General features: G+C 38.4%; 144 protein-coding genes, 1 tRNA gene and 1 pseudogene (1 of these 146 running past the window's edge). 86 read left to right on the forward strand and 60 right to left on the reverse strand.

Annotation, left to right across the window (positions count from 1 at the left end; translation table 11 throughout):
- Nucleotides 1–172 carry the 3' end of an LIC_11959 family protein gene (locus tag ND811_RS14420; protein ID WP_265352792.1) on the forward strand. It extends 326 nt beyond the left edge of the window, so 172 of the gene's 498 nt are visible here — the last part of the coding sequence; the start codon falls outside the window, past its left edge; its stop codon occupies nucleotides 170–172.
- Here the strand turns inward: ND811_RS14420 and ND811_RS14425 are convergent.
- Nucleotides 169–1,743, reverse strand: coding sequence for a hypothetical protein (locus ND811_RS14425; protein ID WP_265352791.1), 1,575 nt, complete (start codon nucleotides 1,741–1,743; stop codon nucleotides 169–171). The genes ND811_RS14420 and ND811_RS14425 overlap by 4 nt on opposite strands.
- A 275-nt stretch (nucleotides 1,744–2,018) precedes the next feature.
- On the opposite strand from ND811_RS14425, the gene ND811_RS14430 reads away from it, so the two are divergent.
- Genes ND811_RS14430 through ND811_RS14445 form a run of 4 tightly spaced genes read left to right on the forward strand, consistent with a single transcriptional unit; the run spans nucleotide 2,019 to nucleotide 5,591 of the window.
- Nucleotides 2,019–2,234 carry an LIC12298 family protein gene (locus tag ND811_RS14430; RefSeq protein ID WP_265352790.1) on the forward strand — a complete coding sequence of 72 codons (216 nt, stop codon included), beginning with the start codon at nucleotides 2,019–2,021 and terminating at the stop codon, nucleotides 2,232–2,234.
- Between the two features lie 55 nt (nucleotides 2,235–2,289).
- The gene (locus tag ND811_RS14435) at nucleotides 2,290–3,039 is read left to right on the forward strand and encodes an ABC transporter permease (RefSeq protein ID WP_265352789.1); all 750 of its coding nucleotides are present in this window, start codon (nucleotides 2,290–2,292) and stop codon (nucleotides 3,037–3,039) included.
- Between the two features lie 5 nt (nucleotides 3,040–3,044).
- The gene (locus ND811_RS14440) at nucleotides 3,045–4,241 is read left to right on the forward strand and encodes an ABC transporter ATP-binding protein (protein ID WP_265352788.1); all 1,197 of its coding nucleotides are present in this window, start codon (nucleotides 3,045–3,047) and stop codon (nucleotides 4,239–4,241) included.
- 45 nt (nucleotides 4,242–4,286) lie between these two features.
- Nucleotides 4,287–5,591 (forward strand): UDP-glucose dehydrogenase family protein, encoded by a 1,305-nt coding sequence (locus ND811_RS14445; protein WP_265352787.1) that lies wholly within the window; start codon nucleotides 4,287–4,289, stop codon nucleotides 5,589–5,591.
- 37 nt (nucleotides 5,592–5,628) lie between these two features.
- On the opposite strand, the gene ND811_RS14450 is transcribed toward ND811_RS14445, so the two are convergent.
- Nucleotides 5,629–6,450, reverse strand: coding sequence for a thioredoxin fold domain-containing protein (locus ND811_RS14450; protein ID WP_265352786.1), 822 nt, complete (start codon nucleotides 6,448–6,450; stop codon nucleotides 5,629–5,631).
- 97 nt (nucleotides 6,451–6,547) lie between these two features.
- On the opposite strand from ND811_RS14450, the gene hisE reads away from it, so the two are divergent.
- Nucleotides 6,548–6,826: a phosphoribosyl-ATP diphosphatase gene (gene hisE / locus ND811_RS14455; protein ID WP_002989187.1), complete on the forward strand. Its 279-nt coding sequence runs from the start codon at nucleotides 6,548–6,550 to the stop codon at nucleotides 6,824–6,826.
- Between the two features lie 26 nt (nucleotides 6,827–6,852).
- Complete coding sequence (gene lpxK, locus ND811_RS14460; RefSeq protein WP_265352785.1) at nucleotides 6,853–7,938, forward strand: tetraacyldisaccharide 4'-kinase; 1,086 nt, start codon at nucleotides 6,853–6,855, stop codon at nucleotides 7,936–7,938.
- Here lpxK and mnmC1 read toward each other — a convergent pair.
- Nucleotides 7,886–9,073, reverse strand: coding sequence for an FAD-dependent 5-carboxymethylaminomethyl-2-thiouridine(34) oxidoreductase MnmC1 (gene mnmC1 / locus ND811_RS14465; protein ID WP_265352784.1), 1,188 nt, complete (start codon nucleotides 9,071–9,073; stop codon nucleotides 7,886–7,888). The genes lpxK and mnmC1 overlap by 53 nt on opposite strands.
- A 1-nt stretch (nucleotide 9,074) precedes the next feature.
- Nucleotides 9,075–9,821, reverse strand: coding sequence for a tRNA (5-methylaminomethyl-2-thiouridine)(34)-methyltransferase MnmC2 (mnmC2, locus tag ND811_RS14470; RefSeq protein ID WP_265352783.1), 747 nt, complete (start codon nucleotides 9,819–9,821; stop codon nucleotides 9,075–9,077).
- A 193-nt stretch (nucleotides 9,822–10,014) separates the two neighbouring features.
- On the opposite strand from mnmC2, the gene flhF reads away from it, so the two are divergent.
- The 9 genes from flhF to ND811_RS14515 all read left to right on the forward strand — a co-directional run bounded on the left by flhF (nucleotide 10,015) and on the right by ND811_RS14515 (nucleotide 17,771).
- On the forward strand, nucleotides 10,015–11,352 hold the full coding sequence (gene flhF, locus ND811_RS14475) for a flagellar biosynthesis GTPase FlhF (protein ID WP_265352782.1): 1,338 nt from the start codon (nucleotides 10,015–10,017) through the stop codon (nucleotides 11,350–11,352).
- Between the two features lie 34 nt (nucleotides 11,353–11,386).
- Complete coding sequence (locus tag ND811_RS14480; protein ID WP_265352781.1) at nucleotides 11,387–12,310, forward strand: MinD/ParA family protein; 924 nt, start codon at nucleotides 11,387–11,389, stop codon at nucleotides 12,308–12,310.
- Nucleotides 12,311–12,784, forward strand: a complete 474-nt coding sequence (locus ND811_RS14485; RefSeq protein WP_265352780.1) for a hypothetical protein — start codon at nucleotides 12,311–12,313, stop codon at nucleotides 12,782–12,784.
- Nucleotides 12,785–12,886: 102 nt separating this feature from the next.
- Nucleotides 12,887–13,687, forward strand: coding sequence for an RNA polymerase sigma factor WhiG (gene whiG / locus ND811_RS14490; RefSeq protein WP_039927380.1), 801 nt, complete (start codon nucleotides 12,887–12,889; stop codon nucleotides 13,685–13,687).
- 6 nt (nucleotides 13,688–13,693) lie between these two features.
- Nucleotides 13,694–15,685 carry a FapA family protein gene (locus ND811_RS14495; RefSeq protein ID WP_265352779.1) on the forward strand — a complete coding sequence of 664 codons (1,992 nt, stop codon included), beginning with the start codon at nucleotides 13,694–13,696 and terminating at the stop codon, nucleotides 15,683–15,685.
- An 11-nt stretch (nucleotides 15,686–15,696) separates the two neighbouring features.
- Complete coding sequence (locus ND811_RS14500; protein ID WP_265352778.1) at nucleotides 15,697–15,987, forward strand: hypothetical protein; 291 nt, start codon at nucleotides 15,697–15,699, stop codon at nucleotides 15,985–15,987.
- A 48-nt stretch (nucleotides 15,988–16,035) separates the two neighbouring features.
- Complete coding sequence (locus ND811_RS14505) at nucleotides 16,036–16,908, forward strand: hypothetical protein (protein ID WP_265352777.1); 873 nt, start codon at nucleotides 16,036–16,038, stop codon at nucleotides 16,906–16,908.
- A 12-nt stretch (nucleotides 16,909–16,920) separates the two neighbouring features.
- The gene (locus tag ND811_RS14510) at nucleotides 16,921–17,205 is read left to right on the forward strand and encodes a DUF370 domain-containing protein (RefSeq protein WP_265352776.1); all 285 of its coding nucleotides are present in this window, start codon (nucleotides 16,921–16,923) and stop codon (nucleotides 17,203–17,205) included.
- Nucleotides 17,202–17,771, forward strand: coding sequence for a guanylate kinase (locus ND811_RS14515; protein WP_265352775.1), 570 nt, complete (start codon nucleotides 17,202–17,204; stop codon nucleotides 17,769–17,771). Before ND811_RS14510 ends, ND811_RS14515 begins: the two co-directional genes overlap by 4 nt.
- Before the next feature lie 65 nt (nucleotides 17,772–17,836).
- Here ND811_RS14515 and ND811_RS14520 read toward each other — a convergent pair whose 3' ends face one another.
- A complete protein-coding gene (locus ND811_RS14520; protein ID WP_265352774.1) occupies nucleotides 17,837–18,487 on the reverse strand; it encodes a periplasmic-type flagellar collar protein FlbB in 651 nt (216 codons plus the stop codon).
- Complete coding sequence (locus ND811_RS14525; protein ID WP_265352773.1) at nucleotides 18,487–19,086, reverse strand: flagellar export protein FliJ; 600 nt, start codon at nucleotides 19,084–19,086, stop codon at nucleotides 18,487–18,489. Before ND811_RS14525 ends, ND811_RS14520 begins: the two co-directional genes overlap by 1 nt.
- A 133-nt stretch (nucleotides 19,087–19,219) precedes the next feature.
- Between ND811_RS14525 and ND811_RS14530 the strand changes: the two genes are divergently transcribed.
- Nucleotides 19,220–22,315 (forward strand): SpoIIE family protein phosphatase, encoded by a 3,096-nt coding sequence (locus tag ND811_RS14530; RefSeq protein ID WP_265365533.1) that lies wholly within the window; start codon nucleotides 19,220–19,222, stop codon nucleotides 22,313–22,315.
- Nucleotides 22,316–22,415: 100 nt separating this feature from the next.
- Here the strand turns inward: ND811_RS14530 and ND811_RS14535 are convergent, their stop codons facing one another.
- The 5 genes from ND811_RS14535 to murA form a co-directional block, all read right to left on the reverse strand.
- Entirely contained in the window at nucleotides 22,416–23,780 is a 1,365-nt protein-coding gene (locus ND811_RS14535; protein WP_265352771.1) for a FliI/YscN family ATPase, read from the reverse strand.
- A gap of 91 nt (nucleotides 23,781–23,871) precedes the next feature.
- Nucleotides 23,872–24,651, reverse strand: coding sequence for a hypothetical protein (locus ND811_RS14540; protein ID WP_265352770.1), 780 nt, complete (start codon nucleotides 24,649–24,651; stop codon nucleotides 23,872–23,874).
- A 137-nt stretch (nucleotides 24,652–24,788) separates the two neighbouring features.
- Nucleotides 24,789–25,103 (reverse strand): LIC10235 family protein, encoded by a 315-nt coding sequence (locus tag ND811_RS14545; RefSeq protein ID WP_002973161.1) that lies wholly within the window; start codon nucleotides 25,101–25,103, stop codon nucleotides 24,789–24,791.
- Between the two features lie 171 nt (nucleotides 25,104–25,274).
- A complete protein-coding gene (locus ND811_RS14550; protein ID WP_265352769.1) occupies nucleotides 25,275–25,955 on the reverse strand; it encodes a 4Fe-4S dicluster domain-containing protein in 681 nt (226 codons plus the stop codon).
- Complete coding sequence (murA, locus tag ND811_RS14555) at nucleotides 25,956–27,260, reverse strand: UDP-N-acetylglucosamine 1-carboxyvinyltransferase (protein WP_265352768.1); 1,305 nt, start codon at nucleotides 27,258–27,260, stop codon at nucleotides 25,956–25,958.
- 44 nt (nucleotides 27,261–27,304) lie between these two features.
- Here murA and ND811_RS14560 point away from each other — a divergent pair, with 44 nt between their 5' ends.
- Nucleotides 27,305–28,450: a hypothetical protein gene (locus ND811_RS14560; protein ID WP_265352767.1), complete on the forward strand. Its 1,146-nt coding sequence runs from the start codon at nucleotides 27,305–27,307 to the stop codon at nucleotides 28,448–28,450.
- Nucleotides 28,451–28,459: 9 nt separating this feature from the next.
- Here the strand turns inward: ND811_RS14560 and ND811_RS14565 are convergent, their stop codons facing one another.
- On the reverse strand, nucleotides 28,460–30,226 hold the full coding sequence (locus ND811_RS14565) for a glycoside hydrolase family 3 protein (RefSeq protein ID WP_265352766.1): 1,767 nt from the start codon (nucleotides 30,224–30,226) through the stop codon (nucleotides 28,460–28,462).
- 91 nt (nucleotides 30,227–30,317) lie between these two features.
- Between ND811_RS14565 and ND811_RS14570 the strand changes: the two genes are divergently transcribed.
- Nucleotides 30,318–31,490, forward strand: a complete 1,173-nt coding sequence (locus ND811_RS14570; protein WP_265352765.1) for a DUF3095 domain-containing protein — start codon at nucleotides 30,318–30,320, stop codon at nucleotides 31,488–31,490.
- Between the two features lie 7 nt (nucleotides 31,491–31,497).
- On the opposite strand, the gene ND811_RS14575 is transcribed toward ND811_RS14570, so the two are convergent.
- Nucleotides 31,498–34,260, reverse strand: coding sequence for a hypothetical protein (locus ND811_RS14575; RefSeq protein ID WP_265352764.1), 2,763 nt, complete (start codon nucleotides 34,258–34,260; stop codon nucleotides 31,498–31,500).
- 297 nt (nucleotides 34,261–34,557) lie between these two features.
- Between ND811_RS14575 and ND811_RS14580 the strand changes: the two genes are divergently transcribed.
- The 3 genes from ND811_RS14580 to ND811_RS14590 all read left to right on the forward strand — a co-directional run bounded on the left by ND811_RS14580 (nucleotide 34,558) and on the right by ND811_RS14590 (nucleotide 37,222).
- Nucleotides 34,558–35,262, forward strand: a complete 705-nt coding sequence (locus ND811_RS14580) for an OmpA family protein (protein ID WP_265352763.1) — start codon at nucleotides 34,558–34,560, stop codon at nucleotides 35,260–35,262.
- Between the two features lie 46 nt (nucleotides 35,263–35,308).
- Nucleotides 35,309–36,448 carry a hypothetical protein gene (locus ND811_RS14585; protein ID WP_265352845.1) on the forward strand — a complete coding sequence of 380 codons (1,140 nt, stop codon included), beginning with the start codon at nucleotides 35,309–35,311 and terminating at the stop codon, nucleotides 36,446–36,448.
- Between the two features lie 114 nt (nucleotides 36,449–36,562).
- Nucleotides 36,563–37,222, forward strand: coding sequence for an arylesterase (locus ND811_RS14590; protein ID WP_265352762.1), 660 nt, complete (start codon nucleotides 36,563–36,565; stop codon nucleotides 37,220–37,222).
- A gap of 102 nt (nucleotides 37,223–37,324) precedes the next feature.
- Here ND811_RS14590 and ND811_RS14595 read toward each other — a convergent pair whose 3' ends face one another.
- The 5 genes from ND811_RS14595 to ND811_RS14615 form a co-directional block, all read right to left on the reverse strand.
- Complete coding sequence (locus ND811_RS14595; protein WP_265352761.1) at nucleotides 37,325–37,918, reverse strand: hypothetical protein; 594 nt, start codon at nucleotides 37,916–37,918, stop codon at nucleotides 37,325–37,327.
- The gene (locus ND811_RS14600; RefSeq protein ID WP_002989492.1) at nucleotides 37,918–38,082 is read right to left on the reverse strand and encodes a hypothetical protein; all 165 of its coding nucleotides are present in this window, start codon (nucleotides 38,080–38,082) and stop codon (nucleotides 37,918–37,920) included. Before ND811_RS14600 ends, ND811_RS14595 begins: the two co-directional genes overlap by 1 nt.
- Nucleotides 38,083–38,164: 82 nt before the next feature.
- Nucleotides 38,165–38,806, reverse strand: coding sequence for an Lsa25.6 family adhesin (lsa25.6, locus tag ND811_RS14605; protein WP_265352760.1), 642 nt, complete (start codon nucleotides 38,804–38,806; stop codon nucleotides 38,165–38,167).
- 93 nt (nucleotides 38,807–38,899) lie between these two features.
- Entirely contained in the window at nucleotides 38,900–39,601 is a 702-nt protein-coding gene (locus ND811_RS14610) for a hypothetical protein (RefSeq protein WP_265352759.1), read from the reverse strand.
- Between the two features lie 401 nt (nucleotides 39,602–40,002).
- Nucleotides 40,003–40,695: a hypothetical protein gene (locus ND811_RS14615; protein ID WP_265352758.1), complete on the reverse strand. Its 693-nt coding sequence runs from the start codon at nucleotides 40,693–40,695 to the stop codon at nucleotides 40,003–40,005.
- Between the two features lie 753 nt (nucleotides 40,696–41,448).
- On the opposite strand from ND811_RS14615, the gene ND811_RS14620 reads away from it, so the two are divergent.
- The 5 genes from ND811_RS14620 to bla all read left to right on the forward strand — a co-directional run bounded on the left by ND811_RS14620 (nucleotide 41,449) and on the right by bla (nucleotide 45,768).
- A tRNA-Gly gene (locus tag ND811_RS14620) sits at nucleotides 41,449–41,520 on the forward strand.
- A gap of 62 nt (nucleotides 41,521–41,582) precedes the next feature.
- Entirely contained in the window at nucleotides 41,583–42,929 is a 1,347-nt protein-coding gene (gene tig / locus ND811_RS14625) for a trigger factor (protein ID WP_265352756.1), read from the forward strand.
- Between the two features lie 3 nt (nucleotides 42,930–42,932).
- Nucleotides 42,933–43,535 carry an ATP-dependent Clp endopeptidase proteolytic subunit ClpP gene (clpP, locus tag ND811_RS14630; protein ID WP_135743326.1) on the forward strand — a complete coding sequence of 201 codons (603 nt, stop codon included), beginning with the start codon at nucleotides 42,933–42,935 and terminating at the stop codon, nucleotides 43,533–43,535.
- A gap of 16 nt (nucleotides 43,536–43,551) precedes the next feature.
- The gene (gene clpX, locus ND811_RS14635) at nucleotides 43,552–44,832 is read left to right on the forward strand and encodes an ATP-dependent Clp protease ATP-binding subunit ClpX (protein WP_265352755.1); all 1,281 of its coding nucleotides are present in this window, start codon (nucleotides 43,552–43,554) and stop codon (nucleotides 44,830–44,832) included.
- A gap of 99 nt (nucleotides 44,833–44,931) precedes the next feature.
- On the forward strand, nucleotides 44,932–45,768 hold the full coding sequence (gene bla / locus ND811_RS14640) for a subclass B1 metallo-beta-lactamase (RefSeq protein WP_265352754.1): 837 nt from the start codon (nucleotides 44,932–44,934) through the stop codon (nucleotides 45,766–45,768).
- Here the strand turns inward: bla and rktP are convergent.
- The 3 genes from rktP to ND811_RS14655 all read right to left on the reverse strand — a co-directional run bounded on the left by rktP (nucleotide 45,745) and on the right by ND811_RS14655 (nucleotide 47,895).
- Complete coding sequence (rktP, locus tag ND811_RS14645; RefSeq protein ID WP_265352753.1) at nucleotides 45,745–46,839, reverse strand: Arg-Lys translocation region protein phosphatase RktP; 1,095 nt, start codon at nucleotides 46,837–46,839, stop codon at nucleotides 45,745–45,747. The genes bla and rktP overlap by 24 nt on opposite strands.
- Nucleotides 46,836–47,552 (reverse strand): twin-arginine translocase subunit TatC, encoded by a 717-nt coding sequence (tatC, locus tag ND811_RS14650; RefSeq protein ID WP_407658909.1) that lies wholly within the window; start codon nucleotides 47,550–47,552, stop codon nucleotides 46,836–46,838. The genes rktP and tatC overlap by 4 nt, the downstream gene beginning before the upstream one ends.
- Nucleotides 47,553–47,625: 73 nt before the next feature.
- Nucleotides 47,626–47,895 carry a Sec-independent protein translocase subunit TatA/TatB gene (locus ND811_RS14655; protein ID WP_265352751.1) on the reverse strand — a complete coding sequence of 90 codons (270 nt, stop codon included), beginning with the start codon at nucleotides 47,893–47,895 and terminating at the stop codon, nucleotides 47,626–47,628.
- 23 nt (nucleotides 47,896–47,918) lie between these two features.
- On the opposite strand from ND811_RS14655, the gene ND811_RS14660 reads away from it, so the two are divergent.
- Nucleotides 47,919–49,820: a hybrid sensor histidine kinase/response regulator gene (locus ND811_RS14660; protein ID WP_265352750.1), complete on the forward strand. Its 1,902-nt coding sequence runs from the start codon at nucleotides 47,919–47,921 to the stop codon at nucleotides 49,818–49,820.
- Here the strand turns inward: ND811_RS14660 and ND811_RS14665 are convergent.
- Nucleotides 49,800–50,819, reverse strand: a complete 1,020-nt coding sequence (locus ND811_RS14665; RefSeq protein WP_265352749.1) for an alpha/beta hydrolase — start codon at nucleotides 50,817–50,819, stop codon at nucleotides 49,800–49,802. The genes ND811_RS14660 and ND811_RS14665 overlap by 21 nt on opposite strands.
- Between ND811_RS14665 and ND811_RS14670 the strand changes: the two genes are divergently transcribed.
- Nucleotides 50,788–51,264 carry a copper chaperone PCu(A)C gene (locus ND811_RS14670; protein ID WP_265352748.1) on the forward strand — a complete coding sequence of 159 codons (477 nt, stop codon included), beginning with the start codon at nucleotides 50,788–50,790 and terminating at the stop codon, nucleotides 51,262–51,264. The two genes, ND811_RS14665 and ND811_RS14670, sit on opposite strands and share 32 nt — an antisense overlap.
- Nucleotides 51,264–51,833 (forward strand): SCO family protein, encoded by a 570-nt coding sequence (locus ND811_RS14675; protein WP_265352844.1) that lies wholly within the window; start codon nucleotides 51,264–51,266, stop codon nucleotides 51,831–51,833. Before ND811_RS14670 ends, ND811_RS14675 begins: the two co-directional genes overlap by 1 nt.
- On the opposite strand, the gene ND811_RS14680 is transcribed toward ND811_RS14675, so the two are convergent.
- Entirely contained in the window at nucleotides 51,804–53,750 is a 1,947-nt protein-coding gene (locus ND811_RS14680; RefSeq protein WP_265352747.1) for a M3 family metallopeptidase, read from the reverse strand. The two genes, ND811_RS14675 and ND811_RS14680, sit on opposite strands and share 30 nt — an antisense overlap.
- Nucleotides 53,751–53,817: 67 nt before the next feature.
- Here ND811_RS14680 and ND811_RS14685 point away from each other — a divergent pair, with 67 nt between their 5' ends.
- The gene (locus tag ND811_RS14685; RefSeq protein WP_265352746.1) at nucleotides 53,818–54,222 is read left to right on the forward strand and encodes a thiol-disulfide oxidoreductase DCC family protein; all 405 of its coding nucleotides are present in this window, start codon (nucleotides 53,818–53,820) and stop codon (nucleotides 54,220–54,222) included.
- Here ND811_RS14685 and ND811_RS14690 read toward each other — a convergent pair.
- On the reverse strand, nucleotides 54,219–55,691 hold the full coding sequence (locus ND811_RS14690; protein ID WP_265352745.1) for an ArnT family glycosyltransferase: 1,473 nt from the start codon (nucleotides 55,689–55,691) through the stop codon (nucleotides 54,219–54,221). The two genes, ND811_RS14685 and ND811_RS14690, sit on opposite strands and share 4 nt — an antisense overlap.
- A 118-nt stretch (nucleotides 55,692–55,809) precedes the next feature.
- On the opposite strand from ND811_RS14690, the gene ND811_RS14695 reads away from it, so the two are divergent.
- Nucleotides 55,810–56,958: a PHP domain-containing protein gene (locus ND811_RS14695; RefSeq protein WP_265352744.1), complete on the forward strand. Its 1,149-nt coding sequence runs from the start codon at nucleotides 55,810–55,812 to the stop codon at nucleotides 56,956–56,958.
- Nucleotides 56,959–56,973: 15 nt separating this feature from the next.
- Here the strand turns inward: ND811_RS14695 and ND811_RS14700 are convergent, their stop codons facing one another.
- Genes ND811_RS14700 through ND811_RS14715 form a run of 4 tightly spaced genes read right to left on the reverse strand, consistent with a single transcriptional unit; the run spans nucleotide 56,974 to nucleotide 60,070 of the window.
- Nucleotides 56,974–58,179: an LIC_12337 family protein gene (locus ND811_RS14700; protein ID WP_265352743.1), complete on the reverse strand. Its 1,206-nt coding sequence runs from the start codon at nucleotides 58,177–58,179 to the stop codon at nucleotides 56,974–56,976.
- Between the two features lie 3 nt (nucleotides 58,180–58,182).
- Nucleotides 58,183–58,383, reverse strand: coding sequence for a hypothetical protein (locus tag ND811_RS14705; RefSeq protein WP_265352742.1), 201 nt, complete (start codon nucleotides 58,381–58,383; stop codon nucleotides 58,183–58,185).
- Nucleotides 58,384–58,424: 41 nt separating this feature from the next.
- On the reverse strand, nucleotides 58,425–59,345 hold the full coding sequence (locus ND811_RS14710) for a DUF4384 domain-containing protein (RefSeq protein WP_265352741.1): 921 nt from the start codon (nucleotides 59,343–59,345) through the stop codon (nucleotides 58,425–58,427).
- Nucleotides 59,342–60,070, reverse strand: a complete 729-nt coding sequence (locus tag ND811_RS14715; RefSeq protein ID WP_265352740.1) for a FecR domain-containing protein — start codon at nucleotides 60,068–60,070, stop codon at nucleotides 59,342–59,344. The genes ND811_RS14710 and ND811_RS14715 overlap by 4 nt, the downstream gene beginning before the upstream one ends.
- A gap of 176 nt (nucleotides 60,071–60,246) precedes the next feature.
- Here ND811_RS14715 and ND811_RS14720 point away from each other — a divergent pair, with 176 nt between their 5' ends.
- From ND811_RS14720 to ND811_RS14765, 10 genes are read left to right on the forward strand one after another with little or no spacing between them, the layout of a single operon-like run.
- A complete protein-coding gene (locus ND811_RS14720; RefSeq protein WP_265365534.1) occupies nucleotides 60,247–61,746 on the forward strand; it encodes a TolC family protein in 1,500 nt (499 codons plus the stop codon).
- Nucleotides 61,733–63,091, forward strand: coding sequence for an Ig-like domain-containing domain (locus ND811_RS14725; RefSeq protein ID WP_265352738.1), 1,359 nt, complete (start codon nucleotides 61,733–61,735; stop codon nucleotides 63,089–63,091). The genes ND811_RS14720 and ND811_RS14725 overlap by 14 nt, the downstream gene beginning before the upstream one ends.
- On the forward strand, nucleotides 63,088–63,624 hold the full coding sequence (locus ND811_RS14730) for a hypothetical protein (protein WP_265352737.1): 537 nt from the start codon (nucleotides 63,088–63,090) through the stop codon (nucleotides 63,622–63,624). The genes ND811_RS14725 and ND811_RS14730 overlap by 4 nt, the downstream gene beginning before the upstream one ends.
- Nucleotides 63,621–64,124 (forward strand): hypothetical protein, encoded by a 504-nt coding sequence (locus tag ND811_RS14735; protein ID WP_265352736.1) that lies wholly within the window; start codon nucleotides 63,621–63,623, stop codon nucleotides 64,122–64,124. The genes ND811_RS14730 and ND811_RS14735 overlap by 4 nt, the downstream gene beginning before the upstream one ends.
- Nucleotides 64,121–64,753: a hypothetical protein gene (locus ND811_RS14740; RefSeq protein WP_265352735.1), complete on the forward strand. Its 633-nt coding sequence runs from the start codon at nucleotides 64,121–64,123 to the stop codon at nucleotides 64,751–64,753. Before ND811_RS14735 ends, ND811_RS14740 begins: the two co-directional genes overlap by 4 nt.
- Nucleotides 64,750–66,153, forward strand: a complete 1,404-nt coding sequence (locus ND811_RS14745) for an efflux RND transporter periplasmic adaptor subunit (protein WP_265352734.1) — start codon at nucleotides 64,750–64,752, stop codon at nucleotides 66,151–66,153. Before ND811_RS14740 ends, ND811_RS14745 begins: the two co-directional genes overlap by 4 nt.
- Nucleotides 66,150–69,131 carry an efflux RND transporter permease subunit gene (locus ND811_RS14750; RefSeq protein ID WP_265352733.1) on the forward strand — a complete coding sequence of 994 codons (2,982 nt, stop codon included), beginning with the start codon at nucleotides 66,150–66,152 and terminating at the stop codon, nucleotides 69,129–69,131. The genes ND811_RS14745 and ND811_RS14750 overlap by 4 nt, the downstream gene beginning before the upstream one ends.
- Nucleotides 69,128–71,806, forward strand: coding sequence for an efflux RND transporter permease subunit (locus ND811_RS14755; protein ID WP_265352732.1), 2,679 nt, complete (start codon nucleotides 69,128–69,130; stop codon nucleotides 71,804–71,806). Before ND811_RS14750 ends, ND811_RS14755 begins: the two co-directional genes overlap by 4 nt.
- Nucleotides 71,807–71,830: 24 nt before the next feature.
- Nucleotides 71,831–77,935 carry a TIGR04388 family protein gene (locus ND811_RS14760; RefSeq protein WP_265352731.1) on the forward strand — a complete coding sequence of 2,035 codons (6,105 nt, stop codon included), beginning with the start codon at nucleotides 71,831–71,833 and terminating at the stop codon, nucleotides 77,933–77,935.
- Nucleotides 77,932–78,519 carry a hypothetical protein gene (locus ND811_RS14765; RefSeq protein ID WP_265352730.1) on the forward strand — a complete coding sequence of 196 codons (588 nt, stop codon included), beginning with the start codon at nucleotides 77,932–77,934 and terminating at the stop codon, nucleotides 78,517–78,519. Before ND811_RS14760 ends, ND811_RS14765 begins: the two co-directional genes overlap by 4 nt.
- A gap of 197 nt (nucleotides 78,520–78,716) precedes the next feature.
- On the opposite strand, the pseudogene ND811_RS14770 reads toward ND811_RS14765, so the two are convergent.
- Nucleotides 78,717–79,672 (reverse strand): annotated as a pseudogene (locus tag ND811_RS14770) (DDE-type integrase/transposase/recombinase).
- Nucleotides 79,673–80,064: 392 nt separating this feature from the next.
- Here ND811_RS14770 and ND811_RS14775 point away from each other — a divergent pair.
- Entirely contained in the window at nucleotides 80,065–80,652 is a 588-nt protein-coding gene (locus ND811_RS14775; protein WP_265352729.1) for a hypothetical protein, read from the forward strand.
- Between the two features lie 182 nt (nucleotides 80,653–80,834).
- On the opposite strand, the gene ND811_RS14780 is transcribed toward ND811_RS14775, so the two are convergent.
- The 3 genes from ND811_RS14780 to ND811_RS14790 are packed head-to-tail and all read right to left on the reverse strand — an operon-like array spanning nucleotide 80,835 to nucleotide 85,985.
- Complete coding sequence (locus tag ND811_RS14780) at nucleotides 80,835–82,691, reverse strand: adenylate/guanylate cyclase domain-containing protein (protein ID WP_265352728.1); 1,857 nt, start codon at nucleotides 82,689–82,691, stop codon at nucleotides 80,835–80,837.
- Nucleotides 82,688–84,664, reverse strand: coding sequence for a glycoside hydrolase family 5 protein (locus ND811_RS14785; protein ID WP_265352727.1), 1,977 nt, complete (start codon nucleotides 84,662–84,664; stop codon nucleotides 82,688–82,690). Before ND811_RS14785 ends, ND811_RS14780 begins: the two co-directional genes overlap by 4 nt.
- Nucleotides 84,665–84,668: 4 nt before the next feature.
- Nucleotides 84,669–85,985, reverse strand: a complete 1,317-nt coding sequence (locus ND811_RS14790) for an O-antigen ligase family protein (RefSeq protein WP_265352843.1) — start codon at nucleotides 85,983–85,985, stop codon at nucleotides 84,669–84,671.
- 48 nt (nucleotides 85,986–86,033) lie between these two features.
- Here ND811_RS14790 and ND811_RS14795 point away from each other — a divergent pair, with 48 nt between their 5' ends.
- Together ND811_RS14795 and ND811_RS14800 are read left to right on the forward strand one after the other, a co-directional pair.
- Nucleotides 86,034–87,323 carry a glycosyltransferase gene (locus tag ND811_RS14795; RefSeq protein WP_265352726.1) on the forward strand — a complete coding sequence of 430 codons (1,290 nt, stop codon included), beginning with the start codon at nucleotides 86,034–86,036 and terminating at the stop codon, nucleotides 87,321–87,323.
- A complete protein-coding gene (locus tag ND811_RS14800; RefSeq protein ID WP_265352725.1) occupies nucleotides 87,320–87,955 on the forward strand; it encodes a hypothetical protein in 636 nt (211 codons plus the stop codon). Before ND811_RS14795 ends, ND811_RS14800 begins: the two co-directional genes overlap by 4 nt.
- Here the strand turns inward: ND811_RS14800 and ND811_RS14805 are convergent.
- From ND811_RS14805 to ND811_RS14815, 3 genes are all read right to left on the reverse strand, one after another.
- Nucleotides 87,915–88,886, reverse strand: a complete 972-nt coding sequence (locus ND811_RS14805; RefSeq protein ID WP_265352842.1) for a hypothetical protein — start codon at nucleotides 88,884–88,886, stop codon at nucleotides 87,915–87,917. The genes ND811_RS14800 and ND811_RS14805 overlap by 41 nt on opposite strands.
- A gap of 86 nt (nucleotides 88,887–88,972) precedes the next feature.
- Complete coding sequence (locus ND811_RS14810) at nucleotides 88,973–90,031, reverse strand: glycosyltransferase family 9 protein (protein WP_322113478.1); 1,059 nt, start codon at nucleotides 90,029–90,031, stop codon at nucleotides 88,973–88,975.
- The gene (locus ND811_RS14815) at nucleotides 90,028–90,639 is read right to left on the reverse strand and encodes a DUF4254 domain-containing protein (RefSeq protein ID WP_265352724.1); all 612 of its coding nucleotides are present in this window, start codon (nucleotides 90,637–90,639) and stop codon (nucleotides 90,028–90,030) included. Before ND811_RS14815 ends, ND811_RS14810 begins: the two co-directional genes overlap by 4 nt.
- Nucleotides 90,640–90,742: 103 nt before the next feature.
- Between ND811_RS14815 and ND811_RS14820 the strand changes: the two genes are divergently transcribed.
- On the forward strand, nucleotides 90,743–91,546 hold the full coding sequence (locus tag ND811_RS14820; protein ID WP_265352840.1) for an NRDE family protein: 804 nt from the start codon (nucleotides 90,743–90,745) through the stop codon (nucleotides 91,544–91,546).
- Here the strand turns inward: ND811_RS14820 and glyA are convergent.
- The 3 genes from glyA to ND811_RS14835 are packed head-to-tail and all read right to left on the reverse strand — an operon-like array spanning nucleotide 91,543 to nucleotide 94,480.
- Nucleotides 91,543–92,793 (reverse strand): serine hydroxymethyltransferase, encoded by a 1,251-nt coding sequence (gene glyA / locus ND811_RS14825; protein ID WP_265352723.1) that lies wholly within the window; start codon nucleotides 92,791–92,793, stop codon nucleotides 91,543–91,545. The genes ND811_RS14820 and glyA overlap by 4 nt on opposite strands.
- A complete protein-coding gene (locus ND811_RS14830) occupies nucleotides 92,790–93,659 on the reverse strand; it encodes a lipoate--protein ligase family protein (protein WP_265352722.1) in 870 nt (289 codons plus the stop codon). The genes glyA and ND811_RS14830 overlap by 4 nt, the downstream gene beginning before the upstream one ends.
- Nucleotides 93,656–94,480 carry a rhomboid family intramembrane serine protease gene (locus tag ND811_RS14835; protein WP_265352839.1) on the reverse strand — a complete coding sequence of 275 codons (825 nt, stop codon included), beginning with the start codon at nucleotides 94,478–94,480 and terminating at the stop codon, nucleotides 93,656–93,658. Before ND811_RS14835 ends, ND811_RS14830 begins: the two co-directional genes overlap by 4 nt.
- A gap of 58 nt (nucleotides 94,481–94,538) precedes the next feature.
- Here ND811_RS14835 and ND811_RS14840 point away from each other — a divergent pair, with 58 nt between their 5' ends.
- The 3 genes from ND811_RS14840 to ND811_RS14850 all read left to right on the forward strand — a co-directional run bounded on the left by ND811_RS14840 (nucleotide 94,539) and on the right by ND811_RS14850 (nucleotide 98,686).
- Entirely contained in the window at nucleotides 94,539–95,492 is a 954-nt protein-coding gene (locus ND811_RS14840; RefSeq protein WP_265352838.1) for an MBL fold metallo-hydrolase, read from the forward strand.
- 4 nt (nucleotides 95,493–95,496) lie between these two features.
- Nucleotides 95,497–97,914, forward strand: coding sequence for a penicillin-binding protein 1A (locus tag ND811_RS14845; RefSeq protein WP_265352721.1), 2,418 nt, complete (start codon nucleotides 95,497–95,499; stop codon nucleotides 97,912–97,914).
- Between the two features lie 331 nt (nucleotides 97,915–98,245).
- Nucleotides 98,246–98,686, forward strand: coding sequence for a tetratricopeptide repeat protein (locus ND811_RS14850; RefSeq protein ID WP_265352720.1), 441 nt, complete (start codon nucleotides 98,246–98,248; stop codon nucleotides 98,684–98,686).
- 56 nt (nucleotides 98,687–98,742) lie between these two features.
- On the opposite strand, the gene ND811_RS14855 is transcribed toward ND811_RS14850, so the two are convergent.
- The 3 genes from ND811_RS14855 to sppA all read right to left on the reverse strand — a co-directional run bounded on the left by ND811_RS14855 (nucleotide 98,743) and on the right by sppA (nucleotide 101,880).
- Nucleotides 98,743–99,339 (reverse strand): hypothetical protein, encoded by a 597-nt coding sequence (locus tag ND811_RS14855; protein WP_265352719.1) that lies wholly within the window; start codon nucleotides 99,337–99,339, stop codon nucleotides 98,743–98,745.
- A gap of 94 nt (nucleotides 99,340–99,433) precedes the next feature.
- Entirely contained in the window at nucleotides 99,434–100,861 is a 1,428-nt protein-coding gene (locus ND811_RS14860) for an MBOAT family O-acyltransferase (RefSeq protein ID WP_265352718.1), read from the reverse strand.
- A gap of 20 nt (nucleotides 100,862–100,881) precedes the next feature.
- Complete coding sequence (gene sppA / locus ND811_RS14865; protein ID WP_407658908.1) at nucleotides 100,882–101,880, reverse strand: signal peptide peptidase SppA; 999 nt, start codon at nucleotides 101,878–101,880, stop codon at nucleotides 100,882–100,884.
- Between the two features lie 55 nt (nucleotides 101,881–101,935).
- Here sppA and ND811_RS14870 point away from each other — a divergent pair, with 55 nt between their 5' ends.
- Nucleotides 101,936–102,832 carry an aldose 1-epimerase gene (locus tag ND811_RS14870; protein WP_265352716.1) on the forward strand — a complete coding sequence of 299 codons (897 nt, stop codon included), beginning with the start codon at nucleotides 101,936–101,938 and terminating at the stop codon, nucleotides 102,830–102,832.
- 217 nt (nucleotides 102,833–103,049) lie between these two features.
- On the opposite strand, the gene ND811_RS14875 is transcribed toward ND811_RS14870, so the two are convergent.
- Nucleotides 103,050–103,898, reverse strand: coding sequence for a hypothetical protein (locus tag ND811_RS14875; RefSeq protein WP_265352715.1), 849 nt, complete (start codon nucleotides 103,896–103,898; stop codon nucleotides 103,050–103,052).
- Between the two features lie 34 nt (nucleotides 103,899–103,932).
- Here ND811_RS14875 and ND811_RS14880 point away from each other — a divergent pair, with 34 nt between their 5' ends.
- The 5 genes from ND811_RS14880 to ND811_RS14900 all read left to right on the forward strand — a co-directional run bounded on the left by ND811_RS14880 (nucleotide 103,933) and on the right by ND811_RS14900 (nucleotide 107,970).
- A complete protein-coding gene (locus tag ND811_RS14880) occupies nucleotides 103,933–104,697 on the forward strand; it encodes an LOG family protein (RefSeq protein WP_265352714.1) in 765 nt (254 codons plus the stop codon).
- An 18-nt stretch (nucleotides 104,698–104,715) separates the two neighbouring features.
- The gene (rpmB, locus tag ND811_RS14885; RefSeq protein WP_002973139.1) at nucleotides 104,716–105,000 is read left to right on the forward strand and encodes a 50S ribosomal protein L28; all 285 of its coding nucleotides are present in this window, start codon (nucleotides 104,716–104,718) and stop codon (nucleotides 104,998–105,000) included.
- A gap of 21 nt (nucleotides 105,001–105,021) precedes the next feature.
- Nucleotides 105,022–105,663, forward strand: a complete 642-nt coding sequence (locus ND811_RS14890; protein WP_265352713.1) for an endonuclease III domain-containing protein — start codon at nucleotides 105,022–105,024, stop codon at nucleotides 105,661–105,663.
- Between the two features lie 802 nt (nucleotides 105,664–106,465).
- Nucleotides 106,466–107,374 (forward strand): UbiA-like polyprenyltransferase, encoded by a 909-nt coding sequence (locus ND811_RS14895; RefSeq protein ID WP_265352712.1) that lies wholly within the window; start codon nucleotides 106,466–106,468, stop codon nucleotides 107,372–107,374.
- Entirely contained in the window at nucleotides 107,374–107,970 is a 597-nt protein-coding gene (locus tag ND811_RS14900; RefSeq protein WP_265352711.1) for a UbiX family flavin prenyltransferase, read from the forward strand. The genes ND811_RS14895 and ND811_RS14900 overlap by 1 nt, the downstream gene beginning before the upstream one ends.
- Here the strand turns inward: ND811_RS14900 and ND811_RS14905 are convergent.
- Entirely contained in the window at nucleotides 107,954–108,367 is a 414-nt protein-coding gene (locus ND811_RS14905) for an acyl-CoA thioesterase (RefSeq protein ID WP_265352710.1), read from the reverse strand. The genes ND811_RS14900 and ND811_RS14905 overlap by 17 nt on opposite strands.
- A 66-nt stretch (nucleotides 108,368–108,433) precedes the next feature.
- Between ND811_RS14905 and pyrB the strand changes: the two genes are divergently transcribed.
- The 12 genes from pyrB (at nucleotide 108,434) to ND811_RS14965 (ending at nucleotide 117,800) form a co-directional block, all read left to right on the forward strand.
- Nucleotides 108,434–109,366, forward strand: coding sequence for an aspartate carbamoyltransferase (pyrB, locus tag ND811_RS14910; RefSeq protein WP_265352709.1), 933 nt, complete (start codon nucleotides 108,434–108,436; stop codon nucleotides 109,364–109,366).
- Nucleotides 109,359–109,727: a DUF2203 domain-containing protein gene (locus ND811_RS14915; protein WP_265352708.1), complete on the forward strand. Its 369-nt coding sequence runs from the start codon at nucleotides 109,359–109,361 to the stop codon at nucleotides 109,725–109,727. Before pyrB ends, ND811_RS14915 begins: the two co-directional genes overlap by 8 nt.
- On the forward strand, nucleotides 109,711–110,937 hold the full coding sequence (locus ND811_RS14920) for an LL-diaminopimelate aminotransferase (protein ID WP_265352707.1): 1,227 nt from the start codon (nucleotides 109,711–109,713) through the stop codon (nucleotides 110,935–110,937). The genes ND811_RS14915 and ND811_RS14920 overlap by 17 nt, the downstream gene beginning before the upstream one ends.
- A 52-nt stretch (nucleotides 110,938–110,989) precedes the next feature.
- Complete coding sequence (locus ND811_RS14925; RefSeq protein WP_265352706.1) at nucleotides 110,990–111,982, forward strand: adhesin OmpL37 family surface protein; 993 nt, start codon at nucleotides 110,990–110,992, stop codon at nucleotides 111,980–111,982.
- A gap of 1 nt (nucleotide 111,983) precedes the next feature.
- Nucleotides 111,984–112,622, forward strand: coding sequence for a hypothetical protein (locus tag ND811_RS14930; RefSeq protein ID WP_265352705.1), 639 nt, complete (start codon nucleotides 111,984–111,986; stop codon nucleotides 112,620–112,622).
- Between the two features lie 46 nt (nucleotides 112,623–112,668).
- Nucleotides 112,669–113,832, forward strand: a complete 1,164-nt coding sequence (locus tag ND811_RS14935) for a helix-turn-helix domain-containing protein (protein WP_265352704.1) — start codon at nucleotides 112,669–112,671, stop codon at nucleotides 113,830–113,832.
- A gap of 142 nt (nucleotides 113,833–113,974) precedes the next feature.
- On the forward strand, nucleotides 113,975–115,378 hold the full coding sequence (rho, locus tag ND811_RS14940; RefSeq protein WP_100726389.1) for a transcription termination factor Rho: 1,404 nt from the start codon (nucleotides 113,975–113,977) through the stop codon (nucleotides 115,376–115,378).
- 10 nt (nucleotides 115,379–115,388) lie between these two features.
- Nucleotides 115,389–115,589, forward strand: a complete 201-nt coding sequence (rpmE, locus tag ND811_RS14945) for a 50S ribosomal protein L31 (RefSeq protein WP_100791481.1) — start codon at nucleotides 115,389–115,391, stop codon at nucleotides 115,587–115,589.
- Between the two features lie 47 nt (nucleotides 115,590–115,636).
- The gene (locus ND811_RS14950; protein ID WP_265352703.1) at nucleotides 115,637–116,431 is read left to right on the forward strand and encodes a pentapeptide repeat-containing protein; all 795 of its coding nucleotides are present in this window, start codon (nucleotides 115,637–115,639) and stop codon (nucleotides 116,429–116,431) included.
- Nucleotides 116,428–116,616 carry a hypothetical protein gene (locus ND811_RS14955; protein ID WP_265352702.1) on the forward strand — a complete coding sequence of 63 codons (189 nt, stop codon included), beginning with the start codon at nucleotides 116,428–116,430 and terminating at the stop codon, nucleotides 116,614–116,616. Before ND811_RS14950 ends, ND811_RS14955 begins: the two co-directional genes overlap by 4 nt.
- 54 nt (nucleotides 116,617–116,670) lie before the next feature.
- Entirely contained in the window at nucleotides 116,671–117,030 is a 360-nt protein-coding gene (locus tag ND811_RS14960; protein WP_135570684.1) for an STAS domain-containing protein, read from the forward strand.
- A 5-nt stretch (nucleotides 117,031–117,035) separates the two neighbouring features.
- A complete protein-coding gene (locus tag ND811_RS14965; RefSeq protein ID WP_265352701.1) occupies nucleotides 117,036–117,800 on the forward strand; it encodes an LA_1326/LA_4305 family lipoprotein in 765 nt (254 codons plus the stop codon).
- A gap of 7 nt (nucleotides 117,801–117,807) precedes the next feature.
- On the opposite strand, the gene ND811_RS14970 is transcribed toward ND811_RS14965, so the two are convergent.
- The 7 genes from ND811_RS14970 to ND811_RS15000 form a co-directional block, all read right to left on the reverse strand.
- Nucleotides 117,808–119,478, reverse strand: a complete 1,671-nt coding sequence (locus ND811_RS14970) for a DUF342 domain-containing protein (protein ID WP_265352700.1) — start codon at nucleotides 119,476–119,478, stop codon at nucleotides 117,808–117,810.
- A complete protein-coding gene (locus tag ND811_RS14975) occupies nucleotides 119,479–120,546 on the reverse strand; it encodes a glycosyl transferase (protein WP_265352699.1) in 1,068 nt (355 codons plus the stop codon).
- Entirely contained in the window at nucleotides 120,543–121,376 is an 834-nt protein-coding gene (locus tag ND811_RS14980) for a TrmH family RNA methyltransferase (protein WP_265352698.1), read from the reverse strand. The genes ND811_RS14975 and ND811_RS14980 overlap by 4 nt, the downstream gene beginning before the upstream one ends.
- A gap of 30 nt (nucleotides 121,377–121,406) precedes the next feature.
- Entirely contained in the window at nucleotides 121,407–122,240 is an 834-nt protein-coding gene (locus ND811_RS14985; RefSeq protein ID WP_265352697.1) for a class I SAM-dependent methyltransferase, read from the reverse strand.
- Nucleotides 122,237–124,168, reverse strand: a complete 1,932-nt coding sequence (locus tag ND811_RS14990) for a SpoIIE family protein phosphatase (protein WP_265352696.1) — start codon at nucleotides 124,166–124,168, stop codon at nucleotides 122,237–122,239. The genes ND811_RS14985 and ND811_RS14990 overlap by 4 nt, the downstream gene beginning before the upstream one ends.
- Nucleotides 124,169–124,218: 50 nt before the next feature.
- Nucleotides 124,219–125,508, reverse strand: a complete 1,290-nt coding sequence (locus tag ND811_RS14995; protein WP_265352695.1) for a citrate synthase — start codon at nucleotides 125,506–125,508, stop codon at nucleotides 124,219–124,221.
- 68 nt (nucleotides 125,509–125,576) lie between these two features.
- Nucleotides 125,577–127,844 (reverse strand): lytic transglycosylase domain-containing protein, encoded by a 2,268-nt coding sequence (locus ND811_RS15000; protein ID WP_265352694.1) that lies wholly within the window; start codon nucleotides 127,842–127,844, stop codon nucleotides 125,577–125,579.
- A 48-nt stretch (nucleotides 127,845–127,892) separates the two neighbouring features.
- On the opposite strand from ND811_RS15000, the gene ND811_RS15005 reads away from it, so the two are divergent.
- From ND811_RS15005 to ND811_RS15035, 7 genes are all read left to right on the forward strand, one after another.
- On the forward strand, nucleotides 127,893–129,092 hold the full coding sequence (locus tag ND811_RS15005) for an LBF_1011 family protein (protein ID WP_265352693.1): 1,200 nt from the start codon (nucleotides 127,893–127,895) through the stop codon (nucleotides 129,090–129,092).
- Between the two features lies 1 nt (nucleotide 129,093).
- Nucleotides 129,094–129,867, forward strand: coding sequence for a hypothetical protein (locus tag ND811_RS15010; RefSeq protein ID WP_265352692.1), 774 nt, complete (start codon nucleotides 129,094–129,096; stop codon nucleotides 129,865–129,867).
- 68 nt (nucleotides 129,868–129,935) lie between these two features.
- Nucleotides 129,936–130,376 (forward strand): bactofilin family protein, encoded by a 441-nt coding sequence (locus tag ND811_RS15015; RefSeq protein ID WP_002973191.1) that lies wholly within the window; start codon nucleotides 129,936–129,938, stop codon nucleotides 130,374–130,376.
- Entirely contained in the window at nucleotides 130,377–131,321 is a 945-nt protein-coding gene (locus ND811_RS15020) for a PdxA family dehydrogenase (protein ID WP_265352691.1), read from the forward strand. It begins immediately after the preceding gene.
- The gene (locus ND811_RS15025; RefSeq protein ID WP_265352690.1) at nucleotides 131,318–131,746 is read left to right on the forward strand and encodes a hypothetical protein; all 429 of its coding nucleotides are present in this window, start codon (nucleotides 131,318–131,320) and stop codon (nucleotides 131,744–131,746) included. Before ND811_RS15020 ends, ND811_RS15025 begins: the two co-directional genes overlap by 4 nt.
- A 16-nt stretch (nucleotides 131,747–131,762) precedes the next feature.
- The gene (locus tag ND811_RS15030; RefSeq protein ID WP_265352689.1) at nucleotides 131,763–132,884 is read left to right on the forward strand and encodes a DegT/DnrJ/EryC1/StrS aminotransferase family protein; all 1,122 of its coding nucleotides are present in this window, start codon (nucleotides 131,763–131,765) and stop codon (nucleotides 132,882–132,884) included.
- On the forward strand, nucleotides 132,884–133,660 hold the full coding sequence (locus ND811_RS15035; RefSeq protein WP_265352688.1) for a hypothetical protein: 777 nt from the start codon (nucleotides 132,884–132,886) through the stop codon (nucleotides 133,658–133,660). Before ND811_RS15030 ends, ND811_RS15035 begins: the two co-directional genes overlap by 1 nt.
- Nucleotides 133,661–133,734: 74 nt before the next feature.
- Here ND811_RS15035 and ND811_RS15040 read toward each other — a convergent pair whose 3' ends face one another.
- From ND811_RS15040 to odhB, 3 genes are read right to left on the reverse strand one after another with little or no spacing between them, the layout of a single operon-like run.
- Nucleotides 133,735–136,503, reverse strand: a complete 2,769-nt coding sequence (locus ND811_RS15040) for a 2-oxoglutarate dehydrogenase E1 component (RefSeq protein ID WP_265352687.1) — start codon at nucleotides 136,501–136,503, stop codon at nucleotides 133,735–133,737.
- A gap of 34 nt (nucleotides 136,504–136,537) precedes the next feature.
- Nucleotides 136,538–137,944, reverse strand: a complete 1,407-nt coding sequence (gene lpdA, locus ND811_RS15045; RefSeq protein WP_265352686.1) for a dihydrolipoyl dehydrogenase — start codon at nucleotides 137,942–137,944, stop codon at nucleotides 136,538–136,540.
- Nucleotides 137,945–137,951: 7 nt separating this feature from the next.
- Nucleotides 137,952–139,181, reverse strand: a complete 1,230-nt coding sequence (gene odhB, locus ND811_RS15050; protein WP_265352685.1) for a 2-oxoglutarate dehydrogenase complex dihydrolipoyllysine-residue succinyltransferase — start codon at nucleotides 139,179–139,181, stop codon at nucleotides 137,952–137,954.
- Between the two features lie 158 nt (nucleotides 139,182–139,339).
- Here odhB and ND811_RS15055 point away from each other — a divergent pair, with 158 nt between their 5' ends.
- The 4 genes from ND811_RS15055 (at nucleotide 139,340) to ND811_RS15070 (ending at nucleotide 143,241) form a co-directional block, all read left to right on the forward strand.
- A complete protein-coding gene (locus ND811_RS15055) occupies nucleotides 139,340–139,873 on the forward strand; it encodes a gamma carbonic anhydrase family protein (protein WP_265352684.1) in 534 nt (177 codons plus the stop codon).
- A gap of 196 nt (nucleotides 139,874–140,069) precedes the next feature.
- The gene (locus tag ND811_RS15060) at nucleotides 140,070–140,291 is read left to right on the forward strand and encodes a hypothetical protein (protein WP_265352683.1); all 222 of its coding nucleotides are present in this window, start codon (nucleotides 140,070–140,072) and stop codon (nucleotides 140,289–140,291) included.
- 280 nt (nucleotides 140,292–140,571) lie between these two features.
- Nucleotides 140,572–141,348 carry an Lp29 family lipoprotein gene (locus ND811_RS15065; protein WP_265352682.1) on the forward strand — a complete coding sequence of 259 codons (777 nt, stop codon included), beginning with the start codon at nucleotides 140,572–140,574 and terminating at the stop codon, nucleotides 141,346–141,348.
- A gap of 177 nt (nucleotides 141,349–141,525) precedes the next feature.
- The gene (locus ND811_RS15070; RefSeq protein WP_265352681.1) at nucleotides 141,526–143,241 is read left to right on the forward strand and encodes a methyl-accepting chemotaxis protein; all 1,716 of its coding nucleotides are present in this window, start codon (nucleotides 141,526–141,528) and stop codon (nucleotides 143,239–143,241) included.
- Between the two features lie 57 nt (nucleotides 143,242–143,298).
- Here the strand turns inward: ND811_RS15070 and ND811_RS15075 are convergent, their stop codons facing one another.
- Nucleotides 143,299–145,062 carry a GAF domain-containing SpoIIE family protein phosphatase gene (locus tag ND811_RS15075; RefSeq protein ID WP_265352837.1) on the reverse strand — a complete coding sequence of 588 codons (1,764 nt, stop codon included), beginning with the start codon at nucleotides 145,060–145,062 and terminating at the stop codon, nucleotides 143,299–143,301.
- A 208-nt stretch (nucleotides 145,063–145,270) separates the two neighbouring features.
- On the opposite strand from ND811_RS15075, the gene nirK reads away from it, so the two are divergent.
- The 4 genes from nirK (at nucleotide 145,271) to ND811_RS15095 (ending at nucleotide 149,234) form a co-directional block, all read left to right on the forward strand.
- The gene (nirK, locus tag ND811_RS15080; protein ID WP_265352680.1) at nucleotides 145,271–146,671 is read left to right on the forward strand and encodes a copper-containing nitrite reductase; all 1,401 of its coding nucleotides are present in this window, start codon (nucleotides 145,271–145,273) and stop codon (nucleotides 146,669–146,671) included.
- A gap of 20 nt (nucleotides 146,672–146,691) precedes the next feature.
- On the forward strand, nucleotides 146,692–147,456 hold the full coding sequence (locus ND811_RS15085) for a formylglycine-generating enzyme family protein (RefSeq protein WP_265352679.1): 765 nt from the start codon (nucleotides 146,692–146,694) through the stop codon (nucleotides 147,454–147,456).
- Entirely contained in the window at nucleotides 147,453–148,070 is a 618-nt protein-coding gene (locus ND811_RS15090) for an SCO family protein (protein WP_265352678.1), read from the forward strand. The genes ND811_RS15085 and ND811_RS15090 overlap by 4 nt, the downstream gene beginning before the upstream one ends.
- Before the next feature lie 114 nt (nucleotides 148,071–148,184).
- Complete coding sequence (locus ND811_RS15095) at nucleotides 148,185–149,234, forward strand: BPSS1187 family protein (protein WP_265352677.1); 1,050 nt, start codon at nucleotides 148,185–148,187, stop codon at nucleotides 149,232–149,234.
- A gap of 17 nt (nucleotides 149,235–149,251) precedes the next feature.
- On the opposite strand, the gene ND811_RS15100 is transcribed toward ND811_RS15095, so the two are convergent.
- The 5 genes from ND811_RS15100 to ND811_RS15120 form a co-directional block, all read right to left on the reverse strand.
- Nucleotides 149,252–149,986: an SDR family NAD(P)-dependent oxidoreductase gene (locus tag ND811_RS15100; protein ID WP_265352836.1), complete on the reverse strand. Its 735-nt coding sequence runs from the start codon at nucleotides 149,984–149,986 to the stop codon at nucleotides 149,252–149,254.
- A gap of 43 nt (nucleotides 149,987–150,029) precedes the next feature.
- The gene (locus tag ND811_RS15105; protein ID WP_265352676.1) at nucleotides 150,030–151,061 is read right to left on the reverse strand and encodes an MBL fold metallo-hydrolase; all 1,032 of its coding nucleotides are present in this window, start codon (nucleotides 151,059–151,061) and stop codon (nucleotides 150,030–150,032) included.
- A gap of 10 nt (nucleotides 151,062–151,071) precedes the next feature.
- Entirely contained in the window at nucleotides 151,072–153,360 is a 2,289-nt protein-coding gene (locus ND811_RS15110; protein WP_407658911.1) for an ATP-binding protein, read from the reverse strand.
- A 181-nt stretch (nucleotides 153,361–153,541) separates the two neighbouring features.
- Nucleotides 153,542–154,477, reverse strand: coding sequence for a sigma-70 family RNA polymerase sigma factor (locus tag ND811_RS15115; protein ID WP_265352674.1), 936 nt, complete (start codon nucleotides 154,475–154,477; stop codon nucleotides 153,542–153,544).
- Nucleotides 154,478–154,481: 4 nt separating this feature from the next.
- On the reverse strand, nucleotides 154,482–155,654 hold the full coding sequence (locus ND811_RS15120; protein WP_265352673.1) for an NAD(P)/FAD-dependent oxidoreductase: 1,173 nt from the start codon (nucleotides 155,652–155,654) through the stop codon (nucleotides 154,482–154,484).
- A gap of 102 nt (nucleotides 155,655–155,756) precedes the next feature.
- Here ND811_RS15120 and ND811_RS15125 point away from each other — a divergent pair, with 102 nt between their 5' ends.
- On the forward strand, nucleotides 155,757–157,022 hold the full coding sequence (locus ND811_RS15125) for an OmpA family protein (RefSeq protein ID WP_265352672.1): 1,266 nt from the start codon (nucleotides 155,757–155,759) through the stop codon (nucleotides 157,020–157,022).
- A 42-nt stretch (nucleotides 157,023–157,064) separates the two neighbouring features.
- On the opposite strand, the gene ND811_RS15130 is transcribed toward ND811_RS15125, so the two are convergent.
- Entirely contained in the window at nucleotides 157,065–158,582 is a 1,518-nt protein-coding gene (locus ND811_RS15130; protein ID WP_265352671.1) for a malate:quinone oxidoreductase, read from the reverse strand.
- A gap of 71 nt (nucleotides 158,583–158,653) precedes the next feature.
- On the opposite strand from ND811_RS15130, the gene ND811_RS15135 reads away from it, so the two are divergent.
- From ND811_RS15135 to ND811_RS15145, 3 genes are all read left to right on the forward strand, one after another.
- Entirely contained in the window at nucleotides 158,654–159,850 is a 1,197-nt protein-coding gene (locus ND811_RS15135) for a metallophosphoesterase (RefSeq protein ID WP_265352670.1), read from the forward strand.
- Nucleotides 159,851–159,988: 138 nt separating this feature from the next.
- Nucleotides 159,989–161,770, forward strand: coding sequence for a methyl-accepting chemotaxis protein (locus ND811_RS15140; RefSeq protein ID WP_265352669.1), 1,782 nt, complete (start codon nucleotides 159,989–159,991; stop codon nucleotides 161,768–161,770).
- Nucleotides 161,771–162,073: 303 nt separating this feature from the next.
- Nucleotides 162,074–163,834, forward strand: coding sequence for a methyl-accepting chemotaxis protein (locus ND811_RS15145; RefSeq protein ID WP_265352668.1), 1,761 nt, complete (start codon nucleotides 162,074–162,076; stop codon nucleotides 163,832–163,834).
- The last annotated feature ends 141 nt before the right edge of the window (nucleotides 163,835–163,975 follow it).

Raw genomic sequence — 163,975 nt, forward strand, 5'->3', positions numbered from 1 at the left:
TGAATGGATTGGTTATTATTTTTATTCTGTGGATGAAAGAGGAAAACGATCTTCTCTCCCTACACCCAAAAAACTCCCTGCCGAACCTAAAGAATTTGCTGATAGACAATCGGTGCCTATCTTTAAGTTAATTGAATACATAGAGGTCCGAACTGACGACCTTCTTTATTAAAGCTCAATTTTTTGTAATAATTGAAAATTGATGAATAAAATGGGGTTCGGATCATTTTCTTTTTCCGAATAACTAACGTTTAATGAAATAAAGGGGCTTACCCATTTTAGTTTGATGATTTCTTCTCTATCAGTTAAGTTGATATTAAAATCTGTTGCGTAAGTCCAGTTTTCAAACCATGCCCTAGTTTTTGGTTGTCCTTCTCTGAAAATGCCACTTAATTCAAGTAAGTTGTTAGTTCCGAAAGGGATGGCTAGTTTCCCTTCCCATTGGCCTCCATTTTCTCTCGATTCAAATCCAAAGGAGACCACAGCTTTTTCCTTCCTCCATTCATAAAATCCAGCTCGGCCAATTTCGTTCCAATGGTAGTTTCCTGATTCATTGTATTCCCGGTATCTATAAATTAGGTTCCCCCAATCACTGAAGAACAATGGAAAAAATCCTGATCTCCCATTTTCATACTGATGGCCTTCTACAGAACTTAAGAATTCCGATCCAATTAAATGTTTAAAACTCATTCTTGTATAACCTAAACTTTGTGGGATTTGTGGTCTAACTTCTTCTGGTGATACAACTCCGTAGAGTAAGGGAGAGTCTCTGTATGCGGTGGCATCAAGGAAGAATTGGGATCCTGGTGATTCTGATTTTAAATAAACGAACCCAACCGATTCTTGTTTGTTGTATATGGATTCTGATTGGATTCTATGAGAACCCCAGTCTTTATGATTCCAAGAATCATTGATGTACAAACTGGATTTATTATCTCCGGCCGACCAAACTCCCGAATAGGATTTGTTTGGTGAGACAAAATAAAGTCCCGGATAGGAAGAAAAGGCAGCAGCATGATAAATCCCAAATTCAAATTCTTTTGTATTATTTAACAATCGATAACCTAAGAAGTTCGAAAGTGTAATGGGTTGGGGGAGCGGAGAACCAGTTCGTTCCAATTGAGAATAGAAATTTGGATCTTTGGCAAAATAAAAATGAGGAATGGGTTTGTAACGGCTTCCTGAAGTGAATCGAAATTTTCGGTATGTAAGATTTGTTCCATAGGAGAATTCTTCATCTCGTTTTTCTAAGATCAAAATTTGTCCTTTTCCTCTGCCACCGAGAAAAACAGAAGAATGATTTTTTTCCTTTCTTGGAAGATACCTTACATCTAAATTTTGGTAACTCATTCCAAAAAAAAGTTCATCGTTAGTGTCTGGTGCTTCTTTGGGTTTCGATGTTGTTTCTTTGGTTTTTGAATTCTTTTTGTTTTCAGGATTTCTTTCGTTCTTTTGGTATGGATTTTTATCAGCAAACCTTTGTTTGTTGTTAAAAAGTGAAATTTCTTGTTCTTTCCAAACCTTGGAAACAAGGGCTGCCTCTTTTCCTTTTAGTGATTTTTTCCATTCCAAAAATTTTTCAGGGGTTTGTTTGGACTTTTCTTTCCAAGCGGCTGCCAAATGGGGAGGGAAACCTGCTTTTAACAGTTGGGGAACCGAAACCTGATCTGGTTTTTTTTCTACAGCAAACAAAGTTTGTACAAACGAGATCCATAAAATAACCCCAAATTTCTGCCAATCCACCAGGATTGGGGTTTAAAATTTCCATTTTTTGCCCTAAGTACGATTGCTTTTTTCCAAAAAGGGACATATTCTAAATCTCCCATTAAAAAAAATCAGAGAGAGGGCGGGTTTTGTCCCAGGGGAATGCTAAATTATAGATAGAAACCGATAAAAACGTGAAAAAAATATTGACTTAACTTCTCAAATGTTAAGTAGTGTAAACAAGCGTTTAGTATATTATTGGTATTATTTTTATTTTTTATGTCGTCTAAAAAGATGACGGGGAGGAAAAACCTATGATCGTTCGATCCATCCAACAACCCGCTTACAACCGCCACAAGGACCAAGGCCTCGCAGGGCAAGGTCCTAAAAAGGGATTTTCCCAAAACCAAACAGGGAAGACCTTCGAAGATTATTTGATGGAAGCCTTCCAAGGGGAAGTGGTCCAAAATGGAGAGTGGGTGTCCCCAAGTCTCTCTAATCTTGGCCAAAAGAACTTAAGGAAGATGTAGATCAAAAATAGGCTTCTGGTTCTAGAACCAGAGGCCCTAGGCCGACAATCAAAGTATGGAGAAAGTATCCATACTTTGGGCTCTTGTTCGGCGTGACTATGCGTTGCAGTATGCAGGATCTTTCCTCGGGATCTCCTGGATGTTTCTGCAAAACTTGGTCCTTATCAGTTTGTACGCCTTAGTCTTTTTAGTACTGAACTTAAAAGACCCATCCACCCAAGAAGACTTCACCGCTTATCTTTTAACGGGACTCCTCTATTGGATTCCCATTCAAGAGCTTTTGGTCAGGGGAACAGGAATTCTAACTGACAATCGTAGTTTACTCAAACGTTCTAGTCTCGGTATCGATTTATTTTTATGGATTCCATATGTTCAGTTTCTCATTCACAGCCTCGTCACTTCTATCCCTGTATTTTTCTATTTAGCTTATTCTGGAAAATTAAATCTTTCGGGAATTTTTGTTGGGTATTTGGTTTTAGTTTTATCCGGGCTTTATTTGATGTTACTTCTTCATTATCTTTCTAGGTTAAATATTTTATTAAAAGATATTTCACCTTTGATTCGTTTGGTGAGTCAGTTGGTATTTTGGGGAATCCCTGTTTTATATTATCCTACCGGGTATTTAAAAGAATGGAATCGTTTGAATCCATTTACCATTCCTTTAGATATTTTTCGTACTTCTGTCATTCCGGGTTATATTCCACAATTTGATTGGCTCCAAATTTTACCTTTTTTACTTTTTTTCTTTTTAGTGTATCTACTTTCTAAACGTAAGTTCCAATCGGTGATTTTGGATCACCTTTAATCTTTATGGCTTCAGTTGTATTAGAAAATCTATCGAAAGACTATCATGGATTTTCGAAACCTTGGAAAAGAATCCTTGCCGGCCTGAGTTTCGGGTATTTTGGGATCGATTCTAAATTTACCGCCTTACAGTCGATAGATCTATCTGTTGGTTCTGGTGAAATTCTTGGTATCATTGGGCGAAACGGGGCAGGGAAATCAACACTTTTGAAATTAATCACTGGGGTGATCCGTAAAGATAAGGGAAACTTAATTGTCAACGGATCGGTTCGCGCTCTGCTTGAACTTAGTGTTGGCTTTAATCCTGAGCTTTCTGGGGAAGAAAATGTTTATTATAATGGGCTGGTTTGGGGATACAAACCAGCCGAGATCAAAGAATTCACGGACTCAATTTTTGAATTTGCAGAGTTAAAAGAATTTAGAAATTCACCTTTAAAAAATTATAGCTCAGGAATGGCGATGCGGCTTGGTTTTAGTCTAGCTACTGCCAAACGACCCGATATCCTAATCGTAGATGAAGCATTGGCTGTGGGAGACGCCAGTTTCCAACAAAAATGCCTAAAACGTATCAAAGAGTTTTCCCATTTGGGTTCTTGTATTTTAGTTGTGAGTCATGACCTTGGACTCATCTCCTATTTTTGTACAAGGGCGATCCTATTAAACAAGGGACAATTGTTATTCGATGGCAACCCAAAAGAAACTATCGAAGAATATATGCATGTTTTAGCAGGTGCGACAGATCCTTCTATTCATTTTTCTGAGTCCATTCAGGACATTCATATTTCATTAAAAAATTCCAAGGGACTGGATACTCGCCACCATTTCCTCGGTGATACAGCTGTTCTACGGATCGAATTTAAGGCCGCAAAACCAATCACCGACGGAACCATTGGATTTCACATCGATAGTGAAAAAGGCATTCGCATTTTTGGAACTAACTCTCATCATTTAGGAAACCAAAGTTTAGAAATCCGCGAATGGGAAAGATCGGTTGTCGAATTCCAATTTCCTATCCAGTTTAGCGATGGGAAATACAGTTTGGGAATCTCCATCCACAAAGGAGAATCCCATTTGGAAGGCAGTTATTTTTGGGCCGAATCCATTTTGGACTTTGAGGTCGAACGAGGTAAAATCGAAAAATTCGTCGGCATTTGTCATTTACCCACCGAATTTTCATTCCAAACTCTTCCCAAATCTGAGTAGAAAAACGGTTTCCTTTAAAGGAAAAAACTAAATTCTGGAAATCCTATGAAAGTTTGTGTCGTTGGAACCGGATATGTGGGCCTCGTTGCAGGAACCTGTTTTGCTGAATATGGCAATGATGTAATTTGTATTGATAAAGATGAAAAGAAAATCAGTGACCTAAAAAAAGGGATCATCCCCATCTACGAACCAGGCCTTTCTGAACTGGTCGAACGCAATCATAAAGAGGGGAGACTTAATTTTTCCACTTCGCTCAAAGACGGTGTTGAGTCTTCTGAATTTGTTTTTATCGCAGTAGGTACTCCCACTTCGGATAACGGCTCTGCGGACCTAAGGTTTGTTTTTGCCGTGGCTGAAGAAGTTGGTAAAACAATGAATGGATACAAAATCATTGTAGATAAATCCACAGTTCCTGTGGGAACCGCAGACAAAGTAAAGGCGATTGTTGCACAACACACAAAACATCCGTTTGATGTGGTTTCCAATCCCGAGTTTTTGAAAGAAGGTGCGGCCATTGATGATTTTATGCGACCAGAGCGAGTTGTCATCGGTACCGAATCAGACGTTGCTGCCAAAAAAATGAGCGAACTCTATTCTCCGTTTGTATTAAACGGTAACCCCATCATTACGATGAGCATTCGTTCGGCGGAGTTAACAAAATATGCATGTAACGCCTTCCTTGCGACAAAGATTTCTTTCGTAAATGAAATTGCTAATCTTTGTGATGCACTCGGCGCTAATTATGATGATGTGAGAAAAGGAATGGGAACCGATTCTAGAATTGGTCGTCAGTTTCTATATGCAGGGATAGGATACGGTGGTTCTTGTTTTCCAAAAGACGTAAGAGCCCTTTTACGCACAGCAGAAGAAGTAAATGCTCCAATGCATATCATTCAATCGGTAGAAGATGTAAACGAAAAACAAAAGACTCGTTTAACAGACAAAATATTCGAACATTTCAAATCAACAGATATGAAGGGAAAAACTTTTGGTATTTGGGGTTTGTCTTTCAAACCAGGAACAGATGATATGCGAGAAGCACCTTCCATTCCTTTGATTTATGAATTACATAAAAACGGAGCCAAAATCCAAGTGTTTGATCCTGCGGCGGCGGAAACATCTAAGTATTATTTTGATGGAAAGGTCGAATACAAAAAAGATGCTTATTCCGCTCTTCAAGGTGCAGATGCCATGTTGCTTTTGACTGAATGGAGAGAGTTTAGAGAACCTGATTTTACCAAAATCAAAAGCCTTCTAAAATCTCCCCTGGTTTTTGATGGTAGAAACCAATACAAACCATCTTTGATGTCTGAGTTAGGTTTTACTTATTATTCTATCGGTAACCGATAAACTTTAAAGTCCAACCGAGAGTAATCTTTTGGTTGGACTAAAATCCTCTTTCAATTTCCGACAAAGCTTCGTTACACATTGATTTATCTGTTTCAGTGGTTAATTGTGGTTTGATTTCTGTAAGAACAACTTTTGCAAGTTTTGATTCCCCTGCATCTTTTAGCGTAAGTCCATAGTATAGTTTCGCTGTAATTTTGCGGCTGGAGGTTGGATAGGTTTCCAAGAATTCCCTCCAGGATTTTACCGCAGATTCTTTCGGGCCATAAATGGATTTAACCAAGTTTAAGTTAAAATGTGCATTTTCTTTAAGGATCGTTAGATTTTTGGATTTTTGGACAGCATCTGAGAATTGTTGTTCTGCTTTTTCAAACTCTTTGTTTTGAAAGTATAATAAACCCAGCCGAAAATGGATGTCTGGACTATTTGTATTTCGCCTCAGTTCTGTTTTTAAGTAAGATTCCAGGTTTGGTTCTTGGAGGATTCTCTTGGATACACCTAATATGTCTTCTTTTGTAGCAAGGCCTGAAATTTTTGTCACATAGTTTCCATCTCCATCCAAAAATAATATAGTAGGATATCCTTCTATATTGTATTTTTTTCTTAAGTTAGGAAACTCTTCTCCATCTAACCGAACTTTGACGAAACTATTTAATACGCGACTGACTTCTGGATCAGGAAAAATTTCTTTTTCTAAGACTAAACAGTAAGTACACCAATCAGCAAATACATCCACAATGATAAATTTTTTGTCCTGTTTTGCTGCCTCAAATCCTTTTTGGATGGAACTTCCCCAAGGGGATTCGGAAAATAAAGCACTCGTAGATAGGAGAAAAAAAAACGGTAAAAACTTACGAACCATTCATTGAATTCTATTGAGAATCTCTTCATTTGAATAGTCAATTTTCGCTTTTTCGAAATGGAATGGGCAGTTTCTATGGTCGCTAGAAGGTCAAAATATGGAATTTTTACTGAAATTGGAAGAACTACTCCGCAAACGTAAGGAAGAATTGCCTGAAAAGTCTTATACTGCTGAGCTCTTCCGTGATGGGGTTGACCGAATTCTCAAAAAAATTGGAGAGGAAGCAGGTGAGGTCATCATTGCGGCAAAAAATCCCAATGAAAAAGAACTGATTCATGAAATTGCCGATTTGGTTTTTCATTTAGAAGTCCTTATGGTAGAAAAAGGAATCAGTCTCTCTACCATTGCCAAAGAATTAGAAAAACGCCACAGCTAAGTTGTCGGTTTCCTACTGGAAACTAAATGAAATTACTTTTATATTTGTTTTACCCTCTGAGTTTCCTCTACCAGTTTTTATTCTGGTGGTCACAAAGAGGGACATCCTCCTACCATTTACCTGATGTTTTAGTCATTAGCGTCGGAAATCTAACCGTAGGTGGAACTGGAAAAACACCTTTTGTACAATACCTTGTTCGATATTTTAATCAAACTTATCCTAGTTATGCGATTACAATCTTATCAAGAGGTTATAAGGCAGAAAAAAGTAAAGAAGGTGCTATTTTACCAAATGGATTAGAGCCTAAGTTATACGGAGATGAGCCAAGCCAACACAAAGAAATGTTTCCTGATATACAGGTAATTATCGGTAGAGATCGGAAAACATCTTTTCTCAGTTACAACCAGGTGGTTTCGAAAAAACATATTGTGATTCTTGATGATGGGTTCCAACACAAAGCAATTTATAGAGATTTTGATTTTGTTTTGTTAGATGCAAATTCTGCATTTGGAAATGGGATGACCCTCCCATTAGGATTTTTAAGGGAACCTATTAGAAATACAAAACGGGCTAATGCGATAGTTTTTACTAAACTTACCTCGCAAAACAAATTTCGTTTGGATGGATATAAAAAGATATTAACTCGAAACGATGTAAGTCTTCCGATGTTTCACTCAAGGTTTCAATCTTCAATTCACGAAGTAGTCATAAATAAAAATTTAACTTATCATACAAATCCGGTGGATTCCTTCTCTAACTTGAAATATTTTTTGGTTACAGGTGTTGGAAATCCTAAGAATGTATATGAAACTGCAAAATCGATTTTGTTTTCGAATTCTATAAAAACAAAATTTTTTCCTGACCATTTTGAATATAGATCATCTTCCTTACTTGTTTTATTAAATGAAATACAAACGGATGAGATTTTGATTACAACGGAAAAAGATTGGATTAAAATGAGAATTGATGACACTTTTTTAGCAGAGCTTGTTCGTCGCAAAATAAGAGTTTTTCTGATTCTGATCCAAGTTTCGGTAGAAGAAGAAAAGGATTTGAAATCTATGTTAGCTGCTCTCGTTTCCACATACGAATCAAAAATCGATCGGGTTTGAGTGAGTTAAAGATCGGCTCAGGAATTGAGTTTGGTTCTTTCAACATCGTAGAAACTAAAATCTCTGCAGCATACAATGCATGTGTGAGGCCTCTGGAACCGAGCCCGTTTAGAATGCCCACGGATTCATAATAAGGGATATTTATCTTTTTTTGGGAATTTTTCAGCGAATTTTGATAGGTAATCGACAAATCTAGTTTGGACAAGTTCGGCAATTTGCCTACAACGGGATGACGATCTTGTGATTGCGTTCGATAACTCACTCTCGGTGAAAATGACTGCGGATCTTGAGGATCCCATTGTGAGACTAGATTGGGTAGTTTTTTGGATAACTCTTTCCATAGATTTTCGGTTTCTTCCGGTCTTGGATTTTCATCTAACTTGAATTCGTCAAAGGTCGCACCTAATACTTGATATCCGTTTATCGCTGGTGTAATATAATCACCATAGAGGATTCCTTGGCTATTAGTAGGATTTTGTTCTGGAAATTTTATTATTTGCCCTCTTACTTTTTTTAAAGGCAACCATGCCAAATTTGGATCATCTGCAAATTGGTATCCTTGTGTTAGGCATAAATAATCACATTCAATTTTGCCTCCGTCGGTTTGGCAGATAACCTTTGTTCCGTTTTCTGATTCTTCCCAATCTAGTAACTTGGTTGAATATTTAATTGTTGGTTCTGATAAAATTAATAATTGATTTGTAAGGCAAACAGGGGATAAGGATTTTCCTTCTGGAAAAAAAATAGAAGGAAGGTTTGAGAACGGTTCTATACTTTCTTTTGCTAATGAAATAGGAATTTGATGAGAGATGAGGGCATTTGTATAACGATCGTATGTGTTTTTTGAATCTAGTAAAAAATAAATCCCGTCTACATGAGGTACTAGATTTTTTAAGCGAAATTTTTCCCAAATCGAAAGGAAATAAAGAAAGGAAGCGAGGGAAAATTCTGATTCAGCTAGTTTGTGTTTGGTGAGAAATGGGTAAACAACTCCTATCGGATTCCCACTTGCATGTTTTGCAGGACCTGTGTCAGCTTCTATTAAAATCGTTTCTATATTTCTTTGTTTTAGTGCTAAAGAAATGCTGGCTCCTGCAATTCCTGCGCCCACAACTACGGCCGTTTTATTTTGCATTTTATTTTAAAAACCCAAAGATCATTTCTCGTTTCCGACCAAATCCTTTTTTCTTATCTACGACAAACCCCAGTTCGGTGAGATTTCTGCGCAAAAAACCAGCTGAAGAAAAGGTAGCAAAACTAGTTCCTGGATTGGATTTTTTTTGTATTTCTTTTAGCGTATCTAAAGACCACATATCTGGGTTTTTCCCAGGTGAAAATCCATCCAAATACCAAGAATGTATTTTTAAAAACTGCGGTAATGATAGCCTTACATCTCCAAAAAATACTTGTAAGGTGAATGTGCTTTGATTGGAACTATGGTTCCATGTGTATGTCCATAAGTTTTGAGTTGGATCTTTGGTCCAAAGATTTATGGCAGATTCGTAAGAGGAAAGTAAATCTTCCGACCATAACTTTTTGTCCGGGTAACTTTTGTTTAATGTGAGTAAAATATCTCTCTTTAAAGGAAATCCTTCAAGACTCATAAATGTAACCTGAGGGGGACTTGGTATAGATTTCCAAAAATCCAAAGTCACAAATAAATTGAGTCCGGATCCAAATCCCAATTCACCAACATAAAAAATGGAATGACCTTTTTTTGCCAGTTTGGATGGGATTTGATTCCCTTCTAAAAACACATAACTGGATTCTTCCCATCCCCCCTGTTTTGAAAAATACACATCGTCGAATAAAAGGGAGACGGGAACCCCGTCTTTGAATTCGATTTCGTTTTTTAGAGGACCTAAAGTTGTTTTTGGTTCCATCGGGAGTCTATCCCCATCTTTCGAGTCCTAGCCTTCGTTGGAAACCCAATCTTTCGCCAAGGCAGAACCTTCTCAAACAAGACTTAATTTCTAGGATGGACAGGGGACATCTCTGAAATTATTATGTCTCATAAAAAAGGCTTTCCAAAAGGAGGGTACTCTTCATATTTTTCCCAGGTTCGGGGGATATTCTATGGATTTTGTAAAAATCCGAGGTAAAGACTTACAAGACTGCATTATGCAGATGAAAATGAAATACGGTCCAGAGGCTCACCTCTATGACCAGAGAGTGATCACGGAAGGTGGACTTTTTGGCACAGGGCTTATGGCCCAACGTATGTATGAAATCGATGTAGGGGTCCCTGAAAAACAAAATTCCAAAGAGAGAATTGAACGTAAGTTAAAGGATCTTAAAGAACTCATCAAACAAAAACAAAGAACAGAATCCTTACCTGAATCAGGTCTTGTGGGAATGGCATCGAACCAACCATCTCATTCGATCGGGGCAAATCTCCATCGTAAAAAAAATATCGATTCCGTTCGTCCTTTTTCGGAGCGCCGCCGTAGACAAAATCCTCCTGTTTATGAATTAGAAACTCTAGAAGAGAAACCAGTTGGATTATCGATCTCGGAAGCAAAAGACTCCATTTTGGAAGTTCCTGCTCCTTCAAAACTCCAATTCCCGGAAAGACACCCCCACATTCAAAAACTCATAGATCGTTTGTTAAACGAAGGAATGTCTTCTGGATTTTTAGAAGAGATGGCGATTGCTTTGGAACGTAGGTTATCGGCAGTGGACCTCACTCGGTATGCCAATGTAACTGACAGAGCAGTTACTTATTTAGAAGAAAGAATCCAGATAGATTCTGATTTGTTTAGTGGAACTCCCCGTGGGAAACGAAAGGTGATTTTTTTTGTAGGACCGACTGGATCTGGAAAAACTACATCCATTGCAAAACTAGCAGCAAAGTACAGTTTGCACATGGGAAAAAAAGTATCCCTTTATACAACAGACAACTACCGGATTGCCGCCATCGACCAACTTAAGTTTTATGCGGATGCTATGGGTTTACCATTTTATGCCGCAAAAGATCTTCGTAAAATGAAAGAGACAATTGTCCGAGATGGGTCTGAACTCATCCTCGTGGATACGGCAGGTTACTCCCATAGAAAATCAGAAAATCTAGAAAAACTTCAGGAATTCTACCAAGTATTTGGGGAAAAGGATTATATTGAAACCATCCTCGTACTTTCTTCCACGGTTTCGAAAGACAATGCTCTTGCTGTAGCAAACGCATACGAGTCCGTCGGCTATAAAAGAATTTTATTAACCAAGCTGGATGAAGCAGAATTTTTAGGTTCTGTAGTGGAATTAGCCGATACTATTCACAGGGAATTCGCATTCTTAAGTGTAGGCCAGGATGTTCCTTTTGATATCCTGAATGCCTCGAAAAAACTTCTTGCCGAATGTGTGATTTTTCCTGAAAAATTGAAAGGGATAGCGGGCGAGGTCTTCGAAAAGACCGTTTAACGAGCGTCGTTATCCTGAAAACCTAGGGGTAACGATGGACCAAGCTGCAAATCTGAGAAAGCTCACGGAATCTGGTGCTGGATTAAAATTGGTTCAACCCCAGGAAACGGCCAAAAAAACTAAAATCATTGCGGTAGCCTCTGGAAAAGGGGGAGTGGGGAAAAGTACAGTCTCTGTCAACCTCGCCATTTCCATTGCCAAAACAGGACTTAAGGTTTTAATCTTTGATGGTGACTTGGGTCTTGCCAATGTAAACGTCCTTCTTGGTATCATTCCTAAATACAATTTATACCATGTAGTCAAAGGCCATAAGTCTCTCAAAGACATCGTCATTTCTACACCGGAAGGTGTGGACATCATCGCGGGCGCTTCTGGGTATTCGCAACTAGCCAACTTAAACGAAACGCAAAGAAATAATTTAATCAAAGGATTTGCAGAGTTAGATCGTTATGATGTGATGATCATTGATACGGGAGCAGGAATTTCTGCCAATGTCATCGGTCTTGTAATGCCAGCCGATGAAGTGATTGTGGTCACCACCCCAGAGCCAACTTCGATTACAGATTCTTATGGACTCATCAAATCAATTGTTTCCCAATCCAAAGACAAAAATTTAAAAATCATCGTGAACCGGGTGCGTTCTGCCATCGAAGGAAAAAAAGTAGCAGACCGTGTCATCGATATCTCTGGTCAATTTTTGGAAGTCCAAGTGGAAAACTTGGGTTTTATCTTCCAAGATGAAGAAGTAGAAAAATCCATCCGGGAACAAAAGCCATTCATTATTGGAGCACCGCGTTCCAAAGCAGCAGCCTGTCTCACAAGAGTCACCCATACCCTTTTACAAACTGAAGGTGGTTATAGTGATGAAGAAGGCCTTACTGGTTTTTTCAAAAAATTCTTTAGCTTTGTGGATTTCAAAGAAAAGGAAATGGAAGAAAAGATGGAGGAAGACAACTAAGTGTTGATCGGATTTGTACTCGGATTTGCCATCCTTGGGGCAGTGATCAGCTCCGTTTGCGGATTTCTTGTTGGAAACCGTCTTGGGTATATCTTTTTTGTCTCCCTTATCTCTACATTTGCTTTTGGAGGACTGGGTTTTGGTGTATTTTCTGTCTTACAAAAGAAAGTTCCTGAATTTTTAGAATTTTTAAGTACCTTTTCTATCGGTGGGTTGGGTGGCGATGGTCATTCCGAGGATTATGACCAGGAGCATGGGGGAATGGAATCCACTCGTTCTGAATCGGCTGGGTCCGACGATTTTGGAGTCCAACAGGTGGGCGACCAAGCAATGGACGCCAAATTGGCTATGGCAAAGTCAGGAAAATTCGGAGATCATATCATTGTGGATAAAATTGCGATCAAAAACGAGCCAAAACTCATGGCAGAGGCCATTCGCACCATGATGGCGAAGGATGATCCTCAAGACGGTTGAAAAATTACCGTTTTTAGAGGACATAAGAAAAAATCCTCTTGTAATTTCCCTTTCTTTACGATTTTTTCTATAAAGTAAAGAGATTCCGTACTTCGGTTCCCTATGTCAAGATTGCTAGACAAATACAATCAGTTTGATGAGACAGATCTTTGGAAACAATACCGTGTCACAAAGGATGCGGAGATCCGAAGTTACCTTGTCGAAAAATATTCCCCTCTCGTCAAACACGTGGCAGGTCGAATCGCCATTGGTATGCCTCAAAACGTGGAGTTTGAGGACCTGGTCAGTTATGGCGTCTTTGGTCTGTTAGACGCAATTGAGAAGTTTGACCCTTCTCGTGAAATTAAATTCAAAACTTATGCGATGACTCGAATTCGCGGGTCCATTTTTGACGAACTCAGAAGTGTGGACTGGATCCCTCGTTCTATCCGTCAGAAAGCGAAACAGTTGGAAAATATCATTGCCATGCTTGAAAACAAAGAAGGCAAAAAAGTAGAAGATGAAGAGATCGCAAAAGAACTCGGCGTCTCTATGGAAGAATATAACTCTCTTCTTGCAAAACTTTCTGGAACCTCACTTGTTTCATTAAATGATATTTGGTTTCTCGGTGATGAGAACGATGAAGTTTCCTTTATGGAAACTCTTGAATCTCCGATGAATATGAATCCTGACAATATCATCGAAAAAGAAGAAATTAAAAACGTAATTGTAGAAGCGATCCAATCACTTCCTGAAAAAGAAAAGAAAGTTATTGTACTTTATTATTATGAAGACCTCACCTTAAAAGAAATCGGTGAAGTTTTGGAAGTTACGGAATCAAGAATTTCGCAGCTCCATACAAAAGCAGTCGCTAGACTTCGCAGTAAACTCTCTAAAGTAAAATCAGCGATCCAAAAAAGGTAACCGAAGATGTCTCTCACAGAATTTCTTACAGAGGAACTGAAAGAGTTCGATCGTAAGGAAAAAGAACAAGTGGAGGTTATTGCCGATACCATAGAAGAGTGTTTGGCAATTGCATCACAGCACTTGGGACGCAAAGTCCACGAAATTGATTACACTGTCTTAAAAAGAGGAAAGAAATCCTTATTCTTTTCGGAACCATTTCATATTCGCGCTTCTATCATTCCAGATGATATGCTTTTGGACGAGTTAAGTCTACTTGATGAGCATTTAACAGGTGGTAGTGGAAAATTAGTTTCCAAAGACCTAAAAGACCTCGTTACCCCTAAAAATAAAGACGGCCGTGTTACAGTAAAGATATACAGAACCGGTGTATTTTTAACAGTTTATCCTCCCACTGGGGAAGGCTTGGAAATGACAATGGCTGATGTTTCCAAGAAACTTTCGTTTCGTGGGGTGGCTGGAGTCGATCAAAACCTAATCAATAAAATTCTTAAAGAGAAAAAAGGGGAACCTGTCCTCATCTCAAATCAAAAACCAAAACCAGGAAATGATTCGAGTTGCAATGTTGAAATTGCGCAAGAAAATATGCGTGCCTTTGTGACCGTTTTTCCAGCAAGACCTGGCGGTCGCGATTTAGAAGTTGCTGATGTTGTCGCCGCACTAAAAGGAATGGGTGTGGCTCATGGTCTAAAAGAAGATGAAATTAGACGTTGTTTGGATGAAGACATTCATAATAAACCATTCATTGGGGCGGAAGGTGATTTCCCGGTAAATGGGAAAAATGCAGAAATCAAATACTATGTTCGTACGGAAAAGAAAATCAACTTCAAAGAAGATCAGTCAGGTCGAGTCGATTACAAAGACCTAGATATGATCGAAAACGTTGTCGTTGGTCAGCTGTTAGCTGAAAAAATTCCTGCAGAGAAAGGAAAGTTTGGCCGCAATTTATTCGGAATGGTATTACCTGCCAAGGACGGTTTGGATACCGAACTCAAACAAGGTAAGGGAACTATATTATCAGAAGATAAAATGCGACTTACCGCAGAGGTGAACGGACAGGTGTTATATGCTGCGGGTAGGCTTTCTGTGGAAACTGTTTACCGTATCAATGGAGATGTGGGAGTTCGTACAGGAAATGTTACCTTCCTTGGCTCTATCATCATCACAGGAAACGTCGAAGATAATTATTCTGTAAAAGCCGCAGGTAATATTGAAATTTATGGAACGGTCCAAAAAGCCATTGTGGAAGCAGATGGTGATATCATCGTTCGTCAAGGGGTGACAGGAAGAGAGGAAGCTAGGGTCGAATCTACTGGAGGTAACATTGTAGCCAAGTTCATTCAAAATGCTACTTGTATCACTGAAAAAGACATCATCGTTCAGGAGGGAATTTTACATTCCCATCTCATGGCAGGTGGAAAGGTTTCCTGCAAAGGGAAACGCGGACAAATTGTGGGAGGGACTATCCAGGCCGCCCAGTTGATCTCTGCCAAAATCATAGGTTCTCAGGCCAACCCACAAACAGATCTTATCGTGGGAAACAATCCGAAGATCTTAAAACAGATCGAGGAATACGAAGAAAAAAGAAAAGAGAACCAGGACAAACTGGACCAACTCACAAAGACCATGAGAACACTTAAGGCAAGAAAAGAAGCCGATCCTGCGAGTTTTACTGCTGAACAGGATGCTCATTTGCAGAAACTGGACGCCGGCACCAAAAAGCTGGAGAAGCGCATTGCCGAGGCTGGTAAAGACATCCAGACACTTACCGAATACATGGACGAACAGGCCGCCAGTGGGCGTATTTCGGTCGAGAAGACCATTTTCCCAGGAGTTACCATTCGTATCCGCAATGCAGAGTTCAAACTCCGCCACGAGACGAAGGCTAAGACCTTTTACGAAGAAGAATCCCAGGTTCGTAGTATGCCTTATGAAGATCCTGATGAAACGAAAAATGACTGGAGAAAAAAGAGAGGCCGTGGTAAGTCTAAGAATTAGGAGGGATTTCGATGATTCTCAACGAAAACTTCGCAAGTCTCACGCACCACTACGATTTTGCACGTAGGGCCCAGGCAGAGAATCCCTTCACCCACCAAAACCAGGTGGTAGAATTGCAAAAGGTTGTGATCCAAACCCAAAACCGAGCCCAAACGGTTCCAGATACAAAATCAGGTAACCAGGGTTCGGCGATGAAACCGAAACAAGATAAAGAAAATTCGGTTTACGCTTACACTAAAGAAGGAGTCATTTTTGACCGTCCTAATTTGGAAAGAGGATCTCGTTTTGATTTAAAAGCTTAAGAGCAGTCGCTCCGGAATGTTGTTGGAAATGTTCTGTAGGAGAATGTCATGGAGCTCTTTTCTCTTGTTTTGATTAATTTATTATTTTGTGGGATGATGTATGTATTCATCTCTGCAAAAGTCCAAAAAGCAGTCTCGGAATATTACGATAAAAAATTAAACCGAGCCATTGATATGGCCACCCAAGAAACCATACGAGAGTTAGATGCCACTGTTGCTGTCATTGAATCTAAGATGGTGGCGCTTCGTGCTATGATGGAACGAGGTGAAGTTTTGGTAAAAGAATTCAAACATTATCAATCCACTGGTCTTTCCATGAAATCGGAATTAATTCCAGAACCTCCGAAAGACGAACCGGCACTTGATATCAAAGAACAAAGGACAGGGATTGGAAAAATTTACCAAGCCAATCAAATTCCTGTTCCAAGCGACGATGTGGAAACCACAGAAGGAGCCGTAAACCAAGCCTTTGGAAAATTGGGAAAAGCGGTCAAAGGGATTTTTGGAATGGAACAAATGCAGTCACCTTCTGCAGAAACAACTTCTAACCTAGAAGTTCCTACTTTTCAACCTAAGATGAATTATACGGTAGGTGGAAATCCATTTACTGAAGAAAAATCTACAGATGCGATTCGAAACGAACTTGCAGAAGGATCTAAAAAAAGAGATTTTTTAAATGAAGTATCAAAAGCGAATGATCCGGCATTCGCATCTTATCAAAAAATGAGTTTGGATAAAGTGGAACTTTCGATTGAATCTGCATTGGAAGAACTTGCTCCATCTGCAACAAAGATTGATAAAGTTGTACACCTCATCAAAAAGGGATACAAACACGAAGAAATTTCGGAAGCAATGAATATAGGCATTCATGAAATTCATTTAATAGAAACGATTCGACTTGATCGATCTAGAAGAATCTAAAAATATGTTTCCATGTCTTCGTTTCCGGTTCTCAATGTAGGTTTTTCAAACGTTGTATTCGTTTCGAAAATTCTTACCATCCTCCAGGCGGATTCTGCAGGCGCCAAACGCCTGCGTTCGGAAGCAAAGTCAGAAAGCCGTCTTATTGATGCCACCGGAGGGCGCAAAACTCGCTCTGTTCTTGTTTTAGATTCAGGACATATCCTCCTTTCTGCCATTCGCGCAGAAAGTTTATCCAAACGCTTAGAGTCTGGGGACAATCATTTTGCAGAAGGAGAAGAGGAGTCCGAAGATTGAAAGTGAATCCAAATTTATATATTATCTCTTCTGTGGCTGGTGGTGGAAAATCGACTATCATCGCAGCTCTTCTCAAAGAAAATCCAGATTTCTATTTTTCTATTTCCTGTACCACGAGAGCACCAAGACCCGGAGATGTAGAAGGAAAAACCTATTACTTTCTCTCAGTAGAAGAATTCAAAAAACGAATCGACTCTGGTGATTTTTATGAATGGGCCGAAGTACATGGAAACTTTTATGGTACTCCCAAAGGTCCAATTCTCGATGCCATTCGCGACCATCGTGTTGCTCTTTTAGATTTAGATGTACAAGGTGCAAAAACTGTGAAAGCCATGCGACCTGACTCGGTGACCATATTCATTGAGCCACCGAGTAGAGATATTTGGATTGAAAGATTGATCCGCCGAGGTACCGACTCCCAGACGAGTATTGAAAGAAGGATTGAAAATGGGATAAAAGAGTTAGCTGAGGCACCTAGCTTTGATTATGTGGTTGTGAATGATCAATTAGAGGATGCTATAAAGGAAGTTAAATCCATCCTCTCTGGGACTAAAGATAAAAATTAGAATTGATTTGTTTTCGATGATTCTATTTATTTTACAGAATTAAATTTTAAAAATACAGCTTCTCATTAAGGTTCATCGTTATCCTCATCAATACTTTTACCGTAGTTGGGAACATTTTTTGCTCCCGCATCCAACCATTTGTTCGATATCACAGACCTTCGTTCTGCCGGGAACAGAGTGAGTAGGTATGTGGTAATAGTTTGTCTTCCTTCTTCCTCTGCATCTTTATCCATTTGTTCGAACACTTCTATGATATCATAATCGGGCCAATTGATTAACATATCTCTCGCAGATTCCGGCGGCATGTTGGCAACTTTGTTGGCAAGTACCTTAACCTTTTCGGCCCTGGCATTGTCTTTTTTCAATTTGTCTGCCATCTCTTTTTCTTTTCGTTGGATTCCTTCTTTCAGTTCTTCCAAACGTTCTTTGTCCGCATGAAGAGAAGAAGTTTTTTCCTCTAATTCGCGTTTCATTTGTTCTAGTTCTTCGCGGTCAGCAATGAGTCTTTCTTTTGCCTTTTCCATTTCCAATTTTTCTAATTCTGTTGGAGAAAGTAGATCTTGATTAACTAGGCCAGCTTGTTTTTTTAAGAAAGGTAAATAATCTTCAGCATTGATGACTTGAAAGTAATCAAAAACAAAAAAACCAATGGCTATTAAGAAAAAAATAAGAACGATTAAAAAGAAGGATCTTGTGCTATCAGTTACACTTGCCATTATGATTTCCCTTTTCCTAGGTAGTATTTTTCATAAAAATCACGAAGAGTTTTGAAGTCAGAAGTGAGTTCATCACCTCCATCTTCACGGTTCAAAATTTTAAATGTACGTGGAATCTTTTTAGATTTCGCAGGTGTGAAACTTTCTGTTAAATCGAATAATGATTGTTTGCTTAGTTGAAGATTGAATTCTTCTACTTCTCTTCGTTCAGCTCGATTTCTTTTTTTCTTCCATTCGGCAAATCGTTTATCCTTTAAAACTTCGATCACTTTTTTATTCATTCGAGCAACCATCACATCTTTGCGAACTAAATTTACTTCTTCATTTTGTGCAAAGATTCGGGCTTCCAAATCCTCATTTCTTCGGATTAGGCCTTGGATGTATTGTTCAATGGAAAGATAATCAGAAAGGCTAGTTCCCACTTTGGAAGAATTTAGGATCGCATTGTATGAAGATTCGATTTCTTTTTCATTGGATTCTTTTTCTCCGATAAGCGAATTGAGTTTGGAGACAACTAAAGAGAGTCGACGGATTTCTTCTTCTTCTCGCCAACCTCTAAGTTTCAGAACTGTCTCTAAACTAAAACGGAATCGTTTCACACCTGTCTATTTCTTCGATTCTGAATAATTTTTGTACTCTTTTTTACTCGTATTTTTAAAAAAATGAGTAAAACTTGCAATATTGTCCTGTAAATACTTACAACTGCAAATTTTGACCTGGTTGCCTTTCTTTTTGGCCACTCCTGTTTTATATGCCACTTCTCCTGCTGAGATCGTGCGGAAAAGCCAAGGGAATCCTGTCCACTTAGAAGGAGAATGGGAGTTTTATCCCCATACTTTTCTGTCAGAAACTCAGAAAATGCCAAAAACAAAACTCCAAGTTTTGGTACCAGGAATTTGGAATTCGGATCTAGGCACGGGGAACGGGTTTGGAACCTACCGCTTGGTTCTGGAAAGGCCTGAAGGCACAGATTTAGAGGCGGTTTATGGAATCAAACTTGTTGATTCGGCAACAGCTTCTCGAGTGTATTGGAATGGAAAACTCCTTGGGTCTTCCGGGACGGTTTCTAAAAATCCAGAAGAAGCAAAACCATCCTACCAATTTCAAATTTACCCTCTTCCTTGGAAAGAGGGACCAAATGAACTTCTGATAGAAATTTCCAACTACCACCATGATAAGGGAGGTATGTGGGAACCACCTTACGTCGGTGAGTGGAAGAAACTTTTTAAAGAAAATGAAAAAGATTTAGCTTCCTCCTTATTTTTGGCTGGTGCCGTTTTCATCATCGCATTATATCATTTCGGACTTTTCTATTTTAGAAGATCGGATAAAGGGAATTTGTTATTTGGGTTTGCGGCACTTTTGTTGTCAGTAAGAACCCTTTTCACGGGAGAAAGATTTGTATTTAATGAGTTATCTCCTTTAATTTCCTGGAATCTTTGTCTCAGGATAGAATACTTAACTTTCTATTTATCTCCTTATCTCTTCTTTGCTTTTTTTCGCGAATTTTATCCTAAGTTTTATCCGCGTTGGATGGATAGGCTTCTCTTAATTCCAACCTTGGTTTTCATTAGTTTCCTTTTGTTTTTACCAACGCCCATATATACAATGTTAAATGGGTATTTTCACATTGTATTTTTGACGGGAATACTCTTGATCCTACAAGGTGTGTTCCGCGCAGTCATAAACCGAATGGAAAGCAGTTTGTTGTTTTCTATCGGAATCATTTCTGTAGCGATTGCCGCTTTTATCGATTTAATGAACGCGTATCAGATTGTTTATACGGTGGAAGCAATACCAATTGGAATATTTGTTTTTATTTTGGTCCAATCATTAACACTATCCCGTAGGTTTAGTCGCGCTTTTTCTGATGTAGAATCACTTTCTAAAAGACTTCTTGCCTTAGATAAACTTAAAGATGAGTTTTTAGCAAATACATCTCACGAATTAAAAACACCTTTAAATGGGATTATTGGAATCGCCGAATCTATGTTTGATGGAATTGGTGGGAGACTCAACCAAGAACAAAGACAAAATTTAGGAATGATCGTCAGTTCTGGAAAACGATTATCATCCCTTGTGGATGATATTTTGGACTTTTCCAAAATGAAAAATAGAGATTTGGATTTGGATTTAAAGGCCATAGATTTACATCAAATTTGTGATTTGGTGCTCGTAATCTCAAGACCACTGTATGTAACAAAAAATCTTACAGTCAGAAATCATGTCCCAATGGATTTCCCTCCGATTTTAGGAGATGAAGCAAGACTCCAACAAATACTTTTTAATTTAATTGGAAATGCGATTAAGTTTACAGAAAAAGGTCGCATTGATGTATCTGCTGAAATTTCGGAAATGATGATGGTTCTTTCTATTAAGGATACCGGAATCGGGATTCCAAAGGATAAATTTTCGGATATATTTAGATCCTTTGAACAAGTGGATTCTTCCACAACACGGAAGTTTGGTGGAACTGGACTTGGACTCGCTATTACAAAGCGTTTAGTTGAACTTCATGGAGGAACTATTTGGGTAGAATCGATAGAAGGGGAAGGGTCAAATTTTCGATTTACTCTTCCTTTGGCAAGAGAAGGAGAAATTCCGATCGAAAAACCTCCACAGAAAAAAACAGATTTATGGTTTGGTGGAGAGTCCCCTGAGTTTGAACCTATTGAGGATACAACTGATGATTATGATGGAGAAAAAATTAAAGTTCTTGTTGTGGATGATGAACCAATCAATCGACAAGTTCTAAAAAACCATCTAACTCTTATTGGTTGTGATGTCCTTGAGGCCTCAAATGGTGGGGATGCTATCAGAATGGTCCGAGATGATGGACCATTTGAACTTATGTTACTTGATATCATGATGCCGGGAATGAGTGGTTATGATGTTTGTACAGTTTTACGTGAATCTTATTCATTATACCAACTACCAATTTTGTTTTTGACTGCCAAAAATCAAATTACTGACATTATTGCTTCTTTGGAAGCAGGTGGGAATGATTATTTGGCAAAACCTTTCGACAAACGAGAGTTAATATCTAGAGCTAAAAATTTAATTACATTAAAAAAGGCAGTGGAAGAACAGAACAAGTTCATTGCATTTCAAAACGAGCTGGGTCTAGCAAGAAAACTTCAAAGTTCCATTTTACCGGAAGAGGCTCCTGATATCGCTGGCATCAAAACTGAGTTTTACTATGAGCCAATGGATAGTGTGGGAGGGGACTTCTTCGATTTCCATGCCATTTCGGAAACTGAACTCGGTGTGATGGTCGCAGACGTATCGGGTCATGGGATTCCTGCTGCTCTAGTTTCTGCCATGTTAAAAATTGCTTTTTCTACGCAAGTTAGGTTATCTAGAGAACCAGCCCAATTAATGACTCAAATCAATTCTACTTTACTTGGAAAAATGAAAGGGGCATTTCTTACTGCATCGTACATATACATCAATTTAGAAACAAAAGAAATGGTTCATGCGCGTTGTGGTCATCCTCCCTTGATTATTAGTCGTCTTGGTGATTCGAAACCAGGTTTAAGTTTACCGCAAGGAAAACTAATTGGTTGGATCCCGGAATTAGATATTCAGGAAGATATCGTATCGTTAAATTCTGGAGACCGAATTGTATTGTATACGGATGGAATTACCGAAGCAACTAATCCCGATAAAGAAATGATTGGTCAGGAAATTTGGGAAAGTATGGTTCAAAGATACGCTGGATATCCAATTTCTGAATCGAAACGATTATTACTGGAAAGGATCAAGGAGTTTACAGGGAATCGTTCGCCAGACGACGACGTCACTTTGGTAATCTTAGAAATCGAATAGAGACTTTGTAGTCTAGATATCTTTTTTAATATTAGCGGAGACGATTTGTTTGTATTGGTTCGTGTGGAGTTTGATAAAAAAATAAATTTATAACTTCTGATTAAAAATCATCTTCTATTCGAGTTGATGATTGAAGGATTTTTGCTAGTCGGTTTATGGCATCACTATACGTAGACTTTTCTTCAATCCTTTGTCTAAGATATTCATCAATTTGAGATTTTTTATCTATAGCCATATCCACTTTTTCGTCGGCACCTCGAACATAAGCATTGAGTAAAATGATATCTTCCGAGTTTTTATATTTAGAGATAAGTTCCCTTACAATAGAAGAACGCATATAATGATCTTCGTTGACAATCTTTTGCATAAGCCTTGAAAGTGAAGCAGGAACATCTATTGCGGGATAATGACTTTGTTCTGCCAGTTTTCTTGTTAGAACAATGTGCCCATCGATAAATCCCCGTACTTTGTCCGCGACAATATCATCCATATCATCTTCTGCATCAGTCAACACTGTATAAAAACCCGTGATGGAACCGCCGTTATGTGCTGTTCCGGCTCTTTCCACAAGTTTTGCCATTTTTGTAAACACACTGGACGCATAACCTTTTGTCACCACAGGTTCTCCAATGGAAAGTTCTCTCAGTGCTTCTGCATATCTGGTAAGAGAGTCCATATATAAATTTACGGACATTCCTTTGTCCCGAAAGTATTCCGCTGCAGAACAAGCTAGGTTAGCACAACTAACTTGTTCCATTTTCGAAGAGTCTGACGTAGCTACGAAAACTACCGATTTAGCCAATGCTTCCTTGCCAAGTTCAACATGTAAGAATTCATTTACCTCACGCCCCCGTTCACCGATAAGGGCCACTACGTTTACATCAGCATTCGTATAACGAGCGATCATCCCGAGTAAACTTGATTTACCAACACCAGAACCTGAAAAAATTCCGATCCTTTGTCCGCGACCAACTGTCAACATTCCATCGATGGCCCGAACTCCAGTTTCCAAAATATCAGTAATCGGAGGACGATCTAATGGGTTTAAAAACCGAGGCTCCGAAGGTCTCTCTTCTTTGGTAATAAGAATACCTTTGTTATCAATCGGTTTGCCAAGACCGTTCAACACTCGTCCTAAAAGTTCTGGACCAGCATTCAGTGTGATTTGTCTTCCTGAAGAAAATACAAATGCATGTGGGAAAATTTGTTGAGTATCACCTAATGGCATTAAGGTGTATAAATGGTCTTTAAAACCGACAAGGACACAAGCTAGGTAACCTTTATCCGATCCACGTTCCACTTCTAAAATTTCTCCGACCTTGGAGTCGGGTGGTCCTTGGGAGTAGATGACGTTTCCCACGACGGATACAACGACCCCACTTTTGCGGATGGGTTCTATTTTTTCGACGACATTCAGGTATTTGGAAATGGCATCGATATGTTCCGTAAATTTCTTTTCGATCATGGGGCTTTTCACTCATCCAATCATGTGAAATAATTAAATCAAGCGAATTGAGGATCAGCTAGAAGGCCTTTTTATGTTTTAGACTATGCCATTAACGACAGAGTTTGATCTGATCGATATTGGAGATTTGACGGGGAGCCTGTAGTTTTTTTCCTAAGACAACATTTCCACCTTCCCCAAGGCTTGCCGATTCATAAGCCCATTTTCCAAAGTTAGTAGAAACTGTGAAACAATCAGGAAAGGATTTGGTTTCCTGAATTTCGGAACCAGTCCATAAAAGGATCCGGTCTGGGGTTCTTAGAAACAATTTTTTTCCATCTTCAGCCCAGCGAATTCCATAAAGAGGGAGAGCTGTCCAAAAATTGATAGGGTAACTTTGGATTTTTCTGTCTGAAAGTTGGATGATGTTTAATTCAAATTCGGAAAACTCTCCTTCGTTTTTAGGGTTCGCTGTCACAAGGGCCACTAAGTTGCCGTTAGGAGAGGGGGCCATTTGGAATATGATCCGGTTTTCGGGTGTGGCGGGATAAGAAAAAGCGCCACCTGACTCTGGGTAGAGGGATAAGGTTTGGTTTAATGTTCCGTATTCATCATTTTTGCCGTATAACACAAACAAAGTGGAAGAGTTTGTATGATAAAAAATTCCATCTCCTAAAGACCAAGATGGTAGTGTCCATTCCTTAACAGACTTACCTCCTGTGGGTGTATTTTTTACCAATTCGATTTTGCTTTTATAATTTCTTTTGTCTGTAGTTCCGTTCATAGGGTTCCAAGAGTCCTTCTCTTCGTATTCAACCGTTAAGATTAAATTAAAATTCGGATCGTTACTCGGAGACACCTCTTGTGGCAATTGTGCATGGCGCCAGATCATTTGAGAACATCCAATTAGGGAAAGTGCAAGAATCGGTAGGAGGAATTTCATGAAAAATAGGATAAGTCAAAGAATTTGTCTGTAAACAAAAAAGGGGACCAAAGTCCCCTCTTAGTTAGAAAAAGGAAAGGAAAGGTTTATTTTCCTTTTTTTGCTTTCGCTTTTTCTTTGTTTTTTTGATCAATTTCAGCTCTGTGAGTATCACAAAGTCTGTAAAGGATACCTGTTACAGGATTTTTACGTGTTACTTTAGTTCCACAAACGATGCAAAGACCTTGTGCTCTTCTTCTTTTGTAGAGTTGTTGAACTCTTTCTGCGCCAGAAGCTTTGTACTTAGAGATTTGAATTCTGAATCCTTTGAAAAGGTAATTTCCAATGGATTTTTCAGGATCTTTTTTCAAATCCTCTGCAATTTTGTCAATTTGTCCTGGGCCTACTTTTTGTGGTTCCATAGCTTTCTTTTTCCTTTAAATCTAGATTTTATCTTTTTTGACGAGGGAAAAACCCTTGCCCTAACAAAGGTATCTCTCTTCTCTCTTAAAAATTCAAGATATTTTTTATATCGAATAACAATTTTTTGATGTTTTGCGATGATTTTATTTTATAAAACGATTGATAGGCGATCATCCTCGTTTATTAAATTTGATTTGAATTGCTTTAGGAAAACTGGGGCAGGATTCAACACAAAGTCCACAACCAGTGCAAGACGATGAAACAAAAGTCGGCAAATTCCCTTTAAATTTGACTGTTTTTTCTATTGGACAGGTAACAAAACAAACATTACAGGTGGAATCACCTGTTTTTTCGTTAATGCAATGTTCTGTGATGGCTTTCGCCTTACCAAAATTTGGTTTTTCACCGGACATTTCGTACGGTAGGAGAGCTTCCTCAGGACAAACACTAATACAAGGCCAGTCGCTACAAAGGTGGCATGCTTTTGCATTGGGATCAAGATGTGGAAATATTTTTCCAGATTCCCCTTCTGTAACAGGAAATAGGACGGCATAAGGGCAGGCAAAAATACATTCATTACATCCTGTACAAAGGGAAAAAAAATCAGGGGAAGCACCAGGAGGTAGAGATAATGTCTGAAACATTCTGGTTTTTCGTTTCCGGACAGCTGTTGGTTTTGAGGGCAACTTTTTCTTACTAGATTTTGATTTTGCCTTTTGTTTTACTTTATTAGGGTGAGTTTTTTCATCTTCCCAAACTTCCTTAATTACTTCGGTTAACTCATCCGCTTTCGTAAAGGTAAATTGGAAAACGGATTTAAACCCCTCTCGAAACAGGTCTTTTCGTTTCATCTAATCGGAGACTCTTTCGATTTGAGCACCCAAAGAACGGAGACGGGTATCAATCGATTCAAAACCTCTATCAATCTGAACAATGTTATGAATTTCACTTTGGCCTTCCGCGCAAAGAGCAGCAATGATCATAGCCATTCCGGCGCGGATATCTGGGCTTGCGACTCTTTGTCCATACAAACGGTTGGCTCCAATGACAATGGCTCTGTGGGGATCACAGAGGATGATTTGGGCCCCCATTGCAATGATGTTGTCTACAAAGAAGAGTCTTGATTCAAAAAGTTTTTCATGAATGAGGACTGTTCCTTTACATTGTGTTGCCGTGACAAGTGCCACAGAAGTCATATCGGCGGGAAATCCTGGCCAAGGAGCATCATCAATTTTGGGAGTGGCTCCATGATAGTCGGGTATGATTTCCATCTTTTGGTCTGAGGGAACAAGGATTCCATTTTCTGTGGGCCTTACTTCAATCCCCAATCTGGAATAAACCATCCGAATCATTCGAATGTCTTCTGGATTAACATCTGTAATATGAATTTCTCCCCCCGTGACGGCGGCCAAACTGATAAAGGATCCAATCTCTAAATAATCCGATCCGATTCTATGTCTGAGCCCTCCAATGGGAGACTTTAGAGAACTAATGCCTGTGATCGTTAGTTGGTTTGTTCCGACTCCTTCGATTTTGGCACCAGCAGCAATTAAAAAACGGCAAAGCCCTTGTACGTGTGGTTCGGAAGCTGCATTACGAATCGTTGTTAGGCCCTCTGCATAGACGGCCGCCATCACGGCATTTTCAGTTGCAGTCACAGAAGCTTCATCAAGTAGAATGTCTTTTCCTACCAAACGGTCTGCGGTGATCATATATCCGTCTGGGAATACTTCGATTTTAGCTCCGAGTGCTTCAAGGGCCAACAAATGGGTGTCCATACGGCGTCGCCCAATTTTATCCCCCCCTGGTTTGGGAAGAAAAACCCTTCCCGTTCGGGCAAGGATGGGGCCTGCTAGAGTGACCGCTCCCCTGAGCTGCGAACAAAGTTCGTAGGGAAGATCCGATTTCACTGGATTTTTTTTCTGAAAGAGATAAGATCCTTTGGTATCGAGAGCAGTGATTTCTACTCCGATTTGGCGGAGCACTTCCATGAGTTTTTGAACATCTGCAATTTCTGGAAGGTTTTCCAGAATGACGTCACCTTCCCAAAGTAGGAGGGCCCCAAGAAGCGGTAGTGCTTCATTTTTATTTCCCTGGGGAACAACAGTCCCGTGGAGAGGATTTTTGCCGATAATTTTAAAGTAGGAAGAACTCACCTTGCTTCCATTCGACACAATACGGATATGAGGAAAAGTAAATTATGAATTTTATAGCACAAGTCGTTTGGATTTTTCCCAAATTTGATACGATCTACCTCTTTTACATCTTTCTTATGGGAATTGCCGCCTTCATTTACGTGAAAGTAATGAATTATTTGCAACACAAACAAACCAATGTAGTCAACCACTGGGTTGAGTTCCAACGTTATGCAGTGGCAAGAAAATGCAATCAAGTAGAACTAAATATCCTTCATGCATTTTATGATTCATTAAGTGAAGAAGAACGTGAAATTTATCTTTTACCTGAAAATAGGAACAAATTAAAAAATGCGCTCTATCGTTACTTTTTAAAATCCAATGCCAACACAACAGAAAAGGAAGTGGATCTTTTTGATAAACTCTTCCGGTCGGGAGTGGAATTTAAAAAGGAAATTCTTTCGTTGAATGAACTTACCGTAGGTGAGGTCGCCGCCTTGGAAGCTGACGGGCGCGAAGAACTTACTTATGTGATGCAAAAAACAACAGAGGAACTTCTTTTATCGGTCAAAGGACTTTCGAAGGATTTATTGGTTCCTGGTAAAGAAGCTAAATTATATGTATTTAGACCCAGTAGCGGTGGTTATCTGCTGGAAGGAAAAGTGATTCGAACGAATGAAAGTGGAGTGATTTTCCATTTTAATGGGAAGATTGAAAGGAAAGGGGAATCACATTTAATGTTAACGGATAAGGTTTCCATAACTGTATCTCCTTGGCCACCACCTGATGAAAAAAAACAAGTTTTGGAATTGGATAAAAACAAACTTTTACTCACGGAAGAAAATATTGATAAACAATTGGAAGTATTAAAACGCATCGCAAAAGATCAAAAGGAAAATAACGAAAAACGTTTCGATATCAAAGAAACACCGCGACCTTTTATTACTCTATCAGAAAGACTGTCTGATCGTGGGATCTTGTTTTCATTCCCTCCTGGCATTTCAGCTGAAATTTGGAAACAACAAGACCTTTGGGAAGTGAGTTTTAGTTTTGAAAATGGCCCGATGTTTCATATTCGTGCTAAGATGATGCCCACCAAACAAAAGTCAGATGTATATTTGCTACGTTATGTGGATGCGGATGAATCCGTGCGGAAAACTTTGTATGAAGAAATCCGCAAACGTGGTGGTGTCAGAGAAGTATTGAGTTAAAGAAACTCTTTACAGCCTTTCGGGAAAGGCTCCTTTGGAAGGAGTCTTAGATCCTTTAGGTAATAAAATCAAATCTACTGCGGGGATTTCTTTCCCTGAAGTTAGTTTTTCTCCTAAAGCTTCCCAAGATCCTTGGGTCAAAGAAAAAGATAATAAATATTGTAAGTTAGGAAGTTCCGGCAATTTGATAAAGGGAGTTCCTCCATGTAGAATCACAAACTTTTTGTTTGGGTATTTTTTTGCTAAGTTAACGACGGATAGAACTTCGTTTTCTGATGTGGAATCAAATACAAAAGTTGATATGGTTTTGTTTTTGATTTGGTTTTGGAAATTTTTAAAAGGAATTGATTCGATTTTTTTTGTTTTGAGAGTTTCTTTCAAGCGGCCATTCTTTGCAAAGGATACTGTTTCCGTTTGTAAAATTCCAGAAGTCTGAAATGGATTTGGATAAGAACGAATGGAGTCTTCGTTGATTTCTTTTAAAAAGTTTTTGGATTGATTGAGTCTGATATACCTTTGTTTTCTTTCTTCATTCCAGCTAGCTAAAAATTCTTTTTGTTTTTGGTTTTCTTCGTATACATTTGGTAAAATGGAGTTTGTATCATAGATACCGAGTTCTAGTTTTTTTCGAATTTGTTTTTGTACTGCTTCTTTTAATTTGTCATGTTCTTTTCCGTCTTTGTCTACATAACGGAACTCTCCATTTTTGTAAGCTTCACTTAGCTGCGCTTTGAATTTTCGTGCAGTATCTCCCCAACTTGTCAAAAGAACAATATTGGCACCTGCAAGTAAGGTTAAAACTCCAGGTCTATCCTTTTCATAATTTTTAGAAATGGCATGCATTTCCATAGCATCCGTGATGATAATCCCATCAAAATTTAAATTCTTTCGTAAAACATCAGTTAGAATCGTTTTGGAGAGTGTTGCTGGAAACTGCGGATCAATTTTAGGATATACTATATGTGCAGACATTACCGCCTCTGCACCGCCAGCAATTGATCTTTTAAAAGGAACCAGTTCCAATTTTTCTAATTCTTCAAGACTTTTGTTTATGATGGGAAGACCTAAGTGGCTATCCACTGTTGTGTCTCCATGTCCAGGAAAATGTTTTATCACTGGCAAACATCCTCCAGCGCGTGCTCCTCTTTCATAAGCAACGGCCACATCAGAAACTCGTTTGGAATCAGAACCAAACGAACGTGTATTGATGACAGGATTTAATGGATTGTTATTGATATCTAAAACTGGCGCAAATAGAAAGTTGAGTCCTAAGTTACGGAGTTCATAGGAAGTAACAAAACCAACGGTTTCTCCCCATTCTATATTTCCTGTTTGGCCTACTGCCATTGCTCCTGGGTAAGGTGTGATCCCGTCTTGGACTCGAAATACACGTCCTCCTTCTTGGTCTGTGGAGATAAGAAAGGGAGGAAGCCCATTGGCTTTTGCTTCTGATTGTAATCCACTGGTAAGTGCGAGGATTTCTTCTTTTTTACCTAAGTTTTTTCCAAAGAGGATGATTCCACCTGGTTTTGTTTCTTTGATTTCTTCGATAGCAATCGCATCGACTGTTTTTTGCGGAATGGCAATGTGGATGGTTTGGCCAACTAGCTCCGCCTCTGTCATTGCATTCGTGATGGCCCAGGCTTTTTCATTTAACCAATCTTTTCTTTCGTTGGCGGCAAGTTCATTTAAATAAAATCCAAAACAATAGGAAGAGCCAAAAAATCCGAATAGAAGAAAGAGGGAAAAAGATGTGCGAAGTAAAACTTGGTTCATAAGGTTTGATAGTACGATTTACTGACGGCTTTTTCGAGACAACCAAGAAAAATATATTGTTTGAGAGAGAAATCCATCGTCTTTAGTCTTTGTGGATGATTTTTATAAAAACCTAAAGCCTAGTTCCCAATTTCAAACCCTATTCGATGGAAATATACCAGCAAAAGTTCCAGATGATTGGTTTGTATTAATCACAGACATAGTTGGATCTACAAAGGCGATTGAAGAGGGTCGATATAAAGATGTGAATACTGCGGGTGGACTCACTGCGATAGCAGTTGCTAACGTTTATGGGCACATGGATTTCCCATTTGTCTTTGGAGGAGATGGAGTAACGTTTTTGCTACCAGTGAATTTACTTTTCCCCATTCGTTCTGCCATTGCTGATACTATTTCTCAGGTGAGGTCTGCTTTTGGATTGGAGATGCGTGCGGGAATTGTTCCCGTACAAGAATTATATCGCGCTGGTGCTGAGTTATACTTAAGTAAGTTTCGGGCTTCCGATTATTATGTTCAATGTTCTATCTTTGGTGATGCCTTGGCCCTTGCCGAAACTTGGATTAAAGAGGGAAAGGATGAGTCCTATTTAGTGCGAGAAAATGAAAAGATCCTTCCTGCCGATTTTACTGGTTTTACTTGTCGGTGGAAAGATATTCCAAGCGAACGAGGAGAGATAGTTTCACTGATTGTTAAACCCATTCATAAAGACTTTGAAACATGCAAAAAAACGATCACTCGAGTTTTGAATTTCATTCGTTCAGAATATGGAGATGAAGGGGACTATCATCCTTTACGTGTGAGAAATATCGAACTTGATTCGGGGCCTTATCTACGAAACGAAGCTCTGGCTCGTGTGGGTAAATCCAGAGGACTAAAATACTATGCGACACTCGCATCCATTTGGATCGAAAGAACCGTTATGGCATTTGCTTTGAGGTTTGGAATTCCTCTTCGTTCCGGTCATTACTCTCTAAACAAATTAAAAGATTATCAAGTGCTTTCTGCTGATTTTCGTAAGTATGATGGAACTTTGAAGATGGTGATTGATGGATCGAGACAACATAGAGAGGCCCTTGTTTCCTTTTTAAACCAGTTAGAATCTGAAAACTTTGTCCGTTATGGGTTCTTTGTATCGAACCGGTCTCTTATGACTTGTGTATTGAAAGTTGCCTCCTCTGAAGAAGTTCATTTTGTGGATGGAGCTGACGGCGGTTTTGCGATGGCCGCCAAATCGTTAAAGGAAAAGTTAAAGGCATTAGGTTAATCTTTGTTTATTGTTCTACACAGATCAGTTTTTTTGATCCGGTGCAAACGGCTTCTTGACTTGTGATACTATTCGCTGAAGTCATAGTCCAAGATTGTCCATAAAGGTAACTTGTTGGGTTCGACGGACAATTTTGGTAGGTAAACCCGTGGCAGTTATGTAAGTAAGTTAATCCATCACCAGTACAAACGGGTGTGCTAACTTGTGTGGCAGGTACAAGAGTGTTTGTCATCCCTGTCCAATACTGATCTCCGACAGTCGAGAATTCTCTAGGAAGATTTGTTGGATCAAATCCTGCCGATCCATCTGCAACAAATAAAGATGAATATTCATCACTACAGTTCGCATAACCAGAAGTATTACACCGGTAATAATGATATCCTGCTGTTAAAACCCAATTAATTCCATTGGGGATTCGGTTATTGACCTCAGAGGGCGAACCAGCACTATTACTAACAATTAAAGCTTTAAAGGATCCTCCTGTTACCCCACTAGGTCTATTATTGTTGCAAGTTTGGTCTGCAGCAAAAACACCTTGAGCGGTCATTTCACCAGGAGTGTTTACGACGCTTACATAAATTCTTTTGCCTAATGGTTCATTGTCTCGATTCGTAATCGTTTGGTTGGGTAATGTAGCGGCCCCACTTGAATACACTCCATCAATATTGGCATTTTTTGTTAGGTTGACCACAAATTCTTGGGGTCCGTCTGAAAAAGTATCCTCATCCCCAAGAATGGTTACCGTTTGTCTCTTCGATGAATTCTTACAGTTTGCATCGCCAGCGTCTTCATCATTCACTCTGCTTGATGGGGGAAAGGTAAGAGTGTCGGTAGAAAGTGTTCCACATTCTCCATAAGCGGCAGTTCCTGCCGCATATATTGCACATGCTACACTGATTTTAATCTCTTCTGTATTTTGTGCTCCAAGACAAACATCTATAGTTGCAGTGTCAGCGCCACTGGAAGAACCTTCTTTTGTGGATCCCGATTTACTTACATAGAAATAAGCTTCATTATCCGTCGTTACGGCATAGATATCAATTGGATTGTATGAAATTGATCCCGTTGATAAAGATGTAGTTACATCCCAATTGATCGCATTATCTACTTCGTTGTCATCTACATGAGTCAGTAAGATTTGGTTAGCTCCATTGTTTTCCATGAAATTATAGTTTGAGCTATTCACTGTAACTGTTGCAGGCACTGTTCCCTCGGTAGTATCTGTGCTTGTAAGAGCAATTGTCGCATCAGAACCTGGGTTTGTTTGGGAAATCATCCAGATTTTTGTGGTTGCACCTTCCACAGCCGATAAACGTCCACTTGCGGTTCCCAAAGGAGATCCAGAGAAGTTACAAGGCTGTAAGAGATGAGTTCCATCGTTGTCACAAGACCTAACAGCGAATGTTGGTTCTGTCACTGTAGTATTATAAGTAGAGTCGAGAGACGATGCAACGAATGAAATTGTATAATCTACATTACCAGAGTTCGCTGAGTCTGATTTGCCTTCCACTTGAAAGGATTGGTAATCATTCCAGTTTGTAGGGGTGAAGGTAAGTGTCGGGGTTAAAATATTACATTTATTTCCACAATTGGAAGAAAAGGCGAGAGTTACATTATTAGTTGGTTTAGTTCTTAGTTTCAGTTGGAAGTTTGAATATTTTGAACCAAAGCGATTATTTTCATCGGTAGCAAATTGAGTCACTGTACCTCCTGAAGTTCCCGTACTTCCCGTAGAAGAGTCAAATCTCATATAAGCGTATCCAGGAACACTTTGGTCACGATTGTAAACTACAACGTTTCTCGGTTTGATTCCGTTATATTCCAAATCGGAACTAGTAGTTTTTCCCACTTCTACCGTATAAACTTTTACTCCATCGATTTCCAAATCGTCAATCGATGTCACTATAACCAATTGTGGTGTGGAGAAGTTAGTTGGAGTGAAGGTTAAAGTTTTTGGATTAGCACTACCCTCCCTGTTGTTTGCATTTACAGAATCATAAATATCATTGATCGGAATAGTAACATTCGCGGTCGGAGCAGTGCGAAGTTTAACTTGAAAATTTCCATCGGTGGCACTTGCAGAAGGACTAGGTTCTTCCATAACTCTAGAGATGTTGGATACCCTGACTCCAGGTGCATCTGCATCATCAAGTGAAACAGAAATATCGCACACATCTTTTCCTGAATATGTTCCTGAAGTTTCTTTGCCGTTACCATCTTTTTGTGTCATTGTACCTAATGCTACAATCAGGGGATTAACAACTGCATTTCTTAGAGAATCATGCGAAGCTGTAAATTTGAAACATTGCCTTTCTGAGACACCACTCCCAGTAAAACTAAGTTTTGTTGGGAGTGCAGATTCTGCTCCTGGGTAAGACTTTACTGAATAAATCCGGGAACCATAGTTAGATGTCAATGAAACAGGTATATCGATAGATCCGCTAAACGGAGTGTTGGGATAAATGCATGTTTCAAAACTAATATAACCCCATTGACCCGCGGATAAATTAAGTCCGGAATCATTAGATGCATTGAAGGTTGCAGTAACGTCCCCGTCCTCCTCTAAATATATTGTTTTGGTTGTGATGGTGATATCTGATGTGCAAGAAGCAGCGGTCGCAGCTTCTTTCCCAAATAATTTATCAAACTGTTCGCTGAGGCCAAAGAGAAATGTATCTCCTGCAGAAACTTGGCCACTGCAATTTTGGAATGATACTAAAAAGATAAGGAAGATAAAAATGGGAAATAAATTGCGCTTATCATGTTTCATGAATAATTTCTAACCACCAATCTATGGACTTAACCAAATGTTTCTATTTATGAGAAGCAGGCAATGAAAATCCTAAGACCATCCGAATTTGAATAGCATGATATGCGAGTTAGGTGTTGTTTAAAAAGCAAACAGTTTGTAGTGAATTCATAGAGACAATTTTAGTGTATACCCCCAAGGTGTGTGTCAACTTTATGTTATGAAAATAAACCTATTCATTGAATGGTGTTAATTTTACTTTCAATCAATTAAATATTGATTTCCTGAATTCATTTCAAAGATAAGGACTGTTGCACTATGTTTAAATATAGCTCCGTACATAATGTTTTATTTTTGATAAGTTTATTATTTACTGTTGTGAATTGTAATACAGTAGAAAAACCGGATTGGGCAAAGTCAGTAGCCTTTCAAAAGTTTTGCGGATGTGTCAACCCTAAAGAGGCGAAAGCTGGTGACCACTTAGGTAGTTTACCCGAAGGTTCTTTGGATAAAATGGGAACTTCCGAATATTTGGAGAAATTATATAAAGGCCTTCGCAATGATTTCGAGCACTCTGGAACTCCATTTGAAGAAATAGGTGGAAGCCTTGTCGGAAAAGGTGTCGAACTCAAACGAATAGAAGATGATGAAAAACGTCTTAGGGAACTACTGATCGTCATTGATGGGGACGTGGCTTTCCCATCAGGAAAATCAACTCTCACTCCTAAAGCAAAAGAACTCATCGCCAAAGTTGGCGACGCAATGGAAGCATACCCTGAAACCAATTGTCGCATTGGTGGACACACAGATAGTGTGGGTGCATTCTCAATGAACCTCAAGTTAAGTAAGGAACGTTCTCAATCCGTAAAACTTGAATTAAAACTGATTCACAGAATTGTTGAAGCACGTTTTAAGGAAGTGGATGGTTTCGCTGATTTACACAAAATAGTCGATACAATGCTTGCGGAAAAGAAAAACCGTAGAACTGAAATTTATGTAGGGACGGTTCGCATTGTTTATTAAATTTTCAAAATTGATTTCATTAAATTTTTATTCAGTTCTATTCTATATGTTATTTGTCTTTGCAGTTATACCTTTGAGGTCAGAGGAATCCAAAACGGGAAGCGCAGATGCAAATACAAATTCCTCTGTCCCATTAGAAGATAGAGAAAATAACCAAACTCGAATGGATATTTTTAATCAGGTGTATGAACATAGGGTTATGCTTCGCACTGGTTGGGGTATTGGAAAACTCTCTCCAGCAATCCTGAATGAAACGGGACCAGCTTGGTTTCAGAATTCACTTTTTCGACAAATCACTGAACCCGGATCTCCACTTTCTATCCCATACAAACCCGTGAAAGATTTGGGTGTTAATTCCCAGTTTTGGGACATTCGGTACGGTTACAAAAATAAATTCGAAATCCAATTAGCAGAAGATACTTCTCTTGGTGTTTATAGTAGGGATCTTCCTGCCTCTAATAACTTTTTTTCACCAAGAACGGATACCTATTGGGCTAGTGCCTTTGAAGGAAACCGTTTGTTACGATTTGAAGGAGTTAGCCAACACCTTCGTTTTTCTTATACGCACCCTTTCTCAAAGATTTTTATGATTGGACCTTCTGTCAATTTTCACCGTTATACGGAGCGAAATAATATCTCATACGGTTCTTATTCTACGAGTAGAGCGGAAGCAACAGTTCCGAACAAAGCTACTTGGTCTATTGGTGGAGATGCAAACGCTGAATATTCAATGAAAGGAATTTTACCTGGAATTTTTGCCAAGTTTAAACTTCGGGATTGGTGGGAACTCCGGACAAGATTAGAGTTACTAGATAGAAAAGGAAACTTTACTGTGTTAGGTTCTCAAATCATCCAAGAAGCATTTAGTGATGGAAGTTCAAATTTATCTGGCGTTCTTCCTGCTTACGGTGGAAAGGTGAGAGACAAGGGCACCATTTTAAATATAGAATCTTCTTTTCAATATTGTCGTTTCACCTTGGACATTGGAATGATCCGCCAAGACATCAAACGTAGTTATGATACGTATTTGGGTGATACGCTCGGAGGTGTCCCAAGAAGCGATTATTCCTCTAGAAGTGTGTATATTGGATTTTCGGAAATGTCAGCCTCGGTTAAACACACAGTTACAGAGTTTTATATTATGCCAGGAGTTTCTTTTTTTTACGACGCAGACAAAATTTACTGAATACAACCATTCCCGTATCTAAGGAAAATTCTTTGAAAGCCAATCAGTCGAAGAGTTTGTATATTGTGATCAAAAATGTTTGATTTGTATCCTTTCCAAACAATCTAATAGATAATGCCTTATATAATTTTTTTCAGCGTGTTTTTTCTTTTTTCTTGTGGGAACTCTTCTGACCAGACGAATACCAATTCTTCAGCAAGTAAAACACAAAATGATACTAAACGTATTATTTATTTCGGAGATTCCCTGACGGCAGGGTATGGTCTTTTGGATTACGAAGATGCCTGGCCCCATGTATTGACCAAAAGAATCAATGCAGAAGGATATGCCTATCAAATGACCAATGCTGGTGTTTCTGGAGACACAACTAGCGGTGGGCTTGGAAGGTTAGAATGGGTTCTTGCGGAAAAACCTACTATCTTTGTTTTAGAATTAGGTGCCAATGATATGCTCCGAGGCATTAGTCCAAACGTAACAAAAGAAAACCTTCGTTCGATGATTCGGCAAATTAAATCCCAATATCCAAACACTACGATATTGTTAGTGGGGATGTATGCAACTCCCAATATGGGAAAAAAATATGCGAGTGCATTTAATTCTATATATCCAGAACTTTCTAAAGAAGAGGATGTGCCTCTAGTTCCATTTATATTAGAAAAAGTTGCCTCCATCCGTAAACTCAATCAAAAAGATGGTATTCACCCCACAGAAGCAGGCCATAAATTAGTTTCCGAAACAGTTTATCCATATCTGAAACCTTTGTTAGTGAAATAGGTGTGTCTTTGCCTTATTTGCTTGTAACTTAAGTAAGAGAATGATAAGTATCTGGATTTTTAAAACTGTTGTCGGTTGCTTTATGTTAGGTGTTTTTTGAGATTAAATTATAGGTTTGAAAAAACCCTTAATCGATTTCGGATTTCTTATGCATAACTGAATATGGTTTTTGTCATGAAATCCTGCGTTGGGGTAGATTTCTTTTCCCTCTCTAAAATAACCTCTTACAGAATCGAAAACAGGTAGTTCTATTTCCTTTCTCATTGCATGAAGATTTTCAATGACAGCACAATCGAGGTGTCTTAGTAAAAGGTCTTTTTCCGTGTCTATGGATTTGTTTTCAGGTAGTGGTTTACCTGTTGTTTTACTGGATATTGATAGTAAATTATAGCTTTCTTTAAGAAGGTCAATTGATTCCGATTCCAGTAAATTTAGACAGTTTCCCAAATCTATGATTGCACCGATGACAGCTGGCTTTTTGATTTTTCCTTTGTTTCTGCTTGAATTTTTTATCAATAGGTGGGCGTATTCGAGTGCTCTTGAATAATTTCCTTCCCAAAAATAGATTCCATGTCCGAGCCAGTCGTAACTATTCTGGCTTTTCGAGAGTGGTATATTGCCAGAAATTACTAAATTGGCTATTTCTTCATCGCATCCGTGAAAACCAAAAACAAGACCTGGTACAGATGAATACACTATTTTTTAAATGCAGTTTTGAGATGACCTGATTTGGTATAAATACCTGTCTTTGCTAAATAAGCGTTTGTTGAAACCTTAGATGCGGTCACTTTTTTCGTAAGTTCCTGCATTTGCTTCAACTGGTCTTTTAGATCAGAACTTTTTACAACTTTTCCTGACATAACCATTAGACCCTAAAACTGACAAAACTTTGTGTAAACTTATTTATTGATTCAATCAGGAAATTATCAACCATTATCCTCCTTAAGGTTGATAAACCGCCCTATATTTACTTTGCGATACCTTTTCCGGATGAACCACCCAAGATTCTGCAATGGGAATTTTACGACTAGGACCTAAGTCGGTTAGGTTTTTAGACCGAATAAAAGCATCGATTTTTTCTAGATTGCCATTTCCTTCGGCCCAGATACGTATGGTGCCATTTTCCTGAACCAATTCCTCCACACGAGCCCCTAAATAGACTCGGACATTCATAAATCCATTTTCGTCAGTATCAAATTCGGAGTAGGCAACATGGCCAGAGATAATTCCTGTTTTGGCAAATTGGTTAAAATAGGTTTTTGTTTCCCAAATCCCGTTTTGATTTTCGTCAGACCATTCCACTAATTTTTGTGTCTCGGGCCCAAACCACAAACGACGTGTAGGTTGTTTTGTTTTTGGGTCTCTCCATTCGTTAAACAGAGGAAAGGTTTTGGATTGGTCTTTTAAATCGCCGTAAATCCAAGCTAGGTCATGGTAGAGGTTTCCCTCTTCTTTGGTAGCTAGGAAGAACCCAATGCCCATTTCCTTCCACTGCACCAAGGCTTGGTTTTTGATTTCTGTAAATTGTAAAGGGGAACAGGAAAAATAAAAATAGGAGAAAATAAAGGTTAAGATCCTCTTCATATAGAGAAGAGGATTGTTTTAAGATTGGCAAAGTAAATAAAAAAAAGGCCAAAAAGGTGACCAGTCCTAGAAAACTTAAATTCTTAAGAAATCTTAGAACTCAAGATTTAGGTTAGCACATTTAGTAGTTGCAGGTTGGGAAGAACCGTAAGTGCAACTGGATAAGGCCACTACAGTTGGAGGTGTAGTGAAAAGACCTGCATTAGTGCTAGAATCTTTTATTGCGATTACACAAGTAGGTTGCGTAGCTGCAGTAGCAAACGCAACTGCGCTCATAGTGTAATAATCTTCTAAAGAGCCTGGTTTCATCGCTGCGATTTGTTCGTCAGTTCTGCCTGCGTTTTTAAGAGTATTATGAGATTCTGTTACAAGGTTTCCAATTGCAACCATCTTGCCGTTAACAAGCGATACTTTGTATTGGTCTTCAGTCATATTGTTATATGCATTGATTAAGTAGTTAGCCGTTGAAGTCGCAGCTGTTGATGTTGCATTGCAGTTGGAACCAGCTTTTGAGTAAATTGTTTGAAGTTTCGCTGTTTCGGATTTTGTTTGAGCCACAGCTTCCTCTTTCGTTCCCGGTTGAGAACAACCACCTTTAGGAACCGAAAGCAAAGTGGCAGTGTAAGTCGTTGAGTTAGTTTTTGTAACGCTAGCACAGTTGCCACTTAATTGATCATTTGCATAAAGTAAAAGAGCAATTACAGGAGAGTTGTCTTTTTCTTCTTTTGGTATGCAGTTTGTAAAAACAGCAACTACGAAAAGTAGGGCTAGAGAGATGGATTTTGTTTTTTTCATTTGTGTTTCCTTATGGAATTTTATCGCCGTTTGCGAGCAGATTATTCTAGTTAGGTTAGAAGGAAAAAACAGTCAAGAGATAATTCGGGTTAGGCTAACATTGGAGAAGAAATATATTGTAAATTTTGTTTAAATCACCTTATGGTTGATATACGATGTTGGTATATGGATTTTAAGACAATTCTCTGGTTGTTTGAGTCAATAATATATATTCAAGTCAGAATTAATTTGTGAATTAATAAAAGTAAAAATCCAATTTCTAGTATCTTTCTCATCTTTTATTCAGAAGAAGAATCTTTCAAAATTGTTTTTTTGATAGGGATAACTACAATTATGGCTAAAAATAAAAAAACCGGCCACTTAGGTGACCGGTCCTTAAAAACTGAAATTCTTAAGAGATCTTAGAACTCAGTGTTAAGAGTTGCGCATTTTGTTGTAGCAGGTTGGGAAGAACCGTAAGTGCAAGAGGATAAAGCAAGAACAGTCTGAGGATTTGTGAAAAGACCTGCAGTAGCACCAGAATCTTTAATTGCTGTAACACAAGCAGTTTGTGCTCCCGCATAAAGCACTGCGCTCGCTACATAATAATCTTCCAAAGAACCTGGTCGTGTTGCAGCAATTTGCTCATCAGTTCTACCAGCAGCTTTTAACGAGTTGTAAGACTCAGTTACAAGGTTTCCAATTGCAATCATTCTGTTATTCACAAGTGTTGCTTTGTATTGGTCTTCAGTCATGTTGTTAAGATTTGTAACATTATTGTTCAAGTTAGTCGTTACAGCTGTAGAAACAGCATTACAGTTAGAACCAGCTTTTGCGTAAATAGCAGCAATTTTTTCTAAAGTTGATTTAGTTTGAGCTGCAGCAGCTTCTTTAGTTGCTTGTTGTGAGCAACCACCTTTTGGTACTGAAATCAAAAAAGCAGTATAAGATGTGGAACTTGCTTTTGTAACAGAGGCACAGTTACCGCTTAGTTGGTCATTTGCATAAAGCAAAAGAGCAAGTACAGGAGTGTCGTCTTTTTCGTCTTTTTTACAGTTACCAAAAACCGCAGCTACGAAAAGTAGAGCGAGGAGGATAGATGTTGTTTTTTTCATTCGTGTTTCCTTATGGAATATTATCGCCGTTTGCCAGCGGGTACTAGTTAGTCGCAGATATGAAAATTGTGTCAAGAGAATTCGGTTTAAATACGCAAATTTTTGTAAACTTCTGTTTTTCTGACATTTTTCCATCCATACAAGGATTATGCGGTATTATGGAATCAATCTAAAACACTTGTAAAACCTGGATTCTCTCTAGTAGAAAATAACCTTACAAAGTGTTTTCCTGGTAATGAAACTGTTTGTAGAACTGCCATCACGCATTTTGGTGGAGCAGGAATGGGAGGAAAGATCCAAAAATCGAAGGGTAGGTTGTGAATTTTTCGCATAATCCTTGTATTTTGCGAATTTGAATCGAGGGATTTCCATAAAAAAAATTTCAATCGCGTTCACCGTTCACTATTGATTGCCAGTTGGTTCCTTTCCGAAAGAAAGAGAGACTTCCTTTTGGGGACTGGTATCGTGGTTTCGAATATAAAGAAATGCTTCTTAGAAAAAGAATCTTTCTAAAAAGTACATCGTTTATTTTAACAGGGAGGAAAGTCCACTCACCCATTGGTAAAGTTGGGAATGCTATTTTTTTGTTTTAGCGTTTAGTGCTTGTTAGTTGGCGGAATCGTTTCCCCCGTCCCGCGTCCCAAAATTTGGGGATCTGATTTTAAACCTTACCGACGATTTTCCTCTATCAATTTTTACCTTTTTTCCTTGCCGATTTGCCCCAATTCCAAATGATGGTTTCACAAACCTTCTGCGGGAATAGCTCAGCGGTAGAGCATCTCCTTGCCAAGGAGAGGGTCGCGGGTTCAAGTCCCGTTTCCCGCTAATGAAGGTACGCTTCTTTTTCTTTCCACTACACTCTCTTTTTTTACACTGGATATAATACGATGGAATTTACGGCAAAAAAAAATAACAACGCAACTTGTGACTTAAGCATCCAATTTACAGCTGAAGAAGTCCGCACTGCCTACTCTAAGGCTTACAAAAATGCATCTGAAAAAGTAAAAATCCCTGGGTTTCGTCCCGGAAAAGCACCGCTTGGTATGGTCGAAAAAGTCCTCGGTGATTCCGTAATGGACGATGCCGCAAACATTATGCTGAACCAAGCAATGGCAGACCTATTTGATAAATTGGAACACAAACCAATTCGCCTGCCGCAATTCCAAATGGAAACATTTGATAAAAATACAGGTGCCAAAGCCAAAGCTACTTACGACACCAAACCAGAAGTCACCTTACCGAAGTTGAAAAAGATCAAAATCCAACCCAAAGAAATTAAAATTTCTGATGCGGACATCCAAAAGGAATTGGAAGGGATCCAAAAAAACATGGCTCGTAACTCTTTGAAAGAAGAGGGAGAACCAGTAGAATCTGCAGACTTACTCGAAATTAATTATAAGTTTAAAGAAACTGGGAAAGAATACCCTGAACAAGGTCAAATTGGGAAATTCCAAATGGGAGCTCCCCAAAACCCACCAGGTTTTGAAACCAATCTTCTGGGGATGAAACTAAACGAAACTAAAGAGTTCTCCTTTACTTACCCTGATTCCTATCCACAATCGCCAGAGTCTGCGGGAAAAACAATTGTTTACACGGTGACCGTAACTGCGATTTATAAAGTGACTTATCCTGAAATCAACGACGAATTTGCATCGGAAGTCGATGGTTCTGCCAACTTACAAGAGTTAAAAGAAAAAACAAAAAAACAACTTGTTGAAATTTTCGGAAACGCACTGACGAAACGGGCCACCGATGATGCTTACAATGAAATCATCAAAGAATCTAAGTTCATCATTCCTGCGTCATTAATTTACGAAGAAACAGAAACCGTATTCCAAAACTTTATGCGTGAATTTGGCCTTCCTGTATCTTCGCTTGCCGACTACGCAAAACGATTGAACAAGGAAGAAAAGGAAGTTCGTGAATCCTTCTCAAAAGCGGCTGAAAAACGCATCCAAACCTATATTTTGAAGCAGAAAATCGCGGAAGACCATAAAATCCAAATTTCTGACGAAGAAGTAGAGGCGGGTTACGAAAAAGAAGCATCTGCCCAAGGAATTCCTGCCGAAACCCTTAAAAAAGAAGTCCAAAAACAGAAGGCGGAAACCTACTACCGTGACAAATTCCTGTTTGATAAAATCGACGAGTTTGTATACGCTGAGGTAGAAAAGAAGTCGCCTAAGACTATTTCAACGGAAGAAGCTGAGAAAATTCTTAGCGGGAAAGAAGAGTAAACTATGTCTACACTCATGCCTTATGTCATCGAACAAACTAGCCGTGGCGAACGCCAATATGATATTTTTTCACGGCTTTTGAAAGACCGGATCATTTTTCTTGGATCTGCCATCGACGAAACCTATGCCAATGTGATTTCGGCACAGCTTTTGTTTTTAGAAGCAGAAAACCCTGACCGTGATATCTATCTCTACATCAATAGCCCTGGTGGGTATGTGAGTTCTGGCCTTGCGATTTACGATACCATGCAGCTCATCAAACCTGAGGTAAGGACCCTTTGTATCGGACAGGCATCTTCTATGGCAGCACTCCTTCTTGCGGGTGGGGCCAAAGGAAAACGTTCCGCACTTCCTAATTCTAGAATTATGTTACACCAACCTTATGGTGGAGCGGGTGGACAAGCTTCGGATATCGAAATTTCGGCAAAAGAAATCATCAAGATCAAGGACAAACTCATCGATCTTTATGGAAGACACACCGGAAAATCATCAGAACAAATTCGTAAAGACACAGAGAGAAATTTCTTTATGAGTGCCGAAGAAGCCAAAGAATACGGCATCATCGACAACGTCATCCAAGAACGCAAACAGATGCCACAAGCTTAAAAGAGGGGCTTACACCATGACCAAACGTCCAAGCCAAACGGGTAATTCCAGAGAAAAATTACATTGTTCTTTCTGCGGAAAGGCCCAGGATGAAGTAAGAAGGCTTGTCGCTGGTCCTGGTGTTTATATCTGTGATGAGTGTATTTCATTATGTAATGAAATCATCGCAGAAGAACCGCAAGGTGGTGAAAAAACTGCCATTGTCGGTGACATCCCAAAGCCAACCGAAATCAAAAAAATCTTAGACCAGTATGTGATTGGACAAGAACAAGCGAAAAAAGCTTTGGCTGTTGCTGTTTATAATCACTACAAAAGAATCTTCCATAACGAACGTAAGGCGGGTGACGTGGAATTGGAAAAATCCAATATCATGCTCATCGGTCCTACTGGTTCTGGAAAAACTCTTCTTGCACAGACACTGGCTCGAATTCTCAAAGTTCCCTTTGCCATTGTAGATGCCACAGCCCTTACGGAAGCAGGATATGTGGGAGAAGATGTCGAAAACATCATCCTCAAACTCATCCAAAATGCAGACAATGATGTCAAACGTGCAGAGATGGGAATCATCTATATCGATGAAATTGATAAAATTTCTCGTAAATCGGACTCTGCTTCCATCACTCGTGATGTGAGTGGGGAGGGCGTGCAACAGGCCCTCTTAAAAATCATTGAAGGAACGGTTGCCAATGTCCCTCCACAAGGTGGACGTAAACACCCACACCAAGAATACATTCCTGTCGAAACCAAAAACATTCTCTTTATTTGTGGGGGAGCGTTTGTGGGTCTTAGTGACATCATCAAACAACGAGTTGGTGTGAAATCAATAGGCTTTCACTCAAATGAAGTAGTGAATGATAAGGGTCGTAAAATTGAAGAAGGGGAATCTGTGGTCCACCATGTGATCCCTGATGACCTAATGAAATTTGGTTTGATTCCAGAATTCATTGGACGACTTCCGATCATTGCCACTCTCGATGAACTCACTATTGAGAGTCTCAAATCCATTTTTACCGAACCAAAAAATTCCCTTCTCAAACAATACCAAAAAATGTTTGATATAGAGAATGTAAAACTCAAGTTCACTGAATCTGCTATTGAAGCCATTGCCCAAACGGCCATCAAACGTGAAAGTGGAGCTCGTGGTTTACGTGCGATAGTGGAAGAGATTATGATGGAACTCATGTTCCAAATCCCTTCGCGTAAAGATGTTTTGGAAGTAGTCGTGACTGATGAAACGGTTCTAAAAAAAGAAGCACCGATCACCATTCTCAAAGGCGATATCGAAAAAATCGCCTAAAGTTCAAATGACAATCTCTGGATTTGAATTTTGAATCTAGAGAAGAGATATAAAACCTATCTTAAGGATAGGTTTTTGTTTTTTAGGGGTTAGTTAATTATGGACTTCAATCAATTAAGAAACAGGTTTAACTTTACCTTTCTGTCATCTCGGCTAGGGATTCAGGTTTTGATCTTTTGTATTGGGTTTTCATTGGCTCATTGTCAGTGGCAAAAAAGTTCGGAATCCTCTTCTATTTCATCCATCCAACAAAATCCTAGTTTAGCCAGTAAACATTCCCAACATTTAGAATGGATCAAGATCAAAGAAACTGTATGGATCCATCGCAGTTTCGGAGAATTCCAAGGTCAGGTCTATTCTGCCAATGGTCTTGTGGTTCTTTCCAACAAAGGAGCTGTTGTCATTGATACTCCTTGGACAGAATCCCAAACAGAAGAACTATTTTCTGAGATCAAAACCAAGTTTCAAAAAGAGATTTTGTTTCTTCTTGTGACTCATGCACATGACGACCGTATGGCGGGAGTTCCACTCTTCCATAAACGGAACATTCCTGTTTATAGCACCGCTTTAACAGCCAAATTGGCCAAGGAAAGAGGACTTGGAAAAACAAATCCAATCCTCGATATCCAAACAAGGTTACCTGCGGGCAATCAATCGGTTGAGGTGTTTTATCCGGGACAGGGACATTCTGCGGATAATATTGTGGTATGGCTTCCAGAAACTCATATTCTTTTTGGTGGTTGTCTTGTGAAGGCATTGGATGCAAAAGATCTTGGGAATGTAAAGGAAGCGGATTTGAATGAATGGCCAAATTCTGTGAAGAGGGTTCTTTCTCGTTATACTGACGCCGAAGTTGTAGTTCCTGGCCACGGAGATTGGGGGAAGTTGGATTTACTTCGCCATACAATTCGTTTACTTGTTTCGCCGAACCACTAAAATCGAAAGTTTCTCCATAGGGTTTGTGAGATTTCTTTCTGCGCCCAGGGCACTCATCTTTTTGGCAATGGCAAGTAACATTTGTCTAGAGGAACTTGGTTTTAAATCCAAAAGATAATCTACAAACTCTTCCATAATTTCGAAAGAAGTTAAACCAAACTGGGTCAGGGTTCTATCACTTGCCCAAACCAAATAATCTCCGATTTCGATTCCATCGGCAATAGAAAGTGGGTGTTTGTGATTGGGATACCAGTGGTCGTCACCACTCCCTTCAATCACTTGAATTCCATGATCCGAAAATTGGAAAATCGGCATATCCATATAGTGCAAAAAAGACATTTTGTCTTCTCTGCTTGGGATCACAAAGGCAGAGATTTTTAATTTTAAAAAAGTAAATTGGTGGAGGGCCGATTCTAATTTTTCTAAAATTTCTTCCGTGGAATAAATTCCATCACCAAAAGAAGAAATGATCCCATGAATATAAACTTTTTCGGAAGACTCTAAAATCCCAGGTTCCATATGGCCTGCAAGGATTCCAAAAATTCCATCTTTGGCTCTGCCGATTCGGATATAGTCTGCACCCGCATAACGCATCACTGATGGAAAAACCGATACATCGAATCCGGGAATTTTAGGAATATGAATATCAGGAATTTGTTTGTTTATGGAAGCTGCTTGGTTGATTTTCCAATCAAATTTGTTTTCGAATTGTTCTTCACCCAAACTTTCATCTCCCTGGAGAAGGGTAAACCGAACCGATTTGTAGATTTTATACTCTTCCGAATCTTTATTTAGATTTTTTATGTCTTTCGGGAGTTCTGTGTCTTGGATATGGGCTATGACATGTAGAATGTATTGGTATAAAAATCCGAGAAAATAATAGGTTAAAAATCCAAGTAGGAGGGAAAATAAAAACGAGGAATAAATTCCAACCAAATTAAAGTTAAGTGCATTTTCTCCTTTAGGATTTTGCCAATGAGTAAAGGTAAATTCTGCAAATAAAAAATGTATGAGAAAAAAAAGAAAACTGATGATACCTAGGAGTACAGGGAGTTTAACTCGAAAACTCATTTGCGATCTGTGGTTTCCAATACTTTCATGATGATGGCAGAAAGAAAAAATAGAAAACTAAGAGGAACAAGTAACATTAACATCGAAAAAACATCCGGACCTGGCGATAAAACTGCAGACACTACGGCAATGATAAGCACAGCCTCTCTCCACCTAGAAATTAAAAACCGGGAAGAAAGGATTCCAATCCTACCCAGTAGGATGAGAACAATCGGTAATTGAAAGGATGCACCAAACACTAGGTGCAAATTAAAAAACAAATCGTAATACTCGTCAATCGGTAAATACGGATCTACACCATCGGGTCTGAGTATCACAAGGAAAACCCGGAGGAAATTTTCAAAGACAGTAAACCAACAGAGTGCAAGTCCCGACCAAAAGAGTAGGGTAGAAAACAGTATGATAAACTTCCCCCATTTTTCTGTCCTAGGATCTACAGCTGGTGCAATGAATCCCCAAAGGATGTATAAGAGAAATGGTAAAGAAACAAGAACCGATAGGATAAACGATGTTTTGAGATAAATCAGAAACGGCGCCATAAGCTGGATCTGAAAAAAGTGAGCATCCGGTCCTAAAACTGATTTATAGGGTTGGATGAGAAAAGTATGGATCTCGCTACCAAAATATAAAGTAGCCACCATAAAAATAGAGACCACTAAAATGGAATAGATAAGCCTTTGGCGGAGTTCCTCTAAATGGTCGCCCAGGGACATATACTTTTCCCTGGTTTCAGAACCCTCGGGCAGTGGGAGTACAGTTCTTTTTTTCCCGGCCAAGGCTTAAATCTTATGCTTTTTTCTTTTTTCCAGATTTGGATGCGCCTGAGGAGGCAGACTTTGGTTCTTCTTGAGGAAAACTGGTTTGGGTCGGTTCCTCTTCTTGTCCTGTTAAGGATTTACGAAATTCTTTGATTCCTGAACCTAAATCTTTTGCAAGGCTCGGTAGGCGTTTCCCGCCAAAAAAAAGTAACGCTAAGAAGACGATGAGTGCAATCTCCCAAGGTCCCAAATTAAAAAAAGCAATAGGTGCTTGAAAAGAAAACGGATTGGATGGCATATTTCCCTCTTAAGGCAAGAGTTATGCAAACGAATCTAGAAGCAAGCGGAATGATAGAATTCTTTAAGGTCTTGCCCAATCTATTTTCCGGTGGGGTATATTTAACAGATCCAAAATCCGGGAAAATTTTATTTTCGAACGATTTTTTTAAAAACAATTTGGGATGCCACAGATCCAATGAGGATTGTTTGGAATCCGATCTTTTGCAGTGGGTTGCAGAAGAAGATAAGGCCAATTTTCGAGAACAATTTCTCTACCCAAACAAACATTTTGAACGAGAGACTATCCAAGGCGATTACCGATTTCGGATGCCGAATGAAATTTTAGTTCGTTGGTTTCAGTTCGAAAAACGAAAGGTAAACATCCCGAAGATGGATTCCCAACTGCAAATTGTTTTTGTGCGTGATGTGACCAATGAAAAAACAAACGAAATCAATATTGTAGAACAAATTCAATTTTTTCTGGGGCTCTTTGAAAATGCATCCGTCGGAATGGCATTACAAGACTGGGAAGGTGGCTATTTTCGCATCAATCCACGGTTTACCGAAATCACTGGATATAGTTTTCAAAATTTAACGGATCTGAACATCAAGCGGATCAAAGGTGAACCTATATCTGAAGAAGAGATGGAATATTTTGGTTTTTTTAAAGAAGGAGTAGAAGAGTCCAGATTAACTAGAAAAGATGGTCGCCGAATCAGTGTTTATCGCCGAATTAGTGCTTTTCGTAATTCACAAGGAAAACCTGATTTTTATTATGTTTTTTTGGATGATGTTACTGAAAAAAAACAAATCGAGTCCTACCAATTGCATTCGCAAAAAATGGAAACGATTGGAAGTTTAGCAACCAATATAGCTCATGATTTGAATAACTATCTACAACCAATTCATGTGTTCTCTCAGTTGGGAGAAGAACAAATTAAATTAGGAAAATTTGAAGAATCAAAAATTTTGGAATATTTGGAAAAAATTAGAATGGGAGCAGATAATGCTCGTTCTATGATTCATAGGATTATTAAATATTCAAAGGTAAAAGACGAGGATTCCTCTGCAAAAATTGAGATATCATCTGTCATTGAGTCGACCATTCCTCTTGTAAATGCTGGATTACCAAAAAATGTGGAAGCTCAATTTGATTTTTACAAATCACCACTTTATACGAAGATAGATGCGGTTCGATTTTCAAAAATTCTCTGTGAATTGACTTCTGGAGGGTTACTTGTTTGGGATGATCGAAAGAGGGGACTTGTTCGGATACAGACTTCCTCTGCAGATGAATTTAAAGTGTTAGTCTCAATGGAGTTTACAGGCCTTTCTCTTCCTAGTCTCTCCGGTTTAAATACTCTAGACTTTGTCAATTTTGGTGAGGAAGAGTTTCAGTGGACAGGAATGCACTTAATCAATCGTTACGTGAAAAATTGGGGAGGTGAGTTTTATATAGAAAAACCGGAACCAATGACTGTTCTTATCCATATTTATTTACCTTTAGAAGAGGGACAAATTTTACTCGGTGCCAAGAAGACAAACGAAGAAAATAAACCAAAAGATGTTTGGTCAGTGATATCGGAAAAAGAAATTTGGATTGTGGAGGATGATGAAGCTGCTAGTGAAGCGATTTGTTTTGTTCTTTCTCAAAAACAAATTTTTCCCAAAATATTTAGAACCGCAAACTCTGCTTTAGAAAATTTAAAAAACATAGTTCCTGATTTTATATTGTCAGATTATAGAATGAGAGAGATCAACGGCCTAAGTCTCATTCGTAAAATCAAGAAGGTAAATCCAGACCTTTCAGCGGTTCTTTATACAGGAAATATGGAAGGGTTAGATTCGGAAGAATTGGATGCAGAAGGGATATTGGTTCGTTCTAAACCAATATCCGTAGATGAACTCTATGAAACGATTTTGTTATCGTTTGGATTTCTTTGATTTTTTAACTTCTTCAGCACCTGTTGTATCTTTGATGAACTGGATGAGTTCTTTTTCAATCAGTTCCTTATCGGATTTTACATATTGAGATAGTAAAACATGTGCCCCATTTTCGATTTTTAGAAGTTTGTTTTGGGGATTGTGATTTGGTCCTGATTGAATTTGATCAAAAACATGTAACATTGCAGGAACAGAGGCTACAAAATCATGTTCTGTCTCTGATTTATAGTAATACATCAGTAAGGTGGGTGCAGTAATGCGTGGAAAAGGATTGTCTTTATCTACAAATCGTTTTAGTTCCAAAAGATTTTGGATGGCACCATAATACTGATCTAAATACCAATACTTCGCCGATTCATCTTTTGGGTCGGTTTTGGAAATACGCATTTCTCCTTTGATAGCATTGATAAAAGACTTCCCCCAGTGAAAACGAAACATATGTGCAGTCGGATCATCAAAATCATAAAATGGAGAAGCAAGGATGAGGGAATCTACAAGTTCCGGATGTTTTGCTGCTAAATAAGAAGCGATGTTTCCTCCCATACTGGTTCCAATGAGGACAGTCTTTTGTCCGAGTTCTCTTGCATAAACCAAACTATCTTCTGCATCTTGGAGGTATTTTTGAAAGTTAGTATTTAGGTGGTCTTCCGGATTCGTTCCGTGCCCGGGGAGTCTTAAATAGTAAGTATTGGCACCAAAGTATTCAGATAAAAGGTTTGTAACTTCTTCTCCTTCACCACGGCTAGCACCAAATCCATGTATATAAACAATGGCAATGGGAGTTTTTTCTTCCGAAACACGAATCAGAAGTTCTTCGTTATTTGGTCTTGTATTTTCACTAGCGCTTATCTTCAGTTCGTTTTGGTAGAAGGCATCAAAATTTTCGAATTTTCTAGAGGAATCATAATTGTATTCGCCAGTAGACCAGTTGTAAGTGGATACTAGGAATGAAGATAGAATGAGAGTGATGGCAATCACCCATTTGAATATTATTCTCATCGAGGTTCTCTTGTTACGAAAGATAAATATTACAAATGCAGGATTTCTGTTTCTAATTCAAGTCAATTTGTTTGTTTTCTGTCACAAACCGACAGAACCCATCCAACTTTGGATGAAACCTGCGCCAGAAATAGCAAAAACTGCTGCTGTCTATGGAGAAATTAGAAATCCTTTTGGAAAAGACGTAGAGATTCGAAACATCGTAAGTAACCACTACAAAACAGTTGAGTTCCACGAATCCTCTTTAGACAACGAAACACAAATTGCCAGGATGCGTAAGTTAGAATATCCTATACTTCTAGAAACAAATCAAACAATCCAGCTAATGCGATCTGGTAAACATTTGATGTTATATGAAAAAGGAAATGTCTCTGGGGATTTGACATTAGAATTTCAATTTTCTAACGGGGAAAGTCGAACAGTGATTGTGGAAGAGAAAAAATGATGAAAAGAAAATTTGTCTTAATGTTGTTAGTTGGATTTGGGTTTTTTGGATGTAGTTCTGGGTTGGAATTCACTGAACTACCGATTGGTGGAAACATTGAAGCGAAAGATAAATCGGGGCAATTGGTGTCTTTTAAGTCGTTTCAGGAACCAGTTCTATTGGTTTTTTTTGGATATACGTATTGTCCTGATTTTTGTCCGAATACATTAGCAAAAATTAAAGCTGCGGTGGAACCCCTAACCGAAGAAGAAAAATCAAAATTTAAGGTGGTTTTTATCTCGGTAGACCCTGTTCGTGATTCACCAGAGACAACCACAAAGTATGTCCAATTTTATTTGCCTCAATCGGTGGGCCTTTCTTTTTCAGCAGATACGACTAATCAAATTCTAAAACAATACGCTGCCTATGTGCAAAAAACGGAAGATGGTCAAAGTTTTGACCATTCCACTTATATTTATGTATTGGATCAAAATCGTAAGACCCGAAAACTAATTAAGTCCACCGATTCTAAAGAAGTAATCACAAAATCCATACTGGCCTTAAGCAGCAATTCCGTTGAGTCGAAGTAAAGCATCGATCTCTGGATCTTTTCCGTAAAAATCGCGGAAAAGATCCATTGCATTCCCTGATCCACCTTTTTCTAAGACAGTTTTTCTGAAATGAGCAGCGTGGTCTAAGTCAAACACTCCTTTATCAACAAACGAATAGTAGGCGTTTGCAGAAAGAAGTTCTGCCCATTTATAGGAATAATATCCTGCGGCATAGCCACCGGCAAATATATGAGTAAAAGAATTTTGAAATTTATTATAAGCAGGTGGAACCACGACAGAAAATTCTTTTCTAACTTGGTCTAAAATCTCCTGAACTCTAAACTCCGTTGGTTTTTCTAGATGGATCAACATATCAAACTTCGCAAATTCGATCTGTCTTACGACTCCCATTGCCGACATAAAATTTTTGGCCTTTACCATCGTTTCTATATAAGAATTTGGGATTGGATCTTTTGTTTGATAATGTTTTGCAAAAAGTTCTAAGACTTTTGGCTCATAAGCAAAGTTTTCTAAAAATTGAGAAGGGAATTCTACGGCATCCCACTCCACTCCATTCACTCCACTCACAAAAGCTTCTTTCACGCGGGAGAGAAGGTGGTGAAGGGCATGACCCAATTCATGAAAGAGAGTGACAACGTCGCTTGGTCGTAGGAGTGATGGATGTGTTTTGGTTGCTTTAGGAAAACTAGCCACAACGAAGGCAACGGGAAGTTCTGTTTTTCCTGTTTCATCTTGGAAGTGAGGTTTCCAGTTGTGCATCCATGCCCCTCCTTTTTTTTCTGTTCGGACTTCTAAGTCCAAATACAAACGAGACCTGGTTTCTCCATCTACGACTAAGTCATAACAAAGGACAGACGGCTCCCAAACAGGTGTGGTTACTTGTTTGAATTGGATTCCTAAGAGTTTTTCTAAGAATAAAAAGGTTCCTTGGATTACCGTTTCTTTCTCAAGATAAGGCCTGTAGATTTCCTCATCATAAGAAAAGGATTCCTTTTTTAATTTTTCAGAGAAATAGGTAAGATCCCAAGGTTCTAAATCGGTGTGACCGAGTTTTTTCGCAAAATTTTTAATTTCATTTAACTCTTGCAATGCGATTGGTTTTGCTTTTTGTCCCAAATGATCTAAAAATTCAATTACTTGTTCTGGAGTATCTGCCACTTTTGTAGCCAAACTCAAATGAGCAAAAGTCGGAAAACCAAGGAGTTTTGCTTCCTTATCTCGAAGTTCCAAAATTTCCTCTATTAATTTTCCGTTTTCTGGTGCCCTTGTACAATAACCATCATAGAGTTTTTTTCTAATTTCTCTGTTTTGACCATATGTCATATAAGCAATGTAAGATGGGAATTGTAAGGTAAATTTATATGTACCATCCTCGCATTTGGCCGAGTTTTTGTCGCTTTCTGGAATTCCTTCCACATCGGATTCTGAGAGATAAAGAGCAAACGCATTGGTTGCATTTAATACATTTTGTGAAAACTGATTGGATAGGTCAGACAAACGAATTCGAATTTCCTTTAAGGCATTTTTGGTATCTGCACTGAGACCCACTCCGGACAATCGAAAATCTCTAATTTCATTTTCTAAAACTTTGACCGCTTCAGGGTTTAAGTTTGTTTCGGAAGATTGAATTTTAAGAAGGGTGGAAAAAATTTCTTCGTTTTGTCCAAGATCCGTATAATACTCACTCAGTTTTGGTAATAACCTGCTATAGATCGTTTGGCTTTCTTCGTTATTTTTTACAGAATTAAGATGAGAAATTTCTGTAACCAAGTCCCCAAGTTCTGTTTGGATTCGTTGGTAAGGTTTTGCAAAGTTTTGAAAGGTTGGTTTTTCTATTTGTAATAGAGTTTGAATGAAGTCTTTGTTCGACTCCATTTTTTCTAAAATGGAGGATTCTTTTTTAGGAAGATTTTCAGATTGAAATTCAGGAAACATAATGGCCTCTATAGTTTTAGACTCGATTTCAAATAGTTCTCTGTCAGTTTGGAAGTAGAGGGAAAGGATGCCACCGGAAAAAAGTAAAATTGTTTTCTTTGATGGGGTTTGTCATTTGTGTATGGGTTCGGTCCAGTTCCTTTTGAAACACAACCAAAAGGAGAATTTATACTTTTCCGCGATTGGTTCTGATGTTTTTCATTCTCTCATTCCCGAAAATAGGATTCCCAACCTACCTGATAGTATTCTCTATTGGAGTGCAGGGAAGTTGTACTTAGAATCGGATGCTATTTTACAAATAGTCCGTGAGTTAAAGTTTCCCTGGTTTTTGTTTTTTGGCTTCTGGATGGTTCCTCGTATCTTTAGAAACGCGATCTATCGGTTTATTGCTAAACATAGATACCAGTGGTTTGGCAAAGCGGATTCCTGTATGGTCCCTTCACCAAACATAAAAAAACGGTTTTTAGATTAATCCTTCTTCGTTTTGACAAGCCTAAGTGTTAGTTTTTTATTGCGATCATAAGCAAAAATCGAAAATGGTTCCCCTTTTGTTTCCCATTCTAGCCCAAGCCCCTTCCCAATCAAAAAATCAGATTCAGCGATCAGGAGATAACCCTTTGTTGTTTGGATTTCATCCCAGGTTATTTCTTGAATCGGCCTGTGGTAATAATAAGCAAAACTGGGGATTCCCTGATTGCCAAAAGAATGTAAGGTTTCCTCTGGAGGAACCAATGTTCTGATGATATCTGCTACCTTCTTTGTATCCATTCGTAGTTCAGAAAATTTCGGAAGAATTACAAAAGACAAAATAGCAATCATAATCAAAGAAACTGTCAGATACAACCTGTACATATAGATTTGGTTATGTTTTCTTGAAAGTTGGTCACCGAGTATGATCGCAAGGATAGGATAAGCAGATAGAGGATAAGAAGGAAGTTTACTTGCCAAACATTCATAAAAAAACCAAGAAAACCCCAGTCCCATGAGTAAAAATCGTTTCGGAGTAAAATTTGAATCAATTCCTTCCCAATTCCAAGGCAATAGATTTTTAAAGAGTTTTAAGCCTTCTGTTTTTAAATACGCAATCAATTTCCATCCATATTCATTTAAAAAAGAAAGATAAATTCTAGTCCAAGGGAAAAGTGTTATCGCAAATAACATGAGATAGGTGCCTGGAGGACCAGATTGTCCAAATACGGGATCGGTCGCTCTTCGAAAGATGTACCAATCCAACATCCATCGGATGAGAACACCATTGTCTTTTTGCCAAGAAAAATATCCCCAAAGAAGAAGAGGGAGTAATGAAACAGGTAACCATAAAAAAGGCCTCAGTTTCCACATCTTAGAACGGATTTGGTTGATACTCAAAAGAAGGACACAGGTCCCACCAAGAAAAATCAGAACAGGAGGTCCTTTTACAAGAAGTCCCAAACTCACAGAAAGCCAAAACAAAAATACAAATATTTTTTTATAGGAAATGATCCAGTGGTATAGAGATACAAAACCTAACATACTAAAGAAAACTAAAAGGGAATCTACTAAAGCAATTTTCCCGTTCAGAGGAAAATACAATGAAAAACTTAAGATGCTAAAAGCATATAATGCGGTTCTTTGTCCGTATATAATATGTGCAAGGTGGTATGTTAACAAACTTGTCCCCAAAATACAAATCGCTGGAAACAAACGTAACACCCATTCTGTAGGACCAAATATTTTAAAAAGAAAAGAGGTAATCCAGAAATGGAGAGGTGGTTTTCTATGTGGAGTAGAGTAAGGGAAGTCCATTGAGAGAAAGTCTCCTTTTTCCATCATGGATCTCGAAAAACCAGCATAAGCAGCTTCGTCTTGGTCGACCAAGGGAGAGGAATTCCCATAAAATAAAAAAACTACCAATACACAAAGTAGAATGAGGAAGGTGCGGTGGACTGAAAAGAATTTCACAGTCTCACGAGAGAAAAACCTATCAGGTTTGTCAAAGCAGAAATGAATTCTCACTTTTGTATTCATTTTGTAACAAAACTGGAATCAAATTGGAAAAAAAGATATGTAGACTTTTTTTATGCTCTTCAATGTTCCAGGATCCATTGCTTATGCAGATCATCAAACAGCAGTGCGGCCTTCTCTCTGGAAGTATAGATACGTTCTTATTTTGTTATCTTTACTGGGAATATTGATTTGCTATCAACTAGCGGTTGTTTTACTCCTTAGGAAGTCGATTGTTTTGTCAGCATCCTCCTTTCAAGGTTCAAAAATTATAAATCCTTACCAAAATTGGAATGGGGAAGGTCAGGAAAAAATATCCCTACATACCCATTCCAATGAAGTATGGTTTACCCCAGAAAGGCATACTGTAAACGAAATCCATTCCGAATACAAAAGAGAAGGTTTTGCCAATGTTGCCATCACGGATTATGGACAAGTTTCAGAGTTAGAAAACTCAGACTACATTCGCGGAATGGAGTGGGGGCAAAATTTAAAAAAACGTCACCTTCTTGCCATTGGGATTAAAAAGTCCTTTTATGATTATTTTCCTATTTATGCGAGTCGCGAAAACCTAAGTTGGGTGATGGATCGTATGAAAAAGTTAGGTGGATATGTAATTGTTTCTCATCCTAAACTTTTTGATTCATTTTCCAGAGATGAACTTATGGCAATTGATGGATTTCATGCAGTGGAAGTGTATTCACCGTTTGGCGATGATCCAAAAGTATTGGATTCACTTCTGGGACAGGGACGAAACGTACATTGTATGGCAAGTGATGATCTCCATTATTTTCCAGAAACCTCAATCAAAAAGTTTGACCAACCTTTTTGGAAAGATTTGATTCAAACTTTAGGAAACCAACGGTCAAGAAAGGGCGAGAGTTTTTTACGATATATTGTTACTGCAGAAGGTATCAAAGACCAATCTTCGGTGCTCACTGCACTCAATTTGGGATCTTTTTATTGTGTGAAAAAATTCTTCCAAGGTGCTGAAGACCCGAAGGTTCCTAAAGTGACAGTCACAAAAGACAATACCATCCAATTGAATTCAAAAGAAAGATATTTGGAGATTCGTTTTATTGGTCAAAGAGGGGAAGTGTTACAGGTGAACCCTGACACAAACAAAGCTGAATATTCTTTTCAAGAGAAAGATGCTTATGTGCGGTTGGAGATGATTTCTCTTACGGGTTCCATCCTCTCCAACGCCATTTACAGAAGTAATTAATTTAAATTTTTATCCTTATTTGAATTTTAGGTTTTGGTCGCCACCATCAAAGGCATCCAAAAACGTTTTTGATGTGTCTTCATATTGTTTGACTAGTCCTATACTGGATTGTCCCACGTTTTGGTTCAGCGCGACAAAGGTCCGAACGAAGGCTTCATCCACAGACATAAAGTCGGAACCACCGACTGTGGGACTTGGGTAATCTGACGGAACTTCTCCCGCGGTGAGTTGGTCTGTTACATAACCATTGACATTAAAAATTCCGTAAGATAATTTTGCCCCCGCATAGGATAAGTTGCAGATGGTTTCATGTTTTGTTGCCGCCGTTGTGTAAGTTGCTTTGGCAGTCGTTTGGAAGGGGGAATCAAACTTTTGCATATAAGCTAGCACATAGTAAAGATTGTCTGTGGACGTACCAAGTTGACTATTGCATCGATTCTTCAAGTCATCAAGTGCAGTGGCATTGGCTGGATTCAGGTTTTTTAGTTTGGTAAAACTCAAACGAACGACAGAACGAAAACAAAGTTGCCTACCTGCATCCACTTCGGTTAAAACCACTCTTCCGTGTTTGCTAATCCAAGCGGCATTTTCAGGACCATTCCTCCACGTATACGTTTGGAATTTGGTTCCATACACAGATTCATTAGCTGTATAACTTTCCGTGATGACATCTCCTACCGTGGCAAATTGGGGACTTCCAAAATCAACCAACCGGTAATATATCAAAGCACCATCATTTCCAAGAGTGGTATTTGGATCATCGAAAAACAACTGTAAGGAGGGAGTGGATGCTCCAGTTTTTGTAATTTGAAAAAAATGATTAAAGTCTTTTGTTCCAGTATAGGCTGTAGAACTTACCCCCGTCGTTGGTGTACTGATTTTGATGGTAAGGGTTGCCGAACCAAATCCATTTAAGTTGATATTGGTTAATACATCATTACGCGGAGCTGAGTTATTGAAATATCCTGCATTTTTTAAACCAAGGATGAGATTGTCAATGATACCAGAGTTGCCGCGTGCCCAAGTAGCGGACTGGCGAACAAAACCCCAGTTATCAGCATTCGTCGCTGACCAAAGTTTTTCTGAACCGAATCCAACCTTGATGGCCCCTCCCAAAATTTGACTTAGGTTTACGTTCGGGTCTAAACGAGTGAACTTATTGAAATCAGAAACCTGGAAACTCATTCCGAGAAAAATCAGTATGTATAAAATTTTTTTCATGGTTTACTCCGCGATTCCCTTCGGAATACAGATGGTAAATCCTGACTTTGGTCCTGAGCATCCTGCCGATTGGTTGTTTGCCCAAAGTAAAAGTAAGAAGGCATTTAACATGTCTTCGTCTTTCTTCTCTTTTTTGAAGAGTGAACAAGTGACGAGTGTTGTGAGTCCTAAAAGGGCAACTGATTGAATCAGAAAACTTCTCATACATAGGGATCAGAATCTGTATGAGATGTTTTTGCAAGAAATTATCTAGAGATGATTTGGTATTCCCATTCCACTACAGGGCTTTGTTCGATGGATGCCGTTATGGTTTGTGGAATGACCATAGACCGAGCCGTGGTCTTTGTGCCAGTGACAGCGGGAGGTAGGATTTTATAAAATGAATCTTCCTTTTTGCTACGGAGTTGGAACTCTTTCCATTCTTCACGAGAAGCAAAGGCACGAATGCGGTCTTTGGAAGGGGGGGAGGAGGCTTTAAACGAAATTCGTTTATCAGGTATCGTCACTTTGTCACCCTTGCGGATAAAGTTATCGATTTGATATTGGTTCGGGAAAAGTAAAACGGGTTCCCCTTTCTGGTTGTCAGGAACTAATACTACATAAACGAAATTGTCCTCAGCGGACTCAATTTCAAAACGTATAGCTTCCCCTGCCACATAAGTGGGTTTTAAAGAATTGATTTTGAGTTGGGAGTTGGATCCTGAACCTGTTTCCGAGAGTGCTAAGTAGATATTTTTTTTGTCTAAAAAACCAAGAAAGTCGAAAACCAAAGTTTTAGAGAGACTGTCGGGAAGGGAGTTGCGATATTCTAATTTTTGGTGGAGCACATCCACAAAGGAAATCACCGCCTGTCCATCTTCTGTTGTGATGAGAGCCAGTTTATCTACATCAGTAAGTTTTCGCAATGCCTCGGCCGACTTTGGAGAAGCAATTCCTTCTTTATCAAATTCCCAAACACTCGACTCAAAGTCTTGTAAAGGAAGTGAAATCAGTCCACGCCCAGTCGTTTGGATTTGGTCTTTCATAAAATCACGAAGGAGTAGGGCTTCCGCAGTTTGGTTGGTAACCTCCACCGCTATTTTGTACACAGGAAGCCTTCCTATCCGATCCGATGAAAACAGGGAAAGAGATAAAAAGGCAGTTAAGATCCAAAATTGTTTCATCATTCTTCCGTTTTACCTTTGTAATCATTCATCAACTGATCATTTTTTTCATATTGTTCTTTGATTCGTTGGTAGTTTTCTTCTTTAATGGCTTTGAATTCTTGGAAAATTCGCATTTTCTCTTTTACAAATTCATCTAAAATCTGCTTTTTCAACTCTTTGCCGGAGACAAGAACCTCTTCATTTTCTTTCACGAGAGTTTCTTTTCCCTTTTTGTCTGGGCTTACGGCAACGGTTCCTTCGTTCACATAAACCCCCGTTTCCACATTGCTCAGTTCGTCATCACTTCCACCTATATCTGGGGCAGCCGCTAAAAACTCAGTCCCTCTGACACCTGCAACAAAACTTGGATTAACAACACTCAGTTGGTTTTGGCTTGGGACACCTGGAGTTTGTTTGTGTGCTTTTACAAATAACTTTCCACCGACTAACTTCAAAGTAGTGGATTTGGATTTTGGATTGAGTAAGTCTTCAATTTGGATAGAAGAAAACTTGGCGAGGCGGACTGTGGCTTGTGTTGCTAGTTGGATTTCACAGGTTCCGTCTTCCGTAGTGATGGTATCTCCTTTTTTCAGGATACTTCCTAATTTTACCGGTTCTTTGGCTTTTTTGAAACGTGGTCCCGAAAGGTAATTTTTTCCCTGGATGAAACTAACGATCCCCACTTCTTCCGCCGAAAGCGTGGCAGTGAAAAAAAGAAATAAAACGGACACAATGAATCGAATCATGCCACTTTTATAAACAAACTCTCCCTACTTACAAGCCAAAAAACTAAAAAAAAAATTCAAAAAATCCACTACAATCTCAGAGTAGGGGTACCAAAATCCAAATTCGTCACCTATCTTCTGATATGTGGTATAAATCTTGGGTTCTCTGTTTTTTTCTTGGATTCCTTTTCGATCCCATGTATGCAGAGGGCAAATTATTATGGGAAGATTGTATTTGGATTGGAATGGAACGTAATGGTAATTTGGGTTTGGAGCAAATTCGCTCTGAAATTTTTCCCATCCTTACTAAGGACAAATGGAAACAATACCTTCCCAAATTAGGCGTGCATTATTTTGGAATCTTTTCTAAAAACCAAGAACAAATCGATCAGGAATATCGCGATGTTCGTCTGCAAATCCAACAACTTCTTTACGATGGAGGAGAAACCGAAAGGGAAAAACAAAAAATAGAAATTCGAAGACTTATCCATTCGGAAGAAAAAAAACTTTTACGCGAAAAAGTTTTTAAATCGATATCTTTATCTTATTTTAACTCAGTAAAACAAAACTTAGTTGAATCAATTTACCAACTCAGGTCGGAACGTTTTCTTTGGGAGGAGAAAAAACGAAAAAAAGAAAGTGAACTTGGTCTTTCACCAAAAGGAGATTGGGAATGGCGAAAGGTATGGGAAGTAGAATTTCAATCCAAAAAGATTCATTCCGATTCGGCAAAGAAACTTGCTCATTTGGAATTACAACAAGCGATGTCTTTAGAGCCAGGTACAAATATAGTTTTGGAGAGGGGGCTCACGGAACGAATTCGATTATTTGATCCATATTTAGTCAAAAACTCTGCCGACAAAAACCATCCCCTTAGAAAAAAAGCCAGGTTACAAATGGAACTGGCTGAGCTCGATCAGGAAAGTTTAGAGAATGATTGGAAACCTAAACTCATACTCGGAGGATATGTTGGTAAAAATGGAAATACAGGATTCCCTTTACAAAATGAAATTTATGGATTGAGTTTTGGGGTTCAGGCCAATTTAGGTGGAACCAGTTTTCAAACCAATACACAAAATGGAATCCAGTCAGAAGGAAATGGAATTCAAAGAATTCCCGGATACGGCCCGCAACCAGTTGGTCCCGGAGAAAATTCATTCCAAAGTGGATCGATTGGTCTTTTCGATGATATAGGCCGGAATAAAAAAATCTTTGATTCTAAAATGAGTTTGTTACAAGCCAAGGCGGAGTGGCAACAATCAGAGATTTTGGTATTGAATCAAATACAATCCTCGGAAATTAAGCTAAATGAAATTTATCGTAAATACAATCTGTATTTAGAAAGTACGAAATCCATTTTATTCCAACATCGATTGAAAAGGGAAGAACTAAACCAAGAAATCATTTCAGAAATCGAATACTTAAAATCAGAAGAAGAGGTCTTTGTTCGTTTCGAAATCCTGTTAGATCATTACTTTCAATATCTAACAACTGCCCTAGACTTAGTTTTGTTACTCGGCGAAGATCCGTTTGATAATAGGTATTACAAACTTGAATCTAAAACATTTCCCAGTGATCTTACGATGATCATAGAACATTGGAAACAGGATGATCCATTAAAAAGTAAAAAAATAATCGGACCAAAAACAAAAAAAGCATACCCATTCTTTATGGAGGATCCATATGAAACTCGTTAGATGGAATTTTTTTTGTTTAATTCTGTTAATCAATTGTCATTCCCGGTTTGGTTCCATTCAGGACCTGCTTGGGATTTTACAATGGGAAGATACTCCTAAAATTCTGTCTATTTCTCCTTCCTCCGATAGTATGAATGTAAAACCCGAAACGGATGTTTCAATACTATTTAGTCATCCCATGTCCATTCAATCTTGCATTTCTGCTTTTTCATTGGAACCACAAGTAAGAGGTGTTTTTGAGACTAATGATTTCAGTTTGAAGTTTATTCCAAAAAGTGAGCTACCGTCAGGTGGTTATGTAATGAAAGTTACAAAACAGTGTGAAGATAAAAATGGAAAGGATTTGGACCGAGTTTATACAATTCCTTTTCGTGTAGGAGAAAAGGAAACTCCAGAACCACCCGAATTGGATTCTTTCGTCGTATTGACAGGAACCGAATCGGAATGTTTGGCTGGTGGGAACTCCGCAGAGATTAAGTTAGGTGAAATAGTTTCCGTTTGTTCAGGGATTCCTGGACCACCTTCCCTTCAGGTTCGTTTCACAAAAGCGATGAACCAAAAAGAAGTAGAATTGGGGTTAAGAATCGAACCATCACTTTCCTATCGTTTGGAATGGGATAACCCATCTCAATTTAGAATTGTACCTGATACTACTTTGCAACCAGAGACAAGATACCGTATATTATTTCCGAAGGGAATACACGCAAGCGATGGCGCTGAACTTAATGAAACGATACAACTGAATTTTTTAGTTGGGCCTGACTTAAGTGATCCAGAGGTAATTGGCTTTGGTTTAGAATCGCAAAATTGTGGATTAGGAATCCAAGAAATAGGATCGATATCGGGAGCTCGTTGGGATTCTAATTCTTGTTTTTGGAGCCGGGGCCTACCTATATTAAGTCCTTACTTCTATCAGTTTCGAGGTGGCGATGATGGCAGTGGGAGTTCTGGTGCTAACTTTGCTTGTGCCGATGTGGATACAGATAATTTTCGTATTTTCTTCAATCAATACATGGATACAACTTCTGTGATTGGTGCAAGTAAGTTATCAAAAATCTCGCCACCTTCGACAAACATTCGTTTGTCGACTTGGGTTTGGTCAAATTGTCAAACTACTTTTCCTTTTGGATGCAGAGAGTTAACTTATTCTTATGCAGAAAGTGAAGCTAGTTGTAACGGTTCATTATTTGGAAATATAGCAACAGGTGGAGATTTTAATCTATCGGCATCAGCCCTTTCTCCAAACTTTTATCCGTATTATGAATTTCGATTGGAACCGGAAGCAAAATCTATTTCAGGAAAACGTATGAAAGTTGGATTTGTGATCCAGCTGGAGGCAAAATGAAATATTCGTGGATACTGATTCCTGTTAGCTTGTTATCTTGCTTTTTAGATACTCACCAATTACAAAAAGTAACTTATCCATTACCGAATGGCGAAAAGATGCTTTTTGTTAATACGACCTCTCCCTCTTTTTATGATTCTTATGAAGATGTAAGAGATGCCAATCATCTGATTTCTGAAACATTAGAGGAGTTGGGATACTCTTTAGTGATTGGTGATAAAGTGTGGGAGGATCCACAGATAATGACTGTGGCAAAAGATAACATAGAATTGTTTCAGAAGAATTTGAAACCAGAATGGATAGAAGAGCGATCAAGAATTCAAATTTGGAAAGAACGGGCGACTTCAGTAGGTGCTAATGGCATATTTTTATTAAGGTATCACTTTTCTTTAGAAAATAAAACCAAACGAATCCGAATGCTTTGTATCCGTTTTGAAAAAAATGAAATCATTCGTTTTGACTGGAATTGGAATCCTGAAGTTCCGATTCCCTTCTATGAATCCATTCGATATAGGAAAGAGGTGCAAAAGTGAATAAAAGATACACGTTAATGTTGGCGATTTTTGTTTATCTTTCTTGTGCAAAACCATCGCCTGATCAATCGGAAATAAAAATTTTGAAGGATGCTTATCGTTCTGGCCATTTAGCAGTCGTAATGTCTATATTAAAAGAAATTCAGGATAAGCGAAGTTTTGTAGGTGAAGAAGAGGTTTTGTTTGCAAAAACTTTGTTTTATCAGGGCAACTGGAAGGAGTTTTTTTCTTTTTGGGATTCAGTCCAAAACAAAACTCCCGAAATTGTTTTACTCTATTTTAAAGCAGTGCTTATTTCAAAAGAACCAGTTCCAGTTTCTACAAACGATGAATTTAAACTGGTGGAATTATTGCCTGTATCACCTGAGGCTTGTTTGTTGTATTTAAAATTTACTAAAGACAAAAATAAAATTCATGAAAAGAAACTTTTTTTGGCCCAGAGCAAACAATTTCAAACCCATTTGGATAGATTACATTTGGAGTTGGGTGAAAAAAGATGAAAATGATTGAATTGTTTCAATGGATGAGTAATAGAACTATTTTTCGAAAAAGAATGATTACTAATAAATTAGAGGAATTGTATAAATCTCCTTTTTCTTTTTTATTCCTTTATCTCTTCCTCTATGGATTTCATTGTATCTGGAATTGGTCTGAGTTTATGAGTTTCAATAGGAGTTTGGAATTGGATGCTATTCATTCAGGAAAACAGATTTCCCTATGGAGTTTGTATCCATTTCAAATAGTAATTGTTTTGTTAGTTTTTGTTCTGTATTGGTTCATTTCATTTAGTATTATTTTTTTCTTTTCTTTAGGGGAAACTAACAAAGAAATATTTAGAACCAAAAATTTGCCGTTTTTTATGAGTCTTGTCCGACAGTTCTTCTTATTTGTTTGTTTGCTCTTTGTTGGAAACCAAATATTGGGACTACTGCAATACTTGGAATTTTATTCAGTATTAGTTGTTCTGTTTTGGTTTAGTTTGTTTTTGCTTTTTATCATCAAAAATGGTGATTTATATAGGAGGTTGTTTGTATCAGCAGATCATTCTACTTCTTTTTTATCACATAGTCTCGGTTATGTAAATCCGATTGTTTGTGTTTTTGTAGTTCTGGCATTGGCAAATGTATGAAATTAAATATAATGGTTGGATGGAAAAAATGGATTCAGAATCTCCTTGTAATCGGAATTTTTTACGTAATTTCGTCAGTATTATATACCCTTTTTTCTACATTGTATACCAGGAATCGATTTCCGTTACTTGCAAAATTATTTTATTTTCCTAACTATTGGGAAGTTCTGAATGAAGTTTCCGCAACGGAACCACCAAAACAAAGTTTGGTGTTTCAAAAACCTCGTATATTGGAAGAAAATAAGGTAATAGAATTCCCGGCTGTCGTGGAGCCCACAAAAGAAATTCAGTTACACAATAAACAAAGTGGTCGAATTCGAAAAATATATGTTGAGGAAGGTAGTATTGTTAAAGAAGGACAAATTTTATTGGAAATCGATGATGAATTGTTGCGATTGGAATCCGAAAGGCTTCGTTTATCCGCACAAGTTTCTGAATCAAATGCGGCCATTGCCTTGGAGAAATGGAAACTTGCAGAGAAACAGGTTGATGTAAAACTCCGAGAAATTGATAAAAAAACAGAATGGATTGAGTTGGCGGAAAAGGAATGGAATATAAGTAAAGATCTTAAAGAAAAAAAGATCATACTTTGGAAACAAGGTTTTGTTTCTTTATCAGAGATTGAAAAACTAAAACAGGAGGAACAGTCTAAAGAAACCCAATATAAAAACTTAATTCGGGATCGGGAAAACTTATTGTCAGGAATGAATTTAGAATTAGATACCGAGGATCTTGGTTTTGAAGAAAGGTTAAAAATTTGGAGAAAAAAGAATACTTCGCTCGAAAAATCAGAATATGAATTAGCTCAGTCACATCTTAAAATCATCAAAAATCAGATTAAATCGAACGAACAATTATTATCTGAAACAAAACTGAGAGCTCCTAAATCAGGAAAAATTTTAAAAATACAAATCAAAGAAGGGGAATTAACTACCCAATCTCCAGTGATGCTTTTGATGGAGAAAGGCGAGTTATCAGCGGGATTCCAAATTGGAGAATCAGATCTATCTTATTTCACACCCGGTAAGGAAATTCTCTTTCTTCCTTCCTTGGATCAATTGCCAGCTATCAGAGGTAAGTTGGACCAAGTAGGAGGTTTTTTGGATCCAAGATCGCATAGTATTGGAATCAAAGTTAAATTGGAGATAAAAAACAATGATATTTTGCCTGGAATGTTTGGTTTGGTTCAAGTTAAACTTCCTGACACTATAGAAAAAGTTATAATCCCTTTATCTTCGCTTCATGGCAATGAAACCAGTGGTTTTTATGTGAATGCAAAGGGAAAAGAAGGCGAGATAACCAAACGATACATTCAATTTAAACCATATTTATTAAACGAACTAGAAATTCTATCTGGTCTTTCCTCAGAAGACGAAGTTGAAACTAGTTTAGCTTTATGAAACTTGAAAATTACGTTTTTTCCCTGTTTAAACACAAACGTTTGTATTGGGTTTTGTTCTTTTGTTTTTTCTTGGGTGTAATTTTTAGACTTCCTGAGTTGGAGATTTGGTTATTACCTAAATTAACGCCAATGCGTTATTATGTGGTAACAGATTATCCGCATCATTCGGCAGAAGACACTGATCTTTCCGTGAGTGTTCCTATTTCTGAAATGGTTTCTTCTGTAAAATCTGTCAAACGAATCAGAACCGATTCAGAACATGGAAAGTCAGTCGTTCAAATAGATTTAGAGTTTGGAGCCTCAAATCTTGAGTTTAAAGATCAGTTGTATCAAACAATTTTAGAAATGAAAGATAGACTCCCGCTAGGTGCTCGGGCACCGCGGTTGTTACAAGGAGAGATGAAAGAGAGACCATTTATAGAAATATTGATTCCGAAAGGAGATCGAAAAGAATCAGATAGTTTTAATTTTTCTTTGCAACAGTTGGTGTTTCAATTGGAAAGAATCTCTGGTGTCACCGAAGTCCGCATAAAAGGAGAGCCAAAACATTCATCATTTATTTCCTTAAAATCTCATGTTTTGGATGTATTTCCCATTACTGTTCGTGATTTGGAATCACAGATACACGCGGCAATACGCGGAGGATCTCTTGGTAAAATAGAGGGATATACAAAGGATACAGAGTTAAAGTTCGCATCCCAAGTAAAGAATCATGAAGACCTTTTCGAATTTCCCATTGATTTAAGAGATGGTTATTCCGTAAATCTTGGGCAATTAGCAACTATATTTGATTCAGAATTGCCAAATGAAAAACTCACTCGACTTGATGGAAGAAGTTCTGTTTACTTAGCACTCTTTACGGATCCAACAGCGAATCCTTTAAAAATATCTTCGGAGGTTCGGAAGAAATTACAAAATTTAGATTTAACTCTCTCCCCATTTATATTTTTTGACGCATCCAATGAGTTACGTATTCAGTTAAAACAGTTTGTAATTAATTTAGTGTGGAGTTTGTTATTTGCTTTTTTGTTTTCTTATCTACTCTATCGGAGTTGGGTTCCGGCCTTTATTTTATTAACTTCAGTAGTATTCTCGCTTTTACTCTTTTTCCATTTGGTTTTGTTTTTTTCTATTTCAATCAATTTACTTAGTTTAGGTGGTATTTCTGTTGGAATAGGTATGTTATTTGATGCAAGTAACTTGGTCGTTTTCTCGATTCGTAAAAAATTAGAAAATAATATAATTCTGAATTCCGTCACAAAGGGTATTCGGTCGGTTCTTATATCATTATTTTCTTCTTCGTTAACAACGATTGTTGTTTTTATTCCTCTTTTGGTATTTCCACTGGAGTGGAATAGTTTCTTTTATGACTCCGGGATTTGTATTGCATTGTTAGTATTTTGTTCTTTTATTTCTTCTTTATGGATTGTTCCATTAGTCATTATCTCCTTTGCTGAATCATTAAAAGGTGCCGATCTTAATCTTACATTCGAGAGTCTGTTATTTTTAAAATATGAAAAATCTTATAAAATATGGGAAGGTTTAAATAAAAACAAGATAACTCTGGTTATATGTATTCTGGCTTTAGTTTCTTCCATCGGTTTTGGTTTCCATTGGCAGGTATTTCCGAAACAACCGAATATTGGTTTCTCATTGCTATTGGCACCCAAAACCACACTTTCATTGACAGAAGAATTAAGTGTTGTTCATGAATTACAAACTGAGATTCAAAAAATAAATCCAAACCATCCTAGTCTCGTGGTTCCCAGGGAAGGATTCGATCCAAAAAAACAAAATCCAAATCAAGCGATTCCTATTGAATGGAAACTGCTTGGATTGAAAAAACAAAAAGAATTGGAATCAATCCTTTCTGAACTACTTTCAACTAAAAAATGGGATTGGAAATTGGAGCCAATCGAATCTCAAGTGGCCATTGCTTTGCCATTTCTTCCGAAGGATTCTATTATTTTTTTACATGAATCTGCTCATGAATTACTAAAGGTTACGAATCAATTTAATGGCATTGCAAGGGAACTTGGATTTGCTGGAAGTTTGAATTTTTCCCCAAAACAAATCATAATGGAAGAGTGGTATCGTAATCAAATCCCAATTCCTGAGTTGATTCTTAACGAAGACGACTTAATGCAGAGAGTTCTATATAAGGGAAATCAATTGTTCTTGGGAACCATTGGAGAAGCAAATAAAAGAGATTTGTATATAGGGATAGATTCTTCGAATTTCGATTTTGTTGGGATTCCAGATTCCAAAAACATTCGTTTCAAAACAAAAACTTACGAATCCACTTTTATCGGATCTCTTTTTACTTCAAAAAAAAAGGATAGTTACACTGAATATCATCGGGAATCAGGTTTATTTTATAATGAATGGGTAGGAGAATCGTTGGGCATTGATTCAAACCTTTTTAAGAAAGAGGGCGGTTTGTCTGTGGTGTTTGAATCAGCTAAAAAAGAAATTCGTAGGTTTTATTTAATTCTTATACTTTTATTTCTCCTTTCGTTTGTATATATCTATCTAACTCTCGTCGGAATTTACGAATCATTCTTAATTCCTTGTTTTTATCTGGGAATATCTTTATTGTATCTGGCGGTAACAGTTGCTTCTATTTTCATTCTCTTTCGGGAATTTCATTTAGGCCATTATATAGGTTTAATTATTTTATTGGGTTTGTCTATAGATAGTATTTCTTTGTTTGGTGAGAAATGGATGGAATTTCAAAAAGAAGATCCAAATGAGAAGAAAATAGAAGATTCTTTTCGTTGGTTGATTTTGCCGATAGGTCTGAATTCCGGGACAACTTTAATGGGAATTTTGCCAGTGATTTTATTTGGTGTTCCAGGTTCTGAATTTTCCCAAACAATCGCATTGACAATGTTTGTTGGCATACCGATTTCTGTTTTCTTTGTTTTTTATATCTATCCAGTTTTATTTCAAAAGTATATGGAAAAAAATATATGAACCGAAATTGGATTCGATTTTTCCGATTCCGGCTTTTGGCTATTGTATTATTTTTTCTGTTACTTTCCATTTTTTCTATCGATAGACTTGTATTTGCTGAAGAAGTGCCTGTTTCTAATAACGAAACCTTACAAATTACGACTCTTTGGCCCAATAAAACAGCCCTGCAAATAGAGGAAAATATAACAAAACCGTGGGAACAAATTTTAAAATCGGTTTCAGGATATAAAAAAATCGAATCTATTTCGGAAGTAGGTAGTTCTCTGATTCACTTAGAATTAGAAGGAGGATTTGAGAAACAAAGTTTAATTCAGACAATCCGAAATGAATATCTATTACAAAGACAGAGGTTTCCGGAGGATTCTCTTTTCCCAAAAATTAAACTTGGTAAATTAGAGGGTGATTATATAATTATTTTGCAAAAAATTAAGGAGGGGCCTGAAAAAAACAGAAAGGAATTGGAACAAAAAATACGTAATATTTCTGGATTAGAATCGCTTATCCACTATTCGCATAAAGAAACTGAGATGGTAGTGCAAGTTCATTCTAATTGGATCCATGCAAAAGATTCCCCTTCTTTATCAGAAATTTTTACTACGATTCGAAATTACCATTGGGGTTTTGGTTTTGATCCTTTGAATCATATTTGGTTTCAAAAAGATTTTCCTATTCTGCCTGAGTCATTTTCTAAATTGGAAATTCCATTTCGATTGGGAGAAGGATTGAAGTTTTCTACTTTGGGAAAAGTTACTTTAGAAGAGAGAGAACTACGGCACGGAACAAGGATTAATGGTCTTAGCTCAGAGACAATGATTTTGAAAGCTGAGAACAATATTGCGCTGTATGGTCTCACCTCGGAGTTGAAAACTTTATTAAATAAATATAATGATTGGATTTTGTTATATTCTAGTCATCAGGATTTAATGAATGATTGGTTCCGGTTTTTCATCATTTTCTTTTCGGTGGATTTTCTTTTGGTTATTTTTGCTTCTTATCTTGGATTGGAAGGTACAAAACTTCCCATATATTTCTGCGCTTATTATACATCCCTTCTTGTTTTTCTTGGTATATGTGTACTCTTGGTTATTCCTATTGGCAAAGTTTTTCTTTTTTTATTTATTTTATGGAAATATTTATTTGCCATTTTTTCGTTAAAAAGGTTGGGGCCTTGGGCCAAACAGTCGATTTATTCCTTTTTTATTTTTATTCTATTTATTTACCTGGACTGGATTCCAAAAATTTTTGGTTTTATTTTATTATCAAATGTTTTCTTTTTTATATTCATTTCATTCTTAAAAATACTTTATAATCCTTTTATTAGAATCCATTGCCCTAAGTTTCCTTTGTTTGTCTTAGATTTGAATATTTCTTTTTTTCGGAAATATTGGAAAGGATCGAATGCTCCCAGATCATTATTTCAAATATTTTTAGTATCTATTTTCCTTTTTATCGGTTTTGTCTTTGCAATCCATTCTAGTGTTTCATTGCATCCACTAAGAATTCCCGATGGATCCATACAAATGGCAAAATTGGAATTTCCAACATCAATCCCTGAGCAGGAATCTCTTCGCATCACCAAACAAGTAGAAGATACATTATTAAAAAGACAAATTACTGATTTATTAGTGGTGAAGCAGAATCCATCGAATGCTGATTTTTATTATCGTTTGAACGAGAATGGACTTGAAAAAGGATTGAATGATTTACCTACCGAATCTGGGTATTTTCATACTTTGAGTGCGTCTGAGGTTAGCGCAGGTTATATCATTCGATTTTCAAATGCAGATACGCAAGTGTTAGAAAATTATATTCTCCCTCTGGTTCCCTGGTTACGTAATTTCGATGGAATTTCTGAAGTGGTTTTGTGTTTTCAGCCTTCTGTCGAAGGGCTTGAATTAATGGCTCCTGCTATGTTTAGAAATTTATTGAGATATGGTGTTGCTGATGCAGTAAGGGAAAGATCTTTAGATTTGCAATCGGCGATTGTTGGTAGGATGTTAATTAATGAAAGGTTAACGGACATTCGTTTCACTGTAGAACAAAGTAAAGATTTGGACCGATATAAAGAAAAAGGAATCAAATTACCTACGGGTATTACTTTGTTTGATAAATCCTTTTCTCGTTATCACGAAATTAAAACTCCAGGTCGAATTTACCATAAAAATGGTGATACAAGTTTGGAACTTTTAATTAAAGGTAATAATATTCAGTGGGATGAACTAAAATCCAGAATCAATCAACTCTTAAGTATTGGACCTGTCAGACTCACTGAAATTTTACCGCAGAAGAATTCGGAAATGAATTATCGTCCCATATTTTTATTTCTTTGGATCTTTGTGTTTCTATTTCGTAAAAAATCTAAAATACATTGGTTTTTGATGATAAATCTTTTTTTACTCCTTTGGAAAATGCAGACGTCGCTTTTCAGTGATGAATATTTATTATTTGGAACTCTGTCTATTGCACTTGCTGTTTTTCTTTTTTGGACAAAGGACTTTTTGTTTCGTTTAGGAAAGATAATTCCTCTCATCTTTTTAGTTTTAATCTCCTATTTATTCCCAGGAGAAGGTGGGAAATTCTTTTTTGAGGGATTGTCCCTTCTTCTTATTTTTTTTGTGATTCAAGATAAAATATTTATTATTGGGAGGTTTTTTAAAACCAACACTTCTTTTTGATACCTTAGAGAGTTGAGGTTCTCTATGTTTTCTCAACTTTTTTCTTTTCGAAATTTATTTATCATATCCTTATATATTTTAATTTCTGCTCTTTTTACGTTCACGATTTACGCCCAGTCTCTTTCTGAAACTTGGAACCCACCTGTTTACCAATCTTCGGATTATTCTGAATTTTATGGGGGAGTTTATTTTTCAAATTCTTTGGAAGAATGGGATTATAAAGTGGAAGAGGTTTTATACCAATCAATCAGTCAGTGGAAAGAATCCGCTGAGATAATGGTAGAACAAATGTTAGCTTTAGAGGATGGATCAGATGCTTTTATCGCAAATGAAGGATATTTGGATGAAAGAAGGAAGTCATTATTTTCTGAAGTGACAGTCCTCTATTCCGCATGGGAAAGGGAGTTGATTGATGATTATTTCGATAATCGTAACTCTTTTTTACATAAATTAGAAACGGGTAAAGTGGATTCTTTATACTTCCAAAGAATTGGCCAGGTATCAATGTATGAAGAGTACACGAAAGAAGAACTAAAAACCACTGAAAATAGAAATAGAATTTTAGAATCAGCCAAAGAATGGGAATTTCAGTGGAATCAAACAAGACAAGTCGGTTTGGATGCATTTTCCAATTCCTTTACAGAATTGGAAAATGACTATCAGGCGTACATTCAATCTTTAGCAGATACGGAAAATCGTTTTTCAGATAACTTAAGTGCCATTAATTCTTATAAAGAAACAATTAAAACTGCGTTAAGGGAAATGATTTCTCAATTACAGCTGGGTTTAGATTCAGAGTGTTCGGTAAATACTGGATGCCAGTATAAAAATTTTGATGGAAGTTTTAACGAAGCTGGGAAGTTATTTTCGAAGTTTATTGGAGATCTTTCTCTAGAATTAAATGGTCCAGGAATTGATCCAGATTCTATCCTAACTCTAATTTCCACAAAAATCAGAGATTTTTTATCTGATGAGTCGAATAAGGCATTTTCGGAATACTTGCGGTTTGAGGATCAAATTTATACATACCAAACCGGTTTTCAAATCAACTTGGATCAAACCAAATCAAAGTTTGATTTGGGAAGTGCACAATGGAATCTAAGGCATCAATCATTTTGGCAACTTTCTTCAGACAAGCGTTATGAAAATTGGTTGGCTGGTGGGCCCGGCGAAATCGGAAATTTTGGTCGTGTTTATGATCCAGAATTAAGAGCAATATTTCAATCAATCCACAATTCTAATTATCAAAGTTTGACCTCTCTTATCAATGGAAGATTAGGTGATGGTAGAAGTGTCCAATCTATCATTGCAGCAAATTTGTATACCGATGCTTATAATTTTATTAATAACGAAAATTTCGGCGGTTTTTACGTTCCTTTTGACAAAGCCCATCATACAACCGGAAATTTATTGTTAGATGGAAGGGACAAGTATGGGATTTGGATAGCGCAAAGAGATTTTTCAATGTCAGACCAAAAAAGGGTAGAGCTTCAGATGGGTGCCATCGGTTACTCCGTTCTTTATGAAATGTATGATGATAATTCTTACCAAACATCTTTATACTGGAATAGTAACTATTCTCAGTTAGGTGGACAGAGAGATCATTTTCAGAATACATTGCTTCCTGCAGTTTCCCATTGGGAAACGAAAGTAAAAGAATATTCGGATTTTTATGAAAATTGGAAAGATAATCGAGAAGATTTAATCGCTGATGCTAAGGCAAAACTGGAAACCAATAGAATGGATTTGGAACGTTCTAAGGAAGATTGGTTACAGCGTCTTGATGAGGAGAAACGAAACGGACTTAGATCTTGGACAGATTTATATAAAAATGGCGAAGGCGTTGAGAGCTCTTCACCCAACATTTCCTCTTGGTCCCCTTCTAACAAGTGGAATCCGTTTTATAACGAAAAACTTTCTGAATTTAAAAACTTAAGTATATTTGATGGTTCAACAGAAAACATAACAATTGGTAATAGTAGTCTCATTCATGAATTACAAAGAAGTATTGTCGGTGTAGGTCAATATGCATCAGTTCTTCAGATGAATCATGATTTAGAAGAATTAAAGAAGTCAGAACAAAACAAGCTTATTAATCAAATGGCCTATGAAATTCGCTGGGATTCTTTAGGCGGAAGAGAACTTTCCAAAGAAGAGAAAATTTTACTTGGAAGTTATGATGTAACACAACTTTCAAAAGAGGAACAAACACGATTCGGTTCCTGTTATGAAGATCCAGAAGAGACTCGCTGTCAGTCATTATTGAAAAAAGAATACGATACTGTAGTTGATACAAGGAATGGAGTCCTTACTTTAAAAAAAGAAATACATAATGGTTTGCTTGCTGGAAAAAATTCTGACGGGCAATACAATGCTGGAAAAATGGAAGACGTTCGCCATGTTCAGTTGAGTTCGATAGGGAAAATACAGTTAGCCAAAACAGATGATTTTTTTAAGATCTGGGATGAAGAAGATTGGGCATCGTTATACCAAAAGAAATCAGATATCGCTGATTCCTTTTTAACAAATTCTCTGCAAAAAGATAAACAATTTATCAATTCGAATTTAGTTTCGATCCAAGAGAAAGATAATCGAAATAAAGCATTGTATTTAGAAAGAAAGGAATCACAGGAAAATGCAGATTCAATTTTTCAAGAATTGGCCATTGCTTATTTAACGGGAGGTGCTGCAGGCGTAAAAGCCTCCTTAAAGGGAAAATTGGAATCGACAATTAACGGTGAATTGGCGAAGGCTTGGGTCACAGCTACAGGTGGTAGTGAGTCAGATATACAAACAGCCTCAATGCTGATTGATTTTATGCGTGGTAGAATTTCTGCCAAAAAAATTCAGTCGCGCGATCAATATATTTCAATCAAAAATCCCATCCAAGCTTTCGAATCGATGATTTCAAAAACATGGGCCGCGACCGTAAAGGTTATGGATGTCGGAACACTTGGTATGTCAACTATGGCTCTCAATTTGATGCAGGCTCCTTCGATGGCAGCTTATAAAACCATCGTGGGAGAGAGACAGTATGATAAAACAAACAAACAAATTGCAGGGACTGGAAATCGTATCCAAGAAATTAAAGAAAATGAACAGATGTTGGTTCAAAATGCAATTTCTATGGCAGTTTCGCAAGGGACTGGTTTCCCACTTGATGCCGTTTCTAAAATGTTAGGTGATAAGTGGAATCAAATCAAAGCAAAAAAAGCCAATAATGATATGGGAAAAAATCCCTTTTTAGACTTAGGTTCGCAGGTAGTAGGGGCCATCGGTGGCATCGCGAAAACAGCAGTTGTCGCTTTCGGGATGCCAGAAGATGAAATCTTATCTGTTATGGAGGATACAAATAGAATCATCAATGCGGGAAATATAAATCAAAATTCATCTTCAAGTGCTAGTTTTGGTTACAGTTTACAAGCATTGGGTATGCAAGCGAGTTGGACTCAACATAAAAGTGCTTATTTAGACCTTAGAGATTCAAAGGCTGTAGTGGAAGACCTTGGCAAAAAAGCCCTTTCCAAAGAAATCGCAAAATCTTTAGGTATGGATGAATCGGCCGTTGGCCAGATTGTGAATTCCAATTATTCTGCTTATCAAAAACAAAAAGCCGATAAGAAGGCAAGATCGAAGGCAGTGAGACAAACCGCAGTGAATGCTGTATCCATTGCGATCACGTTAGGTGCAAGTGGTGCTTTGGCTGGAGTGAATTCTGTTCTTTCAAATATTGGAAAAGTTGTCAGTGGAATCACAAACGGATTATTACCTGCGACTGCTCAGGTCGGACAAGTCGTAGCATCCACCTTTGTGCAAACCATCGCAGGTAGTCACGAAGGCCCGAAAGGTGCGATTGCTGGTTTTGCGAATGGTGCTATCGGTGGAATTACGCAAGGAATTGGTAAAATCCAATCAGGTTTTTTTAAGGGGATGGTTCCGGGACTTGGGGTTACCTATTCCGATAAGACTGGTTGGGGAGGTTCGATTGGGATTGGTAATGCTCTCAGTAATGTGAGTGTTAGTTTTTCCGAGCGGGGAGATACCTCCTTACAAGCTTCTAAGTCCTTGCCCGGTGGAGTGCAACTAACAACAGATGTGACAACTAACGGCGCTGCTAATATTGGATTTAATTATAATCCTACAGGTGAGGGTCCCAGAAAAGATTGGAATTTTTCATTGATGTATGATTTAAATGGTAGCGGTTTGAGTGGAAGTATTGGTTATACTGATCCGAATTCGAAACTTGGAATTACATCTTCCATTGATAAGGAAGGATTTTCCACCTCATCTGAGTTACAAGGAGTGACTTTGGGAACCAATTCAAAAAATGGATTTGAAATGCAGGAAATGAATTTTGCCGAACAGAATATCAATGCCTCTCAGGATGAAAGCGATATAGATAAATCCCCTGCCGATAAGGATGCTCCCGAACAAGAAGGAGATTTCCTTCGTGATTTCTCTGATGCCGGATTGGCACTCGCTGGTTTGCTTGCGGGTGGGGCTGCCGCAGCCGCCAAACTTTTTTCAGGTGCTCCATTACCGAATTCTTCACAAGGTGCTGCAAGTGCTGGAGAGTCTTTAGTTTTAGAGAGGGACCGAAGGAGGGAGGAGGAAGGGGATGATGCAGGAGATGAAGATTCAAACGAAGAAAATGATATTATTACACAGTTTAATCAAGAATTGTCCGAAGTTAACCAGATAATCCGTAATTTAAATGATGATCTGTCAGACTATTCGTTGGCAGATGGTTCGGCTGAAAAATCAAAAAATGATATAATGGCCGAAGGTGATTTTTCTGGCTTAACTCCGGCACAAGACTTTTCACGCAAATCATACTTAGTTTCTACTCTGTCAGAGATGTTCAAAGGAGGGAAAGTCAATGCCCAATACTTTGCAGACAATTTTGGAATATTGAGTAAGAGTTTAGATCCTGCAACACTTACAAAATTCCAAACGCTTGTAGAAAATAGTTATCAAAGAGTTAAAGACGACTCCGGTAGGCTTGTTTTTTCCCATGATCAGGTATCGATATTTAATCAGCAAACTAGTGTTGTTATCAATGGAAAACTTTTCGTAAGGGAACCAGGAACAGATTACTTTACTTCGGATGCAAAGTTTCCAGATGGAAAAGATCATAAAATTAAATTTACCCAAGAAGGAAAAATAAAAGAAGTTACTACAGACCTTAGGACTGGTCAGACCAAGTCAACAATTTGGGATACTAAAGGCCAAGAAATCAGAAAAGACTTAGGCAAGTCAAACCAAGAAGAATTTAACTCATTTCAGGATAAAGATGAACGCTGGAACAAGGTAAAAGAAGTTTATGTTTTGGGGAATTTCGCTACTGCTGAAAAAATGATTAACTCTAGCGCTCTTTCTGCTGATGATAAAAAGAAGATGATTGCTGAACTAAAAAGTTATAAAAAAGAATGGAACGATATGGGTTCAACAAAACAGGAAGCCTTACACCAATCATATTTGTTGAAAAAGTATGATTTACCGGTTTTGCAAACTATCTCCACGAATGGAAAAGCAGGTGATGAACCTGTAGCAAATGGTGGATTTTATAAAACCACAGTGAACATTGTAGATGGAAGTCGAATCGCTCCTTATCCAGACCAAGCCGAATCTATGAAAGACTTCAGATACAAATTGCATTATGAACCTTCAGAAAAAAATGGCTTTGTAGCTGATTCAAATGCTGGTAAATACAAAGTAGATTTAAATTCTGATTATAATGCTGGGAACGATATGATGTGGTATGGACCAAATACACAATTTAAAGTTTTAGATGTAAAAATAGAAGGAGGTAGTGGTGATGGATTCAATAATGCTGGTGCAGCGCATGGAACGAACATTCGACTGGCACTTCTTGATAAGAATGGAAATACGACATCCGTTGTGGATGTCGTGCATTTAACTGCCATTAACAATCAGCTCATTGAAGCATTACAAAGCACCGATCCAAATAAAAAAATACTGCCTGCTGGAACATTTTTAGGAGCTACTCCTAAAAAAATCGGAGATACTTCCGGGCCACATTTGCACATGCACTCTTACGGGCCAAACGGAAATGATCAGATGGAAAGAAAAGATTTTTATGACCATTGGGTGGGAGATAAAAAATGAAAAGATTTATAATTCTATTTTTTGGATTTATTTTGATATTTTCTTGTTCTGAAAAGGGAAAACCCATGACTAAAGCTAAAAAGCCCATAGCGCAAGAAATAATACCAGACAAAGAGCTTGGAGAAGGAGTGTACTATAGAGATTTCCTTAATGCCATAAAAATTCAAGACTGTAAAGCTATTCTCAGTGTTTTAGATGATACAGTTTATTTCAGCGTAGGTGAAAAGACCGATGGTATATTTAAAAGGAAAGATGGATTTTTGGAAGAAAAATCCAGGTTTTCTATTTGTGATTTGTTTTTTGATACAATTACTCTGCAAAAAAAGATAGCCATCTTGTTCAATACGAACGAAATCGAACCTTCCTTTCTTTCTCCCCGAGATTGGGTAGAGAAATCTATGAAAATTAGGTTCATTGCAATGAAGGCGACAAGTGATGGCGATGAAGTCAATATTGCTTTTTTTGGAGGCAGATACTTTTACCCTGAGGATCAGTACAGAAATTCAAGAGATCTGGATTTTTTGTTTCGTTGTCCAGATGGGTATCTTAATAAATGTTATCTATATTCGTATACGGCGCATTGAGTTAATCTAAAAACTGATGTTATATCGAATTTTACAATCTAAACTATTATCATTTATAATTCTGATCAAGTTTCCTAAACTTGGTCAAAACTACAATAATGAATAAAAAAGTTCATTAAGTTAAATTATGGTTACTGAAAAGAAGACTTGGGAGACAAAAGCTAACGTAAGAAGCATCGATTCCTTATTCAGACCGATTAATTTATTCTAAAATTTAGTGATATATCGATAACTAGTTCATAAGGAATCCGTCTTTCCTTTGGAAAAGTGTGTGATTCATTGACATCATCCCAGATAGGAGTTTTATGAATCAAATCATGGAATTTATCCATAGGAGTATTGCCATTTAGAGCCATGTGGTCGCTCTCAATTATAATAATGTTGCCAAACTGCTATGTCCATCTGTAAGTTTTAAGAATTCAAATTTACATTTAAATATAACTATTGTAAGTCAGTTGATTGTGATTGCTCTACTTTTCCATTAAGATGTAGAGGCGCTGGTTTATTCGGTCGGAATTTTATAGAATAATCCATTAGAATCTTTTGAACATTAGTCGCAAAGAATTTTCTCCCTCGATCTGTTTGTATTTGATTAATTAGGAATGGCATTTCTTTGAAAACTTGTTCCAAAAACTCCAATGTGCATTTTGCTGTTTTTCCTGAAAATAAGTCCAAAGCCCTATATCTAGTGCAGTCATCAATTTCTGTATACTTGTATATGCCATTTTTAATCTTCTTAACATCGATTTGGACTTTGTCCCCAAGAATCGGTCTCTGGTATCAATTGTAACGTTTCTGTCGTTTTGGTTTTATCAAAGTCTTAACTGCCAAGAACCTTATGTATGGTCGCCAATGATAGTTTGAAATTGTTATTACGTAGTAATTTTGATAGAATCATTTTTGCACCCAAATTGTGTTCTTCTCGTAAAGATTTAATTACTAATTCAATTGTTTTTGTAAGTTTCAATTTTGGTGAACTTTTGGGATTACGAGATAAATTTTTCGAACCATCAATTCCAGATTTTAAATAACGATTTACCCACTTTCGCAAAGTCGGCCGTGAGATCCCACATCGGCGGCAAGTAAACTCTGCATTTCGTGATTCGAATTAATGTTTAATCCATATCAATCGTTGTTTTATTTCTGCGTTTATATAGACAATATTTGTTGAAAGGATATCTATGAAATAATTCATTACATCATCCTGGTGATGAATGAAGCCTTCGTTTATTATAAAACCGCATCGACCATAGGAGCGAGGGTTATGGCTAACGAAGGTTTAACTAGGTAGATGGGCCAAGCGAACCATACTTAAGTGTGACTCATAAAATTAGATTAAAAACTTCGAAACCGGTATAAACGTAAAATCTGGTATGGGCAGAAATCTTTTTGCGACACAAAAGTCGTGTATGTCAGATGAGTTTGAAATTAAAGGTATAAAACGATAAAAAATGGCTGCAGAACCAAAATTATTTCAAACGAATGATAGTATACTTAGTCTGGCTTAATTTTTCCTGAAATAGATCGCATAACAGGAAATCCTTGTTGAATCAAAATGTAAGAAATGAACAATCTACCTATGAAGAAATATTTAGTAACAATTTCCCTCGTTTTTTCTGTAGCAAATTGCTCTACAAAAAAAAAGATAGCGATGATTTGACGCAGCTTTTACTCCTTTCAGCGCTGACATCTAACTCGACACAAACATCTTGCGGATATATTGCAAGTGCACTTACCGGAGTAAAACCAGCGGGAAAATTTGAAGCATCCCGAACACTCCAAACAATAGATACATGGGAATCACTCCAAAATGGTGGGACTATCGGCCAAGGAGTGGTTGTATTTTTCAGAGGAGTTACTGCCAGTGATCGGGTGAAGTTTGTATATTCTAGTGGTTCGTTAAATGACTTTGCTCCAGGTTCCAGCAAATCTACTTCAATGAATTGTCCATATAGCTATGCGAATCGAGTAGAAGGATATGACACTCTTGGAATGACTCGCAATGCGGCCGTAAGCGATACTTGGATTTTTAATGCAAGTGCGACAACACCTTCACAATTTACAATGTATCTTGGACGTGACAATTTTGATGATCTTACCAAGACAGTAAAAGTAATTATTGAGTCTCAATAGAATCACATTTATCGCTGCCCTCAAGGATTATTTCATGCAGAGAGGGCAGTCATTTCGTAATTCAGTTGAGTTTCCACTTTAGTAGAAATCATTTTGATTAGAAAAACTACCACAACAAAATCAAACTAAGCGCTTTTAACGCCAGGTCACTCTCCGCTAGTAAGAGTGAAGAATAAAGAAATCTAAACTTTCCATATATATACAAAATCGGTTCGGTCGGCCCAGGGGAGTGGGAATTCGATTTTTCGGAGTTTGATGGACTCGCTTCGGAGATATTCTCGAATGTCTCGATCACGGAATATTGTTTCGCTAAAACAAATTTCTCCGGAGTTTGCGACTGATTGTAGTTTGGCAGTGTAGTTGACTGTATTTCCAAAGTAATCAATGTTACTGTTTAGATTTACAGCCAGGCAATTGCCCGTATGAACGGAGATTCTGATTCTAACGGGTGTATGTTGGTTTTCTGGATGAAACCATTCTTGCATTTCTTTTGCAGCTTTTAATGCTTGTAAGGGGCTGAAAAAACTTGCCATAACGGCGTCTCCAATAGTTTTTACAACTACTCCTCTGAAATTCTGAATGATTTGGTTTGTTTTGATGAAATGTTCACGGACTTGTAAAAATGCACCGTGGTCACCTTCTGTTTCATAGAATTTTGTAGAACCGACTATATCTGTGAAGAGAATAGTTTTGATACCAATGTCTAATTGTAAATTAGTAGCGATGGCTTCTTCGGAAAATAGATCTCTGAATTCTTGGTAGTTAAATATTTCTGATGGTCTAAGGCTTGTTTGATCCTCATTTCTTTCTTCTAGAATGATGGTGACATCAGAATCAGATCCATTTTCAAACACTAAGTTTGGTTTTGGGGAAACTTTGATTTCTTCTTCTTTTGTTTCTGGTAACCACAGAATGTCTGTTTGTGGGTATGCAGATTTAATATCCACAAGTCGGTATCGTTTGTCTCCTTTTTTTCTTAAACGAAAAACTCCTGACCCAATGAGTAAATTTGAAGAATATGATTTTTTAGCAGGGATTGTTTTTGTGAGTAGAATGTGTTGTTTTGTTGCTGGTTCAGCAGCACAATAAAATTGTTTTTCAATCGTTCTAATGCTTGGATGAAGATGAAAGGTTACTTCAATGGAATTGAGGCCAGTAGTATCGAAATCAATTTCACAAACTTCACATTCGTCTTTAGATGGTAAATCACTCAAACGAGTAAGGCTTGTCCGTACCCCTCGGCAATGAGGGCAAACAATATCCCAACTAAGTGTAAAAATACTTAAGCGACACCCATGCAAAAACAAAAATAATACTTCATCAGGATCTAAATTTAAATTTCGACTAACTTCCTTGATTCGGATTCTGTCTAGTTCATTGTCAGATGCAGATTTTATCCACTGAAAAACGATAGAGACAGTTTCTTTGGCAATGCCCTTGTTGATTAGGTTTTGAGTTTCTTTATCTAGTTTTTCTGGATGTATCCATTGGGCTTCGGGGGCATAGGAAAATTCTTTCCCAGTAATTAGTTTTTTCTGAGGTTTTTTGCGTTTGATTTCTTCTGCAATTTCATTAAAAGCTTTGCGATAGGACACTTCCAACTTTGGCATTGCATATTCCAAAAGTTTCCGCATAAAGAAATTTCGTGGAATCCAACCAAAGTATAAATAGACTTTACTTCTTGATTCACCTAATGTTTCTAAGATGATTCGACAGCGGACATAGAATCCAAAACCTTTTCTATAGATTCGCGCGTTACCAATTTCTTTGAGGTATTCCCAATCCCAAGGTACTTCTTCCCATTCTAATTGGAAACCAGCTTGTCTTGTTTTTCCTATGAGTTTTCCGTCTTTTTCTTTGTAATCGAACCTAGGCATACCAACCCTTTGGTTTAAAGCTGAGGTATCGATCAAATGAGGCCAAATTTCTTCTCTTGTGACAGGGAGATCAAACTCCCAAAGCGAATCAATAGGCTTTGCAAGTGATTTCCACCGTTCTTCCCAAGGATATTTTTGCAGTAAAGATTCTAAATCGATCATAATGGCTTTAGGATGAGAGTTGCCTTCCCTCCATTTCCTTTGACTGTCAATTCTCCATCACTTTCTGAAATTTTTTCAGCATTGGAGAGTACGATTTGTACGCCATTTGGATAAACAAACTTTGGGGTTTTGATGATGCATGGTTCCGCGATGGCAAGATCCGATGACCATTCAAAATAAAATTCGCGTTTGTCTAAATCGTATTTCATTTGAAGGGGTGTACCTTGGGTAAAAGCGGCATAGGGCCGACAAAACCCTTCGATTGCCCGACCACCACCACCATAAACATCTGGGTCAGAGCCAGGAATGATTTGGTCTTTGGAAAAGATGCTTAGGTCTTCTTGGTTCCAACCATCTCCTACCATGAGATCGTTTTCATTGGAAGCTGTGTAATTCCAAAGAGTGTTTGATAAAAAAAGTTTGTCCATTGCATTATACATTGCATCGAGAGCCATCACATGTAGTTTCCAAATTTTTGGGGAATGGTTTCCTTTTTTCCATTCTTTATAGGCTTTGCCACCTTGAAGGTCAAAAGGAATGCCGAATTCTCCGACAAGACTTGGGATTTTACCAGGAACTGAATCAGCTGTATTTTTAATTCTCGTTAGTTGCCTTACATACATGGCTTCTATTCCAGATTTTCCAAATACGGGACGTTTGCTCGAAGTATCAATCGCAATTGGATAGAGGAAAGTTTTGAAAAGAAGAGTCAGTATGTCATACCAATGTGCGGCATTAACTGAAAGTTTGGGAACTTCTCCGTTTAGATGAGGATGCGTGAATGCATCCGAGGCTTCCCTTTCGATAAAAACCATCCAATCGTTTCTGATTTCTTGAATGGTCTTACCAACTGTGCGCATAAATGGAATGAGATAATCGGCATCAAAGTCGATTTCACGTCCATTTACCTTTTGGAAAAAATCATTTTTTTCAATAAAAGGTGTGCCATCTTTTGTGATCGTATAAGCACCTTCTAATTGGAATGGATCGCCAGGAGATTCGGGTAACCAAATAGATACTTTGTTCTGATTGACGGTGACCGTTTTTGTAGGAACAAATCCACCTTTCCAAACTTTTAAAGTAAGATAAGGTAAGTCCACGGAATGACCATGAGATGAAAATAGTGCATCGATAGGAGACCAACCAAGCCCTGGTTTGGCAGGCTCTTCCTCTGTGTTTCTAAGTCCTCGATCATTCATGGCCCGACCAATAAATCCCTTTCCCGGTTCATTCAGGGTATCAAAACCTAAAACAAAATCAAAATCTTTAACCCTTTCAGCAATTTGTTTCATGCAACCCAAATAGTGGTCTTGCAAATAGTTTTGAACGTTTTTGCCATCGATTAAGAAGTTGGGTGCAAAATCTTTTCCTCCGAAAAATAAAGTCCAAAGGATTCCATTTCCAGCATAACGGTAGTTTTGTGACCAACACATTGTTGGATAGTTATCTTCCTGACGAATCCCTGGTTTTGTGTAGTCATAAGCTCTTTGCATCACTAGACTTGCATCGGCTTCCGAAAGTTTGCGATAATCAATTCCTAATTTTTCAAAGATCCAACCGGGGGCGCCATCACCTCCTGTCATACGAGACCAGACATCCTGATGAAAATCGATGAATACGTAAAAACCATAATCACCCGCCATACGGACAATTTCTGTGAAATAATTCAAATAAGCTTCGTCATACTCGTTTGGGCCTTTATGTTCTATTGCCTCCCAAGTGGTTAATAAACGAATCACGTTAAATCCCCATTTTTTTAGTCTTGTGAAATGGGTATCTGCTTCCGAAAGAGGGAAAGGGCGGCCAATAAAACTCACTTCTTTGTGGTCTGAAAAATCTGAGGGAAACTGTGTTCCACCGTTAGGAAAAGGAACTTTGGTGTCTCCACCTAAGTTAACTCCTCTTAAAATCACCTTTCTTCCGGTTGCGTCTACAAACCATTCGCCTTGGGGAGAGAGTTTTTTGGGTATCATCGATTTATCCTTCTAGTTTTAATTCGTTTTTATTATTGGACTCGGCGTAAAGGTTAAGATACCCAAGTAAAAAGTAAAACACAATCAATACTTCATCATCTTGAAAATAACATTGCAAAAGACCAGAAAAGAAAAATCCTACTAACCCATAAGTCATAAATCTAATTTCTTTGGGAATGTTTCCATTTAAGAGAGTGTAAAGTATCGCTGCAAATAAAAGAAGATACAAAATTCCTTGAGGAGCTCCATATACGGCAGTTAAGTGGAAGTAATCATTGTGGGCATGCCCTCTTTGAGTGACCTCATAAAAGAAACTAAGCTCTTTGTGCTCTTTTTCCTTTTCTTTTCTCGCAATTTCGATTTCTTTTTGGTAGTTTCCTGATCCAATGCCAAAGATAGGATTCTTTTCTATCAGAGGAAAGGTGGAATCCCAGATAAAGGTTCTACCAGAATCTGTGTGCTTTTCTCCACCAAACAAAGGGTCTACGACTCGTTTGACTGCATTTGTTGTTTTATACCCAATAGAAACAATAATAATCAGTAGTATAATAAAGACTCCGATCCGTTTTAGCATTTTTTTAGAGATATCTTTATCGATAAAAATAAGAATGTATACGCCGAATAAAGTGCTCACAACTGCCCCAAGAAGAGATGATCTTGCATTATTAAATAAAAACACTATAGAAACCAATAAAAGTAATATTGCATTGATAGAAATTCTAGATAAAGATTCTTTTTTATGCCAAGAGTCATACAATCGAAATACAAAACCTGGGAAGATAAAAGCAAGTAATCCTCCGAAAGTAAGATGGGTATTCATAAGGCCTATGGGAAGGTAAATGTTTATATTGGAGATTTTACCATAGTGATGTTGATAAGGCCAAGAAGCGGAAGTTTTGTATAAATCGGAAATTAAACGAGAAAGTCTTGTCATTGAAAAAATAGAGATAAATCCAGTTATCACAATTACTAAAGCAAAGATAAAAAATGTTTTATATAAATATTTTTTATCTTCAGGTTTTATCCCTTGAACGGAAACAAAAGCAGTGACAAGGAAAATATCTTTCATTTCGTCACGGAATGCATGTTTGATGGAATTGAAATCAAATCCAGAGCCCGCGAAATGATACAAAACTGTTACAATTTGCCAAACGTAAAATAAGAAGAGAATCTTTACCAACTGGCTTCCTAGTTTTGGTTTTTCGGGAAGAAAGAGAAAAAAAACAAAAGAGAGGAGTAAGAAAAGTTGGCTTAAGGAAACGGAAAGGGCACAGGAAATGATGGACAAGGTTAGAAACGAACGATAGATTCGGTAAAACATACTTTGGATGAGACTAATGCTTTTCTCCAATTTGTAAAGAGGTAACAGTTGCGAGTCTTATATTTTTCCGATACTTTTTTGCCAAAAACCGACGGGGTCGCTGTTTCTATTAAAAATTTTTCAGAACTTTTGGCTATGCGAGGCCATGAATTTTGTATTTGTGCTCCCAAATATGGAGACGGGGATTTTGATCGTATGACTGACAATATCCAAGTGGTTCGATTTCGTTCTGGATACCTGCCAAGTTACCCCGATATTAAAGTGGTTTTGCCTTCTCCCGGAAAAATCAAACGGATCATTGAAGATTTTAAACCCGATCTCATTCACATCCATACTCCTGGACTTTTGGGACTTTATGCGGTGAATGCCGCTGAAAGATTCGGTGTTCCTACCATCGGAACTTATCATACGCTTATGGCAGAGCAGGAAATGTATGTATCATTTTACCGTTTGTTCAAACTCGATAAACTTTTTTTTAAAGCAAACAAGTTTAAGAAAAAACTAAACATTGATGAACTAGACAAAATTGTAAAATTTGATAACTTTAATATTCGTAAAAAAATTATCCTGAAAATATGTAATGATATCTATAACAGATGCGATGTAGTGATTTCGCCGAGCCACCTCATCAAAGAACAGTTGATCGAATATGGAATTACAAGACCGATTACTGTTGTTTCTAATGGGATGGATTTAAAAAGATTTCAGGGGACTCCAAAAACGTATACAGGTGGGGATGCTCCAAAGTTTTTGCATGTAGGTCGAATCTCCTATGAAAAAAATTGCGATGTGGTTCTCAATGCCTTTAAAACCATTCATGAATATTTTCCTAAAGCAACTTTGACAATTATCGGAGAAGGCCCGGCCATTCCGTCTTTGCAAAGACAAGCAGAACATTTAGGCCTAAAGGATGTTGTAAACTTTAAAGGATTTATCCCCAATGCTGTGTTACATGAAGAATATCCCAAGTATGATGTGTTTTTAACTGCTTCTACTATGGAGACACAAGGCCTTGTTGTTTTGGAAGCCATTGCTTGTGGATTGCCTGCTGTAGGAGTGGATGCATTTGCCTTGCCGGAACTGATTCGACATGGCGAAAATGGTTACATTGCCAAATCTTTCGATGCAAAAGGAATCGCACAAGGTGCCCTTGAAATCGTTCGTAATCCTGAAGAGTATGCCAAGTTCTCTAAGAATTCACTTCAAATTGCATCAGGACATGAAATGGAAAAATGTGTGGATGCAATGGAAGAAGTTTACGTAAAAGTTGTGGAAGCAATGAAAGGAAAAGTAAAAAAAACAAATATCTTTGATTTGTTTTTTGATTTTATGCAATGATTAAAATCCTTTCTTGGGAGATACGGTCTATACTTACATGTGTAGCTATTTTTTTAACCTTTTATGCTTATGTACCTTACATTAGAGGAATTCGAAAAGGATCAGTACGACCACATGTATTTTCTTGGATCATTTGGGGAGTAACCACCTTCATTGTGTTTTTTGCACAAGTAGCAGGGAACGGAGGTATAGGCAGTATCCCCATTGGTGTTTCTGGTATCATTACCTTTCTTGTTGCCTTTTTCTCCTATCACAAACGAGGCGATATTGATATCACAAAATCAGATTGGTTTTTCTTTGGTTTAGCACTCTCTAGTTTGCCGTTTTGGTTTTATTTTTCAAGTCCACTTGCGGCTGTTTTAGTTTTATCTCTCGCTGATATTTTAGGTTTTATTCCCACCTTTCGAAAGGGATATGTTCATCCTAATTCAGAACCATTAGGATTTTATCTTATTTTTCTATTTCGAAATTTATTAGCAATGATTGCATTAGCGGAATGGAATATAACCACCTTACTCTTTCCTGGTTCCGCAGGAATCGCTTGTGTGGTTTTTGTCGTGATGGTAAAGGTAAGGAAAACAAAAACCGAATCTATTCTTGATTCACAATCGGATAAAATACCACCGATTTAAGGATTCGACCTTCTTCTTTATCTTCATAAACAACTTCTGCTTGTTTGGTACGCGCCGGCATATAAAGTTGAATGGCTTCTACAATTTCATAGGCGCTAAGCGTATAATCTAATACTTTGATGGCTAGTTCTACTCCAAGAAATCTTTCTCGAGTCACTGTTTTTGTTTCGGTTTTTTTAGTAATGATCAGCCATTTATAAAGTCTTGCTGAACGATTTGTATCGAGTAAATTTCCAATGTCCAATTTCATTTGTGGAAGGACAGCTGGGGTTTGTGTAAAGCGAATTTCGATTCTTTTGGTTTGTGTTTCGCTTAGTTTTAAAGACAATTGTTTATCAAATAATTCATCATCTATATATTCGATTCGATCGCATGTAGAATATACTGTATCACATAAATTTCCGTAATTTTTATGAAAGAAAAGAATCTGTAATACTTTTCCGGAACTAGGATGGTAAAGGACTTTCGCATTGTAATGTCCCATTCTGCTGAATTTAATCGCCGAGCGAATCCTTTTGTATAAATTATAACTTAATCCGAAAAGGTCTTTGATGATAGGAACGTCTGTGAATCCAATGCCCCGTGTGGCAATATAAAATGGTTCTAAGCTGACATGTCCATCTCTTTTAGCAATTTCACGTAGATATTCGGTGACATCATCCATTTGGGAATCGCTTAAAGAAAGAGGGTGATCCAAAAAGTCAATGACCACCTTACCGCCGTTTTTTCCTAGTTCTTCCCAGACTTCGGACAAATACTTCCCATCTTTCGAGTATGGAATCTTTTTGCAAAATAAGTCCTGGCATTTAATTTGTTCTTCGTAATCTGCTTTGTTAGGAGAAGGAAGGTAAGCTTCTTGAAACTCAGATGAAAATTCTTGGGTAAGAAGACCTTGGGAAAATAGAAACAAACAAATTGCCAGGTAACTCATTATCGATTTAGGAGAAGTAATCTTTTTTATGAATTGCATAAATATCTCCTATTGTTTTGCTAAAAGACGATTTGTTTTTACTAAAATTACCAAAGAGTATTTACGTTTTGAATGAGCCTAATTCGTCTAACAACGTCAAGTGGGTCGATTAGTTCCATACAAGCATGGTCTCCACGCCAACATTTCGTGTTTCCGTAAATAGAACAAGGGCGACAAGGTAAATCCACTTGTAAAACTCCTGAATCCTCTTGGGCAAAAGGACCAAATCCTGAAAGTGGGTGTGTGGTACCATAAATTCCAATCACTGGTTTTTTGAGAAGAGCAGCAATATGAACGTTGGAGCTATCCATACCAATCATAACATCTAACCTATCCATGATCCCGAGTTCACCTCGGATTCCCAAATTTCCACCTTGGACGATATGAGCACGTTTATGTCCGTTTCTAAGGATTTCTAATTCTTTTGCTTCGTCTTTCCCGCCAAACAGGAATACATTACAGTCCGGAAATTCATCTAACAGAACTTCGACGAGGCGTTTACATTTTTCAAAACTCCATTCTTTAAGTGCATGTCCCGCAAAAGGAGCAAATCCAAACCATTGTCCTTCTTTTTTATCAATCCCAATGGATTTGAGAAAATCTTTTGCGAACATTTTTGATTCCCCATCCACATTAAGCCAAGGACCTTTGCGAATAGGGGCATCAAATCCTGCTTTACGAAATACATTTAAATAACGTTCAACAGTATGAGGAAGTTGGTTTAATTTTTTATTATAACGTCTTGTTTGAGCTAATTTTTCCCTACGGCCTTTGATGATTTTGGAGTATGGGACTCCTTGGCTTCGAAATAAAAAAGCGATGAACCTTGAACGAACCGAACCATGTAAGTCGATAACATGTCCGAATGGTCCTAGTTTTGCGATGTCACGATACATTCGAACGAGACCTAGAATACCTTTGTATTTTTTTAGGTTCATTCCAAGAACATTCAAATTGGGGATATTATAAAAAAACGGTGCGAAGTTTCCTCTTGTAACAACTGTAAGTTGAATATTTGAATATTTTGCTGCAATGGCAATCAGTGCGGGTGTCATTAATGCCACGTCACCCATTGCAGAAAATCTTAATACTAAGAGGTTCGTCATTTCTGATTCTTATACAAAGATGGGTTTAGGTTTTGGTCATTGTACATCTTCATTTGACGATAAACTTTTACTTTTTTAATTCCTAGTGAGTAATCAGAAAATAGTTCATCCAAACATTTTTTAAGATCTTCTCTTTGGTCTAGGAGAACATCCAATTTGGCTTGGCATTTTGCAATATGTTCCTTGGTCGCGGAGGCATCTTTTCTAGAAACCTGTTCTTCCATATGATAGATTTTCAATTCCAAGATGCTCATTCTGTCGAGTAACCAAGCTGGTGATTCCGAATTTAACCTTGCATCTGGTTTTGGGGTGACAGATCGAAACATATCGATTACGAAGTCATCGAGTTTTTCCACAAGATCAGTTCTGTCTTGGTTTAATTTGTCTATCTTTCGTTTGAGAGCCACAACCTCTTCCAAAGCAATATCCGGCCTTCGGATTTCATCTTCAATATGCCACTGGATGGTATCGATGTGGTTTTTTTGGTAGAGAGTAGACTCTAAACTTCCTTCTGGATAAGGATTGGGGTGCGGGGCTTCTTTTTTATGCCAATCTAGAACGGATTGTTGGAAAATTGAGACGGCTTTTGTGGCTTCCAATGCTTTCATATCGTAATGCAAATCATGATTTATTATGGTTTTTGGCGTTCAATCTAAATATTTCCCAAGTTTTTCGCTTTATTTTGCCGTTTTTTTCAGGCATTTACAGGACATGTGCTTAGTTGTGATTGCCTATCGGGTTCATCCTGATTTTCCGCTCGTCATAGTTTCCAATAGAGATGAATTTTTTGAGAGGCCGACAGAGCCAATCCACACTTGGGATACATATCCGAAAATGATTGCGGGGAAGGATTTAAAAGCCGGCGGAACTTGGCTTGGTACAAATCATTTGGGAAAAGTGGCCTTTCTTACCAATGTTAGAAATTTTAAGAAAACTCCTCATCCAAAACCAAAGTCAAGAGGTGGACTTGTTTTAGATTTTTTAAAATCACCTATAGGCTTTAGTGCCAACCAATACAAAGAAGAAGTTTTAAAAACGGCACTTGATTATGAGGGTTTTAATTTATTTGTTTTTGATGGGAAGGTTGCCAGTTATGTGGGAGGAGATCCTTTACAGTCCTATGATTTAGAACCGGGGTTTCATGCTGTCAGTAATGCAAATTGGAATACCGTTTGGCCAAAGACCGCTAAACTCAAAGCTAGCGTAGAACAGGTGTTTGATTCTTTTCCAATGAATGAGAATTGGCGTACCTTGGTTACCTTGGAATTCTTTAGACTTTTGGCAAACACGGATCTCGTGAAAGAAGATTCTCTTCTGCCCGATACTGGGATTGGTTTGGAACGAGAAAGATATTTATCGTCTATACGAATTCGTGTCCCAGGTTACGGAACCCGTGCTTCTACAGTTTTGTTTTATGGGAAAAATGGTGCAGAAATGTTGGAACGAACCTTCCCCGATCCGCTTTCTAATGAATATTCGGAACGGAGAGAGGTTATTGAGTTTAGCGAGAGTTAGTCTTCGAGTCGGAAATTTTTCATTGGGAAAGCGGAAGTGATTTCTTTGACTCCAGCTTTTACTTTGGATTCCCAAGTAGAATCACCAAAATGATCTAAATAATCACAAATTAGATTTCCTACTGCTTCGATTTCTTTTTCTTTCAAGCCGCGAGTGGTGAGAGCTGGTGTTCCTAGTCTGATTCCTGAAGCTACAGCAGGTGGATTTTTATCAAAAGGAATGGCGTTTTTATTCACTGTCACTCCAACATGATCCAAACCGTTTGCGGCATCATTTCCAGTGAGACCTTTGACAGATACATCAAGAAGAACAATATGATTGTCCGTTCCACCGGAGACCACACGGAAACCACGTTTTTGAAATGTATCTGCAAGAACTTTTGCATTCTTTACCACTTGTTGGATATACGTTTTGTAATCTGGCTGAAGTGCTTCTCCGAAGGCAACTGCTTTGGCAGCAATGACATGCATCAGTGGTCCCCCTTGAATTCCAGGGAATACTCTTGAGTTTAAAATCTTTTCATGTTCGGCTGAGGAAAGGATAAGTCCTCCTCTAGGTCCACGTAGTGTTTTGTGAGTAGTCGTGGTTACGAAATCACAAACTCCAATAGGACTTGGATGTTCACCGGCAACTACAAGACCAGAGATATGGGCAATATCGGCCATGATTTTGGCGCCAATTCCATTGGCAATATCGCGAAACTTATTAAAATCAATGGTTCTTGGATAAGCAGAGGCACCAACTACGATTAGTTTAGGTTTATGTTCTTTCGCAAGTTTTGCCACTTCATCATAATTGATGGTTTCTGTTTTTTCATCCACACCATAAGGAATTGGTTTAAAATACTTTCCACTGATATTAACTGCACTACCATGTGTTAGGTGGCCGCCATGTGCTAAGTTCATTCCAAGGAAACTATCCCCTGGTTCGAGAGTGGCAAGAAACACTGCCATATTCGCCTGAGCCCCGCTATGTGGTTGCACATTGGCATATTCTGCACCAAACATTTTTTTTGCTCGTTCAATGGCGATTTGTTCTACCTTGTCTGCGTTTTCACAGCCGTTGTAGTAACGTTTTCCAGGATATCCTTCTGCATATTTGTTTGTAAGTGTGGAGTGGTAAGCTTCGAGCACCGGGCGTGAAACAAAGTTTTCACTAGCAATCATCTCGAGAGAATGTTCTTGGCGTTCGTCTTCTTTTTTTAGTGCGGAGTAAACTTCTGGATCTTGTTTTTCTAAATAACTCATGTGGGAATTTCTCTATGAAGTGTGTATTCTGGATTTTGGTATTTCTTCTTGCGAATAGATTCAGATTCTTGGAGGACGTGTTTCCGAAAAGTAGAAAAGTCAGGGCCAAAGATGGAAATTTTTGAAAAATCCAAAGGCTTTGGTTCTCCTAAATAAGAAAAAACCTCTCGGACGAGATCTTTTGCCCAATCGCTCTCAGAAAAAAACTCTGGTAATGAGGTAAGAAATTCCTTGTGGCTTCTTTCTTTGCGATAATCAGGTTCTTCAGGAGGGTGGTGGAGGACTTCTGCCACTCGATTAATGAGAGTTTCTTCCAAAATCAATGTCCCATGTTGGACAATACAATTTCGTTTGCGAAACTGTGCATTGCCGGAAATCTTTTTAAAGACCCCATTTTTTTCTAAAACTAAGTCGGATTTTCCCTTCGGAAAACATTGGATGTTTTGGCTTTTTAAAGATTTTGCCACAATGCCAAGAAGGATATCATACGAATCTTTGACTGGAAAAAGATCCTTTCTTTCCTCTAAGTTGAAATAGAGGGAATAATTGATGTTTCCAGAAAGTGAATGGAAGACGGTTCCCCCTCCAGATGCACGCCTAGCAATGTAACAAAAATTAGGTTTTGGTTTTTTGTGAAAACCAATAGTCCTGGCAACAGTTTCGTATTTTGTTACCACTTCTTCTTTGATGTTTCGAAATGGATTTTCGGAAAGACCTAATATGATCGAGTCTGGATTTTTCCAAAGCCGAACCCCAGCTGTCATTCCTTCCGAAACTAATTTTAAGGCAATAGCCTCCTCGATCGCCAAATTATAATAAGGTGATCTGGGAGGGATTTCTGGAAAATAGAATACTTTCGAATTCACTCGTTGAAGTATTTTTGCGATGCTTCGTTCAGAAATTTTCGTTCACTTCGAGAAAGGGAGTCCATTCCGTTTTTTGAAATTTTTTCCAAAAGCTCGTCTACCTTGGTTTTTGCATTTTCTCTTTTGGCCATTTCTTCCTGGTAACGCATAAACCTTCGTTTTTGCAAATACCTGGAAAGAGACCAAGTGGGTAGAGAGTTCGCTTTTTTTCGCCAGCCTGTGTACACTTTCATTAAGAAGAAACCTCCCACGGCTCCCCCTAAGTGTGCAAAATGAGCTACTCTTTCCCCTTGCGCAAAAAGCACCATAAGCATGACAATCATCACAAAGTATTTCGCTCTCATGGGGAAGATGAGAAATACAAGGAGTTCTCGGTTCGGCCAAGTCATCGCATAGGCCACAAGAAGTCCATAAATGCTGGCACTGGCACCCACCACAAGACCTTGGGAATACCCTGCGAAATGGGCAAGAACGGTAAAGACACCACCGAGAAATGCTGTAAATAAATAGAATTTTAAAAAAGCACGTTCCCCCCAAGTTTCCGCAAGTTCTGAACCAAACATCCAAAGGCTCAGCATATTAAAAAGAATGTGTAAAAAACTTCCGTGGAGGAAGGCATAACTGAGGAGTTGCCATATCCACCCGCTAAAGACTAAGTCTGGGCTAAGTCCAAAATACAGTTCGACCAAGGGAGAATGGAAAGCCAATTTCGTCGCCATCTGCAAAAGAAAGAGAATTCCATTGATGATCATTAGTGTGCGTACAATGGGAACCATTGGTGGTCCAAATCGGAGTTCATATCCTGGGTAACGAGAGGCCATAAATTCAAGGTCGCAAATCTTGAGTGACAAGGAAAGTCGATTTCCTAGCATCGAGGAAGTGATTGTGCAACTCTACGGAGTCCGCGGCTCCATAGCGAGCCCCCTCCGAAATCAAGACTACCGCAAAAAGATTATCGATATTCTGGACCTCTACAAACAATCGGGGTCTGGTGTTTCGGCGGATGAATTTTGGCAAGACCTCCCATACCATCTTAAATTTGTCACGGGATCTGACACCACTTGTGTTTCTGTTACGGACGATGAGGGGGAAGTCTATGTTTTGGACATGGGAACGGGGCTCCGGAATTTAGGGGATGAACTTGTCTCCGAATATCTCTCCCATAAATTAAAAAAGACGGTTTCTTTTTTTATCACTCACACCCACTGGGATCATATCCAGGGACTTCCTTTTTTTAAACCCATCTATTTTCCCGACTTTCTCCTCAATTTTTATTCTCCTTATTCGGATTTGGAGTCCAGACTCCAAAAACAACAAGAACCAGAATTTTTTCCTGTCCCTCTGGATGGAACAGGTTCTGCGAAAGATTTCAAACTATTCTTTCCTGGGGATGTTTTAGAGTTTGGTTCTGGGATGAAGGTGGAGTGTTATCCTTTGAAACATCCGGGTGGATCTTTTGCTTATAAATTCACAAACCGGGCGGGAAAAATTTTTATTTTTGCTACAGATGCTGAGTTTACTGGGGCGGATATGGATTTAATCCATGAGTGTTACCCGTTCTTTGCGGAAGCGGATTTACTCATACTCGACACACAATACACGTTAGACGAATCGTTCTCTAAATTTGATTGGGGTCACACAGCCTATACTATGTCGGTTAACTGCGCTTCATCCTGGAAGGTAAAAAATTTAGTTTTAACACACCATGAACCAAGTTATTCCGATGAAAAAATTTACGAAATTTATAATGATGCCAAGCTCCACAAACAACAGTTGGGCGAAAAAAAATTAAAAATTCATTTAGCAAGGGAAGGGTTACGCTTCCATCTATAATACCATGAACAAAGAAAAAACACTTCGAATCACGATCACTACTTTCTTTACCATTGCACTTTTTGGCGGATTCTTTTTTGGATACATCCTTTCTGAGGTAAACAAAGGAAAGGAGTTGCAGAAGCTGGCTTCTTACCAACCTACCACTCCTACCAAACTTTACGATTCGAATGGCGTTTTATTTGCAGAACTTTATCGTCACAAACAAGAATTATTGAAATACAGTGACATCCCTCCCCATGTCATTCACGCTTTTTTATCCGTTGAGGATGATAACTTTTTCAATCACTTTGGAATCGATTTTTTAGCCATTGTTCGAGCCGCAATAAAAAACGTATTTGCAGGAAGGATTGTGCAAGGTGGTTCTACGCTCACCCAGCAGTTAGCAAAAACAATCTTACAACAAAGGAAAAAAACTTTTGGTCGTAAGTTTTTAGAAGCTCTTCTTACATTACAGATTGAACAAGAGTATACAAAAGAAGAAATATTAGAAATCTATTTTAACTTAATTTATTTGGGGCATGGAACAACAGGCCTTTCTTCTGCGGCCAATGTTTATTTTCAAAAGGATGTTAGGGACTTAAACATTGCGGAAGCTGCTATGCTTGCAAGGCTTCCCAAAGCTCCGGTAACTTATTCTCCGTTCAAAAACCCTAAGGAAGCAAAACAAGCTCATTTGGTAGTTCTAGGGCTAATGGCAAAAAATGGATTTATTCCTAAAGACCAAGTCCAAAAAATCCACGATGAATTTTGGGAAAGGTATTGGCCCGTTGTCATCACTCAATCACCTTCGCGATCTACTTGGGGTGCAAAACTCAATAGAGCTCCTTATTTTACAGAATGGGTGCGCCAAATCTTAGAAAAGGAACTTGGCGAAGAGGCATTATATACAGGCGGGCTAAGAGTTTATACAACTCTTGATGTCCGAAAACATGAGATCGCCGAAGAAGAACTTAGAAAAGGACTGATTGAACAAGATAAATCTGCGTTTGGTGCTAATTTTCGTTATGCGGGAAGAGCTGACCGAGGACTTGTTTCTTTATACAATTTGTTTGGCTCGATTTTCCCGGTGGGAGTTCCTTACATCACTAGTTTGGATGATAGGCAAGTTTTTCGTCTTCATTTAGAAAAAGAAATGGCACCAGCCTTAGAACTTTTGACCGACTTTACACCTTCTGAAAACGAAAGTGCGGCAGTCAAAGAGTTTCAAAGATCTTCTCTTGTATTTTCTTCCAACTTACACGTGGAAGGTGCCATTGTCACGATTGACCACCAAACAGGTTATATCCAAACGATGGTAGGTGGTTCTAGGTTCTCACCTAAAAATCAGTTTAACCGAGCCATGCAAGCAAGACGCCAAACTGGTTCTGCCTTCAAACCATTTGTTTATGCCGCAGCCATTCAAAATAGGGCAGTAGGATCCGGTACTGGAATCATGGATGCTCCTCTCACGACAATTACCGAAGAAGGGGAAGGATATTCTCCCCAAGATATTTCCGGCGATTTTAGGGGAATGGTTCCACTTTCTCGTGCCTTATCCTTATCATTAAATATTGTTTCAGTTCAGGTGCTAATGAGAACAGGAACAGATGCCGTCATCGACTTTGCCTCTAAAGTGACAAAGGCTAATAAAGCAAGATTTCCTACGGGACCTGCTCTGGCTCTTGGTGTGGCTGAACTCACTCCTTATGAAATGGCTCTTGGTTATTCCATTTTAGCCAATAAAGGTAAAGATGTAATTCCTTTTAGTGTTCGTTATGTTCTCAACCAAAGTGGAACCGTTGTTTATAATAAAGAAAAAGAAGTGCAAGAGACTCTTGCCGAAGAAGCCAAAAACGGTACGATCCAAATCATCCCTGAAGCCACAGCTTATATCATTAAACAAATGTTAATTGGTGTTGCTATGGGGGGAACTCCTACCCAAGCCCTTCGTGCCGCAGACAAAGGAAATTATAAGGGAGAGTCCGGTGGAAAAACAGGTTCTACTTCCTCTTATACCAATGTTTGGTACGCAGGTTTTGATCCCAAATATACATCCGTTGTATGGATGGGATTTGATAAATCCTCTCTTTCTTTAGGAAAAGGTGTTACTGCCGCTGGTGTGGCTGCACCGATTTGGGGTAAGATGTATTCTCGTTGGTACAATGAGGGTCCTTATCCCGTATTTTATCCAAATGGAAAGGCAGAAGAGATTCCAGCTGACGTAGTCAAGGGGGCCACTTGTGCTTTTAATGGTCTGAGTCCTGGACCGAACTGTCCTTTGACTGGGAACTTATTTTTAAAACCGATTACGATTGCAGGTCGCACCTTGGCAGTTCCTGGTGGTAGGCAGTGTGATGGGGATCGAGACCACTACCGTTCTATGGATCTTAATGACTTTCTCCAAAGAGAACTCGAAATATCAGATGAGGAATTAAAATAGTTTTTTTACCTCTTAATTGGTTCTAAAATCCTCCTCTCAAAAGAAACCACTGAGTGGAGGGTTGGTCTCTCTTCTTTTTGCAAAACACCCAAATTCCTAAGCTTTGATACTTCTCTGCCTTGTTTGCAGAGATTTTACGAATTTTCTTACGGCCATCCTAATATCTTTAGGCAATTTATTTCCAAATCGACATTTTGCGTAATTTTTAAGCAAAATTCTGTTTCCTTTTTGCGAACAAAGCCTCTCACTTGCCAATCTTTGCCCTTTTAGACCGTCACCAGCTTGGCACGATAGTTGCATTAATGTAAGAGAACATTGGTTCGGAGGGAATATGAAAAAGACAATTCTAACCATTCTAGTTTTGGCACTTACGGCTTCAATTTCAGCTGGAGAGTCTTCTTTTATGAACGAAGACTTAGATTCCCTCATCAACCAATACGACAAAGAAACTCTCACTGTTATTTCTAACGAACTAGTAAAACTTGCTAGTGAAGAAGAAGGAATGGGAGAGTATGATTTAGCTTCTGGCCATTATACTCGTGCGATTAAAATTAGAGAAGCGATTGGAATGAGTGAACACAAAAGTTTTGCTTCGATCCAATACCTTGCCAGTCTTGCACATTCTAAAGCAGGGAATTTCTGTGAGGCTTCCAGTTTTGCAAAAAAAGCAAGCGAAGGGTTTCGTCACCACGGGATTTCTAAATTTGAACATAAAGCAAACATAGAACAAAAAGAATACGCTCGTGCTTGTGCGGTTGTAGCTTTTAAATAAAACCTATGTAATGATTCTTTCTAGAGATGGTTACCCTTTTTTGATTCTTCTTCGAATCAATCCAACTTCACGTGGTTGTACACGTGGGGTTGGAATTCTTTTTTTCCATATTTTAATCTAGCGATTTCGAACAAACTTGATTTGGTATAGGGAAGATCTGATTCCCAAGCAATTCCAAAGTTAGCTTCTTTGTATCCCGATTCATATTGTAGTGGGTAAAGAGATTTCCCATCATAATAATACAACAACCGATGGTCTGTAGAATGTTTATTGTCGGAAACTTTGGTAGAACAAGGAAAAGCGAAAGACCAATCTTTTCTTTGACTAGTGGGTTTCTTTTTTTCCGTGGAACTACATTTTGATTCCGTGATGGAATTTGTTTTTAGTAAAACCCAATCTCCCGACTTTTCAAAGTTTCCTATCCCCACTTTTTTATGGAATTCGGAATGGTCTTCATAGACTTTCCACTCGATCCAAGTTTTGATAAAGAAAGAGTCGGGTTGTAATTCAATCTCTTCTCTCCAATACAACTGGAACTGTTTGGAACCAAATGCAGATTTTTTTTCAGTTGGTCGAATGTAGTTTCCCCATTTGATTTTCTGGTCTCTTGGGTAGTCAGGGGGAATAGACCTGATCCATTCCATCTTCGGCATACATTGTATATGGAGGAGGAGTAAAAAAACGGAAAGAATACATATGAAACTTTCCGTCTTACGGTAGTTTGGTCTCCTTTTTCGAAGGGAGGATTTAGAATTGGAAGTAGATAAAATCTTGTCCACCGTCTCCAAAAATTCCCAGTAATAACAAGATGACTACTGATAGAAAAGGAAGCAGGATATTTTGGTAAGGTTTTAATTTTTCATACACAAAGTTGGAATGTTGGAACCAGTTAAACATGAGTCCCAAGGCAATGAAAGTAGGAAGTTCATCGACGCGACTTAAGGTTTCTCCGGTATTTCGAAATGTCAAAACACCTTTAAAAATTTCAAAGGCTACATTCATCGATTCTTCACCTCTTGCCGCAGCTCGGAAAAAAACACCGGAAAAGGAAAAGGTGATAAAGATCACTACCGTACGTATGATTCCTACAAAAGGAATGGAATCGGGTAAAAATTTCTTTTTCCCTCTGCCCAGGTACAAGGACCTTTCAATCCAAATGAGCGCCCCTAAATAGGCTCCCCAAAAAACAAAGGCCCAATTGGCACCATGCCAAAGTCCACCAAGGCACATCGTGATGAAAGAGTTTACGTTGGAGCGAAAAATGGTACCTTTACTTCCACCCAGTGGGATATAAATATAATCTCTTAACCAAGAAGACAATGTGATATGCCATCTAGACCAAAGTTCGCGGAAGGATTGGGAAAAAAATGGTCCTTGGAAGTTTTCGGGAATTTCGTATCCTAATAAGTTGGCAGAACCCCGGGCCATATCGGTGTATCCAGAAAAGTCACAATACACTTGTACGGCGAAAGCAAGCACACTAAAAAAGATAGAGAAACTATCAAATTTAGCCGGATCCATATAAATAGGAGAAATGATTGGTGCTATATTTTCTGCAATGATTACCTTTTTGAAAAGACCACCGATGATCAGAAATAATCCTTTTTTCATTCGGTCTGAATCAATTGTGGGATGATCTAACTGCGGAAGGAAATCCTGAGACCGCATGATGGGACCTGCAATCAACTGTGGGAAAAACAAAATGAATAAAAAATAATCCAAAGCGGACATTCTTTTTTCGATGATCCCCCGATGGATATCCACTTGCACCGCAATGATCTGAAAGGTATAAAAACTAATGGCGAGAGGTAAAAATATACTCCAAGAACCTGCGATTTCTTTAAAAGATGGATAACCAGTTAAGGAAAATAAGGAACCAGTGATAAAGTAAAAGTATTTAAAAAAGCCTAAATTGACTAGGTTTAAAGCGACTATGCTAAATAGCAGATGGTTGTATTTTTCACCTTTGTCTTTTTTGCGAAAGATCCATTCGCTAAACCCATAATTGACTAAAATAACGAGTAAAAAATGAAACAAAAATGGAAAACTGAAATAAGCGTAGAAAATTAAGGAAGAGATAACCAGTAATGGTTTTCTTCCTTTTTGTGGAATATTCCAGTAAATTAAATACGTGAAAGCAAAAAGTAATAAATAAGGAATAGAGTTAAATAACATTGATTAGTTGGCCTTGAAAATTATAGTTCCCAAAGATAAAGGAATTTCGCGTTGTTTCCAATTCCTAAGATTCTATCAGCAATGCCTAATGAAAAAGGATTTTTGTTTCCTTCTGTAGCTTGGTAGATGTTATCTACTCGGCCTTTTCCTCTTTGGTAAGTGATGACACGAGGATTGCCTGAACGATTCCCTTGGAATTTTGGGTGTTGCATCATTTGGTAAACAAAATCATCAAAGTATCCGATGAAATCAATCATCCCTTCTTTTTTGGCTTGTTCAGCAGTGAATATTCTTCCGTCGCAAATTTCTCGCAGGCGCGTTTCTCCAACATTGGGTCTTCCTTTTTTTACAATGTCAAAAAATCGACCATATAAACTATCTATGATGGATTGAAGGATTTTTCTTTGTTCCGCAGTCATTTCTGTCGTCGGAGAACCAAGTGCTTTGTTTGGACCAGAAGTAAAAGATTGGTCTTTCACTCCAATTTTATCCAAACCTTCTTTTACATTGATCCCAGACATGATGACTCCCACTGAACCTGTAACAGTTGTTGGGTGAGCTCCAATGGCATCGGTTGCCATTGCAATGTAGTAGGCACCACTTGCTGCCGTATCCATAAATCCTGCAAATACGGGAATGGATTTTCTATTTTTAAATTTCAATACTTCTTGGTAGATAATGTCACTGGCAGTGACCGTTCCGCCAGGTGAGTTGATTTTTAAAATCACACCTTTTACGTCAGGATCTCGTTCCGCGTATTTTAAGGATTCTTTGACTCGAGCGACCATCGATTCTGTGGGTGGACCAAAAAAGGAATCTTTGGATTCATCAGAAATCATTCCTTCAATGGAGATGATGACGATTTTTTCTTGATCCCTTCCGGCAATGAGTTTCTCTTCGAAATCAGCCTTGCCACTTTGCGGTAACAGGTTCATAGTGTTCCCAATGAGACAAGATTCGGCAAAAAGAACCGAAAGCAGAACGACACAAACGAAAAGAAAAGACTTTCTAAAAGGCATACAAACCTTTCTAAGATCGCAAACTATGACTTCAATCATTTTTGGGAGATAAATCTTGTATCAATTGAAAACAAAACGGTCTTGTTTTGAAATCCACCCGACGGGTGGTGGCCAATGGCTCAGTTTATCTCTCCAATCGCCAGTGGATGGGAAATCTGTTTCTGTCGTTTCTGGTCATAAGGCCCCAGACCCATTTTTTGCTTCCGGTTCCTTTTTGATGTTCCCTTGGGTCAATCGGTTGGAACCAAACCCCTGGGCTAGGGAACCATTTTATCCGAGTACCCATTGGCTGACAGATGGGAATGGAATTCCCTTACATGGACTTTTCCACAACCTTCCAAGACAATTAGTCAAAGAGGAGATAAGCGAAAAAGAATCCTACGCCGAGTTTGCAATAGAAATTCCCGCCTCTTGGAAAGGAACATTGATTTCGAAAATCCATGTAAAAGAATGTTACAGGCTTTTTCCCTCAGAGTTAAAAGTCATTTATCGATTAACCAACGAATCCGATTCCGAATTTCCTTTTGCATTGGGAATCCATCCTTATTTTCGTTGGAACGAAGATGAATCTATCGATGATCTTTTTTTATTTGGTTCTGGTTTTTATAAAGTAAAACTGGGCGATTATCTTTTACCAGAAAAAATCCAGAAAGAAGATATCCTACTGAACGCAGAGGAAACGCTTGCGGGAAAAAATTTAGATGATCTTTATTTTGCCATTGAGGGAACCAATTCCTATATCGGGCTTTTTTCTATGAATAAAAAAGAAAAACTCATCATTCAAGGTGGTGAATTTTATCAAGTGTATACTCCACAAGATCGACGATCTATAGCAATAGAACCTATGACGGGAACAGGGAATTTTTTACACTTCCCTGGTGGTAATCCTAAAACCATTTCACCTAAAACGGAAAAACAGATAGAATTCTCCATTCGTTTGGATCATTTTTAAAAAAATACAATCTCTTTATCGAACAAACTGTCTAACACCAGAGAGGTTAGATAAAAAATGTCAGATGCACTAGTGAATACATGCAAACAAATCAGTAAAAATCTGTTAGAGATTAAATATTTCGCTGAAAAGAAAAACACTAGCCGAACCTCTGTTTACCGAGCATTACAAGATAAAAAAATCAATGAAGTTGTTATTGGTAAAAACTCACGTTTTATCATCTTGGATGATTTTGCGAAGAAGTGGAAACCGGGTAGACAGTCCTAAATTCTAATTCTTTTTCAAAAAGATGATCCTCTTTCCATAAGGATGGAGTAGGTGAGATGGTAAAATTCCAAATTTCCGATGGGATTTGTGTTCTTATGGATTCAGGTAAAGTAGAATCAAATCCCCAGTAGGATAACAGATATTCGTCGGTACTTTTTTCGAGTAAATAACCGAGAAATGTATAAAAAACTTTTCCTAAACTTTCGTCCGAATGTTTGTCACGTGTTTTAATATACACTTCTGCAAACTTTGGGTAAGGGGGTTTAAATTCTTTTTTTGTCAGGCGGTAGTGAATGGTTTTTAGATACCCTGTTCGAAAGTAGAGTTTTTTATCTCCTTCAAAAGAAAGGGGTGAAGCATTTGGGAAAAGATTTGGTTCTAGATCCAGATCCATTCGTAATTTAATGTATCCTAAGTGAAACCATATTAAGGATACGGGTGAGTTCCAAATTTGTTTCCATTGGATCCAGATAGAGTTTGGTTTGGTCTTTATTTTTTGAGAAAAAAGTTCGTTTCGTATTTTTTTTGTTAGGTTGTCTTTTTTGTATTCGAAAAAATGTTTTGGAAAAAACCAATCATATAAACTTTCCCAAAACCCAAGGCTTAATATTGATTCTAATTCTAATCTAGAGTGACCCAAGGGCAGAGGTTCTGTTTTCCAATCCAAAACCACTGCCGGACGCAAAAAAGAAAACCCCCTAGTTTCCCAATCGAAACAAATCTGTTTTAAATCTCTCTCTGTCATAGGGAGATGTTCTAAAGAAATAGAGGCATTCAGTGTTTTTGGGAATTTCCGCATTTTTTATACCATTCGGTCGATCTATGATAACAAGATGAATGATTTAGCCTTTGAGAATCAAAGTTTTTTATGGGGGAATGAAGCAGGCCCGATCCGGATCCTTTCCGAGTATCTGCACCCTAAAGCAGAATTCCAAGAACATGGAATCACAGACACTATAGTTGTTTTTGGATCTGCAAGAATCCCTTCGCCGGAATCACAAAAAAAGAATCCACCTTCCCCGTTAGATGCATTTAGTCATTATTATGAAGAAGCTCGCGAATTTTCCAGGCTGATTACGGAATGGGCTGATGTTTTAAAACGGGAAATTCCCGATCGAAATTTGCATATCTGTACGGGTGGGGGACCTGGAATCATGGAGGCGGGAAATCGTGGTGCCAAAGAAGCAGGTTCTAAATCCGTGGCTCTTAACATTGTCCTTCCCCACGAACAACAACCCAATCCGTATGTAAATCCTGAGCTAACCTTCGAGTTTCATTACTTTTTTATGCGAAAACTTTGGTTTATGAAAACCTGTCGTGGGATGATAGCTTTTCCTGGTGGCTTTGGAACCTTCGATGAATTATTCGAAACATTAACTCTCGTCCAAACTGGAAAAAAAAGTAGGATCCCCATCCTTTTATACGGATCAAAGTTTTGGTCAGAAGTTATCAATTTCAAAAAATTAGCAGAAATGAGACTCATTGCCGAGGAAGACTTACAGCTTTTTGGGTTTGCGGACAGTCCTGTGGAAGCACTCCGATTCTTTCAGGAAAAGATTCGTTTCGAATTGACCCATTCTGAGGGTACAAAAACATAGCGAAACAAGGTAATAATTATGGCTAGAACATGTGTAGTAACCGGAAAAGGAACAACGGCAGGGAACAACGTATCCCATTCTCATAAAAAGAACCGCCGTATCTGGAAGGTGAATGTAATCACAAAGAAAATCTTTTTGGAAGACGAGAACCGCTGGGTTCGCGTTAAGATTTCTACACGTGCTTTGAGAACTCTTCGTAAAAAAGGTTTGAAAGTGGCGATTAAGGACCACGGCGGCGATATCTCTGCCATCACTCCCAAAAAATACGTTGGAATTACTCCCAAAGCGCAACCAGCAGCTTAATTTTTCTAATTTGCTTCTGGATTGAAACAATCCAAAAAAACACCTAAAGTCACCGATGTCTACCGTCTCTTGGAGGCGGAGTTCGGTGTCGTAGAAACTCCCCTACATTTTTCAAAACCTTATGAGTTGGCCATTGCTGTCATTTTAAGTGCACAGTGTACGGATGAACGTGTGAATCAAGTCACACCGGAACTCTTTCGCAGTTTTCCTACTCTTGAATCTTTCGCAAAAGCTCCGCTTTCAGCCATTGAAAAAAAAATTTTTTCCACAGGGTTTTATAAAAATAAAGCAAAAAGCATCCAAGGTTTTGCCAGGATGATTCTTTCTGAATTTGGTGGCGAAATTCCAAGGACAATGGAGGAGGCCATCAAACTTCCTGGGTTCGGAAGAAAAACGGCCAATGTCGTACTTGCAGAAATTTATGGCGTTGTAGAAGGATTTGTTGTAGATACCCATGTAAAACGACTCACCAAACGGTTGGGTTTTACAAAAAAAACCGATCCCGTACAAATTGAACGGGAGATGATGAAAATGACTCCTAAGGAGATTTGCCGAAACCTATCTCTTTACCTAATATTTCTCGGTCGTAAATACTGCCAGGCTCGCCGGACATTTTGTTCGGATTGTCCGCTTTCTTCACTATGTCCTTCGTTTTCGGAGTAGGTTTTTCCAATCCTTCTTCCGCTTCCGATTCTTTTCTTTGTTTCCAAGAACGATTTCTGTCTGTTAAATTTATGGATTCTAATTTATAATCCAAACGAATTAAGTTTCGTTTCCGGAAAAATAAATTCAACGTGCCGAGTCTTCCATAGTCTTTTGGACATTCGATTTGATGTACATTGGACAAATAACGAAATTTTGCGAGGGGTTTTCCTTCCACTAAAAGGAAAAGAGGAAGTTCTGGGTGGTTTTGCCAAGGCAGGAGCGGAATTTTTGTCTCATCGTCAGCACTAACATAAACAATCCAACCATCGTAGTCTTCGATATTTTTGACTTCAATGAGTTCTTGGATAGAACCTAAACCAAGTTTTACGGGACCGTGATTCATTTCTTTTGGTTTTCCGAGGGTAAATCCGTCAAAAGGAAATTCGAGTGGTTTGTCTTTGGGACTAAAAGGATACAACATGTACCCTTTCCCACGTTTTAAATCCAGATCCATTTTTTCTTTTTCTACAAATCCAAGCAGGGAACCAAGGCCTCCGCGACCTTCTTCATCCATTTTTGTGAAGAGTTCCTTTCCACAATGGAAAAAGATCCTAAGTGGCCTATCTTCTAAACTTGGGTGTGCCTTTACTGTAGTCACCAGAAGAAAAATTCCAAATGTAATCGAAGATACTGGGAAACGATCAAGAAAAGAAAGACGGATATTCATAAATTAAGACCTTGGTTCTAAGAACGGAAGAAATCCAATCAGAATGAACCAAAAAACCTTTTATCTGTCTAAACTAAGGGCAGAAAGGATGTCATGAACTTCTTAAAAAACCTAGTCCTCTACGCTAAAATGGTCAAATTTTCTCACACACTCTTTGCCTTACCCTTTGCAGGGATCAGTTTTCTCCTCGCCTATCTGGAATCCACTTTGGATACGGGAGATTTACTTAGAATCGGAGCTCTTGTTCTTGTTTGTATGGTAAGCGCTCGCAGTGCTGCAATGGGTTTCAATCGTTATGTGGATTCCGAAATTGATGAGAAGAATCCTCGCACCCAAAACAGGGAAATTCCTTCAGGAAAAATCTCAAAACTTTCAGCTCTTCTTTTCATTGGGCTTTCTTCTTTTATTTTTATATTTGCGAGTTTTTTCGTAAATAAACTGGCCTTCCTTCTTTCCTTCCCAGCTCTTTTTGTTTTATTTCTATATTCACTGACAAAACGTTTTACTCTTTTTTGTCATTTAGTCTTAGGTTTTGCCATTTCACTGGCACCACTTGGGGCTTGGATTGCAATTACTGAAACAATCAATATTGTACCGATTTTGTTTTCATTCGGTTTGTTATTTCATATTTCCGCATTTGATGTGTTATATGCTATTCAAGATATGGATTTTGATGCCAAAGAAAATCTTCATAGTATCCCGGCCAAACTAGGAGAAAAAAAATCTCGGATCATCGCAATCATATTGCATACCTTGTCTTTTGTGTTTTTTATTTTGGCTGGAATCAATGCTGGCTTAGGGTTTATGTATTTTTTTATTCTTTCTGTGATTGGAATTTTAATTCTGTATGAACACAAAATTTCCTTCCAATACAAAGGAAAAGATTTGCCTCTCATTTTCTTCCAAATCAATTCTTGGATCAGTGTGGTTTTATTCCTCGCCATTTTATTTGATAAGTGGAACGAATTTTTATTAAAGATTTCTTCTGGAATTAGTTTTTAATGAAACTAGTTGTTGGACTTGCGGGAGCTAGTGGTAGTATTTATGCGGCCCGGTTTCTTCGTGCGCTCTATGAATTAGAAGGGGAAACTTACATCACAGCAAGTCCTGCGGCAATACGGATTTTTTCCGAAGAGTATGATACTAAGGTTACGTCTTGCGAAGAAATTCTTTCTTTTGTGGAAACAAAATGGAAACCACAAACCAAACATAAGTTTCATGTTCGTAATTTTTTTGATATTGGATCCGATATCGCTAGTGGTTCGAATACTTGGGATGGGATGGTAGTGATTCCTTGTAGTATGAAAACAGTGGCTTCGATGTCAGCGGGTCTTACTGAAAACTTAATTGAAAGAGCAGCCGATGTTTCACTAAAAGAACGAAGAAGGCTCATCGTAGTTCCGAGAGAAACTCCCTACAACCGCATTCACCTTAAAAATCTTCTGGCTCTAGATGAGGCTGGTGCCATCATCCTACCCGCATCTCCAGGATTTTATCAAATGCCAAAAACATTAGATGACTTAGGAGATTTTATTGCAGGGAGGATCCTGAATCTTCTTGGGATAGGCCAAACACTGTTTCCTAAGTGGATGGGGTAAAGTTCCGAAAGTAAGCCGTTGGTTTCCCATTGTCACCTAAACAAACGTAGGTGATATCACTCTCAATCACAGCTGACATTTTTCCTGTTTGTGGGTTGTTCGTGATGGCTAAAGTCCGGGAAGTGACGGAAGATTTTCCGTATTTTACGATTTTTCCATAGATTTGTATGATGTCTCCTGCCCGAGCGGGGGAGCGAAATACCACATTGTCCATACTCATCGTGACAATATTGGTATAACGAATTTTATTCATCACATACATTGCCATCCCTTCATCGATCCAGGAGAGCATTTTCCCCCCAAAAAGATTGTTATGGTAGTTCAAATCGTCTGGTTGGACCAGGTGTTGGGTGACCAGTTCCATATCTTGGAGTTTGTTCTGAATCGTATCGACCATAAATACCAAAAAATATGTTTTCGATTTATTCGATACCAAAAACCCTAGAGAAAAGATTTCCGACCTATGCACTCCTATTCTCACAAAAATATTTTAGACACCCTCCAATTCTCTAAAGAGGACTTAAACTTCCTCATTGAAAAAACACAAAAGATGAATCTACTTCAGGAATCAGGGAAAGCCTTCGGAATTCTGAATGGAAAACTTCTCGCTTCCCTTTTTTTTGAAGCAAGTACTCGGACTCGGCTCTCCTTCGAAGCGGCGATGGAAAGGCTCGGAGGGAGACTGATTTCGACTGTGGGCTTTCAATTTTCTTCTATTTCAAAGGGTGAAACTCTCTACGATACCATGAAGATGATTGAGGCTTATGTGGACATCGCAGTCATCCGTCATCCAGTTGAGGGATCTTCTCGGATTGCAGCGGGTGCTGTGAATATTCCTGTCATCAATGCAGGAGATGGGGCAGGCCAACACCCGACCCAAGCTCTTCTCGATTTATACACCATTGTATCTGAAAAAGGAAAGATTGATGGTTTGAACATTGCGTTTATCGGGGATTTGAAATACGGTCGTACCATCCACTCTCTCATCAATCTCCTCAGACATTACCCAGTTCACTTGTATCTCATCAGTCCAGAAGAACTAAGACTTCCCGAAAAATACAAAAAGAACTTAGAAGGTTTTCCTATGACTTGGGAAGAAACCACCGACATCAAAGCATTTTGGGATGCAGATGTTGCTTACGTGACAAGGATCCAAGAAGAACGTTTCCCTGACCACAGGGAATATGAAAAATTAAAAGATATCTACAAAGTGAACAAGGAATTGGTTCTTGCTTCTAAAAAAGACACAACCATTCTTCATCCACTTCCTAGAGTTAATGAACTTTCTACTGACATAGATGATCTACCAAATGCAGCTTACTTTCGTCAGGCGAAGTATGGTGTGGTAGTTAGAATGGCATTACTTTGTCTCAGTCTTGGAGTGGAATTTGACTAAAAAGATTTGGACTTTAGCGGAAGCAAGAGAAGTCCTACCGCTCGTGCGAGACATTACTAGAGAATACTATTTAAGAGCCAGTGTTCTTGCTGATGATGTTCGAAACAAAATGTTGCCAGAAAATGTTTTAGAATCGAAAGAAGATGAAATTAGTGAAATTGTAAAACATTGGACAAACGAAATTCTGGCAATGCATATTGATGTCAAAGGTTTGTGGTTAGTCGACTTTGATCATGGCAGTGGGTTCTATTGTTGGACCTGGGGCGAAGAAGATGTGTTATATGAACATGGTTATCATGAAGGATTTAGATCGAGAAAACTCATAGAGGAAAATAAAGAAGAAGATGACTCAGATAAATGAAAACTATTTAAAATTGAAAGCAGGATATTTATTCCCTGAAATCGGAAGAAGGGTAAAGGCTTATTCAGAAGCCAACGAAAGTGCAAAGATCATTCGCCTTGGGATTGGGGATGTGACGCTTCCTTTGGCTCCTACGATTGTGAATGCGATGGTGGAAGCAGCCAAGGAAATGGGAAGTTCTGCGGGCTTTCATGGATATGGTCCCGAACAAGGATATTCCTTTCTCATCCAAAAAATCATCTCTCATGACTATACCGCTCGTGGAGTTCAAATTGCAGAAGATGAAGTTTTTGTTTCTGACGGATCCAAATGTGACTGCGGTAACATCCAAGAAATCTTTTCTTTAGATAGTAAAATCGCCGTGGTGGATCCTGTGTATCCGGTTTATGTGGATACAAACGTGATGGCAGGTCGGACGGGAGAAGTGGGTGCAGATGGTAGATATGCGAATATCATTTATATGCCTGCCACTGAAGAAAACAATTTTGAGCCAGACTTCCCAAAAGAAAAACCAGACATCATTTACCTTTGTTATCCAAATAACCCTACCGGAATGGTGGCAACTAAGGCGCGTCTCTCGGAATGGGTAAACTTTGCCAAAAAGATAGGAAGTATCATTCTTTATGATTCGGCTTACGAATCCTTCATCCAAGATCCAGAAATTCCGAAATCCATTTATGAAATTTCTGGTGCCAAAGAAGTTGCTATGGAATTTCGTTCGTTTTCCAAAACGGCCGGTTTTACGGGAACACGTTGTGCCTACCTTGTGATTCCAAAAGACCTAAAAGGAAAAACTAAATCGGGTGAAGAAATCAGTTTCAATTCCCTTTGGAACCGTCGCCACACAACCAAGTTTAATGGAGTGTCTTATGTGACACAAAAAGGGGCGGAGGCAGTGTTTTCCGCACAGGGCCAAGTAGAGATCAAAGAACAAATTTCCTACTATATGCAAAACGCAAAGCTCATTCGAGAAGGTTTGGCGAAAGCAGGATATACCGTATTCGGTGGTACCAATGCTCCTTACATTTGGCTAAAAACCCCTCGCGGACTAAAATCTTGGGAATTTTTTGACGAACTACTGGGAAAGGCCCAAGTGGTGGGAACCCCAGGTTCGGGATTTGGTCCGGCGGGAGAAGGGTATTTTCGACTTTCTGCCTTCGGAAAGCGGGAAGATGTGATTTCTGCGATCGAACGAATCCAAAAAATGTAAAATTTAGTCCTGGTTTTTCCCGTAGCTCCGATATATAAAACAAGGTAGAGCTATGGGAAAATGGAAATTCATCCTCTTTTTTGCAATGGTTGTGGGTCATATCTCACATATCAGTGCAGTATCTCCAGAACAGACCAATCTGGGGATTTTAATCTTTGAAAACAAAGAAAACTTAAATTTTATCAACGTTGCTCTCAGCAATTTGGCTCCTTCGCAAGAGGAGACACAAAGTCCGGCACAACCAGGAGCTGAAACTCCCCAAGCGGATCCTTCCAAAAAGAATTTGGACTTTGATTATTTCAAACTTCTGAAGGCAGCCAACCAATCTGATTTTAGCGGGAACATGTGGTACTTGCAAAGTAACTACGTATATGGATTTCGCCAACTCCGCCAAGCCCAAGGGGAACTAAAAAATATTTTTGAAATCGTTCTTCAAAAGTATATCGAAGATGCAAGAGCACTTCTTGAAGCGGCAGCTCCTACCATCATTCGTTCCAATGACAATAACGCCAAAGCATTGTTACGTCTTGGTTTTCGTGACCTTCGTTCTTCGGAGGACCTTTACACTACTGGTCTCAATTCCAGCCCACACCAATACCGATACAAACTCACCCTTTATAAAGAGGGGATCCTTACTTTACGCCGTGCGAAACGTTTTGCTATTCTTGCGATGATCTATAGCAAAACTCCTGATGAGGATAAACCTGAGTACCAATATAGATCGAATGAAGATCTAAAAGAGGCTCGTAATGAAGAAAAACAACGTAACTACGAAAAGGTGAGAGATACCATCATCAATTTTGTGGAAAACAAACGTATGGAACGAACTGTTGTTCCTCCAGGAAATCCAGATGCGAAACCTTTGGATTTATTGGAACAACATGATGATAACTATGGTTTTATCACCTCTAAAAAGTTGGATCTCCTTATGGAAGCCAATGCACAAATCAAAGAGACGGAAGGTGCAAGACGAGAGTCAGTTCCTCCGACTCCAAAGTTTGATGAAAACGGAAAAGCCATCTACCCAGAAGAAAAGAAAAAATAATATGAAGTGGATTTCCAGTGTTATCATCTTAAGTTTTACTTTGGGTATTGTGGCAAAAACCACAATGTCCTATAGAGAACGTAAAAAACAATTAGATGGAAAAATAGCACTGGTTCTTGATATCAAAGAACAATTGAAGTTGGAACCAGAAACGGGAAAAACTTCCATTGAAACCATTCGTTCCCAAGTAGAGGAAACTTACCGCGCAGGCAACCGCATAGAGATGGAAAAAACCCTTACTCTTGCTGAAGGGGAACTCATCATCACACAACGCAAACTTTGTTTCCCTATGGAAGAATCGGCAAATGGACTTTACCAAAAAGCTATGGGCGATTGGATTCTTCTCGAAGGAGAAGACAAAAGCGGTGCCAAATCAATCGAATGGGATACCAAAGAAAAAATTCAAAGGTATTTAATGATGGCAAAAAGCGAAAAAGACCACGCAAAAGAATACTTTTTGTCAGGTAATTACCAACTTTCACTCCATACATACAAACGTTCGCTAGTTTACAGTCTTATGTCTTTACGATCGCAAAAAGCAGAAATCCCCGAAGAATACCAAACCGCAGATACTGTTTGGGTCCAACCCATATGGATGGGCCTCCATAAACAAAAGCAAAACACGATTCAAGAAAACTAAAAATTTCGATTTTCACTGATACCAAATCCGAAAGAATGACTGCTTAGTGAAGTTCGAATCACTTTATCGTCATTTTTTGCTGACCAAGGCGACCCATCTACCCGTGATATCGGATGAGGGTGAATTACTTGGTCTACTTTCCAAAGATCGTGTCCATCGAGAATTGTCCGATTTAGGAAGAGAACGAGAAGAACTAGACGAAATCCCTTTAGAGATATTAGAAACCGAACTTCATGAAAATCTGATTTTATATTTCAAAGAATCTACGTTGATTCCTGTCATCGGCCTTGATGGCGAAAAAAAAGACAATTGGGACAAACCAAGGTTCCTTGCCGCCTTTTCAAAATTAGACTCCGTAAACAACCGAGACCCAAAACTCGAAGAAATTGAATCCAAACTCGAAAAGAAAAAAGAAAACGCCGATTCTGTGCAGTGGTTTATGGAATTGATTTTGTCCCATTTCCCCGATGGACTTCTTGCGACTGATGTTGGTGGCTCTACTGTTTTTTATAATGAAACGTTTGAAAATGATATTCTCACCAAATCTTTGTTTCGTGATTCATTGCAATTGGCTGAAAAATACCTTCACAATCTTAATAGGGAAGTTCTAGCCACTTATCTAAAAGATCATGATTTGACTTTGGGTAAGGATGCAGACACAAGTGTATTACATACAAACATCACAGACCTTCGTGCAAACCTACGTATCATCACTTTAAAAAAAGAGAAAAAGGTCGTTGGTTTTTTATACCATTTTTCGCCATCTAGTTTTGCTAATCCTTCTGGAGCTGGAAATTCTGAATTCCCGAATATGGATGAGGCATTTGTATCCAAACTTCCTCTCGAAACAGTTTTGGAAGAAATGGAAGCGCATTATATACATAAGTCGCTAAAAAGAAATTCCAATAATATATCGCACACGGCGACAGAGCTTGGTGTTCCGAGAACTACTTTACAAAATAGAATCCGTTTTTTAAAACTCGCGGAACGTTTTCAAAATGAAGCCAAAGTAAAAACGGTAATTCCTCGAAAACGCTCTGAAAAACCAGCTGAAAAACCCAAAAAAAATACGGAAAAACGAGAGACGCCTCCTTCTAAAAAGGCCAAAACCATTCAAAAACCTGTGAAATCTGCAAAACAAGCGATTAAAGGTAAAAAACAGAGCCCAAAACCGGTACAAGCGAGAAAAAAGGCAAAAAAAAGACGTTGACGAAAACACTTGGAAAAACAATTTTTTCATTACCGTTTGAGAAAACACCTCCGCACTTCGCTGTTTCCCTTGCATACATAACTTGCACAAATGGTTTCCCGATTTTAATCAAATACTCTAACAAATCAATGTAGAACAATCTATGGCATCACGCAAACAAGAAGAAATCCAAGTTAACCCTCCTGAAGAACCAACAGAATATACCAACGGCATCATGGACCAAGACGATGCATCCGAACCACCGAAACAATTTAAGAAAAAAAAGAGTCGTTACGAAGGCCCGATTCCTCCTCCACTTGATTTAGTCGAACTCAAGAAAAAAAACATCAACGAACTGGCTGACCTTGCAAAAGGTTTAGGAGTAGAAAACACTCATGGTTTGAAAAAACAAAATTTGATGTTTGCTCTTCTCCAAGCACAAACCGAAAAAGACGGACAAGTGCATGCTGCAGGAGTTATGGAAAGACTTCCCGATGGATATGGTTTCCTTCGGTCACCTGACTACAATTATGTGCCAGGTCCAGATGATATTTATGTTTCCCCTTCCCAAATCAAATTATTTGGTCTTCGCACTGGTGATACTGTCACAGGTCTTATCAGACCACCGAAGGAAGCAGAAAGATTTTTTGCGATGTTACGTGTGGAATCCATTAACGGATTTCCTGTGGAAGTTGCCCAAAAAAGAAATTTATTCGATAACCTAACACCTCTTTACCCTAATGAAAGAATCAATATGGAGTTTGATCCAAGTCATTTGGATACTCGCGTGATTGACCTTATGTGTCCGATTGGAAAAGGACAAAGGGCACTCATTGTTGCCCCTCCTAGAACTGGTAAAACGGTTCTTATGCAATCCATTGCTAATGCCATCACTCGTAACCACCCAGAAATTTTTCTAATCGTCCTTCTGATTGATGAACGTCCAGAGGAAGTAACGGATATGGCTCGCCATGTAAAAGGTGAGGTGGTGAGTTCCACATTTGATGAACCAGCTCAACGCCACGTGCAAGTGGCTGAGATGGTCATCGAAAAAGCAAAACGACTTGTGGAACATGGAAAGGATGTGGTCATTCTACTCGACTCGATCACAAGACTTGCCCGGGCATACAACCAGGTGGTTCCTACATCAGGAAAGATTCTTTCTGGTGGTGTGGACTCCAATGCCCTCCACAAACCAAAACGTTTCTTTGGAGCGGCAAGGAATATCGAAGAAGGTGGGTCACTTACCATCATCGCAACCGCCCTTATTGACACGGGTTCCCGAATGGACGAGGTGATTTTTGAGGAATTTAAGGGAACGGGAAATATGGAAATCCATTTGGATCGAAAACTCGCAGACAAACGAATTTTCCCAGCCATCGACATCAACCGATCTGGAACCAGGAAGGAAGAGCTTCTCCTGCCGCAGGATACCCTCACTCGAGTCTTTATCCTTCGAAAAGTACTTTCTCCTATGAGTATCACCGAAAGTATGGAACTATTGATTGAAAAAATGCGTGGCGCGAAGACAAACGACCAATTCCTCGCCAGCATGAATACGAACTAAAAGGGCCACCATGAAAACTGACATACATCCAAAATACGTTTCTGCAAAAATTAAATGCGCTTGTGGTACAGTGATCGATACAAGATCCACTGCAGGGGATATCAGTGTGGAAATTTGTTCCAACTGTCATCCATTCTTTACTGGTAAATCCAAATTAGTGGATACAACCGGTCGCGTAGACAAGTTCAAGAAAAAATACAAAATGAAGTAAGAGGCTTTGGCCTCAGATCCGTCTAACTAATAACGGGGGAACAACTCATGGCAGTAATGGACTTTGCTCGCTACAAAGAAATCAACGACCAAAGAATGAATTACCGTGAGATGGAAGACGCCACTGTCGTCTCCTATTACCGTAACACGGGTTGCGGGGACGGATACCGCATTTATTTAAAGTTAAACGACAATCAAATTGTGGAAGACGCAAGTTACACCACAACAGGTTGCGGGTTTGGAATTGTTGCTCTTGCGATGGCAACTGAGTATGCAAAAGGCAAATCTTTAACCGAACTTAAAAATCTTACTCCTGAAACATTAGAAACGCTTTTTGAATTTCCCGAACGAAGGAAAAATTATCCTGAGTCTGCAGTAGCTGCTCTCAAAAAAGCAGTGGAAGACTATGAGTCTGGGCAAGGTGTTCCCAAAGAAAACCGAATCACAAAAGCACAAACTATGGAACTTCTTCATAAACAAGGACATTTGAGGGAAGCTAAGTTATCCAGTGTTATGTTGGAGAAAGAAAAATTGGACGGTGTCGATTTTTCAGGTGCCGACCTACACAATGCTTTCCTTCAAAATTCTAGTTTTGTGGGAGCCAACTTTCAGGGCGCCAATCTTAAAGCTTCTTTTTTTAATGGAGCTGATTTAAGGAATGCTAATTTTCGCGGAGCTGATTTGCGTTTTGCAAAACTTGCTTCAGCAAAAATTGAGGGTGCTGATTTTACGGATGCCATTTACGACATTGGAACCCGAGTGGATCACAGCCAAATGTTCATCTTCGATGTAATGAAAAAAGCAGGGAAAGATTTGTATCTGAAAACAGAGGATGGGGAATGAAGCCAGGCGATAAGGCAAAACTCACCAAACAAACATTCCTGCACCAAGGGATTTTTATTTTTACTGGTTCTACAGTTGAAATCAAAGAAGTCCAATCCGACAAAGTGATCGTAGTTTATAACGACAAAGAAGGATATCCTCACGATTTAGAAATGAATCTGACCGATTTGTCCCCGCTTTCATAAATCCGATTTTCTTGACACAAATCCTAAGAATCGTAACGTATTGTTAATCCAACTATGTTGATTCAAAGCCACCGTCAGGAAAATCACCTTCTTCTATCGATCCAAAGGGATGTCTTGATGGAAAACTCACGTGAGTTTTACCAAGAATTTGAAAAGGCTATTGAAAGCAAAAATTTCGGAAAATTGACAATGGATTTTCATTCCGTAAAGTTTTTGGACTCCAGCGGAATTGGTGCTGTGATTAAAGCTTCTTCTGCCTTACACAATCGGGGTGTGGAAATCTTTGTCACCAATCTGAACAAAAATCTAAACTCAGTATTTCGTCTTTCTGGACTCAATCACATTCTTTCCATTTTGACGTTGGATGAATACCTTTCTAAATTTCCGGAGTTTCAAAAAACTCTAGAGGCATAAGCGTAATGAAACTCTATCGAATTTTCTCTCTACTCATTCTATCCATTACTTTGAATTCCTGTGCTACAGGTGTAAAGTCCAGATCTTTGCTTTTTCGCAGTAATGAGTTTGCAATCTATACTGTGGCCCGCGACAAAATCAATTTAAAGTCAGAAACTTCTGTGGCAAAAACTTTTGCTCATCCAGTGGAAATCACAGAAGATAAGGTTTTAGATTTACTTGGAAATATTCGGTTTCGTGAAGAAAGTTCTTATGGAGATGTAAACCGATACGTATTCGAGGAAAAAGAAATCAAAGAATTTGCTATGGATCTTGTTGATGGTTTGCAAAAATTAAAATCTGACCAAATTCTTTTAGTGATTTCTAAATACAATCCTGTTCGGTCCGTAGTTTCTCATTATTCCAGAACTGGTTTTTATATTTGGTCTACAGATACTTCAATCGAAATTCTTTTTGGAGAACTTCAAAAAGAAATTTCTTATGATGAACAAGGGAACTATTTTGATTGGTCGAATATCCCGGATATTCCTTTTGAACATTTCCCGCAGTCCACATACATTTTACAAGGTCCAGGGTTTTCCTTTAAAAAGGTATCTGGTTTTCGCAATAAACATTGGTTAGTTTTTGATAAGGCTGATTTAGCAAAATTAAAATTTGAGAAACGCAAGAAAACTACCGTTCCAGAGGTGACAAACTCTGTGGATGCAGATCTTAAACCAGAGAAAAAAATCTCACGAGATGAGGAAGAAGGGATTATCAACGTAGATTAATATACGTTTAGTCTTCTTTTCGAATGACGGTTCGTTCGGTTTGAATGCTACCGTCAGTTCCCAAATAAAAATGTGTTTTTCCCACGAGCGAATTGATACCCAAACGGTAGTTTTTTCCTGCTCCAAAACTTAAATCCACACCTGGAAAAACTTCTCTTTCTACATCAACAAAGGCATCTGGATTTGGTTCATAAGAACCAAGTGCGGTTTCAAACTGTTTGGATTCTGTTTCCAAAACTTTCGTAAACTTTTCGTTAGCATCTTTTAGTTTGATGATACTTTCTTTTTCCTCGAGTGTGAGTTCTTTTTTTTGACTTTTTTCGACTAGTTTAGTAAGAGCGAGTTGCACTTTGTGAAGAGTAATTTCTTTTTCAGTGATTTCCTTTTTCATTCGATTGAGTTCATCTAAAAGTTCAGGTGGTGTTCCTATGGCGACTTTAGTTTTGGTTTCTACTACAGCACCTAGCTTAGAGCAGGTGAGAGAGTTTCCTGCGATGATGGTTCCTCCCATTACTTCACCACGTCCTCCCAAAACTCGAATCAAGTCCTTGGCGGAAAGTTCGGAATGCATGACTGCTTCTTCAACAAAGATACTTCCTTGTGCTGTGAGTTTTCCTTGTTCTACAAATTTAGCGTAGATATTTCCTTCTGATTCAATATATCCTTCCCCACGCCCCATAAACCCGCCAGAAAGAACAATGTCTCCTTTCGCTTTTAGGAAGGCCTTACCCACAGAGTTACGTATGATGATACTTCCGTTGGTGGTGAGAGAAAATCCATCTCCGATTTTTTCTTCCACGATGATGGTGCCAGGAAAATCAATATTTCCAGTAGAGTAGTCAACCGCTTCGAGTTGGATGACTTCATCCACTTTTATTTCTAGCGAAGCAGACAACACAGGTCTACCGGCAATTTTGGCGTATAGTTTTTCCCCTTTGAGTTCTACATTAGGTCCAAGATTCCAATCTACGGATTTTTCTTCTGGGTAAGGGATAATGGTTCCATTTACAGTTTTCCCAAATTCTCCTTTTTTAGGTGGAATTCTTTCTGCAATGAGATCACCCGGTTTTACAGATTGAATGACACCAATGTTTTTATAATCAATTCGACCATGTTCATCTTCTTCTAACTGAGGTTTGTTGTCCGAGCGAAAATAAATTTTAATTTCACCATCTTTGCCTGGAACGGGTGGAAAACCTTTGGCTATGGTATATGGAACAAAAAAGTTTGGATTTTTGATTTGATTTTGGATGACAACATCAATGATCCCTACTGAAATTCCAACGGAGGCAATTTGTTCACGTAGCTGGTATTCGGTGAGAAGTGCTCCTCCATGTTTGGGTGGGTGGAGAACCATTTTGGCTTCCATATAATCTTCGGAGATGGTAATGTCAGCATAGGAACTGATGGGATCACCCTTCGACCAAGTGCCAATTTCTACAGGTTTGTTTTCAGAAAGAGCTACTGCTTTTTTGATTTGTTCCCCGTTATAACCTTCTACACCAAAAAGCTGAACCCTCGCTATGACATCTTTGTAATCGACTTTTTTCCCTTTGGCCCCAGGTTTTGTAATTTTTAAAACTGCCTTGCCACCTAAATTTTCAATCTGGAAATAACCATTTTCTGAGGCTTCTAAATCTTGGAGAATTCTGTCTGTATAAGAGTCTGGGCCGGGCATTTAATTGTATTCTAATAAGTGAGAAACTACATCTTCCTCCCCATTAGTTTTTAATTCTAACTTCGGAGTCATGGAGTCGATCGTATTCATTAGAGTCAGCACTTCTTCAAATTGACAAGAAATTATTCGAGAAAGGTCAATATAAGCGGAACGAAAGTATAAATCCAAAGCATTTACCAAATGGATGTATTCACTAAAATCGCCACGATCAGTATAAAGAATAGGAGTTTTGGCATAATAACATTCTGCTAAAATTCCGTATCCTGGTTTAGTACATACATAATCGACAGCTGCTACGAGGTCTGGATAATGTGAGACTTCAGGAACTAAAATTCCTTCCGATTGGATTCCGGGAACTCCATACGCTACAAGCTGAATGGATTTTGCTAATTTTTCGATTTGTAGTGTGGTTCCTTCTAGACCATAGGCACCGAAGGATAAAAGAATGTATGTGGTTTCATCATTTAATCCAAATAATTTCCTTGCTTGTGCTTTGGATAGGTTTGGTTTTCTTCCCACAAGACCAATGTTAGCCGATTCTAAAAAAGGTGGCATGGGGCAAGAAAATGGTAGAACCAGTGCCTCTGTAACAAATCCGTATTCTACTTGTAGTTGTTCGCTAAGAGTTCCAAAATAGGAATCATCTTTCTCGTAATTTTTATAAATAAAATCCCAAGTAAAGTTCCCGATAAATACGCTGGAAATCCCCGCTTCCAAAGCAATGGTGATGGGAAAAGAAGAGCTATCGGTTAGGATTAAACCGATTTTGTTTTTTTTGCAATATTCTGTTTCTTCTTTTAGTAGGTTCGATTTCTTTTTTTCGAAGTCAATGAGCTCTTCTTTAGTTGTTTTTAAATCGATGGAAAGTGAGTTTTTTTGTGATACACCTACATCGAGTTTTAGATTCCGAGTTCTTAGTTTTGGATGGGTAAAATCCAAAAAAGAGATCCTTGTGCTAACTAAATGAATCTCTTCAATGAATTCTTCTTTTAGTAGCCGTTTTATGATATTGCCAGAACGACTGATATGGCCAAAGCCATGACCTGAAATATAAAAATAAAGTTTCATTTGTTTCTTTGTCTTATGGATTCATACAAAACAATTCCACAAGACATAGCTAAGTTTAACGAATCAGCCTCACCTAGCATTGGTAAGTGGAGAGTATCATCGGAAAGTTTTTTTGCATCAACACTTAGTCCATATTGTTCACTTCCAAAAAGAAATACTGATTTTTCTTTCATATTGACGGAAGTATAAAGTGTTTTTCCTTCAGGAGTTACCGCGTAACGTTTGTATCCTTTCGATCGGAATTGGGTTAAGACTTCTTTTAAATCTCCAATATAAACTGGCAAAGTAAAAATGGTGCCTGTACTCGCACGAACTACATTTGGATTAAAAAGATCGATCCTTGGGTCTGTGACGATTACAAGACCAACCCCAGCACCTTCAGCGGTGCGTAGGATGGTTCCGAGATTACCTGGCTTTTCTACCCCTTCAATGATGAGGATGGGATTGGTTTCAATGGTTTTGATTTTGTCCCAAGGGACATGGGCATCGGGCGTTTCTGCAACAGCGATTAGGCCATCCGGCCGATCCCTGTAAGATATTTTTTCAAAAATTTTACGAGGAAGTTCAAAGATAGGACAAGGAATCGACTCAATGAGGGCTTCTTCATTTTCTCCCAAAAAACATTCTGGGGAAATGAAGAGACTTGTGATTTTTACCGGCAAACAAGGAATAGGTGAGTTTGGGTTACTTGTGACCGCTTTTTTGATTTCCCGATACCCTTCGATGAAAAACTTTTTTTCTTCATCGCGGTTTCGTTTTTCTTTGAGTCCAGCGACCCATTTGACCTTGGGGTTGGAAAAACTTGTGATGTATTGTCTTCTGTTTGGCATGGACGGATCGGATCTTTAGATTGGCCTAATTTATTTAGAGAAGAAAGTACAAAATCCAGCTGGGTATTTTTTTCCGGATTTTTCTGGAATGAATAATTCGGAAGTTTCATAAGACCCTTTGGTTTTGATTCGTGAGGATAATATCCTTTCTAAGGTTAAAGGACTAAAACCCTGGCTATGGCAACTGAGGATGACAAATTCTGGTTTGGAATCAGAGAGTTCCATCAGGGCATCCATCAGTTCACTTAAATTCTCCTCAATTTTCCAAACCTCTCCTTTGGACCCACGTCCAAAACTTGGAGGGTCAAGAATCAGACCTTGGTATTTTTTTCCCCGTTTGATTTCACGACGGATGAATTTCATCACATCATCCACAATCCACCTGACCGGTTTGGAATCGAGACCAGAGAGTTTTGCATTTTCCCGGGCCCAGTCCACCATTCCTTTTGAAGCATCTACATGGCAGACACTCATACCTGCATCAAGGCATGCAAGAGTGGATCCTCCTGAATAAGCAAATAGATTTAATACTTCTAGGCCTTGTTTCTTTTTTCCAATCTCTCGGATGCGATCCCAATTGGTTTCTTGTTCTGGGAAAAGGCCAATATGCCCAAAGGGCGTGAGTTTGATTTTAAAAGTTAAATTTGAGAATTCGATGGTGAAACTCTCTGGAACTTTTTTTTGAAAATTCCAATGGCCTGAGCCGGAATCATTTTTGATATACTGGGCATGCAGGTCGTTCCAAATTCCTGGGTTTTCTTTTCCATAAGCAGAAGTAGGGGAGGAACGAAGGAGTTTATAACCACCGACGATTTCTAATTTAGATAAGTCACCTGAGTCCAGGAGTTCGTAACTTTTTGTCATGCCAATTCCAGGAAAATAAAGGTAAGGTCGTCGTCCCAGTCTTTTATTTCTGTTTTAGAAAATGACTTTAAGTCCTGGATGAGTTTTATTTTAAAAAGATGATTTGGTATTTCTCTGTTTGCTCTTAAAAACTCCAGGAGTCCTGTTTCTCCATACATGGATCCATCTGGATTAAAACATTCTAAAACTCCATCACTCAAGATAAGGATTCTGTCTTTGGGTTCTACTTTATAAGTGATTTCTTCTATCTGAATTTCTGGAAAAACTCCGATGATTTTTCCTTTGGGGTGTACTTTTATAATTTCTCCATCGGCTCTTTGTAGGTAAGCGCTGGGATGGCCGGCTCTTCCAAACCTCCAAACTTTTGTGGATGTATTGAGATATACATAGGAAGCCGTAACATATTGCGGGTTACAATTCCCATATAACACGCGATTCATTCCTTCTAATACTTGTTTCGGGGAAGAGATATTATCTTTTTGAGTGGTAAAGGCAACTTTGCCCATCGCAGAAATGAGTGAAGCTGGAATTCCATGTCCAGAAACGTCGCAAAGAACAATCCCAAGTTCATAAGGGTTGGGAGAAAAATATTCATAAAAATCTCCACCCACATCTTTCATTGGTTGGATGAAAATTTGCATTTGTAAGTTTTTTACATCAGGGATGGTTTTTGGTAGGGACTGCATAAGAATGTCCCGAGAGATTTTTCTTTCCTTTCGAAGGCTCGTGACTTGGGCCAGGGCTAAATCTTTTTCTTGGCGTAAAAGTTGGATTCTATCGGCTAAAGCAAAGGCAAACAAGGTGATGTCGGCAAGGGAAGCGATGGGAAATAACATCTCTTCTAAAAAAGGATTGGAAGGAAGGATTCCAAATTTGAGGAGTCCATACACAATGCAGGTAATGAGTAATAAAACAAATGCGACAGCAAAATAATAAAAAGACCTAAGTCGATTGTAAATCCCCCAAATTAAAATACCTAGTAAACATATACAAATTAGTAGTGAGAGCCATGTCACTCCAATCGACGCTTCTGAAATTCCACCAAACAAGGAAATTATGGCGTTGAAAAGAGAAGAAATTCCCAATACTTGAAAACACCGAGCCATTTTTGGGATTCGGGCTTTTAGTTTTAGGAAATTAGATGTGAAAAGAACAAAGAAAAAAAGACAAATACTAAAGAAAAATGGGATTCCAATCCGTTTCCAAAAATAAGAATCGGGTACAAAAAAATAACCCCAGAATCCGAGTAGAGAAAGTTGTCCGAGTCCAAAAAACAATACATAACCGATATAATAAAAATAGTTTCGGTCTCTTACAAAAAATGCGATCGCTAGATTGTATAAAATGATGATTCCTAAACTTCCAAAAAATAATCCGTATATCCACTGTGTGATATAGTCTTCCCTTTGGAGATTTCTTTGGTTGGTAAAAATGAGAGAAAACTGCAAAGATATTTCTGAATGAATCGCTATAAGAATTGTATCTCTTTCGTGTCCAATTCGAAAGACAAAATTTCTATGTGGGATTTCTCTTTGGAAAACAGGTTGGATATGGCCTGATTTGGAAACAACGTAAGTATTACCTTCGTGTTTATGGTAAAGTTCCACAGAGTCAATGTTATGTGCTTGAATGAGAAGTAACGGATATTTGGCGGGGTCTGGAAAATCTTTTGGGTCGAAACGGAGCCAAAGAGTTCCCTTTAAAAATCCAATATTGACAAAATCATCAGTAATTTTCTTAAATTCGCCCGTTTTTAAAACAGATGCAACGGGAACGGAGGATGTGGGATCAATCCAATATGTGAATTTAGTTGTCTTTAGGATTCGTTCTCCAATGTCATTTGGGCTTTCGGAAAGAACGGGAATTGTAAAAAAGAATACCGAAAACAAAGTAAAGAGAAGTGTTTCGGTAGGAGATAACTTTTTCAATTGATTGTCTTGGACAGGAGGTCAACCCCCTGTCCTTTTTGCTTTAGGAGTTAGGCTTGTTTTTTAGCTGCTTCGTAAGAGATCTCTTGTGGGCCAGTGTAAATTTGACGTGGTCGGCCAATTTTTAAACTTGGGTCTTCGATCATCTCTTTCCACTGCGCAATCCAACCTGGAAGTCTTCCCATAGCAAACATTACTGTAAACATATTGGTAGGAATTCCTAACGCGCGGTAGATGATTCCTGAGTAGAAGTCCACGTTTGGATAAAGTTTTCTTTCTACAAAGTATGGATCATTCAGTGCTGCTTCTTCCAGTTCTTTGGCAATGTCAAGAAGTGGATCTTTGATACCTAGTTTGTTTAGAACTTTGTCACAAGCTACTTTGATGATTTTGGCACGTGGGTCAAAGTTTTTGTAAACACGGTGACCAAATCCATTCAATCGGAAACTGGAGTTTTTATCCTTGGCTTGTTCTACGATTTTTTTCACAGAAAGCCCGCTTTTCTTAATTCCTTCCAACATTTCCAAAACTTCTTGGTTGGCACCACCGTGACGTGGTCCCCAAAGTGCAAGGATTCCTGCTGAAATCGCACCATACAAGTTGGCAAGAGAAGATCCCACCAAACGTACAGTAGACGTAGAGCAGTTTTGTTCATGGTCTGCATGAAGGATGAGTAATAGGTTGAGTGCAGAAACAATTTCTGGATCGATATGATAATCTTCCGCAGGAACCGCAAACATCATATTCATAAAATTGGAAGCATAATCCAATTCGTTGAGTGGATGGATGATTGGTTGGCCAATGGATTTTTTGTAAGCGTAAGCTGCGATCGTTGGAAATTTTGCAAGAAGTCGAATGATGGAAATTTCTCTGTGTTCCTCATTCATTGGATCATAACTATCTTGGTAGTAAGTGGATAAACAACCCATCATACAAGACATGATCGCCATTGGGTGTCCATCTTTTGGAAATCCATTGAATAGTCTTTTGAGATCCTCGTGGATCATCGTATGTTTTGTGATCGAACTATTCCATTCTTTTAGCTGGGCATCATTAGGAAGTTTGCCATAGATGAGTAAATAAGCCACTTCAGTGAAGGTAGACTTTGCAGCTAAGTCTTCGATGGGGATACCTCGATAACGGAGGATACCTTTTTCTCCATCGAGAAAAGTGATTTCACTGGTGCAAGCCCCAGTATTTAAATAACCGGAATCAATCGTAACATAACCGGACAATTGGCGGAGTTTAGTAATATCAATTGCCTTCTCGTCTTCACTTCCCACTAAAATCGGAAGTTCGAACTCTTTCCCATCCACTTTCAGAATTGCCTTTTCGGACATATCTTCTCCTGTATATCTCTGTCTATTTCAAAGGATAGACAGGGGAAAGGGTGGGGAAAAGCCATTTTTTACAACTTATGGTATTTTTTCATAATGTCATAAGCGTAGAAATTGGAGACCACGATGCGACAGTAATCCCGTGACTCTTTGTAAGGGAGGTCTTCTAAAAAATGGTTAAAATCACCTGTGTAAACCGACTTCTTCCATTTACGTAAATTCCCTGGTCCGCCGTTATAAGCGATCGAAGCCCATTTTAATTCGTTTCCATTGGATTTCAAAAGGTAAGCGAGAAATTTTGTCCCGAGCCTGATGGAGGTTTCTGGTTCATAGAGGGAATAGGAAGTGATTCCCATACGCGAGGCCAGTTCCTTTCCGGTAGCTGGCATAATTTGCATAAGGCCCCTTGCATTGGACCTTGAGGTGGCTGTTTCCTTAAAAAAAGATTCTTGGCGCATTAAAGCATACACTTTATCTTCCGAGATATCATTTTCCTGTGCATAACGGGAAACTATACTTTGATGGGGTCTTGGGAAAATTCTCGTTGAGATGGATGTGGGTAAAAGAATGGGATCATCAGGGATGAGGTGTCTTTTTAAGAGAGACCTTGTATGGAAAGCAGTGTAATACGTGTTATATGTTAAGTCTCCGATCCCGACTAATATTTCATCTTTCTCTTCTTCGGAAAGATACTCTCGTTTTACGTGAAAATTGACAAGACTTAAACCCAAACTATCTTCTCCAACACGGAAGTATTCTTTTGCCAGGTTGAGTAATTTATGTCCTTGGATTCGTGAGCTCATTCCGCCAAGTTTGTTTCCCAGTTCATAGGAATCTTTCGGATAAGCAAATCCCAAGTTTCTTCCAAGCAAGGCATAAGATTCTTCCGGAATACCTGCTGTGTAAGATAAGTATTCAAACAAATATTCTTTGTTATAAGTTGGATTATCTGGTTTGTTCCCTTCTTTAATGATGGATAAAAACTCTTCTCGAATCACTCTTGTGTAATAAGAGCCTGGACAAAGTGCATAGTATCTTCTTAGTTCTTTTTTTAACTTCTCTGTATCTCCACTTTCTTTGAGGGATCGTAAATACCAATACACGAGTCGACCTTTGACAGGGAGATTCGGAATTTCAGCAAGGGCTCTTTCGAATTTTTGTATCGGAGCATAGTTGGATTTTTCACCTTTGCGATCCACTAAGTATTCGATAAGCCGATCTTGGTAAAAAAGATTAAATGGATATTTCCCTAAATATAAAACTAAGTTTTCAAAATACATCTCACGGTCACCTAATCTATCGTAAGTGGCAGCAAGAACTCGGAAATACCCTGCATCTTTTCCAGGAAAAGTTTTTAAAAGTTCAATAGCATTTTGAAATTTATTTTGTTGGTATAAAATGTCAGCTAAGCTAACAATCCATGAGGAATCCATATCCACAAAGGTTTTGTTCGTACGCAATACTCTGAAAAGTTCGTTTGTTTTTCCCGTTTTTGTTAAAACTAATGTGAGATGTTTGTAACCTTCGTAATAAGAAAGTCGGGTAGAAAATATTTCTGGCCTTGAACGAAACAAAGCTTCTTTATCGTTATTGTTAATTGCAGGTAATAATAAAGTGAGCTCCGATGGAGCAAGCTGTAAAATACTACCCGATCCTTTGTATTTCGACCAGTCAGCAGCAATCATTTGAACAGTAGAATCGGCAAGTCCCTCTCTTTGTAGGCAATTTAGCCACTCCTCGACAGCCGCTTTTTCGTCACCTAATATAAGTTTTGCTTTTCCAAATCTGTATTGTGTATCCCCTGTGAGAAGGTATCTTCTATGAGATTCTTGGATGGAGTTAATTTTATCTAAAATTTCCTTCCATTGGTTGTTTGCTGCCAGGAGACGAACCAGTTCATCTAGTAACCTGCGGCAAATGGGATCTTCTTCTAAATTCAATCGATTCAAAAATTGGATCCTTTCTATCGGAGTGAGGTAGTTTCTCTGGGTGATTTCTGTGTACAACTTCCAATAACTAAGTTTAAAAAGGGTAGTTTGGAAAGGCATAGTTTGTGTCAGGATTTTTCTGACCTCTTCTTCCGAGGATTCTGTGACAAAAACACCACGTACAAGAGAAATCAAATACCGAAATCGTTTCTCCTTATCTCCGTTAGGTGCTTTATCATGGAATTCGATTAAACTATAAACTTCACTTTCACGGGAAGGGTTTGTGTTTCGAAAGTAGTTTTCGATTTGCCCCCATTGGTGGGATTTGATCAAATATTGAAGGTCTGTGTCCGCAAATAGGGATGTTGTGAAAAAGAGAAGAATTCTACTTGCTAACCAAAAATGCCTCATGCATACTTCCTATGATTACGAATTTAGAGAGGGAAGGTTCCTCTCCTTATGAGCTTACAAACAGAATACAAACTGCAATGGCCGGAATATCGGATTGAATTCCACCCAGGGCCTCATATTCCAAAAACGGCTACACTGCCAGAGCTTTGGCCGAGCCTTCGTGCCTTCTTTTCGGGCAATCAGTCTCGTTTTGCAAACTACCTTTACTATTTATCGACCGATTTTTCCGGGGGGTTCAGCCTTTGTTCCATTTTGGGGGAAAATGAGACCGCAAATCGGTTTCGAGATCCGCAATTAGTCACCCCTTCTGCTTTTCCCAAAGAATCCTTATCCCAAATTTGGGAAATTTGCCAAAACCGTGATTTTGAGGAGATGGAAAGGGCAGATTGGGAACTCATTGGTTTTGGATTTTTGTATTCTGGTGATATTCGTGAATTTCGCAATTGGGTTATGAAAACCAAAGAGTTCTTTGGCCAAACCGAAGACAACCGTAGATTTTTATTTTTACTTGGATGGGAAAATTCAGAACTCCCTTATGAAAATTCCATTTTGCATATGTTAGTTGAGTATGTTAAAGGGAATGGGGAAGTTTTGGATTTTAAAACTCTGACCGATGCGGTCACTTTAGATTCTCATTGGCAAATCTCTGGAGTTCTCTTTCATGCCATTGAAATCGGATGGTTTACGGGCGAGGAAATATTTCGGTTTTGGAAATTTATCATTGGTTTTTATTCTGAGTGGGACAATTGGGAGAAGGCGCGTTTCCGTTCTGTTTCTCTAGGAAAAATTCCTGCTTTTTCTGCTTTGCGGTATGCAAAACGATATTTTACAGATACGGATTTTGTTTTATACAAAGAAGAATTAGAAACAAGTCTTCGAGGAGACTGGACCTATGGAAATGGATTTGGTTATGAACTCACTCACCAAATGGACCCCTTTGTGGAAACAGTCGTAAGATTTCGTAATGAAGGGGAAGGGTTCGAAGACGAATTAAAAAAAGAACTCACTCTCAAACCATATTCTTATTTTATCAATTTACAGTTAGCCTTTATTTATTTTGTAAAAAAGGACAATGATAAGTTTTTGCATTTTTATAAAAAAGCCGGTAGGCTTAAATATTTGCCCTTAGCTCTCAATTTATATTGGCGTGTTTTAAAACAAAATGGGGATGAAATTTTAGGATCATCTATTGAGCGTTCGTTAGTTGCTTCTGGTGAATCTATTCACATTCCAGAAGGTTGGGTATAAGATGCCACTTTCCCAAGAACAAATTATGGAACTCTCCAAATTGCAGAAAATGCTAAGGAATTTGGAGAAAATTGAAAGAAACGCCAAAAATGATCTGCAAAAGGAACGTGTGGCATTTGACATTGAACGTTACAGACGCCGGATGCAAGAAGTTTCGCCTGAGGGAATCCCGGATAACTTAGAACAAACGATGCGGAATGCAAAAACTAGGGAAGAAAATCCTGAGAACCTCAAACACAAAGTGATTTCTCAGTATCCTGTGATGAAAGTATCTCCCAATTCGAACGACAGTGAAATCAATCAAATTGGTACACTGGTAAACATTATGGATTTAGAATATATTCCTATTCTCGGAGATGGTCATATAAAATTTGATTATTCTCATGCGACAGAAAGGGACTCTGTTCTTAAATATATGGAGAACTTACGCAGGAACATGAAAATTCTTGTGGAAACGATCGAAGAATATGCGGCTGCCGACAAACAGGAGTTCCGTGAGCAGCTTTCGAGAATGAAAAACAAACAATCCCGGATTTTTATTGCAGAGTCTTTTGAAACGCTCGGTAAATTTCGAGATTTCCTTACTGCGGTGAATAAAGACATCAAAGATGGGGTAAATGTAATTATGAACATGGAAGAACCGATCAAATTCAATCCTAGGTTTGAAAAGGCCACAGTTTTGGAAGGTCGTTCGATCATGGAAGGACTCCGCGAATTTCAAGAATTTGCGGAAGAGGCTTGTGATTTGATTCGACTCCCGTCTTTTAGAAGTTAAAAAAACCTTTTCATTCCCAGGGGGAACAAGGACACTGTGAAAAATCACATTCACGGACTCGAAACAGCATGGCATTAGTCAAAAATCAGACCGAAGTTACCAATTCAACTATTGGTGAGAATTCTTACTTCAATGGTAAATTCTTCATCAATGGATCCTTAAAAATTGACGGTAAATTCGAGGGAAAATCCCTCCAAGCCGAACACCTTTACATCGGTGTTACCGGAAAGGTCAAAACCAACATCACTGCTGCCAGTGTCATCGTAGAGGGAATCGTAGTTGGAAACGTCACAGCCAGAAACCGTGTGATGCTCCTTCCTACTTCAAAGATCCTAGGAGATATCAAAACTCCTGAGCTTATCATCCAAAACGGGGTGATTTTAGAAGGACGTTGTATGATTTCCAACGACCTCAAACACAGTGCCAAAGACCTAATTGAATTGGAATACTCAAAAGATTCCTTAAGTGTTGAGAAGATTTTTGGGAAACAACCAAACGCAAAAGAATAATTGAAAACCATTCTGATTTCGGAAGGCGATCCAACAAGTATCAACTACGAACTTCTGGTTTCCGCCTTCCCTCAATTGTTAGCTTTGGGGAAACACCACCGCATCTACCTGGTGCGTGGGCCTCACAACATCACAGTTCCCTCTCTCCCAAACCTCACCAAACCTAGTACGGAACCAGGATTTTATTCGATTCCTTGGTCAGGTTCTAAAAAAACTCGTTCTTTTCTTCTCGGAAAACCATCAAAAACTTCCGGCCAGATGGCCTATGATTCGTTACTTGCCGCGTTGGACCTACAAAAGGAACTCGGAGCCGACCTCATCACTTTGCCTCTCTCCAAGGAGTGGGTTGGAAAGGCGGGGATCAAAGGATTTCGAGGCCATACAGAAACCTTGGCTGAATATTACAAACGACCTACCTTTATGATGATGACAGGTGAAAAACTAAGTGTCATCCCCTTAACCACTCATATCCCTTTGAAAGATGTGGTAAAAGAACTAAAAAAATTTTCTTGGAAGGAACTGACTAAAGCCCTCGTTCGCTCTCCCTTTTTAAAAAATCCAAAGATTGCCTATTTGGGGCTAAACCCCCATGCCGGAGAGGGCGGGAAGATCGGGGATGAAGAATCGACCATCCTTGCTGTAGGTGCCAAAGTGCTACGCAAAGCTAAGTTTTCTGTGGATGGACCGCTTTCCGCCGATTCGGCATTTTTACCAGGGGCTCGGCCGTACGATTTGTATTTGGCTTCCTACCACGACCAAGGTCTCATTCCATTTAAATTGCTTGAAGGGAAGAAGGGAGTCAACATAACCTTAGGACTGGATTTTACCCGTGTCTCCCCCGACCACGGAACTGCCTTTGACATAGCAGGAAAGGGGAAAGCAGATCCCACGGGACTTATTTCCTGTTTAGAACGACTCACGGAGTATACAAAAACAAAACCATGACACTATTGGAAGTCCTTGCCTTTCCGGTTCTTTTTATTTGGTTTGTGGGCCTACTACTCACTCTTTTCCGGAGAGACCTGGAATCCCATTGGAAGTTTTTTTTCTTCCTCGTGTTTTGTTTTTATTTGGTTCAATTTTTTCCTGAATTTTGGGAAGGGGTGGCTCGTTGGAAGGAAAATCCTAAGGTAGAAGTTCTTCTATGGATTTCGGCTATGGGAAATTCTATCTATGTATTTTTATTCTTTTTGTGGCCCCTTGTTCTCATTCGAATTTATTATTCCGCATCCAATAACTTAAGTAAAACCTTGATCCCCGTACTTGCATATGGGACGGTTCTTTATTGGGTTTTATTTTTTCTTTGGACCATGTACTCCAAAGAGTTCAATAGTTGGCTTCATCAAGTTTTCACAATAAGTAATAAGTAAATAAAAAGGGCATACAATGGCAGTTCCATTTATAGATATCAAACGATTTGAACCAGGATTTTTGGACACCTGGAATGAAAAAGTAAAGTCCATGTCCGTAAACGCACAGTTTATCGGTGGAAACGAAGTGACTGATTTGGAAACAAATCTTGCCACTTGGGCAGAGACAAAGTATGCCATTGGTTGTGCCAATGGAACTGACGCTTTACAATTGGCTCTTCGTGCAGTTGGAGTGGGTCGTGGCGATAAAGTGTTGTTACCTGATTCCACTTTCTGGGCGACTTTTGAGGCAGTGGTGAATGTGGGTGGTGATCCTTATACTGTGGATACCAATCCAGTTGATTTACAAATGGATTTCCAAGTATTTAAGGAAGCTGTCGAAAAAGTAAAACCGAAAGCTGCTCTTGTGGTTCATCTATACGGTTGGGGAACAGCAAACATTGAAGAACTTCGTAAATTCTGCAAAGAAAAAAATGTAGCCCTAATTGAAGACGGAGCTCAGTGTTTCGGTGTAAAATACAATGGAAAGTCTTTATACAAAGACGCTCTTATTTCCACAACTTCCTTTTATCCTGCAAAGGTGTTAGGTGCTGCTGGTGACGGTGGTGCCGTTTTTACAAATGATGAAGAGTTATCTGTTGTAACACGTAGGCTCGTGAACCACGGGCGGACTTCACATTACGAACATGGCCTTGTCGGTTGGAACTCAAGACTTGATTCATTGCAAGCAGCTTTCTTAAATTTATCTTTGAAACACTTGCAAGCAAGGATTGATTCAAGGAAAAAATCGCAAAACGTATACTACAAAGAACTTCCCGGTTTAGGAATTGGAGTCATCCAACCTCCCAAAGGGTATGAGGAAAATGGATACTGTAATGTGACTTTGGTGGACCCTGAAATTCGTCCCAAAATCGAAGCTGTTTTAAAAGACAAAGGGATTGGATTTGGAAATATTTATCCAGGGGCCATGTCTGACCAACCAGGTGCAAAACCATACCTGATTGAAAGATTTGGAAAGGATGGAAATGCTCGCAGGATTTCCAAATCCGTTCTTAACTTTCCACTCTTTGCTTATATGACAGATTCTGAATTGGATGAAGTGTTTAGTGCGATAAAGGCCTATAACGCGACCAAATAATGGAAAAGTTTAGAGTCGGAGTTTTTTTATTCTTTTTACTCATATTAGCGGTGCTTACTTTTAGTTTGTCTAAGAGTTGGCGCCTCTATGATGATGGGTATGAAGTTACGGTAGAAACTCCCGAGTCTAAGGAAAAAGACAATAAAGATAATACTCCCGAACCTACCGATAGTTTAGATTTAGAAGATGGGAACGGAAAGATCTATTGGAAACAATACTTCATTTACCCACATGGACTTGTCACCGAGTCAGGTGGGTTTGGTCCAGACGGGATTTTATCACACGCTAGAAATTTATATTCCATTAACTTAAAAGATGGAAAAGTCCAAAAACTCTTTCCGCATGATGTTTACATTTGGGATTTTTTTGTGGGTGATTTTTCCAAAAAAACGGTTTCAAACACAATCGATGATCCTAAAGAAGATGTCCTTTCTTTGGAGAAAAAAATCATCATTCTTGCTGTGACAGAAGACAGTAATTTAGATGGGGTTCTCAATTATAAGGATCATAAATTGGTTTATCTTTTTGATCCAGAATCTGGAAATCTGCAAACGGTTCTTCCAGAAGGATTTCATTTTCGTAAACTTGTTTACAACTCAGCTAAAAATCATCTCACTTTGGTTTTAGGAAAGAACCCGGAAAAACAAATGAATAAGAGAAGAAAATTACCGGAACCAGAAATCAAACTTCATATTTTTGATTATGATGCGACTAACTCCAAAGGTATTTTAAGTGGATCTTTAGAAGCATTGGATACACCGAATCCAAATCCATAAATAAAAAAGGCCTTACAATTTCTTGTAAGGCCTCATTCGAAACAACTGTCACTTGTTCGTTAGAATCGCTTTGTTTAAGATAAAGCATCCTTCACAAGATCTTCTTGTTCTTTTAGGTGAGTGACCACGTGACCACAAGCAGGGCTCGGGAACTCAGAACGACCTGCGAAATGGAGACGTTTGTTCTCTGGCATTACCGCTTCGATACGATCCCTTACAAAGAACCAAGCCCCTTGGTTTTTTGGTTCTTCTTGTACCCATACAAATTTTTTCAGTTTTCCGTAACTTGTGATCATTTGTTTGATATGGTTTTCTGGGAAAGGATAGAGTTGTTCGATACGAACGACTGCTACATTTTCTAGTTTTTGTGTATCGATGGCTTTGCGTAAGTCATAGTAAACTTTACCCGAACAAAAAAGTAACTTTTCCACTTTTTCCGGTTTTGCTACTGGATCGGGAAGGATCTTTCTGAAGGCACCGGTTGTGATGTCTTCCAAACTAGAAGCTGCTTCTTTCAAACGAAGTAGGGACTTCGGTGTCATGATGATGAGTGGCTTTCTAAAACTTTGAAGGATCTGGCGACGAAGGATATGGAAATACTGAGCCGGTGTGGTCAGGTTTGCCACTTGGATATTGTCCAAAGCACAAAGTTGGAGGAATCTTTCTAACCTTGCCGAAGAGTGTTCTGGACCTTGGCCTTCATACCCGTGTGGGAGTAAACAAACAAGTCCAGACATCCTTTGCCATTTGATTTCCGAGCTGGAAATAAACTGGTCAAAAATGACCTGTGCGTTGTTAGCAAAGTCACCAAACTGGGCTTCCCACATCACAAGGCTACTCGGATCGGCAAGAGAATATCCATATTCAAATCCAAGACAAGAATATTCAGAAAGAGAGGAGTTAACAATTTCGATCTTTGCTTGTTTGTCGCTAATGTGATTGAGGAGAGTGAGTTTTTTTCCATTCACGATATCCGAAAGAGTGGCATGTCTGTGAGAAAAAGTTCCCCTTTGAGCATCTTGTCCGCCGAGACGAATCGGAAATCCATTTTCCAAAATGGAACCAAAAGATAGTGATTCTGCAAAACCCCAATCAATCGGAAGTTCTCCAGCGCCCATTTTTTTGCGGTCTTCCAATACTTTGATGTGTTTTGGGTTCGCGTTAAATCCTTGCGGGAGAGTGGTCACTGCTTTGACAATTCCACCTAATTGTTGTTGGAGGAGTTCGGTATGGACATCGGAATCCAAAGGTTCTTTTGTGTATCTCGACCAAACTCCACCAAGTGTATCAACAGTAATACGCGTATCTTTTTCTTTTGCTTGTTGGAAAGAAGTTTCTAGACCTTGTTGGATTCCATCTTTAATGAATTGGATTTCTTCAGGAGTAATATCGCCACGTTGTAACAATTTCTCTTCGTAGATAGAAATTGTTTTTGGGTGTTTTTTGATGATATCATACATCTGTGGTTGCGTGAAGGTTGGTTCATCTGTTTCGTTGTGGCCAAGTCTTCTATAACAGATTAAATCGATGATGACATCTTTTTTGAACTTTTGACGGTATTCTAACGCAAGTTTTGTGACTCGGTAAGTAGCTTCCGGGTCATCTCCATTCACATGGAAAATCGGAACTTGGAAACCTTTGGCAAGGTCAGTTGCATAGAGTGTGGATCTTGATTCACTTGGAAGAGTGGTAAATCCAATTTGGTTATTAATTACAATATGGAAGGTTCCACCAACTGTATAACCTTCTAGGTTCATCATGTTGAGAGTTTCTGCAACAACACCCTGTCCTGCAAAAGCGGCATCGCCGTGGATGGCCACTGGCATAAATTTAGAACGATCCATATCCTTCGCCATTTCTTGGCGGGCACGAACTGATCCAAAAATCACAGGGTCAACGGCTTCTAAGTGGGAAGGGTTGAAGGCAAGAGAGAGTTTGACTTCTTTCCCGTAATGGGTCATAACATGATTGGAATAACCGAGGTGGTATTTTACGTCTGCATAACCGAGTTGACCTGGGTTTAGTTTTTCTTCGAACTCAGCAAAAATAAGACCTGCTGGTTTACGAATGATATTCACTAACACATTGAGTCGTCCGCGGTGCGCCATTCCAATGACAAGGGCATCCATTTTATGTCCGCCTGCTTCTTCTACAAGAGTATCAAGCATAGGGATCATCGTTTCCCCACCTTCGAGAGAAAAACGTTTTTTCCCTACGAATTTTTTTGCGAGAAAGTTTTCAAAACTATCTGCTTGGTACAATTTTTCAAACAAACGTAATGCGGTCTTTTTGCTAATGGGTTCACTGTTAGCAAGAGGTTCCATTCTATTTTGTAACCACTCTCTTTCCTCATCGTTGACGAGGTAGTAGTGTTCACAACCAATCGATCCGCAATAGGTTTTTTCAAACCAATCGATCACATCTTTTAGTTTGGCTTTTCCAAGATTGGCAATTCCTGAATCGACTTCTGTTTCTAAGTCACTTTGTTTGAGTGCTTTTATTTTTAGATCGATAAATTCCCTGTTGGGTTTATTGATTCCCAGTGGATCTAAGTTTGCTGCTAAGTGACCTTGTCTTCTGTAAGCATTGAGAAGGTTGATGATCCCAAAATCGCTGAGGGAAGAATCTTTTCTGTGTTCGGTGGAGGCATAGTTTACATAACCATTGCCCCCAAAGCCATTTCCATTGGATCCGTTTCCAGAAACGGAACTTCTTTCTAATTCCCCAAAAAAGTCGATCCAGTCTTTTGATAAACTTTGTGGATCTTCTTTGAATTGTTTGTAATACTCTTCCAATAATACGACGTTATCGCCGTATAAACTCATCATCTGGTCGGTTGTCATATTCTCTCCCTAAAACAACAAAACAACGGTTAATTTACGAATGGATAGACCATTTCGCATCTGCATCCATCGCTGCTTCCCGAAGGACTTCGGAAAGAGTAGGATGGGCATGTGTAGAACGAGCAATGTCTTCTGCACTAGCACCAAATTCAAAAGCAATCGCTGCTTCTGCGATCATATCGGAGGCCCTTGGTCCAACGATATACACTCCGAGGAGTTTGTCCGTTTTTTTGTCTGCGATGACTTTGACTTGTCCATCGGTTTCATTCATGGCTTTGGCACGGGCATTGGGTTTGAACATGTACTTACCCACTTTGTATTCGATCCCTTTGGCTTTTAGTTCTTCTTCGCCTTGTCCCACCCAAGCCACTTCAGGCCAAGTGTAAACAATCCAAGGTATGGCTTTGTAGTTCACATGGCCATACTTTCCACAAATGAGTTCGGCAACAGCAATCCCTTCATCTTCTGCTTTGTGAGCAAGCATGGGGCCGTCCACCACATCCCCAATCGCATAGATATTGGGAATATTTGTTTGGAATTTGTTCAGTTCTACTTTGACGCGGCCACGGTCCGTCATCTCGACTCCAATTTCTTTGGCACCGAGTCCGTCTGTGTTCGGACGGCGACCAATGGAAACAAGAACCTTGTCTCCTTCGAGAATGGTTTTTTTGCCGTCTTTGCCTTCGATTTCGACTTCTACTTTTTTGCCTTTAACTTTGGCGCCATGCACTTTGGTTTCAAAGAGAAAGTTAATCCCTTGCTGTGTTAAGAGTCTTTCGGCTAGGTTTGCCATTGCTTGGTCAGCCGTTCCAAAAAGACGTGGCATGAGTTCCACTACAGTGACTTTGGCACCGAGTCGTAACCATACCGATCCAAGTTCGAGTCCGATCACTCCAGCACCTACAATGATGAGGTGTTCAGGAACTGAGTCGAGGGCAATGGCATGGTCTGAGGTAACGATATTTTTTCCATCCACAGGAAGGGGAGGAATTTCAATTGGCGTGGAACCAGTGGCAATGATGATATTGGTTCCGCTTATGGATTCTTTTTTACCATCTTCCGATGTGATAGAAACTTCAGTTTTAGAAACAAAACTAGCATGGCCCAAGTAACGAGTGATTTTATTTTTTTTCATCAGATAATCAACACCCGATGTCACCTCACTCACTACTTTGTCCTTACGAGCCATCATCTTGGCGATGTCGATTTTGACATCTTTTACAGAGATTCCATGATCGGCTAATTTGTGTTTTGTTTTATGATACTCTTCAGAAGAATCCAAAAGGGCTTTAGAGGGAATACAACCTACGTTAAGACAAGTTCCCCCGAGAGTTTTTCTTTTTTCAATGATGGCTACTTTTTTACCGAGTTGGGCTGCGCGAACCGCAGCTACATACCCACCAGGCCCGGCCCCTATGACAATGATATCGTATTGTTCCATAAAATCTTTAAACCTCAAAGAGGAGTCTAGTTGGGTCCTCTACCATTTCTTTGATTTTTACAAGAAACTGAACCGCTTCCTTTCCATCCACGATTCTGTGGTCATAAGAAAGAGCCAGATACATCATGGGGCGAATCACAATTTGGTCATTCACAACAACGGCGCGTTTAACGATGTTGTGCATTCCTAGAATTCCCGATTGGGGAGGGTTGAGGATGGGTGTTGACATCATCGATCCATACACTCCACCATTGGAGATGGAGAAAGTTCCGCCTTCCATATCTTCGAGAGAGATTTTCCCGTCTTTGACTTTACCGGCAAGCCTTGCGATCTCTTGTTCGACTCCAGCAAAACTCAGTAGGTCGGCATTTCGCACAATCGGAACCACAAGACCTTTTGGTCCACCCACAGCCACTCCGATGTCGTAATAGTTTTTGTAGACGATGTCTGTTCCGCGAATTTCTGCATTGATGGCAGGGAATGCCTTGAGGGCTGCCACCGCTGCCTTTGTAAAAAGAGACATGAACCCAAGACCCACACCGTGAGTTTCTTTGAACTTGTCTTTGTATTTATTGCGAAGTTCCATAATCGGAGACATATCCACTTCGTTGAAAGTGGTGAGGATGGCTGCGGTATGTTGTGCATTTACAAGTCGATTAGCAATGGTTTGGCGAAGTTTTGTCATCGGCACCACAGTTTCTCTTGGTCCCGCATTTGCCGAAACGACAACCGCTTTGGGAATTTCAGGACTTGTCGCTGCTTTCGGAGCACTAGCTGAGCTTGCGCCACCTTTTTCCATAAAAAGAATTACATCTTCTTTTGTGATTTGACCGTTGCGACCGGTTCCTGTGATTTTTGAAATATCTAATTTATTTTCTTCGATGAGTTTGCGAGCCGCAGGAGGAAGTCCCTCGTTCACTTTGCCCGTGTTAGGTTGGGCACTTGGTGTTTCCGCTTTCGGAGCCGCGCCACCGGAACTTGCAGGAGCCGCCGCAACAGCACCTTCTTCAATCGTACCCATAATATCACGCACATGAACCACATCCCCCACCTTTTTGGTGATGGATTTTAAAACCCCAGAAGTGGGAGCAGGAATCTCTAATGAGACTTTGTCTGTTTCTAAAATAGCGAGCACTTCGTCTACTTTTACGGCATCGCCTTCTTTTTTGGTCCAAGCACTGATGGTCGCTTCGGTTACGGATTCCCCCATCTCGGGGACTTTGATTTCTATTGCCATGAAATGTTCCTTAGCAGGTTTTTAGAGAAAAATAGCGTTTTTGAGGAGTGAGATCCCATTTGAATCTAAGACTACCGTAACTTACTTAAAGGTAAAAACGCAAGCGGAAAAAACGAAAAGACCTTGAGTTTCAGTTTGGTCACCATTGTGTAGCAGGTATGATCCGAACGTTTCAAGGCCATACACCTTCCCTCCACCCTACGGCCTGGGTGGCACCTTCAGCAGATGTACTGGGAAAGGTTACGATTGGTGAAGAATCCTCCATTTGGTTCCAATGTGTGTTAAGAGGTGACGTAAATACCATTACCATTGGCAAACATGTGAACATCCAAGACATGACTCTCGTACATGTGGCAAGAGATCTTTATCCTGTGACCATCGGAGATTATGTATCCATTGGCCACCATGCTACCATCCACGGTTGTGTTTTGCGGGATCATAGTTTTGTTGGTATGGGAGCCATGCTTATGGACGATGTGGAGATTGGAGAATGGTCTTTTGTGGGTGCCGGATCTCTTGTTCCCCCTGGAAAAAAAATCCCTCCAGGAGTACTTGTGATGGGAAGCCCTGCCAAAATCATCCGAGACATCACAGACAAGGACCGGGAAATCATCACGCGCACTGCAAACAATTATGTGAAGTATAAAGAAAACTATCGTACAGAAGGCATTGGGGGCACATCCCTTTCCTAACGGAAAGGGACCGGGTCATCCGCTCCAATCTTTCTTGCAGGCTGCAAGAAAGGATTTCCGCTACTCCCCCTTGTGCAGGGAGAGGAAGACAACCGATACCCCATTGACTGGAACCATTCTAAAGCTTCCTTCCTATTTTGACTAAATCCCTTGACCGTAACGGGAAAGTTTCTTTTTTTATAAGAGAGGTTAAAATTTGTATACACTCATTCGTTTCGAAGATGTAGAACTTGCGCACATCCAAGTAGAGAAGGGAGGAGTAAAATCTTTTCCCTGTGGTTTTGATTCCTCTAAACAAACAATGGAAAAATCATCCCAAAGATTAGATCTAAAAAAAATCCGAGTGGCTGTGGCCAAATCCGCTAATGCCGATTCCGATATTTGTGGGATTTGTGTAGGTGCCTTGTATTCACATTAAATAAAATTCTACTTAGGTGTTTGATTAGTAATCCTTTAAAAATCGTCTTTTCCTTATAACAGAAGTAACTTTGTCCTATGAATGTAAGTTTATTGGACGAAGTTAGTATATTTAGATTATCCTAATATAAACCGAACATTCCATTTTTGCCTCCTCCTGTCATTCTCTCAAATTTCGCTTGCCAAGTGTTTAAGATTTGATGTTAGTTGACAATTTGATTGTTTGATTTTTGTTATGCGATCTTGTTTTGATATATTTTCTTGTTCTAAAAAGGATAATTATGAAAAAAATTTTAGTATTAGTTTTGGTAACGTTTGGTTGTAATTCTTACCAAAGATATAATTTGCCAATAGATAAAAAAAACACCAAGTTAACGACAAAAAACATTGCCCTTATAGGTTTTTATCCTTATTCTTATAAACATGAAGTCGAAGGTCGATACACAAGAGTTACGGCCACTTTGGACTATAATCAATCTTTGAAACCAAATTTTGCAAAAGGGAAACCCATTCAAAGTTTTAGTAAAGTCGGTGAAAACTCGAAAATATCCTATGAAAACTGTGTGTCTTTTGTAAAAGATTATCTTCAAACCGTCAAAGTGAGTGGTAAACAGGAATTGGAGAGTTTCATTGATTTTGAAATGATAGGTTCAAAAACAATACCTAAGTGTAAAGTTAAAACAGATAATATCGATTTTTACATTACCGGAGTTTTAGGTGAGCCATTTTCTGGGCCTCAGGAAAGGCCATTTCGATTAGTGAATGAATTAAAAAGTGCACTTTCTCTTCTTACATTGTTCATTTTTCCTACAGAAAAAAATATAGAAGTTGATTCCAAATTTTATGTGTACGACTCCCGTTTGAACTTATTGGAAGTTAGTGATTATAAAAGAGATATGATTAATACAACTTCTTGGTGGTTTAATCTGAATCTTGATGATAAAGAAAATGTTTCAGAAGACCAACATGTTGGTAGAGTTAGATCCCAAGAGAACATTGTAAAAGAGTTTCAATTTGATTTTCTGCAAAAATACATAGAGAAGAAAGAATCATTATAATCCTAGTGTATCATATCAATTTGAGTACAAAGTGTTTGCATTTGAATTAAATCTTCGTAGTATCCCTTATCCTTCATTGACAAATATCAAGAGGGACTTTCCATGAAAAGAGAACAACGGAGTTGATTCTTATTCTTATTTAATTAACTTTAGATATGTTAGTTGAGGGAAAAAGAATTGAAAAATGTAAATGTAAATTTAGTTGAAAACTTTCTTACTGAATCGGATGTCATTATCTCTCGCACGGACACAAAGGGTTTGATTACCTATGTATCTCCCGACTTTGCAAGAATTTCCGAATATTCAGCAGAAGAGATGATTGGAAAACCACATAACATAGTTAGGCATCCCGATATGCCTAAGGTTGTATTTGAAGAAATGTGGGAGTTTATTAAAGTGGGGCTCCCTTGGACGGGAGCTGTGAAAAACAGGGCAAAATCGGGAAATTTTTATTGGGTGGATGCAACTATCACGCCTATTTTAAACGAAAAAAGACAAGTGATCGGTTATGTATCTGTCCGCAAAAAATTAGCGGATGAAAAAAAAGAATATTATGAACAATTGTACAAGAAAATAGGCAAAAAGTCTTTTTCATTAGTTAAAAAAAAGAAAATATCAAAAAATATTCGCTCGGTTAAATTGTATGAAGTATTTTTTGTTTTCTTAAGTTCTCTTCCTTTCCTCAGTCTTCTTTTTTTACAAATTTACGAAAAACCTCTGTTTTGTGGCATTTTGTTTTTTTTGCAGACTCTTATTGCTTCTTCTTTTATTTTTGTCCTCGCTCAAAAAAACAAAAAATTGCAAAGAGCTACCGAATCTGTTATCTCTGTATCTTCGGGAAGGTTCCAATATCCAGATCATTTTCACAATGATAGTAGTGATGAAGTGAAAATTATGTTACTGTCTATGAAAAGTATGAGTATCAATCTTTGGGGGATTGTTTCTCAAATTCAAAAAGCGACGGATGTCTCCATTCGCATATCCAAAGAATTGGTAGACCTTACCAATCATTTTTTTAGTTCTACCCACTCAATGGCTTCTGGAAGTGAAGAAGCGGCGGCCTGTATGGAGGAATTGACTTCGGCCCTTGATAATATCAAACAAATTACTGCGAGTCATTCGGTTATTATGTCAGACATGAAAGATTATATGAACGCAGTGAATCAAAATTTAAAGGGAACTCAAAATGCATTAAAAGGTCTGGACGACTTGTCCACAAGATCAACAGAAAAAGCCGATGCGGGAAAACAAAAAATTTCGGAATCGTTAGAGGGTATGGAATCCATCCAACAGGTTTCAGGTAAAATATTGAATATCGTCTCTATCATTTCAGAAATTGCCGATAGAACTAATTTGCTTTCGTTAAATGCATCGATCGAAGCTGCCAGGGCAGGGAATTATGGTGCCGGTTTTGCGATTGTTGCAAAAGAAATGATGGGTTTGAATGAACAAATTGCCGTTTCCGTAGAAGAAATAAAAAATTACGTTGATGAAACTTTAGCAGTGATCAAAGAAACATCCCTCAAAGTGAACGAAGCATCAATGGAAGTTTTTTCTGTAGCTGACTTGTTTAATGAAATGAAATCGATTCTAAAAAAAGTGGTAGCATCGTTGTATCATGATATACAAGAGTCTACAAGGGTAAAGTTGAAGTTGGATTCGGTGGAGGATCAGGTAAGACAAATTGATCAATCTGTATTAGAAGCAAATTTAGCTTCGAAACAAATTTCCAATATCCTTCTTGGGCTTTCTGAACAGGCTCAAGTGATCGCTTATAAATCAGAAACTTTGCATGAAAAGAGTTCGCTTGTGGTTTCTGAACCGAAGAAGATTATGGATTTAGTTGAACACTATCATACTGGAGAAACAGAAGTTTTTGAAGTAACGTCATAAGTTGATTGATTCAAAATTTAGCAAAGAGTAAGTAAGATAAAAGTGTGGATTCGCATACTAAATGCGATCCACAAGTAGGATCGTTACATCGTCTGCAAATTCGTTGGACCCTACATAGTCTTTGGCAGCTTGGATAAGATGATTGGCTGCGTTTTGAGTATTTAAAGTTTTAGAATTCAGAATTGCTTTTTGAAATAAATCTTCATCATAACGTTTGTTATGGTCTTTTGACATATGTTCTGTGATTCCGTCGGTATACATGACAAGACGATTTCCTGGCAAAAAAGGAAAGGTTTTTTCCTCATAAAAAAGATCGGGGATAAGCCCTAAAATTTTTCCTTTTACATCTAACTGCAATATAGGTGAGTCTTTTTGATCGAGTAAAAATGGGGCGTGGTGGCCCGCATTAGCACAAAGGATCGTGTTGTTTTTTAAATCGATAATTCCGTAAAATGCGGTGAGAAAATTCCCTGCCAATTTTCCATACAACATGTGGTTCAGAGTAGTTAAAAAAAGTGAAGGGCTAAGTTTGATGTCTTGTTCAAAGTTTTTTAAAACCATGTGAGCCATTGCCGCAAGGACTGCTGCAGAAAGTCCATGACCAGATATATCGGCAATCAAAATGGAAAACTTAGAATCTTCTAATTCCGTAACATCATAAAAATCACCGCCAACTTGTTCCAATGGGATATGAGATACGCCATAGGCTAGTTTGTTGGAACTAGGAAGTGTGGATGGCATAATTTTTTTCATAATGTTTTTTGCGCGGTTTAATTCTTTTCCGGTATCTACGATTTGATGGAAAAGTTGAGCATTTTTAATCGTGCTACTGAGTCTTGAAGCAATATTTGTTAATAAATCTAAATCTGAATGTTGGAAGGCGTATCCTGAAAGTTTGTTGTTGATGCTAATGACACCAAGAAGTTCATCTTGAAAAATAAGTGGTGCTGAGATCAAAGATTTGGATTCAAATTTGTAAGGAGAAAGTTTGTTATATCTCGGATCTAAATCGAGATTGTGAATGAGTAGGCTTTCTTTTTTATCTGCAACCCAACCGGAAACACCAGTTCCATAAGGAACTTTTATTTGTTCATATGCATCTTCTGGAATTCCTTTGGCGGAAAGTATACTTAATTCTTGTTTTTCCGGATTGGCAAGGTAAATGGTTCCAGAGGAGGCTCCGAGGTATTCCAAAACTCGATTTAGAATCCATTTTCCTAATTCATTTAAACTTTTTTCAGAAACGGATAGTCTTTCAAATTCATTTAACAGAGATAATTCGAGGATGCGTTTGTCTAAACTGTCTTTTGTGTTTGCATTTTGGATAGCAGTGGCGGCCACTTCAGACAAAGAAATTAAATATTCTAAATCGGATGAATCAAATAAACGATTGTTCGTTTTGTTGATTACCTCAAGAGTTCCGATGAGTCTTTCCTCGACAAACAGTGGAACACAAATTAGGGATTTTGTTTTAAATCCAGTGCGTTTGTCCATACTTGCATTAAATCTTGGATCTTTATAAGCATCTTCTAATGCGATGGGCTTTTTCTCTTTAGCAACCATTCCAACAATACCTTCACCTAACTCTAGCCTTGCGTATTGTTGTATGATCTCCCCTTTTTCTCCTAAAGCCACTTCGCAATACAAAAATTCTTCATCTTCTAAAAGGAAAAGGGAACTTGCCTCTGCTTCGAGTAAATCTTTGGAATACAACATGATTAGCGGGAGTAATTGGTGCAAATCTAGATTTGCATTCAAAATAGAAGAAATATGGAGTAGGCTACGAAACTTACTTAAGCTAGTGAGCGGATCTAAAGTCATGGGGCACCAAACCATTATTTCACCTAGTTTCGAATCCGTCGATTTAGAATTTCTCTTTGAACTAATTTGGAAACGGAGAAAGCGACTAAAAAAATACTTCTCTATTTTTAGAATTTGTGTATTGTTTAACGTTTGCGCTCGAATTCATTGATCTGAGTCAATGACGATTTTGGTTAGCCAAATTAGAATCAATTAAAAGGATATGGAAATGCAAATATTACTACCAAAACGAAAGGCTATAACAGTTTACTTGTTCGTTATTGTCATAATTAGTTTATTCTCGGTTTGTTCGGGACCAAAAATAGAAGAGGCTAAACTCACTTATGCACCAGAGGTTCCTCCTCATATCGATAGAACAAGTGAATCAAAAGTCATTGTGAATATGGAAACCATAGAAGTTGTGGGTAGACTTGCAGATGGGGTTGAGTATACGTTTTGGACATTTGGCGGATCTGTTCCTGGCCCCATGATTCGAGTGCGTGAAGGGGACGAGGTTGAATTTCATCTGAAAAACCATCCTTCTAGTAAAATGCCACATAACATAGATTTGCATGCTGTGACTGGGCAAGGAGGAGGGGCAGCGGCCTCTCTTACAATTCCGGGTCATGCTTCCAAATTTTCTTTTAAGGCATTAAACCCAGGATTGTATATTTACCATTGTGCTACATCTCCTGTAGGAATGCATATTGCGAACGGAATGTACGGGCTTATTTTTGTGCAACCCAAAGACGATCTTCCGAAAGTCGACAAGGAATACTACGTAGTTCAAAGTGAATTTTATACAAAAGGAAAGAATGGTGAACCTGGTTTGCAGCCATTCAGTATGGAAAAAGCAATTACTGAAATTCCCGACTATGTTGTGTTTAATGGCTCTGTCGGTTCCCTTGTGGAAGACAGAGCAATCACAGCCAAAGTGGGTGAAACGGTTCGGTTATTTGTTGGGAATGCGGGACCTAATTTAGTTTCCTCTTTTCATGTCATTGGTGAAATTTTTGACCATGTATATACGGAAGGAGGAATTCTTCCGAACCAAAAAAATGTACAAACCACGCTGATTCCTGCTGGCGGTTCCGCCATAGTAGATTTTAAAGTAGAAGTTCCTGGAACTTTGATCTTAGTAGATCATTCTATCTTTAGAACATTTAACAAGGGTTCGCTTGGGATGTTAAAAGTAGAAGGAGAACCGAATGCTACCATTTATTCTGGAAAACAAGATGATACGGTTTACCTTCCAGAAGGCCCTGCCATTCAAAGAATGGTTACTGAAGTCAAACCGAAAGTATCAGCAAAAACCCCAAAAGAAATTTTGGCTAATGGAGAAAGAGTATATAAATCGGTTTGTGCTGCTTGCCATATGAAAGAAGGGCAAGGTGTGGTTGGAGTGTTTCCTCCGCTTGCGAAATCGGACTATCTAAATGCTGACAAAACGCGCGCCATTCAAATTTTAAAAAAGGGACTTAGCGGCCCTATTACTGTGAATGGACAAAAATACAATAATGTTATGCCTCATTTGGAACTAACGAATGAAGAGATCGCTAGCGTCTTAAGTTATGTTTATAACCAATGGGGAAATAAAGGGATTATGGTTTCGGAAGCAGAAGTAAGATAGATAATTAATTTAGTCAAAAGATGAATCCTTTTCTTTTTTTAAGTTTTTTTCTTTCGTTTTCCCTTTCTGCAGAAATGGTCAAAATCCCTGCTGGAAATTGGAGACCTTTTTTAAAGGAAATAAATTCTAGGTTAGGTGAGAGTATTAAAATCAAAAGTTTTTACTTGGACAAGTATCCGGTGACACAAAAAGAATATTTTGAGTTTATAGAAGGTAACCCAGAATGGAAAAAAGGAAAAGTATCGTCGTTATTTGCTGACAGTGGTTATTTAGGTGATTGGAAGGACAACGTCCCTGACAATCGTACTTCCCATTCTCCTGTAACCTATGTTTCTTGGTTTAGCGCGAATGCGTATTGCCAATGGAAAGGAAAACGATTACCTTCGGAATCGGAATGGGAATATGCTGCCAGTTTTCCGGAAGCTGGGAAAAACAAAAAGGTTATGGAATCTGTCATTCTTAATTGGTATGGGGAACAAAAACCAGAATTTCTTCCTTCTATTGGTAAGTATAAAAATAAATTTGGTGTTTATGACCAACATGGAATGATTTGGGAGTGGGTATTTGACTTTAATAATACTTCTGTTACGGGAGATTCAAGGCAAGATACTGATTTAGAAAGTAATCTTTTTTGTGGTGGCGGATCATTAAAGGCGAATGATTTTTCTAATTATGCATCTTACATGCGTTATGGATATAGAGCCGGCTTAAAAGGTTGGTATACTGCAAAGTATTTAGGTTTTCGATGTGCTTCAAATCAATATGTTAAGGATAATCCGTTATGAAACTTCAATCTACAGTAAAACTACTTATTCTATTCATCACTTTCGCATTTAATTTTGGCTGTGACGAACAAAATTCTAGTGGCCACCACCATCATGCAGAGGATCACGTTTTGGCTGCCAGTGATGCTGCCCAAGGAAGTTTGTTTGATTTGGGTTCCCAGTGGACAACAGAATCGAATCAAACGATCACTTTAAAACACTTTAAAGGATCTCCTTTGGTTATCAGTATGTTTTATGCTACTTGCCAATCTATTTGCCCAAGACTTGTGGCTGATATGGAACAACTCGCAAAAAAAATACTAAAGAAAACGGGCAAAGAACCTCGTATGGTTCTCGTTAGTTTTGATTCGGAAAAGGATAATCCGGCTGTCCTCAATGCCTATAAAAAGAAAATGAACTTAAAGGAGAATTGGACTCTACTTTCTGGAAAGGAAGAAGACATTCGAATGTTGTCAGTGGTACTTGGAATCAATTATAAAAAGATATCGAATGGAGAATTTAACCATTCGGCTGTTTATAGTTTAGTTTCAAAAGAAGGTGTTGTTATTTCTCGAATTGAGGGGATTGGCTCTAATTCGGAAGGATTGATTTCTGAGTATCAAAAACTAAAATGAAGTAGTTTGAGAGTGGCTTTTTCATTCTCAAACCAAATTTATATCCATTAGTAGTTGCTTTCCTTTCGTTTGCTTTTTTGATTAGCATAAATTCTTTTTTTTAGGTAGTTCTATTTGTTTTCTTTTGTTTCCTGTAGATACATTCAAAGTTTTGTCATCATATCGCTACTTATTTCTATTCTTGGTTGCAAAAAGGAATCTGACGATAAAAAAGATTTTCTAAATTTGTTAACACTTGGATTGTATGCGCGTTCCTGCGCTGGACAAAATGCTTTCCCTTCTAGTGGAACCGTGGGGACTTTGACTCGACTGCAAATTCCGCCTTCACAAACTTCTTCGGGAATTTCTAATTACAATCAGCCCCATTATGTTTTTCCTCCTCAGTCCGGAGTGACTAAAAAAAATATCCTTTCTGTATTTTATCCAGGAACAGGGTCTAGCCCTTGTGAGGTGAATACTTTTTTACAACATGGGGCAACTCGTGGTTATCATGTAGTGGGTCTCAGTTATCCGAATGGGGAAGCTGTTAATACTGTTTGTAACCAAGGGGATGCAAAGTCTGACTCTAGCTGTTTTGAAAATTTGAGGAAGGAAGTTCTTACGGGAGTCGATCTTTCTCCTTACGTTTCGGTAGATGTTACCAATTCTATTGAAGGTAGATTACTCAGTCTGATTCAGTATTTAATTCAGTCAAGGCCCGGAGAAGGTTGGGACCAGTTTCTTACTGGTAATCAAATGAATTGGTCTTTGGTATATGTGGGTGGGCATTCGCAAGGTAGTGGGCATGCGGCCTTACAGGGAAAAAATAGAACTTTAGGTAGGGTCTCTCTTTATAGTGGAGTATCTGATTATAGTATTAAAGATTCTAATCTTCCTAGTTGGATGGGAGGGACTCAGAATACTCCGGGATCCTCATATTATGGATTAATTCATGAAAACGATCCTATTGCTAATTTTAGCGGGAATTCAAACCAAGTAACAAATGCTTGGTTGAATCAATTTTCTATGACAGGACCGATTACCAATACCAACGTTGGGCTCCCTTTTAATAATAGTAGAAGTTTGGTAACAACTGTTTGTAACGGAATGGGTTCTTTTGGTTTACATATTTGTCCTATGACCAATGGGTTCCAATCCATTTGGAATTATATAAGTTTTCCGTAACGAAATGCATTCAAGAATTAAAATGGTGGGAGGCGTTTGAAGATCCATTCTGGTATCATTCGAATTACCATCATGATGAAACGCCAAGGCCACCTTATATAAACCAAATCTTTTTTAGAAAGCCCAGCTTTTACGATAAGTTCTGCGGCCACTTGTGGCTGTAAGGTGAGCCAAGGAATCAGATTATGCCCTTCTGACATTTTTGTATATACTGGTCCAAGTTGGATCGTTGTGATTTGGACTCCTTTTGAAAATAATAGGGACCTAAGACCAGAAAGATAAGTAGTTAGACCAGCTTTTGCACTTCCATAGATATAGTTCATTTGCCTACCGCGATCGCCTGCCACAGAACTTATGGCTACGATTGTACCTTCATTTCTTTTTTCCATATCCAAAGAAATGATATTCATTAAGGAAACTACTGCAGAATAGTTGACTTGGATTGTTTTTAAAAGTTCTATCTGGTCTTCTCTTGCTTTTGTTTGATCTTCGTAATATCCAACAACAAAAAAAACAATATCTGGTTTCGTAGGAAGTTCTTGGTAAAACTTTTGGTGTAATGAAAAATCAGTAACATCCCATTCAAAAGTTTCTACCGCTATGGGATATTTTATTTGAAATTTTGATTTTAATTCAGCTAACTGTTGTTTGTTTCTTCCCGTTAAGGAAAGTGAAAATCCTCTTTTTGCTAGTGATTCTCCTATATGGGTTCCAATGTCGGAAGTGGCTCCAACAACAAGTGCATTTTTCATTTTTGATGATCCAAACAAATCGGATCTAATAATGGTCTTTTTGTCACTGAAAATTCCACCATCCATCCACACTTCCCGAGCCATTGAAGGAAAAACTCTCTCCAATTTTAGGAACTTGTAAATTGAGTTTCATCATTTGGGAAGCAACAATGACTCGTTTGATTGGGTCATTCCAAGGGTGGAGTGATAAAATGAATTTTCCCCAGTGAACAGGAACAAAGGATTTTGCACCGATCTGCGATGATGCCAGAGCTGTTTCTTCTGGGCGCATATGTATGGAAGGCCAATCATCTCCATACTGTCCGCATTCTAAAAATGCTAAATCAAACGGTCCATATTTTTTGCCAATGGTTTCAAAAATGGATCCATAACCAGAATCTCCGCCTATAAATACTTTGTATTCGCCAATCTTTAAAACATATGAACACCATAAACTTTTGTTTCGTAGTACACTTCGTCCTGAAAAATGCCTGGTTGGTGTGGCGGTTATCCTTAGGCCTGACACAATCTCTTGAGACTCAAACCAATCTAATTCAATGATTTTTTCTAATGGAACTCCCCAGGATAACAGATGGGCAGAAACTCCTAGAGGAACGATGATTTTTTTAGTTTTTGAATGAATCTTTAAAATTGTTTCATAATCGAGGTGATCGTAGTGATCATGAGTAATGATGAGAATATCCAATTCTGGCATATCTTCTGGTAAATAAACATCGGTTCCTTCGAATGCTTGGACAGCAAAAGAAATGGGAGAAGCATAACCTGAAAAAACGGGATCGACTAAAATTTTTTTCCCCTCGGCTACTAAAAGGTAAGAAGAATGACCGAACCAAATGTACTGCGGTTTTCTATCATCCAATTCTTTTAAATTGATTTTTGAGGAAGGGACAGGCGAAGAAGGTCGAATCGAGTTCGGTTTTTGCCAATATTTAATTGCCATTTTCCAATAGGAACTGTTAGGTGCTAACATTTCTGTACGTTCTATGTTTTGGAATCGTCCAGATTGAAAGTGCTCAGATTGTGAGATACGCTTTAGAATTTCACCAGAGGGAAGTTTACCAAGAGTTGTAACCAAAATATTGTCCTTAATGATTGGACGGTGTTAAATTGTTTTTCGCCCATTTTCTGATCATAAAATCTAGGTCGTGTAACAAAAGAGGTTTTGTCATAAAATCATCCATACCGCCAGAGAGGCATCTTTGTTTTTCTTCTTCCAAAACATTTGCCGTAAGAGCAACGATCACAGGTTGTTTTGGAATGGTTTTTGATTTACGGACAAATCTGGTCACTGTTATCCCGTCCATATCAGGCATTTGAATGTCTAAAAAAACTAAATCTGGTAAATGCGTACGAATCATATCCAAAGTTTTTTCTCCGTTTTCTGATTGTAAGGCGGAATATCCTAGTTTTTTTAAAAAGAGACTCGAAACCTTTTGATTGATGGGATCATCGTCTGCAATGAGAATTTTTAGAGGATACTTTTCTGCTAATTTGGAATCCCAGTTGGTTTTTTTTACCAATTCGTTTGGAGTTGAGATTAGATCATTTTCACTAGATTCAAAACTTGCTTCGGCTTCGAATTGGAAAGTAAAATTTGATCCCCTGCCATAGATACTTTGTGCAGAGATAGAACCACCCATTTCTTCGATTAATTTTTTTGTAATAGCTAGGCCGAGTCCTGTACCTACAGTTTTTTCGGTGAGATGGGAATGTACTTGTGAAAATGGTTGGAATAAGTTTCCCATACGTTCTTCCGGTATACCAATTCCAGTATCTTTTACTGATATTTGCAGGCGTATTTTTTTTTCATCGATTGGTGTTGATTCGACTATTACAAAAATACTTCCTTCTTCGGTAAACTTCACCGCATTGCTCAGTAAGTTTGTTAATATTTGCGCGAATCGTCTTTGGTCTGTAACAAGGAAAGTCGGAGGTTCGTTTACAAATTCTAACTCGATTTTTAATTTGTTTTTATCAGATTGAGTTTTAAAAATGTTGATACAATCATATAGTAGTCTTTGTAATGATATTGGCTCTAAGTGTAACTCAAATTGACCTGATTCTAGTTTGGTTAAATCCAAAATATCATTTACTAAAAGTAAAAGATTGTCTCCGCTGAATTTGATAAGGTTTAAATACTCTTTTTGTTCTTCTGTCAGTTCTGTTTGCTGTAATATTTGTGTCATTCCCAGAATTCCATTCATCGGAGTTCTGATTTCATGACTCATCGTAGAAAGAAATGAAGTTTTGAAGCTAACTTTTGCTTCAGCAGTCTCTTTTTCCTGTTTGAGTCTTTCTTTGTTTCGGAAATTTTCAATCATCCTTTCTGCAATGAATAGTGCTTGTGAAAGACCAAAAACGAGAAATCCATATTGTGCAAGATAAGGAATTCCTCTTTTGGCAAATTCGGTAAGTATATCTAAGGAAAATAATACCATTGTTGCAATCACAGAGAATAAGAAGAATTTACTTCCAGGTTTTTTTAAAATGACTCCGTGAATGATAGGATACAATAACCCCAATAGACCAAGGAGCGATAGAACAAGATGTGCTGCTAAAAATTTGGAAAAGGGAATAATATCTAAAGGTAAGGCAAAAAATAATAAAAATGCAATAACATAGTTAATTCTATAGATGAAATTGTATTTTGGTGAATTGTAAATTTCTTTGACATATAAAACAAAGGCAAGATACAATAGAACAAAGGTAATTCCATTGATTCTAACTATTGTTTCGTAAATGCCTGCTGGTAGATAGTTGTAGATGATTCTTGTTTCTCCAATGCTTAGCAAGCGGACTGCTGCTAAAAAACAAACTGTCGCAAAGTAGATATGAGTTTTTTCATCTCTCCAGAAAAGATATAAAACAAAGTGAAAGAAGGCTAAAGTCAAAAGCGATGCAAACACGAAAAGGTCTCTGCTAAGAGTTTCAAGAAATAGTTTGTTAATCCCTATATGACTTCCTAAGGTATAAGGTGTGGCGACACCACAAACATGGTAATGAAAACAAGAAATTTTCAGAGAAAGATGAATGCGCTGATCTTTGGAATCGGGAAGAGCAAAAGTTTGAATATTCAAATTCGGAATTTCGGAAGAATAACTTTTTCCAATGGTTCCCGATTGGTAAATAGAATTGTTTTCGATGAGAATTTCAAAAGCATTCCGAGTGATACCGTTTTGTAGGTATAAATTTTTTGTATTCTCTGATAACAAGATGGTGAGACTGAGAGTTGCGTATCCTATAGGGTATCTTTCCGATTTAGAATTGGTCCAGTGACCAGGGACAACCGTATAGTCCACATTAGCTAAATCTTCTTTGGGATTCCAATTTTCCCAATCAATTCTCCATTCTCCGTTGAGTGGCACATTCCCCATCGTTTCGAAGTTCCAACCACGAAGATCTAACACAGCTTTTTTGGCAACGGGGATATCGACAACATTCATTCGTCCACAACCAGTTTGAGTTGCGAAAATCAGAATCAAAAGGAAGATTGATTTTAATATCTTCATTGCCTTTGTGTTATAGGACGAAGAAAAGAAAGAAAATCTTTTTGTTTTAGTGGAAGGAAATCAAATGATTCCATCGGTATAAAAACCATTCCCACAATCTTGGTTTCCGTAGATATCCTAATTTTATTAAGTTTTCTTTATTTCGGAAGCCTTTTAGCTTATCAGGATTTACTAAATTATAAATTGTGTCAATTTTCTTCCCTTGGAAAGTGAAAATCTGGACTACACTTGGTCCATCTTTGGAATATCCAATGACTGCTTGTGATCCGTTCGCATAACCAAAAAAAATTTCAGTGGATTTGGTCGCTTTTTGAGTAGTTTTTACTAAAAGGGAAATCACTCTCCGAATTCCGGGCACGGGAATCCTCGCAGCGTGCACTTTTCCACCACCATCGGAGAATGCAATGACATCCTCTCGCAGTAGATTCGTAAGTGATTTGGTATCTTTGCTGTAACATGCCAAACTAAATTCGAAGAGTAGTTGAGAATGAAGTTTGGGATCGGGATCAAATTTCTTTTTCCTGGATTGGATGGCAGAACGAGCGCGACTGAATATTTGTCTGCAGTTGTCTACAGATTTCCCAACAATGGTGGATATAGATTCGTATTCAAAATCAAATAACTCTCGTAATATGAAAACTGCTCGTTCGGTTGGACTAAGAGTTTCCAATATGACAAGAAAGGCAAAGTTGATTTTTTCATCGTCCATTGTTTCTACCTTTTCAGGTATTGGCTCAGGCAAATATGGTCCTATATAGGTTTCCTTTTTCCTGGATGCTTTTTTTAAAAGATCGAAGGCAAGTCTTGCTGCTATACTTCCTAAGTATGATTTATGATTTTGGATCAATTCTTTATCTGCAGAGAGCCACCTAAGATAACTTTCTTGAACTATATCTTCCGCATCCACATAACTTCCCGTAATTCGATAGGCGATGGAAAAAATGTAGTGTTTCCAATTTAAAAATAATGTAAGATCGCTCATTTGTTCATGTCTCAATGGAAATAGTTTTTGTGAAAACGGATTCGTCCTTTTGTATTGGATTTCCTTTGGGCCAAAAGTAAAATCTGCAAGGGAGTCGTTTCTCCATCTTTAAAGAAAAAATAGTAAACCGATTCACTAATTCTTTTATGAGCGCACCCCACTTTCCAGTGATGATCCATTCTTTGGGTTTATCATCTCCATAGGTAAATTGAATGAGTCCTTCGTTTCTTCCAAGAGAAACACAACGTCCGGCAAATTGAAATAAAAAAGGTGATAGTTTTTTCCCTCGCATCTGATTGGCGATTTGGTCTGCAATATGAGCTCCCATTGGCAAAGCAGTTACACAACCCATACGTAAAATTGAGTTCTCTAAAAATGCGGAGTCGCCTGCAACAAAAACATTTTGGAAGGAAAGTGATCTGAGAAATGGATCTACGTAAATTTGGTTTTGGCCGTTGGTAGTAAAACCCGCTTCACTCGGTAAATTTGAAGTTTTGAATCCGCTACAATTCAGTATACAATCGAAAGAAATTTTGTTTTGGTCTTCGAAAGTAATTTCATTTTCGTTAATCGAATGAATTTTCCTTTTCTCCAAAATATGAATATTGTTTTGCGATAGATAAGTTCGTAAATATTTTTTTCCCTTTGCAGAAAAGGAAGAAGCAAACTCGTTTTTGTCAATGATGAAAACAGATGAGTTGGGGTGAAAATACTTCCATTCAGAAGCCATTTCAATTCCAGTAAGGCCACCACCAATAATCCCGAGTTTTAGAATTTCTTTCTCATTATATTTTTTTATAAAATGGGAAGTCGATTCGTAGGACTGTATTGAATTCGTTACGTTTTGTATTTTGTGAATTTGAGAACTTCCCAAAGACACGATTAGATAGTCATAACCAATGAAATTTGGGTTCCCATCAATTTCTATGGCATTTTCCTTCGGTAATATCCTTGTTACTTTTGATTGTAAAAAATTAACATTTGTTCTGAGAAGATCTTTGATTCTTATTTTTTTTTCAGATCCTGAACTTGCCAATTCATGGAATCGAATTCTTTCCTTAAATTCTGTTGATTCCGAGACCAATAGGATCTCTGCATCTTTTACTTGTTTTTCTAAACGATTGGCAGCTAATATTCCTGCATATCCTGCACCTAGGATTAAAATTTTTGGTTTCATTTTGATACCTCGCTATAAGGACGAGATAGGGCAGTCGGTTTGTGACAAGGATTTATAAAAAAATCGACTTGATTAAACCTTACTGTAAAAGAACGATCATCCATGCAGAAAATGAAGTGGAAAAATTCTTATATTTATATCGGAGTTTTGTTATTTTTTTTAGTGCCTTCTTTGTTTGCAGAGGGGTTTGATCGGGGGAGTTTGGTTTTTTACGGTTTCGGCTCTGTTGGTCTTGGAAACCATTCCGGAAGTTTGGAAAAATCGGTTGAGATCACAAACCAACCTAATTTTTTAATGTTGAACTCACCATACGTTGATACCATATACCGAGTGGGGAATTATATTGTTTATTCCGAATTTGTAAAGAACCGCACTGAACTATCCAGTCACGGAGGAGAATTAGGCTTTGAGTATGGTTTGTTTCGATACTTTGGAATTGGGCTTTCTTATTCCAATCAAGTGATCACTTCTTCTTACTTCCGTGCATTAGAGGAAAGAAATATTATTTTGCTTTCTTTTATGGGGACAAATGTAAATACCCAACTGGAAAAGTTGAATTTAGGTGACACGTATGACCTCGCCGTACAAAAAAGAAGAACTGTATTTAGCGGTAGTACAGGAGATCTAAATTTTTTCTTTCACTTCTTACCAAACGATTCCATTGATCCATACATTCGGGTAGGTGGTGGAGTTGGATCTGAACAAATGTTTGGTGGAAACATAAATAGGGTTTTTGGCGCCTTAGGACTCAGATACCATTTTGATTCTCTGTTTTTTCTTAGTGCGGAGGTGGAACATTCTAATGTTTATATTGTGAAATACCAAGCCCCCAATTCGGGACATAGAAACAAAGGAAATTATGAAGAAAGTTTTTTTAAATTAGGTTTAGGAGTTCATTTTTCCCTTCTTGAAAATAAGGTTCCGAATTCAGAAATGGAAAATCAAAAAACAACAGTAATGGAATCAGTAGGTTCTGAAATTCCATACCAACAAACTAAAGAACCGGTAACGGAAACTAAATTAGAACGTTTTGTATTTCTTGCGGGTGAAATTTTTGATCTTCCCTCCAGCCGGATCCATTTGGAAGGTAGAGCACGATTGGATGCTATTGCGCGTAGTTTAGAAAATGAATATAAAGATTTTGATATACTTATCATAACATACACAACGCCATTTAAAGAAGACCTTCCAGGAAATTATGAAAACTATGAACTTGGGTTTGAACGTTCACAGGCAATTTCGAGGATACTTCGTGAAAAAGGGGTAAATGCAAAAAGAATTATCGATTCAACACAAGGATCCGCTTTGTATAACGTAGATTCAAAGGAAAAGGTGGTGATTGAGCTTCGAAAGAAAACGAATAAATAAACTACAAAATCTTTCGAAGCTCCATTGGAATCAAATTTGGACTCAAGCGTTAACTTTTGTTTTGTGAGAAAGGTCCAAAAGTTTTTCAGTATTCCTTCGACTTTTTCTGCAAACTTCTGGATTATCTTTCATCGATTCCCCGAAACTCGGAATCATTTCTTTTAATTTTGATTTCCACTCATTCGATGACATTTCATTTGGAAAACAGTCTGCTAATACTTCTAACATAATAGAAACGGAAGTGGACGCGCCTGGACTTGCACCAAGTAAAGCAGCCAAAGATCCATCTTTTGCAGCTACTACTTCTGTTCCAAATTCAAGGACTCCTCCTTCTTCTTCATCCTTTTTAATCACTTGCACTCGTTGGCCCGCAACAACCAATTCCCAATCTTCCGATTTAACTTCTGGGAAATATTCTCGAAGCGCTGCAATTCGATCTTCATGGGACTGCATGGCCTGACCAATCAAATATTTGGTTAAAGGGAGATTGTGCATACCCGCAGATAACATAGGAAATATATTGTCAAACTCTAATGATTTTACTAAATCTAAATAAGATCCTTTTTTTAAAAACTTTGTTGTGAAACCAGCATAAGGACCAAATAGTAATTCCTTTTTTCCTTCGATGATTCTTGTATCCAAGTGAGGTACTGACATAGGAGGGGAACCAACATCTGCTTTTCCATATACTTTTGCAAAATGTTGTTGGATCACTTCACGGTTGCGACATCGTAACCATTGACCACTCACAGGAAATCCGCCAAATCCAGATGCTTCTGGAATATCTGATTTTTCTAAAAGAGGAAGACTTCCTCCTCCTGCACCAATAAAAACAAATTTTGCTTCATGGTGTTCTTTTTCATGAGTTTGAATATTATTTGAAGTTAGGTGCCAGTTTCCGTTTTGTGCACGTTCCAAATCTTTAACATCTTCGAAATAATGTACATGCACATCAGGAAAACTTTCTAAATACCGAAACATAGCCCTTGTTAAGGTTCCGAAATTAACATCAGTTCCTAACTCCATTTTGGTTGCAGCAATTGGCTCTGAATGGTCCCTACCCTTCATCACTAAGGGTAACCATTCGGTTACAGTTTTTCTGTCCTCTGAATAAATTAGCTCTTTAAACAGCTCATATTTTTTTAAGGCCTCATAACGCTTACGGAGAAAGGAAACATTTTCTTTTCCCCAAACAAAACTGTAGTGAGGCACACAGTGAATGAATTCATCTGCATCCAGGATTTTCTTGATACCTGTTAAATAACCCCAAAACTCTTTGGAAGTTTCAAACCATTCTGCAATTTGAAGTGCCTTTTTCGTTTGTATGGACCCATCTTCGTTTTCAATGGTGTAATTGAGTTCACAAAATGCAGAGTGTCCGGTTCCCGCATTGTTCCAAGCGTTGGAACTTTCTCTGGCAGCTGCATCTAATCGCTCTAATACAGTGATTGTTAGGTGGGGAGCAAGTTCCTTTAAAAGGACCCCCAATGTGGCGCTCATGATACCGGCACCTATTAAAATTACATCGGACTTTGTTCTAACGGTATCTTTTTCTTTCATCCTTTACCTTCCGTTTTATTATCGTCAACTTTTATGGTGAAAACGCAGTCCAAAGAGATGAGGTAACTCGATTGAAAGCATTCTTTTTATTTTTGTCAGTTCTGACATCCTTACTTGGTTTTATCTATTATTATTCTACCTTTCGTTTGATTTCAGGACTTTCACTGAATGGGCCGGTGGTGACTTTGGTTTTGTTAGGGATTGGGATTCTCGTTTTACTGGTTCCATTGACTTATGCATTAAGCCGGATGTCAAAAAGAGAAAAAATGCAGACTTTTTTTGCCTATGTCACCTTTACTAACTTTGGTTTTTTTTCCATTCTCTTTACCTTAGTCCTTTTGATGGACCTTCTTCGTCTGGTGGACTTAGGGATCATCACAAGTTATTCACAGATTCTATTTTCTAGTTTAGTCCAATTTGGATTTCCGTTAGATGGAGTGAGCGAGGTAAAAAACTTTAGTTTAGCTTTTTCAACCATTGTGGCAGCGACAGCACTCAGTTCCCTTGGCTTTTTTAATGCTCATGTTCGTTTGCAATACAAACGGGTATCTGTTCCTGCTAAAGACCTACATCCGGACTTGGTCGGTTTTAAGATCGTACAAATCTCTGATGTACACATCGGGCCGACAATCAAAGGTAAGTTTCTGGAAAGAGTAGTTAAAAGGATCAACCTCCAAAAACCAGATGTCGTTGTGATCACTGGAGACTTAGTGGATGGTCCTGTGACAACCCTTAAACATCACTTGAAGCCATTAGGAAACATCCAATCAAAATACGGAACTTTTTACGTAACTGGAAATCATGAGTATTATTCGGGAGTTTTGTCCTGGCTACCCGAGATACAAAAATTAGGTGTAAATATTTTACTGAACGAGAATCAAATTCTCTCGGTTGGTAAATCGAAATTGCTTTTGGCTGGAGTTACAGATCTATCTGCTGGAAAGATAATTCGATCTCACGAAACAAATCCTAAAAAAGCATTGGAGGGGGGAGAGGGTTGTGATTATAAGATTTTACTGGCTCACCAACCCAATAGTATTTATGAAGCAAGTGAAGCTGGGTTCAACTTACAAATTTCGGGACATACTCATGGAGGCCAATTTTTTCCAGGAAATATACTCATTTATTTTGCACAGAAATTCGTTTCGGGTTTACATAAATACAAAAAATCATTAATCTATGTTAGTCGAGGGACTGGGTATTGGGGTCCTCCCTTCCGCCTCGGTGCTCCTTCAGAAATTTCTATTTTGGAGCTAACAGCTACTTAATTTTTGCTTTCCCTTGGATCAAAGAGGGAATTCTGAACGCCAATTACTTTCGATTCTTGTATAAAAAATACTAAAATGGATGAAGTCTCTTTGGATTTTTTGGAATATTGTCCAAATTCAAAGGCGGATAAAAAGCAAATGAATCAAAACTCACTCATCCGGAAATTAACTGTTGCGATTGAAGCTCCTTTATACTTATTAATTTTTCCTTACTTTATCAATTTTTGTTTATTTGCCTCACGTTTTGAAATAGATACCCTTATCAAACTTGGAATTCTAGGTACACTCCTTTCTTTAATTCCTTTGGTGATTGGTATTGTTCTTAGAAACAAAAGGCTACAAGAATTATTAAATTTCACAAAAACCTCAGATCCAATTACACTTGCAGATTTAAAAAAGAGACTTTTGGAGCATCCCCATTGGGAAGGAAGGGTCATACTCATCCGGTGGACCGTTTCCATTTTTGGTTTTTCTGTTTTGGCAGTCACCTTCCTCGACCTTCCTTGGAAGGATGTTTTGGCTTTGCCTTATGCCTGTATCATGCTTTCGCCTATAATCTATCTTGCTTTTTATTTCCAAACAGAAGTTTATTTGAGTCCTGTTCTAAAAGCAAAAGAACTATCGGAAGTTTTTTTAGATGAAACAAAAATTCGTATCTTTGGTGTCTTTAAGAGAAACCTATTTACTATGATTGCCGTTGCTCTTTTGCCAATGTTGACATTCGGTTATTATCTGTTCCTGATTTTATTTACGGAATTTAGATCTCCTTACTGGTTCTATCAGATGCCCATCGTTTTTATTATGATGGTAGTGATTATCATTTATGCAGCTTATGTGGGAAGTAAATCATTAAAGGAAGATATTGATAATCTAAACAATTCTATTGAAAAGTTATATAAGGGAGAGTTGTCAGAGACGATTCCTCAACTTTCTGCAACAAATCTAAGTCATACGATCACAAAATTAAATTTATTTATGGAGTCTTTACGGCAATACTTTAGGAAAGCTAAGGAGGAAGCCTTTTCTCTTTTGGAAACATCCAGGCTAATATTAGATAAAGGTAGCGTCATTGATTCCCAAGTTAGTTCTGAAAAAACAAAACTAGATTCTACATTTGAGTCGGTGAATCACATCCAAAATCTATCAAAGGCAACTTACGAACGTGTTATTTCCCAAAAAAACAAAACTAATTATTTGGCAACGGAACTTACTCGGGTTACCAATGAGATGACAGAACTTGCAGAAAGGGCAGAGGAGCTAGCGAAAAACACCGCACACTCGATTGGGACAGTGCAAGTTGCAAAGGATGCCATTCAATCTGCTTATGAGAAAGTAGAGGTGATGAACCAAATGAGCGAAAATATTAAAGCCACAATCTCTATCGTAGAAGATATTTCTGACCGTGTAAATTTACTTTCTCTCAATGCATCGATTGAAGCAGCTAGGGCTGGATCTATGGGACGTGGTTTTGCTGTGGTTGCAGGAGAGGTTTCGCGTCTAGCTGATGAAACAGCTAAAAATATAGAGGAAATCAAACGTGTAGTAAAATTATCCCAAATAGCCTCCCAAGAGAGTTTGGAATCAATGAAAAAAATCTTTTCTACCAATGAAGATGTAAAATCTAAGTTTGAAGAAATTTCAAGCGTTGTTCAGATGTTAGGTCATACAAGTGAATCCGGTTCCGAAAATGTAAAATCCTTAAAAAAACTTGTGGGAGAGTTTCAACAAGATGCGGAACAAATTACTGAAGAAATGAAATTGCAAACCGGATATACGGAAGAATCAAATTCCAACTTACAAGAGTTATGGGAAAATCATTCAAAGATTTCCAACACATTTAAAGAAATTTCGGAAGAGGCAAATCATCTAAAGTCGGTGTCAGATTCGATGGAGAAAATTGTTTCCAGGTTTCGGTTTTAAAACCATCTTTTGAAATTTTTTCCAGATATTGTAAAAGGAAGTAACTAATTGTTGGATGTATAGAGTTAGTAACTGAACACTGATCTAATATTTGATTCTATGTCTCTTATCCCTGGAAAAGAATCAAGGTTGGTAAATCTTTTATTTACAGAGATTAGGGATTGTATCATGTTTTTTTCGCTGTTGGCGGGAAATGACAGATGTTTTTTTTGCGAATTCATAATAAAACAAAGATCTTAAAAAAATACTTTTCATTCATGGGAAGTTTTGTTTCCTCATAAATCACACAAAAACTTTTAACGTATGATTAAACAAACTCTTCATAAACTCTATTCTCTTAGTATTCGTACACAGTTGATGATCTTCATTTTTCTGGTTCTCAACTTAGTACTTGGCCCTGTTTTTTACCTAGTTTATCAATCTGCAAAAAACCAAATCGTAAACCTTGGTGGAGAGTTATTTAAAACTTTGGCAACAGATTCGGTAGCTGTCATTGATTTGTTAAATGAAGATGTAAAGGCTGGAAAGATAAGTTTAGTCGATGCCCAGGAGTTGGCAAGAATCTATATTTTGGGACCTAAAGGTTCTGATGGAGTCCGTGATTTGTCCAAAGGGAAAATGTCTGCCAAATTGGATATGAGGGTTTGGGCATCTCATCCGAATGGTGTTTTTACAATGAACCCTTTTAACATAGAAGGTGTTAATCTTTGGGATTACCAGGTAGATGGAAAGTATACGGTTCGAGATACTTGGTCCAATAAGGAAAGAACTGGGAAATTGGTCTATGAACTATGGCAAGAGGGGAACGAACCAACTCATTCGTGGATTGCCTATCAGATCTATTATGAACCTTGGGATTGGATTGTTGGTTCTGGCGGTAGAGAAGCCATTTTTTATGAAGAGCGCCTTAAGTCCCTTTCTTACCTGTTTCTTTTCGGTGCCCTATTTGCCTCTGTCATTTCGTTATTATTTTCCTATTTCTTTGCGGCTATTTTTTCGCGAAAAATAAACCATGTGAAGTCACTCATCGGAAAAGCGAGAGAAGGGGACTTAACTTCAAAATCGAATCAATTATATAAAGACGAAATTGGATCACTACTTACTGATTTTGATCAAATGACGAATAGTTTAAGGACTATGATTCAAGTGGTTTCACAATCTTCCAATGAAGTTCTGCAATCAGCAGATAAACTAATCGAAAGCGCCAAAGGTTCAGCAAATGTAGCGGCTACGATATCAGAATCAATGACTACTGTGCGAAGCAATTCAAATACCCAATTAGAAGCCTTTTCTGAAAACAAATCAGCGGTTGAAGAAAACACACTTGCGATAGCAAAAATTGCGGAGGCCACTTATGTGGTTTCAGAATTGTCAAATGGGGTTTTGGAAAAAGTAGAGGAAGGTCAAGATATTGTTAAAAAAACAATACATCAGATGGAGATTATTAATTCCTCGGTAAATGGAATTTCTTCTAGTATCAACGCTCTCGGCGCAAACTCTAAAGCAATTGGACAAATCGTGGAAACGATCAACCAAATAGCAAGCCAAACAAACTTGCTGGCTCTCAATGCGGCAATCGAAGCGGCTCGTGCAGGAGAAGAAGGAAAAGGTTTTGCTGTGGTTGCCGATGAAGTTAGAAAATTAGCAGAACGATCAGAAAGAGCTACCAAACAAATTTCTTTAATCATTGACGAAATCCAAAAAAACACACTGGAATCAATCCAGATGATGGAAAAGGGAAATCAGGATGTAGGTGTTGGAGTGGAGATGGTGAATGTTGTTGGAAATACCTTTCAATCGATTATATCCGCCATTAAAAAAGTAAATGATGAAATTCATGGTGTTTCTTCCACAACAGAAGAGATATCAGCCAGCACAGAAGAACTCAATGCAAACACGGTTCAATTGATTGAGTTAACAAACATGATCAATGAAAATACAAAGGAAGTATCTGTTTCTTCAGATTCTCAATTATCAGAAGTATCCGCTGTAAAAGAAGCTGCAAATCGATTAAGTGAACTTGCAAAGACTTTAAATGAGGAAATCGGGAGGTTTAAAATATAAAGATCATTTGTGGCTTTAACAAAAATTTCTTTAGTTACGTTTTGATTTATGGATCCAAGATTTTTTTTGGATTCAAATTGTTTTTGAAGCATAGTATCTGTAATCAATTTCGGTTAACGGATGTGATTCGGTTACATTTTA

The sequence above is a fragment of the Leptospira soteropolitanensis genome, assembly GCF_026151655.1.
Taxonomy (GTDB): domain Bacteria; phylum Spirochaetota; class Leptospiria; order Leptospirales; family Leptospiraceae; genus Leptospira_A; species Leptospira_A soteropolitanensis.

Coding starts and splice junctions, on each gene's coding strand:
- ND811_RS14430 (WP_265352790.1), top strand. CDS start 2,019: ATGATCGTTCGATCCATCCAACAACCCGCTTACAACCGCCACAAGGAC.
- ND811_RS14435 (WP_265352789.1), top strand. CDS start 2,290: ATGGAGAAAGTATCCATACTTTGGGCTCTTGTTCGGCGTGACTATGCG.
- ND811_RS14440 (WP_265352788.1), top strand. CDS start 3,045: ATGGCTTCAGTTGTATTAGAAAATCTATCGAAAGACTATCATGGATTT.
- ND811_RS14445 (WP_265352787.1), top strand. CDS start 4,287: ATGAAAGTTTGTGTCGTTGGAACCGGATATGTGGGCCTCGTTGCAGGA.
- ND811_RS14450 (WP_265352786.1), bottom strand. CDS start 6,450: ATGGTTCGTAAGTTTTTACCGTTTTTTTTTCTCCTATCTACGAGTGCT.
- hisE (WP_002989187.1), top strand. CDS start 6,548: ATGGAATTTTTACTGAAATTGGAAGAACTACTCCGCAAACGTAAGGAA.
- lpxK (WP_265352785.1), top strand. CDS start 6,853: ATGAAATTACTTTTATATTTGTTTTACCCTCTGAGTTTCCTCTACCAG.
- mnmC1 (WP_265352784.1), bottom strand. CDS start 9,073: ATGCAAAATAAAACGGCCGTAGTTGTGGGCGCAGGAATTGCAGGAGCC.
- mnmC2 (WP_265352783.1), bottom strand. CDS start 9,821: ATGGAACCAAAAACAACTTTAGGTCCTCTAAAAAACGAAATCGAATTC.
- flhF (WP_265352782.1), top strand. CDS start 10,015: ATGGATTTTGTAAAAATCCGAGGTAAAGACTTACAAGACTGCATTATG.
- ND811_RS14480 (WP_265352781.1), top strand. CDS start 11,387: ATGGACCAAGCTGCAAATCTGAGAAAGCTCACGGAATCTGGTGCTGGA.
- whiG (WP_039927380.1), top strand. CDS start 12,887: ATGTCAAGATTGCTAGACAAATACAATCAGTTTGATGAGACAGATCTT.
- ND811_RS14495 (WP_265352779.1), top strand. CDS start 13,694: ATGTCTCTCACAGAATTTCTTACAGAGGAACTGAAAGAGTTCGATCGT.
- ND811_RS14500 (WP_265352778.1), top strand. CDS start 15,697: ATGATTCTCAACGAAAACTTCGCAAGTCTCACGCACCACTACGATTTT.
- ND811_RS14505 (WP_265352777.1), top strand. CDS start 16,036: ATGGAGCTCTTTTCTCTTGTTTTGATTAATTTATTATTTTGTGGGATG.
- ND811_RS14510 (WP_265352776.1), top strand. CDS start 16,921: ATGTCTTCGTTTCCGGTTCTCAATGTAGGTTTTTCAAACGTTGTATTC.
- ND811_RS14520 (WP_265352774.1), bottom strand. CDS start 18,487: ATGGCAAGTGTAACTGATAGCACAAGATCCTTCTTTTTAATCGTTCTT.
- ND811_RS14535 (WP_265352771.1), bottom strand. CDS start 23,780: ATGATCGAAAAGAAATTTACGGAACATATCGATGCCATTTCCAAATAC.
- ND811_RS14540 (WP_265352770.1), bottom strand. CDS start 24,651: ATGATCTGGCGCCATGCACAATTGCCACAAGAGGTGTCTCCGAGTAAC.
- ND811_RS14545 (WP_002973161.1), bottom strand. CDS start 25,103: ATGGAACCACAAAAAGTAGGCCCAGGACAAATTGACAAAATTGCAGAG.
- ND811_RS14550 (WP_265352769.1), bottom strand. CDS start 25,955: ATGAAACGAAAAGACCTGTTTCGAGAGGGGTTTAAATCCGTTTTCCAA.
- ND811_RS14560 (WP_265352767.1), top strand. CDS start 27,305: ATGAATTTTATAGCACAAGTCGTTTGGATTTTTCCCAAATTTGATACG.
- ND811_RS14565 (WP_265352766.1), bottom strand. CDS start 30,226: ATGAACCAAGTTTTACTTCGCACATCTTTTTCCCTCTTTCTTCTATTC.
- ND811_RS14575 (WP_265352764.1), bottom strand. CDS start 34,260: ATGAAACATGATAAGCGCAATTTATTTCCCATTTTTATCTTCCTTATC.
- ND811_RS14580 (WP_265352763.1), top strand. CDS start 34,558: ATGTTTAAATATAGCTCCGTACATAATGTTTTATTTTTGATAAGTTTA.
- ND811_RS14585 (WP_265352845.1), top strand. CDS start 35,309: ATGTTATTTGTCTTTGCAGTTATACCTTTGAGGTCAGAGGAATCCAAA.
- ND811_RS14590 (WP_265352762.1), top strand. CDS start 36,563: ATGCCTTATATAATTTTTTTCAGCGTGTTTTTTCTTTTTTCTTGTGGG.
- ND811_RS14600 (WP_002989492.1), bottom strand. CDS start 38,082: ATGTCAGGAAAAGTTGTAAAAAGTTCTGATCTAAAAGACCAGTTGAAG.
- lsa25.6 (WP_265352760.1), bottom strand. CDS start 38,806: ATGAAGAGGATCTTAACCTTTATTTTCTCCTATTTTTATTTTTCCTGT.
- ND811_RS14610 (WP_265352759.1), bottom strand. CDS start 39,601: ATGAAAAAAACAAAATCCATCTCTCTAGCCCTACTTTTCGTAGTTGCT.
- ND811_RS14615 (WP_265352758.1), bottom strand. CDS start 40,695: ATGAAAAAAACAACATCTATCCTCCTCGCTCTACTTTTCGTAGCTGCG.
- tig (WP_265352756.1), top strand. CDS start 41,583: ATGGAATTTACGGCAAAAAAAAATAACAACGCAACTTGTGACTTAAGC.
- clpP (WP_135743326.1), top strand. CDS start 42,933: ATGTCTACACTCATGCCTTATGTCATCGAACAAACTAGCCGTGGCGAA.
- clpX (WP_265352755.1), top strand. CDS start 43,552: ATGACCAAACGTCCAAGCCAAACGGGTAATTCCAGAGAAAAATTACAT.
- bla (WP_265352754.1), top strand. CDS start 44,932: ATGGACTTCAATCAATTAAGAAACAGGTTTAACTTTACCTTTCTGTCA.
- rktP (WP_265352753.1), bottom strand. CDS start 46,839: ATGAGTTTTCGAGTTAAACTCCCTGTACTCCTAGGTATCATCAGTTTT.
- tatC (WP_407658909.1), bottom strand. CDS start 47,552: ATGTCCCTGGGCGACCATTTAGAGGAACTCCGCCAAAGGCTTATCTAT.
- ND811_RS14655 (WP_265352751.1), bottom strand. CDS start 47,895: ATGCCATCCAATCCGTTTTCTTTTCAAGCACCTATTGCTTTTTTTAAT.
- ND811_RS14660 (WP_265352750.1), top strand. CDS start 47,919: ATGCAAACGAATCTAGAAGCAAGCGGAATGATAGAATTCTTTAAGGTC.
- ND811_RS14670 (WP_265352748.1), top strand. CDS start 50,788: ATGGCAATCACCCATTTGAATATTATTCTCATCGAGGTTCTCTTGTTA.
- ND811_RS14665 (WP_265352749.1), bottom strand. CDS start 50,819: ATGAGAATAATATTCAAATGGGTGATTGCCATCACTCTCATTCTATCT.
- ND811_RS14675 (WP_265352844.1), top strand. CDS start 51,264: ATGAAAAGAAAATTTGTCTTAATGTTGTTAGTTGGATTTGGGTTTTTT.
- ND811_RS14680 (WP_265352747.1), bottom strand. CDS start 53,750: ATGTTTCCTGAATTTCAATCTGAAAATCTTCCTAAAAAAGAATCCTCC.
- ND811_RS14685 (WP_265352746.1), top strand. CDS start 53,818: ATGCCACCGGAAAAAAGTAAAATTGTTTTCTTTGATGGGGTTTGTCAT.
- ND811_RS14695 (WP_265352744.1), top strand. CDS start 55,810: ATGCTCTTCAATGTTCCAGGATCCATTGCTTATGCAGATCATCAAACA.
- ND811_RS14700 (WP_265352743.1), bottom strand. CDS start 58,179: ATGAAAAAAATTTTATACATACTGATTTTTCTCGGAATGAGTTTCCAG.
- ND811_RS14705 (WP_265352742.1), bottom strand. CDS start 58,383: ATGAGAAGTTTTCTGATTCAATCAGTTGCCCTTTTAGGACTCACAACA.
- ND811_RS14710 (WP_265352741.1), bottom strand. CDS start 59,345: ATGATGAAACAATTTTGGATCTTAACTGCCTTTTTATCTCTTTCCCTG.
- ND811_RS14715 (WP_265352740.1), bottom strand. CDS start 60,070: ATGATTCGATTCATTGTGTCCGTTTTATTTCTTTTTTTCACTGCCACG.
- ND811_RS14720 (WP_265365534.1), top strand. CDS start 60,247: ATGTATGCAGAGGGCAAATTATTATGGGAAGATTGTATTTGGATTGGA.
- ND811_RS14725 (WP_265352738.1), top strand. CDS start 61,733: ATGAAACTCGTTAGATGGAATTTTTTTTGTTTAATTCTGTTAATCAAT.
- ND811_RS14730 (WP_265352737.1), top strand. CDS start 63,088: ATGAAATATTCGTGGATACTGATTCCTGTTAGCTTGTTATCTTGCTTT.
- ND811_RS14740 (WP_265352735.1), top strand. CDS start 64,121: ATGAAAATGATTGAATTGTTTCAATGGATGAGTAATAGAACTATTTTT.
- ND811_RS14745 (WP_265352734.1), top strand. CDS start 64,750: ATGAAATTAAATATAATGGTTGGATGGAAAAAATGGATTCAGAATCTC.
- ND811_RS14750 (WP_265352733.1), top strand. CDS start 66,150: ATGAAACTTGAAAATTACGTTTTTTCCCTGTTTAAACACAAACGTTTG.
- ND811_RS14755 (WP_265352732.1), top strand. CDS start 69,128: ATGAACCGAAATTGGATTCGATTTTTCCGATTCCGGCTTTTGGCTATT.
- ND811_RS14760 (WP_265352731.1), top strand. CDS start 71,831: ATGTTTTCTCAACTTTTTTCTTTTCGAAATTTATTTATCATATCCTTA.
- ND811_RS14765 (WP_265352730.1), top strand. CDS start 77,932: ATGAAAAGATTTATAATTCTATTTTTTGGATTTATTTTGATATTTTCT.
- ND811_RS14780 (WP_265352728.1), bottom strand. CDS start 82,691: ATGATCGATTTAGAATCTTTACTGCAAAAATATCCTTGGGAAGAACGG.
- ND811_RS14785 (WP_265352727.1), bottom strand. CDS start 84,664: ATGATACCCAAAAAACTCTCTCCCCAAGGCGAATGGTTTGTAGACGCA.
- ND811_RS14790 (WP_265352843.1), bottom strand. CDS start 85,985: ATGTTTTACCGAATCTATCGTTCGTTTCTAACCTTGTCCATCATTTCC.
- ND811_RS14800 (WP_265352725.1), top strand. CDS start 87,320: ATGATTAAAATCCTTTCTTGGGAGATACGGTCTATACTTACATGTGTA.
- ND811_RS14805 (WP_265352842.1), bottom strand. CDS start 88,886: ATGAGTTACCTGGCAATTTGTTTGTTTCTATTTTCCCAAGGTCTTCTT.
- ND811_RS14810 (WP_322113478.1), bottom strand. CDS start 90,031: ATGACGAACCTCTTAGTATTAAGATTTTCTGCAATGGGTGACGTGGCA.
- ND811_RS14815 (WP_265352724.1), bottom strand. CDS start 90,639: ATGAAAGCATTGGAAGCCACAAAAGCCGTCTCAATTTTCCAACAATCC.
- ND811_RS14820 (WP_265352840.1), top strand. CDS start 90,743: ATGTGCTTAGTTGTGATTGCCTATCGGGTTCATCCTGATTTTCCGCTC.
- glyA (WP_265352723.1), bottom strand. CDS start 92,793: ATGAGTTATTTAGAAAAACAAGATCCAGAAGTTTACTCCGCACTAAAA.
- ND811_RS14835 (WP_265352839.1), bottom strand. CDS start 94,480: ATGGCCTCTCGTTACCCAGGATATGAACTCCGATTTGGACCACCAATG.
- ND811_RS14845 (WP_265352721.1), top strand. CDS start 95,497: ATGAACAAAGAAAAAACACTTCGAATCACGATCACTACTTTCTTTACC.
- ND811_RS14850 (WP_265352720.1), top strand. CDS start 98,246: ATGAAAAAGACAATTCTAACCATTCTAGTTTTGGCACTTACGGCTTCA.
- ND811_RS14855 (WP_265352719.1), bottom strand. CDS start 99,339: ATGCCGAAGATGGAATGGATCAGGTCTATTCCCCCTGACTACCCAAGA.
- ND811_RS14860 (WP_265352718.1), bottom strand. CDS start 100,861: ATGTTATTTAACTCTATTCCTTATTTATTACTTTTTGCTTTCACGTAT.
- sppA (WP_407658908.1), bottom strand. CDS start 101,880: ATGCCTTTTAGAAAGTCTTTTCTTTTCGTTTGTGTCGTTCTGCTTTCG.
- ND811_RS14875 (WP_265352715.1), bottom strand. CDS start 103,898: ATGCGGAAATTCCCAAAAACACTGAATGCCTCTATTTCTTTAGAACAT.
- ND811_RS14880 (WP_265352714.1), top strand. CDS start 103,933: ATGAATGATTTAGCCTTTGAGAATCAAAGTTTTTTATGGGGGAATGAA.
- rpmB (WP_002973139.1), top strand. CDS start 104,716: ATGGCTAGAACATGTGTAGTAACCGGAAAAGGAACAACGGCAGGGAAC.
- ND811_RS14895 (WP_265352712.1), top strand. CDS start 106,466: ATGAACTTCTTAAAAAACCTAGTCCTCTACGCTAAAATGGTCAAATTT.
- ND811_RS14900 (WP_265352711.1), top strand. CDS start 107,374: ATGAAACTAGTTGTTGGACTTGCGGGAGCTAGTGGTAGTATTTATGCG.
- ND811_RS14905 (WP_265352710.1), bottom strand. CDS start 108,367: ATGGTCGATACGATTCAGAACAAACTCCAAGATATGGAACTGGTCACC.
- pyrB (WP_265352709.1), top strand. CDS start 108,434: ATGCACTCCTATTCTCACAAAAATATTTTAGACACCCTCCAATTCTCT.
- ND811_RS14920 (WP_265352707.1), top strand. CDS start 109,711: ATGACTCAGATAAATGAAAACTATTTAAAATTGAAAGCAGGATATTTA.
- ND811_RS14925 (WP_265352706.1), top strand. CDS start 110,990: ATGGGAAAATGGAAATTCATCCTCTTTTTTGCAATGGTTGTGGGTCAT.
- ND811_RS14930 (WP_265352705.1), top strand. CDS start 111,984: ATGAAGTGGATTTCCAGTGTTATCATCTTAAGTTTTACTTTGGGTATT.
- rho (WP_100726389.1), top strand. CDS start 113,975: ATGGCATCACGCAAACAAGAAGAAATCCAAGTTAACCCTCCTGAAGAA.
- rpmE (WP_100791481.1), top strand. CDS start 115,389: ATGAAAACTGACATACATCCAAAATACGTTTCTGCAAAAATTAAATGC.
- ND811_RS14950 (WP_265352703.1), top strand. CDS start 115,637: ATGGCAGTAATGGACTTTGCTCGCTACAAAGAAATCAACGACCAAAGA.
- ND811_RS14955 (WP_265352702.1), top strand. CDS start 116,428: ATGAAGCCAGGCGATAAGGCAAAACTCACCAAACAAACATTCCTGCAC.
- ND811_RS14960 (WP_135570684.1), top strand. CDS start 116,671: ATGTTGATTCAAAGCCACCGTCAGGAAAATCACCTTCTTCTATCGATC.
- ND811_RS14965 (WP_265352701.1), top strand. CDS start 117,036: ATGAAACTCTATCGAATTTTCTCTCTACTCATTCTATCCATTACTTTG.
- ND811_RS14970 (WP_265352700.1), bottom strand. CDS start 119,478: ATGCCCGGCCCAGACTCTTATACAGACAGAATTCTCCAAGATTTAGAA.
- ND811_RS14975 (WP_265352699.1), bottom strand. CDS start 120,546: ATGAAACTTTATTTTTATATTTCAGGTCATGGCTTTGGCCATATCAGT.
- ND811_RS14980 (WP_265352698.1), bottom strand. CDS start 121,376: ATGCCAAACAGAAGACAATACATCACAAGTTTTTCCAACCCCAAGGTC.
- ND811_RS14985 (WP_265352697.1), bottom strand. CDS start 122,240: ATGACAAAAAGTTACGAACTCCTGGACTCAGGTGACTTATCTAAATTA.
- ND811_RS14995 (WP_265352695.1), bottom strand. CDS start 125,508: ATGTCCGAAAAGGCAATTCTGAAAGTGGATGGGAAAGAGTTCGAACTT.
- ND811_RS15000 (WP_265352694.1), bottom strand. CDS start 127,844: ATGAGGCATTTTTGGTTAGCAAGTAGAATTCTTCTCTTTTTCACAACA.
- ND811_RS15005 (WP_265352693.1), top strand. CDS start 127,893: ATGAGCTTACAAACAGAATACAAACTGCAATGGCCGGAATATCGGATT.
- ND811_RS15010 (WP_265352692.1), top strand. CDS start 129,094: ATGCCACTTTCCCAAGAACAAATTATGGAACTCTCCAAATTGCAGAAA.
- ND811_RS15015 (WP_002973191.1), top strand. CDS start 129,936: ATGGCATTAGTCAAAAATCAGACCGAAGTTACCAATTCAACTATTGGT.
- ND811_RS15025 (WP_265352690.1), top strand. CDS start 131,318: ATGACACTATTGGAAGTCCTTGCCTTTCCGGTTCTTTTTATTTGGTTT.
- ND811_RS15030 (WP_265352689.1), top strand. CDS start 131,763: ATGGCAGTTCCATTTATAGATATCAAACGATTTGAACCAGGATTTTTG.
- ND811_RS15035 (WP_265352688.1), top strand. CDS start 132,884: ATGGAAAAGTTTAGAGTCGGAGTTTTTTTATTCTTTTTACTCATATTA.
- ND811_RS15040 (WP_265352687.1), bottom strand. CDS start 136,503: ATGACAACCGACCAGATGATGAGTTTATACGGCGATAACGTCGTATTA.
- lpdA (WP_265352686.1), bottom strand. CDS start 137,944: ATGGAACAATACGATATCATTGTCATAGGGGCCGGGCCTGGTGGGTAT.
- odhB (WP_265352685.1), bottom strand. CDS start 139,181: ATGGCAATAGAAATCAAAGTCCCCGAGATGGGGGAATCCGTAACCGAA.
- ND811_RS15055 (WP_265352684.1), top strand. CDS start 139,340: ATGATCCGAACGTTTCAAGGCCATACACCTTCCCTCCACCCTACGGCC.
- ND811_RS15065 (WP_265352682.1), top strand. CDS start 140,572: ATGAAAAAAATTTTAGTATTAGTTTTGGTAACGTTTGGTTGTAATTCT.
- ND811_RS15075 (WP_265352837.1), bottom strand. CDS start 145,062: ATGACTTTAGATCCGCTCACTAGCTTAAGTAAGTTTCGTAGCCTACTC.
- nirK (WP_265352680.1), top strand. CDS start 145,271: ATGCAAATATTACTACCAAAACGAAAGGCTATAACAGTTTACTTGTTC.
- ND811_RS15085 (WP_265352679.1), top strand. CDS start 146,692: ATGAATCCTTTTCTTTTTTTAAGTTTTTTTCTTTCGTTTTCCCTTTCT.
- ND811_RS15090 (WP_265352678.1), top strand. CDS start 147,453: ATGAAACTTCAATCTACAGTAAAACTACTTATTCTATTCATCACTTTC.
- ND811_RS15100 (WP_265352836.1), bottom strand. CDS start 149,986: ATGAAAAATGCACTTGTTGTTGGAGCCACTTCCGACATTGGAACCCAT.
- ND811_RS15110 (WP_407658911.1), bottom strand. CDS start 153,360: ATGGGGAATGTGCCACTCAACGGAGAATGGAGAATTGATTGGGAAAAT.
- ND811_RS15115 (WP_265352674.1), bottom strand. CDS start 154,477: ATGAGCGATCTTACATTATTTTTAAATTGGAAACACTACATTTTTTCC.
- ND811_RS15120 (WP_265352673.1), bottom strand. CDS start 155,654: ATGAAACCAAAAATTTTAATCCTAGGTGCAGGATATGCAGGAATATTA.
- ND811_RS15125 (WP_265352672.1), top strand. CDS start 155,757: ATGCAGAAAATGAAGTGGAAAAATTCTTATATTTATATCGGAGTTTTG.
- ND811_RS15130 (WP_265352671.1), bottom strand. CDS start 158,582: ATGAAAGAAAAAGATACCGTTAGAACAAAGTCCGATGTAATTTTAATA.
- ND811_RS15140 (WP_265352669.1), top strand. CDS start 159,989: ATGAATCAAAACTCACTCATCCGGAAATTAACTGTTGCGATTGAAGCT.
- ND811_RS15145 (WP_265352668.1), top strand. CDS start 162,074: ATGATTAAACAAACTCTTCATAAACTCTATTCTCTTAGTATTCGTACA.